Origin of the sequence: Hymenobacter arizonensis (assembly GCF_900115775.1) — a bacterium.
GTDB lineage: Bacteria > Bacteroidota > Bacteroidia > Cytophagales > Hymenobacteraceae > Hymenobacter > Hymenobacter arizonensis.
This window is the reverse complement of sequence record NZ_FOXS01000001.1, coordinates 804,219-1,034,904: the sequence shown is the minus strand read 5'-3', so window position 1 is coordinate 1,034,904 and position 230,686 is coordinate 804,219. Positions and strand designations below refer to the sequence as shown.

Genomic DNA, 230,686 nt, shown 5'->3' with positions numbered 1-230,686 from the left:
CGCGAATTTTTGGCGCACCGGTCATCGAGCCCATTGGGAAAGTGGCGCGGAGCACATCTTCCAGGCGGGTGTCGGGGGCGAGGTCAGCGGCGACCGTTGAAATCATTTGCCAGAGGTGTCGGAAGGGGTAGAGGCCAAAAAGCTCGGGCACGCGTACGGTGCCTGTCTCGGCCACGCGAGCGAGGTCGTTGCGGACCAAATCTACTATCATCAGGTTTTCGGCGCGCTCCTTTTCATCGTGCAGCAGGGTTTGGCGCTGCTGCTCGTCTTCGGCTGGGGTGGCACCTCGGCGAATGGTGCCTTTGATGGGCTGGGAAATAATTTGGGAGCCGTGACGCGATAAAAACCGTTCGGGTGAGGCACAAAGCAGGTAGTGGTCGTGCCAGCGGACAAAGCCCGCAAACGGCGCGGGCGAGGCCTCCATGAGGCGCCAGAAAACATCGGCCGGGGCCAATTCTACGTTTTCGGCAAAAAACTCTTGGCACAAATTGAGTTCGTACACTTCCCCGTTTAGAATGTCTTCCCGAATGGCTTCCACGGCCAGCAAGTAATCGGCTTTAGCCAGTCGGGGGCGCAGGGTGGGTACTACCGGTGCAGGAGCGGCTTGCAATGCGTGCATTAGAATCTGCTCCATCACCCCCAACGTCTGCCCATGTATTTCTACATCATCAGCGCGCCAGCAGAGCCAAGTGCTCGGCTTGAAAAAGTGAAGCTTAGGCCAGTTAAATCCATCGAAGTTCTCACTGGTAAGCGCCTCAATGTCGTTTTTTATATCGTAGCTAATAAAGACGCAATGCATCCCTGCTTCGGCTGTTTGGCTGTGCAGCTGGCTCAGGTCGGCGAGGGCATTAAGGGTTGCCGCCGTAGCCGGAGCTACTGCTAAAATTCGTTCGAAAGGGCTATGCGGGTAAGCCAGGCCGTTAGGCTCGAAATAGGCGCAATAAGGAAACCCTGCTGCCCAGCTTAAGGCCCGGGCGCGAAAATCACCCGGTAATTCAGCTAGCGGAAATCGGAGGCAGGCAGAAGCAGAAGAGGAAACAGACACTGGCAATAAGTGAAAAGACAGATACACTGGTAAACAGTCAGCAGTGCGAAACTCTTATTTCAGCTCCCGCAGGGCGAGATTGGCTTTGGCATCGGTGCTGTTCTTATACTCGTGCCAGGGGTAGCGCAACGCTTTCTGAAAATAGATGCGGGCCAGCGCAGGGTTTCTCGCTTCCTGGGCCATGTAACCCAGCTGCAAGGCGGCTTGCGGAGCAAAATAATACGGCGCGGCATCGCCCGACACGGCCAGCGTGCGTTCATAGGCGAGCTTGGCAGAGTCAAGCACGCCCAAGCCTTGGTAGGCGCGGGCCCGGCGGTAGGGCTCTTCAATCCGGTCGCGCAGGAGGGTGGCCGGGGTTGGCTGGAAGCTGCGGAGCGTGGCCAGGGCCGCCCGGTTGTAGCCCCCGTCAATTTGCAGGCGGGCGCGGGTCAGGAGGGGGTGCAGGGCCTGGGCCTGGTGGTAGTAGTGTTGGGCGTAGTTGTCTTCCTCTACATCGGTGGGGCCGGGCTGGTTGATTTGCTCGCGGTACCGGGCCAGCGTGGCGGCAGGCTGCCCGCTCAGCCAAGCCGCCAGATACAGTTTAAAGGCGGCGTCTTTGCGGTAATGCTGGCCCTTGTTCTCGCGCAAAAAGGTCAGGTTTTCTCGCTCCGAATTGGTGTAGTCACCTTTATAAAGCAGCAAATCGGCTGCCATGTGGTGCAGGTGGGCCACTGGCAGGTAGTCGGCGCCGGTGGGGCGGCTGCGGTAGGCCGCCAGGGCCGCCTCGCCGTGGCGCTGCCGCTTTTGTACGCTGATTAGTAAGTAAGCAAACAGCAGGTTGTCGGGCTGTTGCGTGTGCAGGCGCTCAACCAAGCGCAGGGCCTCTTCCGGCTTTTTGTAGTAGCTCTCCCGAATTAAGGTGAGGTAAATCAGGCTTTCGGTTTGAAAGTCGTTGGGCTGAGAAGCTGCCAGCGTGAGGTTTTTCAACCCCACGCCCACATCAGCGCTCAGGCCCAGCAGGGTTAGGAGCCAGTGGTAGCCTTCCGGCAAGGAGCCCACCGCAAACTGACATATGCCCAAGGTCTTGCGAGCTGGCGCAAACGACGGATACCGCTTAACTACCGCCTGCATCTGATGAAACCCGCTACGCAAGTGAAACCCACCCGCTACCAAGTGGCGGAAAATCAGCTGGCTTAGGCCCAGTTGCAGGGTGATTTCGGCCCGGGCGTAGTCGCGCATGGCACTGGCCGGGGCCCGGCTCAGGGCCGATAGGCGGGCATCCTGGGCATTGGTTAGGGCCGTGTAGCGGCTGGCATCCTGCGTAATCATGAGCTCTGCGAAATCGGCGCAGTTGGCCACCAGCACGGGCGAGGGGGCCGCGGGAGTGGCGGCTAGTTCCGCACGAAGCAATTCGCGCGCTGCACCTAGGCGCAGCTTCATTACTTCGGCGTAGGCCCGGCGGCTGGCAGCCGTTAGCTGGGTGCCGCTGGCCTCGGCAATAGCCACTTGCTCCGGCTGAATGACCCCCTGGAGAGGCGCGGGAGGAGCAAAGGCCGACATAGCCAATAAACCACCTGCACATAGCATGGCCCGCTGCCAGCGCCCAAGGGCCGGCGTCCGCTTAAGAGAAGGCGTGCGTGCTGCAGTTTCAGCCACAATTGCAATTAGCTATTCAACAAAAAAAGGAACGACACCGGGTCGTTCCTTTTTCACGATTTCAATCGGTAAGCCTGGGGTTTGGACTAGCCAAAAGCCTTGCTTAGACGGCGCGGGCTTCCACGTCGGCCAAAATCCGGCCGCAGTGCTCGCACACGATGATTTTCTTGTGGGAGATGATGTCGGCCTGGCGCTGTGGGGGCACCGTGTTGAAGCAGCCGCCGCAGGCGTCGCGCCGCACCAGCACCACGGCCAGGCCGTTGCGCACGTTGCCGCGGATGCGAGTGTAGGCCGTCAGCAGGCGTTCTTCCACTGGCTTGGTGGCTTCTTCGCGCTGGGTCATGATGCCGCGCTCTTCTTCCTCGTTTTCAGAAACGATGGTTTCGAGCTCGCTCTTCTTGTTGTCGAGGTCTTTGCGACGCTCGTCCAGCTTCGACTTAGTACCGCTGATTTCGGCGTTTTTCACGTCAATCTGATACTGGGCCTCTTTGATTTTCTTGTCGGCAATCTGGATTTCCAGACGCTGCAATTCAATTTCCTTGGCAATGGCTTCGAACTCGCGGTTGTTGCGGACGTTCTGCTGCTGCTCGTCGTACTTCTTGATGAGCGACTCGGCGTCCTTGCTGGCTTGCTTGCGGCTCTTGATGAAGTCGTTCAGGCCCTGAATTTCTTCGTCAAACTTCTTGACACGAACTTCATAGCCAGCAATTTCATCTTCCAGGTCCTGCACTTCTTCGGGCAAATCGCCACGAACGCGCCGGATTTCATCGAGCTGCGAGTCGAGGTGCTGCAAGGTGAGCAGGGCTTCGAGCTTGGCGGCTACGGGAACGTCGGCGTGAGCCACGGCGGCACTATTAGCAGTCATATTGAACGGGGTTCGTAGGGGTTTCAGCGATTAAGACCGCAAAAGTACGTCCAAATCCGGCCGTTAGCAAATCCCTGAACACCTCGTAGGTGAACTGCTCGCTCTCAAAATGGCCCACATCGCAGAGCATGAGTCGGCCTTCCGCCCCAAAAAACTCGTGGTACTTCACGTCGCCGGTCACGTAGGCATCGGCCCCGGCCGCCCGCGCGGCCCCAATAAGAAAGGCGCCCGCACCGCCGCAGATGGCTACGGTTTTTATGTCCTCCTCAAAGGGCGTGTGCTTTACCACGGGTACCAGTAGCTGCTGTTTTAGCATGGCTCGGAACGCGGCGGGCGGCATGGGAGCGGGGAGTTCGCCCACCATACCCGCCCCAACATCTTGGTAGGTGTTTTCTAGCTTAATCAATTCGTAAGCGACTTCTTCATAGGGATGCGCCGTGCGCAGCGCCCGCAGCACGGCCGCTTGCCGGTGCAGGGGCAGCAGCACTTCTATGCGCAGCTCGGGCACGGTTTCGGGCAGGTTTTGGGTGCCAATGGCTGGGGTGGTGCCGGCGCCGGGCGTGAAGGTCCCGGTGCCTTCGGCCCGAAAGCTGCACTCCGAATATTGCCCAACCTGGCCGGCCCCGGCCGCATAGAGGGCGGCCAGCACGCGGCCGGCTACGTCGGCCTGCTGGTCTTCGGGGCGGTGGGGCACGTAGGTGATTAGCCGGGCCAGGGTGCCGCTTTGCGGAGCCAGCACGTGCGTATTGAGGAGGCCCAGCTTCTCGGCTAATTTGTCGTTTACGCCGCCGCGCACGTTGTCGAGGTTGGTATGGGCGGCGTAGATGGCCACGTCGTTTTTGAGTGCCGCGATGATGGTTTGCTCGACTTCATTGGCGCCGGTGAGCCGCTTGAGGGGTCGAAAAATGACCGGGTGGTGGCACACTACCACATTGCAGCCACGGGCCAGCGCTTCGGCAACTACCGCGGGCGTGCAGTCGAGCGCAATGAGCACGCCTTTTATTTCGGCTTGGGGGTCACCGCATTGCAGGCCGGCGTTGTCATAGCTTTCCTGGTAAGCGAGGGGGGCGGCGGCTTCCAGCAAGCGGGCCAAATCTTGAACGGTGGGGCTTTTCATTTAACAATTAACATTTATCATTTAACAGGAGGACAACCGATGGATTGCGGAATTAGGGCTAAGGCATCAGGAAGACAGGATGCGACGGGTCTGCCAGTCGATGTAAAGAGCTAAAGGTTAATTGATAAAGGGCAAAAGACTGCCAAGCTCGGCGACGTACCGGGCCACATTGGCTTCCAAATGAGCACGGCGATATTGCATGAGGTAGCGCGGATGGTCGAGCACGATGATGCGGTCGAAAAGGCCCAACTCGTCGTTCAACCGCTTTAGGTAAGTGCCGTTGCGTTTTCCTAGGCTCACGGCTACGTCAGTGCGCAAGCCGAGCTCTGCTACCTGTAGCTTTAGGGAAAGCTGCATGTCGGGCCAAAGGGCTTTGGTGAGGGCTGTGGAGTCGTAATAGTTGTAGTTCAGCCCTTGCTTCAGCAAAACCAGGGGGTATATCGAACTCAGGTAGAAATGCTGGTAAAACATTTCCGGGCCGCCCAGCGCGGTCACTACGCGGTAAACGAACTGAGTCGACAGCTCGGGCCGCTGTCGGGGCAAGTCGTGCGGGATGCCACAGAACTCAGTGAGCGCAGCGGGGTCGGTGAAGGCCACGCCGGTGCGGCCCATACCCAGCCGGCCGGGGTTGATGCCCAGCAAGGTTACGCGAGGGGCGTTATCGGCGTAGAATTTTTTGCCAAACTGCTCGAATAGCTCCTGCACTGCTGGTTCGCGGAATGGGCTTAGCGCCTCCACTCCTTCGGGTAGGTTTGCGGGCAGGGGGAAGGTGGTGAGAAAGCGAAATAGCTGTTGGGCGAGGTCGGGCATCAATTTATAATAGCGACTGGGTGGATGAGGCTGTCGCGAAGCCGCAACCAACGGCAGCACAACAATAGCCACCGCACCTGGCCCCATACGCAGGTGGCGGAGCGGCGGACTAAAGGCTGCGGCCGTGCCGATGGTGTGAGATGAATAGACTCCGTCAAGTTAAAAACGGAACACAGCTTTCCATAGGGCTCAGATATTCCTAGTTCAACCAGCGTTCTGAGGTGCCCGACGCCGCCGGGCGACGACTTGTCTCCAGTGACCAAATGCCGCTTACTGAACAAGCCAGAACAGGCTCAACTTGCTAAAGTTTTTACAGTTGAGCTTGTGCTATGTGTCTCAAAATTAGGACGTAAGGGTTATTACTTAATTGCGTGCGGGTTAATACTCAAATCGGGCCAGAGCCAAAGCGATGAGTTGAAAGCCAGCGTAAGGGGAGGAGGTTATCTACCCTTTTAATCCCTTTCCACTTTTTATGAAAAACCAACTAACTGCTCCGCTGGCCGAAGCGGACGCACCCGCACGCTTGCTCACCAAACCGGTGGCACGGCGCTCGTTTTTGCGCTACACGGGCACTGGCCTCGCCCTTGGGGGCCTCATGCTGGCGGGGTGCGACAACGACGACCCCGAAATTGACCCCAACGCCAACCGCCTCGACGTGGGCTCGGGCGACACCGGCATCCTGAACTACGCCTACGCGCTGGAGCAGTTGGAAGCCGCCTTTTACACGCAGGTGGTGGCCGGCGGCGCGGGCTCATACTTCGCCACCGCTTCGGCGGCTGAAAAAGCCATTCTCACCGACCTGCGCGACCACGAAGTCATTCACCGTGAGTTTTTTAAGGCGGCTTTGGGTAGTGCAGCTATCAAGCAATTGGAGGTAGATTTTAGCAGCATCGATTTTAACTTGCGTGCCGCTGCTACGGGAGCTACCCGCATGGGCGTGCTCGACGCCGCCAAGGCATTTGAAGACTTGGGCGTAGCCGCCTACAACGGAGCAGGACGCTTCATCAGCAGCAACGACAACCTCGTGCTGGCCGGCAAAATCGTGTCGGTAGAAGCCCGGCACGCCGCCCTCATTCGGGAGTTGCTCACGCCTAACACGTTTGTGGCCGACGACGTGGTGGAAATCAGCGGTCCAAACGCGCGCGGCACCGAGCGTTCGAAGCGCCCGCAAGTCGTGCTCGAAACCGCCAATAATTTCCTGGCCGCCGGCTCTAAGCTCAGCGCAAACAGCTTCGTATAGGGCTGCCGCCGGTTTTTCTCCTAACTTCTACTCCCCGCTATATCATGGATTTTTTTCAATTAGTCGACGACATCGCCAAAGTCGACCCCGAAGTATACGACCGGTTCGATTCGCGCCGCGCGGCGTTCCGCAACTTTCTGGGCTTCGGCAAGAAAGTAACCGCCAGTGCCCTGCCCTTGGCCATGAGCACCTTATTTACCAAAGCCTACGGCCAAACCGCCACCTTGCCTCCGCTGGTGGTTGAAACCCTAAACTTGGCCCTGCAGCTGGAGTACCTCGAAAAGTATTTCTACCAAACGGTGCTGGCGTCGAACATCCTCAACGCTGAGCAAACCCGGGCGTTTGAGATTATTCTCAACGACGAAAACTTGCACATCAATACCCTGCGCGGGGCGCTAGGCACCGCCGCCATTGCCGACCCCACCCGCGCCGGCTTTGACTACACGGGTTCGCAGGGCGGCCGGCGGGCTGCGCTTTTCCCCTCACTGGGCAACACCTTCACCAACACGGGCGAATTCCTGCTGGTAGCCAAAAACTTTGTGGACACCGGCGTGCGGGCCTACAAAGGCGGCGCCCCCAACTTAAACACGAGCACCACCAAAGACCTGCTGGAAGTGGCCCTCAACATTCACTCGGTAGAGGCCCGGCACTCTTCGCGCATCCGCTCTTTTTTGCGCGGCGGCGTGCAAAGCGTGACGGCTCCCAAAAGCTGGATTACGCCCGATGAAACGACGGCCACGCCGCTGCCCAACAACGGCGTGCCCAACGCGCCGGCTTCGGTAGGCCCATACCTGGCGGGCAACCCCGCCACCGGCGCTACGCCATCAGCGGCTTTTCCGGCTGAAAACAACACCGCGCAAGGAGCGCCCAGTGTGAACGTGCAGGGCCTGACGCCCACGGGTGGCTCGGCCACGGCAGGTGCCGAAGCTTTTGACGAACCGCTGGATGCAGCTACAGTGAAGGCCATTGCCAAGAACTTCGCCGCCAACCCCGCGGCACTGTTTAACTAAGCTTAGCTGTGTTAGCCTGAAGAAGGGCAGCCCCGACCGGGCTGCCCTTTTTTTAGTGCCTATGGGAAGCCGCAGCGTCTCGCCAGCGTTTGGTAGCCATGGCTTTTGCGTAGCCGGCCCAGCCTGAGGCGTACTTTTACGGGCCCTTGCCTTGGCTCTTTGCCCCGTATGCAGTCCGTTTTGGCTTTCTTATTGTTGCCCTTTTCCTGGCTCTATGCGGCAGTGTTGGCTGTTCGCAACTGGCTTTATGACGTTGGGTGGAAGCGGTCCGAAGCCTTCGCTGTGCCGCTGCTCAACGTGGGAAACCTGCGGGTGGGCGGCACTGGCAAAACCCCGCACGTAGCCTGGTTGGTGGAAGAGCTGCTCCGCCAGGGGCAGCGGCCGGCCATATTGAGCAGGGGCTACGGCCGCAGCACCCGCGGCCCGCGGCTGGCTGGCCCCACCGATTCGGCCGCAACGGTGGGCGATGAGCCGTGGTACTACTTTCAGCAGTTTGCCACGCAGCTCGTGCCGGTGGCCGTGGCCGAGGCTCGCCGGCTGGGAGTGCAGCTGCTGCTGCAAGCTCACCCGGAAACCACCGTCGTTGTGCTCGATGATGCTTACCAGCACCGTGCCGTGCGCCCCGCGCTCAACGTGCTGCTCACGGAGCTAGCTCGGCCTTTTTACTCCGACCACGTGCTGCCGGCCGGCCGCTTGCGCGAAAGCCGCCACGGCGCGCACCGGGCCGATGTACTCATTGTCACCAAATGTCCGCCCGACTTGTCGGCCGCCTCCCAGGCCGAAGCAGCGCAGCGCATTCGGCGCTATAGCCGCTCCGCGGCGCCCATCCTTTTTTCCGCTTACGGCTACGGGCAGCCGCAGGCACTGCCGGCCGAGCCCGCTGCGGGGCCCGCCCAATTGGCCGCGGGCAGCTCGGGCAGGGGCACGCGCCTGCCAGCACTCCTGCTCACCGGCATTGCGCAGCCTGGCCCGCTGCAGGAGTACCTCGAAAGCCAGGGTTACGCCATTCAGCACCACGCCGTTTTTCCCGACCACCACAGCTTCCGGCCCGCCGATTTAGTAGCCTTGCGAGCGCATTGGCAGCCGGGCTGGCCTATTTTTACCACTGAAAAGGACGCAACCCGTTTGCTGGCCCCCGAACTGCGGGACGCCCGGGCGGGCTTGCCCTTCTATACCATTCCGGTGCGGGTGGCGTTTCTGGGCAATGGTAGCGCGGCTATGCAGCAGCTTCTGCCCAACTGGCCAGTACCAGAAAATTGATTTTTACATTGACTCAGCCGGGCTTTTTGTGCGCCACGGTTTATATACTACCCGTTTGAAGGCTCTGCAACGAGGATTTTTGATGGTTTGGCCGCGGCTCCGGGCTTTGGTCGGACTACTGGTGCTGGTTGGCTGGATGGCCGCACCCCGCGCCGCAGCTCAGGTGCTCGACGATTCTACCAAGGTGCTGTACGGTCCGAAAACCACGCGCATCATTTACGAAGCAGAAATACTGCGCGATTCAACCTCGGGCACGCCCCTCGATACCACGCTCACGCGCTGGCCACAGACGCGGTTCTGGTTTCACGACACCACGTTTCAGCAAGACTTAGGCGCGGTGGGCACGGCTTCGCGCCCCTTGCTTTATCGGCCCAACTTGCAGCTCGGAGCCCGGTTTGGGCGCAATGTGTTTGATAAGTACGCTCGCGACCCCACCACCGTGCCCTACTACGACACGCGGTCGCCGTACTCGTTTTTTCGGGTGCTGCAGTCCGGTGCGGGCGAGCAGGTTTTTGAGTTCAGCTACAGCCGGAGCCTGCGTAAAAACTTCAGCGTGGGCGTGGCTTACGAGCGAATTGCCTCCAATAAAATTCTGGGCCTAGGCTCGGGCTCCCCCCGTGGTGGCTTGGTTGAGCATTCCAACCTGTTATTTTCTAGCCGGTTTCAGACCGATAACGAGCGGTATCACCTGCTTTTCAACTTCACTAATGTACGCCACCGCGGCGTCGAGCAGGGAGGAATATGGCCGGTGCCGCCCGTGGGGACGGCCCCCGGCCAGGAAACCCCCAATGACTTGTTTACTTACGAGCGCGAGCGGGTTTACCTAAACAGTGCCGTGAACACTGAAGACCGCGACCAGGTGTATTTCACCCAAACTTACCGCCTACTGGGGCGTGGGCTCACCGTATACCACACCTTCGACGCCAAGCGCCAATACAACAATTACTCCGACTTGGGGCTGCAGCAACCCGGCGCGCTCGTTTTTTACTCAAAAACGCCGGCGTATAACGTAAACGCAAGTATCGACCGGGCCGAGTTTCGGCAGGTCGAAAACACAGTTGGAGTACTGGGGCGCACCGACGCCGTGGAGTACCGCCTGTACGCCCGCGACCGCAGCGCGAGCCTCACCTCCAAGCGGGCCGATTCCACAAGCGTAATTGGTAATCCAAATATCATCCTGACGGAGGCGGCCGAGCGGCGCAATTTCAACCAGGTGTTTTTTGGCGGCACCGCTGCTTTTAATTACCGTACTATTTACGCGGTAGAAACGGCTGGCGAAATTTTAGGGTACTCATTCATTGGGCGCTACACTGCTTTTCCGGAATATTGGTTGCGCGCATCCGTCCGCACTGGCCCGCTTTCGGGCGAGTTCTTGAATAGCTCGTATTCGCCCACGCTCACCCAGCAGCAGTTTGTGGGCAACCATTACGAATGGAACCACCTGCCCGGCAGTGACAGCGACTTTGAGAATACTAATACCACGCAACTCACCGGCCGCCTGCGCCTAAAGCTGCCCTCGCTGGGGCGCCTTACTCAGCAGCGGTTTGAGGGCAGTGTGAGCTGGGTGAACATCGATAATCTGGTGTATTACGGCACCGACGCCAAACCCGTGCAGGAGGCGGATGTTGCTCGTACCCTTTTTATTGTAAAAGCCCGGCACCAAGTCCGCTTTGGGCGGGTAAACTTCGACAACGAAGCTACTTACACCGAGGGCGGCGACGTAAACGGCATTCGCATTCCTGCGCTCGTAACGAATACGCGCGTGTTTTACGAGAGCTATATATTCCGCAAAGCGCTGTTTAGCCAGGTCGGCGCCGAAATGTATTACCAGTCCAGGTATCGGGCATTTAACTACAACCCCAGCACCCAGCAATTTTACCAGCAAGACAACTTCACCATTCGGAATTACCCGATAGTAGACGTGTTTTTCTCAGCCGATATAAAGGCAGTGACGGTGTACTTAAAAGTGGCCCACGTGAACCAGGGAATTATGTACGATGGGTATTTCACAACCCCTTATTACACCGGTTATCCGCGCCGTTTTGTATTAGGGCTGAAGTGGGATTTCTTTAATTAGAAAATAATAGATGAAAGAGAAAACCATCCTAAAATTAAAGCTGAATACCGACCCGCGCTGGGTAGATATTGCAGGGAAAAATATCGAAGATATTTTAGTTGACCACGCCTGGTGTGAGCAGAAAGCAGCAAGCACCGGCATCAGCATGATTATTCATTATCCGGAGAAAACCCGTCTCGTTGATGAGCTCACCGACTTGGTGGCCGAGGAGTGGAGCCACTTCGAAAGAGTGCTGCTAGAGCTGCGAAAACGCGGTTTTGAGCTGGGGCGGCCCCGTAAAGATGAGTACGTGGTGCAGCTGCTGGCTCACGTGCGCAAAGGCGGTGCCCGCGAGCGCCAGCTCATGGACCAGCTACTAGTTTCCGCCTTAATTGAGGCCCGCAGCTGCGAGCGTTTTAAATTGCTCTGGCAGAATATTGCCGACCAGGAGTTGAGTAAATTCTACTATGAATTAATGGTTTCGGAAGCCGCGCATTTTGTGAGCTATGTTGATTTAGCGAAAGAATATTGCGACCCCAAATTAGTAGATGAGCGGCTGCAGGAGTTGTTGAAAATCGAGGGCGAAATAATAATTAATTTGCCAGTTCGGGACGACCGAATCCATTGAGCGCAAAGGGTCGCTAAGTTAATAAAAACAAGTCTCGCTAAGTCCGATTCATAATTGACTTAGCGAGACTTCCTTTTTAAACTTAGCGGCACTTTGCGCGCTATTCGGCAGGCAGAATCGTTCCGCTCACTTCGCCAAAGCCAATTCGGATGCCTTCTTTTTCGGCGTAGCCGCGCATGGTCACCGTGTCGCCGTCGAGCAGGAATTTACGCTCGGAGCCATCGGCCAAGGGCACGGGGCGGGTGCCGCGCCAGGCCAGTTCCAGCATCGAGCCCAAAGAGTCGGGCGTAGTGCCGCTGATGGTACCGGACGCGTAGAGGTCGCCGGCTTCGAGGTTGCAGCCGTTGGAAGCGTGGTGGGTGAGCTGCTGGGCCATGCTCCAGTACATCAGCCCGAAATTGGAACGACTGATGGTGGTTTCGCTGCCCTCGAGGGGGGTAAGGGCTACCTGCAGGTTGATGTTGAAGTTGTGTTCGCCACTGTGGTCCAGGTAGGGCAGGGGCGTGGGCTCCTGCACGGGGCCCGCCATGCGGAAAGGCTCCAGAGCATCGAGCGTGACCACCCACGGGGCCATGCTGCTACCAAAATTTTTGCCGAGGAAGGGGCCCAGGGGCACGTATTCCCAGCTTTGCAGGTCGCGGGCACTCCAGTCGTTGAAGAGGCAGAGGCCGAAAATGTGGTCTTCGGCATCGGCAATGGGTACTGTACTGCCCAGGGCGGTGCCTGTGCCCACCACAAAAGCCATTTCCAGCTCAAAATCGAGTTGGCGGCTGGGTCCGAAAGTGGGCGCTGTCTCGTCGGGGGCCTTGCGCTGGCCGTTGGGGCGCTTGATGGGGGTGCCCGATACCACAATGCTGCTGGTGCGGCCGTGGTAGCCAATGGGCAGGTGACGCCAGTTGGGCAGCAAGGCATTGGCCGGGTCGCGAAACATGGTGCCCACGTTGGTGGCGTGCTCAATGCTGCTATAAAAATCGGTGTAGTTGCTGGGCTTCACGGGTCGGAGCATGCGCACTTCGGTTTGGCGCAAGAGGCAGCTGCGCACGGCTTCTTCGTTGTCGCGCAGCTCGGGGGCGTCGTGGCGCAGCAGCTCGCTCACGCGCTGGCGCACAGCGCGCCATGCGGGACGGCCTAGCCGCAGAAAAGCGTTGAGGGAGCGGCGGCGAAACACCTTGGGCTGGGCATCGCCCAACTCGGTTAAGTCCTCAAAAAAGCCGTACTGGCTGGCGGCATACAGGTCGAGCACGTAGCCCCCGATGGCCACGGCCAGGCGTGGGCCGCGCTCGTCGGTTTCGAATACTCCAAAGGGCAGGTTTTGGATGGGGAAGTCGTTGCCGGGCGGAATGTCAATCCAGGAGCGAAGGGAAGGCGAGTTGGGGGAGGTGGCCATGGGGCGTCGGGGTGGGGTGTGCGGGCAAAAGTAGGGCAATGGGCCGCTAGTGCGCTGTTCTGCTTTGTTTGGTGCCCGTTTTTTCTAACATTGCTGCCTCCACTATCACTGGATTTCGCATGATTCATCCCGATACCGAGCTGCGCTTTATCAGCCCCGAAATCGGCTTTGGGGTGGTCGCCACCAAGCTTATTCCCAAGGGCACCATCACCTGGGTTTTCGATTCGCTGGACCAGATTATTGCCCCGCAGAGTTTGGAAAAGATGCACCCGCTGCAAAAAGCATTTCTTAACAAGTATTGCTACCGCGACCACCGCGGCGACTACGTGCTCTGTGGCGACCACGCCCGTTTTGTGAACCACAGCTTTCGCTCAAGCTGCCTGAGCACTGCCTACGACTGCGAATTGGCCGTGCGCGACATTATGCCCGGCGAAGAGCTGACCGATGACTACGGCTACCTCAACCCCAGCGAACCCTTCGACTGCGCGCTCGAGCCGGGGTGTGCCCGCACTCAGGTGCTGCCCGACGATTTACCGAATTTCCATGCCGAGTGGGACGCGCAACTGGAGGAGGTTTTTCGGCATTTCAATAAGGTGCCCCAGCCCTTGCTCTGCCTGCTGCCCCCCGCGCACCGGGCCCGCATGCAGGCCGTAGCGGCTGGCTCGACCCCCATGGATTCTATTCTGAACTGTTACTACGACCCCGGGCAGGAACGGAAATAAGCAGCCCGGCGGCAGGCCCAATGACCGGAAAAGAGGGGAATTAGAAAGCGAATTGTGTAGAATCCTGAGAAGGACATAAAAAATTAATTTGCAATTTTTCAAGTTAAGAAAAAGTCTAAACAAGCTCTAACTACTGCGAACAATATCGATTGAAACGACATATCAATCCAGTTTTTGCCGTTGTCGCAGCTTCCGCTGAACGACTAGATTATTCTAGGTTTTGAATAAAATTCGGGCGTGTAATGAGCATTTCTCGAAAATGCGCTTTTACATTTGTCCCACAATTCCTTCCGACCAAAGGGTTGTTTTTATACAGAGGCGTGGAGAGACAGGCTCGACGAAACGCCGGCAACCAACGGGGCACCCGCCCCGAAACGGTGCCAAGTCCTGACCATATAAAAACAAAAGCCATGGACTTTTATCGTCCCCTCCCAAATTCATTGACCACCCCACTGACTGCCAGCCAGGGTTGTTGTTGTGCGCCGAGCGCTCCCGCCTGTATGCGGCGGGCCGGTCGGGGCTGTTGAGCTAGGTCAGCTTTTACTTTCCTTACCGGCCTTGTGACTGCCGCTGCTAAGTAGCAGCGGGGTCGCTCACGCTTGCCTTAGTCGTTTTGCGGCTGTGGGTCAGCGTGTTCGTGTCTGCCAAAAGGCGGACGCTGGTTATACTTCTCTTCCGGGTAAATCTGCGGTCTTGGGCCGGGCGCCGTTGTGCACAAACGGCAGGCCTGCCCGGCTGCGGATTGCTGCAATGGTCGCCTTCTACCTCGTGTGCAGGGGAAGCGGCTGAATGCCAGCGGCCCATCCATGCCTCCCTCATTCTTCTGGGCTCCGCCGCGCCGCCGCTAACCAGAGCGACTGGGTGCGTGGGCCCGCCACCCCCAACTTTCAAATCTGATGAAACCAACTACGCTTCGGCGGGTGCTCCTTTTCCTGTTGTGGGGAGGGGCCACCATCACCAGTTATGCCCAGTCGGAAAGCGGACCGCAAGTGAGCGGCACCGTGACCGACGCCTCCAGTCATACGCCTTTGCCGGGTGTGACCGTGATGGCCAAGGGTAGCAGCGCTGGCACCACTACCGACGCCAACGGCCAGTTCACACTGCCCGTGTCGGCGGGCTCCGCACTCATTTTCAGCTACGTGGGCTACGCCAAAAAGGAAGTGCAGGCCGGCAGCACGCCGCTTGCCATCGACCTCGCCCCCGATTTGCAGCAGCTTTCCGAAGTGGTGGTGACGGGCTACAGCGAGCAAAACCGCAAAACGCTCACCAGCGCCATCAGCTCGGTGAAGGGCGACGCGCTGAAGGACATTCCGGCCGCCAGCCCCGACCAGCTCTTGCAGGGCAAGGCCCCCGGCGTGCAGGTATCGGCCAACTCGGGCGTGCCGGGTGGCGGCATCTTCATCCGCATCCGGGGCAGCAACTCCGTGAATGCCAGCAACGATCCGCTTTACGTGGTCGATGGGGTGTTCATCAACAACACCAACCTCATTGCCACCGGGCTAGGCAACCAGGTATCGGCCAACCCGCTGGCCGACTTAAACCCACAGGATATTGAGAGCATTGAGATTCTGAAGGATGCCAACGCCACGGCCATCTATGGCTCGCGGGGCGCCAACGGCGTGGTGCTCATCACGACCAAGCGCGGTAAAGCCGGCGACAAAACCAGCATCACCTTTAATACCTATCACGCGCTGTCGAAGGCGGCGAAGCAGTACAACCTGGTGACCGGCCCGGAGCTGGCCGCCCTGGAAAATGAGCGGTTTTTGAACGATGGCGGCAACCCTGCTCAGCTGCCTTTCCGGTCCGCTGCCGCGGGTGGCCGCGGCCTACCGGAAGAACAGCAGACCTACGACCGTCTCAGCGACGTTTTCCGCACGGCCCAAACGCACAGCTACGAGCTGTCGGCGGCCGGGGGCTCGGCCAAAACGCAGTTTTACATCGGGGCGGGGTATTTCAGCCAGGAATCCATCGCCCGGCCCAGTGCCTTCAACCGCTTTAGCCTGCGTGTGAACCTGGATAATTCGGTGACCGACAAGCTGCGCATCGGCACCAGCACGGCGCTGGCCCGCACCCACCGCAATGTGAGCAGCAACGACAACAACCCCGTGGGCGTCATTAACTCGGCCCTGTTTCCGCGCACCAACCTGCCGATTTATAACCCTGATGGCAGCTACGCCAAATACGGTTCGTTTGATAACCACTTGGCCCTCATTAATAACCTAAACAACGATGCCGTGGGCACGCGCGTCATCTCCAACGTGTACGGGCAGTATGCGCTTCTGAAAAACCTGACCCTGCGCAGCAGCTGGAGCATCGACTTCAACGACATGTATGAGAACAACTTCAACAACACCCTGATACTGGCCGGGCAGCCCCGGGGCACGGCCTCCTCGTTCCTGTCGCGCGACATTACCCTACTCAATGAGCAGACGCTGAACTACAACGTCAACTTCGGCGAAAACCACTCGCTGCAAGCCCTGGTGGGAAATACGCTGCAGCAAAACACCTTTCAGCGGACCAGCCTAGCGGGCCAGCAATTTCCTGGTAATGACCTGACCACCATAGCGTCGGCCGCTACCCAAACGGGTTCTTCGTCGCGCTCGCAGGCCGGGCTGGTGTCGTTTTTCGGCAAAGCCACTTACTCCTTCAAGGAACGCTACACCGCCGATGTGAGCGTGCGGGCCGATGCTTCGTCGCGCTTTGGGGCCGATAACCGCTGGGGCTACTTCCCGGCCGTGGGCCTGGGCTGGCGCCTCGGCGAAGAAAGCTTTGTTCAGGACTTAAATATTTTCCAGGAGCTAAAGCTGCGCGGCAGTATCGGCCGCACGGGCAATCAGGCTGGCATCAGTGACTTCGCATCCTTGGGCCTGGTGCAGGGCGGGGCCAACTACCTCGACCTGCCGGGCACCGCCCCGCTGCAGCTAGCCAACCCGAACCTGAGTTGGGAATCGACCCAGCAGTGGAACGTGGGCCTCGACGCGGCCGTGCTGCAGAACCACTTGGTGCTAGAGCTTAATTATTACGATAAGTACACCTCGGGCCTGCTGCTGAACGTGCCGGTGCCGCGCAAAACCGGCTTCTCCTCGGTGGTAGAAAACTTCGGCGCCGTGAGTAACAAAGGCATAGAGGTGCAGCTCACGGCCAACTGGCTGCCCAAAACCACGGCCGTGCAGTGGAGCACCAGCTTCAACGTGGCCCGCAACGTGAACAAGATTGAAAAGCTGGCGGCCCCCATCACCACGGGTTCGCGCGATATTTTCCGCTTGGAAGAAGGCGCCCCGCTCTACTCGTTCTGGCTGTATAAGCAGACCGGCGTGAGCCGCGAAAACGGCGACGCCCAGTACGAAGACGTGAACGGCGACGGCCGCATCACCGTGGCCGACCGCAAGCTGGTGGGCAATGCCTGGCCCAACTATTTCGGGGGCGTAACCAACTCGGTTAATTACAAAGGCCTGGATTTTGGCTTCACGCTCAACTTCGAGCAGGGGGCAAAAATCATGAACATGAACCGCTTTTTCCTGGTGCACGGCGGCACGCAAAGCAATATTGGCTACCTGAGCGAGCAGCTGCAGCGCTGGCAGAAGCCCGGTGATGTCACCGACATCCCGCGCCTGACCTCGGTGGCATCGAGCAATAACTACGGCGGCGTGGTGCAGAACCTGAGCGACCGGTACCTGGAAGATGGCTCTTTCCTGCGCGTGCGCACCCTCACGCTCGGCTACAGCCTGCCCAAGGAAACCATAGCCAGCGTGCACCTAAGCTCACTGCGCGTGTACGTGCAGGCCGCCAACCTCTTCACCTTCACGCCCTACTCGGGCCTCGACCCGGAAGTGAACTCTCAAAGCGGCGTGAGCAACACTAAAAACTTCGACTGGGCCACCGTGCCCCAGCCGCGCACCGTGCAGGTGGGCGTCACCGTCGGACTTTAATCCCAGCAATCAAGATGAAACAGACCATCACCCGCCTGCTTTTCGCCTCGCACCTAGCTGCGGCTTCCCTCAGCCTCACGTCCTGCGACAACCTGCTGGAGCCCACGCCCGCCCAGCAGCTCCCGGCCGATAAAGCAATAACCGACGCCGGCAGCGCCCGCGCCGCCGCCATTGGCGCCTACGACCAAGTGCAGGCCTACTACCGCCTCAATTGGCCCGTGCTCGGCTTCCTGCCCGGCGAAAACGTACGATTCAACGGCACGCTGAACCAGTTTTTGCAGATTGACCAAAACCAGCTTAGCGCCGACAATGTGCTCATCACCGAAGCCTGGACGCAGATGTACCAGGCCGTGAACAGCGCCAATAACCTGATTGCGGCCCTGCCCGGTATCAGCGACCCGCTGCTGCCCGCCGCCGAGAAAAACCAGCTCCTGGGCGAAGTCCATTTCCTGCGGGCCCTGGTTTACTTCGACCTCGGCCGCGGCTGGGGAGGCGTGCCCTTGGTGCTCACACCCACCCGCACCAAGGAAAACGGGCAGGGCCTCCGCCGCAGCACCCTCGCCCAAACCTATGACCAGGTGCTGGCCGACCTCACCCAGGCCGAAACCTTGCTGCCCGATGGCGCCACCCGCAACCGCGCCGTGAAAGCCACGGCCCGCGCCCTGCGTGCCCGCCTGCACCTCTACCGCCAGCAGTGGGCCCCCGCCGAAACCTATGCCACGCAGGTGATTGCCAGCAGCAACTACCGGCTGGTTACGCCCTACCGCGCTTTCTCCACAGCGCCCTTCCTCAGCCAGGAATCGGTGTTTGAGCTCTCCTTCAGCAACTCCGACGCCAACACCATGTGGAACAACTGGTTTCCCAGCGCGTTGGGCGGGCAGTTCAACTTCCAGCCCGTGCCCGCGGCCATAGCGCAGCTGAACGACCCCGCCGTGGGCGGCACCCGCTCGGCCCTGCTGGCCTCCACGGTAATTGCCGGCGCCAACGTAACATACGGCAACCTCTACAGCCGCTCGGCCCAACGCGACGACCCCAGCTACGTGCTGCGCCTAGCTGAGCAATACCTAATCCGCGCCGAGGCCCGCGCCCGCCTGGGTAAACTGACCGACGCCATCGCCGACCTGAACGCGGTGCGCGCCCGGGCCGGCCTGTCCCCAACCGCTGCTACTACCGCCGACCAGCTGCTGCTGGCCATTGAGAACGAGCGAAAAATCGAGTTTGCCTTCGAATCCGACCGCTGGTTCGACCTCGTGCGCAGTGGGCGCGCCGGCGAAGTGCTCGGTGTCACGGACCAGCGCCGCTGGCTGTTCCCCATTCCTTTTAATGACCTGGTTGCGGACCGCGACTTGGAGCAGAACCCGGGGTATTAAAATGGTTTTGCTCACACACGGGAACCTCACCCCCTGACCCCTGCCGGGCACGGCCCCTCTCCCAAAAAGAGGGGGCACCTGACGAAGTGCGGGCGTGGACTCAGCGAGTCCGCGCCCGCACGAACCTAACTACGCGGGACTCGGAGAGTCCACGCTACAACAAGCGCAGAACCGGTGCCCCTCTTTTTGGGAGAGGGGCCGTGCCCGGCAGGGGTCAGGGGGTGAGGTTCCCTAGGCTGACTCCCCTCAATAAAATCAAAAAACCAACTCCCCATGTTCAAAACGCATCACTCAGTCGCTCTCTTAGCCTTAGGCCTTAGCCTAAGCACGCCGGCTGTGGCCCAAACCAACTACTATTTCCCCACAGCCCAAGCCAACAGCTTCGATAGCAAAGTGCCCACTCCGGAGCAATTTCTAGGGTACCCCATCGGCTCGCACTACACCCGCACCGACCAAATAGTAGCCTACCTGCGCGAACTGGACCGCGTGTCGGACCGCGTGAGCCTGCGGGTGCTCGGCACCACGTTTGAGCAGCGGCCCCAGGTGGTGGCCACCATCACCACACCCCAGAACCAGCAGAACCTGGCGGGGCTGCAGCAGGCCCGCCGCGCGCTGGTCGACCCCAAGCTGGCGGCGCCCGACTACCGCAAGCTGCCCGTGGTGGTGAGTTTGAATTTTGGGGTGCACGGCAATGAAAGCTCTTCATCAGAAGCGGCCCTCTTGTTGGCTTATTACCTCACCGCCTCTACCAGCCCTGAAACCCAGCAGTGGCTGGAGCAATCCGTCATCACCATCGACCCGCTGGAAAACCCCGACGGCCGGGACCGCGCCTCGCACTGGTTCGACCAAAACAAGTCGTGGCCTAACGTAACGGACCCGCTCGACCGGGAGCACACCGAGGCCTGGCCCGGTGGCCGCACCAACCACTTCTACACCGACCTCAACCGCGACTGGCTGCCCCTCACGCAGCCCGAAAGCCGCGCGCGCATGGCTTTCTTCCACGAGTGGTACCCCAACGTGATGATAGACTTTCACGAAATGGGCACCAACGGCACCTATTACTTCGAGCCCTCCAAACCATTAAGCACCGAAAACGACCTCATTCCGCGGGCTACCTACGAGGTGCTAAACGTGCACCTAGCCAAGTACTTCGCCAAAGCCCTCGACAACTTGGGCTCCCTGTACTGGACCAAGGAGCAGTTCGACAATCTTTCGCCCATTTACGGCTCGACTTATCCGGATTTTCAGGGCGGCGTGGGCGTGACTTTCGAAGTAGGCAGCTCGCGCGGTCTGGCCCAGGAAGGCACCAACGGCGTGGTGACTTTTCCCTTCACCATTCGCAACCACGTGGCCACGGGCCTGGCTACCGTGCGCGGGGCCGTAGAGGAAAAAGAGCTTTATCTACGCCATCAGCGCGATTTCTTCTCCTCGGCTTTGACCGATGCGCGGAAGTTTGCGACTAAAGCCTACGTCTTCGGCAACGCTCAGGATGAAACGCTGACCAACAAGTTTTTGGAGCTGCTGCTGCAGCACAAGATTCAGGTGCACGAGCTGGGCCAGAACGTAACCCTCGACAAGCAACGCTTTGAGAAGGGCAAGGCCTACGTGGTGCCCACCAATCAGCCACAGTACCGCATAGTGAACTCGCTGTTTGAAGAGCTGACTACCTTTCACGACAGCGTGTTTTACGACGTCACGGGCTGGAGTCAGGCCCACGCCTATGGCTTGGCGGTATCAAAGCAAAAGAATGCCAGCCTGGTGCAGGGCGCGGCGGTTCAGGCTCCCAAAACGCTGGCCGGCACCGTGCGCGGTGGCCAAAGCAGCTATGCCTACCTCTTGCCCTGGTCCGACTTCAACGCTCCCCGCGCCCTTACCGCGCTACAGCGGGCCGGCCTCGTGGCGAAAGTCAGCTTTAAGCCCTTCAGCGCGGGCACTGCCGAGAGCCGCACCGACTTTGGTTATGGCACGCTGGTAATTCCGGTGGCCACTCAGCAACTCCCAGCCGACTCAGTATTTCAAATTGTAAGCCGCGTGAGCCGCCAAAATCAGGTTGCGTTTACCAGCGTGGGCACGGGCTTCAGCCTAAGTGGCATCGATTTGGGCTCTAACAACGTGCGCACCGTGCCCGAAACCAAAGCCGCAATCTTAGTAGGACAAGGCACCAATGCTTCGGAAGTCGGTGAGGCTTGGTTTGTGACCAGCCAGCAGCTTGGGTTGCCTCTGAGCCGGATTGAGGTTGGCAACTTTGGGCGGGCGTCTTTGGGCCGCTACACCAGCATTGTGCTGGTTGGAGGCAACTACGCTTCCCTGGACAAAGCCGCCGTGGACAAGCTGCGCCGCTGGGTGCAGGAGGGCGGCACGCTCATCACCCTGAAAAACGCCTCCGAATGGGCCGTTAAGCAGGGCATCGTAAAAGAGAAGCTGCTAACCCCGGCCAATGCCGGTTGGGCCGATACCACCGCTACTGCCAAAGGCAAGCCCGCCGCCCCGCGCCGGGCCGACTTCGTGGCACAAGAGCAGGAGGGAACCCGCGCCATTGCCGGCTCCATCTACCTGGCTGATATTGACATCACCAACCCCATCGGCTTCGGGCTCACAAGCCGGCGCCTCTACGTGTTCCGCAACGGCACCACATTTCTGAAGCCCAGCCGCAACCCCTACGCCACCGTGGTGCAATACAACGCCAAGCCCTTAGTTAGCGGCTATGTCTCGCAGGCAAACCTGCGGCAAATCAGCAACTCCGCCGCGGTCGTAGTTAGCAAGGCCGGAGCCGGCCGTGTAGTGCTCTTTGCCGATGACCCCAACTTCCGACACTACTGGCACGGTACTTCCCGCCTGTTCACCAATGCCTTGCTGCTGGGCTCGTTGGTGAATTTGCCCGAAGGACCTGCTGCAATTTCAGCTGAAGAAGAGTAGTTGGTAGGTTAGTAGTAAATCTAATAGTCTGTCATGCTGAGCCTGCGAAGCACCTTATCACCGCTGAACAAGTCGTTAAGGCGTAATAAGGTGCTTCGCAGGCTCAGCATGACAGACAATAGGGAGTGAACCATTCCATCCCCGCCTTAAAAAAAAATGTCCCCGCCACAAGCGTCCTCCTATAGGAGAAGACGCTTGTGGCGGGGACATTTATCGTGAAGCTATGCTACTACCTAGCTTCTACCGCTGTAATCTCGGGCACGGCTTTCTTCACCGTGTCTTCCAAGCCGGCCCGGGTCATGGTCGACATGGGGCAGGCACCGCAGGCGCCTTGCCATTCCAGCTGAAGCACGCCTTCGGGCGTGATGTTGGCTACGCGCACGTTGCCGCCATCGGTGGCCAGGTAGGGGCGCAGGGTGTCCAGCGCCGCCTCAACGCGAGGCATGAGCGGATGGTCGAAAACAGGGGCGGAGGTTGACGTTTCCACAGACATTATGGATTCATTTGCACGACGGCCGTTTTGGGGGCCACGTTGTTTCGAATACTAACTTGACGGGCCACTGCCTCGGCCAGGTCAGAGAAAAGGCGGCCGACTACCGACTCGGGGTCCAGCACAGCAGGCTGACCTTGGTCACCGTTTTCGCGGATGCTCTGTACCAGCGGCAACTGGCCCAGCAGCGGCACATCGTGCTGGGTAGCTAAACGCTGGCCGCCATTTTCTCCAAAAATAAAGTATTTATTGTCGGGGAGCTCGGCCGGCGTAAACCAGGCCATGTTTTCAACAATGCCCAGCACAGGTACGTTGATTTGGGGCTGGCGGAACATTTGCAGGCCTTTCTGGGCATCGGCCAGCGCCACTTTCTGCGGCGTAGTCACGATAACAGCCCCGGTCACCGGCACGGTTTGAACCAGCGTGAGATGAATGTCGGAAGTACCGGGCGGCAAGTCGAGCAGCAGGTAGTCCAGCTCGCCCCAGTCGACTTCGGTAATGAATTGCTTCAGCGCCGACGAGGCCATAGGACCGCGCCACACAATGGCCGATTCGGCCGGGGCCAGAAAGCCAATGCTCATCAGCTTCACACCATATTTCTCGATGGGCCGGATGAGGTTTTTACCATTTGGGCCCTGAAAGACGTGCGGAGCTTCGTTCTCAACACCAAACATGACGGGCATACTCGGGCCCGAGATGTCGGCATCTACCAAGCCCACCTTGGCACCGGTGGCCGCTAGTGCTACCGCCAAGTTGGACGTAACCGTGCTTTTGCCCACACCGCCCTTGCCCGAAGCAATGGCGATGATATTTTTTACGCCGGGCAGCAGGTCGCCGCGGTTGTTGCGCAGGGTGGTCACACGCGAAGTCATGGTAATTACCACGTTCGCATTCTTGTCCACCATGGTGTGAATGGCGCGCTCGCAGGCATCGTGAATCAGCTGCTTCAGCGGGCAGGCAGGCGTGGTGAGAACTACTGTAAACGCGACGGTCAGGCCGTCAATCTCAATGTTCTCAATCATATTGAGCGTCACGAGGTCCTGGCCCAGGTCGGGCTCTTCCACGTAGCTCAGGGCTTTGAGAACGGCTTCTTTGGTTATGGTCATGTTGCAAGCAGCGCGCCCGGAAATGGCGCAGTGCAAAGATAACCCCGGAAGCGTTGGCCGGGTTCGGCTAGCGTTGATATTGCTTTTTTATGAACTCATCTAAATAATTGCAATAAATCCAGTTTTGCACCCCATCTTTACCCTGTCATTGTAGTCATCAATTCTTATAACATTTGCGTTTTATCTCTACTCTTTTTTTACTCCTTCCTTATATGCAGCACGTTGACAAAAATCCTAGCATAAGCCACGAAGAACTGAGCTGTCTTATTGATATGTTTGCGGAGGAGGAACAATTAGTCATATTCGAGCTTGTGGTGCCCGTAGGGGCCAAAGTTCCGGCTCCGCGCCAGCACGTGGAAATGGCCAAGCTGGTCGTTTCTCAGACTTCTATAACAAGCACCGTACCCACCAAAGCCGCTGCACCGCTTCGGGTTAATAACACAGCTATGGGGGCAGCGTGGTGCGTCACCGCCACACTAACTGCCCCCCAATCGGCCCGCCAGCGCTAGGGCTGCAGGGTTTTATAGCTAGGTTGCATTATTTCAGGTATTGCATCTGACGCGAGGCTAATAAACCGGTCGGCACGCTGAGTTCGCCAGTGTGCGGGTCGATTAGCCCGTTGCGCTCGTCTTCGATGTTAGTGGCCTGGGTGTACACATCGCCGGCAATGGGGCGGCTGCGCAGTTCCTGCTTGAATGCGCGGATACTGTTCGTGCGGGATTCTGCGTCTTGCGGTCCCCCGTAATCGGGGAAGCCGAAGCCGCCCCATTCGCTAACCACCAGGGGCACTTGGCGCCGGTAGAAGAACGGGTCGCCTACCACGAGCGGAAACGCGGCTGTGCCGTCCATTTCGCCGCCTACCAGGCGGTCGAGCAGCTCTTGCCAGCGGGTGAGGTCCGGCGTGTAGAGGTGGGCCGTTAGCAAGTCCGACTTCATCCGGCCCCGGGAGGAAATATGGTGCCAGCCATCATTGTCTACCACCAGAAATTGCGGATACGAAATCTGCATAAAGTGGTACATGTCAATGATGTACTGCCGGGTTTCCGGATTGGTGGCAATGTCCTGAGCGCCCCAGTCTTCGTTATACAAGCTCCAGATGATAATGGAAGGGTGGGTTTCGCTCAGGGTTACGAGCCGTAGTAACTCGGCGCGGTGGTTTTCGCGGCTGCGGGGCGTGGAGCTGTGCGGACTGGGCACTTCCACCCACAGCAGCAGGCCCAGCTCGTCGGCCAGGTTATAGATGCGCGGGTCGACCCCCGCAATGTGCACGCGCACCAGGTTGCAACCCAGCGCCTTCATGGCGTGCATGTGGCGCTGCATCTCCTCAAACGTAGCCTGGCCGGGCTGGTACAGAATGCCGTCGAGGTAAACCGCCTCGTTGTTCAGGTACACGTAGCGCCCACGGGATTCAATCTTGCGCAGGCCAAATAGGGTCTCAATCTGCGCTTCGTAGCCGTCGCTGTCGATGAGCTGGGCAACCAGCCGGTAGCGGTGCGGGGCTTCCGGCGACCACAGCTCGGCGCTGGGTACCTCCAGCACCAAGCGCTGCTGCCATTGCCCGGGCTCCAGGTACAACGGGAAGTCAGAAGTTGCCAGCGGAGCTGTCCGGTCAGGAGTTTGCGGGTCGTATACCTGCAGGCGAATAGTGTAGTGGCCCGGGTCGTGAATGCGCAGCGTCATATTGAAGCGCACCAGCTGGTCTTCTACAATACTGACGACGCCCACACGCGAGCGCAGGCGATTGCGCTCTACCACTTCCAGCCACACGCTGCGCACGGCCCCGGTGTAGGTTTGGTACCAAATGCCGCCGCGCTTGTACACGTGCGATTCCTGCTTGCCACGGGGCGTTTCGGCATCCATGGTGTCGGCAATGCGCACGGTGAGACGGTTTACCAAGTGCAGGTTGCTTTCGTCCAGCTCGTAGGTAAATGAGGTGTATTCGCCGAAATGCACGTCTTCGCCCTCAATGGTTTTGAGTTGCTGCCCATTCAGCCACACCCGGGTTTCGTAGCCACAGGCCCCAAACGTGAGCTGCATCATGGAACGGGCCTGGGGCTCATCCAACTCGGGCAGGTTGAATTCCCGCTCGTACCACACCACTACTTGGTCGTGCCAGGCGGCGGTGCCTTGCTGGCCGCGGGCCTGGGCGAGGTGCTCTTCCACCGAGCCAGGCCACTGGGCCGTGTGCTCGTAATTGTGGCCCATCGCCCATTCTTCACTTAGTCCTACATCAGCATCGTCGTGGGCAAAACGCCAGGTGCCATCCAGCAGCACGTGGTTGTTCATGCGCAGCACCGCTCGGGGCAGGGGGTTAGCAACAGGCTCTTCTGTCTGGACCTCTTCGGTGAGAATAGCGGTGGATGAGTAGTTGGATGAATGCAGGTCTTCCATGCGGAGCGAGGGAGGGTGAAAGAGGCAGATTTGCTTTGAACGTTTCAAAGCTCGGCTTGAAAGTATCTAACGGTCAGAAGGCCTGGAATGATGCAGCAAGCCCAAATTGTGCCCCGATTAAATCCCTCTTTCGCAAAAAAAAACAGCCGCTCCTTTCCGTCGCGGCTGCTTAATTATCCCGGTGAGCCGGCTAGGGTTGATAAGCCATGGCCAACCCCGCGCCACCCCCCGCCACGTAAGTTGGCACGAGCAGCATTTTTTGCGCTACACGCTGGGGCATTAGTTTCGTAAGGGCGGGGTAGATGTGCCAAACCGTTTCGGCCGACAAAAACCCAACGGCCGCCCCGGCCAGCACATCGGTGGCCCAGTGCTTATTGCCGAGCACGCGCATGGTGCCGGTGGCGGCGGCCACGGCGTAGCCGCTCACGCTTAGCCACGGGTACTGGCGCCCGTACTGCTCATGCAGCAGCGTGGCCGTCAGAAATGCCTGGGAGGTGTGCGACGACGGGAACGAAGTCAGGTCGCGGGCATTGTTGGGCCGGGCTTCGGCCGTAATGCGCTTCATATTGCTCACCACGGTGCCGTCCAGCTCATGGGCGAGCAAGTAGATGATGGTGAAGCCAGCCGCGGTGCGCGTGCCCTTGTGGCCGGTAGCCATCATGGCATAAGCAGCCGCGAGGGGGGCATGGCGGGTATAGTCATCCAGCCCCCTGGCGTTAAATTTGGGGAATAGCTTTAGCGTGTTACTCTGCATGTCCTGTTTGGCTTGGCAAAGACTGGCGCTGTACACGGGGCTGTGGGCTAAAATGCCCACGCCCAGCGCAACCGATGGTACCACTATCCGCAATGCCGCCGACCGAACATGCTGCTTATGGGCAATAATTTTTAAAGAATCGGCTGTCGAGAGTGGTATATATACCTGCGCCTTAGCTGGTTGTACAAATGAGATGAAAACACAACAAAAAACTAACAAGAATAAAACGTTGCGCATATGCATAAATTATAACCAGGCCATGATTGCGGCCATGAAAGTTATGCATTTGTTGGAAACAATTCAGCATTAACGAGTGATTATTGCAAAATAAATAATATTGCTACGCAAAGCGGCCTCAACCCATGATTAGCACAAATCATGGGTTGAGGCCGCTTTGCGTTAGCTCACTAAATGGAAATTCCTACAGTGGTGCGAGGCGCTCGCACCGAGATTGAATTACTTCCAAAATCATTTTATTGAAGTCGTCAAGCATGAAATCAGCCCACAGTTTGCTGTAGCCATTCAGGTTGGTAGTGACCCGATAGGTGCAGGTGAGGGTGACCAAGCTGCGCTCGGCGGCCAGTTCCTGAATTCCGTAGCTGCCCCGAACCACATCGAAATACTGCCCGCCTACGAGTACGTGTTCGTCGAGGGTGCGCGGGGGAATTGAGTGCGGATTTACTTTGATGTCGTAGGCAAACCCTTGCCCGGGGTTCCAGGCGGTTATGTGTTCTTGAAAGTAGAGGCCTTTCTCCCAGCGAATGTGGCGGATGCCGCCCACTCCGGCGCTATCCAAGCGGCCGTCCAAGGGCCTGGGAACGCCAATGAGATGCACAAAATGGGGTTTAATCTCGCGGGGCTGAATGTGGCGCACGCTCTGAATGTTTTGCCACACCACAGCGCGCGAAGCAACAATTTCCTGCGTTGTAGTCACCGTATAAAATTGGTCGGTGGCGGAAGCTTGTTCCTCCACCAAGCCGGCCATGAACGGTAGCAGGAAAATCAGCGAAACGTAGAGGGGCTTATTAGGAACATCGCGCTGACTGACACGGCGCGAGAAAAACGCGCCCAGGCTACCCAATATTACAAATGGACCAAAAATGACAACCAAGCATATCAGGCCCTCAAAGCCGGAAATGAAGCTTATGGTGAACAAGGTAAAGGTCATCAGCCACGGTGCCACCAGGTGCCACAGGTAGTTGCTGAGCTGCTCGCGGCTGGAATACAACGCCGGAATAGCGCCAAGCACCACCGGAAGCACAAAAATGTAAGCAATTGAAACTGCCCGATGTGAACTGCTTGCAACAGCCATGGCGCAGAGGCCATAAAGCACTCCCGCGACTAGGCCAATAAGCAAAGTGCGGAGGCGGGAAGGGGTCGTAAACCAGTTGGTGGGCACGAAAAGAGCGAGCTAAGAATAGGCCGGCTAAGGTAAGACCCGCCGGGACCCTTAGGTTTTCTGCTTCTTCTTCTTAGCTGCCGGAAACAGAATGTTGTTCAAAATCAGTCGGTAGCCCGGGGAGTTGGGGTGGAGCGCCAAGTCGGTGGGGTCTTCCCCAACCAAATGCTGGTAATCTTCGGGGTCGTGGCCGCCGTAGAAAGTCCAGGTGCCCTTGCCGAGGGTGCCGTGAATGTAGCGCGCCTCCCCTGTTTGCTTGGTGTCGCCCATCACCACCACATCGGACTTGATGAGGCGCTTACGAAACGCCGTGGTTTGGCCCATAAACCCGTGGATGGTTTTCTCGTGGTTTTGGCACAGCATGGTGGGAACCGGGTCGTACTTAGCGGAGAAGGTGAACAGCGAGAAGTAGTCGTTTTGCTCCCCTAAGCCGCGCTCGCCGGGCTGCATATCGATGTTTGAGTATTCGTACTCAAAAGGGTTGCGCACCAGTTGAAAGTTTTCGAAGGCTAGGCTGCGGTTGAAGTTGAGTTTGGATTGGGCCGCGGGGTCGGCGGGGTCGCCGTCGTACATGCTTTCAACCATGTCGACGCCCAAGCCGGCCAAGGCGATGTCGTAGCTGTCGGTAGCCGAGCACATGGCAAACATGAAGCCGCCGCCCGCAATGAACTCCTGCATCTTCACGGTCACGGAGCCTTTCATCTGGCTCACCTTGGCAAAGCCGTTGCGCTTCGCGGTGGCTTCGGCATCGCGCTGCTGCTGCTGGTACCAGGGGTAGTTGCGGTAAGAGGAATAAAACTTGCCGTACTGGCCCGTGAAATCTTCGTGGTGCAAGTGCAGCCAGTCGTATTTGGGGAGCTGGCCGGCCAGCACTTCGTCGTCATAAATCTGCGTGTAGGGAATTTCGGCGTAGGCCAGCACCATAGTCACGGCATCGTCCCAGGGCTGTTTGCCCTTGGGGGTGTACACCGCAATTTTGGGCACTTTCTCCAGCTTCATCACGTCCATGTTGGCGTTGGGGTCGGCTATTTCCTGAAGAATGCTGGTATACTGGGCCTCGCTGATTACCTGAAAGGTGACCCCACGTACGGCGAGCTCATTTTCGGCCCCGGCGGTAGACTCGAACGCGAATGCACCGCCCCGGTAGTTTAGCAGCCAGTCGACGGGTACTTCGCGCTGGAGCAACCAAAAAGCAACCCCGTAAGCTTTTAAACACTCTTTTTGGGTGTTATCCATAGGGATGAACACGTGGTTGGCACGGACGGCCAAAGGTGCCGCCACCCCGGTCACGGCCACTAGCAGAGAGAAGAGAAGACGCTTGAGCAACATGATTTTTGAGAGAAAGAAACGCATAAACCCAACGGGGTTGCGGCGCCGGTGGTTCAAGTTAAGCCCCGGTCGCCGAACTTTGAAACCGGTGGCGCGAAGCTTTGGCTTCGCGTTTGGCCCCAATTATCACTTCAACGGCCGTTCAACGCCGCGAAGCCATGGCTTCGCACCACTTTCCAACCCATGAGCCCTTTCGAAAACGTCCGCGAAGCGTTCCGTTCCATTCGCGCCAATTTGCTGCGCACCATCCTCACGGCGCTTATCCTGAGTATCGGCTTGTTTGCCTTGGTGGGCATTCTGACCGGCATCGATGCCATGAAAAACTCCCTTTCCGAGACCTTTGCCAGCCTCGGGGCCAACTCCTTCGACATCCGCGCCAAGGGCTACAGCAACAGGGGGCGGCGCGGAGGCGTGCAGGCCAAGCAGTACGCGCCCGTTAACTATCTGGAGGCTAAGCAATATAAAAAGGCCATGGGCGATGATGCTCAGGTAGGCGTTTCCGCCTTCATCGCGGGAGCCGTGGAGATGAAAGCCAACGGCACCAAAACCAACCCCAACATGCAGGTGGTGGCCGGTGATGAAAACTACCTCAAGATTCAGGGGTACAACCTGGCCAGCGGCCGCAGTTTTTCGCAGGCCGAGCTCACCAACGGCGCCAACGTTATGATAGTAGGCGAGGAGATTCGCCTGAAGCTTTTTCCCAAGCAAAGCCCGGTTGGCCAATACGTGTCGGCCTTAGGGCGGCGCTTCCAAATAATTGGCCTACTCGAAAAAAGCGGGAGCAGCATGGGTGGCGGCGGCGCCGACCGCCTGGCTCTGCTGCCGCTCGAAACCGGCAACCAAATGCCCCGGCAGCGCGCCCTCACCTACGACATCAAGACCGCAACCGACGAGCAAGGCACCCTCAACTTCTTAATAGGCCAAGCCACCGGTGTGATGCGGGCCGTGCGACACGACAAACTGGGCCAGGAAGACAGCTTCGTGGTGGAGAGCAGCGAGTCGCTGGCTTCTGACCTCGACGCAATTTCGGGCAAGGTGAAAGTTGGCGGCAGTATTATGGCGTTTATCACGCTGCTGGGCGCCAGCATCGCCCTCATGAACATCATGCTGGTTTCGGTGACGGAGCGCACCCGTGAAATTGGTATCCGTAAGGCACTGGGGGCTACGGCCGTTCAGATTCGGCAGCAGTTTCTCATCGAGGCCATCGTAATCTGCTTGTTGGGTGGCACGTTGGGCATCGTGCTCGGTGTGCTCGGCGGCAACGGCGTGGCCAAGTTCGTGGGCTCCGGCTCGTTCTTGGTGCCGTGGGTGTGGATGATTGCAGGCCTAATTATCTGCGTGGGAGTAGGGCTGGCATCGGGCTATTACCCCGCCAGCAAAGCTGCTGCGTTGGACCCAATTGATTCGTTACGGTACGAGTAACAAAACCCCTTCTATAACGGGCCCCGGCGCGAACTATCAGACTTGGTAGTAGCGCCGGGGCCCGTTTCGTTTGTGGAGTAGATAGGCAGGATGCAAGGCTATTTTTTATACATTTGCACAAGTACTCATTTGTACAAACGCCATGGCTGTCCCCGTTCCCGTTCCCATCGACCAGCGCTTTGCTCAACTTATTAAACAGTTTGGCTTAACGAAAAACAGCTTTGCCATGTCGTTGGGCAAAACGGCAAGCGTGGTGCAACACCTTATTGACGGCCGCAATAAGCCAGGTTACGACCTTCTATGTAAGGTTTTTGAGATTTACCCAAATGTATCAAGGGACTGGCTGCTGCTGGGCCGTGGTCCCATGTTGGTAAGCGGCGAGCCTGTCGTTAAGCATATGTCTCAGGTCGCTCTGCCCGCGCCGGAACCAGCCCTTGAGTCCATTGATTTGGAGGAAATCGAAGTGCCACCGCATCGTCGGTCCGGTCCTGGCGTAGCGGGTACTCGCCTGCAGCCAGCCGAAATTGCCGCCACGTTGGCGCTGGCCGCGGCAGCGGCGCAGCCTGCTCGGGCAACGGCTACTGTCCCCGAAGTGGCGCCGTTTGCCGAACCTGCTCCGAAGCCAGTGGCCGTGCCCGAGGCAGCAGCTTACTCGGCCGCTACTACCACGTCCGCTCCAGCTTTTGAGCCGCAGATTGTCACTCCCGCCCCGGCACCAGTGGCTCCGGAACCTGCCCCAAGTGCGGCTGCACTACCGGTAAGCGCCCCGGCAGCTCCCGTTCAGGCAGCTGTAGCGGCCGTGCCAGCACCAGGCCCCGAAACGTATGTGGCTGCGGCGCTACATGCCCAGCACCTCCAGCACCAACTGGCCCTTTCCGAAATGCGCAATCAGCACCTGCTCGAGCAGCAGCAAATGCTGCGTGAGATGCTGGCCATGGCCCGGCAAGCCATGGTTTAGGCCAGCACGCCCATTTCTTCGGCTTCCATCAGTCCCAAAGCGCTGACGCCAGTCAGGCGCAGGGTTTTCATTTCGCCCACCAACAGCGGGTCATATTTTGCGGCCACCCGGATGTAATTGGGCGTAAAACCCTCCATGCGGCCATCAGTTACATCATCTTCAAACAGCACGTCGGTTTCCAAGCCCAGGTGCTGCTCGTAAAAAAAGCGCTTTTTCTTTTCCGATAAACTGCGCAGCTGCGTGGTGCGTTCGTGCCGCACCCTGTCCTGCACCCGGCCGGGCAGGGTGGGGGCCAGCGTATCGGGGCGTTCCGAGTAGGGGAATACGTGGAGGTAGCTGATGGGCAGCTCGTTGAGGAAGTTGTACGTGTCGAGGAAGTCGGCGTCGGTTTCGCCGGGGAATCCAACAATCACATCGACGCCAATGCAGGCGTGCGGCATCAATTCCTTGATGCGGGCCACCCGGCTGGCGTAGAGGGCCCGGCGGTAGCGCCGGCGCATCAGGCCCAGTATTTTGTCGGAGCCGCTTTGCAGCGGAATGTGGAAGTGCGGCATGAAGCGCGCCGAGTCGGCCACGGTGTCCAGAATATCGTCGGTGAGCAGGTTGGGCTCGCAGCTGCTGATGCGGAACCGGCGAATGCCCGTGACATCATCCAGCGCCCGCACCAGCTGGGTAAAATCTTCGCGACGCTCGCGCTCGGGCCCCTGCAGGCCAAAGTCGCCGAGGTTGACCCCGGTCAGCACTATTTCTTTCACCCCGGTTTCGGCTAGCTTTTCCACGCGCTCTACTACGCTGGCTATGCTGCCTGAGCGGCTGCTGCCCCGCGCCAGCGGAATGGTACAGAACGAACAGGAGTAGTCGCAGCCGTCCTGCACTTTCAGGAATGTGCGGGTACGGTCGCCGTACGAATGAGCCGCATGAAACTCGGTGGCTTCCGAAATAGGAGAGGCGTGTACCTGCCCGGGCTGGCCCGGCGCCGGCTTTTTGAAATCAGCCAGAATGTCGACCAGCTGAAACTTCTCGGCCGCGCCAAGCACTGCGCTCACTCCCGGTATCGTAGCAATTTCCTGAGGTTTGAGCTGTGCGTAGCACCCCACAATAGCTACAAAAGCCTCGGGGTTGTGCTTCAAGGCCTGCTGCACCACTTTCCGGCACTTGCGGTCGGCGTGGTCGGTGACGGAGCAGGTATTAATAACGTATAAATCGGCCCCGGCTTCGAAGGGTATTTTCTGAAAGCCCTTCTCTTCGAACTGGCGGCCAATGGCCGAAGTTTCAGAGAAGTTCAGCTTGCAGCCGAGGGTATAAAACGCAACAGATTGGGGGGTAGGCATAGTCCCGCAAAGGTACGAACGAAGCCGATGGCGAAAGAAAGCCACTTGTGGGGCCGGGGCCCGAGTAGGAGAGAGCCCTTAAGGTAAGGCTTACCATTCAAGCGGTAAAACTTTCGATTACTCTCTACTTCTTCGAAAAATCATCCAGCGTAATCTGCTGCATGGCTTGACCCAACTGAAGCTGGGCATTGGTCACGTTTGCGTCGCGCCCGACCACATGCCGGCTCACATTGTCGAAAGTTAAGGTGCCAGCGGGCGACACGGCGCCGAAACCATTATTATAACAATAATAGGCGAAGGAGATAGGATTGGCGGCCAGCAGGTCGCGGCTCCACACGAAGCTGGTGGCCGGCAAGCCCAGTTGCTGCAAAAGCGTGGCGGCTACGTCTGTCTGTGAGCCTATGGTGCTCACCACGCGCCCCCGCGCCTCGGGCCGCAACGCGCCTCCGGCCAGCAGAAGCGGAATGCGGAATTTCTCGGGACTGCTATTTTCTGAGTTGCCCGGCAGGTGGTGGCCATGGTCGGCCACCAAAACCAGCAGCGTATTGGCATACCACGGCTGTTTTTTGGCTTCCTGCAGAAATTTCCCCAAGGCAAAGTCTGTGTAGTAAACCGAATTGCGAAACAGCTGCTCTTCGGAATTGCCCGGAAATTTGGTTTTGATGGGCACTTCGAAAGGCTCGTGGCTACTCAGCGTGAAGGCCGTAATGAAAAACGGTTGGGGTTGTTGCCGGGCATCGGCCAGGATGCGGTCGAAGAGCGTGCCATCGTGAGCACCCCACTTTGAGTTTTGCTCGGCCAAAGAGAAATCAGTGCGTTCGGTGATTTTTTCATAACCGGCCGTTTGCAGGTAGCCCCGCATGTTGGCAAAGGCGAGCTCGCCCCCGTAGTAATAGTGCGAGCTGTAGCCCGCTGTTGCCAGCGAGCGGTTTAGGTGGGGGAGGTGCTCGTTTTTTCTCGGAAACTTGATGATACTGGTGGTGGGCTGGTTGGGGTAGCCCGAGAGCAACGAAACCAAGCCTTTCTGGCTACGGTCGCCAGCCGCGTAGATGTTCGTAAATAAGATGCCTGTGCGCGCCAAGCTGTCCAGGCTGGGGGTAACGCCGGGCTCTCCGCCCACGCAGCCCACCAGCTTGGAAGTGAAGCTTTCGAGAATAATAAACAACACATTGGGCCGGGAGGTAGTGAGCACCGAGGCCGTAGGGGCAGGCGTAACCGGGGCGGCTACCGCCCGCGGGTAAATAGCTGATACCAGCCGCCGCGCCGTGCTGTCGGGCATGAAGGCGGGGGGCATCTGCTCGCCGGAGCGCAGGATAAGGGCGCTTACTAAGTTCCAGGGCGCATTTAGGGCCGAGTGATTGGCAAAGGCAATGCGGGAAAAGTAAACGTCGCTTTGGTTAACCGGAATCTGTTGGGTGCCCCCGCGCAAGGGTATTATAAGAAGGGCCGCGTACAGCACCGACGCCAGGGCCGCACGCCCGCGACCAAACCACGCAGGCAGCGGAGGCAGCGTGCCAACCACCAGCCTGTACAAACCCCAGCTGGCGGCCAGCAGCCCCACAAAAAGCCCCACCAGCAGCGCCAGCGGCGCACTGCCGGCCGAAGCCATCATTTCCTTGGGGGAGTTTAGGTACTGCAGCGGCGTGTCGTCGAGCCGGAACCCCCAGGTTCGGTACAACTCCAGGTCAACGGTTATTAATAGCGTCAAAAGAATGCCTACTACTATTGAGTAGCTCTTTATGACGCCCCGCAGTGGAAAGCGCGGCAACAGGCTACCTATTATAAAGGCTACGAATGGTAGCAGGCACACATAGGCCGCAACGGAGGCGTCGAGGCGCAGACCGTAGGCAAACGTGCCGAGAACGGTGCGGACGGGTAATTGTGCTGTTGCTCCATTGTGATACGCCAGAAAAAAAGCACGTCCCAGAAAAAAAAACAGGAGCCAAAAAAGGAAGTAGCGCGGTTGAAACGCGAAGCGGTTTTTCACCTTACAAAGATAGAGGCCCTGCATAAGTGACCAGAAAAATGAGAAAACAGTTTGTTTATCACATAAGTGTTGCTAATTTTAAAAAAGGGGGTCAACTATAGGGCACTATTGCTCAAAAGTTAACTTTAAACATAAAACCACCTTTATTTTTGAGGTAGTGGTGACGAGAAACTGATTCGTGTTTTATCTTTGCCATCACAAAAGCAACCCAGTCGTTTAGATTATACCCCGTTCGGTTACCCCCTCATGGCAATTCTCCGCTTCAAAGCATTAGAACTCGTCAATCAGCGTACTCCCATTACAGTAGTTCCCGCTGCTGCGCGTCGTTCCGATAGCTTTGGACAAAACGTGTTCAACCTGGAAGCCATGCGGGCGACCATGCCTGGCGACTACTTCAAAAAACTGCAGTCGGCCATTAAGCAAGGCGCTACCGTGGAGCACAACGTAGCCGATGCGGTAGCCTCTGCTATGAAAACCTGGGCCATGGCCAAAGGTGCTACGCACTATACGCACTGGTTTCAGCCGCTCACCGGCTCGACGGCTGAAAAGCACGATTCGTTCTTTGACTTGAATTCGGACGGACGTCCGATTGAAAACTTCAAAGGCTCGGCGCTGGTGCAGCAAGAGCCCGATGCCTCTTCGTTTCCGAATGGTGGCATCCGCAACACGTTTGAGGCCCGCGGCTACACCGCCTGGGACCCCACTTCGCCTGCCTTCATCATCGAAACAGTAGGTGCCAAAACGCTTTGCATTCCGACGATTTTTGTGGCCTACACCGGCGAGGCGCTTGACTACAAAGCCCCGTTGCTGAAGTCGCTGGCCGTGCTCGAAAGAGCCGCCTTGGATGTTTGCCAATATTTCGACAAAGACGTTAGCCGCGTAAACACCACCCTGGGCATCGAGCAGGAATATTTCCTGGTTGATAAGGCGCTGTACGATGCGCGCCCGGACCTAGTAATGACCGGCCGCACGTTGTTTGGCCACGCGCCGGCCAAAGGCCAGCAGCTCGACGACCACTATTTCGGCTCGATTCCGGCCCGTGTGCACGGGTTTATGCTTGAGTTCGAGGAAGAAGCCAACATGCTCGGCATTCCGCTGCGCACTCGCCACAACGAGGTAGCCCCCAACCAGTTTGAGTGCGCGCCCACGTTTGAAGATGCCAACCTGGCCATCGACCACAACCAGCTGTTGATGGACGTGATGGACCGTGTAGCTGAGCGCCACAACTTTAAGGTGCTACTGCACGAGAAGCCTTATGCCGGCGTGAACGGCAGCGGCAAGCACAACAACTGGGCATTGAGCACCGACACCGGTGTCAACCTGCTCGCTCCTGGCCGTCGCCCCAAAGAGAACCTGCAGTTCCTGGCCTTCTTTATCACCACCATTCAGGCCGTGCACCGCTACGCCGACTTGCTGCGCGCCAGCATCGCCTCGGCTTCGAACGACCACCGCCTGGGGGCCAACGAAGCACCTCCGGCCATCGTTTCGGTATTCGTGGGCTCGATGCTTGACTCCGTGCTCGACGAGTTGGAGCGCACTGCTAAGCTGCCGCTTGACAAAGGCGACAACATCTACCTCAAGCTCGGCATCGACAAGATTCCAGCCATTCTGCTCGACAATACCGACCGCAACCGGACTTCGCCTTTTGCCTTCACCGGCAACAAGTTTGAATTCCGCGCCGTAGGCTCTTCGGCCAACTGCTCGTCGTCGATGACGGTGCTCAACACCATTGTGGCCGACCAGCTCATTGACTTCAAGGAAGCAGTTGATTCCCTCATCGACCAAGGGAAGAAGAAGGAAGTAGCCATTGTGGAGGTGCTGCGCGAGTACGTCATTAGCTCCAAAGCCATCCGCTTTGAAGGCAACGGCTACTCCGAGGAGTGGAAGCAGGAAGCTGAGCGCCGTGGCCTCAGCAACATCGCCACCACGCCCCAAGCCCTCGACGCGTTGGTGCGTGAAGACGCCGCCGAGCTTTTTGCCCGCCACGGCATTTTCTCGGAAGTGGAGCTGCACGCCCGCCACGAAATATTGCTGGAAGAATACCAGAAGAAAATTCAGATTGAAAGCCGCGTGCTGGGCGACTTGGCCGTAAACCACGTCATCCCAACCGCGCTGGCCTACCAGACCAAGCTGGTGAACAACGTGCGCGGCCTGCGCGAGTTGGGCCTCGACGATGAGCACAGCCAGGTAACGGTTGACATGATTAAGAACATTTCGCGTTACGTCGCCACCATCAAAACCAATGTGGATGAGATGACGGAGGCGCGTAAGCAAGCCAATAAAATCGGAGACGCCCGCGAGTTAGCGGTGACGTACTGCGAAAAGATTAAACCAAAATTCGACCCCATTCGCCGCGCTGTAGACAAGCTCGAGCGCATGGTGGCCGACGAGGACTGGCCCCTGGTGAAATATCGCGAACTTTTGTTCAGCCGATAAATCAGGGGACGGAATCGGGTCCGGTGTTGGGTGGGAATTCTCGCCGCGCCCCGGTTTTGAAAGAGCCATCTCAGGTGAGGTGGCTTTTTTTGGAGAACGACCGCAAACGTTTGCGGAAACTTGCTTCCTTGTTAGCGGGCTATTCAGGCCCCGGCTTTATGCTGGGCCGGACGATGGGCCTGCCGTACTTTCCTCTTTTTGAAGCTTTTTAGCCCCTTTGCTATGCTTAGCTGTCTCGGCGGCGGGGGCTGCGAGTAGCAGTGGTAGGCGGGGCGTCACGCCTTGCTCGTCGTCGAGGATTTCGACGCTGCTACCGGGGTCGGGCACCAGTATTTTCCAGGTGGCGCTGCGTAGCTCGTCTAGTTTCGCAAGGGCTTCGCCCACGGTTGCGTTGGCCTTTATCTTGTCAAACAGGCCCGTTTGGTTGCCCACCATGATAAGCTTTTCCACCACGAAAGGCATTACCCAGCCCACTACGTTGGAGGCGAGTGCGCCGCGTAGCCCCAGGCGCACCAGTAGGGCCACCGTCATGCGTTCGACGAGGATGATGCGGGCGGCTGGCAGGGCTTTGTCGGCCAGGAAGTCGGCCACCAGCTTGAGGTTGCCTTTTTCCACTTCGGCTCGCAACACGTCCTGCACGCTGTCGAGGGCGCGGGCGGCCAGCTGCCTGAACAGGCGGCCCGTTTGCCAAGCCGCTAAGCCGGTGAAGCGGGCGGCGCCAACTAAAGCAGGAATAAATTGGGGTTTTCTCACGTGGAAGTGGCTTTAAACGGCATCATTTGTGACGGCAAAGGAACGTGCCCGCGGCCATTAGAGTTTACTATAGTGGTTAGCCTTGGGTGTGTGCATTGCTTAATGCCTTATTTTTGCACCCGGGCCGTTGCTGCTTGTCTCTTATATGTCTGATTTGTTGCTGGATATAAATTTACAACACCTGCCCGATGATTATTTCGGTGGCGAGTGGCACGTTGCCACCCGCGTATTGAATCGAAACGACCCCGGCAGCCCCATGGCGCTAGCCACCCGCCTGGTTCTTGCGCCGGGCCAAATGGAGACACAGGTAGCCCCTGCTGGCCCCAACCACACCGGCAAGTGGGCCGTGATGCGCGATGAGCTCATGAACCGCCCTTACCTCAGCTTCGAGCTGCCCAACGAAGCCACCCGTGCCCTGGTGACGCGGCTGCGCCGCTCGGCCGATGGCCTGCGCAGCGAGCTAAATCTGTACTTCGCATCGGGCATGGAAATGCAGCTCGACCGCAGTTAATTTCTCCCAGACGACTTTTAAGCACTTTTGTTCGTGAGTATTTTGCCTTCTAACACGGCGCTGCCTGCGTCGGCTCTGCCAGCCGCTTATCAAAACGGCCATGTTGGGCCCGAGCAGTTTATGTTTCTGGCCGATGTGATTCCGCAGCTGGTTTGGATTACCGACCCAGCCGGTTTCCACACTTACTTCAACCAGCGCTGGATTGATTTTACGGGCTACAACCTAGCCGACAGCGTGGGGCCGGACATGTGGAATAACCTCCTGCACCCCGACGACCAGGCGCGCGCCCGCCAAGTGTGGGGCCATTCGCTGGCCACTGGCGTAGACTACAGCATCGAATACCGCTTTAAAGCCAAAGACGGCTCTTACCGCTGGTTTTTGGGTCAGGCCCTGCCGCGCCGTGACGAGGATGGCCAGATTGTGGCCTGGTTCGGCACGTGTACCGACATTCAGGAGCAGCGCCAGATGCGCGAGCAACTCGAGGTGGCTTACTCCGATTTGGAAGCCAAGGTAATGTTCCGCACGCTCGATTTGGAGCGTGAGATACTGGACCTAAAGCGGCGCTTGCAGGAAAACCAGGCCTAGAACGACTCTTAATAAGATGAATAAAGCGGCTCTTCGGAGCCGTTTTTCGTTTAGGCTACTTCATCAGTAGCACAGGGTAGGTACCCAATGCCATTTTATTCATGAACGCCATCATCATCCAACAGCCTGGCGGCCCCGAGGTATTGCAGCTGCGCCAGCAGCCAAAACCAAGTTGCGCTCCTCACCAAGTTCTTATAAAAGTGCACGCCGCGGGAATAAACCGCCCCGACGTGCTGATGAGACAAGGCAAATATGCCGCCAGTGGCGACGTGACGGGCTTGGTGCCTGGCCTGGAGCTGGCCGGCATAGTGGAAGCTTGTGGTGCTGACGCAGCTCGTTGGAAACCCGGCGATGCCGTGTGTGCTCTGCTGCCCGCGGGTGGCTACGCCGAATATGCCGTGGTGGATGCGCGACACTGCCTTCCCGTGCCGAGGGGCGTGAAAATGGTGGAAGCCGCGGCGCTGCCCGAAACGGTGTTTACCGTGTGGCACAATGTGTTTCAGCGGGGAGCGCTACAAGCCGGTGAAACGTTGCTGGTGCACGGTGGCAGCAGCGGCATCGGCACCACGGCTATTCAATTGGCCAAAAGTCTGGGCTGCCGGGTGGCCGTTACGGCCGGCGATGATGCCAAGTGCGAGGCCTGCCGGCAGCTGGGTGCCGACTGGGCCATAAACTACAAAACTGAGGACTTTGAAGATGTTTTGCGAGCGGAGGGCGTGGACGTAGTACTCGACATGGTAGGCGGGGAGTACACGGCCAAGAATCTGCGTTTGCTGAAAGACGATGGGCGGCTCGTTTTCATCAATGCCATGCAGGGAGCCGCAGCCGAATTCAATGCCCTTGAGGTGATGCGTCGCCGACTTCACATCACCGGGAGCACCCTGCGGCCCCGTTCCGACGATTTTAAAGCCGCATTGGCTGCCGAAGTCGAAAAGCACGTGTGGCCACTGCTGACCGCGAACAAATTTTGGCCTGTCATTTACACGACGTTTCCGTTGGCCGAGGCAATGGCCGCGCACCAGCTGATGGAAAGCAGCGCCCACGTCGGCAAAATTGTGCTGAGAGTGGCCGAATGAATCACGCAAAAGAAAGGTCCCGCTGCCATTGGCAGCGGGACCTTTCTTTTGAGGCAAGTTGCTATTCGCTACTTAGGCCCGCTTCCATTTAATGGTGCAGCCGATGGCTTTGGTAGAATTGGTAGAGGCGGGCTTGCCGGCCATGATTTCGGTCATGGCATTCTCTACGTATTTTGTCTTCACCATCTTAGCATCTTCGGAGTTGTCATCGATGGCGCCGATGTACGACACCACAAAGTCGTCGCCCTGACGCTTGAGTACATACAGATGGGGGGTGCGGGTAGCCCCGTAGGCTTTGGCTACCTGCTGCGTTTCGTCAATCAGGTAAGGGAAAGCGTATTTTTTGGTCTTCATGGCTTCGAAGGAGTCGCCGGGCGCTACGGCGGGGTCGTTCGGATTGATGGCCACTACGGGGTAGCCCTGCGGGGCATACTTTTGGTTGAGCTGGATAATCCGGTTCTCGTAGGCTTTGGCGTAGGGGCAGGTGTTGCAAGTAAACACCACGATGTAGCCCTTCGCCTCCTTGTTGTCGGCCAGGGAAACCATCTTGCCGTCGATGTTTTTGAGCTTAAAGTCAGCAGCTTTATCACCTACCTGATATCCATCGGCCAGGGGGCGAAACATGAAGCTGCTCAGCAGCAGGGCAAAGCAGAGGGTCAGGAGCGGAAGGGCCTTTTTCATGGGGTAAGGAGTTAAAGATTACAGGATTGATTTACAGAAATTTTTGGAGGGCGGCGGTGAGCTCGGCTTTGCTGAGCTCTTGCTCGAATGTAGCTCGTTTTTTGGTTTTGTTATTGAGAATCAAAGTGAAAGGCAGCGAGCCCGACCATTTGGGGTCAACTTTTTCAAGCCAGGAATTGGGGTCTGGCTCGTTGAGAAGCACTACTTCGGATTTTAAGCCCCGCTGCTTCACAAAAGGCTTTACTTTTTTGTCCAGTTGGGAGGCGTAGTCCAGGCTGACCAGCAACACTTTTACTTTTTTGTTGGCGTTCGCGGAGCGGACTTGCTCGAAGTTGGGCAGCTCCTTCACGCAGGGCCCGCACCAGGTAGCCCAGAAATTGATAACGTAAGTGGTATCAGTGGCCCGGGCGAGGCGCTGCTGCAGCTCGGGAAACTTGATGACTGCTACTTGCTGGCCAAAGCCGGGAGTGGCTAGCAAAAGGCCACAGCCAAGCAAAACGGTTTTCACGGATATCATAAGCGACGATTGGGCCTGTTGGAAAGCGGGCGCGGGACCATAACGTGGCAAACAGCGCCAGTAGTGCAAGCTAACCTGCCCGCTGCGATGAAAGACAGCCAGGCCGCGAAGAAGTTGCGGGGCAAATAGGTGAGGGCCCACCCGGAAGCGCTTTACCTTTGTGCTACGGGGCAACTTTCACCCCTCGACCATAGTTTTTGGTTTATGAATAAGACGTATTGCCCCAGCCTGACCGAATACAAGCGCCGCGTAGCTCGAGTGGTGAACATTGGCGAAGTGGCGCTGGGTGGAAACAACCCTATCCGGGTGCAGAGCATGACCACCGTCGACACCATGGACACCATGGGCTCGGTAGAGCAGACGCTGCGCATGGTAGCGGCTGGCTGTGAGTACGTGCGCATCACGGCGCCCAGCATGAAGGAGGCCCAAAACCTTTTGGAAATCAAGAAAGAGCTGCGCAAGCGCGGCTGCAACGTGCCGGTTATTGCCGACATTCACTTCACTCCCAACGCTGCCGAACTGGCCGCCCGCATTGTGGAGAAGGTGCGGGTGAACCCCGGCAACTACGCAGATAAAAAGAAGTTCGAAGAAATTGAATACACCGACAGCACGTATGCGGCCGAGGTGGAGCGCATTCGGGAGCGGTTTCGGCCGCTGGTGAAAATTTGCAAGCAGTACGGCACGGCCATGCGCATCGGCACAAACCATGGTTCGTTATCGGACCGTATTTTGAGCCGGTATGGTGACACTCCATTGGGCATGGTGGAGTCGGCGCTGGAATTCCTGCGGCTGTGTGAGGAGGAAAACTACTACGACGTGGTGCTGAGCATGAAGGCCAGCAACACCCAAGTGATGGTGCAGGCCTACCGCATGCTGGTGCAAAAGCTGGACGAAGAAGGCCTGCAGCCTTACCCGCTGCACCTGGGCGTGACCGAAGCCGGCGAAGCCGAAGACGGCCGCATTAAGTCGGCGGTGGGTATCGGCACGCTGCTGGAAGACGGCCTGGGCGATACCGTGCGCGTGAGCCTCACGGAGGCGCCCGAAGCTGAAGCGCCCGTGGCTAGAATGCTGATTGACCGCTATACCAACCGCGCCGAGCTGGCCCAGCCGATTGCGCCGCTGGTGGGCGAAATGCCAATCAATCCGTTCCAGTACATCCGTCGCGTGACCCGCGAGGTGGCCAACCTAGGCGGGCAGAACGTACCCCGCGTCATCACAGACCTGTCGCGCCTGCCCAACCTGGAGTATGCCGACTTGCGGGCGGCCGGGCAGCTGTACTCGCCCTTTCTCGACAAATTCCAGATGTCGGACCTAGGTGCCGATTACATCTATACTGGCCAGCGGCCCGCACCGTTCATGCTGCCCAATGGCCTGAAGGAATTGGTGGATTACACCGCCTGGCGCGATGCCGGGCACCGCGAGGAGCACTTTCCTGTATTCACGCCGGCTGAGTACGCCGTGACGGCCGTGCGCCATCCGGAGCTGAATTTCGTTTTTCAGAACCTGGCTTCGCTCACGGGCCCCGTCCTCGATAAGCTGCGCGCCGACAGCACGGTCGTCGTCATTCTCTACTCTGATAATGAGCACGCCATGCCGGAAATCCGGCGAGCCTTCTTCGAATTGATGAGTGCTGGCGTGACCTGTCCCGTGGTTATCAACCGTCAGTACCCGGACCTTACTCCCGAGGAAACTCAGCTTTACGCCGCCACCGATGGCGGCGGGCTCTTGCTCGACGGCCTGGGCGACGGCATCGTGCTCAGCACTGAGCTGCTGCCCGAGCGCAGCAAAGAAGAGTGGCTGACCACCCTCGATGGCCTCAATCAGCTGTCATTCGGCATCTTGCAGGCGGCCCGCACGCGCATGAGCAAAACCGAATACATCAGCTGCCCCAGCTGCGGCCGGACGCTGTTCGACTTGCAGGAAACCACGGCTATGATTCGCAAGCGCACGGACCACCTCAAAGGGGTGAAAATTGGCATTATGGGCTGCATTGTGAACGGCCCAGGCGAAATGGCCGATGCCGATTACGGCTACGTGGGCGTGGGCAAGGGCAAAATTGCCCTTTATCGCGGGCAGGAAGTCATCAAGAAAGCTGTGCCCGAAGAAGCTGCCGTGGATGAGTTGATTGAGCTGATGCGGGAGGATGGTCGCTGGATTGAGAAGGAAGTTATGGAAGAGCCGGTGGGGGTGTAGGCCCAAACTGGATGTTGGTTGCGGTTGGGAATGAGAGGGCTCTGCAGTTAATGCGCTTCTCAATTTTGACGGGGCGGTTTAGGCTGGAGTAAGCTCACCGTTAATTCGTATGGAAACAAAACCGGGCCCGCCTACTTAAGGCGGGCCCGGTTTTGTGTTCGAAAAGCCGGGTTTTGTATAGGTCCACGCCTGACGTGTTGCCGGAGCTTTGTGGTGTTCAAAAGCACATACCATTTGCTAATCACACCACACAATGAGTACTATTAAACGAATAGCCCTGGGTAGCCAAGGCCTGGAAGTATCGGCCGAGGGCCTAGGGTGCATGGGCATGTCGGGCTTCACCGGCGGCACCATTTACGGAGCCACCGACGACACCGAAAGCATTGCCACCATCCATCGCGCCCTGGAACTGGGCGTGACCCTGCTCGATACGGCCGACGTGTATGGCCCTCTGCATAATGAGCAACTGGTAGGCCGGGCCATTGCTGGCAAGCGCAATCAATTTACCATCGCCACCAAGTTCGGCTTCGAACTGGACGACTCCGAAGCGCCCACTTGGAACTACGCTTACAACGGCCGTCCTGAGTACGTGCGCAAAGCCATCGAACGCTCATTGCGCAACCTCGGCACCGACTATGTTGACCTCTACTACCTGCACCGCCTCGACCCTAGCACCCCGATTGAGGACACAGTGGGCGCCATGAGTCGGCTGGTGGAAGAAGGCAAAGTGCGCTATCTAGGCCTGAGCGAGGTGCCGGTGGACATCCTGCGTCGGGCCCACGCGGTGCACCCCATCACGGCTTTACAAACCGAATATTCCCTCTTCGACCGGGGCGTGGAGGAAAACGGGGTGCTGGCCGCCACCCGCGAGTTGGGCATTGGCTTTGTGGGCTATTCGCCCCTTGGGCGAGGCTTTTTGTCGGGCGAGATTAAGTCACCCGATGACTTCGAATCCACCGATTCGCGGCGTATGTTCCCCCGCTACCAAGGCGAAAACTTCTACAAAAATCTGGAGCTGGTAGAGCAGCTAAGGATTTTGGCCGAGGCCAAGGGCGTGACTGCCGCGCAGTTGGCCTTGGCCTGGGTATTGGCCCAGGGCGTGGTGGCAATCCCTGGCACCAAGCGCCGCAATTATCTTGAGGCCAATGTAGCCGCTGCCAGCCTGACGCTAACCCCAGCCGAGTTGGCTGAATTAGAAGCTATTTTGCCTGTGGGCAGCGTGGCGGGTGCCGCCTATCCGGTCGGTATGTAAAACTGGCAAGGTCGGCCTTAATGCCGGCCTAAATGCCGGCTGGCTGCCGCACGCCTTCTTCGTCAATCGGTTTCCCTATGAAGCACCCTGCCAAAGATTTTCGCGTGCTACCAACCGTAACCGACTATACCCGGTTCTATGGCCTGCCCGCGCCTACTCACCCGCTGCTCACGCTCATCGACCTGACCAAGGCCCGTGAGCAAGCACAGGGCAAGGATTTGCCGGAACTGCTGGACCCGGTGGTGCCCCAGCTCTACACCATTTTTCTCAAGCGCAACCTCAACGGCCCGCTCTACTACGGGCACCAGTCCTACGACTTCCGCGAGGGCGTGTTGGGCTTTTCGGCTCCTGGCCAGGTGTTTCAAGTCGATGCCTCGCTGGACACCTCGCAGGTTAGTGGCTGGATGCTGGTGTTTCACCCCGACCTGCTGCTTCGCTACCCGTTGGGTAAAAAAATAGCCAACTACGGTTTCTTCGCCTACGAAGTGCACGAAGCCCTGCACCTCTCGGCCCAGGAGGAAAGCCTGCTCGACGCCTTGCTTCACGGCCTGCGCACCGAGGCTGAGCGGCCCATCGACGCCTTCAGCCAAGACGTGCTGGTTTCGCAGCTGGAGGTGCTGCTCAACTACGCCAACCGTTTCTATCACCGCCAGTTCCTTACCCGGCGCGTGGCCGAGCACGACCTGCTGGCCCGTTTTGAATTAATACTACGGGGCTATTTTGCCCAGGAAGGGCAACTACCCCTGCCCACAGTGCAGTACTTCGCCGATGCCTTGCACGTGTCGCCCGCCTACCTCAGCGACATGCTGCGCAGCCTTACCGGCCAAACCAGCCAGCAGCACATCCATCACGCCCTTATTGAGAAAGCCAAGCATTTGCTGCTCAGTACCTCGCTTGCTATCAACGAAACGGCCTTTCAACTCGGGTTTGAGTACCCGCAATATTTCAGCCGTCTTTTCAAAAGCAAGACCGGCCTGAGCCCGGCTGCATTCCGATTTTCAGCCCATTGAGTGGCATTTACAGCAGTTTGGAAGACCTATGGTGTGACCAGGAGTGTCAGCTCTACCGCTGTGGCAATCCTCAGTGTTCGCCGCTGTGCGCGACTTAAGATGCCACCTGTACCAACACATGCTGCAGGCAACCCGAGGGATTGGACCAAGTGGTCCCGTCGCGTGAGTTGCTACTGCCTCCGCATTTCATTCCAGCCTTTCAGCTTTACTAACCCCTTCTTATGAACCTTACATCATACCGCACCCTGGGCCGCTCCGGTCTCATTGTCAGTCCGCTCAGCCTGGGCACCATGACGTTTGGCACGCCGCGTTGGGGCTCGCCCGATACAGTGTCGAAAGCCATTTTCAATGCTTATGTGGAGGCAGGCGGCAACTTCATTGACACGGCCGATGTGTATGCGGGCGGGCGTAGTGAAGAGTTGGTCGGGCACTACATGGCCGAGCAGCGCCTGCGCGATACCCTGGTGCTGGCCACCAAGTTTGGCTTTTGTGCCCAGCCGGGCAGCCCCCACGCTGGAGGCAACGGGCGCAAGCACATATATCAGGCGCTGGAAGGCTCGTTGCGCCGGCTCAAAACGGACTACATCGACCTGTATTGGCTGCACGTTTGGGATACGGTGACCCCCGTGGAAGAGGTCCTGCAAACGCTCGGCGACCTCGTGCGGGCGGGCAAAATCCGTTACTTCGGCTTCTCCGACATGCCGGCCTGGTACGTGACCAAAGCCGCCGCCCTGGCCCAGGCCCACGCCGTACCCGGCCCTATTGCCATGCAGCTCGAATACTCGCTGGTGGCGCGCCGTATCGAAAGCGAATACGTGCCCGCTGCCCAGGATTTGGGGCTGGGAATTACGCCTTGGAGCCCCCTGGCGGCGGGTTTTCTGGCTGGAAAATACGAGAGAGCAGGGGAAGGCGCGGCCAGCGGTGCGGGCCGGCTTACGGGCCCCAATCCGTTTGGCAACCGGAAATTCACTGAGAAAAACTGGCAGATTCTGGACGCCCTGCGCGTGGTGGCGGCACAGCTGGGGCGGCCGCTGGCGCAAGTGGCCCTGGCCTGGGTGTCGGCGCAGCCTAGCATCACTTCGCCTATTGTGGGAGCCAGCCAGCTCGAGCAACTGCACGACAACCTCGGCTCGCTTGATGTGCAGCTTAGCGCCGAGCAACTCCGAACGCTGGACGATGCCAGCATCGAAGACCCATTCCAAGACCGGCTTTGGAGCCTGATGAAAGGGCCTGTTTTTGGTGGCGCAAGCGTGCTGGGCTGGCGTTAGCAAAGCCATTATCACAAGCAAAACCGGCGCGCTGCTTCCTTCATATTCGAAGCTGAAATTTGAACCTCATCCGGAGAAGCATCACTTACACTTCTCCTTGCGGCGCGTGTCGATGATGTGCGCAATTTTCCAGCCATCGGCCAGCTTCACCAGTTGAAACGAGTTGTAGCCGCAGTGACTGAAGGTGTCGCCATTGTAGAACTCGTAGGGCGTCCAGACGCTGGCCAGGTAGGCGTCAATCAAGACTTTGTCGAAGGTGATGCGCTCGTCCCACACTTTGGGGTGAGGCGTGCCCACCGCTTTTAGGAAACCATTGATGTTCTCAATTTGGAGGGCAGGAGCTTGGCCGGCTTTGCTGCCGATGGAGTGAAATACCGCGGCCGGTGCCAAGGTACGGCGCACCATGGTGCTGTCGCCGCGGCGCATGCCATCGAAGAAAGCATTGATGGTTTTCTGAACCTCGGCGGTTTCAGGGGAAGCGCTTTGCGCGTGGGCGGCGAGGCTGGCGCCAATCAGCAGGCAGCAAAGCAGTGGAGTAATGGTTTTTATCATAACAGTGAATGGTATGGGCTAAGGGCAATAGCCTGGGCCAAAAGTTGCGCCGGCGCTGGAATGGCTGCTCGCCTTAGTGCTGCATATTTGGAAATTCGGAAAAACGCCATGCTTATCTGGCGTCCGCGCAGCCGAAACATCTCTACCGCTTCGTTAGCGTAATTCAACGAAGCGGTAGAGATGCTTCGATAAGCTCAGCATGACGTGCTATTTGTGAACTAAGCGAATTTCAAACAAGCTCTTAGCTTTGCCGGCTCATGAAAGTAAGCACTACCCAACCCGAACTAGTGAGCCAGCTTGAGGCCGATGGCTTTGCCATCGTGGCCGGCCTCTATGAGCCAACTGAAGTGGCGGCCTTGCTTCGCTGTATCGAAACTGCGTCGGGCAGTGGGCCTAATTTTCGGCGCAGCCAGGAGTTGTTTGCCATTCGGAACGTGGTGGGCGAGGTGCCGGACTTGTGGCCGCTACTCGATACGGCAGCCCTCCGAACGCTGCTAGGGCAGCTTTTTCCAGATGGCTGCCACCTCGTCAAGTCCATCTACTTCGATAAGCCGGCGCTGTCGAACTGGCTGGTGGCCTGGCACCAGGACCTCATGATAAACGTGGACCGGCGGGCCGATGCCCAGGGATTTGGCCCCTGGACCAGCAAGCCGGAAGGGGTATCGGTGCAGCCGCCCGTGGCAGTGCTCCAGAATGTGTGCACCATCCGGATTCACCTCGACGATTGTGACGCCAGCAACGGGGCCCTTAAAGTTGTGGCTGGCTCCCACCAGCACGGAGTGTTGCTGCCAGCCGCCTTGCCTGGGCTAACACCCACGGCGGTAGCCTGTGCAGTGCCGGCTGGCGGGGCCATGCTCATGCGGCCACTGCTGCTGCACGCTTCAAATCGAAGCACCAGCCACCGGCCCCGGCGCGTGGTGCACCTGGAATTTGCATCGGTAGAGCTGCCCGAGGAAATACAATGGAGAGAGCGACGGGTGATGTAGGAGAAGCGCTGAAAAGCCAAGCTGCTGAGGTCTTTTTCCGGCTTTTCATCATGCGTGTTACAAGGTTGAATTGAACTTGACTTACAGGCCAGATGAGCTTAAAATCAAGAAGTTGAATAATGATTTTGCAGATGCATTTCAGTGAAAATGAATGCGAAAATTCTTGGCAAAAGCAAATCATTCTAGCCTGCACTTTGTTACTTTACTGAACCAAAACACCACCCGCCATGAACGGTAAAAACCTTTTTAACTTCGGTCCGGTCCTCGGTTATTACTTCCGCGGCAAGGACCCTAACCGCAAGACCAACTTCAACATGAAGACCATGCACTTCATCAATAAGCTTAGCTTGGCGATGTTCCTGGTGTGCTTGATGGTAATGTTGGTACGTTACGTATTCTAATTGCTGAGATGAATATTGAGGATTTTCGGGACTATTGCATGGCCAAGCCTGGCGTGACGGAGGAGACTCCCTTTGGTCCCGAAACGCTCGTTTTTAAGGTGGGGGGTAAGATTTTCGCCCTCACCGACATCGATACCTTCGGCAGCATTAACCTAAAGTGTGACCCCGAGCGCGCCGTTGAGTTGCGCGAAGCCCACGACTACGTGCTGCCCGGCTACCACATGAACAAGAAGCACTGGAACACGGTGCTCATCGGAACCGGCGCTCCGGTAGGCCAGCTTCGCGAGTTGATAGACCACTCCTATGAGTTGGTGCTAGCGTCGCTGCCAAAGGCGGTGCGAGTGATGCTCTAGCTGTCAGTAGCTTCTGTTTGATAGAAAGAAAAGCCTCGCCATTATTTTGGCGAGGCTTTCTGCTTTTTTACAAATTCTAAACAGCTCATTAGAGCTTGATTCGATATGCTGAGCACGGTGAAATTGCGTTCGGTGCAGTCAAACGTGTTTTCTTAACCCGCCAACCACTGCTGCTGTCGTGCTGAGCTAGTGAAGCAACCTACTATGCCACGACGATTCGTCCAAACGTGATAGGATACTTCGCCGGCTCAGCATGACAGGAGTGGTGGTTCAGCTTGACTACTGGCCCACCAGAAAAACAGCATTGCCGAACAACAGCTTGCCGCCTTGCCAGAAGGCGCGGAATAGCGGGTTGTCGCCGAGGTACACAATCTCGCCGCGGCCGAACTCCTGAGTGCCTACTACGAAGGTATCGTTCAGCTCCTTACGGGCCTTGGCGCCGATGAAGCCGGCCGAATAGCTGTCTTTTTTGATGACGCCGACATTCCAACCGCCCTTTTCCATGAAGCGGTAGTTCAGCGGGGTGCGAACTAGGGCGAAGTAGGTGTCGCCGTAGCCGAAGGCCAGCGGGTGCGTGTTGTCGAGCTGCACGCGGTAGACGCTGCCTTGCACGGCCTCGCCGGCTTCTTCGCGGTCGGTATCGCCGTAGCGGCGGAGCAATTTATATGGGTTGGCCTTAGCCTCTTTTTTGATGGCAACGGAGTCAACTGCTTTGGCTTTGAGGAGGAAGTCTTTTTTGGTGGAGAGGAATTTGGCGGCGCCTTCCAGGGCGATGAGCTTGCCGCCGTCACGCACCCAGGACTTCAAGCTTTCCAGGGCCTTGTCGGGGTAGATGTCGGCATAGTTGCCATTGGGCAGAATCAGGACGTCGTATTTCTGCATAGCCACGCGGCTGAGGTAGTCGCTGCCGAGCACGGTGATGGGGTAGCCGAGCTGCTGCTCGAAGAAATGCCACACTTCCCCGAAGGCCGTGGCATCGACACCCGGCCCGGCAACCACGGCCACGTTGGGCTGCTTCACAAAGCGCACCGTGCCCGAGCCTAAGTCGCGGCCCGATGTGGAGAAGCCCGATTTTACGGCCGTTACCACCGTGCCGGCGGAGTCGGCCTGGGCGCGCACCAGCTGGTCAAAGAGCGGGCCCATGGCCTCGTTTCCCGTCCGGGTGATGACGAGGGTGCCGGGGGCGTATTTCTGCCCTTCGGCTTCAAATTCTTTGCTGGCGTAGCGCACTTTCACTTTTTGCTGCAACAAACGGCTGAGGAAGCGCACGTCCTGCAGGCTGTTCCAGCGGGCCAAGTAGGCGTAGGGGCGCTCATTGGGGGCGGCCGCGCTGCCGCGCACCATGGCGGGGTTGGGCGTGGCGCCGGATGCGTCGAGGCGCCCGGCCAGGGCGTAGGCTTTCACGCCGAAAGCGTAGGGCAAGGCCCATGAAGTAATGTCGTAGGTAAGGGAGTCTTCCAGCTGCGGGCGGGGCTCAAACAGCACCTTCACCAGCGTGGATTTGGGTTGGTACATGCTCACCACCACGTCGCGCGGCTCAATTTGGACGCTTTCGGTTTTGCCGGAAGTGTAGTTGTAGCCGCGGGTTTTGGTGCGCTTGGCAGCGAAGCCGTAGCTGATTTGCTGGCGGTCGAGGTACTGCGTAAAGTTGCGCAGCTGGCCGGGGTCGTTGCCGGCCGAAACGACGTAGGTTTTGAATTCGCCCTGGGGCTTGGTTTTGGCGTTGGTGAAGTACGCTTGGAACTCGCGTAGCAGGTCGTCGTGGCGCTCGGCGGTGGCCTGAATGGTGGCGCGGCTGGCGGAATGGTGGTGGGCTATGCGCTGGCTCAGAGTGAGCGTATCGCCGTCCTGGCGGGCATAAGCCACGCCGGCGGGGCCGCCGCCGCCTTGCTCATAGGTCATGCCGATGGCGCCGTTAAAGGTGGGCCAGGTATCGCCGTAGGTGGGGGCAAACAAGTCGTAGGTCTCGCGGGTGAAGTACAGCCAGTTGTTCTTGTCGAAAGCTACCTTGTTGTAGTCGCCCAGAATGTCCTGAAACTTGCGCTGCCAGGGCGTAATGTCGGCGTGGAAGGGCTTAGCAGCGGGGGAGAAATAGTAGGTGTTGTTCGGCCCCATCTCGTGGAAGTCGGCGTGCACGGCGGGCAGCCACTGGTTGTAGAGCACAATGCGCTGCTTCGATTCGGTCTGAGTCTGCCAGGCCCAGTCGCGGTTCAGGTCGAAATAGTAGTGGTTGTAGCGGCCACCGGGCCAGGGCTGGTGGTGCTCCCAGGAATCGGGATTAGCATTGGTCGATTGGTTGTGCACGCGGTTGTACCAGTTGGCGTAGCGGTCGCGGCCGTCGGGGTTCACGCAGGGGTCCACGATGACGACGGTGTTCTTGAGCCAGTCCTGCATCTGCTGGTCTTGCGGGTTAGACAGGTCGTAGAGCACTTGCATTACAGCCTCGGAGGACACGGCTTCGTCGCCGTGCACGTTGTAGCTCAGCCAGCACACGGCGGGTTGCTGGCGTTGGCCGGAGCCGGCTTCCAGGCCGGCGAGCTTGAGGTTGTTGTGGCGCACGTCTTCGAGGCGGCCGAAATTCTCGGTGCTGGCTACCTGCACTACTTCCAGCGGGCGCTTTTCGTAGGTGCTGCCGTAGGGCACCAGCTTCATGCGGCTAGGAGTGTGGGCCACCACGTGGTCTACATACCGCAAAATATCGGCGTGCGTGGTGAAGCGGGAGCCCAGCTTGTAGCCCAGAAATTGGTCTGGTGTGAGCAGCGGGCCGTTTGTTGGGCCTGACTCACTTTGAGCCTGACTTGCGAAAGGAAGCGTGAGGCTGAGCAGCCAAAAACCCACAAGGCACAAAGCACGAAGCGGGCGGTGGTTGCCAAAAAGTACGGAATTCATCAAAATGAGTGTGTGCGTGAGAAATTGAAATATTGCCGCCTGCACACAAAGATGCAATGCTGAACCTATCAAAGGCAGGCCTGCAGAATACTAGTGCTTCACGGATAAAGCGTGCGCATGAAACATGCAAACCGACAATATTCGGCCATGACCCAGGCCCTAATAAATTCTTGCCGCAAGCCTTTCTGACGGGTAAAGCTGCACGAAACATGCAACACCATAACTGCGTTGCAGCTAAAAGAATAAGCGAAAATTCGTACCTACTCCAGCCTTTGCCATGGACTCCCCGAAACACAATCCCGATGCCGCGCTTTCCCAGCTCGTGCGCTACGTTCTGACCATTGGCAACATGCAGGGGCCCGACTCCATTGCGCAAGTGCGCGAGCAGCTCACCGGACTGGGCTTCGTGGTTGACCGGCTAGAGGAGGGCGAAGCTGAAATTGCCTCAACCCACAGCAACGGCCCAGGCCTGGATGCTATCCGCGTAGCCCTCGAAGCCGGCGGCTTTCAATTATTGGAAGCGGATACCAACGTAGGGTAAGGACTGGTATGGGTTAAAATAATAGGGCCCGCGGCGAAAGCTGCGGGCCCTGTTTTATTCAAAAGCTAAGGTCGTTTACACCACCACGTTCACCATGCGGCCGGGCACCACAATCACCTTCTTCGCGGCTTTGCCTTCGCCAAACCGCGTTAGGAAATCGGAACCCAAAACAGCGGTTTCAATCTCCGAAGCCGTGGCCGCGGCAGCAAACTGCAACTGCTCGCGCACCTTGCCGTTGATGGCAATGGGATACGTCACGGTGTCTTCCACCAGGTATTCCTCGCGAAACTCGGGGTAGCCCGCGCTGCTGATGCTGCCGGCCTCGTGACCAAGCTCCTGCCATAGCTCCTCAGCCAGGTGGGGCGCGTAGGGGGAGAGCAACAGAACGAGCGGCTCCAGGACGGCGCGCTTGTGGCAGTTGAGGGCGGTCAGCTCGTTCACGGTAATCATGAACATGCTGACCGAGGTGTTGAAGCTGAACTTCTCAATATCCTCCTTCACCTTCTGAATGGCCCGGTGCAGGGCCTTCAATTCGACCGGGTTGGCGGGCTCGTCGGTCACAGCAAGGGGGCCATCTTCGGGGTGGAAGAGGCGCCAGAACTTCTTGAGGAAAGTACCCACGCCGCTGATGCCGTTAGTGTTCCAGGGCTTGTACTGCTCTAGCGGGCCGAGGAACATCTCGTAGAGGCGCAGGGCGTCGGCGCCATATTTGCCAATTAGAACGTCGGGGCTTACGACGTTGTACTTGGATTTCGACATCTTCTCGATTTCCACACCGCACACATAAGTGCCGTTGTCTTCAAGGATAAATTCGGCACCCTCGTATTCATCGCGCCATTTCTTGAAGGCGTCAATGTCAAGTACATCGTTTTCCACGATGTTCACATCAGCGTGAATAGGAGTGAGAAGCGGACTGCCGAATAGAGCACTCGCAGTAGACCCACTATTACCAACTGGCTTTGCAAGCTTACCGACTATTTCTCTCAAACGAGTACGAACAACTCCTTTTTTATCTTTTAGTACTTCGTATGGATTCTCGTTCGAAGAAAGTTGCTCGTAGATGCCTTTTGATACAAAAACTAAAGGACCGTTCGCCTTTTGTGATTTGCCGATTTCATCGGGCTGGGAATAAGTTAAATTCAAACGGTACACAAAATTCGAGCGCCCTAGAATCATGCCTTGGTTAATCAGCTTCTGGAAAGGCTCGTTGCCGCTCACGAGGCCTAAGTCTTTCAAAAACAGATACCAGAAGCGGGCGTAGAGCAAGTGGCCGGTGGCGTGCTCGGCCCCGCCCATGTAGAGGTCTACGGTGCCCCAGTACTGCTCGGCTTCCTCAGATACAAAGCGGGCTTCGTTGGTCGGGTCCATGTAGCGGAGGTAGTACCACGACGAGCCCGCCCAGCCGGGCATGGTGCTCAACTCGTAGGGGTACTGGTCGCGGTAGAGCCAGTTTTGCGCACGGCCGAGGGGCGGCTCACCGGTTTCGGTGGGCTTGTACTCGTCGATTTCAGGCAGCACCAGCGGCAAGTCGCTTTCGGCGATGCCGTAGGCGGTGCCGTCCTTGTAGTAAATCGGAATGGGCTCGCCCCAGTAGCGCTGGCGGCCGAAAATGGAATCGCGCAGGCGGAAATTGACCTTGCCGCGGCCCAGGCCTTTCTCTTCGAGGAAGGCGATGAGCTTGGTGGTGGCCTCCTTATAGGTTAGGCCGTTGATGATGCCGGAGTTGATGTAGCGGCCCTCCTTGGTGGGGTCGGCTTGCTTTTCGAGGCCCTGTTGGGCGTCGGAAATGGCCGGGATGGGCAGGCCAAAATGCTGAGCAAACACGTAGTCACGCTGGTCGCCGCTGGGCACGGCCATCACGGCGCCGGTGCCGTAGCCGGCCAGCACGTAGTCGGCCAGCCAGATTTGCACAGGCTCGTTGTTCACCGGGTTCAGGCCGTAGGCGCCGGTGAAGACGCCGGATACGGTCTTGGTATCGGCCATGCGGTCGCGTTCCGAGCGGCGCTTGGTGGCGGCGATGTACTCGTCGACGGCAGCGCGCTGCTCGGGTGTGGTCAGCGTATCCACCAGCTCGTGCTCGGGGGCCAGCACCAGGAACGTGGCGCCGTAAATGGTGTCCACTCGCGTGGTGTAGACCTTGATTTGGGCGTTTTCGTGGTCTTTGACTGGGAAAGTGACTTCGGCGCCAATGCTGCGGCCTATCCAGTTGCGCTGCATTTCCTTCACCGCATCGGGCCAGTCGATAGTGTCGAGGCCTTGCAGGAGGCGGTCGGCGTAGGCCGTAATGCGCAGGTTCCACTGGGGCATGAGGCGGCGCTCGACGGGGTAGCCGCCGCGCTCCGACACGCCGTCTTTCACCTCGTCGTTGCTGAGCACGGTGCCCAGGCCGGCGCACCAGTTCACGTAAGTGTCTTGCTGGTAGGCCAGGCGGTAGGGGTGCACGGCCGCCAGCTTCTGGTGCTCGTTGAAGAGCTGCCACTGGCCGGCAGTGAACACCTGGCGCTCATCGGCATCGCCGGCGGCGTTAATGCCTTCGCTGCCGCGCTCAGCAAAGCGGGCGGTGAGCGCGGTCAGCGGCTCGGCGCGGTCGGTGTCGAGGTTGTACCAGGAATTGAACAGCTTGAGGAAAATCCACTGCGTCCACTTGTAGTAGCTGGCATCGGAGGTGCGGATTTCGCGTTCCCAGTCATAGCTGAAGCCCAGGCTGCTGAGCTGCTTGATGTAGGTATCGATGTTTTTCTCCGTGGTCAGGGCCGGGTGCTGGCCGGTCTGAATGGCGTACTGCTCGGCAGGCAGGCCGAAGGAGTCGAAGCCCATGGGATGCAGCACGTTGAAGCCCTGCAGGCGCTTGTAGCGCGTTACGATGTCGGATGCAATGTAGCCCAGCGGGTGCCCCACGTGCAGGCCCGCCCCGGAGGGGTAGGGGAACATGTCGAGCACGTAGTACTTGGGCTTGTCGGAATGATTCTGTGCTCGGAAAGTGCTGTGGGCCTTCCAGTGGGCTTGCCACTTCTTTTCGATTTCTTCGGGGCGGTATGCGGGCATCTTCGGCGGAGTTTATTCGAGGGCAAAGGTAGGAGGTAGCGGAAGTAGCGCGAACTTTGTAGTTCGCGTCCCCGCGCCGTTCAGCAGATTCGAACGGCGCGGGGACGCGAACTACAAAGTTCGCGCTACAGTCGTGCGGCTTTTCGTTCGTTGTTATGGCCCGCATCCCCAAAGAACTAGTCGACCACATCATCCAAACCGCCGACATTGTCGAAGTAGTCGGCGACTTCGTGCAGCTCAAGCGCAAAGGCCAGAATTTGTGGGCGCCCTGCCCGTTTCACAACGAAAAGTCCCCGTCGTTCTCCGTCAACCCAGCTAAGTCGCTCTACAAGTGCTTTGGCTGCGGCAAGGCGGGCGGAGTGGTGCAGTTTGTGATGGACGTGGAAGGCACCAGCTACGTCGAGGCTCTGAAATACCTGGCCAAGAAATACGCCATTGAGATAGAGGAAGAGGAAAAAACGCCTCAGCAGCAGTTGGAGCAGAACGAGCGGGACTCGCAGTTCATCGTTTCAGACTGGGCCAAAAACCACTACCACAAGCTCCTGTTGAACTCCGAGGAGGGCATGAGCATCGGCTACGGTTACCTCAAAGAGCGGGGCCTGAACCTGACCACCATTCAGCAGTTCGAGCTGGGCTATTCGCTCGATAGCTGGGACGACCTGCTGAAAGCCGCTGAAACGGCCGGCTACGAGAAGAAATATCTGGAAAAAACCGGACTCGTCGTCACCAAAACCGACGACCAGGGCCAGGACACCGGGCGGCGCTACGACCGGTTCCGGGGCCGCGTGATGTTTCCCATCCACAACATCAGCGGCCGGGTGGTTGGCTTCGGGGCGCGCACCCTGAAGCGCGACGATAAGATGGCGAAGTACCTCAACTCGCCGGAGTCGGACATCTACCACAAGTCGGATGTGCTGTATGGCCTGTTTCAGGCCCGGCAGGCCATCCGGACGCAGGAGGTGTGCTACCTCGTGGAAGGCTACCTCGACGTGCTCAGTCTCTACCAGGGCGGCATCAAAAACGTAGTGGCATCGTCGGGCACCTCACTCACCGAAGGCCAGATACGCCTCATTAAGCGGTATTCCGACAACGTGACGGTGCTGTACGACGGCGACGCGGCCGGCATTAAAGCGTCGCTGCGCGGCACCGATTTGCTGCTCGAAGGCGGCCTGAACGTGCGCGTGGTGCTCTTCCCCGACGGCGACGACCCCGACAGCTACATCCGTAAAGTCGGCGACAAGCGCTTCACCGACTACATCGAGAACCAGAGCCAGGACTTTATCAGCTTCAAAACCACGCTGGTGGCCCGCGAGGCCAGCAACGACCCAGTGAAGAAGGCCGAGGCCATCCGCGACGTGCTGCACAGCATTGCCAAGGTGCCCGACGCCATCAAGCGGCAGGTGTTTTTGCAGCAGACCTCGGCCACGTTCGGCATCGACGAGCAGGTGCTCATCACCGAATACAACAAGCTGGTAAAGTCTCCCGCGGCCAAGCAAAGCAGCGGCGGCAACGCCGGGAACTACGGCAACGGCGCCGGCAGCGCCAACACCGGCTACCCGCCCAGCAGTAACAATAGCAGTCGCCAGGCCCCAGCCGCCCGCCCCATGTCGGACGAGGAAGAGGCCGAAATGCTGATGTATGGCGGCCACGAAGCCACCGTGGAAATACTTGGTGTCGGCGTCAGCTACCAGTCCACGCCGTCGGAGGCCGAGCAGGAAGACCTGCCCGACATGCTCAAGGTGTGCGAGCGGGAAGTGCTGCGGCTGCTGGTGTTATACTCCTCACTCGAAGTAGAAACCGAAGTCAGCGTGGCCGCTTACCTGCTCAATCAGCTGGAGGAGGCGCCCTTCAAAACGCCGCTCTTTGCCGAGATGTGGGAAATCTGTCGCCAAGAACTGCTGGCCGGCCGCTTTCCCGACGCCCGCCTGCTGGCCCAAAACGAGCGGGCCGACATCCGCAGTCTCATCACCGACCTGGCCACGGAGCGCTACGAGCTTAGCCCTAACTGGCGCACCAAAGAAATCTACGTTTTCAACGAAGTCGACATGCCCAAGCTGGCCTGCGACAACGCCGTGCTCCGCCTCAACAAGGTGCATGTCCAGCGAGAGCTGGACCGTGCCATGGAGCGCCTGCGCCTGCCCGGCCTTGACGACGCGGAGATGTTTGAGATTCTGGGCCAAATCAAAAACCTCAAGCAGCTCGACAATCAGCTTGCCGGTATGCTGGGCACTGTGATTCCGCGCGGGGCGTAGCGGTGCCTATTATTGTGCTCGCTTTCGGGTAGAACACCAGTGGCTGTCCCCATGAATCAATGTTAAAGCGCGTCCATTTTACCCGCCTCATCCTGGCTGTGACCATTGCGGTTTCGAGCTTGGTTATCGGCATGGCGGGCTTCGTCTACATTGAAGGATTCAACCTGATTGATGCCTTCTACATGACGGTCATCACCGTCTCGACGGTGGGTTTCAGCGAGTTGCACCCGTTGTCGAACGCGGGCCGGTTGTTCGTTTCCTTCTTTATTCTCTACAACCTCGTGGTGGTGGCCTACCTTGTATCGGTGCTGTCATCGTTTATTTTCGACGGGGAGCTACGCAAAATCTTCAGAATGATTCGGACCGACCAGGAAATCAAACACTTTAAAGGTCATGTCATTGTGTGTGGCTTTGGCCGAAACGGGCGCCGCGCCTATCAGGAGCTTCGAGCCAATGGGGCCCAGGTAGTGGTAGTGGAGGTCGACAAAGAGCTGATGCAGCGCACTACCGAAGGCACCACCGGCGAGGACTACAGCGGCGATGGTTTGCCGGGCGGACTAATCATTACCGTGTGTGGCGATGCCACCATGGACCTCGTGCTTCATCAGGCTGGAGTGGAGCGGGCTTCGGCACTCATCACGGCGCTGCCTAAGGATGCTGACAACGTGTTTGTTGCGCTCTCCGCCCGAGCCCTCAATCCCCGCCTCAAAATCATTGCCCGCGCTTCTCAAAAAACGTCGGAAAGCAAGCTTTTGTCGGCCGGGGCCGACTCAGTGGTGATGCCCGATGAGATTGGCGGTTCGCACATGGCCAAGTTGGTGGTTCGGCCGGAAGTCATCCGTTTTCTCGACCTCATCACCAACCTTAGCTCTGACAAACTGCGTTTGGAGGAAATCAACTACGACCAACTACGACAAGAGTTTAAGAGCATCAGCTTGCGCGAAATGGACGTTTGCTCTACTTCGGGAGCTACCGTCATTGGCTTGCGGCAAGCCAGCGGCGCCCTTACCATGAGCCCATCGGTAGACTACGTGCCCGTACCCGGCGACGTGCTGCTTTTGCTCGGCAACGAGGAGCAGATGGACCGGTTTGAAGTTCGATTTCGGCAGCTGTAAGCACTGCTCTTGGGCACTAAGCGCGAGTTTTGGAGTTGCTACTTCGGGGCGCTTCCTACCTTTGTGCCCTCCATGCACATTCTGCAACTCATCCCTCGCGTTCCGTTTCCACTTACCACTGGGGGAGCCATTGCCATGCATGACGTTGCGGCGGGCCTGGTGCAGGCAGGCCACCGCGTCACGATGCTGGCCATCAACACGCCCAAGCACCACCAGCCGGCTGATGCTCTCGACCACCTGGGTCCCAATTTTCGATTGGTGACGGTGGACATCGACACGGATATTTCGCCGCGCCGGGCTCTGAAAAACCTGCTTTTTAGTCGACAGCCCTACATCGCAGAGCGGTTCATCAGCTCCTTGGTCGGGGAGAAGCTCGTTGAGCTCCTGCGCACCGAGAAAATTGATTTGGTGCAAATGGAAGGCACGTTCGTGGCCTGGTACGCCGAGTACCTGGGCCGCCAGCACAGCGCCGAGCTGACCGTTCCTCCGCTGGTTTTGCGCGCCCACAACCTCGAATACACCATCTGGAAGATGCTGGCCGGGCGCGAGGCCAACCCCATCAAGCGTTTCCTGCTGCGCACCATGGCCCGCCGGCTCGAAGTGTTTGAGCGCCGCCACCTGCTCCAGTTTGATGCCGTGGCGGCCATCACGCCCGATGATGTCGAGCGCCTGCGCGGCATCGGTTGCCCCGAGCCGGTGGAGTTTATTCCGGCAGGAGTGGAGCTGGCCCGCTTTCAGCCCGACCCCGCCGTCACGCCCAAGCCGCGCACTCTCTTCATGATAGGCTCTTTGAACTGGCTGCCCAACCTGGAAGGCGTGGAGTGGCTGCTGCGTGAGGTGTGGCCCACGTTCCACGCCGAAATGCCCGACGTGGAGCTGCACATTGCGGGCAGCGGCACCCCCGACAGCCTACTGGCACCCCGCACCGACAACGTCATCGTGCACGGCTTTGTGAAGTCGGCCCCCGCCTTCATGCAGCAGTACGACCTGATGGTGGTGCCGCTGCTGAGCGGAGGCGGCATGCGCATCAAAATCATTGAAGGCATGACCTTAGGCAAGCCGGTCCTGAGCACCCGCCTCGGCGCCGAAGGCATTGCCGTGCGCGACGGGCACGACATCGTGCTGCGCGACTCGGTCGAAGAATGGCTGACCGCCCTGCGCGCCTGGGCCCGCGGCGAGCTGCCGACCACTCAGATTGGCCTGGCTGCCAAACGCACCGTCCTCGAGCTTTATGATAATGGCCAAGTGGTGCAGCGGTTTGTTGGTTTGTATGAACAGCTCCTCGCGCCCGTCGCTGCCAGTACCTCAGCCCCTTTGCCGCGCGCATGAAGCTGCTCGTACTCCTTTCGCGCTTTCCATTTCCCCTCGATAAAGGGGATAAGCTGCGGGCCTATCATCAGTTGCGCTTCCTGGCAGCGCACCACGAAGTCTGCCTTTTTGCCCTTTCCGACGAAGCTGTTTCTCCCGAAGCCGAGGCCTTAGTTAGTCCGTTGTGCCGCGGCGGCCTGGTAGTGCACCGGCTCCGCCGGCCCCGCATAGCCAGCAACATGACGTGGGCGCTGCTCGCTGGGCGACCGCTGCAAGTGGGGTATTTTCATGATGCGCACGCCCAGCACAAGATAGATGCGCTGTTGCAAAGCTTCAAGCCTGACCATGTGTACTGCCAGCTTATTCGGATGGCGGAATACCTACGTTCGCACGCCGGCCAGCGCAACATGACCCTGGACTACATGGACGTCTTCTCGGCCGGCATGGCGCGCCGCGCAACGCAGGCCCCGCGGTGGCAGCGGCGGGTGTTCGCCCTCGAAGCCAAGCGCCTACAAGCCTACGAAACCGAAGCATTTGGGTGGTTTCAGCACCACACCATTATCAGCGACCAAGACCGGCAGCTAATTCAACATCCCTGCCGCGACCAGATTCAGATAGTGTTGAATGGCATCGATACCGATTTTTTTAAACCCCAGCCCGACACCCCAAAGAAGTACGATGTGCTGTTTTGCGGCAACATGGGCTACCACCCCAACATAGACGCGGCATGTTTTCTGGCCGAAGAAATCATGCCGTTGGTGCGCCAGGTGCTGCCAGATGCCCGGCTGCTAGTGGCCGGCACCACCCCCGCGGCACGGGTGCTCGCATTGGCTTCGGCCCATACCGAAGTAAGCGGCTGGGTGCCCGATATCCGGGAAGCTTACGCCGCGTCGCGGGTTTTTGTGGCAGCTATGCGCGTGGGTACCGGCTTGCAAAACAAGCTGCTTGAGGCCATGGCCATGCGCCTGCCATGCGTGACCACGCCCCTCGCCAATAATGCCCTCGGCGGTACCCATGGGCAGGAATTGAGCGTGGTAGCGGCCGACGCTTCAGTCTTGGCAGAGGCCATTACGATGCTTCTGAGCGATGCCGTTGCCGCCGACAAACTGGCCCACCACGGCCACGAATTTGTGAAAGAGCACTTCACTTGGCCGGGTGCCACTGCCCGCCTAGAGGCGTTGTTCTGCTAGCGGCCGCATCGCGGGCTAACTTTGCAGCGGCCCTCGTTGTTATGGCCCGAAATACCCCACCCATGCTTGATACCATCGAATCCGCCATTGCCGATATCCGCGCTGGCAAGGTAGTTATTGTCGTCGACGACGAAGACCGCGAAAACGAGGGCGACTTTATCTGCGCCGCCCAGTGCGCCACGCCCGAAATCATCAATTTCATGGCCACCCACGGCCGCGGCTTGGTGTGCGCCTCGCTGCCCGAGCAGCGCTGCGAAGAGCTTGGGCTCGACCTGATGGTGGGCCACAACACGGCCCTGCACGCCACGCCGTTCACGGTGTCGGTCGATTTGCTGAAGAACGGCGTGACCACCGGCATCTCGGCCTCCGACCGCAGCAAGACCATTCTGGCCCTCATCGACCCCAGCACCAAGCCCGAAGAGCTGGGCAAGCCCGGGCATATCTTCCCGCTTAAAGCCCGCAAAGAAGGCGTGCTGCGCCGGGCTGGTCACACCGAAGCCGCCGTGGACCTGGCCCGCCTGGCCGGGTTTGAGCCGGCCGGTGTACTGGTCGAAATTCTGAAGGAAGACGGCGAGATGGCCCGCCTGCCCGATTTGGAAATAGTAGCCAAGAAGTGGGACCTGAAACTGGTTTCGGTGCAGGACCTCATCAAATATCGTCTGGCGCACGAAAGCCTGATTCACCGCGACATTTCGGTGAAGATGCCCACCGAATGGGGCGATTTTGACTTGTACGCCTACACCCAGCGCAGCAACAACGTGCAGCACCTGGCCCTGGTGAAGGGCGACATCAGCGGTCCGGAGCCGGTGCTGGTGCGCGTGCACAGCTCCTGCGTCACGGGCGACATCTTCGGTTCGTGCCGCTGCGACTGCGGCCCCCAGCTCCACCAGGCCATGCGCCAGATTGAGAAAGAAGGTCGTGGCGTAATCGTCTACATGAACCAGGAAGGCCGCGGCATTGGCCTAATCAACAAGCTCAAGGCCTACAAGCTGCAGGAGCAGGGCCGCGACACCGTGCAAGCCAACGAAGACCTGGGTTTCAAAAGCGACGAGCGCGACTACGGCGTGGGCGCCCAAATCCTGCGCGACCTTGGCATCACCGAGATGCGTCTGCTCACCAACAACCCCCGCAAGCGCACCGGCCTCGTTGGCTACGGCCTAACCATTGTGGACACGCTTCCCATCGAAATCAATTCCAACCCTCACAACGAGGCCTACCTCGTTACCAAGCGCGACAAGATGGGGCATGAGATTATGCGCAAAGTGCCCACCGACGCCTCGGAAGTAGCGTAAGCAACACCCCAGTAGACGAAACCCGATAATACTCCTATATTGGGAGTATTATCGGGTTTTTTTCTACACCATTATGAAACGCTGGTTTTTGGTGGGCCTGTGGCTGGCGGGCGGCAGCGCAGCCTGCGCCCAGCCGAGCATGGGCACTCGGCAAGACTTTAAGCTCAGCCAGCTGGTACTCACCAGTGGCGACACGCTGGCAGGCCCCCTTTCGATGCGCACCGCGCCCGACATGGTGTACGTAACCCAGCCCGATGGCAGTGTGCGCCCGTACGTGGCCGCGCAGGTGGTGGCCTTTGCGGTGCAGGGCCAAGTAGCAGTGCCGCAGCGCAACCGCCGCACTGCCGCCACTTACGACCCCAGCACCATCCGGCTTTTCCGCACCCTGACCTGGCAGTCTGAGCGCATGGACCTGCGCCCCGAGCCTACTTTTTTTGAGCAGATAAGCGAAGGACCGGTGCTGTTGCTGCGCCGCCAATCCACGGTGCGGGTATTGGGGGGCATGCACGATACCGCTCCCGTGCCCGTGCTCACTCCGTCCGGAGGCCGCACGCCTCCCCAAAACCCGATGCCCGCCGCGCAACGGTCTGTGAGCTACTTGGCCAAGCAGGAGTTCTGGGACAATTTTTATCTGGCCTGGCCAACGGGCGAAATACGTCCGCTTCGCAACAACAAGAAGGACTTGCTGGAAGCATTTCCGCAGCAAGCCAAGCAGCTGCAAGTCTTCGCTAAAGCCCAGGGCATAGGCTACTCGACAGCTGCCGAGCTGCGCGAACTGGTGAATTATGCCAATTCGCTGGCAAGCACAAGCAGCCGCTAAATGCCACGCACTGGTATTCGGCGGCTGCACAAGCCCAAATTAGGACTGGGCCGGCGGCTGAGCTAGCTGCTGTCGTAGTATAGTGAGCAGGGACTGCGCAGCATATTCCACGTTCAGGGCGCGGCCGCGGTCCAGCACATACTCTTTGCTGATGGTTTGGGTGGCGTCGGCGTAGGCCAGGCACACGGTGCCTACCTTTTTGGTGTCGGTAGCGCCGCCTGGGCCGGCAATGCCGCTCGTGGCCACGGCTACATCCACGCCCAGGCGGCGTCGGGCACCCTCGGCCATTTCGCGCACGGTGGCTTCGCTCACCGCCCCGTATTGCGCCAGCGTATCGGTTTTAACGCCCAGCTCTTCCTGCTTGATGTCGTTGTGGTAGGCCACGATGCTGCCCCGAAAATAGCCTGAGCTGCCCGGCACGCTAGTGAGCCGGTGTGCTACCAGGCCCCCGGTGCAGCTTTCGGCGGTGCCTATGGTTAGGTTCCGGGCCAGCAGCAGCTTGCCAATGGCTGCTTCCAGCGTAGTCTCTTCTTCAGCAAAAATGTACTCGCCAATGCGCTCCTGAAGGGCGGGCAGCAGGGCCAGCATGCGGCCGCGCAGGTCGGGTAGCCCGTCGTCGGAGCCGGTGAGGCGCAGGCGCACGGCCCCAAAACTGGGCAGATAGGCCAGCTTGATGTTGGTGGGCAGGGCTTCTTCCCAATCGGCGATTTTTGCAGCCAGGAACGACTCGCCCAGGCCGGCTGTCATCACCACTACGTGCTCAATGGGTGCGATGTGAAACTGGGCCTGCAAACGCGGCAGCACGTGGTCGGTCATCAGGCGCTTCATTTCGAATGGCACGCCCGGCATGCTCACGAACACCGTGCCTTGGTCGTTGAACCACATGCCCGGGGCGGTGCCCACGGCATTGTGCAGCACTTCGCAATTGGCAGGCACCATGGCCTGCTGGCGATTCACGTCGAGCATGGGGCGCTGGAAGCGCCGGAATATTTCTTCCACGTGGTGCAGTGTGGGCTCGTGCATCACCAGCTCTGAGCCGAAGTAGCGGGCCAGCACGTGCTTGGTCAGGTCGTCCTTAGTGGGGCCCAGGCCGCCGGTGATAAGCACCACTTGGGCACGTTGGCGGGCTTGGTCGAGCGCAGCCACAATCTCATCGGCCCGGTCCGACACAGAAGAAATCTGCCGCACCCGCAGGCCTATTTTACCCAGCTCCTGGCCCATAAAGGCGGAGTTGGTATCCACCACCTGGCCGTAAAGTAGCTCATCGCCAATGGTCATGATTTCCACATCGGGGGGCGCCGTGAAGGCCGGAGTAAAAGCAGCAGGGTAGTGACCCGGGGTGGGAGTAGGCATACTGAGGAGTTAAAAATAGGTTTGGCCGCAAAATTGTCTGCAATTTGCATAAGCGACGGTCCAAGGACAGCCATAGGGGCTATCCGGTTTTCCCGTCGCAGCTGTTTATTTCATGTTTACTCGCATTGCCAGCGCCCTGCTGGTAGCCGGCCTCCTGGCCTCGACGGCGCCCGCCGCTCACGCTCAAACTACCGCCGCCAAAAAAGCCGCCGCTCAAAAAGCTGCAAATCAGAAAGCTGCCGCCCAAAAAGCCGCTGCTACCAAAGCGGCTGCCACTAAAACAGCGGCTGCTAAAGCGGCCGCCGACAAAGCTGCCGCTGAAAAAGAAGCCGCTGCCGTTCCGCCTCCCGCACCGCTCACCGAGGCCCAGGCCAGCGCTGGGGTTAAGGAGGCTCTTAACAAAGGCATCATCAAGGCCGTGCAGTTTGCCTCCGAGCCCGATGGTTTTAATACCAACGATGACATTCACATTCCCTTCCCGGAAGATGCCATTTTGATGAAAACCACCCTGAGCAAGTTTCCGGGCATGAATACCCTCATTGCCACCTTCGAAACCCAGCTCAACCGGGCGGCCGAAGCCGCTGCACCCAAGGCCAAGGATATTTTCCTGAACGCCTTGGCCAACATCAGCATCACCGATGCCCTGAGCCTCGTTACCAGCAGCTCGACTGATGCCGCCACGCAGTTTCTGCGCCGGGCCACCGAGGCACAGCTGATAGCCACCTTCCGCCCCGACATCAGCGCTGCCATCGACCAGGTGGGTGCCGGTGCTGCCTACGCGAAGATGACCAACCAGTACAACCGCATTCCGCTCATGACGCCCGTGCAGACCGACCTAACCGCCTACACCACGCAGAAAGCCGTGGACGGCTTGTTCATTCTACTGGCCAACGAGGAGAGCAAAATTCGCAAAAACCCCGCAGCTCGCACTACCGACATTCTCAAGCAGGTGTTCGGCCGCAAGTAGACCACGCAGATTTTCGTGTACAAAAAAGCCCTTGCTGGATTACCAGCAAGGGCTTTTTTGTGGTCAACTATTTAAAATATTGGATTAGTAATCGTCGCTGTCGAAGCTGCTGCCACGGCGGCTACCGCGGCCGCTGGCATAGCCTTCGTCGGCATCGTCGTCATCGTCGTCGGCAAACTCGTCTTCATCATCGTCGAGGCTGGTGAAGGCGCCGCGGTCGGCGTTTTCGGCGCGCTCGGCTTCCACAAACTCTTCCTCCGTCATGTTGGCCAGGTCTAGAGCTTCGTCGTGCGAAGAGCCGGTGTCGGTCCACATCAGGTAGTCGGCGTATTTGGCCGAAAGGCGGTCTTCGGAGCTGCCAAGAGCGGCGGCGCCCCCTTTGGCGGCATATGTATCCAGGTTGTCGTCGTCGTCGAGCAGGTCGTCGTCCAGGTCGTCGTCATCAATCATGGCCAGGGCGGATTAAGTTGAGGTGAATAATTGTATTGGAGTGGCCGCGAAGATACGGGCCGGGCAATTTTTCGGCTGACTATTTAGCTGAATTTTATGCTGAAAAAGTAAGCTCAAGCTTAGCGTTGGCCTTGTTTGAGTCAGAACGTACGCCTTATTTCCACCAATAAATTAAGAAGTTGTGGCGGCGCTACAGCCCTAATCTTTGGCAGGAATTCTCTGAAAATCGGTCACCAATAATTGCTCATCACAAAACGCGTATTCAGCCGGCACGTTCGAGCTTAGCAGCAGGGTGCGGCCTTGGCGCGTGGCCTGCACGTGCTCTTGGTACCATGCCACACCGGTCGCGTCGAGGTTGGTGGTGGGCTCATCCAGCAGCAGCAGGGGCGCCTGGGCATACAAGGCCAGCGCCAGCTTTAGGCGCTGCTTCATGCCTGATGAAAACTCGCGTACCAGTCGGTGGCGAGCCTTCTCAAGGTACATCAGGTCAATCAGCCCGTCGAGAGACATTCCGGGGCGCAGCGCTTTAAAGCGGGTGTGGAAGTGCAGCAGCTCTACCAGCGTTAGCTCCTCTAGCAGCTCCAAGTATGGGGCCGCGTAGGCCAGGTGCTGCGGCACGTCTTCGACCGCTACCGAGCGGCCCGCCAAGGTGTAGAGCAGGTTACCTTCCGTGGGCAATAGCTGGCCTGAAATGGTATTGAGGAGCGTGCTTTTGCCAGCGCCGTTAGGGCCCAGCACCGCCGTAGCACTCCCGGGCACAAAGGCCCGCGTGAGCCCCCGGAAAATCCAGTCGCGCTGGAAGCGCTTGCCCAAGCCGGTGGCGTCAATGTGCAAAATGCTCGACGTTGGTTAGTAGGTGCGGCTAGTGTGCCCAGGGCCCAAACGAACCCAATGCCAGCGACTCAGTCGTTAAAAAACAGGTGCAAATAGTGACCGTTAAAGAAGGGCTAGCCCAAGATTAATCTCCGTCGGATTCTTCGGAGCTGCGCTCGCGCTTGGGACCTTTGATGATGCCGCGGGTGGCCGCCCGCACAAACTCCACTGCTTGGTCGCGCTCTATCGAAGGCACAATTTCAGCCTCGATGCGCGCCAGGGCATCGTGGGTGTTCATGCCGCCCAGGAAAAGCAAGCGGTACATGTTGTGCAGGTTGGTCACTTGCTCTTCGCTAAAGCCGCGGCGGCGAAGACCTACGGAGTTCACGCCCGCGTAGCTCAGCGGCTCCCGCGCCGCTTTCACGAAAGGCGGCACGTCTTTGCGCACCAGCGACCCCCCGCCCAAAAAGGCGTGTGCCCCAATGCTCACAAACTGATGGATAGCCGACGTGCCTCCCAAAATGGCCCAGTCGCCCACAGTTACGTGGCCGGCAATCTGCACCGAGTTCGAAATCACGCAGTAGTTGCCAATGATGCAGTCGTGCGCCACGTGCACATACGCCTGAAGCAGGCAGTGGCTGCCCACCACGGTGCGGCCCCGGTCTATGGTGCCCCGGTTCACGGTCACGCATTCGCGCAACACCGTGTAGTCACCGATTTCGGCGGTGGTGTGTTCGCCAGCAAATTTTAAGTCCTGAGGCACTGCACTCACCACCGCGCCCGGAAACACCTGGCAGTGCCGCCCAATACGGGCGCCGTTCATGATGGTCACGTTTGGCCCAATCCAAGTGCCCTCTCCAATTTCAACGTCCGCCGCAATGGTCGTAAACGGTTCAACGGTTACGCCCGGCGCGAGGCGAGCATCAGGATGGATGTGAGCGAGGGGAGAAATCATGTACTCGGGTGTCATGTATCATTTAACATTTAACAGGCGGCTGCGACTGCGTAAAATCAAGTCAGGGCAGCGGTTGTTAAATGATAACTGTTAATTGTTAAATGAATTAAGCGTCTTTGCGGACAATTGCGGCGCTCATTTCAGCGTCCATTACCACTTTGCCATTCACAAAAGCCTGGCCCCGCATTTTAGCAATGCCCCGCTTAATTGGTGCTAACAACTGGCAATGGAATAGGATTGTGTCGCCGGGCAATACTTTTTTGCGGAAGCGGCAGTTTTCGATGCCCAGGAAATATTGCCAGTAGTTCTCGGGGTCGGGTACGGTATTCATGACCAGGATGCCGCCGGTCTGGGCCATGGCCTCTACTTGCAGCACGCCCGGCATGACGGGGTTGCCGGGAAAGTGGCCCTGGAAAAAGGGCTCGTTCATGGTCACGTTCTTCACCGACGTCACCATTTGGTCGTCGAGGTGAATGATTTTGTCAATCAGCAAAAAGGGGTAGCGATGGGGCAGCACCTGCATAATGCGGTTGATGTCCATCACCGGCTCGCGGTTCATGTCGTACACCGGCACGGGGTTGCTGCGGGCTTCGAGCATCTTTTTCTTGATGCGCTTGGCGAAGGCCACGTTGGCTGCGTGCCCGGGGCGGGCCGCCAGAATCTGGCCCTTGAGCGGGCGGCCTACCAGGGCGAGGTCGCCCACAAGGTCGAGCAGCTTGTGGCGGGCCGGCTCGTTTTTGTGGCGCAGGTCCACGTTGTTAAGAATGCCTTCTTTCTTGACCGAAACGCGGGGCTTGCCCAGCATCTTAGCCAAGTCGTTGAGCTCCTCGTCCGTCACCACGCGGTCGACCACCACAATGGCGTTGCTGAGGTCGCCGCCGCGGATGAGGTTGTTCTTGTAGAGCATTTCCAGTTCGTGCAAGAAGCAGAACGTGCGCGAAGAGGCTATTTCTTCGCCAAACAGGCCAATGTCCGTGAGGGTGGCGTGCTGCGAGCCAAGCACCGGCGAGTTGTAGTCCACCATCACCGTGAGGCGGTAGTCGGAGAGGGGCAGGGCCGCAATCTCCACGCCGCGGGCATTGTCGACGTATCGAATGCTTTCGGGAATCTCATAGTAGTTGCGTAGCGCATTCTGCTCCTGCAGCCCCACCGTTTCGAGGGCCTTGATGAACTCAGCCGAGGAACCGTCCATAATGGGCGGCTCGGGGCCGGAGAGCTGAATGAGCACGTTGTCAAGCTGCATGCCCACCAACGCCGCCAGGGTGTGCTCCACGGTATTAATGCGGGCGCCGTTTTGCTCGATGGTGGTGCCCCGGCTGAGGTCGACCACGTTGTCCACGTCGGCATCGACAATGGGCTGGCCGGGCATATCAACGCGCTGAAACTTATAGCCATGGCCCACCGGCGCGGGGCAAAACGTCATGGTGGCTTCTACGCCCGTGTGCAGTCCGATGCCGCGCACCGTGACGGGCGCCTTGATGGTGTGTTGCTTGTCGTTCATTAGTTAGCTTTTAGCTATTGGCTGTTAGCTGTTAGCCTTTTCTTCGAGCAGTTGAGGTCAGGATAATTGAACGGGGCTAACAGCTAACGGCTAATAGCTAACGGCTCAAACCTAGCTGCAAAGCTAGGGCTTTTCCGTCGTGCTTTTAGCCTTCTCCAGGCGCTCTACGCGCTGCTCCAGTTCGGGCAGGCGGCGAAAAACGATTTGGGCGCGTTGGTTTTGCTTGAAATCGAAGGCCGTGGAGCCCTGTAGAATCAGGCCTTCCTGCTTCACGTTCTTGCCTACACCCGACTGGGCCGTGACGGTGGTTTTGTTGGCCAGCGTGACGTGGCCGGCCATTCCGACCTGCCCCGCCAGCACGCAGTGGTCGCCAATCTTGGCCGAGCCGGCGATGCCCGTTTGCGAGGCAATGACGGTGTGCTGACCAATTTCCACGTTGTGGGCCAGCTGCACAAGGTTGTCGATTTTGCTGCCGCGGCCCACGCGCGTAGAGCCCAGCGTGGCGCAGTCGACGGTGGCGTTAGCCCCAATGCTCACGTAGTCTTCCAGCACCACGTTGCCAATCTGCGGAATGGCCTTGTAGGAGCCATCGGGCTGGGGCGCGAAGCCGAAGCCATCGGAGCCCACCACCGCGCCAGCCTTCACAACGCAATACTGCCCAATTACGGTGTCGGGATATATTTTGGCCCCAGCGTGAATGATGCTGCCGTTGCCAATCGTTACCCGGTCGCCGATGTAGGCGTGCGGAAAAACGAGGACGTTTTCGCCCAGCTTGCAGTTTTCGCCGATATAGGAAAAGGCGCCCCGGTAGTGTCCAGCGCCAATTTCGGAGCTTTCGCCGATAAAGGAAGGCTGTTCGACGCCGCGCTTGCCGGTGCGCGTGGCCTGAGCATAAAACTCCAGCAACTGGCTGAACGCGGAGTAGGGATTTTCAACCCGAATGAGGGTGGGCTTGATAGCCGAGCGCAGTTCCTGCGTCTTGGCTACGATGACGGCGGAAGCGCCGGTTTCGTACAGAAAGGACTCGTATTTATTGTTAGACAGGAAGGTGAGGGAACCGGCCTGCGCTTCTTCGATTTTGGCTAAGCTGGAAATGCGCTGGGTAGCGTCGCCTTCCACGGTGCCGCCGAGAACTTCGGCGATTTGCTGAACAGTAAATTCCATAGCGGGCAAAATTAGTGCCTGGCGATTGAAGGCAGCACGTCAAACTCCCCTCCTTACCAAGAAGGAGATGCCAAACCGCAGGTTTGGCTGGGGTGGTTGGATCGTTGAACGATGAGCGAACGATTCAAGCGCGAGTCGTTCGCTCATCGTTCAACGATTCAACCACCCCAGCAAAACCTGCGGCTCGAACATCCCCTCCTTCGTAAGGAGGGGAGTTTGACGTGCTGCCATTTTAAAACATGGCGCTACTATACAATCTCCTTGGGGTAGCAGATGTAAAACTTCTCAACCCGCTGGCTCAGGGCCCGGATATTGGGCAAGTCCGAGGCTTCCATCACGTTCACCACATCACCTTTTTTGGTTAGAATCTCAATGGGCTCCTGGCTCTCAGCGTTGTAGGCGCTGTTACTGAGGCGGCCGGATATCATCAGCAGGGCTGCTTCGGCGGGGGGCAAGCTGAATTTTTCCTCAATCAACTCTTGGATGCCCAGGCGAAATTCCTCGTCGAAGGGCTCGGGTGCGAGCACAATTTTTAGCAGGTTGCGGTGCAGGATGCTTTTGGCGAGGTAGCTGAGCACCTTGTCGGGGTGGCCGGCCCAGTTCTTTATGGCCGACCAGAAGTCGTGGTCGTCGAGCTCCACAAAGTGGCTAAGGATTTTGTCGTCGCGCTCAAAATCATCTAGGCTTACGGCGCGGCCCAGGAAATAGCCCAGGCAGCTGTTGGCGGGCACATCCACGCCTTGGCGAGCCAAGTCGCGGGCCCGCTGCACCACCCGAATCACCATCTGCTCGGCACTGGTCACGGTTTTGTGAAGGTAAACCTGCCAGTACATCAGCCGGCGGCTGACCAGGAAATTCTCGACCGAGTACACAGCTTTTTCTTCCAGTACCAACCGCTCCTCGTGCACGCGCAGCATTTTGATGAGGCGGTCGGCGCCGGGCCGGCCTTCTTCCACGCCGGTGTAAAAGGAGTCGCGGTTGAGGTAGTCGAGCCGGTCCATGTCGAGCTGGCTGCTGACCAGCTGATGGAAAAAAGGGCGCTTGTAGGTGCCGCGAAACATCTCAATGGCCAGCGTCAGGCGGCCCTCAAACTCTACGTTGAGGCGCTGCATCAGGAACAGCGAGAGCTGCTCGTGCGGCACATCCTGGAAGATGGCGGTTTCCAGGGCGTGGGAGAGGGGGCCGTGGCCCACGTCGTGCAGCAGGATAGCCGCCAGGGCAGCTTCGCCCTCGGCCGCCGAAATCTTCACGCCCTTGTCTTTGAGGGTGCGTAGGGCCAACGACATGAGGTGCATGGCGCCTAGCGCGTGATGAAAGCGCGTGTGCAGCGCCCCGGGGTACACAAAGCCGGTGAGGCCAAGCTGCTGAATGCGCCGCAGCCGCTGGAAATAACGATGCTCGATGAGGTCAAACAGCAGCTCCGTGGGAATGGTGACGAAGCCGTACACCGGGTCGTTAAAAATTTTCTTTTTATTCATATAGAGCGTTAGCTATAGGCTAACGGGGCGAAGAACCAGGACTTCGTGGTACAAAAGAACGACGCCAAGGTGGAGTTTATGCCATTGGCACGGGGCTGGCTGCTGTTTCGCGCAACCGAACGGAACGGATATGAGACCTTTGGTGTGCTGCGGTCTTCACCGTTCAGCTAACCGCAATTCAATAACCAAACTGCCTCGTTTACGGTAAAGCTTTAAGGTTTGGCCGGCGACCAGGGCACTAGGGTGCCTGTTCTGCCGTTCAGTCCCTACGCCGGAGCCGAAACGCCTGGCAAAATTCACCCACGGACGCCTCGTGCGGCCGTATTTCTGATTCGCCACCATTTTCTTGGCGCTTTACTATGCAACAAACTACAATTCTTTGGGCCGACGATGAAATCGACTTGCTCAAGCCCCATTTGTTATTTCTAAAGGAAAAAGGCTACGACGTAACGCCCGTGAACAGCGGCGCCGATGCCATCGAGGAAATTCAGGAAAAGAGCTACGACCTGGTGTTTCTCGACGAGAACATGCCCGGCCTGACCGGCCTGCAAACCCTGACCGAAATCAAGGCCATCCGCCCCACGGTGCCGGTGGTGATGATTACTAAGAGCGAGGAAGAGCACATCATGGAATCGGCCATCGGCGCTAAAATCGCCGATTACCTCATTAAGCCGGTAAACCCGAGCCAGATTCTGCTGTCGGTGAAGAAGGTGCTTGATAACAAGCGCCTCGTGAGCGAAGCTACCAACAGCGGCTACCAGCGCGATTTCCGCCAGCTGGGCATGCAGCTTTCCGACCGCCTGTCGCCCGCCGAGTGGGCCGATGTGTACAAGAAGCTGGTGTATTGGGAGCTCGAAATCAACGAAACCGAAGGCAAAAGCATGGCTGAGGTGTTCAACATGCAGAAGGACGAGGCCAATACCTACTTCGGCCGCTTCATCACGGAGAGCTACGAGGACTGGGTGAACGGCGACGACAAGGACGCGCCCCTCATGTCGCACCAGCTGTTTAAAGACCGGGTGTTCCCCACGCTGAAGGCTACCGGCGACACGCCCGTGTACTTCGTACTGATTGACAACCTGCGCTACGACCAGTGGAAGGTATTGGAGCCCATTATCACCGAAATGTTCACCGTGGACAGCGAGGAGATGTACTACGCCATTCTGCCCACCACCACGGCCTACGCACGGAATGCCATCTTCTCGGGCATGATGCCTTCGGAAATTCAGAAAAAGTACCCGAACCTGTGGGTGACCGACGACGACGACGAAGGCAAAAACCTGCACGAGGCCGAGTTCATGGAAATCAATTTCCAGAAGAACAACCAGAAGGTGAAGCACAGCTACCACAAGGTGACCAACCTGCAGGCCGGCAAGGACTTGCTGGGCAAGATGAGCAACCTGCACAACAACTACAAGTGCAATGTCATCGTGTACAACTTCGTGGACATGCTCTCGCATGCCCGCACCGACATGGCCATGATTCGCGAGCTCGCCGCCGATGAGTCGGCCTACCGCAGCATCACTCGCTCTTGGTTCCTGCACTCGCCGCTGTATGAGATGCTGCAAACCATTGCCGAGAAAAAGGGCAAGCTCATCATCACCACCGACCACGGCACCATCCGCTGCAAGCGCCCCTACAAGATTGTGGGCGACCGCAACACCAACACCAACCTGCGATACAAGCACGGCAAAAACCTGGGCTTCGACGACTCGCGCGACGTGTACGTTGTGCGCAAGCCGGAAAGCATTTTCCTGCCGCGTGAGAACGTGAGCACAGCCTATGTTTTCACAATTGGGGACTACTTCTTTGCGTATCCCAACAACTACAACTACTACGTGAACTACTACAAGGACACGTTCCAGCACGGCGGCATTTCGCTGGAGGAATGCATCATTCCTTATGTGACGCTGACGGCCAAAGGTTAAGCGCAAGGTTTCGCGAAGTAAAAAAGGAAGTCTCGCAAAGTCTGGCATACCGTCAGACTTTGCGAGACTTCCTTTTTTACTTCGCGAAACCTTGCGCTACAGCTTATCCAGCGCTGCCTTTAGCCGCGGTAGCGCTGCCTGAATTGACTCCACCGTTTCTGCACCCACGGACGCGCGGAACCATGGCTCTGATGCGGGCGAGCCGAATGCGCTGAAAGGTACCAGCGCCAAATTAGCCTCAGCTATTAAGTATGAGGTCAGTTCGGCAGTGGTGGCTAGCATGGTGCCATCGGGCGCAGTGCGGCCAAGCACGTCAATCTTAATGGTGAGGTAGATGGCGCCGGCCGGGGCTACCGCATCCACGGGGTAGCCCTGTGTCTGCAGTTCTTTGAGGCCATCGAATAAGGCCTGCAGCGAAGCCTGCAGCTTGGTTTTCATGTCGGCGATAAATCCGTCGACGGCTGCTACTTCGGGCAGGAAATGAGCGGTGGCCACCTGCTCAGCTTTGGGCGCCCAAGCGCCCACGTGGCCCAGGATGGATTTCATTTTGTCGATGATGGCCGTAGGGCCGAAGCTGTAGCCCACCCGCACGCCGGTGGCGGCAAAGCACTTGGAAATGCCATCAATGTAGATGACGTAAGGCCGCAGCTCCGGGCGCAGACTCACGGGGTCGAAGTGTTGGGTTTCGCCGAAGGTGAGCAGCCAGTAAATCTGGTCGTAAAGAACGTAGAGCGGTTTTTCGTCAGCGCTCCGGCGCTTGTTTTCGGCCAGCACCAAGTCACAGATTTCTTCCAGGCCAGCCTTGGTAAAGACCGTGCCAGTGGGGTTCAGCGGAGAGCATAAGGCCAGCAAGGTGGCACCCGGCAGGTGCGGCGCCAGGTCGGCAGCAGTGGGCATGAAGTTGTTTTCCGGCTGAGTAGGCACCGCTACCTGCGTGGCACCGGTGAGGTGGCAGTAGTGGTTGTTGTTCCAGCTTGGCAGGGGGAATACTACCCGGTCGCCGGGGTCGACCAGGGCGCGGTACGTAGCGTAGATGAGTGGGCGAGAGCCGCCGGCCACCAGAATGTCGTTCGGGCCATAGTCGAGGCCCTGACGTATTTTCAGAAACTTGGAAACGGCATCCCGCAATTCGCCCATGCCCGCCGCAGGAGGGTAGTTGGTGAGGCCTTGCTGATAGGCTTTCGTGATGCCCGAGTTCAGCTCAGTTGGAATGGGGAAAATCTTGGGGTCGAAGTCCCCAATGGTCAGGTTGCAGATGTTGGCGCCCTGCCGCACCTGCTCACTGACCTGGTTGCCAATTCGAATAATTTCGGAGCCGCTAAGGCCGGCCGCCATCTTTGAAACTTGCATGAGAAAACAGAAAAAGAATGCCACACCGGCCCGCGAAGGTATTTCAGCGCGAGCATATTGCCCGCACCGGGTGGCGCACTGCAGCTCTCCTTGAGGTTCACTAGGAGAGTGGGCAAGCGTGCAGCATGGCCAGTCATTGAGAACAAACCACGCCTAGGATTGCCATTTAGCCAAGGAAACCCTGCCCGAGAAGTACTGCCTGGCTCTATTGCCCGCCGGCGCGCCGGAGCTCATCATCGGCGCCCACGGTGCGCTTGCGCGTGGCGGCTACCTTGCTGTTGCCGAAGCGGTAAGTCAGGGCGGCTGTCACTACCCGGCTGTCCTGCGCAAAACGGGAGGTTTCGGAAAAGTTGGCATAATCCGATGTCGACCCAATGATGTTGGTGTAAAAGATATCCGTCACATTGAGACGAAACGAACCTTGCTTGTTCCATAGGCTTTTCTGCAGGCTCGCCCCCACTTGGCCACGTGCGCGGGCATCTTCAAACCCCCAGATTTCGCGCGACTGAAAATTCCCGTTCAGCTCAGCGGACCACCCGCGGGGCAGGCTGAAGTTGTTATTGGCCGAGAATAAAAAGGCCGGCCGGCTACGGTCAAGCTTGGTTTCTGCCAGTTCGCCCTGGAAGCGCGAGTAGTAAAACACCGCATTGCTGTAGAGCGTCCACCATTTGGTGGGTTCGAGCGGAGCGGTGAGGCTGAGCGCATAATAGTGCTGGGTGCTTAGGTTCACGTCGCGGTTCACTACCAGGCGGCCGCCATCGGGGGAGGGCTGCACCACGTTCACAATGGGCTGGTCGGTTTGGGCGTAGGCCAGGGAGGTAATAAACTTCTGCCGGTACGTATGCGTCAGCTCAACATTGTAGCTGGTTTGGGCCACCAGATTGGGGTTGCCTGAGCGGTAGGAGGTGATGTCGAAATAGCTGCGTAGCGGGTTGACCTGGGCATAGCTGGGGCGGTCGATGCGGCGCGCTACTGTTGCCCCTAAAGCATGCCGCTCGTTTAGGGCGCGCTGCAGCGAAGCGCTTGGAAAAAGCTGCATATAATTTCGCCGGAACGGCACAGCGCCTTCAACATCGGCCCGGGTATTGGTTTGTTCGGCACGCAAGCCCGCTTGCAGGGCTGTTTTGGCGCGCACGCCCCGCATGCTGATGTAGGCAGCGTTTACGTTTTCCTCGTACCAAAAAGGACCGGAAATAGCACCGTCTCGCATGCTGGTGCCGTTGACCAAGCGCGTAAACTCCACGTTGTTGTCGGAGACTATTCTGGTCACTTTCAGGCCCATGTCCAGGCGGGCCCGTTGGGGCAGCGGCTGGCTAAAATCGGCCTTCAGAGCCTGAATAACGAGCGAGCTTTGTTGGTCTCCAGTGAGCGTGCTATTAGGGAAGGCGGGAACTTCAAAAACTGTCCGTAGCTCCTGCTGACGGGTGATGTCGTATCGACCAAAATCAGCATCTGCTGTGATAAACTTGGCGTTGGCCGAGTCAGCAAAGGAGTGACGAAAGTTGAGATTCAGCGTGCCGTTGGGCCGGTTGATGTCTTGTTCAACTCGGGAGGAATAGCGACCGGAAACTTCGCGCACTTCATTATAAAATAGCGTTTTGTTATCCGTATTGGCTTCTGTAAAGCTATGCAGCACGGTGCCTGAGACTCCCAGCAGCGTCCGCTCCGTCAGTGTTAAATCGAGCCCTGCCTTGGCGCTGTGGGAGCGCAAATGGGAGCGCTGCTCGTTGGCAATTACACTGCTGGCCAAGGGCAACTGGGAGGTAGCCGAGTATTGCCGGGCAAAGTCTTGCAGCACGAACCCCCGGCGGTCGGCATAAGCGTAGTTGCCGTAGACGTTGGTTTTTTTGCTGCGGTGATTCAGAGCCAGCCCGCTCGTGAATTTGCCATACACCCCACGGCCGTAGCCCATGTTAACGCTGCCGTTGGTGCCGTGGCGCTGGTCTTTTTTGAGGTTGATGGCGATGATGCCGGCGCCACCTTGCGCATCATATTGAGCCGGTGGATTAGTAATGAGCTCGACGCTCTGAAGCTGCTCGGCGGGCAGGGCGCGCAGAAAGTCGGCAAGTTCCCTGCCTGTTAGTGGAGTGCGCTTGCCATCAATAACAACCAACAGGCCCTGTCGCCCGCGCAGGCTAATGTTCTCGGAAACGTCCATCGTAACGGCAGGGGCGCGACCCAGCACATCCAGAGCGGTGGCTCCGGAAGAGAGCGGACTGTCGGCCACGTTTATCACAATGCGGTCGCCCTTGTGCTCAAACAGGGGCTTACGCGCCGTCACGACCACGTCTTTGAGCGTGGTGGCTTGGCTGGGCACCAACTGAATGCCGGGCAGGGTCAATCCAGTCGGCGGGAGCTCAAACTTGGGACTCCAGTAACGGTTAAAACCCACCTGTGCCACCGAGACGAGGTAAGTGCCGCTCCCCGCTGCATCGAGCCGGAAGGTGCCTTGTGCGTCGCTGAATTCCGTTTTCACCACCGATGAGTCAGTAGCCAAATGCAGGGTAACGGTTGCTAGCTCGATGGGCCCGCCGGTGCTTTTGGCTACGGCACCAGTCACGCTGGCATGCTGCTGAGCCCAAATGCTTTGCGGAGCTAGTAGCACAAGGCTAGGTAGCAACCACCGTATGCAGAGGGAGGGCACGAGCCCGCACCGAGCCGGGTCAAAATTGAACATGTAGCGGTAGCTGGTAGAGGTCGGAAGTGCAATTGCAAAGCGGGTAGATACCGGTTGCTTCGCTGAAGGTAATACTAAAAAAGGCGGGCGCTGGCGACTAATGTACCCTCTTTTAAGTGAACACGTTAGCCCATGCAGCGGAACGTAAAGGTGGAGTATAGCCGTCGATAATCCAAAACGGAAGGTGCTTTTGCCGCTTAGCAGGTAAATTTGCCACATGCTACCCATTACCATTCAGGTTCCTGTTTTAGCCAGCTTGCCCGCCGCCGCTCGTCAGGTAGAGGCGGCTATCGCCGAGTCGGGGTGCACGGTGGTGGCCTTTGAGGGCGAGATGGGAGCGGGCAAAACCACGCTCATTCGGGAGCTGGCGCGCACTCTGGGCGTGGCCGACGATGTGAGCAGCCCCACCTTCGCCCTGGTCAACGAGTACCGCGACGGGCGCGACCGGCCCGTGTACCACTTTGACTTTTACCGCATCGATTCCATCAACGAAGCCGAGCGAATAGGCGCCGCAGAGTACTTCGATTCCGGGTATCTTTGCCTAGTAGAATGGCCAGCCCGCGTGGCTGAGTTACTACCGGAGCCCCGACTCGAAGTGCGCCTCGACGTACTAAGTGCCGAAGCCCGGAGCATTCAAATAACAGTTATTACCTAATACCCAACCTTAATATTTGCTGATTAGCGCTTGGGGAAGCATGGCCGTTTCCGGCTGCATTCTCGCTGATTAATAACTGTTACCTGAAAACATGGCCGAACAGCTTCCATCTGGTTTTGAGTCACTGGCCACGAGCCGCGCCTATTTCACCCAGGAGTCGATGCTGGCCGTGGAAACGCGCAAGCGCAAACTCTTTATCGGGTTGCCCCGTGAAACCTCGCTCCAAGAAAACCGGATTGGCCTGACGCCGGAAGCCGTGCAGCACCTCGTCACCGAAGGCCACGAAGTCCTCATCGAGGCCGGTGCCGGGGAGCCCAGCAAATACGCCGACCATGCGTATTCCGAAGCCGGCGCCCAGATTGCTTACTCGGCCGAGGAAGTGTTTAAAGCCGATGTGCTGCTAAAAGTAGCCCCGCCCACGCTTGATGAGATAGAGCTGCTACACCCGGGTCAAACCCTGATTTCGGCCCTGCAAATGGGCTCCATGACACAGGAGTACATCTCGGCCCTGGCCCGCAAAAAAATCAATGCCATCGGCTTTGAGCTCATGAAGGACCCCAGCGGCGCGCGCCCCGTGGTGCGGGCCATGAGTGAAATTGCCGGTTCCACGGTCATGCTCATTGCGGCCGAATACCTGGCCCGCTCCAACGAGGGCAAGGGCATTATTCTGGGGGGCATCACGGGTGTGCCGCCGTCGCAGGTGGTCATTTTGGGCGCTGGCACGGTGGCCGAGTACGCCGCGCGCGCGGCCACCGGCCTGGGCGCCGAAGTGAAAATCTTCGACAACCACCTCTACAAGCTGCGCCGCCTCAAGCACAACCTGGGCATGCAGCTCTACACCAGCACGCTCGACACGTTTGCCCTCAGCCAGCAAATTCGCCGCGCCGATGTAGTGATTGGTGCCCTCACTGTAGAAGACGGCCGGATTCCCTTCATGGTGTCAGAAGAGATGGTGGCCAGTATGGCGTCTGGCTCCGTTATCATCGACGTGAGCATTGACCAGGGCGGCTGTTTCGAAACCAGCGAGATGACCAGCCACAGCAGCCCCGTTTTCCGCAAGTACGACGTGGTGCACTACTGCGTGCCCAATATTGCTTCCCGCGTGCCCCGCACCGCGACCAACGCGCTAAGTAACATATTCACGCCCATTTTGCAGGAAATCAGCCAGCACGGCGGCATCAACGAAGTGCTGTTCACAAACGAGCATTTCCGGAGTGGCGTGTACATCTACCGCGGCTCGCTAACGAATGCCATGATTGCGAAGAAGTTTAACCTGCGCTACAAGGAATTGGGGCTGCTGATTGCGGTTCGGAATTAAGTAATAAGCAGCGTTCAAGAATTAGGAGAGCAATCGTTAGTCTTTCATTATCACCGTGCAAGAACAACCTGTTGCCTTAACCTCCCGGCCGCTGCTTGAATTTACGGCGGCCGAGGCCTGCGACGCTATGAATCGCTCGTTTGAGGAGTATTTCGTGCCGCTGGTGTTCGATGCGGCCAGTTTCGAGCGCCGCTTTCGGGGTGAAAATTTGGATGCCGAAGCCAGTAAGCTGTGGTTTCGGGGGGACGAGCTAATTGGGTTGGTGCTGATAGCACGCCGGGGCTGGACCAGCCGGGTAGCCGCCATGGGCTTGGTGATAGGAGAACGCGGGAAAGGTTACGGAAAGGTGATGCTGCAAGCAGCCGTTGTGGAAGCCACCGCCCGCGGCGACAACAACTTGCTGCTGGAAGTTTTCACGCCGAATGAGCGCGCCCGCCGCCTGTATGAGGCCACTGGCTTTCGCAACACCCGGCTGCTCACTACCTTCAATTGTCCCGCTGACCGCGCCGGCAACGTCCCGGCCGCCCTCGCGGAGCTTGACCCGCGCGAGGTGGCGCGGATGCTGATTAAAGAAGTTGACACCGAACTACCCTGGATGGTTTCGTCCGAAACCCTGGCGGCCGTGGCGCCCCCCGTGCGCGCATTTCACCTGGAGGGCAAAGCATTCGCTATTGTGCGGGCCGACCCGCACCGAACCATATTGCTGACCCTGGTGGTGCCAAAAGAATTCCGACGGCAGGGGTGGGGCTCCCGACTGCTGCAACTGTTGGAAGCCACTTATGCTCACCGCGGCTTTATGGCGCATTCGGTGCTGGAAGGGCCAGGCTATCATTTCTTGGAGGCCCGGGGCTGGCAGCCGCAAGCCCTTACCCTCTACGAAATGGTGCTACCACTTATGGCCTCCCAGCCCGAGCTTTAGTGCAGGGCCGTGCTGGGCTAGCCAACTATCAACAAGGTTTTCCAAGCGTCAGCGAGGCGGCCTTCGGCCAGAAACTGCCGGGCCAATAGCAGCAGTTCTTGCTTTAGCATTTGAGGGTCTTGCTGGTGTTTGTTGAGCACGTAGGCCAGCATGGGCTCGTTTTTAAAAGCTTCAATTTGCTCGGGGGTGGGTAAGGCTTCGCGCTCGATGTTGGCTAGTCGGCCCAACTCGTTGCCCGTGAGCACGTCGCTGTTGCGGATGTGCTCAGGCAATCCATCGATGCCGATGCCGATGTGGCGGTTGGGCTTGGGTACCTCGAAGAGGCTGGCGCCACTGGCGCGGCAGTACCAGTCGCCGCCCAGGCGGGCCACGGCGTCGAGCTTGAAGGGGTCGATGCCGGTGGCATCGGGCAGAAGGATGTCTTGGCGGAAATGGGCCCGCACCACCCGGCAGATGATGAGATTGCCAGCGCCGTTGTTCTGGCCCAACTCAATTACCTGCTCCACCACGCACTCGAACGCGGCCGGCGCCTCGGCCACGCGAGGCGGCCGCACCAGCTCCGAAGCCAGCTCGGTGAGGCCGGCTTTGGTGAATTCATTAACGCCTTTTTCGTACTCGGTGCTGGCCAGGGACATTTGCTCCACCAGCGCGAAGTCGCAGATGTTGATGACGACTTCGGGCACTTCCCGCACGTTTTGCAGCGTGTGCTTCTGGGTATTGTCCCGCACCCGGTTGGCCGGCGAGAACACCAGTATGGGCGGGTTGGAGCTGAAGGCGTTAAAGAAACTATAGGGACTCAGGTTCACGCGTCCTTCGGCGTCTATGGTGCTGGCAAACGCCACGGGGCGGGGCGCCACGGCGCCCACCATGAAGGGGTGCCACTCGCTGGGCTTGAGGTCCGATGGGGTAAGGGAATGAAATTCGTGCTTGGGAGATGGCATAAAGAAGGGTGATGCGCCGTTGGGTTGACTTGCGTGGCCAAAGCTAGAGCCATTTTGGTGCTCGGGACCTCGGACTTGCAAGGCTCATTCCTAAACGGCTGCCTCCTAGCTTTAGTCCCATGAAAAAGCTGTTTTGGTGGCTTGCGCTCGCCACGTTAACTACTCCCGCTCTCGGTGCGCCTGGTTTGGCGGTCATAGGAGTAGCGGATACCGTCCGCCTCCGCCAGCACCTGCAGGTGCTGACTACCACGCCGCAGCCCCGCAACTACCAGCATCCGATAGTGCTTGATACGGTGGCAGCTTACGTTTCACGCCAACTTCACGCAGCCGGAGCGCGCGTGGCGCAGCAGCCTTACACTGTAAACGGCCAAACCTATCGCAACGTGCTGGGCTCTTTTGGTCCAGAAGCCGGGCCGCGCCTGGTGGTGGGTGCCCATTACGACGTGTGCGGCGACCAGCCCGGCGCCGACGATAACGGGACTGGCGTGGCGGCGCTGCTGGAGCTGGCCCGGCTGCTCGGGCAGCAGCCCAGCTTGCCATACCGCATAGATTTAGTGGCCTACACCTTGGAGGAACCGCCATTTTTCCGGACCAAAAACATGGGCAGCTACGTGCACGCCGCTAGTCTGCATGCCGCCGGTGTGCCGGTGCGCGGCATGGTGGCCCTCGAAATGTTGGGCTATTTCGACGACCGTAAAGGCTCGCAGGATTACCCCTTTGGGCCACTGAAATTCATCTATGGCAGCCGGGGCAACTATGTGACCGTGGCGCAAAAAATAGGCAATGGCCGCTTTGGACGCCAGTTTGCCCGTCGCTACAAAAACGCAGCCAGGCTGCCTGTTCGTCGGTTCAAGGCCCCGGCCTGGCTGCCCGGCATCGATTTTTCCGACCATCTCAACTACTGGAAGTTTGGCTACCCGGCCGTGCTGCTCACCGACACTGCTTTTTATCGCAACAAGAGCTACCACGAAACCACCGACACCCTCGCCCGCCTGGACATGCGCCGCCTGGGGCTGGCTGTAGACGCCCTGCTGGCTACGGTGCTGGCCGATTAATAAGCAGTCCGGTTCAGCTGGTTTATTTGCTAAACTGGTATATGTTTGCTCAATAGCTGTAGCTTTATGAAGCTTACACCCTTAATTTCAACTCATGGCCAGTCCTGCCTGCCCCAAGTGCGAATCAGCAGAAGCCACCAAAAGTGGCGTGGTGAACAATCGGCAGCGGTTTAAGTGCAAAAACTGCGGCTACCACTACACGGTGGCCAAAATGGGCCGCGAAGTAGATAGCTACTACGTAATTAAGGCCTTACAGCTATACATAGAAGGCGTGAGCTACCGCGAGATAGAGCGCCTGCTGGGCGTGAGCCACGTGAGCGTGATGAACTGGGTGAAGAAATACGGCGTGCGGGCCCCGCGGCAGACCGAATACCACCCCACTTATAAAATATTTAACCAGAGCGAATTGGCGGCGTTTTTTCAAGTGCCTGGCAATTTGAAAGGGGCTGGCATGGTGGTTACGGAGTTAGGCGACAAGTTTATGGTTATTCGCTGGGAGCGATTCCGGGCGGGGTAGCCAGTTGAAAGAAGCAGGGAGGCTATAGGTATTAGCAAAAGTATAGTGCCAAGGTAGCAATGCGCACTTGGGGGCTGCTACTTAGCCGGCGCAACATTCAGTAGGCCGCAAGCCTGCCGTGAATGGTGCTATTTCATCCTTCTCTCCTCACTTCTTTCATCACTTATGAGAATTCCCCGCTACGCTGTGGCCCTAAGCGGCCTAATGTTGGCCGGTGCTGGTGCCTCATTTGGTCAGGTGACTCCCACCACGCCTCCGGCGCCAGTGGGAACACCTCCACCAGTGGCAGACCCAGTTCCGGCACCCACTACCACGCCCGTCCCCGCCGGAACCAACCCGTTACCATCGGGCCAGCAAACGCCATCGGCACCGGTAGCTCCGGCTGCGGGCAGCGCCGCCACGCCAGCGCCAACCGAGTCGATTCCCTATGGTGCGGGTATGAAGGTGAATATCTCGCCCGATGGCTCGAAGTATTTGCGGTTTCTCACGTGGCACCAAATCTGGACGCGCTACAGCCAGAACAACACCGGTACGGAGCGGGCTCCTGGCAAACTGCAAGACGACCAAGTGGACTTTGCCATCCGGCGCTCGCGACTGATTGTGCTGGCCCAGCTGAATCCTCGGTTCATGATTTACACCCACATTGGTATCAACAACCAGACGGCCGTGAGTGGGGGCGTGTTGCCGACTACCGACGCTAAAAAGCCCCAGCTTTTTATTCACGAAGCAGTGGTTGAGTTCAAGGTTAACAAATACTTGAGTCTGGGTTCTGGCATGCACTATCAGAACGGGCTTTCGCGCCTCACGCGGGCCAGCACGCTCAACTTCCTAACGCTGGATGCGCCGCTCACCAACTGGCCCACCATAGAGGCCATCGACCAGTTTGCGCGGGGTATTGGGGCCTATGCTAAGGGCAGGGTGGCCAAGCTTGACTATGCTTTTAGCGTGAATGAGTCGTTCCTAACCAACCAGACTGGCGCCTTAAGCAATGCACTTGGCTTGGGTGCTACTCCGGTTACGACAACGGTGACAACCGGTACGCCTCCTAACCAAGTTACCACCAGCACCACCACTAGCACCGGCAACAATATTGCTCAGTACAACCCGCAGGGTACCAATCATATTTACCAAGGCTACGTCAGTTGGGAGTTTTTGGAGCAGGAATCGAACCTGCTTCCCTTTAACGTAGGTAGCTACCTCGGGACTAAGCGGGTATTCAACCTAGGCGGTGGGTTTTTCTATAACAAAGACGGCATGGTTTCCCGTGAAAACACAGTGACTGTGCAAGGTGCCGCATTCACCCCGGCTCAGATTGCGGCCATTCCCACGCGCAAGCACGACATCGGTCTGTGGTCGCTGGATGCCTTCTTCGATACCCCCATCAACAAGGAAACCGGCACCGCATTCACCATTTATGGGGTGTACTACAACTTCGACATGGGGCCCAACCACGTGCGCTTTATTGGGGCCTCAAACCCCGGCTACGGCACCAACGCTCGTCGTGGCAATGCCGTGCCACATTCCGGCACGGGCCAGATAGGCTTTGTTGAAACCGGCTACCTGTTGCCCAAAAGCCTGCTGGGTCCCAAAATGCGCGTGCAGCCTTATGCGTCTTACCTCCTTGCCGGCTACGAGGGCCTACGCACCAGCACGGGCGAGCAGAAAAACGTGAACATCGCGGACGTGGGCGCCAACTTCTTCATCGACGGTCACAACGCCAAGTTCACGCTGAACTACCGCCACCGGCCCGACTTCACTGACGTGAACAATGTGAAGTACCGTCCCGAGGTCACCTTGCAAACTCAGATTTTTCTGTAGGCTGCGGCCCTGCTTGTTCTCTTTTAACCCTTTCATCTTACCCACTCTTATGGAACAAAGTGTTTCACCCCCGTACGGTGCTCCGGTTGATACCGAGGTTGCTCACGACAATAACACCACGCCGACCGGTAAAATCTGGCAGGTGATAACGGCCTCCTCGGTGGGCACGGTTATCGAGTGGTACGACTTCTACATTTTTGGCTCGCTGGCCACCATCATCGGGCCGGTGCTGTTTGGCTCGAAGGGCAAAATTGAAGACACGCTGCTGGGCGCGCTGGCGGTGTTTGGGGCGGGCTTTGTGGTTCGTCCATTCGGGGCCGTGTTTTTCGGCCGTATTGGCGACATGATTGGCCGCAAGTACACCTTCTTGCTCACGCTGCTCATCATGGGCGGGGCCACGTTCGTTACCGGCCTCATTCCGAGCTACGATAAAATTGGGCTGGCAGCCCCCGCCATTGTGGTGGTGCTGCGCCTGCTGCAGGGCCTGGCGCTGGGCGGGGAGTACGGCGGGGCTACGACGTACGTAGCCGAATACTCGCCCGACCATAAGCGGGGTTACTATACCAGCTTTATTCAGATTACGGCCACGGCCGGCTTGTTTCTGTCGGTACTCGTGATTTTGGCCACTCGCAAGATTGTGGGCGAAGATGCCTTCAAGGAGTGGGGCTGGCGCCTGCCTTTCCTGCTGTCGGGCGCGCTGATTGTGGCTTCGTATTACATCCGCCGCAAGCTGGCCGAGTCGCCACTGTTTGCCAAAGCCAAGGCTGAGGGCAAAACCAGCACCAACCCGCTGCGCGAATCCTTCGTGAACCCCGTTAACCGCCGCCTGGTGCTCATCGCTTTGTTTGGCGCTACCATGGGCCAGGGCGTGGTATGGTACACCGGCCAGTTCTACGCCTACTCGTTCATGCTCTCCACCCTTAAGATGAGCATTGTGGATGCCGCCATTGTGCTCTGTTCGGCCCTCGCTTTGGCCACGCCTTTCTTCGTGTACTTCGGCAGCCTCTCGGACCGCATCGGGCGGAAGAAAATCATCATGACGGGCCTGCTTTGCGGTGCAATCTTCACCGTGCCCATCTTCTACGGGCTGAAGCAGTATGCCGGCCCGCTCACGGAAAAAACGGCTGCCATTCCCGCAACAGTCGATGCCGCTGGCGCAGCCGTGGCCGCGGTGCCCGCCGTGATGCAGTCGGCCTCGCCACAAATGCTGCCCATGATTCTGCTGACGTTCTGCCTGGTGCTGTTCGTGACCATGGCCTACGGTCCCATTGCGGCTTACCTAGTCGAGCTGTTTCCCACCAAGGTGCGCTACACCTCGCTTTCGCTGCCTTATCACATTGGCAACGGCGTGTTTGGGGGCTTTGTGCCGTTCATCGCTACTTCGCTCACCGTGTGGGCCGCCACGCAGCCCGAGGGCACGTTCACGAAAAGCTACAGCATTTACATGGGCTTGATTTATCCCGTCGCAATTGCGCTGATATGCTTTTTCATTGGCTCCATCTACATGAAAGATGTGCGCAACGTGAAGCTCATGGATGATAATCCATCGACTAGCTGAGGGCTGGCTAGCAGCCATAAATCGTGAAAAAAGCCGCTGGTCCTTCGGGCCAGCGGCTTTTCCGTTAAATTGGAGGGCTACTGCAACCACCGCCGTGGCCCCGCCACGCTTTCCCAGCTCACTTGCCCATGCCCAACCCCACCCGCCCCGAAGATGCTGAGATGCGACGCGGGCAGCGGCTCCTGTTTGTTTCGATATTGTTTGGGGCGATGCTTTGCTTTCCGCTGCTGGGCGTGTTCGACCAGGAAAAGCGGGTGGGCGGCTTGCCCTTGCTGTATGTGTACATTCTGGCGATGTGGATATTGATTGTAGCCGTGACCGGCTACCTGGTGCGGAAAACGGATTGATTGTCCATCGCCATCGATTAACTGCTCGCTGACCCCATGTCCAAGCTGCTTGTCATTGCTTTTTCGTTTGGCTACCTGGCCTTGCTCTTTGGCGTCGCCTACGCCGCGGAGCGCCGCTCGGAAGCGCACAAAAGCCTGGTGAGCAACCCGTACATCTACGCCCTGAGCATGGCCGTGTACTGCACCGCCTGGACGTATTATGGCAGTGTGGGGCGGGCGGCGCACCACGGCCTCGAGTTCGTGAGCATCTACCTCGGGCCAACCTTGCTGGCGCCGGTGTGGTGGCTGGTGCTGCGCAAAATTATTCGGGTGTGCCGGCAGCAGCGGCTAACCTCCATTGCCGACTTCATCTCAGCACGCTACGGCAAAAGTGCTGCTTTGGGGGCGCTGGTAACGGTGGTGTGCGTGCTGGGCGTGGTGCCCTACATTGCCCTGCAAATCAAAGCCATTGCGGCTTCGTTTGTGACCATGACTGGCAGCGCCGCCGGGGGAGAAGGGCCCGCCGCGGCCACGGCGCTGTATACCACCGGGGCGCTAGCGGTTTTCACCATCCTGTTTGGGGTGCGCTCGGTAGAGGCTACGGAGCGGCACGAAGGTATTGTGCTGGCCGTGGCAGTAGAGAGCGTGCTGAAGCTGGTAGCGTTTCTGGTGCTGGGCTTGTTTGTCACGTTTGGCTTGTTTGGCGGCTTCACCGATTTGTTTGACCAGGCCGCGGCAGTGCCGGCCCTGCGGCAGCTGTTTACCCTGCACGGCGCCGGCGTGACTGGCAGCGGCTGGCTTACGCTGCTCGTGCTTAGCATGTCGGCGGTGCTGCTGTTGCCGCGGCAGTTTCAGGTGTCGGTGGTCGAAAACGTCGACGAAGACCACCTGCGCAAGGCCATGTGGCTCTTCCCGCTCTACCTCATTATTATCAACATTTTTGTGCTGCCCATCGCCTTTGGCGGCATGCTGCGGCTGGGCAGCAGCGGCATCGACGCCGACACCTTTGTGCTGGCTTTGCCGCTGGCGGCGGGGCATTCGTGGCTGGCGCTGCTCACGTACCTGGGTGGTATTTCGGCGGCCAGCAGCATGATTATCGTCGAAACCATTGCCCTGAGCGTGATGATGAGCAACCACTTGCTCATGCCGTTGCTGGTGCGGGTGCCCGCGGCGCAGCCCTCGCTCCAAACCCGTTGGTTTGCCTACCTGGGGCGGGTGGCGCTGCAAAGCCGCCGCCTGGCCGTGGTGGCGGTGCTGCTGCTGGCCTACGGCTACTATGCCGAAGTGGGCAAGCAGCTGCCGCTCGTGAACACGGGCTTGGTCTCTTTTGCAGCAGTGGCGCAGTTTGTGCCGGCCGTGCTGGGTGGCCTCTACTGGAAAGGCGGCACCCGGCACGGGGCCACGGCGGGGCTGCTAGCGGGCTTTGGGGTGTGGTTTTATACCCTCGTGTTGCCCACTATGGTAGGCCCCGGCATGCTACCCGCGTCCATTCTTACCGAAGGAGTAGGCGGCATCGCAATACTGCGCCCCTTTGCCCTGTTTGGCCTGGAAGGCCTCGATTATCTTTCTCACGGCTTGTTTTGGAGCTGGTTTTTCAACATTGGGCTCTACGTGGGCATTTCGCTGGCCCAGCCGCCTACCGCCCTCGAGCTGCGGCAGGCCGATGTGTTTGTTGATGTATTTCAGCGCCGCAGCCTGGCCGAGGAAGTGGCCGGCTGGCAGGGCCTCACGCCCTTCCCCGACGTGCGGGCCCTACTACATGGCTTCCTGGGGAAAAAGCGTACCAACCAAGCCCTGCGAACCTTCGCCACGCGGTTTCCCGACGCCCTGCCGCTCCCAACCGATGGGCCCCCTGCGGCGGTTCTGCCGCTTCCAGCTGCGATGCTGCAGCCCGCTACCTCTGCCGACCCGCGCCTGCTTACCTACGCCGAAAAACTGTTGGCTGGCAGCCTGGGGCCGGCTTCGGCGCGCATGCTGGTGGCGTCGGTGGCGGGGGAGGAGCAAATCAATTATGACAACGTGGTGGGCATTCTTCGCGAAAGCCAACAGCTGCTCGAAGCCAACCGCCAACTGCAGAAACAGTCGCGCCAGCTGCAGCGCCTCACCGACGAATTGCGCGTTGCCTACGACCAGCTGCAGGCCCTGGACCACCGCAAAGACGAATTCCTCTACACCGTCACGCACGAGTTGCGCACGCCGCTCACCAGCATCCGGGCGCTGGCCGAAATCCTGGCCGACAACCCCGAGCTGGAAGAGGACGAGCGGCAGCGCTTTCAGCACACCATCAGCCGCGAGGCCGAACGCCTGACCCGCCTCATCTCCCTGGTGCTCGACCTGGAGAAGTTTGAGTCGGGCCAAGCCACGCTGGAGCGCAGCCCCGTGCCCATGGCCGAGCTGCTCGACGAGGCCGTGGAAGCCGTGGGCCAGCTGCTGCGCGACAAGCATATTGCGCTGGAAGTGTCTGTGCCGCCGGCCCTGCCCGCCCTGCCCGCCGACCGCGACCGGCTGATGCAGGTGCTGGTCAACCTCCTGTCTAACTCCATTAAAGCCTGCCGGCCTGATGGTTCCGGGCGCATTCATCTATCCATCACCTATGCCGAGCCGACTCTGCGCGAGCACCCCGATTCACCCGCTCATGTCATCACGATAGTCATCGCTGACAACGGCAAAGGCATTGCCTTGGGCGACCAGCACCACATTTTCGAGAAGTTTTTCCAAGCCCGAAACCAAACAACTCGCAAGCCCGAAGGGACCGGCCTCGGGCTGGCGATAACCAAAAAAATCGTTGACCTGCACCACGGCCGCATGTGGGTGGAAAGCCAGCCCGACCAAGGCGCTACCTTCTTTGTGGAGCTGCCCGTGGTGGGCATGCCCGAACTCGTCAGCTAATGTCCTTCCCTCTATCTGCATGCTACCCCTAAACTATGAAAGTTCCTCATATCCTAATCGTTGACGATGAGCCCAATATTGTGATGTCACTGGAATTCCTGATGCGCAAAAATGGCTACCAGGTGGGCATCGCCCGCAACGGCACCGAGGCCATGGCGGCCATCGAGCAGACGCCCTATGACCTGGTGTTGCTCGATATTATGATGCCCGACGTCGACGGTTACCAGGTGTGCCGGGTCCTGCGCCAGCGCCCCGACAGGGCGGGCACCAAGGTTATTTTCCTGTCGGCCAAGAGCCGGGAGCCCGATATCCGGAAAGGGTATGAAGTTGGGGCCGATTTGTATATTCCCAAACCCTTTAGCACCCGGCAGCTCATGGAGAAAGTCCGGGAGCTGCTGGGAGTAGCCGCTTAGCGCCGCCACGTAATATGCCCATGATGCTCTCTCCACCTCCTCCCAATCCCACCCGCCATGAAACCTGCTTGCTCCTACGCCGCCACCCACGCGGCGAGTTTGGCCGACCCCGCCGCTTTCTGGCTGGCTCAAGCCCACCACCTGCAGTGGGATAAGCTCCCCACTAAAGCCCTGACCCAGGACAAGAACGGCTTCTACCGCTGGTTTGCCGATGGCGAGCTGAATACCTCGTTTCTCTGCCTCGACTACCACGTGCAGCACGGCCGTAGTGAGCAGCCCGCCCTGATTTATGACTCGCCGGTTACCAACACTCTGCGCACCTACACCTACGCCGAGCTCCTGGACCTGACGGCCCGGTTTGCGGGCGGCCTACGGGCCATAGGCGTTGCCCAGGGCGACCGGGTTATCATCTACATGCCCAACCTGCCCGAGGCGGTGGTGGCCATGCTGGCCTGTGCGCGCATAGGGGCGGTGCACTCGGTGGTGTTCGGAGGGTTTGCGCCCCACGAGCTGGCCCTGCGCATCGACGATGCCGAGCCGCGGGTTATCATTTGTGCTTCGGGAGGCATGGAGTTCGACCGCGTCATTCCCTATAAGCCCCTGGTGGACGAAGCCATGGCGCAAGCCACTCATCAGCCGGCGCACGTTGTGGTGCTGCAGCGCGACTTCGTAACCGCCAACCTGCAGCCCGGCCGCGACCTGGATTATCAGGAGCTGCTCCGTGCCGCGCCCGTTGCCGCGGTGCCGCTGCCGGGTACCCATCCGCTGTATATTCTGTACACCAGCGGCACTACCGGTCGGCCCAAGGGCGTGCTGCGCGACCACGGCGGGCATGCCGTGGCCCTGCGCTTTAGCATGGAGGCCGTCTACGGCTTAGCCCCCGGTGAAACGATGTTTGCGGGTTCCGACATTGGCTGGGCGGTGGGGCATTCCTATATCGTGTACGGGCCATTAATACAGGGATGTACGTCGGTGCTGTTTGAGGGCAAGCCCGTACGCACGCCCGACGCGGGCACGTTTTGGCGTTTGGTGGCGCAGCACCAGGTGCAGGTAATGTTCACGGCGCCCACGGCCATCCGGGCCATTAAGAAGGAAGACCCCGACGGCTTGCTGGCCCGGCAGCACGACTTGAGTAGCCTGCGCCAACTCTTCGTGGCAGGCGAGCGTTGCGACCCCGCCACGTATACCTGGGCCGAAAATGTGCTGCAAGTGCCGATAGTGGACCACTGGTGGCAAACCGAATCGGGCTGGCCCATGCTCGCCACCCTGGTCGGGCTGGAGGGCATGCCGCCGCCCCGCGCCGGCAGCGCCGGCTTCCCGGTGCCCGGCTACGACGTGCAGATTGTGGACGAAGAAGGGGCGCCCGTGCCTACCGGCACCACCGGGCTGGTGGTGGTGAAGCTGCCCTTGCCGCCCGGCTGTTTCCCCACGCTCTGGCGCGACGATGCCCGCTTCAAGGAAGGGTACCTAAGCACGTTTCCGGGCTACTACTTTAGTGGCGATGGCGGATATCGTGACCAGGACGGCTACTGCTACATCATGGGGCGGGTCGATGATGTCATCAACGTGGCCGGCCACCGCATGAGCACCGGCGAAATGGAGGAGATTCTGGCCGCGCACCCCGCCGTGGCCGAATGCGCTGTGCTGGGTATTGCCGACGCGCTTCGTGGCCAGGTTCCTGTGGGGCTGGTGGTCCTGAAAGACGGCCAGGCAATAGGAGAGGAGCAAATCGAGCGCGAGCTCGTAAGCAGCGTTCGCACTCAAATTGGCGCCTTAGCCTGCTTCCGGGCGGTGGTAATAGTAAAACGCCTGCCCAAAACCCGCTCCGGCAAAATTCTTCGCAAAACCCTGCGCCAGCTAGCCGACGGCGAGGCGTTTGGCATTCCCTCTACCATCGACGACCCGCTTATTCTCGATGAAATCAGCACGGCATTACAGCGCCGCGCCCTCGGTACTGCTTTCGAAACTTCTGTTTAACAACCCGCCCGCTCCGACGTGGGCGAGCAAATCACATTCTGCACCCTTCACAACTCCTTACCATGACTGATACCATTCCAACGCACGCCCGGGTCCGCAACCTCGACGAGTACCACGCGGCTTACCAGCAATCGGTAGAAGACCCCGACGCCTTTTGGGCCGCCGCGGCCGAGCCCTTCACCTGGCGGCGCAAGTGGGACAGTGTGCGCGGGGGCCAGTTCTCACCCGAGGGCCAAAGCACCTGGTTCGACGGGTCAACCCTCAACATCACCGAAAACTGTCTTGACCGCCATTTGGAACAGCGGGCCAATAAGCTGGCCATCATCTTCGAGCCCAATGACCCGCGCACCCGCCACCTGCGCCTGACGTACCGCGAGCTGCACACTCAAGTGTGCGAAATGGCCAACGTGCTCAAGAAAAACGGCGTAAAAAAAGGCGACCGGGTGGTGCTCTACCTGCCCATGATTCCGCAGCTGGCCATTGCCGTGCTGGCCTGCGCCCGCATTGGGGCCGTGCACGGCGTTATATTCGCCGGCTTCTCAGCTTCCGCCATTGCCGACCGCATTATCGATGCTGAAGCTTCTTTCGTTATCACGGCCGATGCGCTGGAGCGCGGCGCCAAGCAAATTCCGGTAAAGAGTGTGGTCGACGAGGCCCTGGCGCAGTGCCCCTCGGTGCGCCGCGTGCTAGTGGTGGAGCACACCGGCTGGCCCGTGGAAATGGTGGCTGACCGCGACGTGTGGTTTCACGAGGAGGTGATGGAAGTAGACAAAACCTGCCCCGCCGAGGAAATGGCGGCCGAAGACCCGCTCTTCATTCTCTATACCAGCGGCAGCACCGGCAAGCCCAAGGGCGTAGTGCACAGCCAGGCCGGCTACATGGTATGGGCCGATTACACCTTCCGCAATGTGTTTCAGGTAGAGGAAAACGACGTGTACTGGTGCACCGCCGACATCGGCTGGGTCACGGGCCACACCTATGGCCTGTATGGCCCGCTGCTGGCGGGCAGCACCACGCTCATGTTTGAAGGCGTGCCCACGTTCCCCTCGCCGGGCCGCTTCTGGGAGGTAATTGACAAGCACCACGTTACCATTTTCTATACGGCGCCCACGGCCATCCGCTCGCTCATGGCCGCGCCCATTGACCACGTGCTGGCCTACTCGCTCAGCAGCCTGCGCATCCTGGGGTCGGTGGGCGAGCCCATCAACGAGGAAGCCTGGCACTGGTACCACCAGCACGTAGGCAAGGGCCGTTGCCCTATTGTGGATACGTGGTGGCAAACCGAAACCGGTGGCATCATGATTTCAGCCATGGCCAATATCACGCCCTCGGTGCCAGCCCGTGCCGGCCTGCCGCTGCCCGGCGTGCAGCCCGTATTGCTGAACCAAGACGGCACCGAAATCGAAGGCAACGACCAAGAGGGTTACCTCGCCATTAAGGGCAGCTGGCCGGGCATCATCCGCACTACCTGGGGCGACCACGAGCGCGCCCGACAGACCTATTTTCAGCCGTACCCTGGCTATTATTTCACCGGCGACGGCGCCCGGCGCGATGAAAAAGGCCTCTATCGCATCATCGGCCGCGTCGATGACGTTATCAACGTGAGCGGCCACCGCTTTGGAACCGCCGAAATCGAAAGTGCCATCAACGAGAGCGAATTCGTAGTGGAAAGCGCCGTAGTGGGCTACCCGCACGACGTGAAAGGCCAGGGCATCTACGCCTACGTTATTTGCCAAAACGGGCTGCCCACCACCGACCTCGAAATCCAAATGGCCGAGGCCAGCATCATCGAAGCCGTAGTAGCCCACATCGGCCGCATTGCCAAGCCCGACAAAATTCAGCTGGTTTCGGGCCTGCCCAAAACCCGCTCGGGTAAAATCATGCGCCGCATCCTGCGCAAAGTGGCCGAAGGCGAAACCACCAACCTAGGCGACGTAACCACTCTGCTCGACCCGCTGGTAGTAGATGAGATTCTGGCTGGTAAAAAGTAAAGAAAAATACCCCAATTGATTGTCAAAATCGGCTGTCATGCTGAGCTTGCGAAGCATCTCCTCACGTTCCATCGAAATCGTTGTGGCGTGAAAAGACGCTTCGCAAGCTCAGCATGACAGCCGATTTGGTTTTTGGCACGAGCCCAGTCTTACAAGCGGGTGTCAATTAGCAGCCGTTGGCTTATGAGAGTTACCCAAACACCTTCACCCGCTCGCCTTTGTGCTTGGTGCGCAGGTGCAGCCGGATAATCTGCTGGATATCCTTATTATCGTTGTATGGCTTGATGGCATCCCGAAAATCAGCCAGCTTGCGGGCTGAGAACGTCTCGTCGACATACCCAAAGCCGCGGTAGCTGCCGTTCTCCACCAGCACAATGGTTTTCTCCAGCTCGGTGCGGCCAGGTCCTATCACCACGAAGGTGTCGTGCTCGTAGCTGATGCTATCAATAGCCTCGTCCACGCGCAGGTTGTAGGTTTCCGGGGGCTCCAGGCCCATGCAGGCGCCCTGGCAGCGGTGCACCTGATAGTCGAAGCAGGCCCCTTGCGTTTTGTAGAGGCCACACATCTTCTGGCAAAGGTTGTACTTAGCCACTTTGTGGTACAGGAAACCCTGTGCCTTAAACTGGTTACCCAACGCAATAATGGGGATTTCAGCGTTGCGGGCATCGGCCCGGCCGTAGGCCAGGCGCTTGTAGCCCTGCTCGTCGATGCGGAGGTAAATGCCCGCCGGAAATACCGAGCGCCGCTGCTGGCGGTTGTAAGCTGGCTTGAAATGCTTGATGAGGTGCGACTCATAAAGCAATGCCACCAGTTCCGAGCCCGTAAGCTCCCAGGTAATGTCGGCGATGCTGTTCTTAAACTCCAGGCTCTTGCGCGACTTCACATCCACGGCAAAGTGCTGCTGAATGCGCTTGTAAATGTTAATGCTCTTGCCCACATAAATCACTTCGCCGGCCTCGTTGTGGAAGTAGTACACGCCCGTGGCCTGGGGGAGGCTAGCCACCAGCGCCGGCGATACCAGCGGCGGAATCAGAGCCGTGCGAATAGCTTCCTGCACCGCCGCTACGCGCTTGGGCGAGGGCGCCTTGGTGCCATCGGGCCGGCGGCCGGCCGGAGCCAGCGCGTCCACGCGGGCCAGGGTGTCGGCCGGGGGAAGGCCGTTTTGCACCGCCTCACTGTCCTGGGTAATTTTCAGGAGGCGCCCAAACAGCACCGCCGTGGCGTGCGCGTCGCCGGCGGCGCGGTGACGGTTTTCCAGCGGAATGCCGATGTTCTGGCACAGCTTGCCCAGGCTGTAGCTCGGCTGGCCCGGAATGAGCGAGCGGCTCAGGCGCACCGTGCACAAGGTTTTGCGCGAGTAGTTGTAGCCAAGGTCGGCAAATTCCTTTTTCAGAAACGAGTAGTCGAACCGCACGTTGTGGGCCACGAATACGCAGCCTTCGGTCATCTCTACCACCTTGCGCGCCACCTCGTGGAACTTGGGCGCATCGCTTACCATGTCGTTGGTGATGCCCGTGAGCTGCGTGATGAACGGCGGAATGGCCCGCCCCGGGTTCAGCAGCGTCGCGTACTCGTCCACGATTTTCTCGCCGTCATGGATGTAGATAGCTATTTCGGTGATGCGGTCCTGAGTGGGCTGTCCGCCGGTCGTCTCAAGGTCAATTATGGCGTACAAATCGCGGCGCGGAAAAGGTGGTCGGTAGGAAGACTAACAAACTTAGCCAGGCAGAAGGTTGCACATGAAAAAAGGCAGCCCATAAGGACTGCCTTTTTTAGAGCTTATTAGTTCATTGTCAAGGATTAGCTGGAATATTTTAGTCTGCCAGAAATCCTTTTGCTAACTTACTTAATGCTGCCTTTTTGCTGGGTAATCCAGTTTTTGGCTTCCAGTACCTGGCTGTGCTGCTGCTCAAGCACCGTTTTGGCTTGGGCTGGCAGGTTAGAAGCTTGCAGCGCCGTTTCGTAAGCTTGCAGCGCTACTGAGTCGCCGGTTTCGCACTCGCCGAGAATGGCAGAATCGCTTTGGCCGGTAATGGCCGATTTCAGGTTAATCCAGCCGCGGTGTACGGCAGCGGCGGCGTCGGTGAGAGCACCTTCTACCGTGCCGTTATCTTCCGTGCTAATGCCGAACTGGCTGGCGTGCTGCGAAAGCTCCGAGGCGAACTTGGCGCGCTGCTGCGACAAGCGGCTCAGCTCCGATTTCAATTGGGGATTGGTAACACCTTCGGCGGCTTCCTGGTAGCCTTTTGCACCAGTTTTGTTGATTTCAACAAGGTCATTGTAAGCGCGGGCGGTGGTTTCAGTGGTCGTAGCCATTGTAGGGAAAGATAAGTTGTGTGGAAGGAAAGGTTTGGTAAGCTATACTGTTTAGCCGACCCGGGGGTTGCGCTAAGGCCAACGCCGCGCGCTAGATGCGCTTGAGCATGTGCCAGGCCTTGCCAAAAAAGCCGGGCTTGTCGTCCGACTTGTCTTTCTTGGTGTCTTCGCCGTCGGTCACATCGCCCAGCAAAAAGCCCCAGGGCTCGGTGGCCTTGTTCGAATCGAACACCACCTTGAGCACGGCCACCAGCGGAATGCTCAGAATCATGCCCGGCGTGCCCCATAGCTCGCCGCCCAAAATCAGGGCCACAATGGCCGCCATGGGGTTAATGCTCACTTTGGAGCCCGTAATCATGGGTGTAATGAAGTTGCCCTCCAAAAACTGCACAAACACAAACACCCCCACCACGGCCGCGGCTTTGCCCGGCGAGCCGGTTTCTACCAGCGTAATCAGGGCCGGAATGGTTGCCCCCACCAAGATGCCGATGTAGGGAATCACCGCCAGCACTGAAGCGAAAATGGCAAAGAAGATGGCAAACTTTACGCCCAGCAGCAGCAGCCCAATGCCGTTGAGTACGGCCACAATCACAATCACCATCAGCAGCCCGGTGATATACGCCTGCACCACCGTCTGAATGCTGTCCATGGTGTGCAGCACCGCCGTGCGCTTGTCCGGCGACACAAACCGGAACATGAACTGGCGCATGTGGTCGCGGTAATACAAAAAGCAGAAGATGTAAATCGGAATCAGCGTGAGCACGCTCAGCACGCCGGCCGTGGTGCTGAGCGTGCTGCCCAGAAACCCACCCGCCGATTTTTTGGCTGAGCTCAGCGACGAGTCAATTATCTCGTCCTTGCTCATGATGCGCATTCCCAATCGGTCGTGCAGCCACTGCTGGCCTTGGTCCATAAATACCACCAGCTTTTGCTGAATGAGCGGCAACTCCGCTTTCAGGTCCATAATTTGGGCGCCAAACACTACCCCCAGGCCCACAATGCCGCCCACGAGCAAAAGAATGGCCGTGATAATGGCTAATATTCGGGGCCAACCTCGGTCTTCCAGTTTGCTCACCATGGGGAGCAGCAGGGTTGAGAGGAGGGCCGCAAAAAACAAGGGCAGCAAAATACCGTCGAGCTTGTGCAGCACATACACCAGCAGCGAGAGGCCAATTAATAAAAACGTGTAGTGAATTACGGGAGCCAGCCGGGCCTCGGGCACGCTTCCGCTTTGCTGACTGACATTGGAGTGCGGTGTGCCACGGTTGGCGAGGGGAGGAAACATGCGAAGGGGAGGAGAAGAAGTTAATTAACTGAACACTGCGCCAGGCGTGAACCTGGGGCCTTAAGATGATGTTGAAAACTAAATAAATTAGCGGGAGTGTGCTAACTGAGCTGGCATAAATTCTTGGCCTGCCACTAATTTTTGCGTTATTTTACCTGAATTCTTGAGAACAGTTGCCCCATGAACGACGAACTACTGACTGACGCCCTGGAAGTGGCGCCAAAAGTCCCCGACCACGGCTATACCGAAGACAGCATCCGCTCGCTCGATTGGCGCGAGCACATCCGCCTCCGGCCGGGCATGTACATCGGCAAACTCGGGGATGGCTCTGCTTACGACGACGGCATCTACGTATTGGTGAAAGAAGTGGTCGATAACTGCATCGACGAACACGTGATGGGCCACGGCCGCACCATCGATATCAAGATTTCCGACTCCCGGGTACAGGTGCGCGACTACGGCCGCGGCATCCCCCTGGGCAAGGTGGTCGACGTGGTGAGCAAAATAAACACCGGCGGCAAGTACGACTCCAAGGTATTTCAGAAGTCGGTGGGCCTCAACGGCGTAGGTACCAAGGCCGTGAACGCCCTGAGTGGCTACTTCCTCGTGCAAAGCGTGCGCGAAGGCGTGATGAAGGCGGCCGAGTTTGCCCAAGGCAAACTCGTGAGCGACCCGAAGCCCCAGAAAACTAGCCAGCGCAACGGCACCCTCGTCACGTTCCAGCCCGACGATACCATTTTCAAGAACTACCGCTTCATTCCGGAGTACTTGGAAAACCAAATCTGGAACTACGTCTACCTAAATGCCGGCCTGACCATCAACTTCAACGGCCAGAAGTACTATTCCGAAAACGGCCTGCTCGATTTGCTGGCCCGCAAGGCCGATGTGGAAAGTTTGCGCTACCCCATCATCCACCTTAAAGCGCCGGACATTGAGATGGCCATGACGCACGGCAACGACTACGGCGAGGAGTACTACTCCTTCGTAAATGGCCAGTATACCACCCAAGGTGGCACGCACTTAGCAGCGTTCCGCGAAGCCGTGGTGAAGGCCGTGCGCGAGTTTTACAAAAAGGACTACGACGCCGCCGATATCCGGGCCAGCATCATCGCCGCCATTTCGGTGCGCGTGCAAGAGCCCGTATTTGAGAGCCAGACCAAAACCAAGCTCGGCAGCGTGAACATGGGCGAAGACGGTCCCACCGTCCGCGGCTTCATCGTCGACTTTGTCAAAGAGCACCTCGATAATTACCTGCATAAAAACCCGGCCGTTAAGGAAGCGCTGGAGAAGCGCATTCAGCAAAGCGAGCGGGAGCGCAAGGACATGGCCGGCGTGAAGAAGCTCGCCAACCAGCGTGCCAAAAAAGCCAATCTCCACAACCGCAAACTGCGCGACTGCCGCTTTCACTTGGGTGAGAACGCCAAAGGCGGCGCTGAAAAAGAGTTGCTTACCACTCTTTTTATCACCGAAGGCGATTCCGCCTCGGGCAGCATCACCAAGAGCCGCAACGTGGAGTTGGAGGCCGTGTTCAGCCTGCGTGGCAAGCCTCTGAACTGCTTCGGACTAAAGAAGAAAATCGTGTACGAGAACGAGGAACTCAACCTCTTGCAGCACGCCCTCAACATCGAAGAAGGCATTGAGCACCTGCGCTACAACCGCGTGGTGGTGGCCACCGATGCCGATGTCGACGGCATGCACATTCGCCTGCTGCTGCTCACCTTCTTCCTGCAGTTTTTCCCCGACCTGGTGCGCAACGGCCACGTCTTTATTCTCGAAACGCCGCTCTTCCGCGTGCGCAACAAGAAAGAAACCATTTACTGCTACAATGAGCAGGAAAAGCAGGCTGCCATGCGCAAGCTGGGCAAGAACCCCGAAATCACCCGCTTTAAAGGTTTGGGCGAGATTTCGCCCGAAGAGTTCGGCAAGTTTATCGGCGAAAACATTAAGCTTGAGCCGGTTATTCTGCAGTCCGACCGCAGCATTCAGCAGGTGCTGACTTATTACATGGGCAAAAACACCCCCGACCGCCAGAACTTCATCATCGACAACCTGCGCCTGGAAAAAGACTTGATTACGAGCGACGTATTGCCCGTCGCTGAACTAGTCGAATCAGAGGCTGCTTAACTTCAGTTCCTCGTAAAATATCCAGGAGCTTTCTTTATTTGAAACTGCCCCGCTTGGCAACTGCCGAGCGGGGCAGTTTCTGTTTAAAAACAGAGCAGGCAATTCAGGCAATCGCGGCCAAAAGCTTTTAATTGACATACGAAATTAGAATAAGCCACAAGCAAGAAACTCGCCTTGTAAGAATTACATATATTACCTGCTTAAGCTAATGAGTTAAGAATAACTGCGTCCTTAACGTCAGTACCTTTATGTGCTGAATAGTTATTTTAATGCAGAAAATTAAAAGGCAGTTTCGCCGGGTTCTGGTCTTGGTTGCAGCATCAGCTGTGTGGCAAATGAAACTGCTTGCCGCGCAAGCTCCCGCGACAGCTTTGGCTCAGGCACAGGCTTCGCTTTCCGTTGACACACGGACTGTAAACCTGCCCGCTCTAGAGCAGGCTCAACAACGCCGTATTGATAGCTTAAGGACATTGGTTGAAGCCAACCTGACCCCCGATAAGGCGCGGGTTGTGCTACTCACTGAATTAGCGCGCGCACTCAAGCTCAGGCAGGTTAAAGAAGCCCGCCCCGTGTTGGAAGAAGCCGTACGGCTGGCCCGCCAGCTTGAACGCCACGATTTGATGGCCGAAACCCTGTTGGATTTGGCCGACCACCACATCAGTCTCGCCAATTACCGCTTAGCCGAACGGTATTTACAGGATGCACAGCGCGAATTTGCTATCACGAACGACTTGGGAGGCGAAGTGCGGTGCCTGGGCCGGCTCGCTCTCGTAGCCGACCAGCAGGGCCAGTACGCGGCCAGCTTGGCTTATTGCTACCAAGGCATGGCCAAGGCTACCACCAGCAACACCCGCCGCTTTCATACCAGTCTAAAGATTCAGGCCGGTAACACGTTCATCAAGCTCGGCGATTATGAGCATGCAGACGAGTACTTGCACGAAGCATTGGCCGTAGCCCAACACCACGATTACCCGGACCGCATTAACCTGGCCTTGGGAGGCCTCGGCGATGTGGCCCGCCGCCAAAAGCTCTGGGCCATGGCCCGGCGCTACTATTTGCAAAGCATGGCGGTAAGCCAGCGCTTGGGGCTCGCGCCAGAAGTTCTGGCCATGCAGCTCAACTTAGCCGAACTGGATGAGCGACAGGGCAACTATGCTGCTGCATTAGCTCTGGGTCACCCGGTATTGCGGCAATCCGTAGCGGTGGGGCAATTGCTGGCCATACCGCGGGCGCTTGGGCTGCTAGCGTGGGCCTCGCTTCGGCTGGGCCGGCCCGACAGTGCCATCCATTACGGGAAGCGTAGCCTGCGCGCCAGCCAAGCCGTTCGTTCAAAGGAAGGTGCACGAGCTGCTAACGAGGTGCTGGCTTTGGCTTACGCCGCGCGTAAGGATTTTGCGCAGGCCTACACCGCTTCAAGTGGCCGCAAGGCCTATAACGACAGCCTTCTCAACGAAGCCACCACCAACCGAACGGCAGCGCTGCGCCTCAACTTCGAGCTGGGCCAGCAGCAGAACCAAATCAAGCTCCTTACTCAGCAAGCCCGTTTGCAAGCCCAGCAACGCGAGCTCGACCGCCTCCGGCAGCAAACCCAACTCATTGGGTTTGTCGGCATCAGCCTGCTGGCCCTTCTCCTGGCTGGGTTTTTCTTTTGGCGCTTCCGCCAGCGCCAAGCCGCGCGCGAAACGGCCTTGCGCACCGCCTTGGCGGCCGACTTGCGCGACGATGTCGGTACGCTTCTCCGGCAAATCAGCCTGCAAAGCAATTTGCTGCAGGAAGGCTTGGCCGATGCCGCGGGCCAGCGCCTCCAAATCAACCGCCTTTCCGATGCCAGTCGCACCGCCGTGCGCCAGCTCAACGACGTGGTCTGGAGCCTCGATGCCCAGAACGATTACCTGACCGACCTGCTCACCCGGATGCGGGATTACGGCCACGAAGTGCTCTGCCCACGCACCATTGAGCTGGACTTCACCTTGCCCACCGACTTGCCCGTTTACCGCCTGCACGCCCGCTTGCGCCGCAACCTGTACCTGATTTACAAGGAAAGCCTGCAAAACATCCTCAAACATGCACAGGCCGTTTCGCGCGTCACGGTATGCGTGCGCTTAGAGGGCCCGCAGCTAATTCTGGATATTGTTGATAACGGCCAGCGCGGGGCCAATGGCCCATCGGCAGCCTCCGGCCGCAACCAAAAAGGGCTAGCAACAATTCACGAGCGGGCAACCGCCATTGGCGGGGCGGCCACCATGGGCCCGGTGCTGGCAGCCAACGGCACCGTAACCGGGTATGGGGTGCGGGTAGCAGTGCCCTTGCCTCAACAATTGGCTCAGGGCAGTCCCCAAGCTGCCACCACTCGCAGTGTTACCAAAAAAGGTTAGTTATCGAAATAAATGAATATTTTTAATTTTGAATTAAGCAAGCTACCTCTTTTTGCTTTGCATCTTATGTGCCCAGACACTCAAAACGATGCATCATTACAGCGCCGATAAAATTGAATATTAACCGCAATTCCTCTGTGAAAGCCTGCATTGCATTGCTAGAAATGCGATTACCGAATTGTTAAGGTTTTGCTGTCTATTATTTTTTCCGTAGGTTTGAACCGCCGCCTAGGGGTAGACTAGTCGGCACATTCCACGGAAAAGCCCGGGCCCTTGGCTCGGGCTTTTTTCGTTTTGGGTAATATGTGCTAATTGATGAGCTTTTTGCTACTAGTAGGCTTGTGCTTTTGGCTATTACTTTTAGCTTGCAATTGACCAAAATATTGCCTTAATTTGGGGCATAGGCTTGTTTTCGGTTTGTGTCCGTGCCGAATGCAACGCTCGCTTCGCTAAAAATCTTGGGAACTTTCCGCCTTCCTAAGGAATTGTAATTTATTGCGCTCCGCGCGCATTCCGGTATTTTTGACGGCAGTTCGCCGACTTCTTTCGTTTTCCCCGTGGCTACTCTCGATACTCCCGCTTCCGAACTTCCCGACCAAAATTTCCTGCAGTCGGGCGATTCGGTGGATTTTGACCTTTCCGCCTTCTCGCCCGCTGCCGATGCCGACACGGAAGAAGCTCCCAGTTTTGCCGCTGAGGCAGCTGCCCAACAAGCGGAAGCAGCCGACGAATTGGTGACTTCTGACGCGGCCACCACTGCGGCTGAGGTTGCGGCGGACTTGTTCGGGGCAACCCCTACGGTGCACCTCGCAATTGATACTGTGCCCGAGCCCGAAACCGAGGAAGAGCCCAAGTTCGCCCCCGGCGAAACCATTCACGACGTTGCCACAGTGAAGGGCATGTACCAGAACTGGTTTCTGGACTACGCATCGTACGTAATTCTGGAGCGGGCCGTACCAGCCATTGAAGACGGCCTGAAGCCAGTGCAGCGGCGCATTCTGCATGCCATGAAGGAGATGGACGATGGCCGCTTCAACAAGGTGGCGAACGTCATCGGCCAGACCATGCAGTACCACCCCCACGGTGATGCCAGCATAGGTGATGCTATAGTGAACCTGGGCCAGAAAGACTTGCTTATCGAAACCCAGGGCAACTGGGGTGACGTGCGCACCGGCGACGGCGCCGCCGCAGCTCGCTACATTGAAGCGCGCCTTTCCAAGTTTGCCATCGACGTGGTGTTCAACCCCGACACTACCGAGTGGCAGCTTAGCTACGACGGCCGCAAGCGCGAGCCCACCACGCTGCCCGTAAAATTCCCGCTACTGCTCGCGCAGGGCGTCGAAGGCATTGCTGTGGGCTTGAGCACCAAGATTATGCCCCACAACTTCCGCGAGTTGTGCAAGGCCAGCATTGACGTGCTGCGGGGCCGCGAAGTGCAGCTGTTTCCGGACTTTTCGACGGGCGGCTTGTGCGACGTCACCAACTACAACTCGGGCATGCGCGGGGCCAAAATTCGCCTTCGTGCCACCATCGAGAAGGTTGATAAGACTCTGTTGGTGATTCGCGACATTCCCTACGGCTCCACGACTACGGCGCTGATGGAAAGCATCGTGAAGGCCTCGGAAGCCAACAAAATCAAGATTAAGAAGGTGGTCGACAACACGGCCGCCGACGTGGAAATTCAGGTGCAGCTGCCGACTGGCGTCTCGCCCGACTTGACCATGGATGCGCTGTACGCTTTCACCGACTGCGAAATCAGCATCTCGCCCAACACCTGCGTCATCATCGACGATAAGCCCCGCTTTGTGGGTGTGGAGGACGTGCTGCGCCAAAGCACCAAGGCTACGGTGCGCCTGCTGGAGCGCGAGCTGGAAATCCGCCAGGACGAGCTGTGGGAGAAGTGGCACAACGCCTCGCTGGAGAAGATATTCATCGAGAACCGCATTTACCGCAAAATTGAGGAGTGCGAGACTTGGCCCGAAATTCTGGAGACCATCGACAAGGGTCTGAAGAAATTCGTGCGCATCGAAGGGGAGAAGGCCAAGGCCGACGACCAGCGCATCCTGCTCCGCCGCCCCATTACGGAAGATGACCTCACGCGCCTGACCGAAATCCGCATCAAGCGCATCTCGAAGTTCGACGGGTTTAAAGCCGACGAGTACATTCAGCGCCTAGAAGCCGAACTGGCCGAGGTAGCCGACCACCTCGCCAACCTGACCCGCTACGCCATCAATTACTTCGAGGGCCTGCTGAAAAAATACGGCGCAGGCCGCGAGCGCAAAACCCAGCTCCGCACTTTCGACGTGGTGACGGCCCAGAAAGTGGCCGTGGCCAACCAGAAGCTCTACGTGAACTACCAGGATGGTTTTGTAGGCTACGGCCTGAAAAAGGACGAGAATGCGGTTACCATCTGCGACTGCTCCGACTTGGACGACATCATTGCCATCCGGCGCGATGGCACGTTCACTGTAACTAAAATTGCTGAGAAAACCTTTGTGGGTAAGGACATTCTGCATGTTGGCGTTTATAATAAAAACGACGACCGGCTGGTGTACAACATGGTGTACCTCGATGGTGCCTCAGGCATCAGCTTCGCCAAGCGCTTCTTGGTGTCGGGCATCACCCGCGACAAAACCTACGACCTCACCAAGGGCACTAAGGGCACCAAAACCCTTTACCTCACGGCTAACCCCAATTCCGAGTCCGAAATCGTGAGCATTCAGCTCAGCGATAAGGCCCCTGCGCGGGTAAAGCAGTTTGACTTCGACTTTGCCGAATTGGCCATCAAGGGCAAGGGCTCTATGGGCAACATCGTCACCAAGCAGCCCATCAAAAAAATCACCCAAAAAACGTTGGGCGACTCCACCTTGGGTGGCCGCGAAATCTTCTTTGACAGCGTAGTGGGCCGCCTCAACACGGCTGGTCACGGCCGCTACCTGGGCACCTTCGACACCGAGAATACGGTGTTGGTGGTGTTCAAAGACGGCAGCTACGAACTGACCGCGCCCAACCCGACTAACCACTACGATGTGCCCAACATCCTGCTCCTGCGCAAGCACGAGCCGGAAACGGTGTTGTCGGCGGTGTACATGGACGGCGAAACCAAGCTTCACTACGTGAAGCGTTTCAAAATCGAAACCAGCACCCTCGAAAAACGCTTCACCTTCATCTCCGAAACCAAGGGCTCGAAGCTATTGGCCGTCACGGCTAACCCCGAGCCGGTGGCGGAACTGAAAGTTCAGAAAGACAAGAAAGCCGATAAGGAGACCGAGAAAATCAGCTTGCACGAATTTATTGACGTGAAGGGCTGGAAGGCCATGGGCAACAAGCTCAACTACTTCAAAATTCACGCCTTGGCCATGCTCACCGACGAAGGCCCCGAGCCCCAACGCCGCGAAGTGCCGAAAAAGCGGGTGGCCGTGGCGCTGCCCAAGGCAAGTGAAAATGCCGGCGCTGCCACGGCCGTCGAACGACCGGAGTCTGCTGGCTCCGTCGATGTTACTGCCGAGGAAGTAGCCCAGGCGCGCGAGTTGCTGAAGCGGCCCAAGGCGCAGCTAGGCCTTTTTTAGGAAATACAAGCGTGCGTGCCGCGGGCTAGAGTCTGCTTACTCAGGAGTTCATGGGTATGCGGATTCCGACCCGCGGCCCGCACGTTTCAGCTGATAGGCAAGGCGCTTAGCCCGCCCCTGCGGCTAGACTAAGCTTGAATTTAACGGGCCAGCCAGGCGTTTACACTAGTGCCGTGTTTCTTTGCCGCTATGCGTGTTTTCTTTTCACTGCGGGGGCGCCTTGCTTCTTCACCTAAGCTGTGGCGAAGGTGGCTGCTTGGAGTATGCCTGCTGGGTGGTATGGGAGGGAACCACGCATCAGGGCAAGCACATCCTCACAGGCTCAAGCCCATTGTCTCAACAGTGCACCGGGCGCCCGCAACTTCTGTCCCCGACTCGCCCGAAGTACGGATGATGCTGTTGCAAGCTTCTACTCTCGCAAATGCGTTCAAAGAATCCGAAGCCCTGGCGGTATATCAGGAAATCATCAAGAAAGCGCCAAACCACTATTTGGCCTTGTGCCAGGCTACCGCGCTAAGCGTGAAAATAGGGCGGCGCTATTCCGACGAAACCCGAAAAGCCGCATACTTCGATGCCGCCCGCCAATACGCTGACCGGGCTTTGCTTTTGCAGCCAGAAGGCGGAGAAAGCAACTACGCCGTTGCTTTGGCATTATTCAATCAGGCTACTTTATACAATGCTGGCGCCCGCTTGGTGGCCTTCCGCGACTTGCGCTCGCACGTGTACCTGGCTGCGCAGCGTCGCCCCAGTGACCCCGAGGCGTGGCAGTTGCTAGGCCGCTGGCAATACCGGGTAGCGCACTACAACGTGTTGGAGCGGCTTTATAGTAAGCTAACGCTTGGTGGCGTGCCCAACGGCGGCGACAGCCGCACCGCCCTCGAATCCATGGAAACAGCACACGGCCTGGCTCATCAAAACCTGCAGATTAGTTACGATTTGGCCAGAATGTGCAACTACCAGGGGCGCCGCCGCCGGGCCATCGAGGTATTAAAGGAAGCTGTCAAAATTCCAGCCATCACCAGCGAGGACTTGGTGCTGAGCCGCCTGTGCCGCCAAATGCTGCCCGTCTTAGTTCGTGCCGATGCCCGCCGGCAGAGACGGCTGGCCCGTAGCTCACCACCTGCTGCCCAACCAGAGCAGGAGGCAACCCGCCCGCCGGTGGAGGCTAGCAAAAAACCTGAGTAGCGCAGCTGGCACCATTTGAGGTGGTGCGTGTTCTAGCTGGTGAATTGTTGGGCATCCCAAAACGGCTCGCGTCGTACGTTCTTTCTTTGTAGCGATTTGCTGCCTCTTTAATGTCACCTTCTCGCTTTACAGCCTTTGCTTCGTTGCCACTGCTGGCTTTGGCGGCGGTTGGCTGCTCTACCGAGCCCAGCCAGCGCCCCGATACGTTGGTAGACCTGGCCACGGTGCAGAGTGGTCCGCGCGTGCAGGCCGATGAATTGAACGGGGCCATTGCCAGCAAGCCCCGCAATACCGCTTTGCTGGCCCGGCGGGCCACGCTACGGCTGGCTGCCGGCCAGCCCAACGCCGCGCTGGCCGATGTTGCTGCTGCCCTCGAGATTGATGATGCCGATGGCAGCCTGTATTATTTGCAGGCCCGGACGTATCGGGCGCTAGGCCAGTTGCCCGCGGCTTTGGCTGCCGCGCGTCAGGCCGCTCAGTACGGTTTTTCGGGGCCTGAGCTGCCTTTGCTGGTGGGCGAAACGCACTTAGCGGCTCGTAACTATACCGCCGCCCTCGACAACCTTGACCGTACCCTCCGTCTCGACCCCGACCAGCCCGCCGCCCTTTTCTATAAAGGCCTTGCCTACGCTGCTACCTCGGACACTTCCACCGCCGTGCAGTACCTGCAGGATGCGCTGGCGCGCGACCCCCGTCAGCCTGAAATTCTGCACCAGCTGGCTTTTCTGCTTAACGCCTGGCGCGTGCCCGCCGATGCGGCTCGCTACGCTGCCCTGGGCATGAAGCTCGATACCACGTCGGGCTTGTTGAGCTACGACTACGGCCGTCAGCTGGAGCTGCGCGGCCGCCCCGACAGCGCCCTGTGGTACTACCGCCGGGCCCTGGCGCTGGACACCACCGTGTACCGGGCCGACTACCGCTTGGGCATGGCCGCTGCGAGGGAACGGCGCCCGGCTGCCGTCATTGAGCACCTGCAGCGTGCCCTGCGCCGCAATCCGCGCCTTCCGCAGGCTCGTGCTTTGTTGGCAGAAGCGCTGGAATCCCAAAACCGCCTACCCGAAGCCCTGGTTCAGTTCCGGCGCCTGGTGGCCGAAAATCCCGGCAATACGCACTGGACGTTTAAAGTCTGGAAAACCAACGAGCGAGTGCAAGCCCTGCTTCCCGACAGCCTCCGAACGGCGCCCCGCTACTACTACCGCCGTCCCGCGGCTCCGGCGCGTCCCGAGCCAATCAGCCCCATTTCCTCACTCAGGCCCAGCGCGGGCTAGCCCAGCAGGCGCCCGGCTAAAAGAATGCCGGATAAGTAAAAAATCCACAATTCCACCTTCTTCATTCTTAATTCCTCAGAGAGCGAAGCGTAACTTGCGCCCTGCTCTGCCCCACGGGCACCTTTTACCCCCTTTTATGCTCAATATTACCCTCCCCGACGGCTCGGTTCGTCAGGTCGAGCCCGGCTCCACCGGCCACGCCTTGGCCAACAGCATCAGCGAAGGCTTGGCGCGCAACGCCTTGGCCGTGCGCGTCAACGGCGAAGTCCGCGACTTGCACCGTCCTCTCACCGAAGATGCCAAAGTCGAAATTCTGACCTGGAACGACGAGGCTGGCAAAGCGACCTATTGGCACTCTTCGGCTCACCTCATGGCCGAAGCCCTCGAAACCCTGTACCCGGGCGTGAAGCTGGCCATTGGCCCCGCCGTTGAAAACGGCTTCTACTACGATGTAGACTTAGGGGAGGGGCGCAGCATTTCCAGCGAAGATTTCCCTGAAATCGAGAAAAAAATGCTGGAGCTAGCTAAAACCAAAAGCCGCTTCATCCGCCAGGAAATTTCTAAAGCCGATGCCATTGCCTACTTCCAGGAGAAGCAGGACCCCTACAAGCTCGAGTTGCTTGAGAACCTCGAAGACGGCCAAATTACCTTCTACACCCAGGGTGGTTTCACGGACCTTTGCCGCGGCCCACACATTCCCGATACCAGTTCTATCAAGGCAGCCAAGCTTATGAATGTGGCCGGTGCCTACTGGCGCGGCGATGAAAAGAACAAGCAGCTCACCCGCCTCTACGGCATTACGTTCCAGAAAGCCAAAGACCTCACCGAGTACCTCGAGCGCCTGGAAGAAGCCAAACGCCGCGACCACCGCAAGCTAGGCAAGGAGCTGAAGCTGTTTGCCTTCTCGGAGAAAGTAGGAGCGGGGCTGCCCTTGTGGCTGCCCAAAGGCACGGCCCTGCGGGAGCGCCTGGAGCAATTCCTGCGCAAAGCCCAAGTGAAAGCCGGCTACCAGCCCGTCGTTACGCCGCACATTGGTGCCAAAGAATTGTACGTGACCAGCGGCCACTACGAGAAGTACGGCGCCGATTCCTTCCAGCCCATTAAAACGCCTAACCCCGGCGAGGAATTCTTCCTCAAGCCGATGAACTGCCCGCACCACTGCGAAATATATAAAACCGAGCCCCGCAGCTACCGCGACCTGCCCGTGCGCTACGCCGAGTTCGGTACAGTATACCGTTACGAGCAATCGGGCGAGCTGCACGGCCTGACGCGCGTACGGGGCTTCACCCAGGACGACGCCCACATCTTCTGCCGGCCCGACCAAGTAAAGGAGGAGTTTAAGAAGGTAATTGACTTGGTGCTGTACGTCTTCAAAAACCTTGGTTTTGAAAACTACACGGCCCAAATCAGCCTGCGCGACCCCGAGAACAAAACTAAGTACATTGGCTCCGATGAGAACTGGGCTTTGGCCGAAGCGGCCATTCAGGAGGCTGCCGCTGAAAAAGGCCTGCCCACGGTAACCGAATTGGGCGAAGCAGCCTTCTACGGGCCCAAGCTGGACTTCATGGTGCGCGACGCCCTCGGCCGCCGCTGGCAGCTTGGCACTATTCAGGTCGACTACAACCTGCCCGAGCGTTTCGACCTCGAGTACGTTGCTTCCGACAACTCCCGCCAGCGCCCCGTAATGTTGCACCGCGCCCCATTCGGTTCCCTGGAGCGCTTTGTGGCCGTACTTATCGAGCACTGCGCTGGCAATTTCCCGCTTTGGCTCACCCCCGAGCAGTTCATTGTACTGCCTATTTCGGATAAGTACATCGACTATGCCAACGAGGTGAAAGCGCAACTCGAGCAGCGTGAGCTGCGCGGCACGGTAGATGCCCGCGACGAACGCATTGGTCGCAAAATCCGCGATGCGGAAATGAGCAAAATTCCTTACCTCTTGGTAGTTGGTGAGAAAGAAGCTCAGGACAACATCATCTCCGTGCGTAAGCACGGCGAAGGTGACCTTGGGTCCATGCCGCTAGATGCGTTCGTGAAGAGCGTGCAAAGCCAGGTGGTAGAAGCCATGTAAACCGCAAACGTTGAGCTTCAAGCCACAAACGCCTTAATTATGTGCGCAAACACCCTTTTGTTAGGCTGTTAGAGTCAATAGTTTGCGGCTTGTGTCTTGAAGCTTATAGCTTTCCTTGCGTTTACCAAGATAAATACCGATATTTGCCCCCTGATTGCCAGGCCCTAACCGGCCTAAACCGCCCAGAATCTCATTTCCCGCCACTTTTTTAGGAGGAGGACCAAACCATAGCAGCCCCGAACCGTCGGTACGTGCCCCGCCAGCAGGTGGAAGAGCCGTTCAAAATCAACCAAAAAATCCTGGCCCGCGAAGTGCGCCTGGTAGGCGACAACGTCGAACAAGGCGTTTACCCAACCGACCAAGCCCGCAAAATGGCCCAGGACCAGAATCTTGACCTCGTTGAGATTTCGCCCACGGCCACGCCGCCCGTTTGCCGTGTCATCGACTACTCGAAATTTAAGTACGAGCAGAAGAAGAAAACCCGCGAGCTGAAGGCCAAACAAACCAAAGTTGTTCTCAAAGAGATTCGCTTCGGTCCCAACACCGATGAGCACGACTTTGCCTTTAAGGTGAAGCACGCCCAGGAGTTTTTGCGCGAAGGTGCTAAAATCAAGAGCTACGTGCACTTTGTGGGTCGTAGCATCGTGTTTAAAGAGCGTGGCGAAATTCTGCTGCTCAAGTTTGCCCAGGCCCTTGAGGACCTTGCCAAAGTAGAGCAGCTGCCCAAGCTCGAAGGCAAGCGCATGTTCCTTTACCTTGCTCCCAAAGCTGCTGCCGTTGCCAAGCCAGCCAACAAGCCAGCTGCTCCGGACGCGAAGGCTGAGAAGAAGGCAGCTAAGCCCGCTGAAGCGAAAGAAAAGACCTCCGAAGAAGCACCGGCAACCACCGACGCCGCCGCTGACAACGAATAGATTTTACCGGTTGAAGATGGCTTCCCGACCCCCGGTCAGTGAGCAATCAACAATCAACAACCAACCCTCCAACCCTATTACAATGCCAAAAGTAAAGACGAAATCCGGTGCCAAGAAGCGCTTCGCGCTCACCGGAACGGGCAAGGTGAAGCGGAAGCACGCCTTCAAATCACACATTCTGACCAAGAAGACCACTAAGCAAAAGCGTAACCTGACCAAAACCGGTTTGGTGAGCAGCGCCGACATGAACCGCGTGCGTCAGATGCTTAACTTTTAATTAGTAATCAAAAATAGCAATTGAGAACTGTGCCTAATGCACTTATTCTTTTTCGCTAATTATTAATTACCAATTACCCATCACTAATTAATACACCAGGCTTCCGGCCGCAATTGTAAGCTTCAGCAGACGCTGGGCGCCGGCTGCCAAAAACTCCTCAGGTTATGCCAAGAAGTGTCAACCACGTGGCCTCGCGCCACCGTCGTAAGAAAATCATGCGTTTGGCGAAAGGCTACTATGGCCGTCGCAAAAACGTGTGGACCGTAGCCAAGAACGCCGTTGAAAAAGGCCTCTTGTACGCCTACCGCGACCGTAAAGTAAAGAAGCGCGAGTTCCGTGCTCTCTGGATTCAGCGTATCAACGCCGGTGCTCGTGAGCACGGTTTGTCTTACTCGCAATTGATGGGTGGCTTGAAAAAGGCTGGCATCGAGCTGAACCGCAAAGTTCTGGCCGACTTGGCTTTGAACCACCCAGCAGCCTTCCAGGGCATCGTTGAGAAAATCAAGTAATTGCCCCTGTGAGCTAATAACCAAGAAAACGCTGGCCCTTGGGTTCAGCGTTTTCTTGTTTTTGGTGCTTCAAGCCCAATTAGCAACTCGTGTTGGCAACCGGTGATTTCCCCGCAGGCGCTTTCATTCTCCTCAGTGGGCGTGGATTGCCTAAAACAAAAAAACCGCCTCGACATATAGCCGAAACGGTTTCTGAAGTAGCGGGGACGAGAGTTGAACTCGTGACCTCAGGGTTATGAATCCTGTGCTCTAACCAACTGAGCTACCCCGCCGGGTTTTTTGTGGGTGCAAAGGTAACGCTGCAAATAACCCCGAAGCAAGGCTCAGGGGTAAAAAACACTGTATTTCTTCTGTGTGGCCGGTTTTAAACGCTAGTTTAAAAAGGCCCCTTCGTCTTAATTATTATGGCCCTGCCTGATACCCAAACCAAAACGCGTTTTGTAGTTGAATTTCCAATCAACGCTTCGCCCAAAATTCTTTTTCCTTACTTGGCTACGGCCTCGGGACTTTCGCAGTGGTTTTGTGATGATGTCCGCTACGTAGAAGGGCAGCGCCTTAATTTTATCTGGGACCAGGAAAACCATTACGCTGAGATTTCGGGCCAGCGCCTCAACCGTGGAGTACGCTTTGTTTTTCTGGACGAGTTGCGCCAGTCGGTTACGGATGCCAATTACTTGGAGTTTACGCTGGATTCCTCGCAGGTGACAGACGAGGTTTATTTGCGCGTGATTGATTACTCCAGCACGCACGATGCCAGCGAGCAGCAGGAAATGTGGGAGGGCCTTGTGGCCAAGCTGCGCGAGCAGGTAGGAGGGTAAGAACAACGAAAAGCGACTTTACCGGGCAGTCATGCTTGCGGTACTTTTTTCCACGGACTTGCGTTTCATCGTTGGCGTGCAATACCAGCACGCTGCTTCACCCTATGCTCAAAAAGCTCGATAAGCTTATTCTAAAGGCCTTTGCCGGGCCCTTCTTGCTCACGTTTGCGGTTGTGCAGTTTATTCTGCTCACGCACACGCTGCTCAAGTACCTCGACGACATCATCGGCAAGGACCTGGGCACGGGCGTGCTGCTGCAGCTGCTTTTCTATTTCAGTGTGCTGATTGTGCCGGTCTCATTGCCGCTGGCCGTGCTGTTATCGTCGCTGATGACTTACGGTAACCTGGGCGAGCATCATGAACTGACGGCCATTAAGGCGTCAGGCATTGCGCTTACCCGGATTTTGCGGCCGGTGCTGCTGCTAACGGTGGGGTTAGCCGTTGGGGCCTTTTGGTTCAACGAAACCATTGTGCCCCGCGCCAACCTCAAAGCGTATAGCTTGCTCTGGGATGTGCGCCAGCAAAAACTGGCCTTGGACATTCGTGAAGGTGTATTCTACAACGGCATTCCCGGCTACACTATTAAAGTAGACAAGAAGTCGGGGGAGAATGGCGACCGGCTGCACGGCGTTATCATTTATGACCACACCCAGAAGTCGGGCAATGCTACCGTAATGCTCGCCGATTCGGGCCGCATGTTTACCCGTTTCAACGGCGGGTACCTGGGCCTGGAGCTATTCCACGGCAATATGTACGTGGAGCAGCCCGATGTTCAGAATCGTGCCGGCTCCACTTTCATTCGGCAGGGTTTCGACCACAACCTGGTTACGTTCTCGTTGGCTTCCTTCGACCTGGGCCGCACCAAGGAGGACTTGTTCAAGGAAAACCGCATGATGCTGAACATTGCTCAACTGCATACGGCCACCGACTCGGTGCAAAAAAAGCTGAACAACGAGCAGGCTCAACTGACGCGGCAAACCAACGCCTACTACACCTTCCTGCGTTTCGACACCACTGGCCGGGCGGCAAATCAACGGGTGGCCAGCATTAAAGTGCCGGTTTCCCGGCTGGCGCCTGCTTCGGCCCCCATTATGCAGCAGGCTTCCAACCGCGCCAGTAACCTCAAAGCCTTTGCCAGTTCAACATCTGACCGCCTCAACGAATACGCCCGCAATTCGGCCTTGTTCCGCATTGAGGTGTACCGTAAATACTCGCAATCGGTCGCTGTGCTGCTGATGTTTTTGATTGGCGCACCGCTGGGGTCCATTATCAAGAAAGGGGGATTGGGCGTGCCCATCTTGGTATCCATCCTCTTTTTCATCGTGTACTACGTGCTCAGCATCATGGGCGAGAAGTATGGCCGCGAGTTCGTGATGCCGGTGGGCATTGGCATGTGGATGTCCAACTTGGTGCTGCTGCCTGCGGGCTTGTTTTTCCTGTACCAAGCATACAACGACTCGGGCCTGCTGGAAATGGATTTCTGGCGGCGTTTGCCGCAGCGACTGGGAATACCGAGCCTGCGCAAAATAACCGAGCCGGCGGTGGAAGAGTAGGGGCCAGGCCTTCGAAACTACTTCTCGAAAAATCCGCCAACGCGCTTTTATCCTGTTTTTAAATTACGTACCTTTGCGGCACCCCAATGTGTGGGGTATTCATCAACATTTTTTTCATCTTTAAATCTAAGACGGGGTAACACCTATCAACCGATGATTTTAACCACCGAAGCAAAACAGGCCATCTTCGAAAAGAACAGCCTGCAAAAAGTTAAAACCGATACCGGTTCGGCCGAGGCTCAGATTGGCCTCTTCACCCACCGCATCAACCACCTCACCGAGCATCTTAAGGCTAACAAGAAGGACCACAGCACTCGCTTGGGCCTGCTGAAGCTGGTAGGTAAGCGCCGCCGCATGTTGGACTACCTGCAGCACCGCGAAATCAACCGCTACCGTGCCATCATTAAGGAGCTGGGCATCCGTAAGTAAGTCCAGAGTCTGAGAGTAGGGAGCCTTCCAACGAAGGTTCCCTACTCTTTTTTTGTTCGGGTCGGTTTTGCGCCGAGGCTGACCCGGGCACTGTTTTGTATCGGCGCGCTGTTGCTGTGTTTACCTGAGTAACGAATGTTCTGTGTGGCACTCGTTTTTGGCTGCTCGCCCGCTGTCGCTTTTCTAAGCAAATCCTGCTGATGTCCCAACCCAACGCCATTATCAAATCCCTAGCGCTGCCCGACGGCCGCGTTATCACCATCGAAACCGGTAAGCTGGCCAAATTCGCCGATGGTGCGGTTGTAGTTCGCCTCGGCGACACGATGCTGCTCGCCACCGTAGTATCTGCCCCCAGCCAGCGCGAAGGCGTTGACTTCCTGCCGCTCTCGGTTGACTACCAAGAGAAATTCGGCTCGGCCGGCAAGATTCCCGGTTCCTTTCAGCGCCGCGAAGGCCGCCTGAGCGACCACGAAATCCTGGTCTGCCGCCTCGTTGACCGCATCCTGCGGCCGATGTTCCCCAAAGACTACCACTACGAAGTGCAGGTGATGATTACGCTCATCTCTGCCGACAAAGAAGTACAGCCCGATGCCTTGGCCGCTTTGGCTGCTTCGGCTGCACTATCAATTTCTGATATTCCGTTTGCTGGCCCTATCTCCGAAGTGCGCGTGGCGCGCATCGACGGCCAGTTCCACATCAACCCCAAAACCTCGGACCTGGAGCGCGCCGACATGGACCTGATGGTAGGCGCTACCGCCGATTCCGTGGCCATGGTGGAAGGTGCCATGAAGGAAGTGAGCGAAGAGGAAATGGTGGCTGCCATTGCCTTCGGCCACGAAGCCATCAAGGCCCAGTGCCAGCTGCAGAAAGAGCTAGCCGAGGCTGTTGGGCGCACGCCGGAATCAGCTCCCCGTGAGTATCCGAAGTATGAGGAAAACGACGCGCTGAAGAAGCTTATTCAGGAAGGTGTTTACCAGGGTGCCTACGATGTGGCCCGCGCTGGCAACACCAGCAAAGCCGGCCGCAAGGAAGGCTTCTCAGGTGTGAAAAAGGCCTTCTTGGACAAGCTCATTGCTGAGCAGCCTGAGTTGGATATGAAGATGTTCAGCCGCTACTATGGTTCGGCTGAGAAGAAGGCTATCCGCGACATGATGGTGAAGGAGCGGGTGCGTCTCGACGGCCGTCAGCTCACCGAAATCCGCCCCATCTGGTCGGAAATCAACTACCTGCCCGGCGCGCACGGCTCGGCTATTTTCACCCGTGGTGAAACCCAGAGCTTGACCACGGCCACGCTCGGCACCAAGCTCGATGAGCAAATCGTAGACCAGCCACTGACCAAGGGCTACTCGAAGTTCATGCTGCACTACAACTTCCCCGGTTTCTCTACCGGTGAGGTGAAGCCAAACCGTGGTGCTGGCCGCCGCGAAATTGGTCACGGTAACCTAGCTCTGCGTTCGCTACGCCAAGTGCTGCCGCCCGAGGAGGAAAACCCCTACACCATTCGTATCGTGTCGGACATTCTGGAGTCGAACGGCTCTAGCTCGATGGCTACCGTTTGCGCTGGTTCGTTGGCGCTGATGGACGCCGGTGTGAAGATTTCGGCCGCAGTGGCTGGCATCGCCATGGGGCTTGTGCAAGACAAAGAAACCGGTGAGTACGCCGTACTGAGCGACATTCTCGGCGACGAGGACCACCTCGGCGACATGGACTTCAAAGTGACCGGCACTGAGAAAGGCATTTGCGCTTGTCAGATGGACATCAAAATCCAGGGCTTGAGCAATGAGATTCTGACGGCTGCTTTGCACCAGGCCCGCGAAGGCCGGTTGCACATCCTGCGTGAAATGGCGAAGACCATTGCTGCTCCGGCGGCCGAGCTGAAGCCTCATACACCTCGCTCGCACAAGATGTTGATTGACAAAGAGTTCATTGGCGCGGTAATCGGGCCAGGTGGCAAAGTCATTCAGCAAATCCAGAAGGATACCAACGCTACGGTTATCATCGAGGAGAAGGACGAGAAGGGCCACGTGAGCATCTATGCTTCCAACCAGGAAGATATGCAGGGCGCCATCGACCGCATCCGGGCCATTGCGGCCCAGCCGGAAGTGGGCGAGACTTACAAAGGCAAAGTGCGCAGCATTCAGCCCTACGGTGCTTTCGTGGAAATCATGCCGGGCAAAGACGGCCTGTTGCACATCTCGGAGGTGACGCACGAGCGGATTCAAACCTTGGAAGGGTTGCTGGAAGTGGGCCAGGACATCGACGTGAAACTGGTGGAAATCGACAAGAAAACCGGCAAGTACCGGCTCTCGCGCAAGGTGTTGCTGCCGAAGCCCGAAGCAGCAGCGGCCAGCAACGGCGAAGCTAAAGCGTAGCTATAGTCCACAGTCCCGAACTAATGTCAGAGGGAGCCTGTTGGCCTCCTCTGACTACGGGGCTAGCCGGGCGGCTTTTTCTTACGTATAAATCCCATCAGATATCGTTCTTACCTAGTCCCATGAGACAGCTAAAAATTAGTAAGCAGATTACCAACCGCGAGAGCCAGTCGCTGGATAAATACCTCCAGGAGATTGGTAAGGTTGATTTGCTCACGCCCGACGAGGAGGTAACGCTCGCGCAGCGTATCCGCGACGGAGACCAGCAAGCGCTGGAGAAATTGACCAAAGCCAACCTGCGTTTCGTGGTGTCGGTAGCCAAGCAGTATCAGAACCAGGGACTATCCCTGGGTGACCTCATCAACGAGGGCAACCTCGGTCTTATTAAAGCCGCCAAGCGTTTTGACGAAACCCGCGGTTTTAAGTTCATCTCCTACGCTGTGTGGTGGATTCGTCAGTCCATTCTGCAGGCTTTGGCCGAGCAGAGCCGCATTGTGCGTTTGCCCCTGAACCGGGTGGGTTCGCTGAACAAAATCAGCAAATCCTTCTCGGAACTCGAGCAGAAGTTTGAGCGCGAGCCTTCGCCGGAAGAAATCGCCGAAGTGCTCGAACTGACTACCTCGGAAGTGGTGGACACTTTGAAGATTAGCGGCCGCCACGTATCCGTGGATGCGCCTTTTGTGCAGGGCGAAGAAAACCGTTTGCTCGACGTACTCGAAAACGAGGACGAAGAGTCGCCGGACATGGCCCTGATGAACGACTCGCTTCGCAAGGAGGTGCAGCGCGCCCTGAGCACGCTCACCAAGCGCGAGGCCGATGTTATCACGCTGTACTTCGGGTTGAACGGCGAAGCTGCTTTGACCTTGGAGGAAATTGGCGAGAAATTCAACCTGACCCGCGAGCGGGTGCGTCAGATTAAAGAGAAGGCCATTCGTCGCCTGCGCCACACTTCGCGCTCGAAAGCGCTGAAGCCTTATCTCGGCTAATCAATTAGTTTTGCAGAATGAAAAACCCCGACCGTCAGGTTGGGGTTTTTTGTAAAGCCTAGTGCTTGTTTACGGTTGCTGAACCCCGCCTTGCTAAGTGGGCTCAGCGCACCGTTCCTTACCCTTCCTCGTTCAACGATATGCGCAGCAACGGCTGCGCGCACAGCCAACCCCAATGTCTGAACACATCAAATGCCTGATTATCGGCTCCGGCCCAGCCGGTTATACTGCTGCCATCTACGCTGCCCGGGCCAACATGGCGCCCGTTATGTACATGGGCCTGCAGCCCGGTGGTCAGCTCACGATTACCAATGACGTAGAGAACTTCCCCGGTTATGCCGATGGCGTAAACGGTCCGCAGATGATGGAAGACTTGAAGAAGCAGGCGGCTCGCTTCGGCACAGACATCCGCTACGGTATTGCCACGGCGGTTGATTTTTCGGTGACGCCACGTAAAGTGACTATCGACGAGACACTGGAACTCACGGCCGATACCGTGATTATAGCAACGGGTGCTTCGGCCAAGTGGCTTGGCTTGCCCTCGGAAGCCCGCCTGAACGGCTCCGGGGTTTCGGCCTGCGCCGTGTGCGACGGCTTCTTCTACCGTGGCCAGGAAGTGGCCATAGTAGGCGCCGGTGACACTGCCGCAGAGGAAGCCACCTACTTGGCTAACTTGTGTAGCAAGGTGACCATGATAGTGCGCAAGAGCGAAATGAAGGCTTCGAAGATTATGCAGCAGCGCGTGCTGGACAACCCCAAAATTGAGGTGCTGTTCAACACCGTAACCGATGAGATTTTGGGCGAGCATTCGGTAGAAGGAGTCCGCGTGAAAAATCTGCTGACCCACGAAACCCAGGAAATTCAGCTCACGGGCTTCTTTGTGGCCATCGGCCACGAGCCCAACTCCAAGATTTTCCAGCCATACCTGCACCACGACGAGCAGGGCTACCTCAAGACTATCCCCGGCACCAGCAAGACGAACGTCGATGGCGTATTCGCCTGCGGCGACGTGCAGGACTACACGTATCGCCAGGCTGTGACGGCCGCTGGTACGGGCTGCATGGCGGCTCTGGATGCCGAACGTTATTTAGCCGCCCTGGGCGTACACTAAAACCCTTGCATTGACGTGTTAGAAAAGACGAGCTTTGTGGTTCGTCTTTTTTGACTGCTTTGTTTAGAACATATGGCACGGGTTGGGCTCTTTTGTCCTTGCCCCGTGGCCTTTTTTCTGCTTGCCTTTGACTTTTCTGAAAACAACTTACTGGCGTCCGACATGGACGCTGCTGGCACTATTGCTGCTGCTGGCGGGATTACACCCAGCCCAGGCGCAACGCCGCAAGCCGACGCCGCGCACCAAAGCCCAGGCTGGGAGCACCGGCGGCAACTCCGACTTTTTCCGCATCAGAACGCCGAGAATGCGGTACGTGCGCCCCGATACAACCACGGTTATTGAAACCGAGGAACTGCCCGACGACAACTCCGACGCTGCGAAATCCATCTTTTTTAACCCTGCCAAGAAGCTGAGCATCGTCAGCGAAGACACTTCTAAGCTTAACCTTGGCGGGCAGGAAATTGTGGAGATGTCGGAGGAAGTGCTCATCGACTCCTCGTGGGTGAAAGTAGCGGGTTATTATTCCATTTGGGATACGCGGAGCGTGAACCCTTACCGGGTGGACGGCCGCAGCTACCGCGACTCGCTTAAACTAAAACTGACCGACCCGCCCCGGCAGCGCTTCGCTAGTATGCCGCTGGTGAGCACGCCTATTACCTCGGGTTTTGCTTTCCGTGGCTACCGCTGGCACTACGGCATGGACCTGGACCTGGAAACCGGCGACTCGGTAAAAACTGTTTTCGATGGGGTGGTGCGCATCAACGCCTGGGACGGAGGTGGCTATGGCAACTATATTCTGGTGCGGCACTACAATGGCCTGGAAACGATTTACGGTCACATGAGCAAAGCTCTAGTGCCCGTAGGCACGTTCGTGAAGGCCGGTCAGCTCATTGGCTACGGGGGCAGCACGGGGCGTAGCACGGGCTCACACCTGCACTTTGAAGTGCGTTACCAAGGCAACCCCATCAACCCGGCGCTGGTGTACGACTTTCCGGACTATAAGCTCCGCAAGGACAATTTCACAATTACCTCGGAGCTGTTCAACTACTACAGCCGGGCGTTGAACCATCATCGCAGCAGTGGTGGAGGGGGAGGCGGAAGCCGGCCTTCCAAAGCGCGGCAGGTGGTGACGCACAAAGTGCGCTCGGGGGACACGCTTTCCGAAGTAGCCCAAAAGTACGGGGTAGGCCTAAGTACTTTGAAAAAGTTGAATCCAGGCGTCAAAACCCTGCAGCCTGGGCGGAAGCTTCGGGTTAAGTAAGCTCAGGCTGTGTTATTCTTTCTCCGATTGCACCCGATGTGCGCCACTCGCTATTGCTTTAATCTGTGATAAAGCTCGATATTCTGGCGCTGGGCGCCCACCCCGACGACGTGGAAATGTCGTGCTCTGGCACGTTGGCGGCCGCGGCTGCGGCAGGTAAAAAAATAGGGGTCGTCGACTTCACGCGGGGGGAGCTGGGCACGCGCGGGACTCCTGCTATTCGGGCAGCTGAGGCGGCCGCGGCCAGTGTGGTACTGGGGTTGAGCGCACGCGAAAACCTGGGCTTGCCCGATGGCTTTTTTCGCAACGACCGAGAGCACCAGCTACCGCTCATTGCCGCCATTCGCCGCTACCAGCCCGAGGTGGTGCTCTGCAATGCCATTCACGACCGGCATCCCGACCACGGGCGTGGCGCACAGCTGGCTACCGATGCTTGTTTTTTGGCCGGCCTGCGCATGATTGAGACTTTGGGTGATGATGGCCTGCCGCAGGCACCGTGGCGGCCTAAAAACGTGTATCACTACATTCAGGACCGTGCCATTGCGCCGGCGTTTGTGGTTGACATCAGCGCGCATTGGGCCACCAAGTGGGCCAGCATTCAGGCCTACGGCACTCAGTTTTTTAACCCGAATAGCGACGGTCCGGCTACGTACTTATCAAGCGAGGAGTTCTCCAAGTTTATGGAAGCTCGCGCCCGCGAGTTTGGCCACATGATAGGAGTGGAGTTTGGCGAAGGCTTCACGGTGCACCGGCCCGTGGGTGTGCGCGAGGTGACTGAGCTACTTTAAGAGGACTATAAGAGGCCAGTGGTCGAGTTCGGAACAAAGCGGAAGTTTTTCCCGTTACTGCGGAAAATATTCCCATCTTTGGGAATGCATTCTTCGCCCACGCTCATGGCTGCTGCCGCTCACCCCTCCGCCGTTTACTCCCCAGCCTTGTTGGGGCTGCAAGCCACCGTGGCCGATTCTTTCGCGCTGGTGATGTACGCGCGTACCGGAGTGCTGGCCAAAACCGCTTTCGATGTAGCTGCTTTGCTGCAGCTGACTGCCGATGAGTTGGCCGACCTGCTGCACACCACCACAAAGACGCTGCGCACCTACCGCGAAGGCAAGAAGCGCCTGGCGCCCGCTGCCAGCGAGCAGGTGCTGAAGCTGCTGGCTTTGGCTCGTCAGGGTGAAGAAGTATTTGGTTCCGTACCTGCCTTCCGCCGTTGGCTGGATAAGCCCGCTTATGGCCTCGACAACCAGCCCCCGTTGTCGCTTTTGGAAACCAGCGGCGGCATCGACTTGGTGGCCGACGAAGTGGACCGCATTGCCCACGGCGACTTCGCCTAAGCTGCGAACGTGGAAATCTACCGTATTTGCCTAGCGAAGTACGCCGGCGAACTGGTGGCCTCTGGTAACCCCGGCCGCTGGAACCTGCGCGGACAGTTGGTTATTTACGCCGCTGGCAGCCGCGCTCTAGCCTGCCTCGAAAACGTGGTGCACCGCAGCGGCGAAGGCCTGAACAGCCTTTTTAAAGTTATCCGCATCGAGGTTCCTGATGCTCTGGCAATAGAGGAATTAACTCTAGAGCAAATGCCCGAAGAGTGGCAGCTGCCGCGCCACTACGCCCGCTGCCAGCCGCTAGGCGCCGCGTGGTACCAGCGGCAAGCGGCTGCTGTGCTGCGGGTGCCGTCCTCTATCATTTCTCACGAGCACAATTATGTGCTCAACACTCGCCATCCGGATTTTGGGCAGATTCGCATTGCGGGTTGGGAGGACTTTGCCTTTGACCCGCGGATTAAGCAGGAGGACATGAATTAGTTAAAGTGATGCTGCGCTATGCAGATCAGCCTCATTTGAGTAGATGAGCATGGTACCGAGGCTCAACGGACTTGGTAACATTTGCCGATAAGGAGAAGCAGCACCAAACAAATAGTACTGAAGCTACTGCGGTTATCGCAGCACGGCGAATTGTGGCTACAGCCCAGACAGGCCAACTATCAAAGGCGACGACGGACAACAGCAGCAAGTGCAGTGGTAACAAATATCTGATTTCCATGCTCATAGGCAATACAGCCAAGCAGGGTAAAAGCAGCGAACCCAACACGAGTCCTTGCCGCATGGTAGGACGGAAACGAAATGCCGCAAGTACTACCCAAAACCAAAGCGTATAATTGAGGCCTTGCAGCCACTGTGATGGTTCCCAGCGCTTAATGTACGGGGTGGGATGGGTGATGTCAAGTCCGGCAAATATGTGGCGGACATAGCTACTTGCTATTACTCGCGGATGCCGAAGTGTGACCTGCAGATAGTGCCATGTTGATGTAAAATCGTTTAGGTTCTCGGCAAGCATCAAGTCAGCACCTTTGGCATCGAGAAAAGTCATCTGACCCGAGGGCAGTTGCCAGCCTATTGCTGTCTCACATTTTATATTGAGCAAGCCCCACTTTAACTTCTCTAAGTAGAGGTTTTGGATATTCAAAGTGGGCGATACGGCTAACACAAGGGGGGTATTGGCATTAAAATGACGGCGGTTAATAAGCCATTGCGGCGCCAATATCAGTCCGGCTCCTAACGATAACACCAGCAGCCGGGGCCACCATAACTGCCGCGGGCTAAGAAAAACTAGCAGCAAAACTGTCGGCACAGAAGCCAGATAAATCGAGCGAATATTCACTGCCAACGCCAAGGCAACCCCAGCCAGAAAAGCTGCCCGGAGGCCCCTCTGCTGAACTTGCCAGAGGGAAGCAACCAGAGCGATGAGGGCCGGAAAATCTGAGAGTGAAAAATTGAAGTAACCCCGCCAGAAAATGAACCCTAGTGCTGCGAACAAGCATCGCCGCGCAAGTGTAAGTGGCACTGTGTGAGTAGTAACCTGCCACAAACGAGGAGCAAGGAAACCGAAAAAGAATGCCGCTAGCCCTACGTTAAAGCATTTTACTACCGTGATGGCCTCAACCTGCAAAGCCTTGCGAACAGCTAAGCACAGAAAATTTACCAGCGGATAGCTGTAACCACGCAGAGAATCATCGTAGGCCAGTAGCTCAAAACGGCCGAGGTGATAAAAACGGTGGCCAAGTTGCCAGTAGTCTTCGGCGTCGTAGTATAATTTGATGTACTCGGAAGTAAACAAATAGGCTACATAGGCGGCCGCCACTGCTGCAATTAGCACAGCTTCTTGCCGCCGGGAAAATTGGTTGGTAGATGCATCCAACGCGGTTGCAAAAGACATTAGGCTATGGTAATTGTGAAAGCAAAACAAGCCAACCTGCGGTTGAATTCGCGGTTGGCTTGTTTTGCCTTATACTGATGCTGTCAATCTCTCGGCGAATGAATTACCGCGCGCCCAGCCGGTTCCGACGCCACCCCGAGGTTTCTGCACCCGCTGCTTCTCCAGTTGCTACGGCAGCCTTCGGTTTCTTCTCGCTGAAGAGCATTGCACCTAATGCGGCCGCTACTTTTGCGGTCGCTGCATCCGGGGCGGTTGGTGCCAGCGTTGTGGGCGTGAAATGGTCGCGGATGAAGTTCGTGTCGAAGTTGCCGCTTACGAAGGCGGGGTGCGTGAGCACGTAGGTGCCAAAGGGCAGCGTGGTCTCGATGCCGGTGATTTTATATTCCTCAATGGCGCGCAGCATGCGGGCAATGGCCTCGGCGCGGTCGGCCCCGAAGGTCACCAGCTTGGCAATCATGGGGTCGTAGTAAATCGGGATATCCATGCCCTGCTCAAAGCCGTCGTCGACGCGCACGCCGGGGCCCTGGGGGCGCACGTAGGTGCTGAGAGTACCGATGTCGGGCAGGAAGTTGTTTTGTGGGTCTTCGGCGTACACGCGCAGCTCCAGGGCGTGGCCGGTGATGGTGAGGTCTTCCTGAGCGAAGGCCAGGGGCTGGCCCTGGGCTACTTTGATTTGTTCCTTCACCAGGTCGAGGCCCGTGATTTGCTCCGTGACGGGGTGCTCTACCTGAAGGCGGGTGTTCATCTCCAGGAAGTAGAAGTTGTGCTTATCGTCGAGCAAGAACTCTACGGTGCCGGCGCCGGTGTAGTTGCAGGCGCGGGCCACGTCTACGGCGCATTGGCCCATTTGGGCGCGCAACTCGGGCGTGAGCACCGACGACGGAGCTTCCTCAATCACCTTCTGGTGGCGGCGCTGAATGCTGCACTCGCGCTCGAAGAGGTGCACGATGTTGCCGTGTTCGTCGCCCAACACCTGAATCTCGATGTGGCGGGGGCCAGTCACAAACTTTTCGATGAATACGGCACCATCACCAAAAGCTGATATGGCCTCGTTGATGGCTAGCTGCATCTGCTCCTCAAACTCGCCGGCGTGGTTGACGATGCGCATGCCTTTGCCGCCTCCGCCCGCCGAGGCTTTGATGAGAATGGGAAAGCCTACTTCCTCGGCAATCTGCTTAGCGGCAGCCACGTCGGAGATGGCCTCGTCGGTGCCGGGCACCAGCGGAATGTTGTAGGCTTTCACGGCCTGCTTGGCCGAGAGCTTGTCGCCCATTATTTCCATGGCCTCGGGCGAGGGGCCCACGAAGATGAGCCCAGCTTCGCGCACGGCGCGGGCAAAGCCAGCATTCTCAGAAAGGAAACCATAGCCGGGGTGAATGGCATCAACGCCCAGCTCTTTGCACACTTCCAAAATCTTGTCGCCTCGCAGATAGCTTTGGGCCGAGGCAGGCGGACCGACGCACACCGCCTCGTCGGCGTAGCGGACGTGCAGGGCGTTGCGGTCGGCTTCGGAATAAATGGCCACGGTGGCAATGCCCATTTCTTTGGCAGAGCGGAGGACACGAAGGGCAATTTCGCCCCGGTTGGCAACGAGCAGCTTGGAGATTTTCTTCATGAGGGGACTCCAGCATGTAGCTGAAGAGGAGTTGAGCAGTGGGTGGGAAGCAGTTGGAACGAAGGAATTTTCAGCGGGAAGCTGGAGTTGTGGCGCAAAGAAAGTTGGAAACTGACGGCTTACGTTAAACATCGGACACGTTACGCCGTTATTAAGCCCAAATTATGTACAACGGCGGCCCAGGGCTACCTTTGTGATTGGGCTTGCTGTGTGTGAGATACTCGCGCATGGTGTGGCCGCTACTCTGCTTTTACAACCACCCTATTCCCCGTCTTTTCAGTGGATATTTTCGACCGGATTTCGGCCAACCGCGGCCCCTTGGGCTCGCAATCGCATTACGCCCACGGTTATTTTGCTTTCCCCAAGTTGGAGGGTCAAATCCATCCCCGCATGCAGTTTCGCGGCAAGGAGGTTCTGACCTGGAGCCTGAATAACTACCTCGGCCTGGCCAATCATCCCGAAGTGCGGCAAGCCGATATCGACGGGGCCTCGGAGTACGGCATGGCCTATCCCATGGGCGCGCGCATCATGAGCGGCAACTCGACCCTGCACGAGCAGCTGGAAAACGAGTTGGCCGACTTCGTGCAAAAGCCCGGCGCCTTGCTGCTCAACTTCGGCTACCAGGGCGTGGTGAGCATCATCGACGCGCTGGTGAGCCGGCACGATGCCATTGTGTACGACGCCGAGTCGCACGCCTGCATCATCGACGGCGTGCGCCTGCACCAGGGCAAGCGGTTTGTGTTCCCTCACAACAACATCGAGAACCTGGAGAAGCAGCTCGAGCGCGCCAAGCGCCTAACCGACGAAACCGGTGGCGGCATCCTGGTAATTACGGAGGGCATGTTCGGCATGTCGGGCAATTTGGGCAAGCTGCGCGAAATCGTCGAACTAAAGAAAAAATACGACTTCCGCCTCTTCGTTGACGATGCTCATGGTTTTGGCACGCTGGGGGTCACCGGAGCCGGAACAGCTGAACATTTGGGCTGCTCAGAGGGCGTAGACCTAATTTTTTACACGTTTGCTAAGAGCATGGCCAGCATCGGTGCGTTCGTAGCCGGACAAGAAAGCGTGATTGAATATTTGCGATACAACATGCGTAGCCAGATTTTTGCTAAATCGCTGCCCATGCCGTTAGTAATTGGCGCACTGAAGCGCCTGGAGCTGATTCGCAACCATCCGGAATACCGTGAAAAGCTCTGGACCATTGTGCGGGCCCTGCAAGGGGGACTGAAAGAAAAGGGCTTCAACCTTGGCACCACCGAATCGCCGGTTACGCCGGTGCTGCTAAACGGCGAACTGTCCGAAGCAACGGCGCTAACCTTCGATTTGCGTGAGAATCACGGCATTTTCTGCTCTATAGTGGTGTATCCGGTGGTACCGAAGGGCGTGATTATGCTGCGCCTAATCCCCACGGCCATGCACACGCTCGAAGACGTGCAAGAAACGATTGTGGCTTTTGAGGCCATGGGCGAGAAGCTTGCAAAAGGGCTTTACAACAAAACGCCTGCTCCCTTCCAAACTGCCTAAAAATGCCGCTGAGGCACTTAGCGCCGGTGACCCGCAAGGGTTGCCGGCGCTTTTGTTTTGGTACTATGCTAAGAGCGGGGGCGAGAGGTGGCTGCGTGGAAATGGCCTTTTTTTTGAGAAAATCGGCCTCCAAAAGCAGGGGAGGGGGTTTTGGAAAAAAAGTGGAAAACTTGCTTGCATTTGAAATCCCTGTATATTAGGGCCGGCTTAACAGCAAAACCAATTCATTTTTCACCCCAAACCCCAAACCCCCGATGAACAATTTCGGCAAACTGAAGGACCTCGTGATGTCGCTCGAAGACGACTTTTCGAAATTTTACGACAAGCAGAATGCTGCTGCCGGCACCCGCGTGCGCAAAGGCATGCAGGAGCTGAAGACGATGGCCCAGGAGTTCCGCACCGAAGTGCAGAACACCAAGAACGCCGGTGCTGCCGGTGCTGCTAAAGCCGCTCCCGCTGCTAAGAAAGCCGCTCCTGCTGCTGCCAAGAAGGCTCCTGCTGCTAAGAAGAAGTAATCCTAAGCCACTTAGGCTGTCGGGCTTTGCGAAGCCCTTTGAATAAGTGGCCTGGCTAACGCCAATGAAAAGGCCCCGCTGCATGCAGCGGGGCCTTTTTACTTTTTGAATATACGAGTTTGAAGCAAGCTGGCTCTTCCGAACCAATCTAGCAGCCTATTCTAACTCAATCAGGAAATAGTTCTTCTTGCCTTTTTGCGCCACCAGGTATTTCCCAGCCAGCAGTGGCAGGGCCGCGACCGCAGCTTCGGGGGAAGCTACTTTTTCGCGGTTGATGCTCACCCCGCCGGCCTGAATCATCTTTTTGGCTTCGCCTTTCGAAGGGAAGATTTTGTGCATGGTGCTGTCGCTAAGCAGCGTGACTGCATTGAGTCCTTCCACCTCAGAGCGCATGACGTGGATGTGCGGGACGCCAGCAAACACATCGAGCAGGGTGGCTTCGTCTAGTGACTGCAAAGCGGCTAGGTCGCCTTTGCCAAACAGTACTTCCGAGGCGGCAATGGCGGCTTCGGTGGCTTCGGCGGAGTGCACGCGGGTGGTGACGTCGCGGGCCAGCGCTTTTTGCAGCACGCGCAGGTGCGGCGCCTGGGCGTGTTCGGCTTCCAGGGCCAAGATTTCGTCCTCGGTGAGCAGGGTGAACACGCGAATGAGGCGCGGGGCGTCAGCGTCGGCGGCGTTGAAGAAGAACTGATAGAACTGGTAGGGCGAAGTCAGGGAAGCGTCGAGCCACACGGTGCCCGTTTCCGACTTGCCGTACTTCGTGCCGTCGGCCTTGGTGATGAGCTGGCCGGTGAGGGCGTAGGCTTTGGCTTCGGTGCCTTCTGCGTTGGAGATGCGGCGAATCAGCTCCGTGCCCGTGGTGATGTTACCCCACTGGTCGGAGGCCCCCATTTGCAGGGTGCAGCCCAGGGTTTTGTTAAGATGCACGAAATCGTAGCCCTGCAGCAGCTGGTAGCTGAACTCGGTGTAGCTGAGGCCTTCGGCGCCGCTGTCCTCGTTGCCGCTGATGCGGCGCTTCACCGAGTCTTTGGCCATCATGTAATTCACGGTAAGGTGCTTGCCTACTTCGCGCAGAAACTGCAGGAAGCCGAACTCCTTAAACCAGTCGTAATTGTTGACCACCAGTGCTCCGGTGGGGCCTTCGGAAAAGTTCAGGAACTTCTCCAACTGCGCCCGAATGCCGTCTTGGTTCCGCCGCAGGGTCACTTCGTCGAGCAGGTTGCGCTCGGCCGATTTGCCGCTGGGGTCGCCAATCATGCCCGTGGCGCCGCCCACCAAAGCCACGGGTCGGTGGCCAGCGCGCTGCAAGTGCACCAGCAGCATAATAGTGGCCAGGTTGCCAATGTGCAGCGATGCTGCCGTAGGGTCGAAGCCGATATAGCCGGTGATGGGAGCATTAGCCGCTAAGTGTTCGGCGGTGCCGGGCACGGCGTCGTGGTACATGCCGCGCCAGGTCAGTTCTTGAATTAAATCCAATGCGTGAAGGAGTAAATGAGTGAATGGGCGAACAAAGTGAAGAATTCACCCGCCAACGTGACCCCAAAGGTACTAGGCGGTTTTACCTTTGCCAGCGTGGAGAAACGGGCCGCCCGTCCTTCCACCCATTGACCCAATCGCGCATTCACCCATTGATACTAGAAGCCGACGTCCTTCTCAAGCAGCTGCAGCAGCGCCAGTTTCAGCCCGTGTATTTCCTGCAGGGCGAAGAACCCTACTATATAGATGCCGTAGCCGACCTGATTGAGAAAAATGCGCTGGCTGAGCACGAGCGCAGCTTCAACCAAGTGGTGCTGTATGGCAAGGACGTGGACGTGACCGGCATATTGGGCCAAGCCAAGCGGTTTCCGATGATGGCCGAACGCTCGGTGGTGATTGTGAAGGAGGCGCAGTCTGTGGCCGATTTGGAGCAGGAGCGGAGCTGGCCCTTTCTGGAAGCGTACCTAAAAAATCCGCTGTCTAGCACCGTGCTGGTCTTTTGCTACAAGCACAAGACCCTGGACAGCCGCAAGAAACTGGGCAAGCTGCTGAGCGGCAAAGACTCGCCAGCCGTGCTTATGACTAGCAAAAAGCTCTACGACAACCAGGTGCCGCAGTGGCTTACGGCCAATGTGCGCAGCCGGGGCCAGCAGATTACGGGGCAGGCCACGGCCATGTTGGCCGAGTACATCGGGGCCGACCTCGGCCGGCTGGCCAATGAGGTAGACAAGCTGGTGCTGAACCTCAAACCTGGGCAGCCCATCGACGAGGAATTAGTGCAGCAGCTGGTGGGCATCAGCAAGGACTACAACATTTTTGAGCTGCAAAAAGCCCTGGTGCAGCGCGACATACTTAAGGCCAACCGCATCCTGGGCTACTTCGCGGCCAACCCTAAGGCCAACCCGCTCATTCCCAATCTGACCTTGCTGTTCGGCTTTTTCAGCAAGCTCTTGGTACTGCACCAGGCGGGCCCCAACCCTGCCGATGGCGAGTTCAAAAAGCTGGGTATCATGAACAGCTTTGCCCAAAAGGAATACCAGCAGGCCCTGCGCGTGTACCCGGTGGAGCGCGTGGTGGGCATCATTCACCTTATTCGGAGGGCCGATGCGCAGAGTAAGGGCATTGAGAGTGGCTCGATGGACGACGGCGAGATTCTGCGGGAGCTGGTGTGGCTGATTCTGCACCAAGTACCGGAAGGCGTGCTGGGGTAGTCGGAGCAGCGAGTGGGTCTGGGCCTGGCGTACTTAAACTGGGCCCTACAAAAGGGGCAATGGAGAAGGCATTTCGGCGTTGCTTAGCAACCTACGGCCATTTTTCGCTACTTTTGGCTACTTCCCGGGCCCGATTCGGCCCCCATGCAAGGTATTTTCATGAAGCTATTTCCCCAGCTGGCGCTGGCCGCGGCCCTGAGTGCCGCGGCGCCAATGGCAGCCCACGCCCAGCAAACCCAAGTTTTCGCCGCCGACGAGCGGTTCTTTCAGGAGGGATTAGAACTGTTTGACCGCGGCCAGTACGGCGCGGCCAAGCAGGCATTTCGGCAATACCTGGCCTTGGAACCCGTGCACACCAGCCAAGCCAGCCCCATCCCGACGGACCGCACCGCCGATGCCGAGTACTACTACGCCGTGAGCGGCCTGTACCTGTTGCATCCCGATGCGGAAGGGCTGATTTTGGCCTTTGCCGAGCAGCATCCGGCGCATCCGCGCTCTGCGGTCGCCTATTTCGAGCTGGGCAAATTCTACTTCGACCAGAAAAACTACGAGGCGTCCATTCGCTACCTGCAAAAGGTAGCACCCGACAACCTCAGCAACGAGCAGCGAGCCGAGTCCGACTTCAAGCTGGCGTACAGCTATTTTGAGCAAAAAGACTACGAGAAAGCCCGCTTGCTGTTTGACCGCAGCAAACAGGTGCCCAGCCAGTTTAAATACTCCAGTTCGTACTACGCTGGCTACCTGGCCTACCGGGCCGGCGACTTTGCCGGCGCTCGCACCGACTTGGCCGTAGCCGAGCAGAACGACGCTTATAAGCCCGTAGTACCCGCTATTCTCTCCCAGATTTATTACCGGGAGGGCGACTACGATGGCCTCATCAGCTACGCGACGGCCGCGCTGAAAAACACGCCACCGCCCCAAAACTCTGCCGAAATTCAGCTGCTGGTGGGGGACGCATTTTACCAGAAAGAAAACTACAAGGAAGCGGCCGAGTATTTCGACCGCTACGCCGCCATTCAGAAAGGCAAAATCGAGCCGAAGCTGCAGTACAAAATTGGCTTCGCCAATTACAAGATGGGCGACTTCAAGGGGGCTATTGCTGGCTTGCGCAACGTGGCCGTGCAGCGCGATTCCCTGGGGCAGAACGCCGCTTACCATTTGGGCTTGAGCTACGTGCAGGCCAATCAAAAGCCGCAGGCGGTAACGGCCTTTGAAGCGGCGCGGCAGGGCTCCTTTGACAAACAGATTACGGAAAATGCCACGCTCAAGCTTGGGCAAGTGCAGTACGAGCAGGGCAACCTGCCGGAGGTAATTGCGGTGCTGCGCGACTTCAGCAAGAAGTTTCCCCGCTCAGCCAATCAGCCTACGGTGGATGAATTGTTGAGCACCAGCTTTCTGGCCTCTACCGACTTCTCGCAAGCGCTGGCTTACCTCGAAGGCCTCGACGAACGCAGTGAGAAGCTGAACGCGACTTACCAGCGCGTGGCGTACTCGCAGGCGGCTACGCTTTACAACAACGGCAACTACGGCGCGGCCCTGCCGCTACTGGACAAGTCGTTGAAATATCCTTCCGACGACGCGTTGCGGGCGGCAGCGCAGGTGCTGCGCGGCGAAATCTACAGCGTAGGCCAGCAGTACCCCGACGCCATCAAGGCCTATACGGCGGCGGAGCGCTCGACCCGGCGCGGTGGGGTGAGCGCCGAGGAAACAGAATTTGAGCAGAAAGCCCGCTACGGGCTAGGCTACGCCTACTACAACACCAAGCAATACGACCGCGCCCGGCCGCAGTTTCAGGCGTACGTGAGCGACAAATCGGCCAAGCCCTCGGACCCCAACTACCACGACGCTACCCTGCGCCTGGCAGATACTTATTACGTTGCGAAAAGCTACCCGCAAGCGCTGGAGCTCTACGACAAGGTAATAACGGCTAACGCCGCCGATAAGGACTTCGCTTATTATCAAAAGGGCCGAACCTTGGGCCTGATGGGCCGGCGCGACGAAGCCACTAATACCCTGGCGTCGCTGCTGAAAACCAACCCGAATTCCCGCTATGCCGAGGAGGCCGTGTTTCAGCAGGCACAACTGTCCTTTGAAGCGGGCGAGTATCAGCCCGCCGCAACAGGCTTCTCGCGCCTCATTGATAACCGGCCCAACAGTCCGCTCTTGCCCCAGGCCCTGCAAAAGCGCGGGGTGTCGTACGCCAACCTGCAGCAGCAGGAAAAAGCCGTGGCCGATTTCCAGCGGGTACTCACAAATTTTCCCCGCAGTGAAGCCGCTTCGCAGGCTCTCTACAGCATGCAGGAAAGCTTGGCGGCGCTGGGCCGGACCGAGGAGTTTGATGCTGCACTGGCTTCTTTTAAAGCGCAAAACCCGGACAGCAAGGCTACGGAAAGTGTCGAGTTCGAAGCGGCTAAGTCTTTGTATCTAGCTGAGAAATATAAGCCTGCCATCATACGTCTGGAGTCGTACTTGAAGCAGTATCCGCAAACGGCCTTGGGGCCCGACGCTCGTTTCTTCCTGGCTGACTCCTACCTGAAAACCGGCGACAAACAGCAAGGCCTGACCCGCCTGCGCGAGGTGGTGACGGAAGGCAAGAGCGAGTTCCTCAACCGCGCCGTGGGCCGTTTGGCCGACCTGGAGTTTGAGCATAAGAACTACTCGGAATCGGCGAAGTACTACGAGCGACTGCGTACCTCCAGCACCAACCGGCGCGAAGTAGCCAACGCCACCCTGGGCCAGATGCGCAGCCTGTATGAAAGCGGCGACTACCCCGGCACCCGCCGCGTGGCCGAAGACTTACGCACGCAAGCCGGCGCCACGGCCAATGCTACCAACGCTGCATTGCTTTACATGGGCAAAGCCAGCTACCGGGCCGGTAGCCTCGACCAAGCCGTCACGGAACTGGCCGCCGCTGCTGCCGCTGCACCCAACGACGTGAACGGGGCCGAAGCTCAGTATTACCTGGCCGAGACGCTTTTTAAGCAGAAGAAAAACGAAGAAGCTATCGCAGCCGCTCTGAAGGTAAACTCTAGCTTCAGCAGCTACACGTTGTGGCAGGGCCGGGCTTTTCTGCTGGTAGCCGACGCCTACGCCGCGCAAGGCGACAATTTCCAGGCGCGGGGCACGCTCAACTCCATCATCGACAATAATTTCCCGGTGGCCGAAATTGTGGCCGGAGCCAAGCAGCGCCTCAAAGCCCTGGGGGCTGACCAGCCCGACGAAACTCCGGAGCCCGCCGCGCCCAAAACTGCCCCCACGAAAGCCCCTGCCAAAACCCCCGCCGCCCCAGCTCCAGGCAAGGCGGCTCCTACGCCGGCCCCCACCAAAGGTAAAGCCGCTGCGCCCCGCACCAATGTGCAGGGCAATTCCATTGCGCCCACCGAGGCCGACTCCCAGCGCTAAGTTCAGCGTAGTTTCTCAATGAATAATCGATTGCTGATGAAGCGTTTGTCCTTAGTAAAATATAAGCCGCTGGTGCGCCAAGGCTCTAGTGCGGTGGCTGGGTTGGTATTGGTCGCCGCTTTGGTAGGAGGCGTTGCGCCCACTGCTGTGGCCCAGCCCACCAAGCCCCGCACCACGGGTAAGATTGAAGAAGCCGAAATCGAGATTGTGAAGGAGCGGGTAAACCAGCTGCCTGAAGCCACGCGCAACTTCGATAAAATCAAGCTGCCGGAGCCACCCCCAACCGAACGGAAAGTCGCTTACACTTTTCCCGATTTCCGCTTGCCAGCCGACCGCCTGAACCCCTCGGTAAAGGTGCTGACCATCCGCAGCGAAGAGCTTACGCCCCTTACCGGCAACTTCTTGAAAGCGGGCTTGGGTAACTACGGTACGTTTTACGGTCGCGGTTATTTCCACAGCACCCGCAACACCGACCATTCTTACGGACTCGACATCAAGCACGTCAGTTCCCAGACGGGGCCGGTTGATGGTAAAAATTCAGGGGTTTCCGAGTCCAGTGCCCGCCTGATGGGCGAGCTGTACCGGGGCACGGCTGCATTTGGCGCCGCGCTGGACTTTGGCCGCGAGCGGTACAACTTCTACGGCTACGAACGGGCCGCCAACCAGCCCGAACCCACTGTGCGGCCGGAAACGGAAAGCATCAAGCAAATATTCAAGCGCTTTGGTGTGAAAGCCTATGCGCACAACCGCGCCCCCGACCAGGTGCTGACGTACGATGCCAGCCTGGGCTACCGCTATTGGGGCGACATGTTTGACGCGCAGGAAAACAACGTGATGGTAAATGCCAAAGTGGGCTACGCCCTGGGCGATGCCAGCCGCATCACCGTGACCACCGACGCCTCCTTTATTTCGGAGAAGGACATTGCCCCCGGCAATCGGCCGCAACCCGCACCCGATAACACCCAGACGCGCAATCGCACCTTTATTCAGGCAACGCCGGCTTATGAGTTCATCAAGAAGCGAATAGCCTTCACCGTGGGCGCTACCCTGGGCTATTCGTCGGACACCACCACCAACGTAAGCCGGGGCGTGGTGTATCCGGCTGTGCGGCTGGGCTATACTGTTGAGCCCGAGAAGTTCATGCTGTATGCGGGTCTGGGCGGTGCCCTGCAGCGCGTGACTCGCTACGACCTGAGCACCGAAAACCCATGGCTCAACCGCGGCCTGAACGTGGCCGATACTCACCGCGGCCCCACCATCTATGCCGGCTTTACTTCCACGCCCGCCCGCGGCCTTGAGCTTAACGCCCGCGCCACCTACGCCCGCGACCGCAACCTGTATTTCTACCTAAACAACCCCGTCGACCCCACCAAGTTCGACCTGGTATATGACCAGAATGCGACCGGTGTTTTGAACATTCACGGCGAGGTACTTTACAGCGCAGCTGAGAAATTCCGTCTCGGCTCGCGAATTGATTTCAACAAATACGCCTTGCGCAATCTGCCGCAGCCCTTTCACCGTCCCGAGTTCCAAGGCACGGTGTTCGGTACTTACAACGTGTTCGACAAGCTGATGCTGGGCCTGGAGGGCTATTTCTACGCCGCGAGCTACGGTATTAGCTACCGGCCGGCGTCGAACCCGGGCGAGGCGCGGGTGCCGGATTTTTATCGCGCCACCGACCCCATTGTCGATTTAAACCTGCGGGCCGATTACCGCATTACGCCAAAAATATCCATCTTTGTAATGGGTAATAACCTCGCCAATCGTTCGTACCAGCGCTTCTACGGTTATCCGGTGAAGGGCGTCAACGTGATTGGTGGGGCTACTTATATGTTTTAGGAAGGTCTGCTTGTTGAATGCTGAGTGACGTGTGCGTTATTCAGGCTTCTGACATTCAGACGCTTCGCTAAGCATATAGCTCAACATTGATTATATAAAACCGATATGCTGCACTTAGCCGACCACATCCGCCCCCTGCTCCGCGACCACGACTGTGTGATAATTCCGGACTTTGGGGGACTTGTGGCCGATGTGTCGCCGGCTCGTGCCCAGCCCGGCCGGCAAGCGCTGAGTCCGCCAACCAAGCTCGTGGCCTTTAACCAGGCCCTGACCCGCAACGACGGCTTGCTGGTAGATGCGTTGAGCCAGCACCTGGGGGTGTCGATTGCGCAGGCCCGGGAAGCCGTGCGTACCGCCGTGGCCGGTTTGCAGCGCGAATTGGAGGAAACCAATCGGACCGAATTGCCGGGCGTTGGAATCTTTCGCCGGGCCGTGGGCCGCGGCCTAGCTTTTGAATACACGGGTACCGATAACTTGCTGGCTTCGGCCTTTGGTTTGCCAGAGCTGGCCGCCCGCCCTGTGCGCGCTACGGATTCGCGCGCCAAGAGCCCGCAACCTGCTTTGCGTGGGGCCGCCACCCGCCGTTCGCGGTGGGCGCGCTTGGTACCAGGAGGGCTGGTGGCTGCAGCCGTGGGCCTGGTTTTGCTGGTCAACTACCAGATAGGGGCCCTGCCCACGACCTGGCAGAAGCAACTGCCGCAGCTGGAGTGGGCACAGGCGCGCCCAGCGCCGGCCATTACCGAGGTGCAACAAGCTACGTTGGGTCAGCATGACTTTGTAGGGCATGGCAGCCCCGCGGCCACCGAAGGCATGACTCCATTGGAAACGCCTGCCACTACGCCTGTTCCGCAGGTTGAGACGCAGCCTGCTGCCGTAGTTCCTGAAGAAACCAGTGCAGCTATTAAGCCGGAAGCCCTTGTGGCAGCACCTGCCACAGTCGCTACTGAGCCAGCGGTGGCATTTACAACCGAGAAGCCTGCGGCGTCCTCGCCCATTGAAGCTGCACCGGTTGCAGCCACCAAGCCGGCGGCAGCTACCGCTCCGGCCGTAGCTAAGGCAGTAGTGGCTGCCAAAACCGCTAAGCCTGCTGAAGTAAGCTCGACTACAATTAAAAATCGGACCGGTCGTTATTATGTCATTGCTGGTGCTTATCGCAGCCTGAATGGCGCGGAAAAGGGCCGTCAGACCTTGGCTCGCACCGGACATGCCTCTTATATCATTCTGCCGCACCCCGGCAGCCGGCTGTTTCGTCTCACGGCTGGTGATTACCCCGACCTGGCTTCGGCCCAACGTGAGGCCCAGCGCCTGCGCATCACCACGCGTTGCGATTACAATACTTTGAAATTTTAACCCCTAGCATGTCCGCATTCCTCTTGCAAATTGCCGCTGCTGCGGCCGATACTGTAAATACCGCTGTTTCCGATGCTCCGATAGTTCAGTCCGACGTCCCAGTTATTGACTTAATCCTGCGCGGGGGCTTGATAATGGTTCCCCTGCTGGCGCTCTCCCTGGTTTCGGTTTACATTATTATTGAGCGCTACTTCACCATTCGCCGCGCCGCCGGCAACCCAGAGTCGTTCATGAACGGCATCCGTTCGCTGATGGTGAAAGGCGACTTGGCCGGGGCCAAATTGCTTTGCGCCCAAACGGCTTCGCCACTGGCCCGAATGGTAGAAAAAGGCCTTCGCCGCATCGGCCTGCCCCTGAAAGAGATTGAAACCAGCGTTGAAAACGTCGGCAAGATTGAAATTGCCCGCCTCGAAAAGAACATCAGCATCCTCGGCATCATTGCTGGCATTGCGCCCATGCTGGGTTTCGTTGGTACTATCATCGGGGTTATCAAGATTTTCTACTCCATTGCGGCTACGAAAGAGTTCGGCATTCCGCAGGTAGCCGACGGCTTGTATGTGAAGTTGGTTACCTCCGCAACGGGTCTGATAGTGGGTATCATTGCCCACGTGGGCTACCACTGGCTGAGCATCTTGGTAGAGCGCATGGTGTTCCGGATGGAAAACTCGGCTATCGAGTTCATGGACATTCTTCAGGACAACTAAAATGGGTGCTGAATTTATTAATGTGCTGAAGTGCTGATGCTATTATTTGTCAGCCTTCAGCACATTTGCACATCAAGCCCCTAGCACATCAACCAATGAATCTTTCCCGCCGCCGTCGCCTCACGTCACACGTCGAGACTGGGGCCATGAACGACATCATGTTCTTTCTGATGTTGTTCTTCCTGATTGCCTCCACGCTGGTAAACCCCAACGTTATCAAGCTTCTGTTGCCCAATGCCCGCTCGAGCAAGCAGGTGATGAAGCAGCCCATTACCGTTTCGGTGGATGCAGCAGGTACCTATTTCGTCAATAAGAAGCCTGTCAATCCCGCTTCGGTAGAGCCGGAGTTGGTGGCGCTGATTGGCACCGTACCCACCACGGAACAGCCCACCGTGGTGCTGCGCGTAGACAACTCGCTGAATGTGCAGAAGCTGGTTGACATTCTGGAAATCGGCAACCGCCTAAAGTTGAAGATGGTGATGGCCACCCAGGCCCAGCAAGCAGCTGGCAAATAACAACAAGAGGCTAAGGCCCTAAGAGAAGCTGCTTCGTTGCGCTCGGCATAAAGTTCTTGTTGTAGCCAAATGTGCGTTTCTATTGGGTTTTGAACTCCCTGCGTTCTGCATCGTTACTTCTTAATAGCATCAAAATTCCATCACCTCAGTACCCCAAGATGGCTATTGATTATCCAGAACCGCACCGCCGCGAGGGCCTGATTGGAACCTTAATTCTCCACGGGCTGCTGCTGCTGTTCTTCATGTTTACCTTTTTCAAAGGTCCCAATCCGCCGCTGGCGGCTCTGGGCGGCGATGGCGTGGAGCTGAACTACGGTATCGACGAGGCCGGGTCTGGCGACGTGCAGAGCATGGCCACGGCCAACAACTCGCCCAACCGTGTAGATAGCCGCCCGCCTATTGCAAGCCCCGACCCGCAGCCTCGCCCCGTGGCCGCCGCTACGCCCGACCCCACGCCGCCCGCTCAGGAGAAGATAATCACCAGCGACGCCGAGGAAAGCCCGGTATCGGAAGCTCCAGTTGAGACACCGGCCCCGCGCAAGGAAGAAGTGAAAGTGGCGCCCAAGCCTGCCCGCAAAGTAGCCGCCGCGTATTCGCCCAATGGCAACGCCACTGGCGGCGGCAACGGCGTGAATGGTACCAGCAATACCCCCACGGGCAACAACAACGGCGACCGGCCCGGTACTGTGGGCGACCAAGGCGACCCCAACGGCTCGCTAGATGCCAAAGCCCTGTACGGTGCACCTGGTAGCGGTGGCAGCGGCAGCAGCCCCGGCAGCGGGGGCCTGGAAATGAGCGGATGGCGTTTCGAAAGCACGCCGGTGGTGGAAGCCATTGACAACAACTCGGGCGTGATTCGATTCAGAATTAGAATCTCGTCTGATGGCGAAGTAGAGTCGGTGTCCAAAGTATCGGGCAACGTATCCAGTGCTCAGGAGAAACTCTGCCGCGACAAGCTGCTTGATGCCAATTTTATCAAGACCAACAGCGCTGCGGGGGGAGCTACCGGATTTTATACTTTTAGATTCACCGTACGATAATCTCACTGAGAACCAGTCTGAGCCCCGTGGTCTGCCAAGCAGTCCGCGGGGCTTTTTGCTGAGTTGAGGCCGGAGAGCCGTTAATTTGTGGATTCCAATCTCATACAATCCCTGTAGCCTTGACCTATTCTGAAACGCTGGCCTACCTCTACGAGCAGTTGCCCATGTTCCAGCGGGTGGGCGCAGCAGGTTTCAAAAAAGGGCTGGGCAACACCCTAGCGCTGGCAGAGGCCCTGGGCAATCCGGAGCGGGAGTTTCGCAGTGTGCACGTGGCCGGCACCAATGGCAAGGGCAGCAGCTCGCATCTGCTGGCGGCGGTGTTGCAGGCGGCGGGCTACAAGGTGGGGTTGTATACCTCGCCGCATCTGCGTGAATTTACCGAACGCATTCGCGTGAATGGCCAGGAACTAGCACCTGACTATCTGGTGGCGTGGGTAGCCCGCTGGCGGCCGTTGTTTGAGCAAGTGCAGCCTTCGTTTTTCGAGATGTGCGTGGCCCTGGCATATAACTACTTTGCCGAGCAGCGCGTGGACATTGCCATTGTGGAGGTTGGCCTGGGCGGCCGCCTTGACTCCACTAATATCATCACCCCGCTGGTTTCGCTCATCACCAACATCAGCCTCGACCACCAAGCGCTGCTGGGCAACACGCTGCCTGAAATAGCGGGTGAGAAAGCTGGCATTATCAAAGCTGGAGTGCCGGTAGTAGTTAGCCAAACCCAGCCGGAAGTAGCTGAGGTTTTTAAGCGCGAGGCCGCGGGCAAGCTGGCTCACTTGGTTTTTGCTGACCAGATATATGAGACTAAGTTTACCGCCGAGCCTGAGCCCGAAACGGGCCTGCGCCCCTTGGTCGTGACGCAGCACGGCCGGCCGTATTTGCCAAATGCAGAACTGGGCCTCCCAGGTGACTACCAGCAGTTTAACCTGCCCGGCGTGCTAGCTACCCTGGACGAGCTTCGGGCCCAAGGTTTTCACATCACGGATGCTGCGGTGCGTACTGGTCTGCGGCAGGTAAGCCAGCTCACCGGCTTGCGCGGGCGCTGGAGCATTATTGGGCGGCAGCCGCTGGTGGTGTGCGACACGGGCCATAACACCGCCGGCCTGCGGCTGGTGATGGCGCAGTTGCAGCGGTTGGAGTATAAGCGCCTCCATATGGTGGTAGGGGCAGTGCAGGACAAAGACGTTGCGGCCATGTTGGAGCTGCTGCCGGCAGCGGCCACCTACTATTTTTGTGCAGCCAATATTCCCCGGGCCTTGCCTGCTCAGGACTTAGCCCAACAAGCCTTAGCGTTGGGCTTGAGTGGCATGGCTTACGGCTCGGTAGCGGCAGCTGTGGCGGCTGCGCGCGCTGCCGCGGAACCCCGGGACGTCGTGTTTATCGGCGGAAGCACCTTTGTGGTGGCAGAAGTCGAGGAGTTGTTTGCTCCGGCGCGCCCCGCTTAAATCTTTACTTTTTCATTTCATCCGACCTTCCCTTTGCCTCGCGTCAAACTGCACCGTTTTACGGACAACGCCACCCGCCCCGACATCATTGAACCCGGCAAGCCCGAATACGAGCAGCTCGGCGGCCGGTGGCGCACCGATTTTTTCAAAGCGCCGCATCCGCTGACCCTGGAAGTAGGCTGTGGCAAGGGGGAGTACACCGTGGGCCTGGCGCAGCGCCACCCCAGCCGAAACTTTTTGGGGCTCGACATCAAGGGCGAGCGCATCTGGCGGGGCAGCACCCGCGCCGCCGAGATGGGACTGACCAACGTAGGCTTCGTGCGGATGCGCGCCGAAGCCTTGGCTGCGCAATTCGGCCCCGGCGAGCTAGATGAAATCTGGATTACGTTTCCCGACCCCCGGCCTCGTGACCGGGACATCAAGCGTCGACTCACGTCCCCGCGTTTCCTGGCCTTGTATGAGCAGCTATTAACCGCTGGTGGCCTGCTGCATCTTAAAACCGACAACGAAGGCTTGTTTGAGTATACGCTGGAAACCCTGGCTGCCCGCCCCGGAGCCCGGGTGGAGCGGTTCACGCGGGACCTTTACGCTGAAACCGGGGAGGAATTCACCGAAGCTCAAGCTATTCAAACCAACTTCGAAGGAAAATACCGGGCGGTAGGCGTGCCCATCAAGTACGTGCAGTTTCGGCTGAGCTAATGTTTTAGTTGTCCGTTGGTGGTTGTCCGTTGTCAGAGGTTTTGTACCTGCTTTTACTGACAACGGACAACTACCAACGGACAACTAATTACTCCGTTTCCAGGGCTTCGAATACTGCTTCGAGCTGGTCAAAATCGCGCAAGCCGGGTTTTACTTCGTCGCCGGAAGGGAACACCAAGCCCGCTAATGGAAGCTGGGTGGCCAGGTGCCGGGCAAGGTCGGGCAGTAGGCCGGGGCCCAACCATAGGGGGTGATGTTGGCCAATTGCAAAGAGCTTATCCAGGGTTTCGGTGGTGAGGGGTTCGGTTATCTCGATTACCAGGCCTGCCGAAGAGTGGGGCAGATACCCCGCAATGCCAACCGAGCCAATGGCTAGTTCGACGTAGGCAGGTGGGGCAATTTCAGCGAGCTCCGCTACCGAGCGGGGCTGGCGCAGGAGCACGGCATCAAGCGCGCATTCGGCGGCTATAGCGTTGATTTCAGGGGCGGTGAGCTGGTCGAATTCACCTATTAGTTCAACTCCGGCCACCCAGCCGGTTAGCTCCTTCACGGCCTTGGTGTCGAGGAAACCGGGAATGGCGGGGTCCAGAATAAAGGTGAGTTTATCGGCACCCATTCCGGCGCAATAGCGGGCATCGGAGAGGTTGTTGATGCCGCGGATGAGGAGAGGGAGCAGGTGAGGCACTAAAGGGGCAATTAGTAATGAGCAGTTAACAATGAGCCCCTGCCTGTGAACGAAACAATGCGTTTCAGGCCAGGGGCTGGTGCAAAAGTAGAGCCGGCGAGCGGGCTGGGCGGCATTTGGGTAGCGCGCGCCCGCTGTATCTTCGCCGCCATGAACTCAACTCGCCGCGCCACCTTGCTGGCCCCGTCGTTTCTGGCTGCCGACCTCGCCAATTTGCAAGCCGAAACCGAACGGCTCGCGACCAGCGCCGCCGATTGGCTGCACTTTGATGTGATGGACGGCCGTTTCGTGCCCAACATCTCCTTCGGCTTGCCGGTGCTGCAGGCCGTGGCGCGCTACGCCAAGCAGCCGCTCGACGTGCATTTGATGATAGAGGAGCCGCAGCATTATCTCTCGGCTTTCCGCGACGCCGGGGCCACCAACATTACGGTGCATTACGAAGCCTGCCAGCACCTGCACCGCGTGGTGCAGCAGATTAAGCAGCTGGGCTGCAAGGCGGGCGTGGCCCTGAACCCGCACACGCCCGTGGCGCTGCTCGAAGACATTGCCGCCGACCTGGACGTGGTGCTGGTGATGTCGGTTAACCCGGGTTTTGGAGGACAAGCCTTCATCCCGAACACCCTGAAAAAGGTGGCCATGCTGAAAGAGCTGCTGCTTGATGCCGGCTCCGATGCCCTGATTGAGATTGACGGTGGCGTGAGCCTGGCCAACGCGGGGCCACTCGTAGAAGCCGGTGCCGATGTGCTGGTGGCCGGCAACTTTGTATTCAGCGCCGCTGAGGGCCCGGTTGCTACCCTGGCCAGCATGCGCGACTACTTGGCGGGGCTGGAGCTGAACACAGCCGACGCCTCAACCACCCGCCGGGGGCAATAGCTGCTATTGACGCCCGTTATCTGAGCATCGTGAAAAAAAAGGTTACGCCGAGAGATTCAGCACTGCGGGAGAAAGGCCAGGGACGCCGGATTCGGGTGGGAGCCGGTGGCTTGGTGCTGCTGCTGTTGGCCGCGGGGCAGGTACAGGCGCAAGAGCCGGTGCCCGCGCCGGTGCAAGTGCCGGGCACTGCGGTGATAACCGTGACGGGAACCTTGCGCGAGGCCAACGGCCAGCCGCTGGAGCTGGCGGCGGTGGGAGTGGAGGGCCAGCCCGGCGGGGACAACACCACTGCCGAAGGTGTATTCAGGCTGCAGGTGCGGGTGCCGGAAGCGGGCCAAAACATGGTGCTTATCATCCGCCGCCTGGGGTATTTGCCTTTACGGGTGCCCCTGAGGTTGCCCGCCGACGCCGCGGCGCCCTTGCAGCTGACGATGCGCCTTGATACCAAAGCCTTGGGAGGAGTGAAAGTAACCGGTCGGTCGGACCAGGCCGACACCCGCGAGCAAGTGAGCATTACGCGAATAGACCCGCGTTCGGCCAAGGAGATTCCTTCGCCCTTTGGTGATTTCAACGCCATTCTCAAAACGCTCCCGGGCGTGGTCTCGAACAACGAGTTGAGCAGCACCTACAACGTGCGCGGCGGCAACTACGACGAAAACCTCGTCTACGTCAATGGCTTCGAGATTTACCGGCCTTTCCTCGTCACCGCGGCCCAGCAGGAGGGACTGAGCTTCATCAACCCCGACTTGGTGAAGCAGGTGGAATTTAGCAGCGGGGGCTGGCAGCCGAAGTATGGCGACAAGCTGGCCTCCGTGCTGAGTGTCGACTACAAGACGCCCGAGAAATTTGCAGCTTCGCTCACGGGCAGCCTGGTTGGCGGCGCAGCGCATGCCGAAGCGCGTTCGGCCAACGGCCGCGTGAGCTACCTGGCCGGCGTTCGTTATAAGAATGCCCAGTACGTGCTGAATGCGTTGCGGCAGGCCCAGGGCGGCTACAACCCGACCTTTTACGATGCGCAGGCGTTTGTGAACATTGGGCTGGGCAAGAAGGAGGACATGCAGCGCACCACATTGGGCCTGCTGGGGGTGGTGGCGCACAACAACTACCGGTTTTCGCCCGAAACCGGCCAAGCCACTTTCTCGACCGGTCTCAACCAGTTTACGCGGGTATTCATTGCCTACGACGGCCGCGAGCGGATGCAGTTCGACACCTACCAGAGCGGCCTGAACCTGAAGCACGACTTCTCGCCCAACCTGCAAATGGAGCTGCTGGGCTCGGCCCTGCTGTCGCGCGAGCTGGAATACCGCGACGTGGAAGCCGCTTATTCCTTTGCCGAAATAAACCGCGACCCGACCTCGCCGGATTTCAACCAGGCGGTGCGGCAGCGCGACATCGGTTCGCAGTTCAAGAACTCGCGCAACAACCTTACGGCTCAGATTTATACCGCCGAAACCCGCGGCCGCTGGACGCCCGACGGGGCGCATACCGTGCGCTGGGGCGCCAAAATTGGCCGAGAGCGAATCAGCGACGTCCTCGACGAGTACAGCTTTGCCGACTCGGCCGACTTCGTGCCCGACGAGCGGCGCCTGCGGCTGCGCTCCGACCTGCGCCTGCTAAGCACGCGCAGCCAGGGCTTTGTGCAAGACACCTGGGCGCTGGACTCGATGCGCACCGTCAGCTACGGGGTGCGGGCGCATTACTGGACCACCAACGGCCAACTCGTGTTCAGCCCGCGGGTGCAGTACTCGCAAATCAGCCGGCGCCACCCCAACCGCTCGTTCAAGGCCGCGGTGGGCGTGTACTATCAGCCGCCATTCTACCGCGAGCTGCGCGACCAGCAAACCACTCAGCTTGGCGTGCAGCAAGGCTTTCTAAATCCAGCGCTGCGGGCTCAGAAGTCATACCACTTCATTGCGGGCAAGGAAATCAGCTTCGAGCAGTTTGGCCGGCCTTTTAAGTTCTCGGGCGAAGCCTACTACAAGTACCTGACCGACGTGGTGCCTTACGACGTGGACAATGTGCGGCTGCGCTACTTCGCTAAAAACAACGCCACCGCATATGCCGCCGGTTTCGATGCCCGCGTGAGCGGGGAGTTTGTAAAAGGGGCTGAATCGTGGTTTAGCCTGGGCCTGCTTACCACCCGTGAGAATGTGGTGGGGGATTCGATTAGCATCTTCAACGCCAATGGCAACCAAACCAGCCGCCAGGCCAAGGAATACATTCGGCGCCCCCAGGACCAGCGCCTTAACGTGGGCGTGTTTTTCCAGGACCATATGCCCAATAATCCCTCGGTGCGCGGCTATGTAAACATTGTGTACGGGACTGGCCTGCCGTTTACACCCCCCAACCAGCCCGATTTGCGCGGTACCAACGCGTTGGAGACCAGTTATAAACGTGTGGATTTGGGCTTTTCGAAAGTGGTGGGCCTTAAGAATAACAATGCCCCCAAGGCCCACTTCTACAGCTTCGAGAGCCTCTGGATGGGGCTGGAAATCCTGAACGTGTTTGCAGCCAATAACGTGGGTGGCTATAGCTACCTGCAGGACGTGAACGGCGTGACTTATTCGGTGCCGAGCTACCTCTCACAGCGGGTGGTGAATCTGCGGGTAATTGCTCGGTTTTAGGCCAGTACCTTATTTTTTGCCCAAGGCAATTTCATCTCTAGATGGAGAAGCCTGTGGTTCACTAATAATTCGGTACTGCTGGTAAAACTTGTTTTGGAACACCTCTTTCGGGTCGTAGCGTTGCTTTAGGGCCACAAACTTCTGGAATTGCGGATATACCCGGGCCAATTGAGCCGGCTCGGCGTGTAGCCGATATGGCAGGTAGTAAGTGCCGCCCAGGTGCTCGGCATCGGCAATGAGCTCCTGAGTTAGCGCGACCATGTCGGCTTCATCGGCCGCAGTGGTTCCCTGATTAAAGAAGAGGACAAAGCCGAAAACTTCTTCCCGCGCGTAGGGCAAAAAAGTGTCGGTATCCGCGTAAACGTTGCGCAGCGTCACGTTCAGCAAGTCGGCTTTATGCTGCGGAATTCGCCGTTGAAGCGCCAGTCGGAAGGCGTTGTACTGCTGGGCAGGAATAAAGTATTCGTGCAGCACATCGGTTTGACCGGCAGTACGGTTGAGGTAGAACGCGGGGCTTTCGTTCATGATTTCGTTGCGGGAGTACTCATTGCCAACTTGCGTTTGGCTGAAAGACTGTTCCAGGTCCCAGCGCAGCTGCTTGCCGTACTCGTTGTGCTTGGAGCCCAGAAAAACGGCCCGTTTGAATGCCGTTAGCCCGGGTTCGGGAAGCGGATACTGGGGCGGCGCTGCTCGCTGGGTAGTGAAGTAGTTCAGCGTTGCTTCTTCCAGGAAGTTGGTTGGCGTCACATTGAGCCGGCCATAAGCCAGGTGCACCTGCGGGTTGGCATCGATGTGGCGCTGGTATTCCTGCAAGTAATGACCAGCGTCCATTTTTACTCTTTGGTAGCGATAAACTTTATTTGCGTGGGTCTGAAGTTGCGCTTCCAGGATAATTCCAAATAGCCCGTAGCCGCCCAGGACTAATGCAAACAGCTCCTGGTTTTGCTGGCGGCTGCACCTGAGCAGCTGGCCATCGGCGAGGAGCACCAGCACCGATTGCACAGTGGCCGCAATGGGCGGCTGGTTGGGTTGCCAACCGTGGCAGTTCACGCTCAGCGAGCCGCCCACCGTAAAAGCATTATCCGACTGCATGGTGGCCACGGCGCGGCCGTAGCGGTTCAGGTAGGGAATGACGTCGGCCCAGGTTGCACCGGCGCCCACCGTGAGCAGGTTGGTTGCCGTGTCCAGGCGCATGTGCTTGAAGGGCCGCATGTCGAGGCGAATGCCGCCCGGTGCGAGGGTGTGCCCGCCCATGCTATGCTGCGAGCCCGCAATGGCGACCGACAGGCTTTTCGTGCGGGCCAACTCTATCAGCTGGCGCAACTGCAGCAACGCCGCCGCCGAATCAGTTTCGACCGCTATGGTATGCATGCGGGTGGGGTTGAGCCCACTGATGTCGTTGGCCAGGCGCGGGCTCGCGGCGGTCGTCGATTGCTTATCGCGCAAGTGGGCTTGCCATAAGTGCGAGGCGGGCCGAACGGCCACGGATGCCACAAGTCCACAGCTTGCTAGCAAGCTGCCAAGAATGATTTTTTTCAGGGCCATGTCGTTCACCTTTGGGTTCATATTGAATGACCCAAAGGTGGAAGTCTGGCAGGGGCTATTTCCTGACAAATGTCATATTCGTCAGCTGTTGCGAAGCCTATATCAGCTTCCCCCGCAGCCGGCTCAGGGTTTCCGGGGCCATGCCCAAGTGGGAAGCAATGTGCTGTACGGCCACCCGCTGAAACACCGTTGGAAAGTCCCGTAACAGCAATTCGTAGCGCTCGGCCGCCGTGCGAGAGCGCAGGTGCAGGGCACGCTGCTCGCTGAGTACATAATACTTCTCCAGGAGCAGCCGGCCGATGTAATTAAATTCCGGGAAGTCGCGGTACAGAAGCTGCAACTGCTCGTAAGAAATCGAGTACACTACGGCCGGCTCCAACAGCTCCAGGCATTCTTCGGAGGGCTGCTGCGTGAAAAAGCTGAGAATGGAAATCACAAAATCGCCGGCCTGCATAAACCACGACGAGACTTCGCGGCCGTGCACCAGTGTGTAGCCGCGCACCAGCCCGGTCTCGATAAAATATATACGCCGGGCTATTTTTCCGGGCTGCAGCAGCGAGTGGCGAGCCGGCAGCTCTTCGCGCAACGTGCTGGCTGCAAGGGCCTCCGCTAGAGCGTCGCTGAGGGGCTGCAAGGTGTTCAAAAACGTAATGAAATTGCTCATACGGCGCGAATTTGTTGGTAAATATTGCAGCACGTTGCCATTTCTTTTCGATTAGCCCCAAACCTTTGCCATAGGTTACTGGTATGAAATTCCGAAACGAAATAGGCGTTCCGCTTATGGCCCTTTGAATTTCTGTTCTACCTTTGCTCCACATATGAACCGATTGGCTTCCCTGTTTTGCTCTGATGCAACTGCCGCGCTGGCTATTGGCGTGGCCGCAGGCAATGCTGTAGTTGTGGGTGCCCACCATCGCCACCACCATCTGTGGGAGGCCGGGTTGTGTGCCGGGTGCTAAGCTAGCACCGGCCTCCCGCGCCTCCACCGCCGCGCTCCGGGGTGTGTTTGCGCCGGGCTTCTCTCTTTCAAATTTGGGCAATTTCACCACCGGGCAATCTTGCCGGGGTCGAAGTACTGGTTGCTGCCAAGGCAGCCGCGCCCGCCTCTTACCCACTTCATGCTACGTTTAGCCATTCAAAAGTCCGGTCGCCTGAGCGAGGATTCCCTCACCCTCATTCGCGAATGCGGCATCAACTTCATCAGCAGCTCCTACAAGCTGAAGACCGAAGCCACCAATTTTCCGCTCGAAATACTGTTTTTGCGCGACGATGATATTCCGGGGTACGTGCAGGATGGAGTGGCCGATTTGGGCATCGTGGGCCAGAATGTGCTGGTAGAAGCGGGCCTGCCGCAGTTGGAAGTTGAAGCCCTGGGCTTCAGCAAATGCCGCCTGAGCCTGGCTGTGCCCCGCGCCGATGCCTACGCTTCCATAGCCGCTTTGCAGGGCAAGAACATCGCTACTTCTTACCCCAACATTCTGGGCCGCTACCTGGCCGAAAACGGCGTGCAGTCCAACTTGCACACCATCAGCGGCTCGGTGGAGATAGCGCCTAGCATCGGCCTGGCTGAGGCTATTTGCGACATTGTGAGCAGCGGCTCAACCCTGCTCGGCAATGGCCTGCGCGAAGTTGAAACAGTATTTCGCTCAGAAGCCGTTCTCATTGCCCAGCCCAACCTGACGGCCGAGCAAACCGAGCTGCTCGAGCAGCTTCAGTTTCGCATGCAGGCCGTGCGGCGCGCTAAGCGCAGCAAGTATATTGTGCTGAATGCGCCCGTTACGGCGCTGGAAGAAGTGCGGCGGTTGCTGCCTGGCATCAAGTCGCCCACCGTGACGCCGCTGGCCGAGGCCGGTTGGGTATCGGTGCAGTCGGTGGTGCAGGAAGACGAGTTCTGGCACATCACCAGCCAGCTCAAGGCCGTTGGCGCCGAGGGCATCCTTGTATTGCCCATCGAAAAGATGATTGCCTAGCCGCTTCGCCATGCAAGTCTATTCCTATCCCGACCCCGGCACCTGGCCCGCGCTGCAACTGCGCCCCGCCGCTGCCGAAGCGCCCCAGGTAGCCGCCCGCGTGCGCTCTATATTTGAACAGGTGCGCGAGCGGGGCGATGCTGCCCTGCTATCCTTAGCCACCGAGCTCGATAAAGCTACCCTTACCAGTTTACTGGTCTCGGAAGCTGAGTTTGCGGCCGCCGCTGCTCAAGTGCCGGCCGAGTTGCAGGCCGCCATCCGGCAGGCCAAAACCAACATTGAAACTTTCCACCGCGCTCAGCGCGAGCCGGAGCTGCAGGTAGAAACCATGCCCGGCGTGGCGTGCTCGCGCCGGGCCGTGCCCGTGCAGCGTGTGGGCTTGTACGTGCCTGGGGGCACAGCTCCCTTGTTTAGCACCTTGCTGATGCTGGGGGTGCCGGCCCGGCTGGCGGGCTGCCCCGAGGTGGTGGTGTGCACGCCGCCCCAGCCCGATGGCTCCGTGAGCCCGGTTATTCTGTTTGTGGCGCAGCTGCTCGGCATCGACAAAGTGGTGAAGGCGGGTGGGGCGCAGGCTGTGGCCGCGCTGGCCATTGGTACGGTGGCGGTGCCCGCGGTTGATAAAATTTTTGGGCCCGGCAACCGCTACGTGACCGCGGCGAAGCAGCTAGCAGCAGCCGAATTTGGCGTGGCCATCGACATGCCCGCTGGTCCGTCGGAGGTGCTTGTTATTGCTGATGGCAGCGCCAATCCGGCGTTTGTAGCCGCCGATTTGTTGTCGCAGGCTGAGCACGGTCCCGATTCGCAAGTGGTACTGCTCAGCGACAGCCCGACCATTATTGAGCAAGTGAAAGCCGAGCTTGACCGCCAGCTGGCATCGCTGCCCCGGCGCGACGTGGCGGCGCAGGCCCTCGCCAACAGCCGGGCCGTGCTGCTAGCCGATGCCGTCACGATGCTGGCTTTCTCCAATCAGTACGCCCCAGAGCACCTGATTCTGGCTACTGATAATGCTGAAACCCTGGCCGTGCAGGTAGTAAATGCTGGTTCCGTATTCCTGGGGCACCTGACGCCTGAAGCTGTGGGTGATTACGCCTCAGGCACCAATCACACTTTGCCTACCAGCGGCTACGCCCGCCAGTACAGCGGGGTGTCGCTCGATTCTTTCGTAAAGAAAATCACCTTCCAGCGGCTTTCGCCGGTGGGGCTGCAGGCCCTAGGCCCGCTGGTAGAAACCATGGCCGATGCCGAAGGCCTTGCCGCCCACGCCCGGGCCGTGACCCTGCGCCTAGAGGCATTGGCTGCCAGACCAGCTCCGAAAGCTGAGCAGTCCGCCCCGGCTGCCGATAACCCGTATGCTGGTCTAATTCGGCCAAGCGTGGAGCGTATGCAGCCGTATTCGTCGGCCCGCGACGAGTTTGAAGGCATGGCACCGGTCATGCTCGATGCTAACGAGAACAGCCTTGGCTCCGTGGGCCCAGACGATTTCAGCCGCTACCCCGACCCGCACCAACGGGCCATCAAAACCGATTTGGCGCGTTTGAAGGGAGTGGAGCCCGCCAATATTTTCCTGGGCAATGGTTCGGACGAAGCCATTGATTTGCTGGTGCGCCTCACCTGCACGCCTGGCAAAGACAGTATAGTGGTGTGCCCGCCTACCTACGGTATGTACGAAGTGGCTGCCAACCTTAATGATGTTAAGGTTGAGCGGCTGCCGCTCACCGCTGATTTTCAGCTGCCGGCCAATGCCGCGGAAGTACTGGCAGCTTCCTCAGCTAAGGTGGTATTCCTGTGCTCGCCCAACAATCCTACCGGCAACTTGCTGGCCGAAGCTGCATTGGAAACAATCTTGCGCACTTTCCGGGGAATTGTAGTGGTGGATGAAGCCTACGCTGATTTCGCAGCCGCGCCGAGCTGGACCACGCGCCTGGCTGAATTCCCGCGCTTGGTGGTGCTGCAAACCTTCTCCAAAGCCTGGGGACTTGCCGGACTGCGCTTGGGCGTAGCCTACGCCGCGCCGAAGCTGATAGAGTACTTCAATAAAATCAAGCCGCCTTATAACATCTCGGCCGCCACGCAGCAGCACGCTCTGGTAGCCTTGGCCGACGCCCCGCGTCTCCCCGAGCTGCAGGCCGAACTGTTGAGCGGCCGGGCTCTGCTGGCGGAGGAGTTGCCGGCGCTTCCCATTGTGGAGCACGTTTTTCCTTCCGATGCCAACTTCCTGCTGGTTCGTTTTAATGTCGACGCCACGGGTTTGTATGACCAACTCCGCGCCCGCGGCATTGTGGTCCGCAACCGCACCAACCAGCCCGGCTGCGCCGGCTGCCTGCGCCTGACCGTTGGCACTGCCGACGAAAACGTCCAGCTGCTGCAAGCCCTTGCGGAAATAGGAGCCGAGCTACCTGCTGCAGTAGCTGCCCGCTAAAAATCAACTTACCCATCGATAATTGCCCCGAATTTGAAAAAGGCCCTGTTTATTGACCGCGACGGCACCATTCTGGTGGAACCTCAGCCCAGCCAGCAAGTTGACAGCCTGGAAAAGTTTGCCTTTCTGCCCGGTTGCATCAGCGCCCTGGCTCGCATTGCCCGCGACTTGCCTGAGTACGAACTCGTGCTGGTAACCAACCAAGACGGCCTGGGCACAGACAGCTTCCCGGAAGACACGTTTTGGCCGCCGCATAAACTCATGCAGGAAATCCTGGCCGGCGAAGGCATTCATTTCGTTGCCGAACACATCGACCGCAGCTTTCCGCACGAGGGACTGCCCACGCGCAAGCCCGGCACCGGCTTGCTGGGCCGCTACCTCGACCCAGCCCATGAATACGACTTGGCCAACTCCTATGTGATTGGCGACCGCCTCACCGATGTAGAGTTAGCCGTGAACCTCGGCAGCCAAGCCATCCTGATAGGGGAGCAGCCCGACGACCGCGCCGCACTCACCACCACCAGCTGGGACGCTATCTACCATCACCTGCGCTTCCCGGCCCGCATCGCTGTAATTGAACGGAACACCAACGAGACTCAGATTGGCATTCGCCTTAACCTCGACGGAACTGGCCAAACGGACATTCACACCGGGCTCGGTTTCTTCGACCACATGCTGGAACAGCTTGGTCGTCACAGCGGTGTTGACTTACACATAAGTGTAAAAGGCGATTTACGCATTGATGAACATCACACTGTAGAAGACACTGCCCTCGCACTGGGCACGGCCTTCTCGCAGGCGCTGGGTGATAAGCGCGGGCTGGCTCGTTACGGCTTTTTACTGCCCATGGACGAGGCCTTGGCACAAGCTGCCATTGACTTTTCGGGCCGCCCTTGGTTGGTGTGGAATGCCGAGTTTCGGCGTGAGCGGGTAGGTGATTTACCTACTGAATTGTTCTTTCACTTCTTCAAATCGTTCACGGACAATTCGCGCGCTACCCTTAATATTTCTTGCACCGGCGACAATGAGCACCATAAGATAGAAGCCATATTTAAGGCAGTTGCCAAGGCTATTAAAATGGCGTTGCAACGTGACGAATCATTGGCCATACCCAGCACCAAGGGTATTTTGTAAAATTCGAGTTTATACAAATGGGTAATAATATATTGCGCCAAAAGGTTAAATAAACACGATTCAGATGGAAATTGCAGTCGTAGATTACAAAGGAGGAAATGTGCAGTCAGTGCTCTTTGCACTGGAGCGCTTAGGAGCACAAGCTACTCTAACAGCTGACCCGGAGACGTTGCGCAAGGCCGACAAGGTACTGTTCCCCGGTGAGGGCGAAGCTTCATCTGCTATGGAAGCCTTGCGTGCAGCGGGCCTCGACCTGGTTTTGCCGACCCTGACTCAGCCGTTCCTTGGTATTTGCCTGGGCATGCAGCTGCTGGGCCAGCACAGCGAAGAAAACGACACTTCTATGCTGGGCTTGCTTCCTTTCAAAGTGCAACGGTTCGTGCCGGATGCGACGCATAAAGTGCCGCATATGGGCTGGAACAACCTTCAAGCCTTGCAAGGGCCGTTGTTTGCGGGCCTCACCGACGCCGACCATGTGTACTTTGTGCACAGCTACTATGCGCCGGTGGGGGCTTACACCACGGCGCAGGCCTCGCACCCGGCCCCGTTTAGCGCGGCGGTGCAACACGGCAATTTTCACGGCGTGCAGTTTCACACTGAGAAAAGCGGCGAGGCCGGCACCCGCATTCTTGCCAATTTTCTGAACCTGTAGTCTCCTTTTTCGACTTTATTTAAGCTGTTTTCTGTGGAAATTATTCCCGCAATCGACCTTGTCAAGGGGCAGTGCGTCCGCCTGAGTGCTGGCGACTTCTCGCGCCAAACCACTTATGACGCCGACCCCGTGGCCGTGGCCCAGCGGTTTGCCGATGCCGGTATCCGGCGCCTGCATTTGGTAGATTTGGATGGGGCCCGGGCCGGCCGGCCGGTTAATTTGGGGATTCTAGAGTCCATTGCCCGCCAAACCAACCTTGACATTGACGCAGGCGGCGGCATACAAACTGTCGAAGCATTAACCCAGGTGCTCAATGCCGGGGCAGCGCACGTCACGGCCGGAAGCCTAGCCGTGCGGGAGCCTGCTACGGTAGGGGCTTGGCTGGCCAAGTACGGTCCCGAGACTATTTTCCTGGGCGCTGATTTTAAAGACAAGCATATCATGATAAATGCTTGGGCCGACGCCAGTACGCTCACCCTCGCCAACTTTATTACCGATTACCTGCAAGCCGGAGGCACGACGTTCATTTGTACCGACGTAAGCAAAGACGGGCTACTGCAGGGGCCGTCGTTGGCTATTTACAAAACCCTGGTGCAGCAGTTCCCGACGGCCAAGTTCATTGCCAGTGGGGGCGTCACGACCATTGCTGATGTCGAAGCGCTGGCTGAAGCCGGCATGCACGGGGCCATTATTGGCAAGGCCATCTACGAAGGCACCATTTCGTTGCCCGAGCTTAAGCCATTTATATAGCCTAGTGTAAATGCCACTGCCTGCAATGGCTATAAGAACATTGCCGGTGGTGCGAAGCGCTTGAGGAACTTTTGCCAACACGCGACGACCTGTCGTCCCCAAAATCCAACTAATCCGTCAAATCCGATAAATCCGTGGTCAAGAAAAGACTTATTCCCTGCCTCGACGTTCGCGATGGTCGCACGGTGAAAGGCATTCAGTTCGAAGGCCTGCGCGATGCCGGCGACCCCATTGCCCTGGCCGCGCGCTACGCCCGCGAAGGCGCCGATGAGCTGGTGTTTCTGGACATTACCGCCACCAACCAGCGCCGCCAGCCCCTCACCGAGCTGGTGCGCGATGTGGCCCGGGTGCTGGACATTCCGTTTACCGTGGGCGGCGGCATCAGCACCGTGGCCGATGTGGAAGCGCTGCTGCTGAGCGGCGCAGATAAGGTTTCCATCAACTCCGCTGCCCTTGCCCGCCCGGAGCTGATTCGCGACCTGGCCCGGCGTTTTGGCTCGCAGTGTGTGGTGGTGGCCGTGGACGCGCGGTTGGTCGACAACGAGTGGCAGGTCATGACCCGTGCTGGCACCGTTGCTACCGGGCGCGAGGCCGTGGCCTGGTGCCGCGAAGCCGCCGAACTGGGCGCGGGCGAGCTACTGCTCACGTCCATGAGCCACGACGGCACCAAGTCGGGCTTTGCCCTGGAGCTGACTCGCGCGGTGAGCGATGCCGTGCCCGTGCCCGTAATCGCTTCGGGTGGCGCGGGGCAGCCCTCCGACTTTACCGCCGTGTTTCAGGCCGGCGGGGCGGATGCCGCCTTGGCGGCCAGCATTTTCCACTTCAACGAAACGGCTTTGCCCGCACTCAAGCAATACCTGCACGCCGAAGGAATTCCCGTCCGGTTGTAGCTCTTATCAGCTTGTTGCTGAGCCAAGTTGAAACTCGCCGGTCAATCAATTTTGCCCGCTTGCCCTAATATTCCCTCGCCATGACTCCTGCTTTTTCTGTTGCCACCGAGCTGCGTTTCGACCCGGCTACCGGCCTTCTACCCGCCATTATTCAGGACGCTGATACCGGACAGGTGCTCATGCTGGGCTACATGAATGCCGAAGCCTGGGACCTAACCCAACGGGATGGCCGGGTCACGTTTTTCTCACGCTCTAAAAACAGGCTCTGGGTTAAGGGCGAAAGCAGCGGGAACTTCCTGACGGTACGCAGCGTGCACGTCGACTGTGACGCTGACACGCTTCTCATCCGGGCCACGCCGGCCGGGCCCACCTGCCACCGCGGTACCGTGAGCTGCTTTGAGCAGCCGGAGCAGGCGCATGCCCCGGCCGCGCCCATTGGCTTTCTTGCCGATTTGGAGCGCCTGATTGTGGAGCGGCACCAGTTTCCTGAGCGCGCGCCTACTTCGTACACCGTTTCCTTGTTCAAGAAAGGCATGCCCAAAATTGCCCAGAAAGTGGGAGAGGAGGCCGTAGAAACAGTGATTGATGCAGTGGGCGGCAACCGGGAGGGACTGCCGGGCGAAGTAGCTGATTTGCTTTACCACTTATTGGTGCTGCTTGTTGCGGCCGGCGTGCCAATGTCGGAAGTAATTGACGTGCTGCAGGAACGTCATCGCTTGCCCAACACCCGTCACCTGACCGAGGGCAAGTAAGCAGAAGCTCAGCAGGCTTTAAGCGCCAGCTTCTGCCCAATCTATTCCTTGCCGCAGCCAGGCCTGGGTGGCCGCTTCGGGCGAGCCGGGGAGCGGCTGTTGGTCGTAGTGCCAGGCCGCCAGCGGGGGCAAGCTCATGAGAATGGACTTGGTGCGGCCCCCGGTTTCGAGGCCGAAGTGAGTGCCGCGGTGTAGCGCACATTCATGTTCGAAAGGGCACCATTGGGCTTTCCGGGTGCTACACCACGCTCAAGCCCGTGGCATAGTAGGCGGGGGCGGGCATGAGCAACTGCCGGGCGGCGGCCTCGCTCATCTGGCCCCAAACGGCAGAGTAGATGACACCCCCTTTCTCCAGCACTGCTCCTTGGTTGATTACGCGGGTGCGGCCGCCGCCACGGCCGGCGTGCGTCCAGGCATCTTCCTTAAAGCGGCCCTGGCCATCGGCCTGTTCCAGTTCGTGGCAAAGCCAATCCTGGAAGCGGCGCATCCAGGCCGTAACGGTGGCGCCGGTCGTGTTTTCGGAGATGGCGGAGGCAGGTACGCTGAGCAGCAGGGGCAGAGAGTGAATGGTAAACGACAAAACAGCGCAGCAGACAGGCAATGACTACCCAGCGACCTGCCATGGAGCAGGTTGGGAACCGGGCAAATCAGGAAAAGAAGCGAGGCCGCTGGGTGTATTAATCAGAGGATGGGCGTTAGCCCCGGGGCCATTGGAGCTGAAACTCGGACAGCTTTTGCTCGTGGTTCCGGTGCTCATCCGATGACTCCTGAGCGGGCACTACTAGCACGGGAACCGGGCTAGTGCTAATAACCTGAGCCGTTACGCTGCGATGAAAAAGCTGCCCGAAATAGCTCCGACGACGAGCCGGGAGCACCACCAAGTCGGCCTTCATATCGGCAGCAGCGTTGAGGATGCCCTGGGCCGGATTGGCATGCTGGTAGCCGCGCAGGCGGGCCTTGGGCAGGTTGGTGAGCAGGCCGCTGTGTTCTACTACGCGCAGGGCGCTGGTGCACCCCCGGTCATCTTCCACCGGCGACACGTGCAGCACAGTGGGTTCGACTTCGCGGTTGCCGAGCAGGTGACGGACACAGCCAGCCGACTCGGTCAGCATAAACTCCTCGCAGTCGGCCGCAATGAGCAGGCGTTTGGGCAAGGCCGGGGCCCCACTGCCGGCCGGAACAATCAGCACGGGGAACTGGCTGGCGCGCAGCAGCTGCAGGGCCGATGCGTTGATGCTGTCCGAGTATTCCGAACCGGGGGTTGGGCGACCGAGCACGAAAAGAGCGGGCTGATAGCGCTTGGCAAGGTCTTCCACCACATCGGGCTGCAAGTCGGGGGCCTGCTCGACTACGGTAGCAGCCCGCAGTTGCTGTGCCAGCTGCATGAGCTGGGCGCCGGTTGCCTCTTCTTCGGCTACCGTGGGTTGGCGTCGGGCTGCCCCCGGAAAAAGGTAAGGGTTCATGTGAAAAGCCCGGTCTACGTGCAGCAGCACGAGGTCGTAGCCAAGGGTGCTGGCCAGAGCATCGGCATAACTCACAGCCTGTTGCGCAGCCGGGTAGAAGTTCGTGAGGACGATGAGCGTCAGTTTCATGGCGGGAATTTGAGGAGGAAGAATGAGTAACAAGAGGTGAAGTAAGGGCTTTACGGGCTCTTGCCTTTTGTCACTCAACTACCTGGGTGTGGTTATCAACCTCGACCACGCCGCAAACGCGCCGGGCGATGTCGGTGGCCCGGGCGCGCGCAGAAGCGGAAGTAACGCGGCCCGAAAGGTGTGCCCGGCCGTTGCGCACACTCACCGAAAGGCGGCATTGGGCCAGTACGGCATCGCTGGCCAAGGCGGCGGCCATACGCTGGTGCAGCTCGGCATCGCTGATGCCCAGCGGGCGAATGCTGATTTTGTTGACTACGTTTTGCACCCCCTGCACGGCCAGGGCCATTTCTGCGGCTTTTTCCTGCGATTGTAAGGTGTCGGTGGAGCCTACCAGCTCTACCGTGCCGTTGTGGCAAACCACGCGGCTCAGGTTGCTGCAAACGCCTTTTTTGAGCAGCAGGAGTTCTACAGCCGCGGTCAGGTCGGCATCGGCGCAGCGAAGGGGAGCGGCAAAGGTTTCTTTATGGATAGAATCGGGGTAATTGACGTGGGGTCTCATAGCAGCATAGCATTAAAAGTTGGGTTTGGATACCACCGGCTTTGGCCGGAGTGGGTAGTATGAAAATACAACTTATTACTTTAATAATAGGGCGAGCCCAATCGGCTCGCGTTGTTTATTAGAGCACTGCAAAATTGCTGATACTGTCCCTGTCTGCGCCTTGACGCCCCTCATGCGCCCGTATGATTTTTGTCATTTCGGCATTCAGGCCGGCACTGCAAGCGCGGGGCGTATTGAGCCGCCAAAAGTGGTATTGGTAAAACTAGTTGCCGATTCTTTGACTTACGGCGCTCCTAATCCCAGACCATACTCCATCTGCACCACTACGCCGGAGTTTCTGTATGAAGCCATAAGTTTTCCCTGCCTACTGCGGAAAAATATGCCCGATTTACGCCCCGGCATCCAGAGCGAAGCCGATATCAAATCCGTGGTCGATACCTTTTACGAGAAGGTCAATCTTTTACGAGAAGGTCAATGCCGACCATTTGCTTGCGCCGGTGTTCAACAACTTCGCGCACGTCGACTGGCCCGCGCATCTACCGCGCCTGTACAATTTCTGGAGCGGAATTTTGTTGCACACCTCGCGCTATCACGGGTGGCCCATTTCCAAGCATATACACTACGACATAGCTATTGGCACGGCGCCCGAATCCTAAAGCCGAAACTTAAGAGAGTTTTACAAGGCTGGCAGTATAGAACTCAATACTAAGCACATCTGCTTACTGCAGCCTGAACGCTTACGCAAAGCCAATTGCTAAAAAAGGGCCCCCATCACAACTCTGGTGATGGGGGCCCTTTTTGTAACTATTCACATCTATCCAAAATTGAAAGAGGGTATTAGCTCTTTAGCTGACGCTTTATTTTTTGGAGCAAGGCAATGGCAATGGCAATATCATCCTCGTCGACAATCGTTAGGGTGGTATTAACGCCAGGGCCACTCATTTGAAGTTGATAAGTCATTACATTACTTGACAGGTTTTCTATGGGGGGTGATGTTTGCAGAACCGGTGCAACTGCAGGTGCTTGCACCGAGCTATGAAGTTGTTCGGGTCTCACCGCAGGTTCAGGTTGATTTCTTACCTCTCGCGGGGCCTCAGGGTTAATCTGTTCAGACGAATCGTGCAACCCAAACAGACTCGCTATTGCGTCGTGGCTGTTGTGCCTGGGTAATGCTGAGGCCGTCGGTTTCACATTAACTTGGGATGTAACGGGTGTTGCTTCATTTTCTAAAGCTGCCATTTCTTCACCAAATTGCTCTTGGGTGTCCAAATCGCTCATTCCTGAAGTTCCGTTGTGTTCAGGCCGCTGAGCTTCTGAATTCTGAAAGCCAGAACTACGGAATGTATTTACATTGGGAGCGGGGCTTGCCAATTCGCGCCGAGGGTTGGGTCGATTGGCGAGAGCATCAATATCGGCTACTATGTTCCGCTCATCCAAGAGCCCAACCATTCGACACCCTTCAATAAAGGCTTTGGCGACACCCTGTGCATTTATTTCCTCCACTCCAAATTCCCGAATCAGCATCACGTCGAGCATCTGCACCGGCAGTTCTCGTGACCGAAACTTACGGCAAATTTGAGTAAACAGGGGTGGAGTCAAAAACGCTTCCCGGTGAAATATGAGCTCCTCCTGTTTGTCGTAGGCGTGTTTGATTCTTTTAAAAAGAGTAGTGGTCGTAAGCAAGTCTCTTTTGCTTGTGAGCAAACCAAACTTCACTGCTGAACCTATAATCGCTTTAAACGACCCACTGACCTTACGATTCAGTTTTCTGGCTGCAGTTTCGATGGCACATTTTCCTCCTGTGTCATCTACTATCTCACTGAGTTCCCAAGCCCCTGCATAAGTCGTTCTGGGATAGTCTATAAGTTTCGGCATGTTGTCAGTACAAGATTATTCCACTCGCAACACAGCTTTACGAGGGCACAGAATTGAAGTTACAAATAAAGTACATAAAAGCACATCGGCGTAGATAATTATGTACTTTTTAGTGCTTATACAGATTAACGCGAAACTTCAATACTGCTTTTATACTCACAGATTTTGTTTTACAACAAGTAGTATACTGTTGAATTGGGTGGACATTATGGCATAAGAAGATTATTAGTATTAGGGGGAAACTTAAGCAGCAAAAGAGTCTTTTGTTGCTTAAGCTAAGTTTGGTTCTGTGTGATATGTTGGTGATGATGAAACTCTTAATAATGAATATGCTCTTGGCACAAATCATGCATCAATATTGGATTGCATTTAAGACTCATGCTATATTAAGTACAAATTAGTATATAAAGTGCTCCAATTTTTGTACTTTTTTTTATCGATTTAAGAGAATCTCTTGCCCCTAAGTAGTACAATAGGGTAGAGGCAAGCTTAAGGAATACGACTATCTAAGTTTGGCAGAAGACTGAAGTGTATAAAAAAGAAGAAATTAACTTTTTATAACCCAGCGCAACGGCTGAAAGAGCCCAGACAAACGTCGCGTGCAAAAGGTGGAGCAGGCGTTCGATTGCAATGACCAAAACTCAGAGCGTCCAATTCGCATCGAGGTTAGGCTGAGAATGTAACAGACCGATGCTCTATAACACAGCCGGCACGTTTAACGCATTCATGTTTATACAAGCAATGGGGCAAGAAGTCTTTGCTGCGAATCAACTGAGCTATGGGATGACCGACAAGGTGCACTGTGGAACCATACGCAATAAGTGCAGGCGTTGAGTTGACAACTCTATGTGGCCTGTATTGACAAGTACCAACTGCCGCGTTGTTACCATAGCCCAACGCTGGCTGGTAGATAGAACAATGAAGTGGCTTAATTGCTTTCACCGGCTGGCATTCACTTATAGGCGCCTAACTAGTTGTGATGCCGCTTAGCTGCTGATTCCGAATTTAGCTATGACGCATCAATTCGCTGATGTTTACTAGAACCCAACCATATTCATATTGCCATTTTGAGATTTGGCATTATCAAAGTGATGTCTTAGCCAGTAGATAACAAATTCAAGAGCTCCAGATAACCTAATTCAATTTGTCTTATAATTTATATTATGTTAAGTAGTCTGTTGGGAATGTGCGTATCCATAAAAAAAGCCCACCCACAGCGTGGATGGGCTCTCCCCTTCAGACTTGATTATGGATGTTATTTAGTCAGGGACTTTAACTTGGCGTTCAAACGCTCCGAATCAGCATTGCGACCAAGGCGGAAGTAAACCTTCTGCAGCGACGTAAGCGTGTTCCGGTCATCGGGCTGCAACTGCAGAGCCTTTTCGAAGTAAGGAACTGAAGCTTCAAAATATTTCTTGCCTTCAGCCTCAAACTTCTTACCCGAAACCTGGTAGGTCTTCAAGTCCATCTTGCTGGCTTTGGTATATGAATCTGCCGCCCGGTTGTAATTGTAGACGCCCAAGTTAAACTGAGCATCAAAGTTATTTGGGTCGAGTTCTACAGCTTTGCGATAATCAGCCAAAGCCAAATCGCTCTTCTTTTGCTGGTCGTACATCGAACCGCGAACAGCGTACAGGTTCGAATTGCTGGGGTCTGCCTCAATAGCTTTATTGATTTTGCCCAGCGCTTCTTCACCACGGCCACTAGCCAGCGCTACATTTAAGTCTTCAAGCATGAACGCCTTATTGTTTGGGTAAGCAGCCAATGCTTGTTTTAACACCTTAGCAGCTTCAGCATTGTCGTTCTGCAGTTTAGCCATTTGCAACAAACGGGTATACAGCGTCACAGACTTGTAATTCATGCCCAGCAACTGGTCGTAGCTAGCTTTTGCGCCCGCATAATCCTGCTTGGCTTCCGAGGCGTAAGCAGAATAAAGCACAGCTGTCGTGTCCTGAGGCTTAATGGTCGAAGCTAACTTATAGCTGGCAATGGCCTTGTCATACTCCTTGGCGTTGTAGCTAGCCACTGCTTCGTTGAAAGCAGCACCGTAAAGGTTATCCATTTTGGCAACCGCCTGCTTGCCAAACTCGCCGGTTTTGCTGTCAAGCTCAATGGCCTTGTTGTACGACTCAAAAGCCTTCTGCAAACCTTCACCCGGCTGCAGCTGCTTGCCATAGATTGGGCTTTCCATCATGCCCTGATAAATTTCGCCCCGAGTGTACCAGGTTTTGGCCTTGCCACTCGTCTTATCGTTCACGATGGCTTTGTCAATATCGGTGCGGGCTTTGTCGAGCAGACCCGAACGCTGGTTTAGAATGGCATTGGTGACGGCCGCGTTTTGCGCCAAAACCACCGAAGGCAGGCCAGCGACTAGCACGGTGGCTGCGGCAATCGTCAAAAAAGTCTTCTTCATAAAATCGGGAATGTGCCTTCATCAGACAGTTACAGCGCTCGATTGAGGCCCTAACTTATCCAACTCCGACGAGAAAGAGTGAAAAATGGTAAGCAAAGTTGGTAAAATTCAAGTGCAAAAACGAAGGTATCTGCGCTTGAGTTCGCCAAAAATAAACGGGGCGGCCCAAATGGACCGCCCCGCTCCTATTCAGCAATTATGCCAAATCTTCGACATCGGCGTCGTCATCGGCTTCAACATCGTCATCATCCAGGCTTAAGGCCTGAGTGTCAGATGCAATTCCGTTAGCCTCCGCTAGCTCATCACCCTCGGCAGCAACTACCAAAGAGGAGTCAAGTTCAGCTTCCTCTTTATCCTCGGCTGCCACTTTGGCTACGGAAGAAATTTCGTCGTTGCCACCAATTTTAATCAGGCGAACGCCCTGGGTAGCCCTGCCAATGGTACGCAGGTCACTCATGCGCAGACGGATGGTGATACCTGACTTATTGATAATCATCAAGTCATCGGTATCGTTCACGTCTTTGATGGCCACTAGGTTGCCAGTCTTGTCCGTGAGCTTCATGGCCCGTACACCTTTGCCGCCACGGTTGGTCACGCGGTACTCGTCGAGCGGGCTGCGCTTGCCGTATCCGTTGTCGCTAACCACCAGCAACTCCTGCGAAGGGTCTGACACGCAAACCATGCCCACGACACGGTCGCCGGGAGTATCTGACAACGAGATGCCACGCACCCCAGCCGCCGAGCGGCCCATGGAACGAACCTTCGACTCGTTGAAGCGGACGGCCCGACCAGAACGCAGCGCCAACACCACTTCAGAGTTAGGCGCGAGCAGCTGCACGTCCAAAATGCGGTCGCCTTCGTTAATGGTGATGGCATTAATGCCCGCAGTACGAGGCCGCGAGTACGCTTCCAGAGGCGTTTTTTTCACGGTGCCCTGCTCGGTGCAGAACATCAGGAAGGTATTCTCCAGGTAGTCCGGGTCTTTCAGGCCGCGCACGTTGAGTACCGAACGCACCTTGTCTTCACGCGGAATTTCAATGAGGTTTTGGATAGGCAAACCTTTGGTGGCCTTCCCTCCTTCCGGTACTTCGTACACTTTGAGCCAGAATACCCGACCCAATTCCGTGAAGAACAGCAGGTACTCGTGCGTGGTGGCCACGAACAAGTGCTCCGTAAAGTCGTCTTTCTTGGATATGGCACCGCGCGAACCAGCGCCACCGCGCCCTTGGGCACGGTACTCGTCAAGGTTGGTGCGCTTGATGTAGCCTTCGCGGCTGATAGTGATAACCATTGCCTCGTCGGCAATCATGTCTTCGGTCGAGAAGTCGCCACCAACGTAGTTGATTTCAGTGCGACGGGCATCGCCGTAGCGCTCCCGAATGTCTTCGAGCTCCGTTTTGATGATGCCCCGCTGCAACACGTCCGACGCCAACACGGCGTTGAGGTGGTCAATCAGGCGCATCAGGTCTTCGTACTCGGCTACAATCTTGTCGCGCTCGAGGCCAGTGAGGCGCTGCAGGCGCATGTCAAGAATGGCGCGGGCCTGCACTTCGCTCAAGGCGAAACGCGAGATGAGCTGCCCACGGGCCACTTCAGGGTCACGCGAGCCCCGGATGAGGGCAATAACCTCATCGAGGTGGTCGAGCGCAATAAGCAAGCCCTCCAGGATGTGCGCGCGCTTCTGAGCTTCAGCCAGCTCGTATTTGGTACGGCGAATGATAACCTCGGCCCGATGCTCTACAAAGTACTGAATGAGCTGCTGCAGGTTCAGCGTCATGGGGCGGCCTTTTACCAGGCACACGTTGTTGACGCCGAAGGAGCTTTGCAGCTGGGTGTACTTGTACAGGTTGTTGAGCACCACGCTAGGCATGGCATCGCGCTTCAGGTCGTAAACGATGCGCATGCCGTCACGGTCCGACTCATCGCGCATGTCCGAGATGCCCTCAATCTTCTTGTCGTTGATGAGCACAGCCGTCTTTTCAATCATCGACGCCTTGTTCACCATGTAGGGAATTTCGGTGACGACGATTTGCTCCTTGCCCGTTTTGCTGGTTTCGAACGTGGCTTTGGCCCGCATTACCACCCGGCCGCGGCCCGTATGAAACGCCTGCTTCACGCCCTCGTAGCCGTAGATGATGCCACCGGTCGGGAAGTCCGGCGCCGTCACGTACTGCATCAGCTCGTCGACAGTGATGTCGGGGTTGTCGAGGTAAGCAATGATGCCGTTGACGACTTCCGTGAGGTTGTGTGGCGCCATGTTGGTGGCCATGCCCACGGCAATGCCCGACGTGCCGTTCACCAACAGGTTGGGGAACTTGGCAGGCATCACGCTGGGCTCTTCCAGCGAGTCGTCGAAGTTGGGCTGAAAGTCAACGGTGTCCTTGTCCAGGTCGTTGAGCATTTCGTCGGCCAGGCGCTTGAGACGAGCCTCGGTATAACGCATGGCAGCCGGCGAGTCGCCATCGACCGAGCCAAAGTTACCCTGGCCATCGACCAACGGATAGCGCAGGCTCCAGTCCTGGGCCATGCGCACCATGGTGTCGTACACGGAAGTATCGCCGTGTGGGTGGTATTTACCCAGCACTTCGCCCACAATACGGGCTGATTTTTTATACGATTTGTTGTAGCCTACGCCCAGCTCGCTCATGCCGTAGAGCACCCGGCGGTGCACCGGTTTCAGGCCGTCGCGAACATCGGGCAAGGCCCGGGAGATAATAACCGACATCGAGTAGTCGATGTATGCGCCCCGCATCTCGTCTTCGATGTTTATCGGAATGATTTTTTCGCCTTCCGCCATTTAGGGGGTTGATAGGCGGCTTTTAAATACCCAAATAAGGGGGATTTTAGCCGCAGGGTGAATGGTTCTTTATACGCGTGCGAAGTTACAACAAAAAGGCCGCAACGGCAAGCGCTGCGGCCTTTTTTGGGGTCATGAAACCGTTCTGGTTATACCATTAAAGATGGGGCATGAAATCAGCCTTATTTGACGCTTGGCGCAGCTATATTTATGTATGCCACACCCCTACGCCAAACGCGAAATCCCACACTGCCTTTACCACAACATAAGTGTGGCGTAACCGGACCGCAAGGCTTACTTCAACGACTTGCTTTTGTCGTTGGTGTGCGTGCCCGACTTCGGGTTATACGTTTTGATTTTCTCGCCGATAGATGGATTCTGCTTTTTAAACAGCGGTTGGCCTCGGTACTTGTTGCCGCTGTGCAAGTGCACTTTGCGCACATGGCACGTTTCAATGGGGCAAGTGCGGCAGCTGGTAACTGCCAACAGCAGTACACACGGAATCAGGCGGAGGAGCAACTTCATGGCACAAAGGTAACGGGTGTGACTAGCGACGAGCCCACTACAGGGGCCGGGGCCTCCCCTTTTTTAGTCCACACCATCCCACTCAGCCAAGAAACGGGCCACGTAGGTTTCCATAAAACGGTGCCGTTCTTCGGCTACTTGCCGCGCTCCCTCGGTGTTAAGCCGGTCTTTAAGGTGCAGCAGCTTCTCATAGAAATGGTTGAGCGTAGGCGCGGCGTTTTTCTGATAGCTGGCGAAGCTGTCATGCGCCACTGGCGCCACAGCCGGGTCGTGCAGCGGCCGGCCCTTATGCCCACCATAGGCGAAAGCCCGGGCAATGCCGATGGCGCCAATGGCATCTAGCCGGTCGGCATCCTGTACTAACGCAGCTTCTATAGAAGTAACCGGCGTGGCCACCCCCAAGCCCTTGAAGGACACTTCCCGGATAACGGTTTCCACGCGAGCTATTAACGTTTCGTCGGCGCCCAGGCTACGGAGCCATTCGCGGGCGGCGCGGGGGCCGGCCTCGTAGTCACCGTCGTGAAACTTCCAGTCGGCAATGTCATGCAGCAACGCGGCTAACTCCGTTACCTCAGCATCGGCTTCGGCGGCTCCGACGGCTAACCGGCGGGCCATTAACCACACCCGACGAATATGAGCCCAGTCGTGGCCACTGCCCTCGTCGGCGAATTTCTGTTCAATAAACTGAGCGGTGGCGGTGATAAAATTCACGGTGATGAGGGGTGTTGATGGGTGGCATGCCCGTAGGCAGAGATGTAAGCGGCACGCGAATACAAGCAGCGTGCCCTGGCCAAAAAGAAGCGGCAGCTACCCAAGGTAACGGCCGCCTCCTAGGTGTGCAAAAGTAGCCTAACGCTGCACTTGCTTCAAAAGTCCCTTATTTTCCTGCGTTACAACGGAGTTCACCGCTTAAGTTTTAGGACTTCCGAGCCGGCCAGCAGATAGGCGCCAGTGCCATACACCTCCCAGCTCTCGGCCGAAAAGTCGCGGCGAGGGTCGGCGCCAATGGGCTGCACCCAGCCCACGCGCCCCTCAGGTGATACCACTTTGCTCAGGGCCACCCAGGCTTTTTGCACGGCGGGCAGGTAGGTGGCCCGGTCCAGCAAGCCTGCGTTGATGCCCCAGGCCAAGGCATAGGTATCGAACCCTGAGCCCGAAGTTTCCCCGCCCGGATACGCGGCCGGGTCGAGCAGGCTGGAACGCCACAGGCCGTCGGGCTGCTGCAGTTGTACGAGGCGAGCACTCATTTCCCGGAGCGTCCGGACATAGAACTCCCGAGTGGGGTGGTCTTTGGGCAATTCCTGGAGCACCTGCACGAGGCCACCCATCACCCACCCGTTGCCCCGGCTCCAGAAGATGCGTTGCCCGTTGCTCTCCTTTTTGCCCGCACCCGACTCGCTGGGCAAATAGGCTGCATCCCGTGCAAACAAGTGCTCCTCGGGACTATACAAGCGCCGGTAGGTTTGCTGGTACAGCGTGTCACTCAGCACGAGGTAGGCTGGCTGTTTTTCTATCTGGCTCAGCTTTGCCAGCACGGGCGGGCCCATGAAAAGCGCATCGCACCACCACCATGCAATGCCGTTGTGCTGCACTTCCGGGCCGGGCTCGGTGCGGAATTTCTCCACCACGGCCAGCGTCGGGGCCACCATGCGCCGGTCCTTTATTAGACGGTACAGGTTGAGATAAGTCTGGCAGATAACCAGGTCGTCGGCGTGGTCGTAGCGCGGGCCCGGGCGCCACTGGGTGCGTTCGCCCATGGCCAGCATCGAATCCAGGACCCACGGCGATTTGGTGGCTTGGTAGGCCGCAAACACCCCGGAGTAGAAAGCGCCGTTGGTCCAGTCGGTGGCTTTGTGCTTGGGGTGCGCCAGCTGCCATTTGGTGGCAAGGAGAAGTTGCTGCTTTATGTACTTGGGTTTGAAAAAGGCTTTATCAGGCCCGCTTAGCACCTGCGCCTGACTGGTTGAACTGTGGCCGAGGGCCAGCAGCAGGCCGCACGCAAATGGACGAAAGAGGCAAAAAGAAAGTGCTGGCATGAGCAAGGCAAGGGGAATAGGCAGAACTTTGGGGCACACAGAACACCACAACCCTACGTGGCAAAGTAGCGGGCTGAAGATGCAATAGTAGGCTTTAAGCTGTTAAGGCCAAATTCATTTTAAGCCTTGCTTTAAACGCCAAATGCCCACAGCCAGCAAACAGGAAAACTCTTTCGCGACATCTACCCTTGCCGTTACATTTGAATCAGGCATTCAAATCAGTCCTTCATGGAACAGCAATACTCAAGCAGAAGCAGGCGGCTATTGGCGGTATTGCTGTTCAGTGGCGGTGCCACATTGATACCTGGTGCTGTCCATGCGCAGGAAGCTTTAGGACTGGGTTGGGCGCGCAACAACGTGAACGGGGCCGTATTCCGCAAAAACTCAGTGGTGACGCACCGAAACGAACAATACACAGCGTATTATGACTCAGTCGGGTACGTGATGCTGGCCAAGCGCCACTTGCCGACAGGCCCTTGGCAGGTGCAGCGTACGCGCTACCAAGGCAAAGTGCGCGATGCACACAACGTCATCAGCCTGGCAGTGGACGGCGCGGGCTATGTGCACCTTGCTTTCGACCACCACGGCAGCCCCTTGCGCTATGCCCGCGGCGTGCAGGCGGGTTCCCTAGAACTCACGGACCAATTGCCCATGACCGGTCAGCAGGAGAAAAACGTGACCTACCCCGAGTTTCACCGCTTCCCCAACGGCGACCTGCTATTTATGTATCGTGACGGCAGTTCTGGCAATGGCAACCTAGTGCTCAACCGCTACCACCCCCAAACCAAACAATGGGCCCGCCTACACTCGGTGCTGATTGACGGCGAGGGCCAACGCAACGCCTATTGGCAGGCCTGCATCGATGCCCAGGGCACCATCCACGTGTCGTGGGTGTGGCGAGAGTCGCCCGACGTGGCCTCCAACCACGATATGGCCTATGCCCGCTCGCTCGACGGCGGTACCACCTGGCAAAAAAGCACCGGCGAAAAGTACGCCTTGCCCATTACCATGCAAACGGCTGAGTACGCCTGCCGCATACCCCAGCGCAGCGAGCTAATCAACCAAACGTCCATCACCGCTGATGCGGCGGGCACGCCCTACATTGCCTCCTACTGGCGCCCGGCCGGTGCCCAGGTGCCGCAGTACCAACTCATCTACCTAGCCGGCCAGCGGTGGCAAACAGCCCAGGTCAGCCAACGCACCACGCCCTTCAGCCTGAGCGGAGCAGGCACCAAGCGAATACCGATAGCCAGACCTCAGGTACTGGTGAGGCAACAGCGCGGCCGGTCAACCCTTTACCTGTTGTTCCGCGACGCCGAGCGCGGAGACCGGGCCTCAGTAGCGCAATGCGCAGACTTAACCCAAAACAAATGGCAGGTAACCGACCTCACTCCTGGCACCGTGGGAAGCTGGGAACCCAGCTACGACCCCGAGCGCTGGCAGCGTGACGGCATCCTTAGCCTTTTTGTGCAACGCACGGGGCAGGGCGACGGCGAAACGCTGGAGCAGTTGGCTGCGCAGCCAGTGTACATACTGGAGTGGAAGCCAAAAGCCATTTCGAAGCACAAAAGCCAGCGGCTAGCCACTGGCAGCAGCGAACATTAGGTAGTATTCCCCCCTTAATCCAGCACGTGCTGCAGCTACTGAAAAGTGCTATTGCTTTTTGAACAGCAACAGAGGTACATACAAGCATTGTTAATTCCATACACTCTTTATTGTAGTCACAGTTTTGATAAAAAAACTGTGTATCACAATTACGCTTCTTACAAAAATCAAGTGTAATTTGAAAAATAGTTAAAAAAGGAATGTGGTAAATCGAGCAAGATTCACTTTCTTCGCTTACTGATATTTACTACACCCATAATGTCCAATTACTTTTTTTATTCAATTTCAATACTGTTGGCTCTGCTTGGCCGACCTCAATCAGCAGCGGCTTGCGTACAGGACACCGCCAGCATTGCAGTATTAGATACAACCTGGCAATTCAAGCCAACTAAACCAATAACGGAGTCCCAACCCTTTTACAAAAACAAGCTGTTTTGTGCGTCGATTGTACCGGCCATCCTCATCACGTATGGGGCCAGCACCATCAACAGCCACGGTATTTACAGCTCTTATGCCGCGCGGGCAGATGTACAGCGCACTTTCAACACCACCCGCACCCGAATTGACGACTACCTTCAGTTTGCTCCTTACCTTGAAATTGGCGCTGTGCTGGTGGCAGGAGTCAACTCGCGTGACGACCGACTGAACCTTGGCCTAGTGGTGCTAAAGAGTGAGCTAATTATGCTCTCATCGGTTTACCTGGTGAAAACCCTGACCGGTTTGGAACGCCCCGATGAGTCGGCCCGCAACTCCTTCCCCTCGGGGCATACAGCGCAAGCATTCTTAGCCGCCACCATTGTGCACACCGAATTTCGCGACAAAAGCCAGTGGTACGGCGTGGGCGCCTACGCCATGGCCTCCACGGTGGGTGTTTGCCGCATGATAAACAACAAGCACTGGCAGAGCGACGTGGTAGCTGGCGCCGGCTTTGGCATCCTGTCGGCTCACCTGGCCTACCTCTCCCACCGCAGCCGCTGGGGCCGCAAGCCCATTGGCCGCGACGTGGGCGTGTTGCCCCTGTGGAGCCCCGCCGGCGGCACTGGCCTGAGCCTGACCTGGCAGCCTAAGTAACCAGTTTTACTGCTAAGCCAAGAGTAGCCTCTAGCCCTCTACAGGCAGCGCCACTTTCTTGGCGTTTAGGGTGGCGCCAGCGCTTGCGGCAACTACCAATGCCACCGCCAACCATTGCGTGGGCAACAGGTGCTCACCCAGGAACAGCAGCCCGCACAAGGCTGCCAGCACCGGCCCCAAGCTCATCAGAATGCTGAAGGTGCGCCCGGGCAGCTTGCGCAGCGCGTTCATCTCCAAGCTAAACGGGATTGCGCTCGACAACAGTGCCAACAGCAGACCCGATGCAAATAAGCCCGGAGTGAGCTGACTCAGCCCGCCCCCGACTAGGGTAAACGGCAGCACGGTTAGGGTAGCAAAAACCATCCCGGTAGCCACCGCTCCACTTCCCGGCAGCACCTGCGACACGCGCCCGCCTAGCACAATGTAGCCCGCCCAGCAGGCACCGGCCAGCAGCGCCAGCAAAGCCCCAAGCATGTCCAGCCCCTGCCCATTCCAGGGAGCAATGAGGCCAATGCCCCCGGCGGCCAGCACTACCCACAGAAAATCAAGCGCGCGCCGTGAGCTACTCACCGCAAGCAGCAGCGGGCCCACAAACTCCAGCGTGACGCATAGCCCGAGTGGAACGCGCGCCAAGGCAAGGTAAAACAGCACATTCATGGCACCCAAGGTCATGCCATACGGCACCACAGCCCGCCACTGAGCGCCTGACATTGCGGCAATTCTCGGCCGGAACGCCAGCAGCAGCATCACCGCGGATAAGCCAATCCGTAAGCTAGCCGCCCCGGTGGGTCCCACCGCTGGAAACAAGCCCTTGGCCATGGCAGCGCCGGCCTGTACGCTCAGCGAGGCCAGTAGCACTGACGGGACCGGAGGCAACGCGCCCAGGCGAAATTTGCTCATAAGAGAGGCCCGCACAGGCCGGCTAAAGATTGTCCGTAACGAAACAGACCCCAAAAAATCGCCACCGTTACCGGCACTGCGACTTTTGGGGTCTGTAATTCCTAAAGAGCCTCCTGCCGGAAGATAAGCGCAGCAGGTTACTGCTGAAATCTGCTTAACCATTACCGTGAACACAGGGCCTCTAAAAAAAGAATACTAAGAATAGGCAAACTTAAGCAGTGTTTCACCCCGGAACAGGCACACTTGGAGAATTGGTGCCTAATTGGCATCTCGCTTCTTTAAAGCTATAAAGGCCGCCTGGGCAGCCACGTGTCGTTCCGCGGGGCGTGACATGAGGTAGTGCCGAGTAGTGTTAATGCCGGCGTGGCCCACGGATTCCTAGATGCTGACGATGTCAATGCAGCCTTTGTACGATAGGGGCTCGAAGGTGTAGCGCGCCGTGTTGCAGGAGAGCGTCTTCCACAGCGGGAAACTGGATTGGATACGCTGCAGGCCGATGCACCACACCACGGTCACCAGGCACTTCAAGCCCGCGGCCCGAGCAATTATCTTAATTCATGCGTTCATGGAACGGTCCAGTCCGGCCGAGTTTAGAAGGCCCGGGTTATTCCACTCCCATATAGCTGCTGATTCAGCCGTTTATCCTGGCCGTAGACGTCTTCATAAAAGCGAAGCCGGCCACCCACTACCGCGCAGGTGGCGTAGCGCACGTGCAGTGCCACCGGCCGCTTCAGAAAGAAGTGGCGGGGCCGGGGCTCCATTTCGCACTGGGCTTCAGTAGGTAAGTTGGCGCGGGCAGCGTCGGGGCCCAGCAGGTAGGTGGCCAGCTGCACGGGGTGCTGCAGCTGCAGGCAGCTGCGGCCCAGGGCCCGGTAAGCCTGCTCAAACCGCTGAGGGTCGGGCCCGTCGTTGAGGTACACGCCGTAGGGGTTGGCAAAGGGGAAAATGACGTTGCCGAGCAGATTGCCGCAGCCCGGGCTTTGGCGGATGGTATAGGGAAAGTTCTGCGCCGTTACGGCCGACCAGTCCACGTCCGCGCCGCGCAACTCGTGGCCGTGGGCGTCGAAGAGGCGGTAATTGTTATCGGCCAGGAAGTCGTGCTCGGAGGGTGTGTGGGCACTGGCATGCAGGTACGGCAGTATCTGCCCAGTGGCAATGCGGCGCGGAACCCGCCACTCCGGGGCGATGGTGAAGGAGGTGAGCCGGCTGCTGAGCGTGGGCGTGGGATTGGCGGGCCGGCCAATGACCAGGCGGTGCGTTTGCAGCACCCGGCCGTGGCGCACCACTTCCAGCTGGTAGGCTGGCAGGTTCACCAGCACGTAGTCGGCGTCGGGGATAGCCTCCCAACGCCAGCGCTCCAGCGTCACGGCCATTTGCCGGGCCCGGCGGCTACGTTGCGCGGCATCAACTCCCACGGGGTGCCGGCGCCACCGGGCCAGGGCCTGCTGCAGCTGCTGGTACTCCCGCTGCTGGGGCTGGCACTGCAACAGGGCCTGGGCAAAGTCCGGCGCCGCCAATGCGCGCGCCAGCCAGGCCGCCGGGGCAAACGGCACCCCGGCTTTTTCGAGCGGAGAGGGCGTAAAGGCCCGCAGCCGCCCCCGACGCAGGTGCACCGCAAACGTAAGCAGCCCATCGGTGAGCAGCACGTCATACCGGGCCAGCTGCGCCGTCTGGCGCACCACTGCCTGCGGCTGGGTTAGCGAGTCGGCCACGGCCTGCAGCGCCCCCACATGGTAGAGGCTGGGGAGCAGCCCAAAGTCTTCGGCGCGGGCGAGCAATGCCAGGGCCGCGCGAGCCGACTGGGACGGTTGTTGGGCCACACTCCAGGCTGGGACGTAAGCCCGACGACGGTAAAACATCCGGCTCTGCTGGCTCTGGGCCAATGGCGAAACCTTCGCCAGCGTATCGGCCAGCAGGGCACGAATGCGTTCGGTCGCTGCCGCGGGGACAACCTGAGCGGGGACGGAAGCCGAAATCGGGCCGGCATCGGGGCCGGCTGCCGACAGCGACAGCAGGGCGAAAGTGAGCAGGACAAATGGGAGTTGCATTGTCGGCGAGAAAAACAAACTAGATTTAGGAGAAGAGGGGCGCAACAGGGCGGGCGCGTTCGGCTGCCATTCTGGCCAAGGCGACCAGCGCCGGGCCAGCTGCAGGCCGCCGTAGGCGTAGGCGTAGCCGTTTTGGCTCAGGCCCGGCACCGCGGAGATGCCCGTGCCGGGCAGCTTTTGGTAGAAATGGAGCACGACCACGCCGGTGGCGGCGCCCACCGCGCAGCCGATGAGCGAGCCGGTAAAGTCCTGGGCGGGGGCATTCGCAGCATCGTAGCCGGAGCTGACGCGGTGCAGGCGCGGTACCACCAGGCCCACCGTGGCACTCAAGGCGTACCCTACCACGTTGTCGGTGAGAAAGTGCTTGCCGGCCCGGATACGGAAGTCAGCCATCACGGCCGGTACGGCAGCCGTGGTGCACATCGTTTCCAGGTAGAGGCCAGCCACCTGGCCATAGCGGCCGTGCACCTGGGGGCGAAAGCCAGCAGGGCCGGCACCAGCGCCACGGTGCCGTAGTACAGCGCGTCGCTGGTTGACTGCGCCGTTTCGCTGTAGTAGCCGGCGGAGAAGCGGTCGATGGCGGAGATGTTTTCACGTTTCAGGGCCGCCAGGTTGGCTTCGCTGGCTACGTGCTTGTGCCGCACCAGCGTGAGCCCCGTGACGCTCAGGGCGGCTAGGCCCATCGTGATGGGCGCTTCCTTCCACTGCAAACCGGGTGCCGTAGGGCGAAGGGGCCTGCTGGGCGTATGCAGCGGTGCCGCCGGCCAGTCCCCATCCCCAAACCAGCACAACGGCTAAAAAACACTTCATGTACCAAGAGAATAAGGCAGTGGTGCGGCGCCCGAGGAGTTACATACGCCACCAGCAAGAGTCAGCTGATGACCTTGCCCAAAACTGGAATTACTCGCCCGGCTCATGGCGCTCATCGGCCACGAATTGCCCGAAAGGCAGCCGCTTGGGCCGGGCCGCCGTGTTTGCGTCCAACTCGACGGCACCGGCCGAGCTGGGCACACTGCAGTCGATGATGGAGTCAATCAAATCCTGGGCTTCCACCCTGGTTGCAAACTCGACGCGCAGGTCAGCTTCGGCCCGCGTGGCTCGGATGCTTACCGCTGGCATGTGGCCTGGTGCTTCCACTAGCTCCAGGCTCACAATGTGGTCCACGTTGAGGTGGGGCGAATTTTTCTCATTGCCAAAGGATACAAACGACATGGTACTGGGAGCAAAATGATGAAAGAAATAAGGCGCCTTAGCAGCTGAAAACTGGGCCCATTGCTGCTCCTCACCGCCACGCCGTGAAGCCGCCGGTTCCTCAGCCACTCAGGGCCGGGCAGCTAGTTATCGAAGAGCTAAAAACCGAGGCAAGTTCCGGCGAAAGGCTGCGCATCGCCCTGCCGTACGTCGTGTTTTTCCCTGATTTATGTCATGCTGCCGGTGAGCCGGGGGCGGTAATCTTGCGGGGCAAACGCCCGATGACCTACGGCCTCGCCCAGGCCGGCAAGGTCAACCATCTGCTTTGTTAACTCGTGCTCATGCATCCCGCCCGATACAAAACGGCACTTTTGAGCACGGCAGCCTTGGTTTTGAGTAACCTGCGGGCCGGTTTGTTCAAGTGTTTTAACGCTTTAGCGGGGCTCCTCGCGCCTGGGCAACCTGACAAAAGTCATGGATGGCAGCCGGCATTGTCATGGCAGGGCCACGGGGCGGGGCGGACTTTTGCCCCAAGCATCCCTCCTCTCCGCCCCAACCGCCATGACTGCCCACACCCAAAGCCAGCTTGAAGCCCTTAATGCCTGCATTGCCGCCTGCGAGCACTGCGTCACCGCCTGCCTGCAAGAGCCAGACGTGCAAATGATGGCCCGCTGCATCACGCTTGCCCGCGACTGCGCCGACGTGTGCGCCCTCACCGCTCGCCTCGTGGCCCGCGGCTCGGCCCACGCCGCCAGCCTGCTGAAGGCTTGCGCCGAAACCTGCCAGGCCTGCGCCGAAGAGTGCGCCAAGCACGAGCACCGCCACTGCCAGGAGTGCGTCGAGGCCTGCCGCCGCTGCGCTTAATCCCACTGGTCGGCCGCTTTCCAACGAACCAACGCAATAGCGCCCCGAAAGGCGCTGCCTCGCCCCAACCCCTTCCAACCACCTGGGCGTGCTGCAGGCTACCCCAAGCATCAACCGCGAAGTGCCCGCCAGCCATGAACTCCCCGTCTAGCCCGGCGGGGCGCGGTCAGCCCCACGCCGCCCCCGCCGAAGCTTGCTCCACTTGGCCCCTAAGCGCCGACACCCGGCAGAATGCGCAGGAAGCAGACGCCAGCATGGCGCGGGAGGGCGAGTGTGAATACGCGCCAACGAGTTTCACAAGTCCTGCTTTGCCCGCTGCTAAAAGCAAGTATTTCCTGCCTTAACCAACGCTCGGCCTCACTGGCTGCCACCTTTTCCACCTTTACTTTTCTTGCCATGAGGCCCTCCCTTGTTGTCCTGACCGACTTTTTCGCCGTCACCAACCGCGCCCTCTCCTACGCGGCCGGGCTGGCCGTGCCGCTTAACGCGCAGCTGGTGCTGCTACACGCGCGCTACGACGGCCTGCCCGTGCCGGAGGGATTCGGCGACCGCCACAGCCCGCAGGGCGAGTGGAAAACCGACCAGGCCCTGCTGCGCCTCGCCGCCGGGCAAACCGTGCCCACGGAAGTAGAGGTGGCGCCCGCCTTCCTGCCCGAGGCCGTGAACGAGGCTGTGCGCCGGCACCATCCGCTGTTTCTGGTGCTGGCCCGCCCCCATGCCGACCCCGACGACACCGAGCAGCTGGCCAGCGTGGTGATGGACTTGCTGCGCCACGCGCCCCACCCGCTGCTGCTGGTGCCGGCCGCGGGCTGGGACGCCTTCCCGCCGCGACGCCTGCTGCTGGCCGTTGACGGGGCTCCCTTCACCTTCAACGACCAGGACCACCAGGAGGTGCTCAGCCGGCTGCTGTTCGCCACCAAGGCCACCCTCGACGTGGTGCACGTGACTGACGACGAGCAGGCCCGACCCGACAAGGACGCCGTGTTGGAAACCGTGCGGGACAACGACCTGGTCAGCCTCTTCGCCGAAAGCCAGTTGCACGAAGTGTACAGCCCGACGGTGGCGGGCGGCGTGCTCGAAGAAGCGGCCCGCCAGGAAGCCGATATGCTGGTGGTAGTAGTACGCCGCCACACCTTGTTTGGCAGTCTGTTTCACCGCAGTGTCACGGCCCAGCTCATCCAGGAAAGCGCTATTCCCGTCCTGCTGCTGCCAGCCGAAGACTAAGCAGGCGCCAGGGTTGTCTGTTGATTTCACCTACCTTTTTTCTCTCCTCCGCTATGAAACCATCCATTGTCGTGCTGGTCAATCAGTCAGAAACGGCGGAGCACGCGGCGCACTACGCAGCCGCGCTAGGTGCCCCGCTGCACGCGCACGTGGCCTTGCTGCACTTGCACCACGACCCCATGCTGCTGGCCCCCGACTCAGCCCTGGTGACGGCGGCCCAAACCGACCGCAGCTACGCCGAGGTGGCCGCCGACATGGCGGCGCTGGCGCAGGAGCTGCCAGGCGCTGCCGAAGCCACGGTATCGGTATTGCCCATGGCGGAAGCGGTGGCTGAAGCCGTGCTCCGGCACCAGCCGCTGCTGCTGGCCATGGGCCTGAGCCCTGAGCACGATGTGCTGGACCACCTGCTGCGCAACCACGTGCTGCCGGTGCTCCGGGCAACGCACCTGCCGCTGCTGCTGGTACCCCAAGCAGCTGCCCGGCCGGCCGCACCGCGCCGCGTGTTGCTGGCCCTGGATGCCGAGCTATATACCCTTAGCACGGCGAGCCGGGAGCTGGCGCCGCTGCTGGCCGCCTGGCAAGCTGCTTACACGGTTACGCACGTGATGCTCGACGAGAAGTCGGCCTACCAGCGGCGGCGCATGGCCATGGCCGATGTGCGGGCCAGCGGCCTGCTGCCGCCCGATGCGCCGCTCTGGGTGTACCAGGAGCGGGACGTCGCGCCCGCCGCCGGCATTCTCCAAGCCCTGGCCGACACCCAGGCCGACCTGCTGGTGCTGATAGCGCGGCCCCGCAGCTTCCTGAAGGGGCTGTTTCACCGCAGCGTGACGACCCAGCTACTGGAGCGCTGCCCGGTGCCGGTGCTGGTGCTGCCCGTGGCGGCCGCCGCAGAGCCCGTCGCCTTGTCGCGTCCCATTACCGATGCGGCCAGCTGGACCGCCGGCGCTTTGGCGGGCCTGAGCCCGGCGAACTAAACCCAGCGCTGAGTTTGCCTGATTCCTATTTTTCATCTGGGTGCTAAACAACCCGATTTATTACTTCGCCATGATAACTCCCGTCCTTATGTTCTCGGTTCTGCTGGTAACTGCGTTGGCTTTATTCAGTTCCTACTCGCGCGCCACGCGCTTTCAGCCGCCGCTCAGCCGGTAAATCCACCCGAAACTGCACCCATCCCCAGCTTTCGTTGCCGTAACCGCACCTTCGCCCTCCATCTAACTGCTACCCTGTTGCAGCACCCGGCTCGACCAACCCCACCCCTGCCGGCTCAGGCTGCTGCCCGCGACGAGCGCCGCTTTCTGGCCGGCCCCACTACCCGCCGGCGCGAGTTGCGCTTTCTGTGGACGGTGTTGCGCGAGTTCATGGGCGGGTTTCGGGTGCTCCACTTCGTGGGACCGTGCGTCACGGTGTTCGGCTCGGCGCGGGTAACCGAAGACTCGCCCTTTTACGCCCTGGCCCGGCAGCTAGGCACGGGCCTGAGCCGGCAGGGCTTCACGGTGCTCACCGGCGGCGGGCCCGGCATCATGGAAGCGGCCAACCGCGGCGCCCAAGAGGCCGGCGGGCCGTCCATCGGCTGCAACATCGTGCTGCCCACCGAACAGCACCCCAACCCTTACCTGGACCGCTGGCTGACCTGCCGGTATTTCTTTGTGCGCAAGGTGCTGCTGGTGAAATACTCCTACGCCTTCGTGATTATGCCTGGGGGCCTGGGCACGCTCGACGAGCTGTTTGAAGCCCTCACCCTCATCCAAAGCAAAAAGATTCTGGACTTCCCCGTGGTAGTGGTGGGCCGCGAATATTGGGAGTCGCTGACGGCGCTACTGGCCGACATGCAGCGCCACGGCATGGTGGACACCGCCGACTTGCAGCTGCTCACTTACACCGACTCGGTGGAGGAAGCGCTGGCCCACATCGAGCGGCACGCCGTGGTCAAGTACCGGTTGGCGGCGAAGCGCCCGCCGCGGCGCTGGTGGTGGCTGGGGGAGTAAGGCCACCGTTATTTTTAACTCTTCCCAACCAACATGACCACCTTTGTTAGCGGCTGCTCCGGCCGTACTTTTCCCGAAAACGAGCAAGTGAGCGGCCTGCTTGTGCGCCAGCCCATTCTCGACCTGATTCAGCTGGACTACCCCAACTTTCAGCCCGACGATTCGCTGGCCGTCACTGAACTGAACGAGTACCGCCGCCGCTACCTGGAAAACTTCCTCGTGCGCGAAGTCGGGGAGCTGTCGGAGCTGGAAGAAACCGTGCTCAGCAACGTGCACGAGCGCCGCACCCTCACCGACAAGGTAGAAGAGCCAGCGCTGCCCCTGACCCTGGGCCAGCGCTGGGCCGACGGCATTGCCAGCTTCGGGGGCAGCTGGACCTTTATCCTGCTGTTTTTCGGCATCATCCTGGGCTGGATTCTGCTGAACGTGGCGCTGCTGCGCCGGCCGGGCTTCGACCCCTACCCATTCATCCTGCTCAACCTGCTGCTGTCCTGCCTGGCCGCGCTACAGGCCCCGGTGATTATGATGAGCCAGAACCGCCAGGAAGAAAAAGACCGGGAGCGCGCCAAAAAGGACTACATGATAAACCTGAAGGCCGAGCTGGAGCTCCGCATCATGCACGAAAAGCTCGACCACCTGACTCAGCAGCACGCCCTGGCCACCCAGCAGGTAGCGGAGGTGCTACAGGCCGTGCTGGGCCAGCCAGACAAGCGCCGCTAACGCCGGGCAACTGTCATCCGGTTGTGGCGGGCCGGCCACTCAGACAGGAAAATGTCGAAGGTGGGCCGGTAGGAATGGGACTATTTCCGGGCCAGAATCTTGAGCGGGCAGCGCCGGTTAAACAGCAACAGCACGATGCCTTCGGCCCAAACCAGGCCGCTGGCTACCCAGGTGCAGGCCGTTATTTTATCAGCCACGCCACTGTATGCCACGTAGCCGATGGCAGCCACAAAAAAAGGTCCACACGCTCGTGTGGACCTTTATTATTAGCAATATCTTATCCTAGGCAGTCACTCGCAAACCGCGTTAGATGCCTTCGAACAGCACGGCTTTGTCCAGATAATCCGGCACCGTTACGTTGGGCCAGCCCTGCTCCTGGCGCAGCGTCTGGGCCAGGGCTTCGGCCGCCCGGGGCTCGCCGTGCACGATGAAGGTGTGCTTGGGCGGCTGCTCGAAATTGCCCAGCCAGCGCAGCAGCTCCTGCCGGTCGGCGTGCGCCGAGAGGCCGCCGAGGTGCTCGACGTGGCAGCGCACGGGCACCAGCTCGCCGAACATCTTGATTTCGGTTTCGCCCTCCTGCAGGCGGTGGCCCCGGGTGCCCTCGGCCTGGTAGCCGATGAGCAGCAGCGTGTCGGCGGGGCGGGGCAGACGGTGGAACAGGTGGTGCACGATGCGCCCGCCGGTGCACATGCCGCTGGATGAGATGATGATGGCCTGCCCAGTGCGCTGGTTCAGGCCTTTGGACTCGCGGGATTCGGTCACGAACTTCACCCCGGGAAAGTCGAACACGTTGCCGTGCCCGAGGCGGTGGGCCGTGGGATGGCGCGGGTACAGGTCCGACACGCGAATGCCCATGGGGCTGTCGACGAACACCGGCACCTGGGGCACGCGGCCTTCCTTAATGAGCTTTTTGAGGTAGTAGAGCAGCGTTTGGGTGCGACCCACGGCGAAGGCGGCGATGAGCAGCACGCCGCCCCGGTCCAGGGCCTCGTTTACCACGCGGGCCACTTCGGCCTCGGGGTCGTCCACGCGCAGGTTGCGGTCGCCGTAGGTGGACTCGACCAGCAGCACGTCGGCCTGGGTGACGGGGGCCGGGTCGTGCATTACCGGGTTGTCGTAGCGGCCCAAATCGCCGCTGAACACCAGCTGCTTGCGCTGGCGCTCGCCCTGCACGGCCAGTTCCACGCTGGCCGAGCCCAGGATGTGGCCGGCTTCGCGGAAGGTGAGGGTAAGGGCGCCGTCGAGCAGGGCAAGCGGGGCGTTGTAGGCCACGCTTTCCACCAGGGGCAGCATGCGTTCCACGTCTTGCTGGGTGTAAAGGGCCTCGGCGGGGTTGTGCTTGGAGTAGCCTTTTTTGTTGGCAAAAGCAGCCTCTTCTTCCTGGAGCTTGGCCGAATCGAGCAGCATGATACTGAGCAGGTCGGCGGTGGGCTCGGTGCAGAAGATGCGGCCCCGGAAGCCGTCGCGTACCAGCTTGGGCAAGTAGCCGCTGTGGTCGATGTGGGCGTGGGTGAGAATGACGATGTCCACGTCGGCGGGCGTGAGCGGTAGCTCCTCGCGGTTGCGCAGTCGCAGCTCCTTCAGGCCCTGAAACAGGCCGCAGTCCACCATAATCTGGTGCCGGGCCGCGGGGCCGCCGTCGAGCGTGAGCAAGTATTTGGAGCCGGTGACGCAGTGGGCAGCGCCGAGAAATTGCAGACTAACGTCCATGCGGGGAGGGTGTGAATGGGGAGGGTGGAAATGCAGTACAAGACTACGGTCCAGCTCAACGCATCCCCATGACAAAAATCAAGGCCCCCGCCAACATTCGTCAGGCCCAACGAAGGGGTAGAGATGCTTCGACCAGCTCAGCACGACCTTTCTTATTTCTTATAAAAGCGAGGTCTTGTTCAAACAGGCTTTAAGCCCTGGCCCTACGGCCTAAGCCAATTAGTTACTGATGTTACGCAGGCCAAGGTGATGGCGCGGGGCTGTGCCCCGTGCCTAGTATTTGTCGGCCTCTGGCCGACGGTCGTTAATCGATTCCAGAACGATTTTAGGGCCAATTATTCTGGCGTTGCGGGCCAGAAGCCCGCAAATTGCAGACGTGGGGCACAGCCCCGCGCCATCACCTGCCTGCGTAACATCGGTCAGCTATTGAGCGGCTTGCGTCTCCACAAAATCCAGCAGCAGCTCCAGCAGCTCGGGGCGGATGGTGGGCTTGGGCCCGAGACGAGTTGAGGAATTCAGCGAGCTGCTTTGCAGCAAGGCGTGCAAGTCCGCTGCTTGCGCAACGCGGGAGCCCATGCTCCAATCGGCAAAGCTGCGTTCGACGCAATTCCCTTCCCCGAGCACCTGGCATTGATGGTGCCGTGGGTCGGATAGGATGTGCTCGTAGTAGAGCTTTCGCACGTCGGCTTCCTCGCCCTCCAGTATTTGGAGGAAGCGGCCGTCGGGCGAGTGCAGCAGCAGCCCCGTGACGTGCACTTGCCGGTTGTAGGTGCGGGACCACTCGAGCAGCGCCACCAGTTCGGCGTCGGAGAACGGCGCAACGGCGCGGCTTTGATAGATGAGGTGATAAAGGCCCATAGAAACGGCAAGGAAAATGTATCCCCCACACGAGTGCTGTGGGCAAGCGCCTGGCCCGAAGGAAACTGGCAGCAGGAACCTCGACCCTAGGCCGGGTTCTACGTGCTTCCTAACGAAGTTAACAGAGAATAGATACCCCGTGTGGCATAAGCAGCTTGCCAATTAGCTCAACTGCCAAGGGTGTGGGCTGGAATCCCTGTTCCTTCTCCTGCGGAAACAAGTAGGGCACCGTTCATAAGACCAATTTCTATTGGGCGACTACGCTTGCGGAGCTGAGCTTAAAGACCTTCCTCAAAGGCGGTAATGCTGAGCGCAGCCGAAGCATCTCTACCACGCAACTAGAGCCGTTTCGGAGTCATAGGGCTGTAGCGCGAACTTTGTAGTTCGCGTCCCCGGCGGAAACCCGAACGTCTGTAATGGCGCGTGGACGCGAACTACAGAGTTCGCGCTACAGCCCGACTGCACACCGACGCCGAAACCGCGCTAATCTCAATCAATTGGGTTAGTTGCGCGGTAAAGATGCTTCGACAAGCCAACCATGACCGTTCTCTTAAAACTATCGGGACAGGCTCTTACTCAACAGCAGCGGCACGATAGTTTCGCCCTCGGGCAAGCCGCCCTGCCGCAGCAGCTCCACGCCTTGCCGCATGAGCACGAAGCAGGGCAATTCGGTGGTGTGGAAGCTGTGCACGACGCTGGGGTGGCTCACTTCGTCCACCGTCAGCACCCGGATAGCCGCGCCCAGCTCCTGCTGCAAGGCAGCCAGCGCCGCCAGGGTGGCAGCCCGCACCTGCGGGGCCGTGCCGACGGGCGGCAGCAGCACTAGCAGCATCGCGGCATCGGCGGGCGGTAGCGACGAATGGTGAGGAACGGGCATTGGACCTGGGGTAAACTAGTGGCAGCAAATGTACCGGGCGAGGGCAGCGGCTCGTATGATGCCCATCAGGCAGCGAACTGACAATTGTCAGGTTCGGGCGCATTAATGCCGACCTTGCGGGGCGGCCTTGCTATTGCCAAGCTATTAACATTATTGTGGCGGCTTATTCTTTTCCCATGCGACCAAGCCCTTCCTCCAGCGTCCTCACCGATTTGCTGTATACCCAAGCCAAGGAATTCTTCGGGATTTACGACCCGGTCCAGGGCTGGTTCACGCAAGTGAACCCGGCCGGCGTGCGCCTGCTGGGATACCCCTCGGAAGACGTGTTTCTGGCGGACCCCGACCACTCGCTGCGCAAGCCCCCGTGGAGCGCCGTGCAGTGGCAGGACCTGTGCGAGCAGGCCCGGCGCGAAGGCCACCAAGCCGTGGAGGCCGAAATCCGGCGCCACACCGGCGAGGCCTTCAGCGCCTACCTGGAGCTGACCTACTTCGAGGACGGCGACCAGCCGTTCTTCCTGATTCATATCAGCAAGCAAAGCCGCCTGCAGCAGGCCGAGCGCGAGCTGGCCCACAGCGTGCGGCGCTTCGAGGCGGTGTTCACCAACGCCACCATCGGCATCATCGTGTGCAACCGGGCCGGCGACATCGTGTCGGCCAATGAGCTGGCCGGGCAGCAGTTTGGCTACCCGCCGGCCGAGCTGCTGGGCCGGCGCATCGAGGTACTGGTGCCCAACGCGGCCGGCCGGCACCACCAGCAGCTGCGCGAAAGCTTCAATGCCCACCCGCAGGTGCGCGGCATGGGCCACAACCGCGTGTTGCGCGGCCAGCGCCAGGACGGCACCGACTTTCCGGTGGAAGTGAGTTTGAGCTACTTCCACCTCGACGAGGAGCTGTACGTGGTGGCCTACGTGCTCGACATCACCGCCAAACACAACGCCGAGCTAGAACTATCGGCTCAGCAGGAGCGGGTGGCCCGCCTCAACGCCGACCTGGAGCAGAAAGTAGCCGACCGCACCCACGCCCTGATGAACACCCTGGAGCAGCTCGAGCAGCGCAGCCGGGAGCTAACGACGGCCCTGGCGGCCGAGCAGGAGTTGGGCGAGATGAAATCGCGCTTCGTGAGCATGGCCTCGCACGAATTCCGCACGCCCCTGACCGGCGTGCTCACTTCGGCCGAGCTGATTGCCGACTACGCCCAGGGCCCGCAAAAGGACAAGCAGCTCAAGCACGTGGACCGCATCCGCTCCTCGGTGAAGCAGCTGAACAACATTCTCGAGGAGTTTTTGTCGGTGGGCCGCATCGAGGAAGGCCGCGTGGAAGCCACGCCGGCCACCCTGAACATGGAGGCGCTGCTGGGCGAAACGGTGGCCGACGTACAGGCGCTGCTCAAAACCGGCCAGCGCATCGAGTGCGCGGCCGAGTGCGCCGGCCTCATTCGGCTGGACGCCTCGCTGCTGCGCAAAATCCTGGTCAACCTGCTGTCGAATGCCATCAAGTATTCCGGCGAAAACACTATTGTCCACGTCCGCGCCACCTGCCACAACCGGCAGCTCACGCTCAGCGTGGAGGACCAGGGCGTGGGCATTTCCCAGGAAGACCAGGAGCACCTGTTCGAGCGGTTTTTCCGGGCCCGCAACGTGAGCACCGTGCCCGGCACCGGCCTCGGGCTTTACATTATTGCCAAGTATTTGGAGCTGATGGGGGGCACCATCGCCCTGCGCAGCACCCTGGACGTGGGCACCACCGTCACCATCACCATTCCCTATGAAAACCATTCTGCTGATTGAAGACGACGTCGTTATCCGCGAAAACACGGCCGAGCTGCTCGAAATGGCTGGCTTCGCGGTGCTCACGGCCGAAAACGGCCAGCTGGGCGTGGCGCTGGCCCTGGCCACCAAGCCCGATTTGGTTATCTGCGACATCATGATGCCCGTGCTCGACGGCTACGGCGTGCTCCAGATTTTCAACCAGAACGCCCAGCTGGCCGGCGTGCCGTTCATCTTTCTGAGCGCCAAAACCGAGCGCATCGACCTGCGCCGCGGCATGGCCCTGGGCGCCGACGACTACCTGACCAAGCCCTTCGACAAAGCCGAGCTGCTGAGCGCCATCGCCGGCCGCCTCAACCGCTTCCAGCACCTCAAGCCCGAATACGACGCCACGACGCAAGGCCTGGGCGAGTTTCTGGACGATGCCCGCGCCGTGGGCAACTTGCACAGCTTGTCGGCCGACCGGAAAGTGCACGCCATTCGCAAGAAGCAGGACGTGTACCTCGAAGGCGACGAGCCCACGCGGGTGTACTTCGTGCAGGCCGGCCGGGTGAAAACCGTGAAAACCACCGACGGCGGCAAGGAGCTGATTACCGGCCTTTACGGCCCCGGCGAGTTCTTCGGCTACCTGCCCGTGCTCGACCACACGCCCCACACCGATTCGGCTGTGGCCGTGGAGGAATCGGAGCTGGTGTACATCCCGCAGGACGACTTTACTCAGCTCCTGCTGCGCAACCCCGAGGTGGGCCAGCAGTTCATCCGCCTGCTGGCGGGCCGCGTGAGCGAGCGGGAATCGCAGCTGCTGGCCATGGCCTACAGCTCCATCCGCCGCCGCGTAGCCGATACCCTGCTGCGCCTGCACGAGCAGGCCGGGCCGGAGGGCAGCATTCAGCTCTCGCGCGACGACATGGCCGCCATGGTCGGCACCGCGCCCGAGTCGCTGATTCGCACCCTGAGCGAGTTCAAAGCCGACGGGCTGATTGAGCTGGCGCCCAAGAACATCCGGGTGCTGGAGCCTGAGAAGCTGCGCCGGGCCCGCTGGTAGCCGAAGCTTCGTTTGCCGCTTCCGAGGCCGACGGGGGCTGACAAAGCTCATGCCGGCGGGTGAGGTTCGTCATGCCAGCGGCGAGAAGCGGCCGGTAGTTTTGGGCCATCCAAAGGCGGCAGTGCGGACGGTTTTCTGAATAGTACGGAATGCCGCTTGCCCTGCCGCCGCTACTCACCGGCTCATGACGCAAGAATTACAATTCGACCTGGAAAATAACGCGAGGGAATGGCTGGCGTTGTCGCGGTCCATTTCCTCGGCGGAGCGGGTGTCGTTCGGCAACGTGCACGACCGTTTTTTTACGCGCTACGGCCCGAACTTCATGGCCCACGTGTACCGCACGGCCATCGAGGAAGTGCTGCCGACCTTGCCGGGCGATGCCCGCAGCCAGCTGCTGGATGCTTTCCAGCAGGCCCTGGACGAGGCCATTCAGAAGCAGGCCTACGCCCTCCCTACGCTGTCGGACTGTGCGTCCTGCCACTCCCACAAGTTCTGACGGCGCTCGTTCGTCCTCAACGCAATTACTCCACCCCTTCCCAATGACCTTGACCTACCCACCCCTAAAATCCGGCAGCCTGCTGGCAGGCAGCCACCCCGCCGCTGGCGAACAAAAAGCCCTGGTACTGCTGGAGAAAAACGGCCAGAAGGTCATCTACAAAACCTTCGCAACGGGCGAAATCATGCCCACCCACCACGCTTCCGTCGACGTGTTGGTGACGGTGCTGACCGGCCGACTCATCATCACCCAGGAAGAAGTACCGACGGAAGTAACGGCCGGTGACTACGTCATCATTCCCACTGGCGCGCCGCATTCGCTGCACTGCCTGGAAGCCGCCCGGATTCTGATTTACCGGTAGTTTCCCTTTCTGGATAGAGCTGGAGGGCGTCTAAGCAAGCGTGATAGCTGCGGACCCGATTTCTTGCCCACCTTCAAAGTATTCGGCACCCTGAAAACAGCATATTTGGTGTTTTCATCGGCTTTAAAGCGCTTTTTTAGAGCAATTTCCACATCAGGGCACTTGGCAAGCAGTAGCGCGAACTCTGTAGTTCGCGTGCCAGAACGAGCTAGCGGCGCGGGGACGCGAACTACAAAGTTCGCGCTACAAAAAGCAGCTTGCACACCAAATTGGGAACCGCATCTACGCAGTTAATTGTGCCCTTTTAAACGGCAGCGCTATTAGCCCAGGTTATATCAGAGAGAGCGGGTTGCGTTCGCGCAAGCGGTGCTCAAACAGCGTGGCAATGCTGCGGGCGCGCACCCTGGCTTCTTCCGCCTTAGGGCCAGCGAACAGCTCATCTACCGTTGCCTCAAACAAGGCCAGCCAGCGCTGAAAGTGGTCAGCCCCGATGGGCAGCGGCAGGTGCTTGGGAAAGGGCCGGCCGTGGTAGCGCGTGGTGCCCAGCAGCAGGCTGCTCCAGAAATCGTACATCACGGGCAGGTGGTGGGGCCAGTCGACGTGGGCGAAGTCGTTGAAAATCGGGCCCAGCAGCGCATCATCCACAACTTTGGCATAAAACCCATCGACGAGCAGCCGGATGTCAGCCTCGGAAGTGATGTCGGGCAGGGAGTTGGTCATGATTATTAAAGAAGCTGCGGGTTGGCTTTGCGCAACGCCAGTTCAAAGATGCGGCTTTGGAACATTAGCGGGGCTGAAATGAATCATCCGAGAGACTGACGTTCATCAGTTTTTCGCCAAGCCGCAAACCGGAGCTTTGAGGCTGCCAACCCCCTGCCCGCCCGTGACCACCACCGCTGCTCCCGAAACTACCACCCGCGTTGCCTGCACTCACTGCGGCGATGACTGCCCCGACGAGCCCATTGCGCTAAGCGGCCAGCCCGAGCTGCATTTCTGCTGCCAGGGCTGCAAGGCCGTGTACGAACTGCTGGACGCCAGTAACCTGTGCACCTACTACCGCCTCGACGAACAGCCCGGCCAGCGCGTAAAAACGGTGGAGCTGCCCGGCCGCTTCGACTACCTCGACCTGGAATCGGTGCAAAGCCAGCTGCTCGCCTTCCGCTCCCCTACCCTGGCCAGGCTCACGCTCACCATCCCGCAGATGCACTGCGCCTCCTGCATCTGGCTGCTGGAGAACCTATTCAAGCTGAACGCGGGCATCCGGGAGTCGCGGGTGAATTTTCTGCGCAAAGAGCTGACGGTAAGCTACCAGCCGGCCACCACCAGCCTGAAAGAAGTAGTGACCTTGCTGGCCGCCATCAACTACGAGCCCCAGATTACGCTGGCCGAACTGGGCGCCCAGCCCCACGCCGCCAGCCGCACGCTGTACTACCAGCTGGGCGTGGCGGCCTTCGGCTTCGGCAACGTGATGCTGCTGGCCTTTCCCGACTACTTTTCCTTTACTGAGGGGCTGCACACTGCCTTCGGGCGGTTTTTTGGCGGCTTGAGCTTGCTGCTGGCCTTGCCGGTACTGCTGGTAAGTGCGCGCAGCTTCTACCAATCGGCCTGGCAGGGGCTGCGGCAGCGCTACATCAACCTTGATTTTCCCATCAGCCTCGGTCTCACGGCCCTGTTTGTGACCAGCGTGTTCGACGTGCTAACGCAGCGCGGGCCGGGTTACTTCGACTCGTTCACGGGTTTGGTCTTCTTCATGCTCATCGGCAAATGGGTGCAGCAGCACAGCTACGACGCCCTGCGCTTCGACCGCGACTTCACCTCCTACTTTCCGGTGGCTGTCACGCTGCTTACCAAAGCCGGCGAGCAGTCGGTGTCGGTGAAGGAGCTGCAGGCCGGCCAGCGAATCCGGGTACGGCACCAGGAAATTATTCCGGCCGATGCCGTGCTACTGCGTGGGGTGGGTTTGATTGACTACAGCTTCGTGTCGGGCGAGAGCGTGCCCGTGGCCAAGGCCGTGGGCGAGGTGGTGTATGCGGGCGGGCGGCAGGTGGGCGAATCCGTGGAGCTGGAGGTGGTGCGCGAAGTGTCGCAGGGCTACCTCACCCAGCTCTGGAACAACCCCGCGTTCGAAAAGGAAGCCCGGCCCACCCTCGAAACCTACGCCAACCACGTCGGCCGATACTTCGTGGCCCTGACGCTGACGCTGGCCATCGGCTCGGTGCTGTACTGGTACCCCAAGGACCCGCAGATGGCTTTGCGCGCCTTTACATCGGTGCTGATTATTGCCTGCCCTTGCGCGCTGTCGCTGGCCACGCCCTTCGCCATGGGCGCCGCGCTGCGGGTGCTGGGCCGCCGCCAGCTCTACCTGAAAAATGCCGCCGTCATCGAAACCCTGAGCCGGGCCGATACGCTGGTCTTTGACAAAACCGGTACGCTCACCGACGCCCATCGCGCCGTTGTCAGCTTCTGCGGCCCGGCCCTATCCAGTGAGGATGCGCAACGTGTGGCGGCACTCGTCGGGCAATCCACGCACCCACTGAGCCAGCGGCTAGCGCTGCATTTGGGGCCTTCTGCTTTTAGAATTGACGAGTACACTGAAATCCCCGGCCAGGGCATTAGCGGTGTGGTTGCGGGCACGTCGGTCCGCGTGGGCTCAGCTGCTTTTATTGGTGCTGATGTCCCCAGCGAAGCTTCGGAAGAACGTAGCTCCAAAGTGTACGTTGCCCTAGATGGACAGCCCTGCGGGCACTATGCCATCCAAAGTGATTACCGCGAGAACCTGCCGACGCTACTGAAGAACCTCGGCCAGCGCTACCGCCTGGCGCTGCTTACGGGCGATAACGACGCGGACATCATCCGACTGCGCCAACTGTTCGGGGCCGAAGCAGAGCTGCGGTTTCAGCAGTCGCCGCTCGAAAAGCTAGCCTTTGTAGAAGCGCTGCAGCAGCAGGGCCGGCGGGTGGTGATGGTGGGTGATGGCCTCAACGACGCCGGCGCCCTGCAACGGGCCGACGTCGGCATTGCCCTCACCGAGACGCTCACCAACTTTTCCCCCGCCTGCGATGCCATTCTGGAAGCCAGCAGTTTCGGCCGGCTGGCCACCATTCTGCGCTTCGCCCGCGACTGCCGCTTCATCGTGCTGGCCACCTTCGGGCTCTCCTTCTGCTACAACGGCATTGGCCTGAGTTTGGCGGTGCAGGGCCTGCTCACGCCCATTGCCTCGGCCATCCTCATGCCCATCAGCTCGCTCAGCGTGATGGCGTTTGCCACCCTGCTTGTGCGCTACGCCGCCCACCGCCGCCAGCTTTAAAATAACCCTGACATGACCATTATTTTCCTGCTTATCGGCATCAGCCTGATAGTCGCGCTGCTTTTTCTCGGTGCCTTTCTGTGGGCCGTGCGCTCGGGCCAGTACGAGGACACTTACACGCCCGCCGTGCGGATGCTGTTCGATGAAACGGACGATACCGAAACCAAAGGCTCATAAAGAGACCCAGTCACCTGACATCAATCAGCCGCGCGGCTGACGTTCGTCATCTTTTCAGATATGCCCTTGGGGGACCTTTGAAGCAGTTAAAACACTCTTCTCAGGCCATGCAAGCTGAACTAGAATTACCCACTACTGGGACGCAGCCGCTCCTGGTGGCCCCGCCGCCCGCGCGGGGGATTGAAACCTTCTTCTACGACAACAAGATTGTCCGCGACTTTGGCATTGCCACCGTCATCTGGGGAATTATTGGGATGCTGGTCGGGGTGCTGGCCGCCTTTCAGCTGGCCCGGCCCGAGGTGAACCTGGGCAACGCTTACACCACCTTCGGCCGCATCCGGCCGCTGCACACCAACGCCGTGATTTTCGCCTTTGTAGGCAACGGCATTTTCACGGGGGTGTACTACTCGCTGCAGCGCCTGTGCAAGACGCGCATGTTCTCCGATGTGCTCAGCAAGGTGCACTTCTGGGGCTGGCAGCTCATCATCGTTTCGGCAGTGATTTCGCTGCCGCTGGGCCTGACCACTTCCAAGGAATATGCCGAGCTGGAGTGGCCCATCGACATTGCCATCACGCTAGTGTGGGTGGTGTTTGGCTGGAACATGTTCGGCACCATTGCCCGGCGGCGCGAGCGGCACCTGTACGTGGGTATCTGGTTCTACATCGCCACCTTCCTCACCGTAGCCGTGCTGCACATTGTAAACTCGGCGGCTCTGCCGGTGAGCTTCATGAAAAGCTATTCGGCCTACGCCGGCGTGCAGGACGCGCTGGTGCAGTGGTGGTACGGCCACAACGCCGTGGCCTTCTTCCTGACCACGCCCTACCTGGGCATGATGTACTACTTCCTGCCCAAGGCAGCAGAGCGGCCGGTGTACTCCTACCGTCTGAGCATCATTCACTTCTGGTCGCTGATTTTCATTTACATCTGGGCCGGCCCCCACCATCTGCTCTACACCGCCCTGCCCGACTGGGCCCAAAGCCTGGGCGTGGCCTTCAGCATCATGCTGATTGCACCGAGCTGGGGCGGCATGATTAACGGCCTGCTGACCCTGCGCGGCGCCTGGGACAAGGTGCGCACCGAGCCCGTGCTCAAGTTCTTCGTCGTAGCCATTACGGCCTACGGTATGGCCACCTTCGAAGGCCCCATGCTGGCTTTGAAGAACGTGAATGCCCTGGCCCACTTTACCGACTGGATTGTAGCCCACGTGCACGTAGGGGCCCTGGGCTGGAACGGCTTCCTGACCTTCGGCATGCTCTACTGGCTCTGGCCGCGCCTCTACAAAACGCCGCTGCACTCCACTAAACTGGCCAACACCCACTTCTGGCTGGGCACCTTCGGCATCCTGTTCTACGCCATTCCGATGTACTGGTCGGGCTTCACGCAGGGGCTGATGTGGAAGCAGTTCAACGCCGAGGGCATGCTGCAATACCCCAATTTCCTGGAAACCGTGCTGCAGCTCGTGCCCATGTACTACCTGCGCGGCATCGGCGGGGTGCTCTACCTGAGCGGCGTGTTCCTGATGATGTACAACCTGTACAAAACGGCCAAAAGCGGTACGCTGCTAGTCAACGAAAAAGCCGAAGCGCCCGCCCTCCTACCCGCCGCCGAGGACCCGCACGCCACCGGTGGCCACTGGCACCGCTGGATTGAGCGCCGCCCCTTTCAGTTAGCCGTGGGCGCTACAGTGGCCATCCTCATTGGCGGCATTATCGAGATGGTGCCGATGTTCTTGGTGAAGAGCAACGTGCCCACCATCGCCTCGGTGAAGCCTTACACCTCGCTGGAATTGCAGGGCCGCGACCTCTACATCAAGGAAGGCTGCTCGAACTGCCACACCCAGATGGTGCGGCCCTTCCGCTCCGAAACCGAGCGCTACGGCGAGTACAGCAAGGCCGGTGAGTTTGTATATGACCGGCCCTTCCTCTGGGGCAGCAAGCGCACCGGGCCCGACTTGCACCGCCTGGGCGGCAAATACCCGCACTCCTGGCACTACAACCACATGATGGACCCCACCAGCATGTCGCCCGGCTCCATCATGCCGCCCTACCCGTGGCTGCTCGACAACGAAATCGACTACACGGACCTGCCGGCTAAAATCCGGGTGCTCCAACAGTTGGGCACCCCCTACCCCGCCGGCTACGACCAACAAGCCGTGGCCGACGCGCAAAAGCAAGCCCAGGGCATTGTGGCCGACCTGAAGAAGGAAGATATCGAGGTGAAATCCGACCGGGAAATCGTGGCCTTGATTGCCTACCTCCAGCGCCTGGGCACCGACATCAAAGTGAAGCCCGAGCAGGCCGCGGCCTCTGCCGAAGCCGCCGCGCAGTAGCGTGGACTCTGCGAGTCCGCGCGTGAACGAAACTCCCGCAACCCACCATACGCGGACTCGCAGAGTCCACGCTACAACCTCCTCACCATGTACAAAGAAGTTCTGCAGTCCATCACGGGCATTTCGATTTACCCGCTCATCTCCTTCGTCATCTTCTTTCTCTTTTTCCTGGCCCTGCTGGTGTACGTGCTGGTTGCCAACCGCCAGCACATCAACGCCATGAGCATGCTGCCCCTGCTGGAAGACGAGCCACTGACGCCTAACTCCAACCCCTCATGTTAGCGCCCATGAAACCCATCCGATTAGCGTTGCTGACTGCGGCCGGCCTGGTGCTGCGCGGCGTGGCCCGCGCCCAAACCCCGGAAGCCACCGCGCCAGCTAAAGCCGCCGGCATGAGCGAGCAGGAAGTGCTGTTCTGGCTATTAATGGGGTTGCTGGGGCTGCTGCTGGGCGCGCTGCTGCTGGTGGGCATCACCATCGTGGTGCAGATGAAGCCGCAGCTTCGCCAGCTCTACGACCTGCCCACGGTGCACAACACCTGGAGCGGCAAGGTGCTGGGCCTGCTGGTGGGCGACGCGACGCTGGTGCGCGGCGAGTACAAGGACGAGATGCTCGACCACGACTACGACGGCATCCACGAGTTCGACAACGACTTGCCGCCGTGGTGGAAGTACGGGTTTGGCTTCACCATCGTGTTTGCTTTCGTCTACGTGGGCTACTACCACCTTACCACGAAAGGCCAGTTGCAAGTGGCTGAGTACGAAACCGAGATGCGTCAGGCGGCCCTGCTCGTCTCGGCTGGTTCCGACGACCCCACCAAACTCACCACCTACCTGGCCCTGACCACCGCGGCCGACCTGGGCGAAGGCAAGTCCATCTACACCACCAACTGCGCCCCCTGCCACGGGGCCAACGCCGAGGGCAAAGTCGGCCCCAACCTGACCGACGAATACTGGCTGCACGGCGGCGAGGTGAACCACGTGTACAAAACCATCAAGTACGGCATTCCGAGCAAAGGCATGGTGGCCTGGAAAGGCAAGCTCTCGGGCAAGCAGATTCTGCAGGTCACGTCCTACGCGCTGAGTTTGCAAGGTTCAAATCCCGCGAATGCCAAGCCGCCCCAGGGCGAAAAAGAAGTTCCTGGCGGAAAGCCGGTGGCCGGGCTCTAGCGCTGGCACCTCACCCCCGACCCCTCTCCCGCGGAGAGGGGAGCCTCGGCAGCTCTTGAAAAGAAAAACGTTCGCATTCGAACTGGATACTGCCTTCGTCTGGCTCCCCCTCTCTTTTGGAGAGGGGGCCGGGGGGTGAGGTTCTCCGTCAGCACGTTCCCCTAACATCTTCCCATCATGGCCTCCACCCAATTCAAGCCCGACGACGCGTACCGCGACTCCATCTCCACGGTGGATGCGGCGGGTAAGCGGGTGTGGCTCTACCCCAAGAAACCCGCCGGCCGGCTCTACCGCGCCCGCAAATGGCTGAGCTACGGGTTCCTGGCCGTGCTCTTTGCCGGGCCCTGGCTGCGGCTCAATGGCCTGCCGCTGCTGATGCTGAACCTGCCGGCCCGGAAGTTCATCATCTTGGGCCAAATATTCTGGCCCCAGGACTTCTTCATTCTGCTGCTGGCGTCGCTCACGTTTTTGGTGTTCATCATCCTGTTCACGGTGGTGTACGGGCGCGTGTTCTGCGGCTGGGTGTGCCCGCAGACCATCTTCCTGGAAATGGTTTTCCGCCGCATCGAGTACTGGCTGGAGGGCGACGCGCCCCAGCAAAAGGCGCTCGACCGGCGCGAGTTGGACTGGGACAAACTCTGGCGCAAAACCACCAAGCACGCCCTGTTTCTGGCCGTCTCGTTTTTCATTGCCAACACCTTCCTGGCCTACATCATCGGCTCGGATGAACTGGTGGCCATCATCACCGACCCGCTGACGGCCCACCTGGGCGGGCTGGCGGCCATGGTGGTTTTCACGGGCGTGTTCTACGCGGTGTTTGCGCGGTTTCGGGAGCAGGTCTGCACCATTGTGTGCCCCTACGGCCGCCTGCAGGGCGTGCTGCTCGACCAGGACAGCCTGGTGGTGGCCTACGATTACAAGCGGGGCGAGCCGCGCGAGAAGCTGCACAAAAACAAGGTGCGTACCGAAGGCGACTGCATCGACTGCCACCAGTGCGTGCAAGTCTGCCCCACGGGCATCGACATCCGCAACGGTGCCACCCAAATGGAGTGCACCAACTGCACAGCCTGCATCGACGCCTGCAACTCCATCATGGACCTAGTGAAGCTGCCGCAGGGCCTCATTCGCCACGCTTCGGAAAACGGCATTGCCAACGGCACCAAGTTCCGGTTTACGGGCCGCGTGAAGGCACTCTCGGGCGGGCTCGTGCTGCTGCTGGCCGTGCTCACGGGCCTGCTCGTGTCGCGCTCCAACGTGGAAGCCACCGTGTTGCGCACCCCCGGGCAGCTCTACCAGAAAACCGACCACGGCACCATCACCAACCTCTACAACATCTCGGTCATCAACAAGACCAACCGCCGCTACCCCATCACCCTGCGCATCCTCGAACCGGCGCAAGGCCAAATTTCCCTCATCGGCACCACTGGCCTGAAGCTACCCGCGCAGGGCATAACCGAAGGTGTCTTTTTCGCTGAATTGCCCCGCACGGCCCTGCACCGCACCAACCAGAAAATCCGCATCGGCCTGTTCAGCGGTGGCGAACTGATTTCGGAAACCAGCACCAAGTTTCTGGGGCCGTCGCAGTAGCTGGCGCGCCTCATAATGCAATATGTCTTTTGCACAAAAGGCGGTCATACTAAGCGCAGCCGACGGAACCTCACCCCCTGACCCCCTCTCCAAAAAAGAGGGGGAACCGGTCCGGCGCGGGCGTCAGGCTCCCCTCTCTTTTGGAGAGGGGTCGTACCCGGCAGGGCCGGGGGTGAGGTTCCGTCGGCTGCGCTCAATACTCAATATGACCGTTCTAAAATTTAATAAACTGATGTCCAACCCGGCCATTTTCCCTCCCAAACGCAGCCCTTGGCCTTATGCCATCGTCGCCGTCTTCGTGCTGTTTGCTGCCTATATCGGCTCCATGGTCTACCAGGCCATGCAGACTGATGTGAACCTGGTCAGCGCCGACTACTACCAGCAGGAGCTGGCCCACCAGCAGCGCATGGACGCAGTGGCCCGGACGGCCGCCCTGGCCACTCCGGTGCAGCTGCGCCACGAGGCTGCCAGTCGGCGCCTGACGCTGGAGCTGCCGGCCGCTCTGGCTGGGCAAACGGTGCAGGGCCAGGTTCATTTCTTCCGCCCCTCCGATAAAGCTCTGGATTTCAAGCTGCCACTGCAGCCAGCAGCCGACCGGCGGCAGGTTGTTAATACCAGCAAAATGGCGCCCGGCTTGTGGCGCGTCCAGCTGGATTTTACGGTGGGCGGGCAGGCCTACTTCCTCGAACAAGACCTTACGCTTAATTAAACCATGCTCTGGGCCGGATTCCTGTTTGGGTTGCTGGGCAGCTTCCACTGCGTGGGCATGTGCGGGGCCATTGCCCTGGCGCTGCCCGGCGGCATGGATAAGGCGACGTCGTCGCTGCGCTACGGCGGTGGCCGCCTGCTCTACAACCTGGGCCGAATCACAACCTACGCCACGCTGGGGGCAGCGGCCGGCCTGGTGGGCCAGGGGCTGCGCCTGGCCGGGGTGCAGCAGGGCTTGTCCATTGCCTCGGGCGTGCTGATTCTGCTGCTGGTGGCGGTGCCGGAGCGCTACACCAGCCGCCTAGCCGGCTGGCTCGGGCTGACCCGGCCGCTGGCCTGGGTGAAAAACACGCTGGGCCGCTTGTTTCAACAGCCCACGCTGCCCGCCCTGTATGCTACTGGCCTGCTCAACGGCCTGCTGCCCTGCGGCCTGGTGTACCTGGCCCTGGCCGGGGCGCTGAGCGCGTCGGGCGTGTGGGGCGCGGCGGCTTACATGGCCTGCTTCGGCCTGGGCACGCTGCCGCTCATGTTCGGGCTGTCGCTGAGCGGGCGGCTGGTGCCCCTGGCCTGGCGCACCCGCATGCGGCAGGCCGTGCCCTACGCGGCCTCGGTGCTGGCGGTGCTCTTCATCGTGCGCGGCCTGGGGCTGGGCATTCCCTACCTGAGCCCGCAACTGGGGCCTGCCGCTGCCAAAACCACCGCCGCCTATCCGGCCACGGTGCACGACTGCCACTAACTCATCAACCCTTCGCAATCACCCATTCTTTGGCCTTCTGCCCGCCTTTGCCCATGAAAACTATCCTTGTTCCCATCGACCACACCGCCTCCGCCGAGCACACCCTGGCCTACGCCAACAAGCTGGCCGTGCGCTGGCCGGCCGAAGTGGTGCTGCTGTATTGCCACCAGCTCAATGCCGCGGCGGGTGAGCCGGCCACTGCGTTGCTGGCGCAGGAGCAGCGCCTACGCGGGCTGGTGGAACGCCTGCGCTACCAGCAGCTCACCCGCCAAAACGGCCGCCGCATCCAGTACCGCTACCGGGTGCTGGCTGGCTGCCTGCACGACCACGTGCAGGCCGAAGCCACTGCCTGCGCGGCCGACCTAATGGTAATGGGCCTCGAGCACATCGACTGCGGCCAGGAAGTAGCGCCCGGCAACCATGCGGCCACTATCACGGCGCTGGTCAGCTGCCCGGTGCTGGTGGTGCCGGCCGGGCGGCGGTCCTTGCCCAACCGCTTGGTTTTCTCCGCCGATTTTGATGCACTGAATCTGCATCTGCTGCCCCGGCTTTCGGGCCTGGCCAGTGCCTTTCCCGCGCCGCTGGATTTGGTGCAGTTCTACCCGCACGCGGCCCGCGCCCGTCGGCGGCAGCTCAAGCAGGCCCTGGGCCGGGCCGCGTCTCAGCTCACTTGGCCCACCATCACCGAGCACCTGGTGGAAGACGAGGCCCCGCTCGAAGGCGTGAGCGAGTACTGCGCCCGTACCCAGGCCCAGTTGCTCATTATTGCCCCGACCGATACGGCGCAGCTGCTGCGCTACTTCGACCTGTGCTACACCCAAACGCAGGCCTACCACACCCAAATCCCGGTGCTGGTGCTGCGGGCCACCGAGCAACCGGCGGCGGACACCTGCTGCGAACACTGCCACGAACGGTTGGCGCAGGAAGCCGCCGCCGCCCGACTCGCCGCCTACCGCGCCGTTGTTTGGGCCTGAAACAGAGGCGCAGTCCGGTACCGGCACTGGCCCTAAGCGAAGCCCGACTCACTCTTAACTCTACTACTGATATGACTACCGCTAATGAAATGATTGCCCCGCCCCGCACCCGCGTGGAAAACTGGATGCGCAGCTTTCAGGACTGGCTTTGCTACCGGCTGGAGCTAGCCGACGGCAGCGGCGTGAAGTTCACTGAGACGCCCTGGGAACACGCCGGCGGCGGGGGCGGCCGCACGCGGGTGCTGCTGCAGGGCGACATACTGGAAAAAGGCGGCGTCGCCTTCTCGGCCGTGTGGGGCGGGCTCACGGAGCAAGCCGCCCAATCCCTGCTCCTGCCCGACCGCCGCTACTTCGCCACCGGCGTGAGCGTGGTGCAGCACCCGCGCAGCCCCATGGTGCCCATTTCGCACATGAACGTGCGCTACTTCGAGGCCGGCAACGGCGAAGCATGGTTCGGCGGCGGGCTCGACCTGACCCCGATTTACGTCGACGAAGCGCAGGCTCGCTGGTTCCACGAGCAGATTCGGGCCGTGTGCGACCGCCACGACCCCAGCTACTACCCGCGCTTCAAGAAGTGGGCCGACGAGTATTTCTACCTGCCCCACCGGCAGGAGACCCGCGGCGTCGGCGGCATCTTTTTCGACCGACTCACCGTGGGCCAGGACGGCTCGTTCGAGGAGCTGTTCGCTTTCGTGCAGGACGTGGGCGAGGTGTACGGCCGAGCCTACGCCGCCATCATGCGCCAAAACCAGGACCTGCCGTTCACGGAACGCGAGAAACAATGGCAGCAGGTGCGCCGCAGCCGCTACGCCGAATTCAACCTGGCCATAGACCGCGGCACCCGCTTCGGCCTCGAAACCGGCGGCCGCACCGAAAGCATCCTCATGAGCCTGCCGCCTCAGGCCGAATGGCACTACAACTACGCCGTCGAGCCCGGCTCCCCGGAAGCCGCCACGCAGCAGTGGCTGCGCCAGGGCATCGAGTGGGCGCCTGTGTCCGAAGTAGTGGCCTAGGGCTTATTTAAAAAGAACGTCGCCTAACAGAACGCTGCACAACAAACGTCATGCTGGGCGCAGCCGAACCGAAGGTCGCCGTAGGCAAGCATCTTTACCGCGCCGGCTGTCATGCTGAGCCTGCGAAGCACCTTATCACCGCTGACCAAGTCGTTGAGGCGTGACAAGATGCTTCGCAGGCTCAGCATGACGGACGATTTGCAGCTATTGCGGACGAAGCGGGCCAGATGCTTGCCTACGGCGACCTTCGGTTCGGCTGCGCTCAGCATGACGTTCTATTACATGACGTTCTGGTTTTTCCAATTGTCCACCTGAATAAACCCGCGGCGCCTTTCCAACCTCCATTCCCTCTTTTCTTATGCGCCTCCCCTCTTGCCTCTTCGCTGCTGCACTTGCCTTGTTGCTGGCAGCCTGCAACACCAAAAACCCCAACGGCATGCCCGGCGAGACGGCCGCCCCAGCCTCGGTGCAAGCCCTGCCCGCCACCGCTCCCAAGCCGGACTCGGCTGCCGCGCGCACCGAAAACGCGGTGATGCCCACCGACACGTCGGTGGCCGGGGCCTGGCTGCTGCTGGAAGGCGCCCTGCGCGGCCACGATGCCCAGGTGCTCAACCAACTCATCGACCCAGAATTTGGCCTCTGGATTCTGGAGCAGCCCGGCGCGCTGCCGCTGGTGACGCGGGTGGTGGAAGCCGGGGCTTTTCGCCGCGCCGACCAAAACCGTCTCTTGTTTTCGCTGGATAAACAACTGATGACCTGCCCGCAGCTACAGGTTTTAAAGCAGCTGCCCGCAGCTGACTGCGCCCTGCAAACCAAGCAGAACGCAGGCTTTGCCCAGCAGGGGTGCTTCTCCGGCCCCGCCACCGCGTTTCGCGCCCTCGACTTCTGGCCGAGCGCCACCGTGAAGGGCGCCACTGCAGCGCAGGGCAAGGCCGCCCAGGGCCGCACCGTGCGTTCGGTGCTGCAAACCCGCACGGGCTTCCGGTTTCACTTCGCCAAGTCGGCCGGAGCCGGTGGGCGCTGGCGCCTCATTTTCATGGACCTGCGCCAGCCTTGCAGCGCCTAAAGATTCGGGCCTAGTCGGTTTGGAAGGCGTTTTCGACCCGACTAGGCCCATCTGACGGCGCGCAGCCGAAGCGTGACGTTATTTCACTGATTTGCCCTACGTCAGCCGGCTGGCGCTCTAAATCGAACAGCTCGCTGAGGAGCTCCACCAGCTGACCGGGCTCGCCCCGCTTGCAGGCAGCTTTGAGTTGCAGCACGGGCTGCTTGAGCAGCTTTTGCATCAGGGACCTGATTATTTCGTCCACCATCACAGCTTCGGCGGGAGACATCCGCTTGCCGAAGCGCTTCATTTCGTCCTGCCGCAGCTGCTCCAGGGCGTTTTTCAGATTCTGAAGGGTGGGCGAAACCTCCATCTCCTCGCTCCAGTCGTGCAGGCCAGCCATGCTTTCGGCGATGATGACCCGCACCTGCGGCACGGCCGCCAGCCGGCGCTCCAGGGCCGCAGAGGCTTTGCTTTGGATACCATCGAGGGAGTACAGCAGCACGCCCGGCACTGTTTCGATGGCGGCGGCAATGCTGTGGGGCATGGACTGGTCCACGAAGTATTTGTGGCTGAGCACGGCTTGGCTATCGAGGAGCAGCGGCGTGATGATGGGCGCCGCCGACACCGAAGAGATGACGACGTCGGCGTCCTGAATGCCCCGGGCGAGGTCCAGCTTGTCACCTCCTGATATATAGCATCAGCCCTCCTGATTAAAAAGCCTTGCCGGCGGGCCTCGGAAAATCCCGGAAAATAAGCTGGCTAATTCAGTGGGCCGGGTTGATGAAAATCGGCCAATCCCATAACGAACGTCATGGTGCGTGGGCCTGCGGCGACGGAACCTTGCGGAGCCTGATTCCGGGCCAGCCGCCTTTATTTTCCGCCTGCTTACCATGATAGTTACCGTCTTTAGCACCCTGGCCTTCGAGCGCCCCTTTTTGGAAAAGGCCAACGCCGGCCGCCACGAGCTGCGGTTTCTTGAAGTCAGCCTCAACCCCGGCACCGTGGCCCTGGCCCTGGGTTCGGAAGCCGTGTGCGTGTTCTCCCCCGATGACATTTCAGCCCCGATACTTGAGCAGCTGCACGCCCACGGGGTGCGCGCCGTAGCAGTGCGGGCTGCCGGCACCGACAACGTGGACCTTGCTGCCGCTCATCGCCTGGGTCTGCGCGTGGCCAATGTGCCCGAGTACTCGCCCTACGCCATTGCCGAGCACGCCGTGACCCTGATGCTGGCCCTGTGCCGGCACCTGCGCCAGGCCGACCAGCAGCTGCGGGCCAACGACTTCCGCCTCGACCAGCTCATTGGCTTCGACCTGCACGGCAAGACCGTGGGCATCGTGGGCGTGGGGCGCATCGGGGCCGTGGTGGCGCGCATTCTGCACGGCTTCGGCTGCCAGCTGCTGGGCGTGGACGTGCAGCCCAACCCCGAGCTGAGCGCGCAGTACGGCCTGCGCTACGTGACCCTGCCCGAACTCTGCGCCCAGGCCGACATCATCAGCGTCCACACGCCGCTTACCGCGCAAACGCAGCACCTGCTCGACGACCAAGTGCTGGGCCAGATGAAGCGCGGCGTGCTGCTGGTGAACACCGGGCGCGGCGGCGTGCTCGACACCGCCGCCGCCCTGCGCGCCCTCGATTCGGGCCAGCTCGGCTACCTCGGGCTCGACGTGTACGAGCACGAAAAAGGCCTCTTCTTCGGCAACCACAGCACCGAGCCGCTGCGCGATGCCACCTACGCCCAGCTGCTCACTTACCCCAACGTGCTGCTCACCGGCCACCAGGCCTACCTGACCCGCGAGGCCCTCACCAACATCGCCGATGCCACCGCGGCCAGCTTCGATGCCTGGGCCCGTCACCAGTCCGCGCCGCACGAACTGTAAGCCCCGCTGCCAACTGCTTACGACTCTTCCTCTTATTCTGCATGCAACCGTACCACCTTATTTATCAGAGCCAGTGGATGGCGCCAATGGACGCGGCCGCCCTCGACGGCCTGCTCCACCAGTGCCGCATCTATAACCAGCGGCACGACATCACCGGCGTGCTGCTGCACACGCCCGAAGGCCGGTTCCTGCAAGTGCTGGAAGGAGCCCGGGCCACCGTCCGGCACCTCTATTACCACGGCATCCTGTCGGATGCGCGCCACCACCACTGCCAGGTGCTCGGCGAAGGGTCGTGGCCCCAGCGCAGCTTCGCCGCCTGGTCCATGGGCTTCCGGCACGCCCAGCCCCACGACCTGCGCACCCTGCTCGGCGAAGCCGCCCCGAATAACCTGGGGCTGCTGACTCGCCCCTACCCCCGGCCTCAGCTGTTGGGCCTGGTGATGGATTTCATCGCCAATGACCGCATCCCGACCTGGCAGGAGCAATAGGCAGCCACCGGAGGGGCGGTAAGCACGCAGGGTCAGGCCCTGAGCGTTACCCTCCCTGCCATTCATTGCTTCACGGGGCTTGACGAATGTCATCCTTAAGAAGGACAAACGTCAATGCAGCGCAGTGGATGAGGACACAACCTTTGCTAAACCCCAAACGCGCAGCGCCGAGCTTGGCCTGCGGCTTCATTACCACTGTTTAATCCCCTCACCATGACCTACGAAACCCCAAAAAAATCTACCGGCAAAGTATTGCTCACTGCCCTGGCCGGCGCCGGTGTAGGCGCGGTAGTCGGAATCCTGCTCTATTCTAAGAAAGGCGTTGAGCGCCGCGAGCATTTCCGCAACTTCCGCACGGACCAGCGCCTGCGCCTTAAAGGCGACTGGAACCAACTCAAAGGCAAGCTGCAGGAGGCCTACACTCACCTCACCGAGGACGACCTGACTTACGTGGAAGGCAAAGGCCACGAACTGGTGAGCCGCCTGCAAGCCAAGCTAGGCAAGCGCAAGCGCCAAATTGTGAAGCTGTTGAACGACCTGTAGGTTTTCCCGCTTCGTCCACCCATCGTGCCCGCCAATGGCTTGCAGCATCGGACCCGCGTGGTCCTGCTGCCCAGTGGCGGGCACGCTGCATGTCGGCTCATTTGCCTGGCAGTAGCCGCCGCTATCACTGCCACCCCCCTCGCCTGGCCAACCTACTGCTGGTAGCCGCAACCATCACTTGTCATGCCCGAACTCGTTCTTACCACCCCGTACGCTACCCAACATGCCCCCGAGCTGGCGGGGCTTCTGACCGAGCTAACTGCCCTGCGCGCCAACATGGTGGACCTGGCCGGGCAGTCGGCTGACCAGCTGCAAGCCGTGCACCCCAACTTCGAGCGGAGTGCCCGCAACCTGCTGCACTACCTGGCCCTGCGCCAGCACGACCGACGCGGCCTGCAAAGCCGGCTGGCCGTGCTGGGGCTGTCCTCCCTGGGCCGGGCCGAAGCCCACGCCCTGGCCACCGTGGACGCCGTGCTCGCGGCGGTGCAGGCCTTGGCCAACCCCGACGAAGCGGCCCCTGCCCTCGCGGACGAGCTGGCCCCGGACTTTGCCGACGGCCCCCGCCTGCTGGCGGAGCACAGCGACGCCTGCCTGGGCGCGGCCCCGCCCACCCGCGACGTGCGCATCATGGTGACCATGCCCAGCGAAGCCGCCACCAGCTACGAGTTGGTTCGCGACCTGCTGCAACAAGGCATGGACTGCATGCGCATCAACTGCGCCCACGACGACGAGGCGGCCTGGACCCAAATGATGGCCCACCTGCGCCAGGCCGAGCAGGAGCTGGGCAAAACCTGCCGCGTGAGCATGGACCTGGCCGGGCCCAAACTGCGCACGCAGGGCCTGCCGCCCGGCCAAGCGGTGCTGCGCGTGAAGCCGACGCGCGACCCCAGCGGCCAGGTGCTGGCCCCGGCCCGCCTCTGGCTGACTTCGCAGGAGCAGCCGCAGCCCGCCCCGGCAGCCGCCGCGGCCAGCCTAAGCTTCCCGGCCACCTGGCTCGGGGAACTGACGGCGGACACGCGCGTGCCGTTCGTAGATGCGCGCGGTGCCCAGCGGCAGCTGACGGTGCGGAGCGTGAGCCCGGCCGGCTGCTGGGCCGAGCTGCGCCAAACGGCTTACCTCACCCCGAAGACCACCTTTCGGGGGCCGAAAACGGATGCCACCGTCGCGCAGCTCCCCGAGAAGCCGTCGTTTCTGCTGCTGCGCCCCGGCGATGCGCTACGCGTTACGGCCCGGCCCCTGGCCGACTTAGAAGCAGCCGATGGCTCCGCCATTATCGGCTGCACGCTGCCCGAGGCACTGGCTTGCGTGAAGGCGGGCGAGCAAATCTGGTTTGATGACGGCAAAATCGGGGGCGTGGTGGAGGCCGTGGAAGCCGGCACCCTGCACGTGCGCATCACCCAGGCCCACGCCGAAGGCGAAAAGCTGCGCAACGACAAAGGCATCAACCTGCCCGACACCCGGCTGGACCTGCCGGCCCTCACGGCCAAAGACTTGCAGGACTTGGCTTTCATTGCGCAGCACGCCGATTTGGTGGCGCTGTCCTTCGTCAATTCCCCCGCCGATGTGGCGCTGCTCCACCAGCACCTGGCCCGGCTCACGGACCGCGACTTGCCCATCGTCCTCAAAATTGAAACCAAGCGGGGCTTCGACGACCTGCCGGCCCTGCTGCTCGCCGCCATGGAGGCAGGCAGCTGCGGGGTGATGATTGCCCGCGGCGACCTGGCCGTGGAATGCGGCTTCGAGCGTATGGCCGAGGTGCAAGAGGAGATGCTCTGGCTCTGTGAAGCCGCCCACGTGCCCGTCATCTGGGCCACGCAGGTGCTGGAGAGCCTGGCCCAGGGCGGGCGGCCGTCGCGCGCCGAAATCACGGATGCCGCCATGGGTGACCGGGCCGAGTGCGTGATGCTCAACAAGGGCCCCCGCATGGTCGATGCCGTGCGCATTCTGGGCGATATCATGCAGCGCATGCAGGCGCATCAGCACAAGAAAAGCGCCATGCTCCGGCACCTGCACGTGGCCCGGCGGTGGTCGAAAAACGGCGGGGAGCAGCTATAAGGTGGACCTGGCACCGGTTGACGGCTTCTGCTGAGACGAACGGGGCTGGTCACCGGGATGGCTGGGGCCTGCGTGGCCACCGGCAAGAGTTCCAGCTCCGCCCTTTTTACGGCCGCTAAAATTACCCACGTGGCTAGAGCGCCGCAAGGCAGGCCGGAAGCGGCCAAAAGCGTCCGAAACATGGTCGCGTAGATGGATGCGGAGAACTTTAGTCAGCGCCCCAACCCCGAAGCCTGCCCAGTGAAATGCCCCTGAGAATTGCCATGCCAAACACTGTCCGGATGAACTGGAAGTATAATAAAGCTTAGCTACTGGGGTAAGGTTGAAACACGTAAAGGGGCGATAAATCTTCGTTGAAGTGGTGCACCGTTGGAAAGGACAAGCAGCAGTCCAAGCTGGAAGGCCGGCCGTCGAGTTGAGCGCGCCCCAGCGGAATGGTATCTGGCCCATAGAGCAAGCAGGCTCCCGGTCCGAAGCCACGCGGCTTAATGGCATCCCTCCTTAAGCTGGCTCTGAGCCAACTTCCAACTCATGCCTTACCCCTTGCCTGCGCCCGCTACCGTTCCGCCGCAGGAGCTGCTGGAAGCCCTTACGGATATATCGCTGACCGGCGTCGTGCTTTACACCCCGGCACTAAGCCCGGCCGGCGAGGTGGTGGATTTTGATTTCGCCTTTCTCAACCCTTCGGCGCAGCGGATGCTCGGATTGCCGGCCTGGCGCACACCTACCGACAGCAGTTTCCGGATTCGCTCGACAACGGGGCTTTTGCTTTTCTGCGCGACACGTTTCTGTCCGGGCAGCCGGGCTAGTACGAGGTGAACTACCAGTCCGACGGCTACGATAATTACTTCCGGGTGGCGGGCCGGCGCGTGGGCACCGGGCTGCTGGTGAGCTTCACCGACACGGCCGACCAGCCCCGCACCTCCGTTGAAGTGGCCTTGCGCAAAAGCCAGGCGTGCGAGAGGGCCGCCCGCGCCGAAGCCGAGAGTCGGCGTGGGGAACTGCAACGCATTTTCGAGCAGGCTCCGGCGGCCGTGGCCGTGTTCCGCGCCCCCGCTTCGTAGTGGAGTGGGCAAACCCGGCCGTGTGCGCCATGTGGGGCCGCACCCCGGCCCAGGCCTAGGGCACGCCCTTGTTTGAATTGCTGCCCGAGGCGGCTGGCCAGGGCTTTGAAGAGCTGCTGAACGGGGTACTCACCACCGGGATAGCGAACGTGGCCCACGAGCTGCCTTCGTTTATTGACCGTGCCGGCCAGCGCGACACCGTGTACTGGAATTTTGTGTCCGCCCCCCTGCGCGAACCCGACGGCCGGGTCACGGGCATCACGGTAGTGGCCACTGAAGTAACCGAGCAGGTGCAGGGCCGGCAGCAAATCCAGCAGCTGAACGCGGAACTGGCCACCATGTTGGGCACCGCCCCGGAGTCCCTGAGCCGCACCCTGAACGAGTTTAAGCACGAAGGCCTGATTGAGTTGCCCCCCAACACCATCCGCGTGCTGGAACCCGAGAAGCTGCGCCGGGCTCATTGGTAGGGCGGTTTATGACTTATTTGGGGCCTGCGCGACGCCGGCCGAAGTTGACAAAGCTCATCCCCAAAGGATGAGCTTTTGCATTTCCAGGGGGTAGCGAGGCCGGTACTTTTGGCTCAGCCCGTCCCCGAAGCCACCTTGCGGCCCTCCTCCCCGCTTTCCTTTCCCGCCGCCCCCATGCGCTCTTTCCCGAAATCCCTCCTGGTGCTGGCTGCAGCCCTCGGGCCGGGGCTGGCGGCACAGGCCCAGGTCATGCCGTCGGCCCACGTGCCGCCGCTGCCCTTCATGGCCCTGCAACAGCGGTATCCGCTGGCCCGGAACGTGAAATGGAAGCGCACCCAGGGCTGGTACCAGGCCAGCTACACGCAAAACCAGGCCCACCTCCTGGTGCGGTTCGACCGGAACGGGGCCGTGCAGGCCACGGGCTACGACGTGGCCTCCGACGCGCTGCCGCTGCCAGTGCAGCGCGCCTTGGCTGAGCGCTTTGCGGACCGAAAAATCTGCCAGGCCGCCGCCATCACCAACGCCTACACCCAGGTCCTCACCTACGAAATGGCCACCTGCGAAAGCCATATCAGCTACACCATCATCCTGACTCCCAGCGGCGCAAGAGTCCCCCGCGTTCGCCGGAAAGGGTAGGCAGCGCACCGCCGCCGGGGCAACGCAAACACCAGGCAGAATCCCCTTACTCAGCTTGGCGACTCTGTGCCATCCTCTGTCGGCAGCCGCCCCCTGGGTGTGAAGGCATCACTCCCGCTGTTCTACCAATACCTTCACCCCACGAATACTCTGAATTCCCCCGCTGGTGTCACCGCCGAGCCTGGCCTAGCGCGGATGCTGACTACCTATCCTGGCAAGCTCACGAGCACAGCGGAAGTACCGGCAGGGCTTGAAAGTCGGCTTGTTAATGATGTAACCGACCACTTGGATATCATGAGGATGGTCGAGGTCCGATTGGCTGCCGTGAACTAGGAATGGTTGAGCGGTTTCACCGAATACCTTGAAACCTTCTACGAGTCAGAAAGAGTCGAGCGCTATATCGGCGCGATACGGCTCCTAGTAGCTCGATACAGCAACGAAACCGAACCTAGCCAAGCTTAGCGCCTAAACAAGCAATGTGTGAGAATCCGATTCGAAAGAGTTGGTTTCTCACATCTTTCGTCCTCCTCTACACCCTCCCGGGAGCCGTTAACGCCCCGCTTAGCTCCCCCATTCCAGATGCCTCAACCCCTCGAACGTGCGGCCCGCGCTACTGACCGGCCACTCACCGACCCCAATCACGACCACTTCCAGCGAGCCCCCTTTGCCAAGCGCATTGCGGAAACCCTGATTTCCCGCCAGAGCTCTGATAGCATCGTCGTTGGGCTGTACGGCAAATGGGGTGAAGGCAAAAGCACCGTGCTCAACTTCATTCGCCAGTCCCTCGCCGAGGCCCCGGACACGGTTGCTGTCCTCAATTTCAACCCGTGGCGCTTCTCTGACGAAACCCAACTCCTTGTCAACTTCTTTGGCGAACTGGCCACAATCATCGGCCAAAACTTGCTTAATGACAAGCAGCGGGCACTTAAGGGATTCGGTTCATACGTCGTACCCTTGATACCCTCCCTCTCGCTGGGACCGGTATCCGCCGACGTCAGCAAGAGCCTAGAAGGCCTGTTGAAAATGGCTCAGCCCGAGGTTGATGAGCAGCGTGCCCGCATCGAACAACTCATTGTCGAGTCGGGCAAGCGGGTCGTGGTCATCATTGATGACATTGACCGCCTAGAGAAAACGCAGATTCAAGCCGTTTTCCGCTTGGTGAAGCTCACGGCCGACTTCAAGCAGACCGCCTACTTGCTGGCCTTTGACGACGCAATGGTGGCGCGGGCAATCGGAGAAGTTTTCGCTTCTGACACCGAGGGCGAGGCAGGCAGCCGGACGTTGCTGGCAGGTCAGAATTTCTTGGAGAAGATTATTCAGGTGCCCCTGCGCCTGCCCCCAGCCCGAGCCGATGCCTTGCTGGACTTCTGCTATAAACGAGTGGACGAGGCCTTGCTTGAAGTGGGCAGCAAAATCACCGACACAGAAGGCTAACGCATCAGCAGCGCGCTCCGAAACGCCGTGCTTCCCCGTCTTCCGACCCCCCGGTTGGCGGTGCGCTACGCCAACGCCTTCAGCCTCCCCCCTGCTAAAGGGCGAAGTCAACACGGTGGATTTCCTCCTGGTCGAAGTGATGAACGTCTTCTACCCCGACCTCCACCAGTTCGTAGCCCGCCACGAGGCCCTGTTGACGGGCAGCACCCGCGATGATTCGGGACAAGTGTTCACGTTTCAAGGCAATGACCGGGACAAGGGAAAAAAACGGTCATTGACATAGCCCTCGACCGCTATGATTCCAAAGACGAGCGGAGCGGGGCCCTAGCCCTGTTGTGCGCCTTGTTTCCACGAGTCCGGAAATTCACCGGCCACACGAGTATGTTTGACCCCGGCAGCGGCCCTCACCGGTTGACGACGAAGGAGCTCACGAGCCACCAGCACATCGCCGCGTCCACGCATTTCGGCCGTTACTTCGCGTACACCGTCCTAGCTGGAGACGTCTCCGACCAAGACTTCGCTGCCTACACCTCCATGCCGTATGCCGAGCAGCTCCGGGTCACGAAGGGTCTGATTGGGCAACTGGGCATGAATACTTTTTTGCAAAAAATCAGCCTTCGGAGTGCAGGGCTCGATTCTGAACAGGCCGCCTCGTTGTGGCAGGTGGTGAGTACCATCAGCCCGGACCTGAGCTTGGAGGCTTCCGGCGGGGTGTTCATTCAGCCCAATAGCGAGGTCACTCAGGCGAGTTTGCTTATGCTGCAGCTGTTGGGTTGCTTGGCCAAGTCGTAAAGATTCTCGATGCTTCTCCTCCAAGTGAGCGAGGGCGGGACTTTTGCATTGGCTGCAGAGCTCACGAAAAGAGGACTCGCGCACCGCGAACCCGTCCTGAAGCGCTCGCAAAATGGAGATACCGACGAAGCGGACGCCCTGTTCTCGCTGCTGGAATGGGAGGAATCCGGGCACCTCTTGCCCCATGCTTTGTTGCAACGAGCCCTGCGCGAAGCCGGCAACCAGCCGCTCTACATCACCCATCCGGAAGGCGCCTGCAAGCTCATGCACCGGTACTGGCGCCTCTCGCGCACGGAGCGCCCGTTGGCCGACTACGTATTCCCCTTTCTCGAAGCAAACCCCCACGAGGTCCACGTCCTGCTTGAACTGTGTTCCCCCAATGCTTCGGTGAATGGCGGGCCTCGGTACCGTGCGGGGCTTGAGGAGTCAACCGTGGAGATGTTGGCAACCTCGCTGGGCCCGAAGCTTTACGAGATGGCCCGGCAGCTCCATGGACCGGAACCAGTAGACCACTATCCCGGCGACCCACATGACTCTACGCCACCTACGCCCGAGGACCGGCTGCGGCAATTCATATACCTGTACGAACAACGCAACAAGCCAAGCATTTCTGAGGAAGTCATCGAGGAATAGCCCCTGTAGTTGGGGCGCTTCTCCTTCATCGGGCAAATAAGTTGGACGATAACCTCGACTTTTCTGACCATGCCTTAAGAATGTCCCATCACTTTCCCAGACCCCATGCAACTGTGCCCCAGCCACTGTTCGTCGCGCAAGGGTGACAAATACGTGCTCAACCAAGAGCCGAACGAGGGAGACTATTTTGGCCGTAGCTTGCCTGTCCAAAGCTCACATTTCTCTCCAATTAATTCCAACCACGTGTAGCGCTTGCGACGTGCCCCCGTTTCCATGCGCACCCTTCTTTTGCTGGCCTTGCTGTGGCTGGCGGCCGCGCACGCTGTGCCGGCCCAGACCACGCCCGCCCACCGCTACGGGGAAGCCGACCCCGGCTCGCTGCGCCGGGTGCTCGACACCCAGCGCGCCGACACGGCCCGCCTGCGCACGCTGTTGCACCTGCATGATGTGGGGGGTGCCGGGTAGGTGACCGATTATGAGCAGCAATTCAAGGAAGTTGTGCAGCTCACGCGCCGCCTGCGCCGGCCTGAGGACCGCGCCTATCGGCTCAGTTATGCGGGCTATCAGTTCGTCACCTATTTCACTGCCCGCCCCAGCCCGGAGTCCGCCGGGGGGCTCGACAGCCTGCGGGCGGCCGTGGCGGCTTTTGACCGCTTAGGCCGCCCCGTCCCGACCTTGTTGGCCACGGTTGCCGGGGCGTTTAAGGTCCTCAAGCAGCCGGAGGCGCGGCGGGCCTACTTCCAAGCCAAGGCGGCCCAATACAAGGCCCGTGGGGCGCGGGAGAACTTGTCGTATTGTCACTTTGTGTTGGACGGACCATTCGTGCGGCGGGGCGACTACAACCAGGGCATCAGCCACTTTCTGCGCGCGGCCGACCTGGCCAGCACGTACGACCGGTATTACCAGGTAAACCACCTCATGGTGGCGGGCTACTACTACTCGGAATGGGGCAACCCGGCCAAGGCGCTGCACTACCTGCGGCAGGCGCTGGCCGTATGGGAACCGCTGCCCGCGCGCGACGGCTTCAAGAACAACTCTTACACCTACCGGGCCATGGCCGCGGCGTACCGCCAGCTGCGCGACTACCCCGCCGCCCTGCGCTACGCCAATTTGTCGTTGGTCGGCGTCCCCGCTGACACCACCCGCAGCTACGCCGCGGGCAGCAGCGCCGGGGAGCGAGAGCCGACCGACCTGAACCGCTTGTGCGAGGAGTATCTGCGCCTGGCCAATCAGGGCCTGCGGGCTAAAGACAAGAGCTTCAACGCCGCGCTTACCACCGACTTCTCCTTGGACATGCCACCCGTAACGATGGTCGGGGCAGATGTGGGTCGGGTGCTGCTGAACCTGTTCACCAACGCCTTATACGCCGTGCGCCAGCGCCAGCAGCAAGGAGAGCCAAGCTACCAGCCCCAGGTGGGCCTGCGCACGCTCGTGCTCAACCAGCAGGTGCAGATTCTAGTCACCGACAACGGCACGGGCATGAGTGCAGCGGTGCAGAGCAAAATATTCCAGCCCTTTTTCACCACCAAGCCCACGGGCGAGGGCACGGGCCTGGGCCTCTCGTTGAGCCACGACATCATTGCCCAGGGCAATGGCGGCAGCCTCACCGTTGAGAGCCAGGAAGGCCAGGGCACCGCTTTCACTATCTCCCTGCCCTCCGCAATAGTTCCGCTTCAAGTATAGCTCTTGGCGCTTCCTTTCGAAACGGACATTCGCTGCATATCGCCGGTGACGAAGTTGTCAGCGAGTTTTTCGGCCATGAAAATGAGATGCGAAAAATAATGGTCGCAGTGTGACGGTCGATTCTACCGGAAATGACAGTTGATGTGGCAGTCAGAATAAAAAAAGGGCCTCTACGCGCTGTAGAGGCCCTTTTTTTCGCGTCTTGAGCCTCCTGCCGGGATCGAACCAGCGACCTACTGATTACAAGTCAGTTGCTCTACCAGCTGAGCTAAGGAGGCGTTGAGGTGGCACAAAAGTACGCAGCCGAACCGTTTTTGCCAGCTTCATGGGCTTTTTTTATCATAAAAAGGCCCGACATAAGTAATGCCGGGCCTTGATACTGGGGATAATCCCCTGAAAATGACAGCGACTAGCTGCGAATCATTTTCAACTGTTTTCTCAGCGTTTCAATGCGCTTCTGACCTTCGGCGATGCGGCCTTCGTACTCCTGACGCAGCTGGGCCGCATTTTTGGAGCGGGCAAAGAAAGCAAGGTTGGTTTGCAGAGTCGAGTGGTCGTTTTCGAGCTCGTTGATTTCCTTGCGTAACGCCATTTCCTTGCGGGTGAGCTGCTGCTGGGCCTGCGGACGCGCTTTGAGACGGCCCACTTCTACCTGGAACAACAGCTCGGCACGGTCTGCGTAGCCGAGGCCGGGCACGTGGTCGAGGTACTTGCCTAAGTGGGCCAGTAGCTGCTCTTCGCTGCGGTCGGAAGTGCCTCGGCCGGCCTCGGCGTCGGTTCCATCAAATTCGGCAACCCAGCCAGCCAACAATTCGCGGAAGCCTTCCAGCGTACCGGGGATTTCGGGCGTAAGGGCATTGACCTGCTCAGCGATGCGGTCGAGGTGCGCCACCTGCTCGGTTGAGGACTGCTGCACTTTCTCTTCGCGCTGGCGGGCCTCCTGCTTGGGACGCTCAAATACGGCGTCGCAAGCGGCTCGGAAACGGTGCCAGAGCTTATCGGCTAGCTTGTCGGGCACGCGGCCCACGTCTTTCCACTCCTTCTGCACCCGAATAACCACCTGCCGTGCGGCATCGCCATCGGGGTTGTTGGCGGCTTCCTCAGCTTGCTCGATGAGAGCAATTTTGGCTTTTACGTTGGCCGATTTCTCGTTGTCGAGCGACTTGAAGAACTCGTTCTTGCGGTTGAAGAAAGCCTTGTAGGCGGCCCAATACTGCTTGTTGAGGGCATCGGCCTGGGCGCGGGGCACCAATCCGGCGGCTTCCCATTCGGCTTTGATTTCCTGGAGCTCGTCGGTTTTGGAGCGCCACAGGTTCACACGGTCTGAGTCGAAGGTAGCGAAGGGCAGCACCCGCTCGAGCAGGGCCTGCTTCACCACTAAGTTGGCCTTCTCCTGGGTCGAGCGCTGGTCTACAAACTCTTTGCGGCGCTGGTGCAGCACGTCGGAAGCCGCGATGAAACGTTGCCACAAGGGCTCGCGCTGGTCGTTGGGTACGGGCCCGATGTGCTTCCAATCCTCGTGCAGCTTGGTAAGCTCATCGAGGGCTTTGTTGATACCTGGTACCTGGGCCAGGGCCTCGGCGCGCTTGATGAGGGCCTCCTTGGCCTCCAGGTTGCGGCGACGGTCCAGGTCCTTCATCTCCAAGAACCGGCCCTGCTTGCTGTAGTAGATGTCCAGCAGGCCGTGGTAAGTATCCCATATGGCCTGGCTGTCGGCCTGGGGCACGGCTCCGGTGGATTTCCATTCGGCCTGCAGGGCTTTCAGCTTGGCCGAACTGTCTTTGGTTTCGGCCGCTTCCACAATGGCGCGGAGTTGGTCGAGCAGCTCTTTTTTCTTGGTGAGGTTGTCGCCGCGGCTGGCATCTTCGGCCTTGGCATCCTTCGCCCGGCTTTCGCGGAACTCTTGGATGGCTTTGTTCAGCTCCTGCTGGCCCTCGGGCTGCTGGAACGCAAACGCTTCAGCACCTTCACCGCCTTCGGCAAATTTTTGACGAGCGGCGCTGCGGGCCAGGCCTACGTTGGCTTCGTACTGACGAATGAGGTCCTGAATCTGCTTGCGGTTGCTACGTGCCTCGGGGCCGCGCAACAAGCTCACCAGGTAGGTGGCTTGGGCTGGTAGGTCGAGGGCAGTGAAGTCGGGCACAGCCAATTCGGGAGCGGGGGCCTGACCTTCCTGGCCTTCTTCCGTCAGCACTACGTCGCTTTCGGTGGCTGGGGTAGCGTTCAGGGGTGTTTCTTCTGAAGTAGACAGCATGGCCACTGGCTCGGAAGCCGCGTCTAGCTCCTCGGCATTGTGCAGAGCTACGACGGGTAGCTCGGGGCCCTGGTCTTCTACGGAAGAGCCTTGTTCTTCAGCTGAGCTGCCACCTACCGGCGGGGCAAACAGCGCTTCCGGGTCAGGCATGGGCGTAGGATTTGCCGCGGCGACGTTCTCATCGGCTGGCAGGGCCTCCGGGTTGGGCGTGGGCACTTCTTCGCCTTGCGCGGTTCCCTGGTCGCCGTAGTGCGCCAGCGCACGGGCTTGCGGGGCCGACACGGGGTGGCCATCCACCGCGGTGGGGTTGGGAACATGCTGAGCTGTTTCGGCGGCAGCACCGGCTTCGGGCGTGCCTTCGGCGGGGGCCAAGGCGCTTTCCGAAGCGGCTACGGTGGCTTCTGCACTGGGCTCGGCCGTGCCAGCACCGGCGGGTTCGGTGGCGGGAAGCTCGGGGGTGCCCTGGGCCGGCGTTTCGGCCTGGCCTTCGGCAGGCATTGGAGCGGGAGTGGCAGGAGTAGCGGGTGCGCCCGGCGCCTCATTGCCTTGAATTTCGGCGAGGCGCCGTTGCAGGATAGTCATGCGGTCCTCAGCAGACGGGTCGGCGCCGCCGGCGAGGGGGGCGGTGGGGTTTTCTTCAGCAGCCATAAATCTTCGTAAAAGCCAGCCCGACTAAGGGAGCCAGAGGAGAGAGCAAAAAGGAATTGGAATATAACAAAAAATGACCCGTGGGCCGTATCAGTTCAGTCGGGGGTCTACCGGATAGTTGGCCAGCACCTTGAAACGCCCACCTTTCTCCCGCAAAATTTCCCGCCAGAAGGCATCTGATGCCAAAGTAAACACTTTCCCGGCGCTTGCGGGGTGCCGTATCCAACTCTGCCCCTGCATTTCGCCCGCCAATTGGCCCGCCGACCACCCCGAATAGCCCGCGAACAGACGAACATCTTCGCCGGACACTGCCCCGCTGCCAATCAGGCCCAGCAGAAGCTCAAAATCGCCGCCCCAGTACACGTCCTGCCCCAAATCGGTGGCTCCGGGCAGGTCGGCCCGGCGGTGCAGGTAATGCAGGGTATCGGGCTCGACGGGGCCGCCCACGTAAATGGGCAGGTCGTTGGCGGCAGTGCAGGCCTGGGGCGGCAACTCAAGGACATCGCCCAGCGTGAGCGATGTGAGCCGGTTGAGAACCAAGCCAAAAGACCCTTCTTCGGGTTCGTCGCGGCAGAGAAGAATAACGCTGCGCTCGAAGTTGGGGTCGCCAAGAAAAGGCTGAGAGATAAGCAGAGTACCTGGACGCATGTCGTTTTCTTAACAGTGGATGCCTACGGTGTATGGCAGGTATACGGCAATTGCGAAGGCAGAGGCGAGGAATAGAGGTTGAAGATGAACTGCCTTTCAGATGTTAGTACCTTGCAGCCAAATCGCCGTTAGGCCTCTCAAAACAGGAAAGCCCACGGGTGGTTGAAGTGAAGCTGCTGCCAAAATGTTGGCAGGCTAGCCTTACTTAGACGCGGCGCCCCGCCAGCCGCGGCATCTTAAATATATCAGCAAAATGGAAATTTGCCGCCACGAGCCGATAATGAAAATTTACTCATGATTGACCCGCAACTCGCCGACCTGCGCAAAACTTACGCGCAGCGCACCCTAGCCGAAGCCGACGTGCTGCCCGATGCTATGCACCAGTTTCGGCAGTGGATGGATGAAGCCCTCGCCGCTCAGCTCGACGAGCCGACGGCCTTCACCCTAAGCACGGTGTCGGGCACGGGCCAGCCCTCCTCGCGGGTGGTGCTGCTGAAAGGGCTGCCGGATGATGCCGGTTTCCTGTTCTACACAAACTACGACTCGCGCAAGGGCCAGGAGCTGGCTGCGCAGCCCCTGGCTGCCCTCAACTTTTTCTGGCCCGGGCTGGAGCGCCAAGTGCGGGTGGAGGGCCGGATTGAAAAGGCCCCGGAAGAAATGTCGACTGAATATTTCCAGAGCCGCCCCCGCAGCAGCCAGCTCGGCGCCTGGGCTTCGCCGCAAAGCCAGATTATTGGCAGCCGCGAAGAGCTAGAGGCCCGCGAAGCCGCCATTGCCACTGAGTTCGGCGCTCAGAACCCGCTTCCGCGCCCAGCGCATTGGGGCGGATTCATTCTGCGACCGCACCGGCTGGAGTTTTGGCAGGGGCGCCCCAGCCGCCTGCACGACCGCATTGTGTACGAGTTGCAAGGAAGCGCGTGGCACCGCAGCCGCCTGGCCCCGTAAGCAGGCCAAATACTGAGCATAGCGGAAACAGGCAGCCCTGTTTCTATTCAATTGCTTGCCATCGCCCCACCGATAAACTAACTATTAAAGCTTTCTGAGTGGCTGAAATTCAACCCTTGCGCGGCTGGCGCTACAGCCCTGCGCTGAGCGCCGATATTGATTCTTATGTTTCGCCGCTGTTTGACGTGGTATCTGCCAAGCAGCGCGAGGCCCTCTACCGCAATCCGCTTAATTCAATTCATCTATCCGTACCGCGGGCCGACGACCCGGCCGCAGCGGCGCTGGAGCGGCTGCGGCAATGGCAGGCCGATGGGGTACTGCGGCAAGACGAGCTGCCTGGTATTTATGCGTACTACCAGTATTTCCGGTTGCCTGGGAGTGCCCGCGAGTATTGCCGGAAAGGCTTTATGTGCCACATCAAGGCCTATGACTGGGACGAGGAAGTAGTACTGCGGCACGAAAACACCCTGCCGGCATCTGTGAACGACCGGGCCGAGCTGTTAGCCCGCACGCAGTTCCAGACCAGCGCCACGCACGGCCTGTACCGCGACGAGGACTTCGAACTGGAGCAGTACCTAGACGAGGCCATGCGCTCGCCACTGCTCGAAACCGAGGAAGACTACCAGGGCGCCCGCGACGTACTGGCCGTGATTCAGGACGCGGCCATTATTCAGCGGTTTCAGGCCATCATCGGGGCCCGGCAAATAATTCTGGCCGACGGCCATCACCGGTACGAAGGCTCCCTCTCCTACCGCCACGCGCGCCGCGCCGCTGCGCCAGCCGCCACCGGCCAGGAGCCCTGGAACTACCACCTCATGTACCTGACCAACTCGGCCGCTGACGACCTGCGCATACTGGCGACCCACCGCCTGCTGCTGGAAATGCCCGGCAACCTCAGCGACGCCGAGCTGCTGGCTCGGCTCGAACCCTACTTTACGGTGCTGCCCAAGGAAGATGCCAACGACCTGCCCGAAATAATTGCGGGCAAGCCGTGGGCCTTTGGGGTGTACATCGGCGGGCAGGCTTACAAAATCCGCCTGCGGCCGGAGGCCCACGCCCTCCTCGACTGGGATACCACCGCCGAAGTAAAGGCCCTGGACTTGACGGTGCTGCATTTTTTCGTGATAGAAAAAGCGCTGGGCATCGTGGGCCCGGATGCGCAGCGGGCCTGGCCGGGGGTGGCTTACGTGCGCAACTTTGCCGAGTGCCTGCAGCGCGTGGACCGGGGCGAAGCCCGCGCCGCCTTCTTCGTGAACGAGGTGAGCATGGCGGAAGTAGAAGCCGTGTGCCACTCCGGGGCCGTGATGCCGCCCAAATCGACCTTTTTCTACCCCAAAACCATCGGCGGCTTCCTCTTCAGCAGCATCGCCAACGAGGAAGCCGGCAATCTTTTTGCCGAGCATTTTCAAGCCCCACTTTCGTGAAAATTGTTTTAGCCTCCAATTCTCCCCGGCGCCGCCAGCTCCTCACCGCCCTGGGCCTGCCCTATGAAGTACGGCTGCGGGAAGTCGACGAGACCTTTCCCGAGCACCTGCGCCGGGCGGAGGTAGCCGAGTACCTCGCCGCCCACAAAGCCGCGGCCTACGCCGACGACCTGGCGCCCGACGAAGTAGTGCTGACCGCCGACACCATAGTGTGCCTCGACGACGACGTGCTGAACAAACCCGCCGACGTAGCCGAGGCTACCGCCATGCTTACCCGCCTGCAAGGGCGGGCCCACGACGTGTTCACGGGCGTGTGCCTGCGCTGCGGCGACGGCCGCGAGGTGGTGTTCTCGGACCAGACCACGGTGCATTTCCGGCCGCTCAGTTCCACGGAAATTGCGCACTACATCGCCACGGCTCAGCCCTTCGACAAGGCCGGCGCCTACGGGGCGCAGGATTGGCTGGGCATGGTGGGCATTGCGCGGCTCGAAGGCTCCTACTTCACCGTGATGGGCCTGCCCACGCACCGGGTGTGGGAGGAGCTTGCCAAGCTGGGGGCGTTGCCGGGTTCACCGGCCAGCGCGTAGCCAAGCGCTGTTTTAGCACTGCACTTATGCGCTTTCTCTTACTGCTGGGCTCGCTGTGCTTATTGGGTGCCTCAGGTTATTTGGCGGGCATTTTTTTGCCCACTTCTTATGAGAGCTTAGCCAGGTTAGGGGCCGTTCCCTACCACGAATACGTGCCTGATGGGCCCAGTTTTTTGCAACTCTCCCTCACGCCGAGTCGATACGCAGCCTTCCGGGCTGCAGTCAACATCCTGCTGGCGGGCAGCACAATAAGCTTTATGCTGCTGTTACTGCAGCCAGCTTATAGGAATGAATTTCGACGGTTGCGCCTGGAAACACGCCGGGGTTTAATGGCATTACGAAGCACGGTAAATCAGCTTTCGGTAACTCAATCTATATTAGCAGGGGGAGCGCTACTGGCTATTTCGCTGGCGCGGCTGGGCTGGCTGTTTCTCGACCCCATGAGTCCGGACGAAATAACGTCATATGACGCCTTCGTTCATCAGGGCGCGGCGGCCGTGACCAGCTTCTACCCCATCCCGAACAACCACGTTTTCTATAATTTTCTTTGCTGGGTGGCAGCGAAGGTCGTGCCAGGTAAGGTGTTGCTTATCATGCGACTGCCATCTTTAATAGTGGCTACGGCAGGCACCGCTCTGAGCTATGCGCTGCTAACCCGGTTTCTTAACTTCCGGGTAGCCAGCTTGGTCATAGCCCTTTTCGGCTTTTCCACGCTCACCGTGCTTTATGCTGCGTCGGGCCGGGGATATTTTGTGCAGATGGTGTGCATAGAACTGGCTTTCTTCGCTGTGTTGGGAATAGCAACGAAGCCGGACTATTGGCGGCTTAGTTGGGCAACGTTTGTTCTGAGCAGCGTGGTGGGCCTTTACACCATTCCAACTTTTGCAGCACCGCTGGTGTCGCTGGGAATACTGTTACTAGCTGTGAGCGTGCAGTTTCCAGCGCATGCTCGGGCCAGGTATTACGCGAGCCTGTTGAGTGCTGGAGCCATTATTATAGTTACTGCCGGAGTTCTTTACATGCCGGTTGGCGCAGTATCGGGTTGGGACCGGCTTCTTACCAACCGCTACCTAGCACCCCATTCCTTCGCTGAATTTTGGACCTTAAGTCGGGCCCACCTATACGAAACGGCAGCCATGTTGCTGGGTCCCGTTCGGCCGGGGCTGGTTTGCAGCGCAATTTTGCTGGCACTCACGCCGCTGGTGTTGCTACGGCAGCGGGCGTTACTCCCCAAGCATTGGCTGGCCTGGGGAGCATGGCTGATGGTGGTAACCCCGGTGGCGCTCACAGTGGCACAGCGCATGTTTTTTCCGGGCCGAACGCTGATGTACACGACCTATTTTCTGTTTGTGCTAGCAGCTCTTGGAGCCGACCATCTGGCTAACCGCTGGCCCCGACAGTGGATGAGCAAAGCACCTATAGCCTTTTTATTGGTGTTGACTGGTTGGCGGGCAATTGAGCTTCTTAGAAACTGGGACTCGCTGCGCAACAGCCGCGAGCAAAACGAGCTGGTGGCCCATGCTTACCAGTGGCTCCAGACTCAGCCCCGCGGCGCCGTTTTGCTGAGCGGCTCCTACCATAGTCTGATGTTTCATCACTTTGGCCTGACCGATGGCCACCCGTTGCCCCTCCATTTCAAGCGCGAGCCTGACAGCCGCTACCTGTTGTTGCCCCAGGGCTCACCTGCTCGACCCACTTGGGCCTCGGCCCTGCCCTACCACCTGGCTTATCAGGACGCCTTGGTACAGATTTATATGCTTGGCACTTCGCAGCGCAATTAGTGTCAGCTTCGATTTTTGCCACATAGGGCACTGGCATTCACAGGTAAATTCTGTGCGCTGTCCTTCATTTTCAACCGTTGGCCGGTACTTGGCTATCCATTATGCTTACTGCTACCTCACCCGCTAACCCGCGCATTACTTATCGATTTCTAGCGCTCTTGAGTACGGGGCTGCTGGCCCTGTGCGCCGGCTATGCGGCCATAGTGCTACACAGCGCACCCTGGGCCGAGGCCAGTCAGCTCGATGCTATTTTCCCATTCTACAAATGGCGAACGCGCCTGTTCTCACCGGCTGAATACGCTACGGCCAAACAGCTCATGTTAGCCGGGGCAGCTTTGATGGCGGCCCTGTTCGGAGCCCTGGCTCTGGGGCAAAGCGGCCGAGCCGAACTTACGGCTTGGGGCCGGGAACTGCGCGCGGCTCCCCGCTTCTGGGCCCCTTGGGCATCCCTGACCCAGAGCCAGCGACGCTGGGCAGGCGGCGCCTTGGCAGCGCTCACGTTGCTGCGACTAATGCTGAGCTCACCCGCCGTGAACGCGGAGTACGACGACGCGGCTTCTTACACCCTCTTTGTGAGCAAAGGGCTTATCGCTGTCAGCTCCTACTATCCCATCCCAAACAATCATGTGTTCTCGAACACGCTGAGTTGGTTGTTCTATCAGTTGCACTCAGATTTCTGGTGGACCATGCGCCTGCCCGTCGTGCTGGCCGCCACTGCCACCACGGCCCTAATGTTTGTGGGCCTGCTTCGGCACCAAGTCAGGTTTTGGCCGGCCATAATGGCTGTCGGGCTGTTTAGCCTGGCGCAGCTCAGCGTTTATCATGCCGCCGTTGGACGGGGCTACTGGCTGCTGACCGGGCTGGCAATGGTGGTGTTCTTTTGTACGCTGGCGCTGCAAGCTGGAAATGCAGTTCCACGCCTGGCCTGGACGGGCCTGGTTGTCGCGGGGGTGCTGGGGACTTATACCGTGCCCACATTTGCTATGGTACTCGGTTCTGCCTTCACGTGGTTAGGGCTGCACTGGTGGCAACATTTTGGGAGATTAGGCCGGCTGGCAGCAGCCGGCGCGGCCGTGGTAGCCGGCACGCTGCTTCTCTACACTCCCTTGTTGTTTATTTCGGGCCCGGCCATGTTGTTTTCCAACGGCTTTGTAGCCTCCCATCCCATAGCGGAGTTTCTGAAGGGCCTGCCCTTGTACCTGTGGCAGACGGAGGGATTTCTGGCTGGCCAGATGAAAGTGGGTGGTTTGCTAACGCTCGCCACGCTGGCGGCTGTGGCCTACTTATGGCGCCGGGGCCGGGCAGGACAGTTGCCGCCAGCACTCGCCACGCCGTGGCAACGGCTGGTCCCGGTAACCCTTTGGTTTATGCTGTTTCCTTACGCCATGGTGGTTTCGCAGCGGGTGTTTCCTCCCGGGCGCACGCTGCTCTACAAAGCCTTTTTCTTGTTTGTGCTGGTGGCCCTGGTGGTGGAGTGGCTGCTGCAAACACGGGCCATGCACGGGAAACGCTGGTTGCGCCCTGCCCTCGGGCTGGCCTTTCTGCTGTGGTGCACCTACCAATTTACCAGCCTGTGGCGCGACAACCGTCGGCCCAGCCAGAACAACGCCCAATTTCATGCGGCTTTTGCTTGGCTAGCTACCCAACCCATCGGCCCGGTATTGGTGCCTGAACCGACGCACTACATCTTTCTTGGCATGTATTTCCTTTCCGAGCGGGCCGGTCAGCCCTGGAAGTTGGATGGCCGTCCCCTGCCCGGCAAAGCCTATTCGTACGTGGTGGCTTTCCCGAACCTGCGCGGCTATTTCCAGCCGGTGTTTACCCAACTGCCCGCCTACCGCAACCCGGAAGTTGATATTTACCGCGTGCCCACGCCCGCACCGCTAGCCGATGCCAATGGCCTGCCGCCCTATTACCACTTAGCTGACTAGGCCAGCTATGGCAAGTCTCATAACCACGCTTCAGCCTGCGGTTTGATGGATTAATGACCGCGCGACAGGAGCGCAATACCGGCCACAATCAGCAGCAGACCTCCGGCCTGCTGCACTGTAAGTATCTCGCGCAGCAACACAAGACCCAGCACGGCCGTGAGCAACACTGAGCCACCTACTATCACCGGCGTGCCCACTGATGAATTGACCCCGCGCTGGAAAACCACAAAAGTCAGTATCTCCGCCAGGCCCACGCCCAGGCCCGCCAGCACGGCCAGCGTCAGGCCTTTGCTGGAAACGGCCAGCGGCTGTCCCTGCAGCTTCAGGCGCAGCAGCCACACCGCCCCCAGTGCCGCCGCCACCAGCTGTAGCACAACGGCTCCCACGGCTGGCGACACATGGTTTGACGCCAGCTTGATAAAGAAGTTGTAGAAGGCTAGGCACAGGGCCGTGAGCAGGGCAAGCGGCAGCCAATTCATGGGCTTGGGTTTGATTATTTACACAAGGCAACCTCCCACCAGCTGGCAAGGATATGCCAGGAGCTAAACGAGTTTATAATTTCGATACTCACCGAGCCGGTAGCCAGTCAGCTTCTCAATGGCCTGCTTTACCTGTTCTTTCAAGCCGTAGCGATTGCGCGACATATCGTGCGCATACGTCCAGTTTTGAGCGCGGATGCGGGCCTCCATCACAGATGGGTGCCGGCCCCGGAACTGTACCAGCGAATCAATCTGGCTGTAATCGAATTCCTCGGCCGCGGCCACATGCTGGGCCACCCACTCGTCGGAATGCCACAGCTTATTAAACGTCTGCTGCTTGCGCTGCATAGCAGCCGGAGGCTTCACCCAGCCGTAGTGGTGCACGGTGGCGGCCACTAGCTTCACGCGCAGCTTCTGATTATTGGCCTTGCGGAAGCCTTGCGCGTCGCGGTAAGAATAAACCCCGATGCCCGGTCGCACCACCCGGATTTCACGGCGGTACCAGCGCTTGGAATCGCCCACGTAGTCGTAGGAAGCGTAGAAATGCCGGTAGTTCAGCAGCAAGCCGTCTACGGTGGGGTCGTGGTGCCAGCGCGCCATATCTGCGCGCAGGGCCGGGTAGTCGCCTTCATGCAGCACCTCATCGGCTTGCAGGTAGATGGCCCAATCGGCATCGGCGGGCACGGCGGCTAGGGCCTTGTCGGTCTCCACGGCCAGCACCCGGCCACCCTCGCGCAGGCTGTTGTCCCACACGGTTTCGACAATGCGGATTTTAGGCGAGTCGATGCTGCTGATTAAAGCCAAGGTATCGTCATCGGACTTGCCTACTGCCACCACCACTTCATCGCACAGCGGAAGCAACGATTGGATGCTTTCCACCACCGGGTAATCGTAGGTAATGGCGTTGCGAACGAAGGTGAAGCCAACAACTTTCATAAAAGCTTAGTCATTAATTGTAGCTGTTCTAAGCATAAGGACTGATTTTTTCAACTGAAATAACCCGCTTTATATCTCTTAAACGCACCCCTTGGAGAGGCAGATTAATTCCGGCTAATGCTAGCCAAAGTGGATACTCGTAGCGTATTCCCCAGTAAAGCAGAACCCCACATACCACTAAGGCCTCCAGAATAATAACTAATGCGGGCTTTAATCTCAGAGAGAATAAGGCAATGTCCAGCACAAGGGTCAGGATTAAAAAGCCTACCCAGAAAAGCAAACCGAATGAAAGCGCGAATAGTAGCGGGGCGAATAACCCTCCAAATATTTTCGTTATAATGGACGCTTCTTCGTGAAACAGTACATAGAAAAATCCAGTCAGGCAAAAAACTGCAAGTAGGCGCAGGCAATGTGTTAGATTGGTATATGCAACTCGCAGCAGTAGAGCCTTTTTCATCTCAGCTGGTCTTTCAAAAGCTCCATCTCCACCACGGGCGACACCTTTTCATAGAGCACGCGGTAGGCGGCCGTGGTGATGGGCATGTGCACCTTCAGCTTCTTATTAAGCTCAAAAATGCTCTTCACGGCGTAGTAGCCCTCGGCTACCATGTTCATCTCCAGCTGCGCTGATTTCACGGAGTAGCCGCGACCTACCATGCTGCCAAAGGTGCGGTTGCGGGAGAACTGTGAGTAGGCCGTTACGAGCAGGTCGCCGAGGTAGGCCGAGGCCGAAAGGTCGCGCGGCTGGGGGTTGATGGCCTGCAGGAACCGGCGTATCTCCTGCACCGCGTTGCTCACCAGCACCGCCAGGAAATTGTCGCCGTAGCCCACGCCGTGGGCCACGCCGCCGGTGAGGGCAATGATGTTTTTCATCACGGCGCAGTACTCAATGCCGTCGAGGTCGGCGGCAGGATGGGCGCGCACGTAGCGGTTGCGCAGCAGCCCGCAAAACTCCAGCGCCAGCTCGGAATCGGGCGAGCCGATGGTGAGGTAGCTCTGCTTTTCCAGGGCCACTTCCTCGGCATGACACGGCCCGGCAATGACGCCCAGCTGGTGGCGACCCAGCTTAAAACGGTCGGCCACGTAGTCCGTCACCAGCTGGTTCTTGCCCGGAATCATGCCTTTGATGGCGGAAATAACCCGCTTATGCTTGAGGGCATCGCGGTCCAGCTTGTCGAGCACGGGCTGCACGAAGGCGGCCGGCACGGCCAGCACCAACCAATCGGCTTCCTCCACAGCATCTTCCAGGTCGGTGGTGGGGAACACGCGGTGCAGGTCGAACTGCACGGCCGACAGGTAGCGCGGGTTATGGCGGGTGCGCAGCAGGTGCTGCACGTCGTCTTTCGAGCGCAGCCACCAATCGACACGGGCCCCGTTTTCGCTGAGAATTTTGGTGAGTGCCGTGGCCCATGAGCCGCCGCCGAGCATAGCTATTTTTTCCAAGAGAGCAAAGCTGGTGAGTAATTCGCCGCAAGAACGCGAAAACCCTCTCCACTTTTTCGGCCGGGCACTTTTATGTTGGTTAGAACGACGAGCGGCGGTGCCCGCGCAACGGCAGCGCCATGGTTGCGCGGGCAACGGTGGACGCAGTAGCTCAGGCGGCTCAGGCTAGCAGCAAATCTGCTGCGTCGAGTGCTAGTAGCTCCCAGAAGCCGCAACAAAAAATCCCCTCTTTGGAGAAAGAGGGGATTTTTCACGCTTCGGTATTCGCTTTCTATTTGCCTTCTTCCGGCTCTTCCTTCAGCGCTTCCTTGTTAAGGCTCTTGGCATCTTTAATGTCGACGAGGGCGCCATCCTTGAGCGTTTTGGCTACGGCGCGGAACGGGCCGCTCACCACCTGCGCCCCGGAGGGTACGCCGCTCAGTATCTCAATATTCTGGAAGTCGCTGATGCCGGTTTTCACGGGCGTAAGAACGGCTTTGCCATCTTTGATTACAAACACCACTTCCTGAATCTGTGGCTTGGGCGCGCCGGCTGTTACTGCCGTGGCGGTGCCATTGCCCCGGTTGGAGCCCACGCGCGGGCCGTCTTTGCTCTCGCTTTTCAGAGAAGCGGAGTCGGAACGGGTGGTGACGGCGGCGAGCGGCACGCTCAGCGCGCCAGCTTTGCGCTCGGTAATAATGTCGACCGAAGCCGTCATGCCCGGGCGGAAAGGCACTATTGTTTTGCCGGCCACTACGCGCTGCAGGTGGCGGTAGCTTTCAGGCAGTAGACGGATGCGAACTTCAAACTCAGTCACGGCCTCGGCAGTCAGGGCGTCTTTGGCGGTGTTGGCAATGTTGGTCACCAGGCCTTGGAATTTCTCGGCGCGGCTGCTGTAGGCGTCCACATCCACCTCTACCGAGTCGCCGATGCTCACGTTGTTTACGTCGTTCTCGTTCACGTTCACCCGCACCTCCATGTTGTTGAGGTTGGCAATGCGCATGATTTCGGTGCCGGCCATTTGGGTAGTGCCTACCACCCGCTCGCCTTTCTTCACGTTCAGCTTGCTCACCGTGCCGCTCACGGGCGCGTAGATGGTGGTTTTGTCGAGGTTGCGGCGGGCTTCCTCCAGCGAGGCATTGGCGGCGCTCACGGTGCTTTGCGAGGCCCGGATTTGCTGGCGGGCGCTGTTTATTTCTTCCTGTGAGGCATTGTAAGCGGCCTGGCTGGCTTCGTAGTCGGACTGCGAAATCACCTTTTGCTTATACAGCGAGGCATTACGGCGGTAGGTCAGCTCGGTTTGCTTGGCGCTGGCCAGCAGCTGCTGCAGGCGGGCCTGGGCCTGGCCCACGTTGGCGCGCTGCGTGCCCACCTGGGCATTTTGCATGGCCACCTGGGCCTGGTAGTTGTCGGGCCGAATGCGCAGTAGCAACTGGCCTTTGCGCACCGAGTCGCCTTCTTCCACATACAGCTCGATGATTTCGCCGGACACGTCGGGCGAAATTTTCACTTCTGTTTCGGGCTGCAGCTTCCCCGAGGCGCTCACTTTCTCCACAATGTTGGCCGGGCCGGCTTTGGCCACCAGCACTTCTACGCCAGCAGGCTTGCCAATCCAGCCTTGTTTTTTTGCCACGGTGTAGCCCACCAGCAGCACCAGCACCAAACCACCCAGAATGTACAGTAATCGATTATTTTTCATAAGTAAGCTGCAGGCTGTGAGCTACAGGCTGCAAGAAGTTGAGGAAGTAAAATGAGAGGATTTGGCCTAAGCCAACAGCGCGCAGCCCGGGGCCGACGGCTTGCCGCTTATAAAGCCAGGGGCTTGCCTTGGTAGAAATCCAACACTTTGCGCCGGAAGAAAAACTCATACTTCGCCTGAATCATGTCCGACTCGGCAGCCGTGAGGTTGTTGCGGGCAATGTTAAAATCGGTGCCGTTGAGCAGGCCGTTGTTGAAGCGAATCTCGGCGTTGCGGAAAGCCAGGTTGAGGGCCTCTACCTGGCGGGAGCTGGCGGCGAAGCGCCGCTGGGCCGCCACGGCGTCAGCGTAGCTCTGCTGAATGGTCTGGCGCAGCTGCAAGCGGGTCTGCTCCGACCGCAGCTCGGCCTGCTGGATGTTGACCTGGGCCCGCTGCACGCCCACGCGGGTCTGCAGGCCATTCAGAATGGGAATGTTCAGGCTGAGCTGCACGAACTCGCCGCGGTTGTCGGCCAGCTGGTCGAAGAACTTGTAGGGCAGGCTCTCGAAGCTAGTGGCGGGGGTGAGAAGGACAAAGGGCGAGGGCGAGAAGCCCGTGGGCGAGGAAGGGTCCCGCTGCAAAACGTCGACCTGGTTGAGTCCCGTCGAGGTGCGGATTTGCTGGGTGCGCACCGACGAAAAACCAGTTTGCACACCACCAGCCAAGGACAGGCGCGGGTAATAAGCGCCGCGGGCAATGTCGATGCCGCGGCGGGCACTTTCCACGCGCAGCTCGGCCGCCTTGATTTCGGGCAGGTTCTGGCGGGCCAGCTCAAAGGTGGCATTGGGGTCGAGGCCGTCGGTGGCCGTCGTGGTGAAGGCAGTGGGGTCGGGCAGGGCCGGTACCTCCACCCGGAACTGGGAGGCCGTGGCGGGGTCCAGGTTGAGGAGTTGCACCAAGGTGAGCTGGGCCAGGTCGCGCTGGTTCTGAGCCGTCACCAGGGTGCGTTCCTCGCCGGCTAGCTGGGCCCGGCTGTCGAGCACGTTGCCCTCGGCCACGGCGCCGGCTTTCAGCAGCTTTTCACTGCGCGACACCTGCTCGCGCACGGTGCTCATGCGGGCTTCCGACGCTCGAATCAGCTCCTCGGAGAGTAGCAGCTGCAGGTAGGCCGAAGCCACGTCGAGCGAGAGGTCGTTGCGGGCTTTGTCGATGTCGACGCGGCTGGCCTGGGCATCGAGCTGCCCCTGCCGCACGGCATTGCGCAGCTGAAACCCCGAAAACAACGTCACCTGCCCGCTGGCCGTGAAGTTGTTGGTGCGCACGTTCAGCTGCTGAAACTGGTTGGTGAACGGGTCGCGGTTGGTGCCAAAGTTGAACCCCTGCGTGCCGTTGAGGCCCGCCGTGGGCAGCAGAGCGGCGCGGTTGAGCCGCTGCGTGGCTTCCTGCTGCTGGGCCGTTAGCTCGCTTTGGCGAACGGTGAGGTTGTTCTTCAGCGCATAGTCCACGGCCCGCTGCAGCGTCCAGGGGCCGGTGGCGGCTTGTTGCTGGCCCAGTGCCGTTGGGGGCACGCCCTGGGCCCGGGCTGGCGGGGCCGGGGCTAGCGTGAGCAGGGCGCCAACGAGCCCGGCCAGGGCCAGCGGCCGCTGGCTAAGCGCAGTAGTAATATTCCCTTGTTTCATTTCGCAGAAAAGGTTTAGTGTATTTGTAGAGGCAGGTAGCGTGAGCGGAAGTTGGCTGGGCGACGCAGCATAGCTATTCCAGGGTAGGAATGTGCGTGATGCGCTGCACCCAGCTTAGCTGGCGCAAGTAAGTGAGGGTTATTTCTTTGATGGGGCTGTCCATCTCGATGAACTGCCTGGCCGCGTCGTTACGCCCCTTGCGGCTCACAAACATGGTGGCAATGTTGCATTGGTCGTGGGCAATCACCGAGGCAATGAAGGCAATGGAGCCGGGCACATCGTTGGCATCGATGATGAGCGTATGCAGCGCGCCCGAAAAGTCGGACGGAAAGCCGTCGACTTCCACAATGCGGATGACGCCGCCGCCCCGGCTCTGCCCAATCACCTCCACGCGGTGCCCGGTGTGGGCATCGAGCAGGTTGAGCTTAATCGTATTGGGGTGCATGGTGGAGGCATTGCCCACGCTCTGAAACGTGTATTTCAAGCCCGCCTCCGACGCGTGGTCGAACGCCGTGCGGATGCGGGTGTCATCGGCCGCGTAGCCCAGCAGTCCGGCCACAATGGCGCGGTCCGAACCGTGGCCTTCGTAGGTGCGGGCAAACGAGTTGTAGAAAGTGACCACCGCCTCGGTGGGCACCGCCCCCAGAATGCGGATGGCGGCCCGGGCAATGCGGACCACGCCAGCGGTGTGCGACGAGCTGGGGCCAATCATCACAGGGCCAATCATATCAAAAATGCTGGATTTCTCGGCCATAGGCTTGCGCCGTGCTAGTGGTTAGGGGCCTAAAAGTAGCGCATCTGAGCCATACTAAGCGCTTGAGCCTGGTCGGGAAACAACTTAAAATGACACCTGGCGAGCAAAGCGAAGGACCCGCAGCCGGCTAGATTCAACCAAAGATGCTGCTTAACTCTACAAGGTTGCACATTGTTCGTGCAGGCCCGTAAAAGGGGTTTGCAACGCCAGGAATTTGGCGATATTTGCCGCGGCCCCACCCAGGCCTTTCCCTCCCACCTCACCCCTGTCCTTCATGTCCACCCCTCCCACCCTGGACGAATTTTCTCCGGCCGTACTCACCCAGCTCCGACGCCTTCAGGAACGATACGCCCCCGACGGCCAGGACCTGGCCGCTTACCTCGAAGGCCTGTACCACGCCAAATACATTAACTACTGGGACTACATCGAGCTCGACACGCTCCTGTCCCTGCAGCGCCCGCTCACGAACCTGCCCGATGAGCGCATCTTCATCATGTACCACCAGATTTCGGAGCTGTACTTCAAGCTCTGTCTGTGTGAATACGAGCAGATTGGCGACCTAGCCCACCCCACCCTGGGCGAAGTAGTGCTGCGCCTGGGCCGCATCAACCGCTATTTCGACAACCTCATCGACTCGTTCGATGTGATGGTGGACGGCATGGACAAGGAGCAGTTTCTGGACTTCCGCATGGCGCTGATGCCCGCCTCGGGCTTCCAGTCGGTGCAGTACCGCATGATAGAAATTTCCAGCACAAGCCTCGAAAACCTGACCGACAAAGTCAAGCGCCAGGCGTTGGGCGAAGCCTCGGCCCACGACTACGACCAGATGCTGGGCTGCATTTACTGGAAAGCCGGCGCGACCATTGAAGAAAGCGGCGCCAAAGCCCTGACCCTAATCGAGTTTGAGCGTAAATATACCGCCGACCTCTTGCGTCATGCCGAGTCCTTCCGCAACCGCAACGTGTGGGCCGTGGTGCAGCGCCTGCCCGAGGAAGACCGCAACCACCCCCGCCTGCTGCGCGCCATGCGTCAGCTCGACATCAGCGTGAACGTCAACTGGCCCCTCATGCACTTTAAGTCGGCAGTGCGCTACCTGCAGCGCAACCCCACCGACGTAGCAGCTACCGGCGGCACCAACTGGCGCAACTACCTGCCGCCCAAGTTTCAGCGCCGCATTTTCTACCCGCAGCTCTGGAGCGCGCAGGAGCTCGAAGACTGGGGTAAAGGCTGGGTTGAGCAGGTGCTGGAAGAAGGTGTGAAGAGCTAAGGCCCAACAAAATTTCCGGAGCTAAGCACCGCAGCTAATACAAAAGAGGCAGGCATCCGTATGGAAGCCTGCCTCTTTTGTATTAGCTGCCCCTCACTTCACGACAATGAACGAAGACGACCAAAAATTTATCGACTCCACTCTTGAGCGTGTGCGTTCGCTCCACAACAACATCAGCAACATGTGGGACGCCGAAGCAGTCGCGGCTTTCTACTACAGCGTGCTCACCAGCACCATTGCCCGTAACGGGCCTGAAGTAAGCCGGCCCCTGCTCGATGTGTTGGCCCAAGTATATGAGAGCACGGCCAAGTCTCACGTAGACCTGGGCCGGTTGACTACGGGCCTGAACTTTGGCAAAGAAGACCAAGCGTTGAGCGCACAGCAAGAGGCTGAATAAGTATTTGCCCTGGCTTAAGAATTTGTAGAACGGTGTAGAGACGCCACACTTGGCGTCTCGGCGTTGAACGTTTGGCGTTAGAACAGTTTATAAGCTAGCGTTAATCGGCTCTTAAGAAGATACGTCCCAACGGCGCACGCCGAGACGCCAAGTGTG

At 59.0% G+C, this 230,686-nt stretch carries 196 protein-coding genes, 2 tRNA genes, 3 pseudogenes and 1 riboswitch (1 of these 202 running past the window's edge); of the genes and pseudogenes, 128 read left to right on the top strand and 73 right to left on the bottom strand.

Translation table 11 applies throughout. From position 1 onward, the window contains the following. From pabB to BMZ66_RS04315, 5 genes are all read right to left on the bottom strand, one after another. A protein-coding gene (pabB, locus tag BMZ66_RS04335) for an aminodeoxychorismate synthase component I (RefSeq protein ID WP_500778584.1) crosses the window boundary here: on the bottom strand, positions 1–799 show its 5' portion. Its footprint begins 260 nt before the window's first position; only the first 799 of its 1,059 coding nucleotides appear in the window; its start codon is at positions 797–799; its stop codon lies off the left edge, out of view. 300 nt (positions 800–1,099) lie between these two features. Then, positions 1,100–2,584, bottom strand: a complete 1,485-nt coding sequence (locus BMZ66_RS04330) for a tetratricopeptide repeat protein (RefSeq protein ID WP_092669308.1) — start codon at positions 2,582–2,584, stop codon at positions 1,100–1,102. Between the two features lie 199 nt (positions 2,585–2,783). Then, on the bottom strand, positions 2,784–3,545 hold the full coding sequence (locus BMZ66_RS04325; protein WP_092669307.1) for a zinc ribbon domain-containing protein: 762 nt from the start codon (positions 3,543–3,545) through the stop codon (positions 2,784–2,786). After that, on the bottom strand, positions 3,535–4,662 hold the full coding sequence (locus BMZ66_RS04320) for a Nif3-like dinuclear metal center hexameric protein (RefSeq protein ID WP_092669306.1): 1,128 nt from the start codon (positions 4,660–4,662) through the stop codon (positions 3,535–3,537). Before BMZ66_RS04320 ends, BMZ66_RS04325 begins: the two co-directional genes overlap by 11 nt. Positions 4,663–4,779: 117 nt before the next feature. Beyond that, the gene (locus BMZ66_RS04315) at positions 4,780–5,472 is read right to left on the bottom strand and encodes a uracil-DNA glycosylase family protein (protein ID WP_092669305.1); all 693 of its coding nucleotides are present in this window, start codon (positions 5,470–5,472) and stop codon (positions 4,780–4,782) included. A gap of 472 nt (positions 5,473–5,944) precedes the next feature. On the opposite strand from BMZ66_RS04315, the gene BMZ66_RS04310 reads away from it, so the two are divergent. The 5 genes from BMZ66_RS04310 (at position 5,945) to BMZ66_RS04290 (ending at position 11,666) form a co-directional block, all read left to right on the top strand. After that, positions 5,945–6,712: a ferritin-like domain-containing protein gene (locus BMZ66_RS04310; protein WP_092669304.1), complete on the top strand. Its 768-nt coding sequence runs from the start codon at positions 5,945–5,947 to the stop codon at positions 6,710–6,712. 44 nt (positions 6,713–6,756) lie between these two features. Further along, positions 6,757–7,722 carry a ferritin-like domain-containing protein gene (locus BMZ66_RS04305; protein ID WP_092669303.1) on the top strand — a complete coding sequence of 322 codons (966 nt, stop codon included), beginning with the start codon at positions 6,757–6,759 and terminating at the stop codon, positions 7,720–7,722. A gap of 168 nt (positions 7,723–7,890) precedes the next feature. Further along, positions 7,891–8,982 (top strand): tetraacyldisaccharide 4'-kinase, encoded by a 1,092-nt coding sequence (lpxK, locus tag BMZ66_RS04300; protein WP_092669290.1) that lies wholly within the window; start codon positions 7,891–7,893, stop codon positions 8,980–8,982. A gap of 82 nt (positions 8,983–9,064) precedes the next feature. Further along, complete coding sequence (locus BMZ66_RS04295; protein WP_234794999.1) at positions 9,065–11,059, top strand: putative porin; 1,995 nt, start codon at positions 9,065–9,067, stop codon at positions 11,057–11,059. Positions 11,060–11,069: 10 nt separating this feature from the next. Then, a complete protein-coding gene (locus tag BMZ66_RS04290; RefSeq protein WP_092669288.1) occupies positions 11,070–11,666 on the top strand; it encodes a MiaE family protein in 597 nt (198 codons plus the stop codon). Positions 11,667–11,766: 100 nt separating this feature from the next. Here BMZ66_RS04290 and fahA read toward each other — a convergent pair whose 3' ends face one another. Beyond that, positions 11,767–13,053 carry a fumarylacetoacetase gene (gene fahA / locus BMZ66_RS04285; RefSeq protein ID WP_092669287.1) on the bottom strand — a complete coding sequence of 429 codons (1,287 nt, stop codon included), beginning with the start codon at positions 13,051–13,053 and terminating at the stop codon, positions 11,767–11,769. 119 nt (positions 13,054–13,172) lie between these two features. Between fahA and BMZ66_RS04280 the strand changes: the two genes are divergently transcribed. The 4 genes from BMZ66_RS04280 to BMZ66_RS04265 all read left to right on the top strand — a co-directional run bounded on the left by BMZ66_RS04280 (position 13,173) and on the right by BMZ66_RS04265 (position 21,990). Continuing rightward, positions 13,173–13,775, top strand: coding sequence for an SET domain-containing protein (locus BMZ66_RS04280; protein WP_092669286.1), 603 nt, complete (start codon positions 13,173–13,175; stop codon positions 13,773–13,775). 305 nt (positions 13,776–14,080) lie between these two features. Further along, a riboswitch (SAM riboswitch) is annotated at positions 14,081–14,177 on the top strand. A gap of 494 nt (positions 14,178–14,671) precedes the next feature. Next, entirely contained in the window at positions 14,672–17,704 is a 3,033-nt protein-coding gene (locus BMZ66_RS04275; protein WP_092669285.1) for a SusC/RagA family TonB-linked outer membrane protein, read from the top strand. A gap of 14 nt (positions 17,705–17,718) precedes the next feature. Continuing rightward, positions 17,719–19,074: a RagB/SusD family nutrient uptake outer membrane protein gene (locus BMZ66_RS04270; RefSeq protein WP_092669284.1), complete on the top strand. Its 1,356-nt coding sequence runs from the start codon at positions 17,719–17,721 to the stop codon at positions 19,072–19,074. 273 nt (positions 19,075–19,347) lie between these two features. After that, positions 19,348–21,990, top strand: coding sequence for a M14 family zinc carboxypeptidase (locus tag BMZ66_RS04265; RefSeq protein WP_092669283.1), 2,643 nt, complete (start codon positions 19,348–19,350; stop codon positions 21,988–21,990). Between the two features lie 229 nt (positions 21,991–22,219). On the opposite strand, the gene BMZ66_RS04260 is transcribed toward BMZ66_RS04265, so the two are convergent. Together BMZ66_RS04260 and BMZ66_RS04255 are read right to left on the bottom strand one after the other, a co-directional pair. Then, positions 22,220–22,435 (bottom strand): NifU family protein, encoded by a 216-nt coding sequence (locus BMZ66_RS04260; RefSeq protein WP_369407581.1) that lies wholly within the window; start codon positions 22,433–22,435, stop codon positions 22,220–22,222. A 47-nt stretch (positions 22,436–22,482) separates the two neighbouring features. After that, the gene (locus tag BMZ66_RS04255; protein ID WP_092669280.1) at positions 22,483–23,586 is read right to left on the bottom strand and encodes an Mrp/NBP35 family ATP-binding protein; all 1,104 of its coding nucleotides are present in this window, start codon (positions 23,584–23,586) and stop codon (positions 22,483–22,485) included. A gap of 212 nt (positions 23,587–23,798) precedes the next feature. Here BMZ66_RS04255 and BMZ66_RS04250 point away from each other — a divergent pair, with 212 nt between their 5' ends. Continuing rightward, positions 23,799–24,095, top strand: coding sequence for a hypothetical protein (locus BMZ66_RS04250; RefSeq protein WP_092669279.1), 297 nt, complete (start codon positions 23,799–23,801; stop codon positions 24,093–24,095). 28 nt (positions 24,096–24,123) lie between these two features. Here the strand turns inward: BMZ66_RS04250 and BMZ66_RS04245 are convergent, their stop codons facing one another. The 4 genes from BMZ66_RS04245 to BMZ66_RS04230 all read right to left on the bottom strand — a co-directional run bounded on the left by BMZ66_RS04245 (position 24,124) and on the right by BMZ66_RS04230 (position 29,483). Beyond that, a complete protein-coding gene (locus BMZ66_RS04245; protein ID WP_092669278.1) occupies positions 24,124–25,977 on the bottom strand; it encodes a glycoside hydrolase family 2 protein in 1,854 nt (617 codons plus the stop codon). Positions 25,978–26,167: 190 nt separating this feature from the next. Then, positions 26,168–26,731, bottom strand: a complete 564-nt coding sequence (locus tag BMZ66_RS04240; protein WP_214606947.1) for a phosphatase PAP2 family protein — start codon at positions 26,729–26,731, stop codon at positions 26,168–26,170. A 421-nt stretch (positions 26,732–27,152) separates the two neighbouring features. Beyond that, on the bottom strand, positions 27,153–27,983 hold the full coding sequence (locus BMZ66_RS04235; protein WP_143080050.1) for an SRPBCC family protein: 831 nt from the start codon (positions 27,981–27,983) through the stop codon (positions 27,153–27,155). A 198-nt stretch (positions 27,984–28,181) separates the two neighbouring features. After that, the gene (locus BMZ66_RS04230; protein ID WP_234794968.1) at positions 28,182–29,483 is read right to left on the bottom strand and encodes an asparagine synthetase B; all 1,302 of its coding nucleotides are present in this window, start codon (positions 29,481–29,483) and stop codon (positions 28,182–28,184) included. A gap of 159 nt (positions 29,484–29,642) precedes the next feature. Between BMZ66_RS04230 and BMZ66_RS04225 the strand changes: the two genes are divergently transcribed. Then, complete coding sequence (locus tag BMZ66_RS04225; RefSeq protein WP_092669274.1) at positions 29,643–30,881, top strand: ABC transporter permease; 1,239 nt, start codon at positions 29,643–29,645, stop codon at positions 30,879–30,881. Between the two features lie 397 nt (positions 30,882–31,278). Next, a complete protein-coding gene (locus BMZ66_RS04220; protein WP_143080049.1) occupies positions 31,279–31,839 on the top strand; it encodes a hypothetical protein in 561 nt (186 codons plus the stop codon). On the opposite strand, the gene mtaB is transcribed toward BMZ66_RS04220, so the two are convergent. Both mtaB and BMZ66_RS04210 read right to left on the bottom strand, forming a co-directional pair. Beyond that, a complete protein-coding gene (gene mtaB / locus BMZ66_RS04215) occupies positions 31,836–33,170 on the bottom strand; it encodes a tRNA (N(6)-L-threonylcarbamoyladenosine(37)-C(2))-methylthiotransferase MtaB (RefSeq protein ID WP_092669272.1) in 1,335 nt (444 codons plus the stop codon). The two genes, BMZ66_RS04220 and mtaB, sit on opposite strands and share 4 nt — an antisense overlap. A 124-nt stretch (positions 33,171–33,294) precedes the next feature. Next, on the bottom strand, positions 33,295–35,157 hold the full coding sequence (locus BMZ66_RS04210) for an LTA synthase family protein (RefSeq protein ID WP_143080048.1): 1,863 nt from the start codon (positions 35,155–35,157) through the stop codon (positions 33,295–33,297). A gap of 246 nt (positions 35,158–35,403) precedes the next feature. Here BMZ66_RS04210 and BMZ66_RS04205 point away from each other — a divergent pair, with 246 nt between their 5' ends. Beyond that, the gene (locus BMZ66_RS04205) at positions 35,404–37,593 is read left to right on the top strand and encodes a glutamine synthetase III family protein (protein ID WP_092669266.1); all 2,190 of its coding nucleotides are present in this window, start codon (positions 35,404–35,406) and stop codon (positions 37,591–37,593) included. 156 nt (positions 37,594–37,749) lie between these two features. On the opposite strand, the gene BMZ66_RS04200 is transcribed toward BMZ66_RS04205, so the two are convergent. Beyond that, positions 37,750–38,346, bottom strand: coding sequence for a hypothetical protein (locus BMZ66_RS04200; protein ID WP_092669264.1), 597 nt, complete (start codon positions 38,344–38,346; stop codon positions 37,750–37,752). 145 nt (positions 38,347–38,491) lie between these two features. On the opposite strand from BMZ66_RS04200, the gene BMZ66_RS04195 reads away from it, so the two are divergent. The 3 genes from BMZ66_RS04195 (at position 38,492) to BMZ66_RS04185 (ending at position 40,518) form a co-directional block, all read left to right on the top strand. Further along, the gene (locus BMZ66_RS04195; protein ID WP_092669262.1) at positions 38,492–38,857 is read left to right on the top strand and encodes a hypothetical protein; all 366 of its coding nucleotides are present in this window, start codon (positions 38,492–38,494) and stop codon (positions 38,855–38,857) included. 33 nt (positions 38,858–38,890) lie between these two features. Next, on the top strand, positions 38,891–39,442 hold the full coding sequence (locus BMZ66_RS04190) for a PAS domain-containing protein (protein WP_143080047.1): 552 nt from the start codon (positions 38,891–38,893) through the stop codon (positions 39,440–39,442). 101 nt (positions 39,443–39,543) lie between these two features. Further along, positions 39,544–40,518 carry an NAD(P)H-quinone oxidoreductase gene (locus tag BMZ66_RS04185; protein ID WP_092669259.1) on the top strand — a complete coding sequence of 325 codons (975 nt, stop codon included), beginning with the start codon at positions 39,544–39,546 and terminating at the stop codon, positions 40,516–40,518. A 72-nt stretch (positions 40,519–40,590) separates the two neighbouring features. Here the strand turns inward: BMZ66_RS04185 and BMZ66_RS04180 are convergent, their stop codons facing one another. Beyond that, positions 40,591–41,199: a thioredoxin family protein gene (locus BMZ66_RS04180; RefSeq protein WP_092669258.1), complete on the bottom strand. Its 609-nt coding sequence runs from the start codon at positions 41,197–41,199 to the stop codon at positions 40,591–40,593. 31 nt (positions 41,200–41,230) lie between these two features. Then, positions 41,231–41,707 (bottom strand): TlpA family protein disulfide reductase, encoded by a 477-nt coding sequence (locus tag BMZ66_RS04175; RefSeq protein ID WP_234794967.1) that lies wholly within the window; start codon positions 41,705–41,707, stop codon positions 41,231–41,233. A gap of 213 nt (positions 41,708–41,920) precedes the next feature. Between BMZ66_RS04175 and ispG the strand changes: the two genes are divergently transcribed. The 4 genes from ispG (at position 41,921) to BMZ66_RS04155 (ending at position 47,439) form a co-directional block, all read left to right on the top strand. After that, positions 41,921–43,909: a (E)-4-hydroxy-3-methylbut-2-enyl-diphosphate synthase gene (gene ispG, locus BMZ66_RS04170; RefSeq protein ID WP_092669256.1), complete on the top strand. Its 1,989-nt coding sequence runs from the start codon at positions 41,921–41,923 to the stop codon at positions 43,907–43,909. Positions 43,910–44,162: 253 nt separating this feature from the next. Then, complete coding sequence (locus tag BMZ66_RS04165; RefSeq protein ID WP_092669254.1) at positions 44,163–45,161, top strand: aldo/keto reductase; 999 nt, start codon at positions 44,163–44,165, stop codon at positions 45,159–45,161. A gap of 77 nt (positions 45,162–45,238) precedes the next feature. Beyond that, positions 45,239–46,171: a helix-turn-helix domain-containing protein gene (locus BMZ66_RS04160; protein ID WP_177204588.1), complete on the top strand. Its 933-nt coding sequence runs from the start codon at positions 45,239–45,241 to the stop codon at positions 46,169–46,171. Between the two features lie 221 nt (positions 46,172–46,392). Continuing rightward, on the top strand, positions 46,393–47,439 hold the full coding sequence (locus BMZ66_RS04155; protein WP_092669251.1) for an aldo/keto reductase: 1,047 nt from the start codon (positions 46,393–46,395) through the stop codon (positions 47,437–47,439). Between the two features lie 81 nt (positions 47,440–47,520). Here BMZ66_RS04155 and BMZ66_RS04150 read toward each other — a convergent pair whose 3' ends face one another. Further along, entirely contained in the window at positions 47,521–47,991 is a 471-nt protein-coding gene (locus BMZ66_RS04150) for a nuclear transport factor 2 family protein (RefSeq protein ID WP_092669249.1), read from the bottom strand. Between the two features lie 257 nt (positions 47,992–48,248). Between BMZ66_RS04150 and BMZ66_RS04145 the strand changes: the two genes are divergently transcribed. From BMZ66_RS04145 to BMZ66_RS04140, 3 genes are all read left to right on the top strand, one after another. Then, positions 48,249–48,977 carry a phytanoyl-CoA dioxygenase family protein gene (locus BMZ66_RS04145; protein WP_092669244.1) on the top strand — a complete coding sequence of 243 codons (729 nt, stop codon included), beginning with the start codon at positions 48,249–48,251 and terminating at the stop codon, positions 48,975–48,977. A 227-nt stretch (positions 48,978–49,204) separates the two neighbouring features. Next, positions 49,205–49,378, top strand: coding sequence for a DUF6728 family protein (locus BMZ66_RS25480; protein ID WP_177204587.1), 174 nt, complete (start codon positions 49,205–49,207; stop codon positions 49,376–49,378). 8 nt (positions 49,379–49,386) lie between these two features. Beyond that, complete coding sequence (locus BMZ66_RS04140) at positions 49,387–49,731, top strand: MmcQ/YjbR family DNA-binding protein (protein ID WP_092669230.1); 345 nt, start codon at positions 49,387–49,389, stop codon at positions 49,729–49,731. A 279-nt stretch (positions 49,732–50,010) separates the two neighbouring features. Here BMZ66_RS04140 and BMZ66_RS04135 read toward each other — a convergent pair whose 3' ends face one another. After that, a complete protein-coding gene (locus BMZ66_RS04135; RefSeq protein ID WP_092669228.1) occupies positions 50,011–52,620 on the bottom strand; it encodes a M14 family metallopeptidase in 2,610 nt (869 codons plus the stop codon). Positions 52,621–52,897: 277 nt separating this feature from the next. Between BMZ66_RS04135 and BMZ66_RS04130 the strand changes: the two genes are divergently transcribed. After that, the gene (locus BMZ66_RS04130; RefSeq protein ID WP_092669226.1) at positions 52,898–53,161 is read left to right on the top strand and encodes a hypothetical protein; all 264 of its coding nucleotides are present in this window, start codon (positions 52,898–52,900) and stop codon (positions 53,159–53,161) included. Positions 53,162–53,236: 75 nt separating this feature from the next. On the opposite strand, the gene BMZ66_RS25975 is transcribed toward BMZ66_RS04130, so the two are convergent. Beyond that, on the bottom strand, positions 53,237–56,206 hold the full coding sequence (locus BMZ66_RS25975) for a leucine--tRNA ligase (RefSeq protein ID WP_092669225.1): 2,970 nt from the start codon (positions 56,204–56,206) through the stop codon (positions 53,237–53,239). Between the two features lie 155 nt (positions 56,207–56,361). Between BMZ66_RS25975 and dnaG the strand changes: the two genes are divergently transcribed. The 6 genes from dnaG to BMZ66_RS04095 all read left to right on the top strand — a co-directional run bounded on the left by dnaG (position 56,362) and on the right by BMZ66_RS04095 (position 64,183). Then, the gene (gene dnaG / locus BMZ66_RS04120) at positions 56,362–58,458 is read left to right on the top strand and encodes a DNA primase (protein WP_092669224.1); all 2,097 of its coding nucleotides are present in this window, start codon (positions 56,362–56,364) and stop codon (positions 58,456–58,458) included. Positions 58,459–58,517: 59 nt separating this feature from the next. Continuing rightward, entirely contained in the window at positions 58,518–59,573 is a 1,056-nt protein-coding gene (locus BMZ66_RS04115; RefSeq protein ID WP_092669223.1) for a potassium channel family protein, read from the top strand. A 72-nt stretch (positions 59,574–59,645) separates the two neighbouring features. After that, entirely contained in the window at positions 59,646–60,902 is a 1,257-nt protein-coding gene (locus BMZ66_RS04110) for a glycosyltransferase family 4 protein (protein ID WP_092669221.1), read from the top strand. Further along, a complete protein-coding gene (locus BMZ66_RS04105; protein ID WP_092669211.1) occupies positions 60,899–62,071 on the top strand; it encodes a glycosyltransferase in 1,173 nt (390 codons plus the stop codon). The genes BMZ66_RS04110 and BMZ66_RS04105 overlap by 4 nt, the downstream gene beginning before the upstream one ends. Positions 62,072–62,133: 62 nt before the next feature. Beyond that, positions 62,134–63,363, top strand: a complete 1,230-nt coding sequence (locus BMZ66_RS04100; RefSeq protein WP_092669209.1) for a bifunctional 3,4-dihydroxy-2-butanone-4-phosphate synthase/GTP cyclohydrolase II — start codon at positions 62,134–62,136, stop codon at positions 63,361–63,363. Positions 63,364–63,436: 73 nt separating this feature from the next. Beyond that, positions 63,437–64,183 (top strand): hypothetical protein, encoded by a 747-nt coding sequence (locus BMZ66_RS04095; protein ID WP_092669207.1) that lies wholly within the window; start codon positions 63,437–63,439, stop codon positions 64,181–64,183. 39 nt (positions 64,184–64,222) lie between these two features. Here the strand turns inward: BMZ66_RS04095 and BMZ66_RS04090 are convergent, their stop codons facing one another. Continuing rightward, positions 64,223–65,536, bottom strand: coding sequence for a competence/damage-inducible protein A (locus tag BMZ66_RS04090; RefSeq protein WP_092669205.1), 1,314 nt, complete (start codon positions 65,534–65,536; stop codon positions 64,223–64,225). 112 nt (positions 65,537–65,648) lie between these two features. On the opposite strand from BMZ66_RS04090, the gene BMZ66_RS04085 reads away from it, so the two are divergent. Further along, entirely contained in the window at positions 65,649–66,503 is an 855-nt protein-coding gene (locus BMZ66_RS04085; RefSeq protein WP_092669203.1) for a DUF4197 domain-containing protein, read from the top strand. Between the two features lie 84 nt (positions 66,504–66,587). Here the strand turns inward: BMZ66_RS04085 and BMZ66_RS04080 are convergent, their stop codons facing one another. The 6 genes from BMZ66_RS04080 to BMZ66_RS04055 form a co-directional block, all read right to left on the bottom strand. Continuing rightward, entirely contained in the window at positions 66,588–66,953 is a 366-nt protein-coding gene (locus BMZ66_RS04080) for a hypothetical protein (RefSeq protein ID WP_092669201.1), read from the bottom strand. Between the two features lie 198 nt (positions 66,954–67,151). Further along, on the bottom strand, positions 67,152–67,787 hold the full coding sequence (locus BMZ66_RS04075; protein ID WP_092669194.1) for an ABC transporter ATP-binding protein: 636 nt from the start codon (positions 67,785–67,787) through the stop codon (positions 67,152–67,154). A gap of 124 nt (positions 67,788–67,911) precedes the next feature. After that, the gene (lpxA, locus tag BMZ66_RS04070) at positions 67,912–68,721 is read right to left on the bottom strand and encodes an acyl-ACP--UDP-N-acetylglucosamine O-acyltransferase (protein ID WP_092669193.1); all 810 of its coding nucleotides are present in this window, start codon (positions 68,719–68,721) and stop codon (positions 67,912–67,914) included. A gap of 106 nt (positions 68,722–68,827) precedes the next feature. Further along, positions 68,828–70,222 (bottom strand): bifunctional UDP-3-O-[3-hydroxymyristoyl] N-acetylglucosamine deacetylase/3-hydroxyacyl-ACP dehydratase, encoded by a 1,395-nt coding sequence (locus BMZ66_RS04065; RefSeq protein ID WP_092669191.1) that lies wholly within the window; start codon positions 70,220–70,222, stop codon positions 68,828–68,830. Positions 70,223–70,345: 123 nt separating this feature from the next. Further along, on the bottom strand, positions 70,346–71,386 hold the full coding sequence (gene lpxD / locus BMZ66_RS04060) for a UDP-3-O-(3-hydroxymyristoyl)glucosamine N-acyltransferase (RefSeq protein WP_092669175.1): 1,041 nt from the start codon (positions 71,384–71,386) through the stop codon (positions 70,346–70,348). A 248-nt stretch (positions 71,387–71,634) separates the two neighbouring features. Next, complete coding sequence (locus tag BMZ66_RS04055) at positions 71,635–72,864, bottom strand: HD domain-containing protein (RefSeq protein WP_092669174.1); 1,230 nt, start codon at positions 72,862–72,864, stop codon at positions 71,635–71,637. Positions 72,865–73,223: 359 nt separating this feature from the next. On the opposite strand from BMZ66_RS04055, the gene porX reads away from it, so the two are divergent. Further along, on the top strand, positions 73,224–74,792 hold the full coding sequence (porX, locus tag BMZ66_RS04050) for a T9SS response regulator signal transducer PorX (RefSeq protein ID WP_092669173.1): 1,569 nt from the start codon (positions 73,224–73,226) through the stop codon (positions 74,790–74,792). A gap of 96 nt (positions 74,793–74,888) precedes the next feature. Here the strand turns inward: porX and BMZ66_RS04045 are convergent, their stop codons facing one another. Both BMZ66_RS04045 and BMZ66_RS04040 read right to left on the bottom strand, forming a co-directional pair. Next, complete coding sequence (locus BMZ66_RS04045) at positions 74,889–76,142, bottom strand: pyridoxal phosphate-dependent aminotransferase (RefSeq protein WP_092669172.1); 1,254 nt, start codon at positions 76,140–76,142, stop codon at positions 74,889–74,891. A 205-nt stretch (positions 76,143–76,347) separates the two neighbouring features. Further along, positions 76,348–78,747 (bottom strand): outer membrane beta-barrel family protein, encoded by a 2,400-nt coding sequence (locus BMZ66_RS04040; protein WP_177204586.1) that lies wholly within the window; start codon positions 78,745–78,747, stop codon positions 76,348–76,350. 289 nt (positions 78,748–79,036) lie between these two features. On the opposite strand from BMZ66_RS04040, the gene tsaE reads away from it, so the two are divergent. The 3 genes from tsaE to BMZ66_RS04025 all read left to right on the top strand — a co-directional run bounded on the left by tsaE (position 79,037) and on the right by BMZ66_RS04025 (position 81,711). After that, positions 79,037–79,474: a tRNA (adenosine(37)-N6)-threonylcarbamoyltransferase complex ATPase subunit type 1 TsaE gene (gene tsaE / locus BMZ66_RS04035; protein WP_092669170.1), complete on the top strand. Its 438-nt coding sequence runs from the start codon at positions 79,037–79,039 to the stop codon at positions 79,472–79,474. 91 nt (positions 79,475–79,565) lie between these two features. Next, positions 79,566–80,792 (top strand): alanine dehydrogenase, encoded by a 1,227-nt coding sequence (locus BMZ66_RS04030; RefSeq protein ID WP_092669163.1) that lies wholly within the window; start codon positions 79,566–79,568, stop codon positions 80,790–80,792. Between the two features lie 127 nt (positions 80,793–80,919). After that, positions 80,920–81,711 (top strand): GNAT family N-acetyltransferase, encoded by a 792-nt coding sequence (locus tag BMZ66_RS04025; protein ID WP_092669161.1) that lies wholly within the window; start codon positions 80,920–80,922, stop codon positions 81,709–81,711. A gap of 17 nt (positions 81,712–81,728) precedes the next feature. Here the strand turns inward: BMZ66_RS04025 and BMZ66_RS04020 are convergent, their stop codons facing one another. Further along, a complete protein-coding gene (locus BMZ66_RS04020; RefSeq protein WP_092669159.1) occupies positions 81,729–82,652 on the bottom strand; it encodes a flavin reductase family protein in 924 nt (307 codons plus the stop codon). A 119-nt stretch (positions 82,653–82,771) separates the two neighbouring features. Between BMZ66_RS04020 and BMZ66_RS04015 the strand changes: the two genes are divergently transcribed. From BMZ66_RS04015 to acs, 9 genes are all read left to right on the top strand, one after another. Continuing rightward, the gene (locus BMZ66_RS04015) at positions 82,772–83,707 is read left to right on the top strand and encodes a M28 family peptidase (protein ID WP_092669157.1); all 936 of its coding nucleotides are present in this window, start codon (positions 82,772–82,774) and stop codon (positions 83,705–83,707) included. 94 nt (positions 83,708–83,801) lie between these two features. Continuing rightward, a complete protein-coding gene (locus BMZ66_RS04010; RefSeq protein WP_092669155.1) occupies positions 83,802–84,224 on the top strand; it encodes an IS1/IS1595 family N-terminal zinc-binding domain-containing protein in 423 nt (140 codons plus the stop codon). 165 nt (positions 84,225–84,389) lie between these two features. After that, complete coding sequence (locus BMZ66_RS04005; RefSeq protein WP_143080046.1) at positions 84,390–86,042, top strand: hypothetical protein; 1,653 nt, start codon at positions 84,390–84,392, stop codon at positions 86,040–86,042. 49 nt (positions 86,043–86,091) lie between these two features. Then, entirely contained in the window at positions 86,092–87,600 is a 1,509-nt protein-coding gene (locus BMZ66_RS04000; protein WP_092669151.1) for an MFS transporter, read from the top strand. 128 nt (positions 87,601–87,728) lie between these two features. Continuing rightward, positions 87,729–87,947: a hypothetical protein gene (locus BMZ66_RS03995; RefSeq protein ID WP_092669149.1), complete on the top strand. Its 219-nt coding sequence runs from the start codon at positions 87,729–87,731 to the stop codon at positions 87,945–87,947. Positions 87,948–87,983: 36 nt separating this feature from the next. Further along, positions 87,984–90,815, top strand: a complete 2,832-nt coding sequence (locus tag BMZ66_RS03990; RefSeq protein ID WP_092669147.1) for a sensor histidine kinase — start codon at positions 87,984–87,986, stop codon at positions 90,813–90,815. A gap of 35 nt (positions 90,816–90,850) precedes the next feature. After that, the gene (locus tag BMZ66_RS03985; protein ID WP_092669145.1) at positions 90,851–91,228 is read left to right on the top strand and encodes a response regulator transcription factor; all 378 of its coding nucleotides are present in this window, start codon (positions 90,851–90,853) and stop codon (positions 91,226–91,228) included. Positions 91,229–91,285: 57 nt separating this feature from the next. Continuing rightward, a complete protein-coding gene (locus tag BMZ66_RS03980) occupies positions 91,286–93,205 on the top strand; it encodes a propionyl-CoA synthetase (RefSeq protein WP_092669144.1) in 1,920 nt (639 codons plus the stop codon). 38 nt (positions 93,206–93,243) lie between these two features. After that, entirely contained in the window at positions 93,244–95,196 is a 1,953-nt protein-coding gene (gene acs / locus BMZ66_RS03975) for an acetate--CoA ligase (protein WP_262507569.1), read from the top strand. Positions 95,197–95,386: 190 nt separating this feature from the next. Here acs and BMZ66_RS03970 read toward each other — a convergent pair whose 3' ends face one another. From BMZ66_RS03970 to BMZ66_RS03960, 3 genes are all read right to left on the bottom strand, one after another. Continuing rightward, complete coding sequence (locus tag BMZ66_RS03970) at positions 95,387–96,871, bottom strand: exonuclease domain-containing protein (RefSeq protein ID WP_092669142.1); 1,485 nt, start codon at positions 96,869–96,871, stop codon at positions 95,387–95,389. Positions 96,872–97,038: 167 nt separating this feature from the next. Then, positions 97,039–97,512, bottom strand: a complete 474-nt coding sequence (locus BMZ66_RS03965) for a PA2169 family four-helix-bundle protein (RefSeq protein ID WP_092669135.1) — start codon at positions 97,510–97,512, stop codon at positions 97,039–97,041. A 91-nt stretch (positions 97,513–97,603) separates the two neighbouring features. After that, the gene (locus tag BMZ66_RS03960; protein ID WP_092669134.1) at positions 97,604–98,797 is read right to left on the bottom strand and encodes an AI-2E family transporter; all 1,194 of its coding nucleotides are present in this window, start codon (positions 98,795–98,797) and stop codon (positions 97,604–97,606) included. Positions 98,798–98,977: 180 nt separating this feature from the next. Between BMZ66_RS03960 and BMZ66_RS03955 the strand changes: the two genes are divergently transcribed. From BMZ66_RS03955 to rplT, 9 genes and pseudogenes are all read left to right on the top strand, one after another. Beyond that, positions 98,978–100,921, top strand: a complete 1,944-nt coding sequence (locus BMZ66_RS03955; RefSeq protein ID WP_092669133.1) for a DNA topoisomerase IV subunit B — start codon at positions 98,978–98,980, stop codon at positions 100,919–100,921. Between the two features lie 470 nt (positions 100,922–101,391). Continuing rightward, positions 101,392–103,296 carry a tetratricopeptide repeat protein gene (locus BMZ66_RS03950; protein ID WP_177204585.1) on the top strand — a complete coding sequence of 635 codons (1,905 nt, stop codon included), beginning with the start codon at positions 101,392–101,394 and terminating at the stop codon, positions 103,294–103,296. 821 nt (positions 103,297–104,117) lie between these two features. Beyond that, entirely contained in the window at positions 104,118–106,865 is a 2,748-nt protein-coding gene (locus BMZ66_RS03945; protein WP_439645758.1) for a DNA gyrase/topoisomerase IV subunit A, read from the top strand. Positions 106,866–107,207: 342 nt separating this feature from the next. Next, the gene (locus tag BMZ66_RS03940) at positions 107,208–108,050 is read left to right on the top strand and encodes a tetratricopeptide repeat protein (protein ID WP_143080045.1); all 843 of its coding nucleotides are present in this window, start codon (positions 107,208–107,210) and stop codon (positions 108,048–108,050) included. Between the two features lie 110 nt (positions 108,051–108,160). Continuing rightward, positions 108,161–109,318, top strand: coding sequence for a tetratricopeptide repeat protein (locus BMZ66_RS03935; protein ID WP_092669129.1), 1,158 nt, complete (start codon positions 108,161–108,163; stop codon positions 109,316–109,318). A 136-nt stretch (positions 109,319–109,454) separates the two neighbouring features. Beyond that, entirely contained in the window at positions 109,455–111,389 is a 1,935-nt protein-coding gene (gene thrS / locus BMZ66_RS03930; protein ID WP_092669128.1) for a threonine--tRNA ligase, read from the top strand. Between the two features lie 227 nt (positions 111,390–111,616). Beyond that, positions 111,617–112,174, top strand: a pseudogene (gene infC / locus BMZ66_RS03925) (translation initiation factor IF-3); the annotation flags it as partial. Positions 112,175–112,382: 208 nt separating this feature from the next. Beyond that, complete coding sequence (gene rpmI, locus BMZ66_RS03920) at positions 112,383–112,577, top strand: 50S ribosomal protein L35 (protein ID WP_092669127.1); 195 nt, start codon at positions 112,383–112,385, stop codon at positions 112,575–112,577. A gap of 164 nt (positions 112,578–112,741) precedes the next feature. Beyond that, a complete protein-coding gene (rplT, locus tag BMZ66_RS03915) occupies positions 112,742–113,086 on the top strand; it encodes a 50S ribosomal protein L20 (RefSeq protein WP_092669126.1) in 345 nt (114 codons plus the stop codon). A gap of 198 nt (positions 113,087–113,284) precedes the next feature. Here rplT and BMZ66_RS03910 read toward each other — a convergent pair. Beyond that, positions 113,285–113,358: transfer RNA gene (locus tag BMZ66_RS03910), tRNA-Met, on the bottom strand. 132 nt (positions 113,359–113,490) lie between these two features. On the opposite strand from BMZ66_RS03910, the gene BMZ66_RS03905 reads away from it, so the two are divergent. The 10 genes from BMZ66_RS03905 (at position 113,491) to BMZ66_RS03860 (ending at position 123,421) form a co-directional block, all read left to right on the top strand. Further along, on the top strand, positions 113,491–113,904 hold the full coding sequence (locus BMZ66_RS03905) for an START-like domain-containing protein (RefSeq protein ID WP_092669125.1): 414 nt from the start codon (positions 113,491–113,493) through the stop codon (positions 113,902–113,904). 104 nt (positions 113,905–114,008) lie between these two features. Next, complete coding sequence (locus BMZ66_RS03900) at positions 114,009–115,457, top strand: LptF/LptG family permease (protein WP_092669124.1); 1,449 nt, start codon at positions 114,009–114,011, stop codon at positions 115,455–115,457. A gap of 153 nt (positions 115,458–115,610) precedes the next feature. After that, positions 115,611–115,886, top strand: a complete 276-nt coding sequence (gene rpsO / locus BMZ66_RS03895; RefSeq protein WP_092669123.1) for a 30S ribosomal protein S15 — start codon at positions 115,611–115,613, stop codon at positions 115,884–115,886. 200 nt (positions 115,887–116,086) lie between these two features. Then, positions 116,087–118,258, top strand: coding sequence for a polyribonucleotide nucleotidyltransferase (gene pnp, locus BMZ66_RS03890; RefSeq protein ID WP_092669122.1), 2,172 nt, complete (start codon positions 116,087–116,089; stop codon positions 118,256–118,258). A gap of 122 nt (positions 118,259–118,380) precedes the next feature. Next, positions 118,381–119,244: a sigma-70 family RNA polymerase sigma factor gene (locus tag BMZ66_RS03885; protein WP_035566352.1), complete on the top strand. Its 864-nt coding sequence runs from the start codon at positions 118,381–118,383 to the stop codon at positions 119,242–119,244. A 175-nt stretch (positions 119,245–119,419) separates the two neighbouring features. After that, positions 119,420–120,355, top strand: a complete 936-nt coding sequence (gene trxB / locus BMZ66_RS03880; RefSeq protein WP_092669121.1) for a thioredoxin-disulfide reductase — start codon at positions 119,420–119,422, stop codon at positions 120,353–120,355. A gap of 127 nt (positions 120,356–120,482) precedes the next feature. Then, positions 120,483–121,616, top strand: coding sequence for a M23 family metallopeptidase (locus BMZ66_RS26345; protein ID WP_304608022.1), 1,134 nt, complete (start codon positions 120,483–120,485; stop codon positions 121,614–121,616). A gap of 68 nt (positions 121,617–121,684) precedes the next feature. Beyond that, entirely contained in the window at positions 121,685–122,404 is a 720-nt protein-coding gene (gene bshB1 / locus BMZ66_RS03870) for a bacillithiol biosynthesis deacetylase BshB1 (RefSeq protein WP_092670262.1), read from the top strand. A gap of 84 nt (positions 122,405–122,488) precedes the next feature. After that, positions 122,489–122,950, top strand: coding sequence for an Xre family toxin-antitoxin system antitoxin (locus BMZ66_RS03865; RefSeq protein WP_234794966.1), 462 nt, complete (start codon positions 122,489–122,491; stop codon positions 122,948–122,950). A 9-nt stretch (positions 122,951–122,959) separates the two neighbouring features. Beyond that, positions 122,960–123,421 carry an RES family NAD+ phosphorylase gene (locus tag BMZ66_RS03860; protein ID WP_092669120.1) on the top strand — a complete coding sequence of 154 codons (462 nt, stop codon included), beginning with the start codon at positions 122,960–122,962 and terminating at the stop codon, positions 123,419–123,421. 31 nt (positions 123,422–123,452) lie between these two features. On the opposite strand, the gene BMZ66_RS03855 is transcribed toward BMZ66_RS03860, so the two are convergent. Both BMZ66_RS03855 and accC read right to left on the bottom strand, forming a co-directional pair. Next, positions 123,453–124,832 carry a hypothetical protein gene (locus tag BMZ66_RS03855; RefSeq protein ID WP_092669119.1) on the bottom strand — a complete coding sequence of 460 codons (1,380 nt, stop codon included), beginning with the start codon at positions 124,830–124,832 and terminating at the stop codon, positions 123,453–123,455. 103 nt (positions 124,833–124,935) lie between these two features. After that, a complete protein-coding gene (accC, locus tag BMZ66_RS03850; protein WP_092669118.1) occupies positions 124,936–126,447 on the bottom strand; it encodes an acetyl-CoA carboxylase biotin carboxylase subunit in 1,512 nt (503 codons plus the stop codon). Between the two features lie 279 nt (positions 126,448–126,726). On the opposite strand from accC, the gene BMZ66_RS03845 reads away from it, so the two are divergent. Then, on the top strand, positions 126,727–127,974 hold the full coding sequence (locus tag BMZ66_RS03845; RefSeq protein WP_092669117.1) for an aminotransferase class I/II-fold pyridoxal phosphate-dependent enzyme: 1,248 nt from the start codon (positions 126,727–126,729) through the stop codon (positions 127,972–127,974). A gap of 254 nt (positions 127,975–128,228) precedes the next feature. Further along, positions 128,229–128,399: pseudogene (locus BMZ66_RS03840) on the top strand (BF3379 family histone-like protein); the annotation flags it as partial. Between the two features lie 246 nt (positions 128,400–128,645). On the opposite strand, the gene tyrS reads toward BMZ66_RS03840, so the two are convergent. Continuing rightward, positions 128,646–129,965 carry a tyrosine--tRNA ligase gene (tyrS, locus tag BMZ66_RS03835; RefSeq protein ID WP_092669115.1) on the bottom strand — a complete coding sequence of 440 codons (1,320 nt, stop codon included), beginning with the start codon at positions 129,963–129,965 and terminating at the stop codon, positions 128,646–128,648. 128 nt (positions 129,966–130,093) lie between these two features. Here tyrS and holA point away from each other — a divergent pair, with 128 nt between their 5' ends. The 9 genes from holA (at position 130,094) to trmB (ending at position 142,167) form a co-directional block, all read left to right on the top strand. Continuing rightward, the gene (gene holA / locus BMZ66_RS03830; RefSeq protein WP_234794965.1) at positions 130,094–131,176 is read left to right on the top strand and encodes a DNA polymerase III subunit delta; all 1,083 of its coding nucleotides are present in this window, start codon (positions 130,094–130,096) and stop codon (positions 131,174–131,176) included. 159 nt (positions 131,177–131,335) lie between these two features. Further along, entirely contained in the window at positions 131,336–134,578 is a 3,243-nt protein-coding gene (locus BMZ66_RS03825; RefSeq protein WP_092670258.1) for a tetratricopeptide repeat protein, read from the top strand. Between the two features lie 18 nt (positions 134,579–134,596). Then, positions 134,597–136,417 carry a TonB-dependent receptor gene (locus BMZ66_RS03820; RefSeq protein WP_143080044.1) on the top strand — a complete coding sequence of 607 codons (1,821 nt, stop codon included), beginning with the start codon at positions 134,597–134,599 and terminating at the stop codon, positions 136,415–136,417. A gap of 105 nt (positions 136,418–136,522) precedes the next feature. Then, entirely contained in the window at positions 136,523–137,767 is a 1,245-nt protein-coding gene (locus BMZ66_RS03815; RefSeq protein WP_092669112.1) for an HU domain-containing protein, read from the top strand. An 8-nt stretch (positions 137,768–137,775) separates the two neighbouring features. Continuing rightward, on the top strand, positions 137,776–138,471 hold the full coding sequence (locus BMZ66_RS03810; RefSeq protein WP_092669110.1) for a MotA/TolQ/ExbB proton channel family protein: 696 nt from the start codon (positions 137,776–137,778) through the stop codon (positions 138,469–138,471). A gap of 95 nt (positions 138,472–138,566) precedes the next feature. Beyond that, a complete protein-coding gene (locus BMZ66_RS03805) occupies positions 138,567–138,986 on the top strand; it encodes an ExbD/TolR family protein (RefSeq protein ID WP_092669108.1) in 420 nt (139 codons plus the stop codon). A 158-nt stretch (positions 138,987–139,144) separates the two neighbouring features. Further along, a complete protein-coding gene (locus BMZ66_RS03800) occupies positions 139,145–140,026 on the top strand; it encodes a hypothetical protein (RefSeq protein WP_092669106.1) in 882 nt (293 codons plus the stop codon). A 119-nt stretch (positions 140,027–140,145) separates the two neighbouring features. Further along, the gene (locus tag BMZ66_RS03795; protein ID WP_092669105.1) at positions 140,146–141,468 is read left to right on the top strand and encodes a bifunctional folylpolyglutamate synthase/dihydrofolate synthase; all 1,323 of its coding nucleotides are present in this window, start codon (positions 140,146–140,148) and stop codon (positions 141,466–141,468) included. A gap of 33 nt (positions 141,469–141,501) precedes the next feature. After that, positions 141,502–142,167 (top strand): tRNA (guanosine(46)-N7)-methyltransferase TrmB, encoded by a 666-nt coding sequence (trmB, locus tag BMZ66_RS03790; RefSeq protein WP_092669103.1) that lies wholly within the window; start codon positions 141,502–141,504, stop codon positions 142,165–142,167. An 88-nt stretch (positions 142,168–142,255) separates the two neighbouring features. Here the strand turns inward: trmB and BMZ66_RS03785 are convergent, their stop codons facing one another. Further along, entirely contained in the window at positions 142,256–142,852 is a 597-nt protein-coding gene (locus BMZ66_RS03785) for a beta/alpha barrel domain-containing protein (RefSeq protein ID WP_092669101.1), read from the bottom strand. A gap of 150 nt (positions 142,853–143,002) precedes the next feature. Between BMZ66_RS03785 and rpe the strand changes: the two genes are divergently transcribed. Both rpe and BMZ66_RS03775 read left to right on the top strand, forming a co-directional pair. Then, complete coding sequence (rpe, locus tag BMZ66_RS03780) at positions 143,003–143,725, top strand: ribulose-phosphate 3-epimerase (RefSeq protein WP_092669099.1); 723 nt, start codon at positions 143,003–143,005, stop codon at positions 143,723–143,725. Positions 143,726–143,754: 29 nt separating this feature from the next. Further along, positions 143,755–146,349: a TonB-dependent receptor gene (locus tag BMZ66_RS03775; protein ID WP_234794964.1), complete on the top strand. Its 2,595-nt coding sequence runs from the start codon at positions 143,755–143,757 to the stop codon at positions 146,347–146,349. Positions 146,350–146,358: 9 nt separating this feature from the next. On the opposite strand, the gene BMZ66_RS03770 is transcribed toward BMZ66_RS03775, so the two are convergent. Both BMZ66_RS03770 and BMZ66_RS03765 read right to left on the bottom strand, forming a co-directional pair. Continuing rightward, complete coding sequence (locus BMZ66_RS03770) at positions 146,359–147,915, bottom strand: FAD-binding oxidoreductase (RefSeq protein WP_092669097.1); 1,557 nt, start codon at positions 147,913–147,915, stop codon at positions 146,359–146,361. Positions 147,916–147,991: 76 nt separating this feature from the next. Further along, on the bottom strand, positions 147,992–148,558 hold the full coding sequence (locus tag BMZ66_RS03765; protein WP_092669095.1) for a Crp/Fnr family transcriptional regulator: 567 nt from the start codon (positions 148,556–148,558) through the stop codon (positions 147,992–147,994). A 454-nt stretch (positions 148,559–149,012) separates the two neighbouring features. On the opposite strand from BMZ66_RS03765, the gene hisG reads away from it, so the two are divergent. From hisG to hisIE, 7 genes are all read left to right on the top strand, one after another. After that, positions 149,013–149,864 carry an ATP phosphoribosyltransferase gene (hisG, locus tag BMZ66_RS03760; protein WP_092669093.1) on the top strand — a complete coding sequence of 284 codons (852 nt, stop codon included), beginning with the start codon at positions 149,013–149,015 and terminating at the stop codon, positions 149,862–149,864. A 10-nt stretch (positions 149,865–149,874) separates the two neighbouring features. Then, on the top strand, positions 149,875–152,283 hold the full coding sequence (hisD, locus tag BMZ66_RS26410; protein ID WP_369407580.1) for a histidinol dehydrogenase: 2,409 nt from the start codon (positions 149,875–149,877) through the stop codon (positions 152,281–152,283). A gap of 33 nt (positions 152,284–152,316) precedes the next feature. Continuing rightward, positions 152,317–153,417: a bifunctional histidinol-phosphatase/imidazoleglycerol-phosphate dehydratase HisB gene (hisB, locus tag BMZ66_RS03750; protein ID WP_092669091.1), complete on the top strand. Its 1,101-nt coding sequence runs from the start codon at positions 152,317–152,319 to the stop codon at positions 153,415–153,417. A 64-nt stretch (positions 153,418–153,481) separates the two neighbouring features. Further along, positions 153,482–154,069 carry an imidazole glycerol phosphate synthase subunit HisH gene (gene hisH / locus BMZ66_RS03745; protein ID WP_092669089.1) on the top strand — a complete coding sequence of 196 codons (588 nt, stop codon included), beginning with the start codon at positions 153,482–153,484 and terminating at the stop codon, positions 154,067–154,069. A gap of 33 nt (positions 154,070–154,102) precedes the next feature. Continuing rightward, entirely contained in the window at positions 154,103–154,819 is a 717-nt protein-coding gene (gene hisA, locus BMZ66_RS03740) for a 1-(5-phosphoribosyl)-5-[(5-phosphoribosylamino)methylideneamino]imidazole-4-carboxamide isomerase (protein ID WP_092669087.1), read from the top strand. Positions 154,820–154,953: 134 nt separating this feature from the next. Then, positions 154,954–155,709, top strand: a complete 756-nt coding sequence (gene hisF / locus BMZ66_RS03735) for an imidazole glycerol phosphate synthase subunit HisF (RefSeq protein WP_092669085.1) — start codon at positions 154,954–154,956, stop codon at positions 155,707–155,709. An 80-nt stretch (positions 155,710–155,789) separates the two neighbouring features. Then, on the top strand, positions 155,790–156,461 hold the full coding sequence (gene hisIE / locus BMZ66_RS03730) for a bifunctional phosphoribosyl-AMP cyclohydrolase/phosphoribosyl-ATP diphosphatase HisIE (protein ID WP_092669083.1): 672 nt from the start codon (positions 155,790–155,792) through the stop codon (positions 156,459–156,461). 18 nt (positions 156,462–156,479) lie between these two features. Here the strand turns inward: hisIE and BMZ66_RS26405 are convergent. The 4 genes and pseudogenes from BMZ66_RS26405 to BMZ66_RS03715 all read right to left on the bottom strand — a co-directional run. Beyond that, positions 156,480–156,647 (bottom strand): annotated as a pseudogene (locus BMZ66_RS26405) (coproporphyrinogen III oxidase); the annotation flags it as partial. 52 nt (positions 156,648–156,699) lie between these two features. Then, positions 156,700–157,041, bottom strand: coding sequence for a coproporphyrinogen III oxidase (locus tag BMZ66_RS26400; RefSeq protein WP_369407579.1), 342 nt, complete (start codon positions 157,039–157,041; stop codon positions 156,700–156,702). A gap of 115 nt (positions 157,042–157,156) precedes the next feature. Next, positions 157,157–158,053: a universal stress protein gene (locus tag BMZ66_RS03720; RefSeq protein ID WP_092669081.1), complete on the bottom strand. Its 897-nt coding sequence runs from the start codon at positions 158,051–158,053 to the stop codon at positions 157,157–157,159. Between the two features lie 70 nt (positions 158,054–158,123). Further along, a complete protein-coding gene (locus BMZ66_RS03715; RefSeq protein ID WP_092669079.1) occupies positions 158,124–158,612 on the bottom strand; it encodes a BON domain-containing protein in 489 nt (162 codons plus the stop codon). Between the two features lie 160 nt (positions 158,613–158,772). On the opposite strand from BMZ66_RS03715, the gene BMZ66_RS25030 reads away from it, so the two are divergent. Next, the gene (locus BMZ66_RS25030; RefSeq protein WP_143080043.1) at positions 158,773–159,321 is read left to right on the top strand and encodes a hypothetical protein; all 549 of its coding nucleotides are present in this window, start codon (positions 158,773–158,775) and stop codon (positions 159,319–159,321) included. Between the two features lie 128 nt (positions 159,322–159,449). Here the strand turns inward: BMZ66_RS25030 and BMZ66_RS03710 are convergent, their stop codons facing one another. The 6 genes from BMZ66_RS03710 to BMZ66_RS03685 all read right to left on the bottom strand — a co-directional run bounded on the left by BMZ66_RS03710 (position 159,450) and on the right by BMZ66_RS03685 (position 168,258). Continuing rightward, a complete protein-coding gene (locus BMZ66_RS03710; protein WP_092669077.1) occupies positions 159,450–160,487 on the bottom strand; it encodes a hypothetical protein in 1,038 nt (345 codons plus the stop codon). Between the two features lie 1,255 nt (positions 160,488–161,742). Beyond that, positions 161,743–162,900: a tetratricopeptide repeat protein gene (locus BMZ66_RS03705; RefSeq protein ID WP_092669075.1), complete on the bottom strand. Its 1,158-nt coding sequence runs from the start codon at positions 162,898–162,900 to the stop codon at positions 161,743–161,745. 196 nt (positions 162,901–163,096) lie between these two features. Beyond that, entirely contained in the window at positions 163,097–165,697 is a 2,601-nt protein-coding gene (gene gyrA, locus BMZ66_RS03700) for a DNA gyrase subunit A (protein WP_092669073.1), read from the bottom strand. A 294-nt stretch (positions 165,698–165,991) separates the two neighbouring features. Continuing rightward, positions 165,992–166,222, bottom strand: a complete 231-nt coding sequence (locus BMZ66_RS03695; RefSeq protein ID WP_092669071.1) for a hypothetical protein — start codon at positions 166,220–166,222, stop codon at positions 165,992–165,994. 63 nt (positions 166,223–166,285) lie between these two features. Continuing rightward, entirely contained in the window at positions 166,286–166,933 is a 648-nt protein-coding gene (locus BMZ66_RS03690) for an HD domain-containing protein (protein ID WP_234794963.1), read from the bottom strand. 191 nt (positions 166,934–167,124) lie between these two features. Continuing rightward, on the bottom strand, positions 167,125–168,258 hold the full coding sequence (locus BMZ66_RS03685; protein WP_092669069.1) for a glycoside hydrolase family 88/105 protein: 1,134 nt from the start codon (positions 168,256–168,258) through the stop codon (positions 167,125–167,127). 297 nt (positions 168,259–168,555) lie between these two features. Here BMZ66_RS03685 and BMZ66_RS03680 point away from each other — a divergent pair, with 297 nt between their 5' ends. Further along, positions 168,556–169,863: a BNR repeat-containing protein gene (locus BMZ66_RS03680; protein ID WP_214606946.1), complete on the top strand. Its 1,308-nt coding sequence runs from the start codon at positions 168,556–168,558 to the stop codon at positions 169,861–169,863. Positions 169,864–170,157: 294 nt separating this feature from the next. Further along, positions 170,158–170,934: a phosphatase PAP2 family protein gene (locus BMZ66_RS03675; RefSeq protein ID WP_177204584.1), complete on the top strand. Its 777-nt coding sequence runs from the start codon at positions 170,158–170,160 to the stop codon at positions 170,932–170,934. 30 nt (positions 170,935–170,964) lie between these two features. Here BMZ66_RS03675 and BMZ66_RS03670 read toward each other — a convergent pair whose 3' ends face one another. The 5 genes from BMZ66_RS03670 to BMZ66_RS03655 form a co-directional block, all read right to left on the bottom strand. Next, the gene (locus BMZ66_RS03670) at positions 170,965–171,834 is read right to left on the bottom strand and encodes an EamA family transporter (protein ID WP_092669063.1); all 870 of its coding nucleotides are present in this window, start codon (positions 171,832–171,834) and stop codon (positions 170,965–170,967) included. A 378-nt stretch (positions 171,835–172,212) separates the two neighbouring features. Beyond that, positions 172,213–172,362, bottom strand: a complete 150-nt coding sequence (locus BMZ66_RS25475; protein WP_177204583.1) for a hypothetical protein — start codon at positions 172,360–172,362, stop codon at positions 172,213–172,215. Positions 172,363–172,424: 62 nt separating this feature from the next. Beyond that, positions 172,425–174,305, bottom strand: a complete 1,881-nt coding sequence (locus BMZ66_RS03665; RefSeq protein ID WP_092669061.1) for a L,D-transpeptidase scaffold domain-containing protein — start codon at positions 174,303–174,305, stop codon at positions 172,425–172,427. Continuing rightward, the gene (locus tag BMZ66_RS03660) at positions 174,275–174,592 is read right to left on the bottom strand and encodes a hypothetical protein (protein WP_092669059.1); all 318 of its coding nucleotides are present in this window, start codon (positions 174,590–174,592) and stop codon (positions 174,275–174,277) included. The genes BMZ66_RS03665 and BMZ66_RS03660 overlap by 31 nt, the downstream gene beginning before the upstream one ends. A 190-nt stretch (positions 174,593–174,782) precedes the next feature. Beyond that, positions 174,783–175,094 (bottom strand): hypothetical protein, encoded by a 312-nt coding sequence (locus BMZ66_RS03655; RefSeq protein WP_092669057.1) that lies wholly within the window; start codon positions 175,092–175,094, stop codon positions 174,783–174,785. Positions 175,095–175,177: 83 nt separating this feature from the next. Between BMZ66_RS03655 and BMZ66_RS03650 the strand changes: the two genes are divergently transcribed. The 7 genes from BMZ66_RS03650 (at position 175,178) to BMZ66_RS03625 (ending at position 179,866) form a co-directional block, all read left to right on the top strand. Then, a complete protein-coding gene (locus tag BMZ66_RS03650) occupies positions 175,178–175,405 on the top strand; it encodes a hypothetical protein (RefSeq protein WP_092669055.1) in 228 nt (75 codons plus the stop codon). Between the two features lie 229 nt (positions 175,406–175,634). Next, positions 175,635–175,937, top strand: coding sequence for a four-helix bundle copper-binding protein (locus tag BMZ66_RS03645; protein WP_092669053.1), 303 nt, complete (start codon positions 175,635–175,637; stop codon positions 175,935–175,937). Between the two features lie 134 nt (positions 175,938–176,071). Next, on the top strand, positions 176,072–176,281 hold the full coding sequence (locus BMZ66_RS25470) for a hypothetical protein (RefSeq protein WP_177204582.1): 210 nt from the start codon (positions 176,072–176,074) through the stop codon (positions 176,279–176,281). 52 nt (positions 176,282–176,333) lie between these two features. Further along, complete coding sequence (locus BMZ66_RS03640; RefSeq protein ID WP_177204581.1) at positions 176,334–177,161, top strand: universal stress protein; 828 nt, start codon at positions 176,334–176,336, stop codon at positions 177,159–177,161. Positions 177,162–177,214: 53 nt separating this feature from the next. Further along, on the top strand, positions 177,215–178,135 hold the full coding sequence (locus BMZ66_RS03635) for a universal stress protein (protein WP_092669049.1): 921 nt from the start codon (positions 177,215–177,217) through the stop codon (positions 178,133–178,135). A gap of 252 nt (positions 178,136–178,387) precedes the next feature. After that, on the top strand, positions 178,388–179,146 hold the full coding sequence (locus tag BMZ66_RS03630; RefSeq protein ID WP_234794962.1) for an LOG family protein: 759 nt from the start codon (positions 178,388–178,390) through the stop codon (positions 179,144–179,146). Positions 179,147–179,179: 33 nt separating this feature from the next. After that, the gene (locus BMZ66_RS03625; protein ID WP_092669047.1) at positions 179,180–179,866 is read left to right on the top strand and encodes a DUF1003 domain-containing protein; all 687 of its coding nucleotides are present in this window, start codon (positions 179,180–179,182) and stop codon (positions 179,864–179,866) included. 80 nt (positions 179,867–179,946) lie between these two features. On the opposite strand, the gene BMZ66_RS25465 is transcribed toward BMZ66_RS03625, so the two are convergent. From BMZ66_RS25465 to BMZ66_RS03610, 4 genes are all read right to left on the bottom strand, one after another. Beyond that, entirely contained in the window at positions 179,947–180,096 is a 150-nt protein-coding gene (locus tag BMZ66_RS25465) for a hypothetical protein (protein ID WP_177204580.1), read from the bottom strand. Between the two features lie 76 nt (positions 180,097–180,172). Beyond that, a complete protein-coding gene (locus BMZ66_RS03620; protein ID WP_092669045.1) occupies positions 180,173–181,576 on the bottom strand; it encodes an MBL fold metallo-hydrolase RNA specificity domain-containing protein in 1,404 nt (467 codons plus the stop codon). A gap of 423 nt (positions 181,577–181,999) precedes the next feature. Then, the gene (locus BMZ66_RS03615; protein WP_092669043.1) at positions 182,000–182,434 is read right to left on the bottom strand and encodes a BLUF domain-containing protein; all 435 of its coding nucleotides are present in this window, start codon (positions 182,432–182,434) and stop codon (positions 182,000–182,002) included. A 556-nt stretch (positions 182,435–182,990) separates the two neighbouring features. Then, positions 182,991–183,311: a hypothetical protein gene (locus BMZ66_RS03610; protein WP_092669041.1), complete on the bottom strand. Its 321-nt coding sequence runs from the start codon at positions 183,309–183,311 to the stop codon at positions 182,991–182,993. A gap of 176 nt (positions 183,312–183,487) precedes the next feature. On the opposite strand from BMZ66_RS03610, the gene BMZ66_RS03605 reads away from it, so the two are divergent. The 4 genes from BMZ66_RS03605 (at position 183,488) to BMZ66_RS03595 (ending at position 186,979) form a co-directional block, all read left to right on the top strand. Beyond that, positions 183,488–185,098, top strand: coding sequence for a sensor histidine kinase (locus tag BMZ66_RS03605; RefSeq protein ID WP_092669039.1), 1,611 nt, complete (start codon positions 183,488–183,490; stop codon positions 185,096–185,098). Further along, the gene (locus BMZ66_RS03600; protein WP_092669037.1) at positions 185,076–186,122 is read left to right on the top strand and encodes a response regulator; all 1,047 of its coding nucleotides are present in this window, start codon (positions 185,076–185,078) and stop codon (positions 186,120–186,122) included. Before BMZ66_RS03605 ends, BMZ66_RS03600 begins: the two co-directional genes overlap by 23 nt. 184 nt (positions 186,123–186,306) lie before the next feature. Then, on the top strand, positions 186,307–186,618 hold the full coding sequence (locus BMZ66_RS25025; RefSeq protein WP_143080041.1) for a hypothetical protein: 312 nt from the start codon (positions 186,307–186,309) through the stop codon (positions 186,616–186,618). A gap of 43 nt (positions 186,619–186,661) precedes the next feature. After that, positions 186,662–186,979, top strand: a complete 318-nt coding sequence (locus BMZ66_RS03595; RefSeq protein WP_177204579.1) for a cupin domain-containing protein — start codon at positions 186,662–186,664, stop codon at positions 186,977–186,979. 330 nt (positions 186,980–187,309) lie between these two features. Here BMZ66_RS03595 and BMZ66_RS03590 read toward each other — a convergent pair whose 3' ends face one another. Then, positions 187,310–187,699, bottom strand: coding sequence for a group III truncated hemoglobin (locus tag BMZ66_RS03590; protein WP_092669033.1), 390 nt, complete (start codon positions 187,697–187,699; stop codon positions 187,310–187,312). Between the two features lie 163 nt (positions 187,700–187,862). Here BMZ66_RS03590 and BMZ66_RS03585 point away from each other — a divergent pair, with 163 nt between their 5' ends. The 10 genes from BMZ66_RS03585 (at position 187,863) to hemF (ending at position 198,980) form a co-directional block, all read left to right on the top strand. Further along, on the top strand, positions 187,863–190,286 hold the full coding sequence (locus tag BMZ66_RS03585) for a heavy metal translocating P-type ATPase (protein WP_092669031.1): 2,424 nt from the start codon (positions 187,863–187,865) through the stop codon (positions 190,284–190,286). A 12-nt stretch (positions 190,287–190,298) separates the two neighbouring features. Next, positions 190,299–190,463 carry a cbb3-type cytochrome oxidase assembly protein CcoS gene (gene ccoS / locus BMZ66_RS03580; protein WP_092669029.1) on the top strand — a complete coding sequence of 55 codons (165 nt, stop codon included), beginning with the start codon at positions 190,299–190,301 and terminating at the stop codon, positions 190,461–190,463. Positions 190,464–190,570: 107 nt separating this feature from the next. Then, on the top strand, positions 190,571–192,793 hold the full coding sequence (gene ccoN, locus BMZ66_RS03575) for a cytochrome-c oxidase, cbb3-type subunit I (protein WP_092669027.1): 2,223 nt from the start codon (positions 190,571–190,573) through the stop codon (positions 192,791–192,793). Between the two features lie 87 nt (positions 192,794–192,880). Then, entirely contained in the window at positions 192,881–193,075 is a 195-nt protein-coding gene (locus tag BMZ66_RS03570) for a hypothetical protein (protein WP_092669025.1), read from the top strand. A gap of 5 nt (positions 193,076–193,080) precedes the next feature. Beyond that, positions 193,081–193,962 carry a cbb3-type cytochrome c oxidase N-terminal domain-containing protein gene (locus BMZ66_RS03565; protein ID WP_234794961.1) on the top strand — a complete coding sequence of 294 codons (882 nt, stop codon included), beginning with the start codon at positions 193,081–193,083 and terminating at the stop codon, positions 193,960–193,962. 177 nt (positions 193,963–194,139) lie between these two features. Then, a complete protein-coding gene (gene ccoG, locus BMZ66_RS03560; protein WP_092669021.1) occupies positions 194,140–195,549 on the top strand; it encodes a cytochrome c oxidase accessory protein CcoG in 1,410 nt (469 codons plus the stop codon). A 205-nt stretch (positions 195,550–195,754) separates the two neighbouring features. Next, positions 195,755–196,258 carry a FixH family protein gene (locus tag BMZ66_RS03555; RefSeq protein ID WP_177204578.1) on the top strand — a complete coding sequence of 168 codons (504 nt, stop codon included), beginning with the start codon at positions 195,755–195,757 and terminating at the stop codon, positions 196,256–196,258. Positions 196,259–196,261: 3 nt separating this feature from the next. After that, positions 196,262–196,993 (top strand): sulfite exporter TauE/SafE family protein, encoded by a 732-nt coding sequence (locus BMZ66_RS03550; RefSeq protein WP_092669017.1) that lies wholly within the window; start codon positions 196,262–196,264, stop codon positions 196,991–196,993. Between the two features lie 53 nt (positions 196,994–197,046). Continuing rightward, positions 197,047–197,967, top strand: a complete 921-nt coding sequence (locus BMZ66_RS03545; RefSeq protein ID WP_092669015.1) for a universal stress protein — start codon at positions 197,047–197,049, stop codon at positions 197,965–197,967. Positions 197,968–198,038: 71 nt separating this feature from the next. Next, entirely contained in the window at positions 198,039–198,980 is a 942-nt protein-coding gene (hemF, locus tag BMZ66_RS03540) for an oxygen-dependent coproporphyrinogen oxidase (RefSeq protein WP_234794960.1), read from the top strand. Positions 198,981–199,003: 23 nt separating this feature from the next. Here the strand turns inward: hemF and BMZ66_RS25460 are convergent, their stop codons facing one another. Next, entirely contained in the window at positions 199,004–199,249 is a 246-nt protein-coding gene (locus BMZ66_RS25460; protein WP_177204577.1) for a hypothetical protein, read from the bottom strand. A gap of 89 nt (positions 199,250–199,338) precedes the next feature. Here BMZ66_RS25460 and BMZ66_RS03530 point away from each other — a divergent pair, with 89 nt between their 5' ends. Beyond that, a complete protein-coding gene (locus BMZ66_RS03530) occupies positions 199,339–200,046 on the top strand; it encodes a hypothetical protein (protein WP_092669011.1) in 708 nt (235 codons plus the stop codon). A 10-nt stretch (positions 200,047–200,056) separates the two neighbouring features. Here BMZ66_RS03530 and BMZ66_RS03525 read toward each other — a convergent pair whose 3' ends face one another. Beyond that, positions 200,057–200,653, bottom strand: coding sequence for a glutamyl-tRNA reductase (locus tag BMZ66_RS03525; RefSeq protein WP_234794959.1), 597 nt, complete (start codon positions 200,651–200,653; stop codon positions 200,057–200,059). Between the two features lie 265 nt (positions 200,654–200,918). Between BMZ66_RS03525 and BMZ66_RS03520 the strand changes: the two genes are divergently transcribed. From BMZ66_RS03520 to BMZ66_RS03475, 9 genes are all read left to right on the top strand, one after another. Next, a complete protein-coding gene (locus tag BMZ66_RS03520; RefSeq protein ID WP_092669007.1) occupies positions 200,919–201,905 on the top strand; it encodes a 2-hydroxyacid dehydrogenase in 987 nt (328 codons plus the stop codon). A 41-nt stretch (positions 201,906–201,946) separates the two neighbouring features. Beyond that, complete coding sequence (locus tag BMZ66_RS03515; protein ID WP_092669005.1) at positions 201,947–202,393, top strand: BLUF domain-containing protein; 447 nt, start codon at positions 201,947–201,949, stop codon at positions 202,391–202,393. A gap of 213 nt (positions 202,394–202,606) precedes the next feature. Continuing rightward, positions 202,607–202,936 (top strand): CsbD family protein, encoded by a 330-nt coding sequence (locus tag BMZ66_RS26395; RefSeq protein ID WP_092669003.1) that lies wholly within the window; start codon positions 202,607–202,609, stop codon positions 202,934–202,936. Positions 202,937–203,119: 183 nt separating this feature from the next. Next, complete coding sequence (locus tag BMZ66_RS03505) at positions 203,120–204,991, top strand: pyruvate kinase (RefSeq protein WP_092669001.1); 1,872 nt, start codon at positions 203,120–203,122, stop codon at positions 204,989–204,991. A gap of 531 nt (positions 204,992–205,522) precedes the next feature. Next, entirely contained in the window at positions 205,523–205,810 is a 288-nt protein-coding gene (locus tag BMZ66_RS03500) for a hypothetical protein (protein ID WP_092668999.1), read from the top strand. Next, the gene (locus tag BMZ66_RS03495) at positions 205,807–206,055 is read left to right on the top strand and encodes a hypothetical protein (RefSeq protein WP_092668997.1); all 249 of its coding nucleotides are present in this window, start codon (positions 205,807–205,809) and stop codon (positions 206,053–206,055) included. The genes BMZ66_RS03500 and BMZ66_RS03495 overlap by 4 nt, the downstream gene beginning before the upstream one ends. A gap of 68 nt (positions 206,056–206,123) precedes the next feature. After that, positions 206,124–206,522: a helix-turn-helix domain-containing protein gene (locus BMZ66_RS03490; RefSeq protein ID WP_092668995.1), complete on the top strand. Its 399-nt coding sequence runs from the start codon at positions 206,124–206,126 to the stop codon at positions 206,520–206,522. A 174-nt stretch (positions 206,523–206,696) separates the two neighbouring features. Beyond that, positions 206,697–207,158 (top strand): hypothetical protein, encoded by a 462-nt coding sequence (locus BMZ66_RS03485; RefSeq protein WP_143080040.1) that lies wholly within the window; start codon positions 206,697–206,699, stop codon positions 207,156–207,158. Positions 207,159–207,737: 579 nt separating this feature from the next. Continuing rightward, a complete protein-coding gene (locus BMZ66_RS03475; protein WP_092668989.1) occupies positions 207,738–208,592 on the top strand; it encodes a KAP family P-loop NTPase fold protein in 855 nt (284 codons plus the stop codon). A gap of 94 nt (positions 208,593–208,686) precedes the next feature. Here the strand turns inward: BMZ66_RS03475 and BMZ66_RS26235 are convergent, their stop codons facing one another. Beyond that, entirely contained in the window at positions 208,687–208,818 is a 132-nt protein-coding gene (locus BMZ66_RS26235; protein ID WP_262507566.1) for a hypothetical protein, read from the bottom strand. Positions 208,819–208,973: 155 nt separating this feature from the next. Here BMZ66_RS26235 and BMZ66_RS03470 point away from each other — a divergent pair, with 155 nt between their 5' ends. From BMZ66_RS03470 to BMZ66_RS25955, 4 genes are all read left to right on the top strand, one after another. After that, on the top strand, positions 208,974–209,384 hold the full coding sequence (locus BMZ66_RS03470) for a hypothetical protein (protein ID WP_092668987.1): 411 nt from the start codon (positions 208,974–208,976) through the stop codon (positions 209,382–209,384). Positions 209,385–209,573: 189 nt separating this feature from the next. Then, positions 209,574–210,017 (top strand): hypothetical protein, encoded by a 444-nt coding sequence (locus tag BMZ66_RS03465; protein WP_143080039.1) that lies wholly within the window; start codon positions 209,574–209,576, stop codon positions 210,015–210,017. 273 nt (positions 210,018–210,290) lie between these two features. Next, positions 210,291–210,482, top strand: coding sequence for a hypothetical protein (locus BMZ66_RS03460; protein ID WP_092668983.1), 192 nt, complete (start codon positions 210,291–210,293; stop codon positions 210,480–210,482). After that, positions 210,483–211,700 (top strand): ATP-binding protein, encoded by a 1,218-nt coding sequence (locus BMZ66_RS25955; protein ID WP_234794958.1) that lies wholly within the window; start codon positions 210,483–210,485, stop codon positions 211,698–211,700. A gap of 205 nt (positions 211,701–211,905) precedes the next feature. On the opposite strand, the gene BMZ66_RS03450 is transcribed toward BMZ66_RS25955, so the two are convergent. The 3 genes from BMZ66_RS03450 to BMZ66_RS03440 all read right to left on the bottom strand — a co-directional run bounded on the left by BMZ66_RS03450 (position 211,906) and on the right by BMZ66_RS03440 (position 215,250). Further along, positions 211,906–211,978: transfer RNA gene (locus tag BMZ66_RS03450), tRNA-Thr, on the bottom strand. A 131-nt stretch (positions 211,979–212,109) separates the two neighbouring features. Next, positions 212,110–214,602: a DUF349 domain-containing protein gene (locus BMZ66_RS03445; RefSeq protein ID WP_092668981.1), complete on the bottom strand. Its 2,493-nt coding sequence runs from the start codon at positions 214,600–214,602 to the stop codon at positions 212,110–212,112. Between the two features lie 90 nt (positions 214,603–214,692). Continuing rightward, positions 214,693–215,250 carry a YqgE/AlgH family protein gene (locus BMZ66_RS03440; RefSeq protein WP_092668979.1) on the bottom strand — a complete coding sequence of 186 codons (558 nt, stop codon included), beginning with the start codon at positions 215,248–215,250 and terminating at the stop codon, positions 214,693–214,695. Between the two features lie 294 nt (positions 215,251–215,544). Here BMZ66_RS03440 and pdxH point away from each other — a divergent pair, with 294 nt between their 5' ends. The 5 genes from pdxH (at position 215,545) to BMZ66_RS03415 (ending at position 221,918) form a co-directional block, all read left to right on the top strand. Further along, positions 215,545–216,195 (top strand): pyridoxamine 5'-phosphate oxidase, encoded by a 651-nt coding sequence (gene pdxH, locus BMZ66_RS03435; protein WP_092668977.1) that lies wholly within the window; start codon positions 215,545–215,547, stop codon positions 216,193–216,195. Between the two features lie 98 nt (positions 216,196–216,293). Further along, positions 216,294–217,619 carry a DUF1015 domain-containing protein gene (locus tag BMZ66_RS03430; RefSeq protein WP_092668975.1) on the top strand — a complete coding sequence of 442 codons (1,326 nt, stop codon included), beginning with the start codon at positions 216,294–216,296 and terminating at the stop codon, positions 217,617–217,619. Then, a complete protein-coding gene (locus tag BMZ66_RS03425) occupies positions 217,616–218,206 on the top strand; it encodes a Maf family protein (protein ID WP_092668973.1) in 591 nt (196 codons plus the stop codon). The genes BMZ66_RS03430 and BMZ66_RS03425 overlap by 4 nt, the downstream gene beginning before the upstream one ends. Positions 218,207–218,646: 440 nt before the next feature. Further along, positions 218,647–219,987, top strand: coding sequence for a hypothetical protein (locus tag BMZ66_RS03420; RefSeq protein ID WP_143080038.1), 1,341 nt, complete (start codon positions 218,647–218,649; stop codon positions 219,985–219,987). Positions 219,988–220,088: 101 nt separating this feature from the next. Then, complete coding sequence (locus BMZ66_RS03415) at positions 220,089–221,918, top strand: hypothetical protein (protein ID WP_143080037.1); 1,830 nt, start codon at positions 220,089–220,091, stop codon at positions 221,916–221,918. Positions 221,919–221,968: 50 nt separating this feature from the next. Here BMZ66_RS03415 and BMZ66_RS03410 read toward each other — a convergent pair whose 3' ends face one another. From BMZ66_RS03410 to sdaAB, 7 genes are all read right to left on the bottom strand, one after another. Then, positions 221,969–222,397 carry an EamA family transporter gene (locus BMZ66_RS03410; protein ID WP_092668967.1) on the bottom strand — a complete coding sequence of 143 codons (429 nt, stop codon included), beginning with the start codon at positions 222,395–222,397 and terminating at the stop codon, positions 221,969–221,971. Between the two features lie 63 nt (positions 222,398–222,460). Further along, positions 222,461–223,333: a glycosyltransferase family protein gene (locus tag BMZ66_RS03405; RefSeq protein ID WP_092668965.1), complete on the bottom strand. Its 873-nt coding sequence runs from the start codon at positions 223,331–223,333 to the stop codon at positions 222,461–222,463. A 28-nt stretch (positions 223,334–223,361) separates the two neighbouring features. Next, positions 223,362–223,790: a hypothetical protein gene (locus tag BMZ66_RS03400; protein WP_092668963.1), complete on the bottom strand. Its 429-nt coding sequence runs from the start codon at positions 223,788–223,790 to the stop codon at positions 223,362–223,364. Beyond that, a complete protein-coding gene (locus BMZ66_RS03395) occupies positions 223,787–224,776 on the bottom strand; it encodes an NAD(P)H-dependent glycerol-3-phosphate dehydrogenase (protein ID WP_092668961.1) in 990 nt (329 codons plus the stop codon). Before BMZ66_RS03395 ends, BMZ66_RS03400 begins: the two co-directional genes overlap by 4 nt. A 271-nt stretch (positions 224,777–225,047) precedes the next feature. Continuing rightward, positions 225,048–226,454: an efflux RND transporter periplasmic adaptor subunit gene (locus BMZ66_RS03390; RefSeq protein ID WP_092668959.1), complete on the bottom strand. Its 1,407-nt coding sequence runs from the start codon at positions 226,452–226,454 to the stop codon at positions 225,048–225,050. Between the two features lie 107 nt (positions 226,455–226,561). Next, a complete protein-coding gene (locus BMZ66_RS03385) occupies positions 226,562–228,112 on the bottom strand; it encodes a TolC family protein (RefSeq protein WP_092668957.1) in 1,551 nt (516 codons plus the stop codon). Positions 228,113–228,185: 73 nt separating this feature from the next. Then, entirely contained in the window at positions 228,186–228,866 is a 681-nt protein-coding gene (gene sdaAB, locus BMZ66_RS03380) for an L-serine ammonia-lyase, iron-sulfur-dependent subunit beta (RefSeq protein ID WP_092668955.1), read from the bottom strand. A 274-nt stretch (positions 228,867–229,140) separates the two neighbouring features. On the opposite strand from sdaAB, the gene BMZ66_RS03375 reads away from it, so the two are divergent. Both BMZ66_RS03375 and BMZ66_RS03370 read left to right on the top strand, forming a co-directional pair. Continuing rightward, complete coding sequence (locus BMZ66_RS03375; protein ID WP_092668953.1) at positions 229,141–230,133, top strand: tryptophan 2,3-dioxygenase family protein; 993 nt, start codon at positions 229,141–229,143, stop codon at positions 230,131–230,133. A 106-nt stretch (positions 230,134–230,239) separates the two neighbouring features. Beyond that, positions 230,240–230,530 (top strand): hypothetical protein, encoded by a 291-nt coding sequence (locus BMZ66_RS03370; RefSeq protein WP_092668951.1) that lies wholly within the window; start codon positions 230,240–230,242, stop codon positions 230,528–230,530. Positions 230,531–230,686 lie beyond the last annotated feature (156 nt).

What these genes read in the sequence shown, in the direction of transcription:
- BMZ66_RS03570 (WP_092669025.1), top strand. Translation starts at nt 192,881, where the DNA reads ATGTACAAAGAAGTTCTGCAGTCCATCACGGGCATTTCGATTTACCCG.
- BMZ66_RS03985 (WP_092669145.1), top strand. Translation starts at nt 90,851, where the DNA reads ATGAAAGTTCCTCATATCCTAATCGTTGACGATGAGCCCAATATTGTG.
- BMZ66_RS03390 (WP_092668959.1), bottom strand. Translation starts at nt 226,454, where the DNA reads ATGAAAAATAATCGATTACTGTACATTCTGGGTGGTTTGGTGCTGGTG.
- BMZ66_RS04095 (WP_092669207.1), top strand. Translation starts at nt 63,437, where the DNA reads ATGAAACGCTGGTTTTTGGTGGGCCTGTGGCTGGCGGGCGGCAGCGCA.
- BMZ66_RS03645 (WP_092669053.1), top strand. Translation starts at nt 175,635, where the DNA reads ATGACTGCCCACACCCAAAGCCAGCTTGAAGCCCTTAATGCCTGCATT.
- BMZ66_RS03505 (WP_092669001.1), top strand. Translation starts at nt 203,120, where the DNA reads ATGCCCGAACTCGTTCTTACCACCCCGTACGCTACCCAACATGCCCCC.
- BMZ66_RS03375 (WP_092668953.1), top strand. Translation starts at nt 229,141, where the DNA reads ATGTCCACCCCTCCCACCCTGGACGAATTTTCTCCGGCCGTACTCACC.
- BMZ66_RS03865 (WP_234794966.1), top strand. Translation starts at nt 122,489, where the DNA reads ATGCATTCTTCGCCCACGCTCATGGCTGCTGCCGCTCACCCCTCCGCC.
- BMZ66_RS04115 (WP_092669223.1), top strand. Translation starts at nt 58,518, where the DNA reads ATGTTAAAGCGCGTCCATTTTACCCGCCTCATCCTGGCTGTGACCATT.
- BMZ66_RS03820 (WP_143080044.1), top strand. Translation starts at nt 134,597, where the DNA reads ATGAATAATCGATTGCTGATGAAGCGTTTGTCCTTAGTAAAATATAAG.
- BMZ66_RS03590 (WP_092669033.1), bottom strand. Translation starts at nt 187,699, where the DNA reads ATGACCAACTCCCTGCCCGACATCACTTCCGAGGCTGACATCCGGCTG.
- BMZ66_RS25025 (WP_143080041.1), top strand. Translation starts at nt 186,307, where the DNA reads ATGACGCAAGAATTACAATTCGACCTGGAAAATAACGCGAGGGAATGG.
- BMZ66_RS03615 (WP_092669043.1), bottom strand. Translation starts at nt 182,434, where the DNA reads ATGGGCCTTTATCACCTCATCTATCAAAGCCGCGCCGTTGCGCCGTTC.
- BMZ66_RS03905 (WP_092669125.1), top strand. Translation starts at nt 113,491, where the DNA reads ATGGCCCTGCCTGATACCCAAACCAAAACGCGTTTTGTAGTTGAATTT.
- BMZ66_RS04030 (WP_092669163.1), top strand. Translation starts at nt 79,566, where the DNA reads ATGGCCGAACAGCTTCCATCTGGTTTTGAGTCACTGGCCACGAGCCGC.
- BMZ66_RS03470 (WP_092668987.1), top strand. Translation starts at nt 208,974, where the DNA reads ATGTTTGACCCCGGCAGCGGCCCTCACCGGTTGACGACGAAGGAGCTC.
- porX (WP_092669173.1), top strand. Translation starts at nt 73,224, where the DNA reads ATGCAACAAACTACAATTCTTTGGGCCGACGATGAAATCGACTTGCTC.
- BMZ66_RS04100 (WP_092669209.1), top strand. Translation starts at nt 62,134, where the DNA reads ATGCTTGATACCATCGAATCCGCCATTGCCGATATCCGCGCTGGCAAG.
- ispG (WP_092669256.1), top strand. Translation starts at nt 41,921, where the DNA reads ATGAATAAGACGTATTGCCCCAGCCTGACCGAATACAAGCGCCGCGTA.
- lpxK (WP_092669290.1), top strand. Translation starts at nt 7,891, where the DNA reads ATGCAGTCCGTTTTGGCTTTCTTATTGTTGCCCTTTTCCTGGCTCTAT.
- BMZ66_RS03720 (WP_092669081.1), bottom strand. Translation starts at nt 158,053, where the DNA reads ATGAAACTGACGCTCATCGTCCTCACGAACTTCTACCCGGCTGCGCAA.
- trxB (WP_092669121.1), top strand. Translation starts at nt 119,420, where the DNA reads ATGTCTGAACACATCAAATGCCTGATTATCGGCTCCGGCCCAGCCGGT.
- BMZ66_RS04085 (WP_092669203.1), top strand. Translation starts at nt 65,649, where the DNA reads ATGTTTACTCGCATTGCCAGCGCCCTGCTGGTAGCCGGCCTCCTGGCC.
- BMZ66_RS04225 (WP_092669274.1), top strand. Translation starts at nt 29,643, where the DNA reads ATGAGCCCTTTCGAAAACGTCCGCGAAGCGTTCCGTTCCATTCGCGCC.
- BMZ66_RS04160 (WP_177204588.1), top strand. Translation starts at nt 45,239, where the DNA reads ATGAAGCACCCTGCCAAAGATTTTCGCGTGCTACCAACCGTAACCGAC.
- BMZ66_RS03825 (WP_092670258.1), top strand. Translation starts at nt 131,336, where the DNA reads ATGAAGCTATTTCCCCAGCTGGCGCTGGCCGCGGCCCTGAGTGCCGCG.
- BMZ66_RS04280 (WP_092669286.1), top strand. Translation starts at nt 13,173, where the DNA reads ATGATTCATCCCGATACCGAGCTGCGCTTTATCAGCCCCGAAATCGGC.
- hisH (WP_092669089.1), top strand. Translation starts at nt 153,482, where the DNA reads ATGGAAATTGCAGTCGTAGATTACAAAGGAGGAAATGTGCAGTCAGTG.
- BMZ66_RS03405 (WP_092668965.1), bottom strand. Translation starts at nt 223,333, where the DNA reads ATGAAAGTTGTTGGCTTCACCTTCGTTCGCAACGCCATTACCTACGAT.
- mtaB (WP_092669272.1), bottom strand. Translation starts at nt 33,170, where the DNA reads ATGCCTACCCCCCAATCTGTTGCGTTTTATACCCTCGGCTGCAAGCTG.
- BMZ66_RS03595 (WP_177204579.1), top strand. Translation starts at nt 186,662, where the DNA reads ATGACCTTGACCTACCCACCCCTAAAATCCGGCAGCCTGCTGGCAGGC.
- BMZ66_RS04270 (WP_092669284.1), top strand. Translation starts at nt 17,719, where the DNA reads ATGAAACAGACCATCACCCGCCTGCTTTTCGCCTCGCACCTAGCTGCG.
- BMZ66_RS03565 (WP_234794961.1), top strand. Translation starts at nt 193,081, where the DNA reads ATGAAACCCATCCGATTAGCGTTGCTGACTGCGGCCGGCCTGGTGCTG.
- BMZ66_RS03620 (WP_092669045.1), bottom strand. Translation starts at nt 181,576, where the DNA reads ATGGACGTTAGTCTGCAATTTCTCGGCGCTGCCCACTGCGTCACCGGC.
- BMZ66_RS03800 (WP_092669106.1), top strand. Translation starts at nt 139,145, where the DNA reads ATGGCTATTGATTATCCAGAACCGCACCGCCGCGAGGGCCTGATTGGA.
- BMZ66_RS03885 (WP_035566352.1), top strand. Translation starts at nt 118,381, where the DNA reads ATGAGACAGCTAAAAATTAGTAAGCAGATTACCAACCGCGAGAGCCAG.
- BMZ66_RS04145 (WP_092669244.1), top strand. Translation starts at nt 48,249, where the DNA reads ATGAAAGTAAGCACTACCCAACCCGAACTAGTGAGCCAGCTTGAGGCC.
- ccoN (WP_092669027.1), top strand. Translation starts at nt 190,571, where the DNA reads ATGCAAGCTGAACTAGAATTACCCACTACTGGGACGCAGCCGCTCCTG.
- BMZ66_RS03530 (WP_092669011.1), top strand. Translation starts at nt 199,339, where the DNA reads ATGCGCCTCCCCTCTTGCCTCTTCGCTGCTGCACTTGCCTTGTTGCTG.
- BMZ66_RS03440 (WP_092668979.1), bottom strand. Translation starts at nt 215,250, where the DNA reads ATGCGTCCAGGTACTCTGCTTATCTCTCAGCCTTTTCTTGGCGACCCC.
- BMZ66_RS04110 (WP_092669221.1), top strand. Translation starts at nt 59,646, where the DNA reads ATGCACATTCTGCAACTCATCCCTCGCGTTCCGTTTCCACTTACCACT.
- BMZ66_RS04275 (WP_092669285.1), top strand. Translation starts at nt 14,672, where the DNA reads ATGAAACCAACTACGCTTCGGCGGGTGCTCCTTTTCCTGTTGTGGGGA.
- BMZ66_RS04295 (WP_234794999.1), top strand. Translation starts at nt 9,065, where the DNA reads ATGGTTTGGCCGCGGCTCCGGGCTTTGGTCGGACTACTGGTGCTGGTT.
- BMZ66_RS03990 (WP_092669147.1), top strand. Translation starts at nt 87,984, where the DNA reads ATGTCCAAGCTGCTTGTCATTGCTTTTTCGTTTGGCTACCTGGCCTTG.
- fahA (WP_092669287.1), bottom strand. Translation starts at nt 13,053, where the DNA reads ATGGCCACCTCCCCCAACTCGCCTTCCCTTCGCTCCTGGATTGACATT.
- BMZ66_RS25480 (WP_177204587.1), top strand. Translation starts at nt 49,205, where the DNA reads ATGAACGGTAAAAACCTTTTTAACTTCGGTCCGGTCCTCGGTTATTAC.
- BMZ66_RS03955 (WP_092669133.1), top strand. Translation starts at nt 98,978, where the DNA reads ATGAACGACGAACTACTGACTGACGCCCTGGAAGTGGCGCCAAAAGTC.
- BMZ66_RS03555 (WP_177204578.1), top strand. Translation starts at nt 195,755, where the DNA reads ATGACCGTTCTAAAATTTAATAAACTGATGTCCAACCCGGCCATTTTC.
- BMZ66_RS03545 (WP_092669015.1), top strand. Translation starts at nt 197,047, where the DNA reads ATGAAAACTATCCTTGTTCCCATCGACCACACCGCCTCCGCCGAGCAC.
- hisD (WP_369407580.1), top strand. Translation starts at nt 149,875, where the DNA reads ATGCAAGTCTATTCCTATCCCGACCCCGGCACCTGGCCCGCGCTGCAA.
- BMZ66_RS03625 (WP_092669047.1), top strand. Translation starts at nt 179,180, where the DNA reads ATGACCACCTTTGTTAGCGGCTGCTCCGGCCGTACTTTTCCCGAAAAC.
- hemF (WP_234794960.1), top strand. Translation starts at nt 198,039, where the DNA reads ATGACTACCGCTAATGAAATGATTGCCCCGCCCCGCACCCGCGTGGAA.
- ccoS (WP_092669029.1), top strand. Translation starts at nt 190,299, where the DNA reads ATGACCATTATTTTCCTGCTTATCGGCATCAGCCTGATAGTCGCGCTG.
- BMZ66_RS03810 (WP_092669110.1), top strand. Translation starts at nt 137,776, where the DNA reads ATGTCCGCATTCCTCTTGCAAATTGCCGCTGCTGCGGCCGATACTGTA.
- BMZ66_RS03705 (WP_092669075.1), bottom strand. Translation starts at nt 162,900, where the DNA reads ATGAAGAAGACTTTTTTGACGATTGCCGCAGCCACCGTGCTAGTCGCT.
- BMZ66_RS04045 (WP_092669172.1), bottom strand. Translation starts at nt 76,142, where the DNA reads ATGCAAGTTTCAAAGATGGCGGCCGGCCTTAGCGGCTCCGAAATTATT.
- BMZ66_RS04290 (WP_092669288.1), top strand. Translation starts at nt 11,070, where the DNA reads ATGAAAGAGAAAACCATCCTAAAATTAAAGCTGAATACCGACCCGCGC.
- hisIE (WP_092669083.1), top strand. Translation starts at nt 155,790, where the DNA reads ATGACTCCTGCTTTTTCTGTTGCCACCGAGCTGCGTTTCGACCCGGCT.
- BMZ66_RS03370 (WP_092668951.1), top strand. Translation starts at nt 230,240, where the DNA reads ATGAACGAAGACGACCAAAAATTTATCGACTCCACTCTTGAGCGTGTG.
- BMZ66_RS04310 (WP_092669304.1), top strand. Translation starts at nt 5,945, where the DNA reads ATGAAAAACCAACTAACTGCTCCGCTGGCCGAAGCGGACGCACCCGCA.
- BMZ66_RS04055 (WP_092669174.1), bottom strand. Translation starts at nt 72,864, where the DNA reads ATGAATAAAAAGAAAATTTTTAACGACCCGGTGTACGGCTTCGTCACC.
- BMZ66_RS03520 (WP_092669007.1), top strand. Translation starts at nt 200,919, where the DNA reads ATGATAGTTACCGTCTTTAGCACCCTGGCCTTCGAGCGCCCCTTTTTG.
- BMZ66_RS04010 (WP_092669155.1), top strand. Translation starts at nt 83,802, where the DNA reads ATGGCCAGTCCTGCCTGCCCCAAGTGCGAATCAGCAGAAGCCACCAAA.
- BMZ66_RS03770 (WP_092669097.1), bottom strand. Translation starts at nt 147,915, where the DNA reads ATGAACCCAAAGGTGAACGACATGGCCCTGAAAAAAATCATTCTTGGC.
- BMZ66_RS03410 (WP_092668967.1), bottom strand. Translation starts at nt 222,397, where the DNA reads ATGAATTGGCTGCCGCTTGCCCTGCTCACGGCCCTGTGCCTAGCCTTC.
- BMZ66_RS03670 (WP_092669063.1), bottom strand. Translation starts at nt 171,834, where the DNA reads ATGAGCAAATTTCGCCTGGGCGCGTTGCCTCCGGTCCCGTCAGTGCTA.
- BMZ66_RS04015 (WP_092669157.1), top strand. Translation starts at nt 82,772, where the DNA reads ATGAAAAAGCTGTTTTGGTGGCTTGCGCTCGCCACGTTAACTACTCCC.
- BMZ66_RS04140 (WP_092669230.1), top strand. Translation starts at nt 49,387, where the DNA reads ATGAATATTGAGGATTTTCGGGACTATTGCATGGCCAAGCCTGGCGTG.
- BMZ66_RS03445 (WP_092668981.1), bottom strand. Translation starts at nt 214,602, where the DNA reads ATGGCTGCTGAAGAAAACCCCACCGCCCCCCTCGCCGGCGGCGCCGAC.
- BMZ66_RS04220 (WP_143080049.1), top strand. Translation starts at nt 31,279, where the DNA reads ATGTCTCAGGTCGCTCTGCCCGCGCCGGAACCAGCCCTTGAGTCCATT.
- lpxA (WP_092669193.1), bottom strand. Translation starts at nt 68,721, where the DNA reads ATGATTTCTCCCCTCGCTCACATCCATCCTGATGCTCGCCTCGCGCCG.
- BMZ66_RS04205 (WP_092669266.1), top strand. Translation starts at nt 35,404, where the DNA reads ATGGCAATTCTCCGCTTCAAAGCATTAGAACTCGTCAATCAGCGTACT.
- BMZ66_RS04315 (WP_092669305.1), bottom strand. Translation starts at nt 5,472, where the DNA reads ATGCCCGACCTCGCCCAACAGCTATTTCGCTTTCTCACCACCTTCCCC.
- BMZ66_RS03420 (WP_143080038.1), top strand. Translation starts at nt 218,647, where the DNA reads ATGAGTCCGGACGAAATAACGTCATATGACGCCTTCGTTCATCAGGGC.
- BMZ66_RS03980 (WP_092669144.1), top strand. Translation starts at nt 91,286, where the DNA reads ATGAAACCTGCTTGCTCCTACGCCGCCACCCACGCGGCGAGTTTGGCC.
- rplT (WP_092669126.1), top strand. Translation starts at nt 112,742, where the DNA reads ATGCCAAGAAGTGTCAACCACGTGGCCTCGCGCCACCGTCGTAAGAAA.
- BMZ66_RS04245 (WP_092669278.1), bottom strand. Translation starts at nt 25,977, where the DNA reads ATGGAAGACCTGCATTCATCCAACTACTCATCCACCGCTATTCTCACC.
- BMZ66_RS03550 (WP_092669017.1), top strand. Translation starts at nt 196,262, where the DNA reads ATGCTCTGGGCCGGATTCCTGTTTGGGTTGCTGGGCAGCTTCCACTGC.
- BMZ66_RS03710 (WP_092669077.1), bottom strand. Translation starts at nt 160,487, where the DNA reads ATGCCGAAACTTATAGACTATCCCAGAACGACTTATGCAGGGGCTTGG.
- BMZ66_RS26395 (WP_092669003.1), top strand. Translation starts at nt 202,607, where the DNA reads ATGACCTACGAAACCCCAAAAAAATCTACCGGCAAAGTATTGCTCACT.
- BMZ66_RS25470 (WP_177204582.1), top strand. Translation starts at nt 176,072, where the DNA reads ATGAACTCCCCGTCTAGCCCGGCGGGGCGCGGTCAGCCCCACGCCGCC.
- BMZ66_RS04325 (WP_092669307.1), bottom strand. Translation starts at nt 3,545, where the DNA reads ATGACTGCTAATAGTGCCGCCGTGGCTCACGCCGACGTTCCCGTAGCC.
- BMZ66_RS04230 (WP_234794968.1), bottom strand. Translation starts at nt 29,483, where the DNA reads ATGCGTTTCTTTCTCTCAAAAATCATGTTGCTCAAGCGTCTTCTCTTC.
- BMZ66_RS04260 (WP_369407581.1), bottom strand. Translation starts at nt 22,435, where the DNA reads ATGCCTCGCGTTGAGGCGGCGCTGGACACCCTGCGCCCCTACCTGGCC.
- sdaAB (WP_092668955.1), bottom strand. Translation starts at nt 228,866, where the DNA reads ATGGCCGAGAAATCCAGCATTTTTGATATGATTGGCCCTGTGATGATT.
- BMZ66_RS04105 (WP_092669211.1), top strand. Translation starts at nt 60,899, where the DNA reads ATGAAGCTGCTCGTACTCCTTTCGCGCTTTCCATTTCCCCTCGATAAA.
- BMZ66_RS04065 (WP_092669191.1), bottom strand. Translation starts at nt 70,222, where the DNA reads ATGAACGACAAGCAACACACCATCAAGGCGCCCGTCACGGTGCGCGGC.
- BMZ66_RS03460 (WP_092668983.1), top strand. Translation starts at nt 210,291, where the DNA reads ATGCGCACCCTTCTTTTGCTGGCCTTGCTGTGGCTGGCGGCCGCGCAC.
- BMZ66_RS03765 (WP_092669095.1), bottom strand. Translation starts at nt 148,558, where the DNA reads ATGAGCAATTTCATTACGTTTTTGAACACCTTGCAGCCCCTCAGCGAC.
- BMZ66_RS04080 (WP_092669201.1), bottom strand. Translation starts at nt 66,953, where the DNA reads ATGATTGATGACGACGACCTGGACGACGACCTGCTCGACGACGACGAC.
- BMZ66_RS03960 (WP_092669134.1), bottom strand. Translation starts at nt 98,797, where the DNA reads ATGTTTCCTCCCCTCGCCAACCGTGGCACACCGCACTCCAATGTCAGT.
- BMZ66_RS03610 (WP_092669041.1), bottom strand. Translation starts at nt 183,311, where the DNA reads ATGCCCGTTCCTCACCATTCGTCGCTACCGCCCGCCGATGCCGCGATG.
- BMZ66_RS03935 (WP_092669129.1), top strand. Translation starts at nt 108,161, where the DNA reads ATGTCACCTTCTCGCTTTACAGCCTTTGCTTCGTTGCCACTGCTGGCT.
- rpsO (WP_092669123.1), top strand. Translation starts at nt 115,611, where the DNA reads ATGATTTTAACCACCGAAGCAAAACAGGCCATCTTCGAAAAGAACAGC.
- BMZ66_RS04005 (WP_143080046.1), top strand. Translation starts at nt 84,390, where the DNA reads ATGAGAATTCCCCGCTACGCTGTGGCCCTAAGCGGCCTAATGTTGGCC.
- BMZ66_RS04305 (WP_092669303.1), top strand. Translation starts at nt 6,757, where the DNA reads ATGGATTTTTTTCAATTAGTCGACGACATCGCCAAAGTCGACCCCGAA.
- BMZ66_RS03400 (WP_092668963.1), bottom strand. Translation starts at nt 223,790, where the DNA reads ATGAAAAAGGCTCTACTGCTGCGAGTTGCATATACCAATCTAACACAT.
- pnp (WP_092669122.1), top strand. Translation starts at nt 116,087, where the DNA reads ATGTCCCAACCCAACGCCATTATCAAATCCCTAGCGCTGCCCGACGGC.
- BMZ66_RS03605 (WP_092669039.1), top strand. Translation starts at nt 183,488, where the DNA reads ATGCGACCAAGCCCTTCCTCCAGCGTCCTCACCGATTTGCTGTATACC.
- gyrA (WP_092669073.1), bottom strand. Translation starts at nt 165,697, where the DNA reads ATGGCGGAAGGCGAAAAAATCATTCCGATAAACATCGAAGACGAGATG.
- BMZ66_RS04090 (WP_092669205.1), bottom strand. Translation starts at nt 65,536, where the DNA reads ATGCCTACTCCCACCCCGGGTCACTACCCTGCTGCTTTTACTCCGGCC.
- BMZ66_RS03695 (WP_092669071.1), bottom strand. Translation starts at nt 166,222, where the DNA reads ATGAAGTTGCTCCTCCGCCTGATTCCGTGTGTACTGCTGTTGGCAGTT.
- BMZ66_RS04025 (WP_092669161.1), top strand. Translation starts at nt 80,920, where the DNA reads ATGAATCGCTCGTTTGAGGAGTATTTCGTGCCGCTGGTGTTCGATGCG.
- rpe (WP_092669099.1), top strand. Translation starts at nt 143,003, where the DNA reads ATGAACTCAACTCGCCGCGCCACCTTGCTGGCCCCGTCGTTTCTGGCT.
- hisG (WP_092669093.1), top strand. Translation starts at nt 149,013, where the DNA reads ATGCTACGTTTAGCCATTCAAAAGTCCGGTCGCCTGAGCGAGGATTCC.
- BMZ66_RS04255 (WP_092669280.1), bottom strand. Translation starts at nt 23,586, where the DNA reads ATGACCATAACCAAAGAAGCCGTTCTCAAAGCCCTGAGCTACGTGGAA.
- BMZ66_RS25975 (WP_092669225.1), bottom strand. Translation starts at nt 56,206, where the DNA reads ATGCCCGCATACCGCCCCGAAGAAATCGAAAAGAAGTGGCAAGCCCAC.
- BMZ66_RS03385 (WP_092668957.1), bottom strand. Translation starts at nt 228,112, where the DNA reads ATGAAACAAGGGAATATTACTACTGCGCTTAGCCAGCGGCCGCTGGCC.
- BMZ66_RS03995 (WP_092669149.1), top strand. Translation starts at nt 87,729, where the DNA reads ATGCCCAACCCCACCCGCCCCGAAGATGCTGAGATGCGACGCGGGCAG.
- BMZ66_RS03685 (WP_092669069.1), bottom strand. Translation starts at nt 168,258, where the DNA reads ATGCCAGCACTTTCTTTTTGCCTCTTTCGTCCATTTGCGTGCGGCCTG.
- BMZ66_RS03855 (WP_092669119.1), bottom strand. Translation starts at nt 124,832, where the DNA reads ATGTCTTTTGCAACCGCGTTGGATGCATCTACCAACCAATTTTCCCGG.
- BMZ66_RS04020 (WP_092669159.1), bottom strand. Translation starts at nt 82,652, where the DNA reads ATGCCATCTCCCAAGCACGAATTTCATTCCCTTACCCCATCGGACCTC.
- BMZ66_RS03415 (WP_143080037.1), top strand. Translation starts at nt 220,089, where the DNA reads ATGCTTACTGCTACCTCACCCGCTAACCCGCGCATTACTTATCGATTT.
- tsaE (WP_092669170.1), top strand. Translation starts at nt 79,037, where the DNA reads ATGCTACCCATTACCATTCAGGTTCCTGTTTTAGCCAGCTTGCCCGCC.
- BMZ66_RS04250 (WP_092669279.1), top strand. Translation starts at nt 23,799, where the DNA reads ATGCAGCACGTTGACAAAAATCCTAGCATAAGCCACGAAGAACTGAGC.
- BMZ66_RS03805 (WP_092669108.1), top strand. Translation starts at nt 138,567, where the DNA reads ATGAATCTTTCCCGCCGCCGTCGCCTCACGTCACACGTCGAGACTGGG.
- BMZ66_RS04130 (WP_092669226.1), top strand. Translation starts at nt 52,898, where the DNA reads ATGGACTCCCCGAAACACAATCCCGATGCCGCGCTTTCCCAGCTCGTG.
- BMZ66_RS03600 (WP_092669037.1), top strand. Translation starts at nt 185,076, where the DNA reads ATGAAAACCATTCTGCTGATTGAAGACGACGTCGTTATCCGCGAAAAC.
- BMZ66_RS03485 (WP_143080040.1), top strand. Translation starts at nt 206,697, where the DNA reads ATGCGCTCTTTCCCGAAATCCCTCCTGGTGCTGGCTGCAGCCCTCGGG.
- pdxH (WP_092668977.1), top strand. Translation starts at nt 215,545, where the DNA reads ATGATTGACCCGCAACTCGCCGACCTGCGCAAAACTTACGCGCAGCGC.
- BMZ66_RS03665 (WP_092669061.1), bottom strand. Translation starts at nt 174,305, where the DNA reads ATGTGCACCACGGCTGCCGTACCGGCCGTGATGGCTGACTTCCGTATC.
- BMZ66_RS03815 (WP_092669112.1), top strand. Translation starts at nt 136,523, where the DNA reads ATGCTGCACTTAGCCGACCACATCCGCCCCCTGCTCCGCGACCACGAC.
- BMZ66_RS04320 (WP_092669306.1), bottom strand. Translation starts at nt 4,662, where the DNA reads ATGAAAAGCCCCACCGTTCAAGATTTGGCCCGCTTGCTGGAAGCCGCC.
- BMZ66_RS03635 (WP_092669049.1), top strand. Translation starts at nt 177,215, where the DNA reads ATGAAACCATCCATTGTCGTGCTGGTCAATCAGTCAGAAACGGCGGAG.
- BMZ66_RS03640 (WP_177204581.1), top strand. Translation starts at nt 176,334, where the DNA reads ATGAGGCCCTCCCTTGTTGTCCTGACCGACTTTTTCGCCGTCACCAAC.
- BMZ66_RS25460 (WP_177204577.1), bottom strand. Translation starts at nt 199,249, where the DNA reads ATGCTGAGCGCAGCCGAACCGAAGGTCGCCGTAGGCAAGCATCTGGCC.
- BMZ66_RS04180 (WP_092669258.1), bottom strand. Translation starts at nt 41,199, where the DNA reads ATGAAAAAGGCCCTTCCGCTCCTGACCCTCTGCTTTGCCCTGCTGCTG.
- BMZ66_RS03965 (WP_092669135.1), bottom strand. Translation starts at nt 97,512, where the DNA reads ATGGCTACGACCACTGAAACCACCGCCCGCGCTTACAATGACCTTGTT.
- ccoG (WP_092669021.1), top strand. Translation starts at nt 194,140, where the DNA reads ATGGCCTCCACCCAATTCAAGCCCGACGACGCGTACCGCGACTCCATC.
- BMZ66_RS03655 (WP_092669057.1), bottom strand. Translation starts at nt 175,094, where the DNA reads ATGTCGTTTGTATCCTTTGGCAATGAGAAAAATTCGCCCCACCTCAAC.
- accC (WP_092669118.1), bottom strand. Translation starts at nt 126,447, where the DNA reads ATGAAGAAAATCTCCAAGCTGCTCGTTGCCAACCGGGGCGAAATTGCC.
- BMZ66_RS04155 (WP_092669251.1), top strand. Translation starts at nt 46,393, where the DNA reads ATGAACCTTACATCATACCGCACCCTGGGCCGCTCCGGTCTCATTGTC.
- lpxD (WP_092669175.1), bottom strand. Translation starts at nt 71,386, where the DNA reads ATGGAATTTACTGTTCAGCAAATCGCCGAAGTTCTCGGCGGCACCGTG.
- BMZ66_RS03715 (WP_092669079.1), bottom strand. Translation starts at nt 158,612, where the DNA reads ATGAGACCCCACGTCAATTACCCCGATTCTATCCATAAAGAAACCTTT.
- BMZ66_RS04195 (WP_092669262.1), top strand. Translation starts at nt 38,492, where the DNA reads ATGTCTGATTTGTTGCTGGATATAAATTTACAACACCTGCCCGATGAT.
- dnaG (WP_092669224.1), top strand. Translation starts at nt 56,362, where the DNA reads ATGGCCCGCATCCCCAAAGAACTAGTCGACCACATCATCCAAACCGCC.
- BMZ66_RS04330 (WP_092669308.1), bottom strand. Translation starts at nt 2,584, where the DNA reads ATGTCGGCCTTTGCTCCTCCCGCGCCTCTCCAGGGGGTCATTCAGCCG.
- BMZ66_RS04185 (WP_092669259.1), top strand. Translation starts at nt 39,544, where the DNA reads ATGAACGCCATCATCATCCAACAGCCTGGCGGCCCCGAGGTATTGCAG.
- BMZ66_RS03475 (WP_092668989.1), top strand. Translation starts at nt 207,738, where the DNA reads ATGCCTCAACCCCTCGAACGTGCGGCCCGCGCTACTGACCGGCCACTC.
- BMZ66_RS04265 (WP_092669283.1), top strand. Translation starts at nt 19,348, where the DNA reads ATGTTCAAAACGCATCACTCAGTCGCTCTCTTAGCCTTAGGCCTTAGC.
- BMZ66_RS04135 (WP_092669228.1), bottom strand. Translation starts at nt 52,620, where the DNA reads ATGAATTCCGTACTTTTTGGCAACCACCGCCCGCTTCGTGCTTTGTGC.
- BMZ66_RS04150 (WP_092669249.1), bottom strand. Translation starts at nt 47,991, where the DNA reads ATGATAAAAACCATTACTCCACTGCTTTGCTGCCTGCTGATTGGCGCC.
- BMZ66_RS03515 (WP_092669005.1), top strand. Translation starts at nt 201,947, where the DNA reads ATGCAACCGTACCACCTTATTTATCAGAGCCAGTGGATGGCGCCAATG.
- BMZ66_RS04240 (WP_214606947.1), bottom strand. Translation starts at nt 26,731, where the DNA reads ATGCAGAGTAACACGCTAAAGCTATTCCCCAAATTTAACGCCAGGGGG.
- BMZ66_RS03900 (WP_092669124.1), top strand. Translation starts at nt 114,009, where the DNA reads ATGCTCAAAAAGCTCGATAAGCTTATTCTAAAGGCCTTTGCCGGGCCC.
- BMZ66_RS04165 (WP_092669254.1), top strand. Translation starts at nt 44,163, where the DNA reads ATGAGTACTATTAAACGAATAGCCCTGGGTAGCCAAGGCCTGGAAGTA.
- rpmI (WP_092669127.1), top strand. Translation starts at nt 112,383, where the DNA reads ATGCCAAAAGTAAAGACGAAATCCGGTGCCAAGAAGCGCTTCGCGCTC.
- thrS (WP_092669128.1), top strand. Translation starts at nt 109,455, where the DNA reads ATGCTCAATATTACCCTCCCCGACGGCTCGGTTCGTCAGGTCGAGCCC.
- BMZ66_RS03500 (WP_092668999.1), top strand. Translation starts at nt 205,523, where the DNA reads ATGCCTTACCCCTTGCCTGCGCCCGCTACCGTTCCGCCGCAGGAGCTG.
- BMZ66_RS04000 (WP_092669151.1), top strand. Translation starts at nt 86,092, where the DNA reads ATGGAACAAAGTGTTTCACCCCCGTACGGTGCTCCGGTTGATACCGAG.